The following is a 224,137-nucleotide window of genomic DNA, read 5'->3' as shown; positions in this document are numbered from 1 at the left end:
GGGCTCGCCCCAAGTCCAGCATCCAGACTGCGGCGGAGCTCATGGTCGGCCGACCAGTACCCAGCGATCTCGCGGACCTCCGCGTCCGCGTCGAGGCTCGCCCGAGTGCCGGCTAGCGCGGACATGCGAACATCCAACGGATCCTCGGGATCGAAATCGCGGATCTTCGTGAACGGTGGCCGCATCGCCGCCTCGATGCGCTCGAGCGCGGCGGCTTTCGCAGCCTCTGGAACCACCTCGGACAGCTTGTGCGCGTCGTACAGCAACTGCGCGGCGACCCGGAACTTGTTCTCGGGATTCACCACCGCCAGCCGCCGAATCACCTCCCGAGCGGACAGTTCCGCGCTGTCCGCCACGGCTTGACCGAACACCTCGACGGCGGGCACGTACTGCCCGTACGCACGCCCTGTCCGTACGTCGGTGATGCCCGGTGCGATCGCCTCCAGATCGAGTTCGTCGATGTACTCGTCGAGAGCGTCCTGCGTCGCGAGCTCGGTGGTGGCCTCCTCGAGAACCTTGTTCGACGGCTCCTGATACGCGCCGACGGCCATCCCGTACGACGTACCCGCCGCGGTGAGCAGGTGGATGTTCTCGTGAAACACGACCCGCAGTGCCTCGCGATACTGTCGCAGCGTCTCCTCGTCATGCCGCTGCCCGGCCCGGTCGAACATGTCCTGCAGTACCGCGACGACATGCTGCGGGTGGTACTCGATCGTGTGGTCCCACCGCACCAGCCCGCGCCGTTTGTCATCCGCGGCGAGCAACTCGTACGACTTGTTCCAGGACGAGTGATGCGCTCCCAGAACCTTCACCGCGGCCTGGGCCTGCGCGGCCATCAGTTGCGGAAAGCTACTGACCATCGCTCACCACACTCGCCGGTACGCCAGCCACTTCCGCGAGTTCAGCGGTCGGGGGAGGGCGGTGTGGTGAGCCGCAGGGACTCGAGGAGGATGGAGAGCGGCTCGTTCAGATCGAGGATGCGCGGGTGGTCGGCGGGCGACGCCGCGTCGGCGATCCGGCCGATCTGCGCGATGGCGGCGGTGAGGTGCTCGATCCGCTCGGTAGGAGCGCCGTCCGCGGACTGGGCCCGGGACTGCACGCGAATAGCCTCGGCCAACTCGTCGGACAGCGGTGGCGGTTCGTAGCTCAGGGCCTGCTCGAGCGACATCAGGTGCGATCCTGCGAGCCTGCGATCCGCCGCGGGCTCGACCAGAGTCGCCAACTCCCGCAACCGGTCGACCTCGGCGGCCAACGTCGCCTCGTCCAGCGATCTGGCCGTCGCCGCGTCCAGCACCCGCCTGAGCTCCACGTCGAACGCGTCGTAATCCATTCCCTCAGTATCCCGTCCTGCCTACCTCTCCCGCCGCGTCATCCCACGCCAGGGCGCCGTTCCCGCGAGCCAGGAGACCGTCGCTGAGCCGCGGGTACGCCGGTTGGCCTCGGAGGTGCCGTGGATTGCACGGTTGGGGCGCCGGCGGGGATCGGTCGAGGCGGGCAGATGCCGGACAGCGCCGCCTGGAAGGCGTGCGGATCGGAAAGAGCTCCGCCGTGGGCAGGTACGACCGAGGAGGGAGTCGGCAGGGCGAGCCTGGTGGGTGGCGGCGGGGTGGGGGGTGATGGCGAGGTGCGCGCGGGGGTGGTGGAGGGCGGAGGGAGGGTGCAGGCGGTGGGGTGGAAGGTGTAGGCGGATTCGGCGGTCTGGATCTCGTGCTGGAGGTGGTGGAGGAGTTCGCCGGCGGTGGAGTGGGACTTGGCGGCGGCGAAGCCGGGTGGGTGGAGTTCGAAGTTGTCGAGGTGGCCCAGGCCCGTGCGGAGGATGGATTCGAGGTGGTGGCGGGTGTCGGCGCCGGCGAGCTCCAGGTCCGGTAGGCGGGTGGAGTTGTAGACGAGGCTGACGAGGAGGGGGAACTGGCCGGCGGCGGTTTCGCGGTTGAGGACGTCGAGGACCTGGCCGGGGCGGAGGTCGTTGCGGATCTCGAGGTCGGTGGCAAGCCTGCGGACGGCGGGGACGAACGCGGCGTAGTACCCGCCGGCCTGGACATCTTTGATGCCGGGGGCAACCTTATCGACGCCGAGCCGGGTCAGGTAGTCGTCGAGGTGGTCCTGGGCCCAGGCCTCCGCCACGCCTTCCTCCAGCTGGCGGCCGCCTGGCTGGGTGAACGCATCCCGGGCGGCGTCCTGGGATGCTCCGGCCGGGCCGAGGAAGTGGGCGTGCTCATGCAGCAACGTGGCCAGGGATTCGCGGTAGTGGACGAGCATCGGGATCGGCTGCTCCTCGCCGGCATGCTCGTACATCCGCTGCAGTGGATCGAGGATGCACTCCCGGTCGAGATACAGCGTGCCGTCCCAGTGCGCGAGCCCGAGGATGCTGCCGGTCGTCTCGATCACGCTACCGCTCCACGCGGACTGGTCCGCCCCGGAGAGCTCGAGTGCAACCTGACCGCTCCGGGCTAGGAGTTCGTCCACGGAACTCGGGGCAGTCAGGATCGGATCACGACGCACCGCACGTGCGGTGGCAATCACGAGCGGAACGCGATCGCGAGCCGGACCAGGGAGTCCGCCGTCCGCCGCAGGCCGGCCTGTTCCTGAGGATCGTCGGCCGCGGCAGCGAGCCGGCCGAGCTCGGTGATGAGCCAGTCGGACCGCGCCTGCCGCTCCGCGCGGGTGGAGCGTGGCGAGGCGGCATCGTCCGCCGTGGGCTGCGGTGGGGTGTACTGCGAATGCTCCATGATTCGTCCTCCCGAGGTTGATCTCGGCGGAGAACATATGGAGATCGACCCGCATCCGAGCGGACGACTTCTCAGCTGTGGATAACTAGAACAGCGTGGGTGGCTCGACCAAAACCGGCGACGGCAGCGGCTCGAGGCCGGGGACGAGGGCACGGACATCCGCGTGGAAACGGCGGGCCAGGTTCAGTGCTTCGGCGTTGTCCGGAGTGTGCAGGAAGATCGTCGGTGAGCGGCCCTCGGCGAGCCAGGTCGTGACCAGCTCGACCAGGTAGTCCCAGCCCTCGACGGTCTCCGAGACGGAGTCGCGGCCGATGTACCGAACGATGGGGTGAGCGGTCAGGGCTCGCGTGCGGCGCGTGACCCGGGGCTTCTTCATCCAGGCGTCACGTTCGGCGTAGCTGGTGGGGCGGCGGCTGAAGAGGGTGCCGGTGTCGAAGGGAATCCACTCGGCGCCGACGCGACCAAGGACCTGTTCGAGCAAACCGGCGGACCGGGCATCGTCGAAGAACGCCGGGTGCCGGACCTCAACGGCGTACCGATAGTGGCGCGGCGCGTGGTGCAGGAAGGCGGCCAGGCTGCCGAGGTCGGTGGGAGCGAAGGACGCGGGCAACTGGATCCAGAGCGCGTGGTTGCGGTCGGCCAGCGGCTCGATTGCGGAGAGGAAAGCGCGCAGCTCCACCTCGACACCCGCGAGGCGGCGTTCGTGGCTGATCAGCTGTGGCAGCTTCACTACGAAGCGGAAGTCCGGCGGCGTCTGCCCGGCCCACTTCTCGACGGTCGAGCGGGACGGAGTCGCATAGAAGGTGGTGTTGCTCTCGACCGCGTTGCACCACGAGGCGTACGCCCGGAGTTTCTCCTGGCCGGGTTGCGGCCAGCCCGGGTGGGTCCACTGGGCACACCCCACATGCAACCGCACCGAACAAACCTACAGAATGGCGCGGGAGCCGGCCCACCGGCCGGCTCCCGCGCTGAGGTGCAGCACCGCTGCGACGGGTGGTGCGAGCTCAGCGCTCGACCTCGCCGCGGATGAACTTCTCCACCAGGTCGCGGCAGACGTCGTCGGCGTACTGCTCCGGCGGCGACTTCATGAAGTACGACGACGCCGACAGGATGGGGCCGCCGATGCCACGGTCCTTGGCGATCTTGGCCGCGCGGATCGCGTCGATGATGATGCCGGCCGAGTTCGGCGAGTCCCACACCTCGAGCTTGTACTCCAGCGACAGCGGGACGTCGCCGAAGTTGCGGCCCTCGAGCCGGATGAACGCCCACTTGCGGTCGTCCAGCCAGGCCACGTAGTCCGACGGGCCGATGTGCACGTTGCGGTCGTCGATCTCGTCGCGCAGCTGCGAGGTGACGGACTGGGTCTTGCTGATCTTCTTGGACTCCAGCCGGTCGCGCTCGAGCATGTTCTTGAAGTCCATGTTGCCGCCGACGTTCAGCTGGTAGGTCCGGTCGACGGTGACGCCGCGGTCCTCGAACAGCTTGGTCAGCACCCGGTGCGTGATGGTCGCGCCGATCTGCGACTTGATGTCGTCACCGACGATCGGCACGCCGGCCGCGGTGAACTTGTCCGCCCACTCCTTGGTGCCGGCGATGAACACCGGCAGTGCGTTGACGAACGCGACGCCCGCGTCGATCGCACACTGGGCGTAGAACTTGGCGGCCTGCTCCGACCCCACCGGCAGGTAGCAGACGAGGACGTCGACGGCCGCCTCACGCAGCGCGGTGACCACGTCGGCCGGCTCGGCGTCGGACTCGGTGATGGTCTCGCGGTAGTACTTGCCGAGGCCGTCGAGCGTGTGGCCACGCTGCACCGTGATGCCGGTCGGCGGCACGTCGGCGATCTTGATCGTGTTGTTCTCGCTGGCGCCGATCGCGTCGGCGAGGTCCAGGCCGACCTTCTTCGCGTCGACGTCGAAGGCGGCGACGAACTGCACGTCGCGGACGTGGTAGTCGCCGAACACGACGTGCATCAGACCGGGGACGCGCTCGTCGGCCTTCGCGTCGCGGTAGTAGTGCACGCCCTGGACGAGCGAGCTGGCGCAGTTGCCGACACCGACGATCGCTACGCGGATCGAGGTCATCTGGAATCTCCTTGGATAGGCGGTTGGTGCAGGTCAGGGGGCCGCTGTTGACGCCGCTCGCCGTCGATCAGTTCGTTCAGCCAGCGGACCTCGCGCTCGGCCGACTCCAGGCCGTGCCGTTGCAGCTCGAGGGTGTAGGCGTCGACCCGCTCCGCGGTCCGGCTCATCGCGGCCCGGAAGTTGGCCAGCCGCTCCTCCATCCGGGCCCTGCGGCCCTCGAGGATGCGCAACCGGGTGGCCGGATCGGTCCGGCCGAAGAACGAGAACCGGACGCCGAACGTGTCGTCCTCCCACGCCGACGGACCAGCATCGTGCATCGCGTGCGCGAAGTAGTCCTTGCCGTCGGCAGTGATCGTGTAGACGATCTTCGGCCTGCGACCCGACTCCGGCGTCCCGGAGTCGGCCGTGATCAGGCCGTTGCGGAGCATCGCCTTCAGACACGGGTAGAGCGATCCGAACGACAGCACGCGCCCCCAGCCGAACTGGGCGTTGACGCGCTTGCGGAGCTCGTAACCGTGCATCGGCGCTTCGTGCAGCAGACCGAGTACGGCGAGCTCCAGGACCCCACTGCGGTTTCCCATGACCCACCTCCCTCGGCCTAGTTTGTCATGACCTGATGTATCGGTTCGATACATCGTGCCGCCAGAGTAAGCACAGCCGAGGACTGTGGACAACTCTTGACAAAGCCGGGCTTTGTCAGCTTGATCACGCGGCGCGCCCGGAAACCTGTTACGTCAGGCGCCGTACGTGCTGCAGCGGCCAACGAGCTCAAGTGGACGCGGGCTGGATGGTCGTGGTCTACGACCTCGGGGAGGCGAGCGCCAACCTGCTGCAGCCGTTCTGGATGTTGCCGACGCTCGCCATCCTCGGTCTGAAGGCGCGGGACATCATGGGCTACACGTTCACCATGTTCCTCGCCTGCTTCCCGGCCGCCCTGATCGGCGTGACTTTGCTCGCACCGCACGTGCCGGGGTAACCGCTTGCCGAGGGCGTTGGCAAGATCTGGGTAAGGCGGTGGGCCGCCGAATCGCGGGGTGACCGGGCGGCTTGTTACCATCCGGAGCGGATTCGGGCCCGTTACCACACCCACCGTAGTCTGTGGGGCAATGACTTCAGCGAGATCGTCGAGGATTGCACTGTGAGTGAAGCTCGTAGAAAGGCCGTCAAACCCGCGCGCGCCAAGAAGCATTGGGCGCTGCGGGTCCTCGGCTGGCTGACCGCGCTCTTCTTCGTCGGCATCATCGGCGCTGTCGCGACCTTCTTCATCGTCTACCAGTCCACGAAGATCCCGGACCCCAACAAGGAGTTCGCGACCAACACGACCACGGTGACGTACGCGGACCAGAAGAACCCGCTGGGCTCGTTCTACGAGCAGAACCGGCACACGGTTCCGATGTCGCAGATCCCCAAGCACGTCCAGGACTCGGTGATCGCGGCCGAGGACCGCACCTTCTGGACCAATCCGGGCATCTCGCCGTCGGGTATGGTCCGCGCCGCGTGGAACATTTCCCAGGGTGAGCAGTTGCAGGGCGGATCGACGATCACCCAGCAGTACGTGAAGGTCATGTACCTGACCCAGGAGCGGACAGTCTCGCGGAAGCTCCAGGAGCTGTTCATCGCGACGAAGCTCAGCCGCCAGCAGGACAAGAGCAAGACGCTCGAGGGGTACCTCAACACCGTCTACTTCGGTGAGGGCGCCTACGGCATCTCCGCTGCCGGTGACGCCTACTTCTCGCGGCCGGACCCACGGACGCTGAGCGTGCCCCAGGCCGCTCTCCTGGCGACAGTGCTGAACAACCCGACCCTCTTCGACGTCAACGACCCCGATCCGCGGACGAAGAAGCGGATCATCGAGCGGTACAGGTACGTCCTCGACGGCATGCAGCAGATGGGCACGATCACTCCGGCTCTGGAGGCGAAGTACGCGAACAAGCTGCCCGCCCTCAAACCGAAGCCGAAGGACAGCCGCTACCAGGGCCCGAAGGGCTTCCTGCTCGACACGGCGCGCAAGGAGCTGCTGCGGCTGGGCTTCGACGAGGACCAGATCAGCGGTGGGGGCCTGAAGGTCACGACCACCTTCAACTACGGGCAGCAGAAGAAGATGACCACTGCCGCGCAGAGCGAGTTGCCGGACAAGCGCGACAACCTGCACGTAGGGATGGCCACGGTCCAGCCGGGCACCGGCGCGCTGCTGGCGATGTACGGCGGCCCCGACTACCTGAAGAGTCAGTTGAACTGGGCAACGAGCCCGGCCCGGCCCGGATCGGGTTTCAAGCCGTTCGCGCTGACCGCGGCTCTCGAGGACGGAAAGAGCCTCTACGACATCTTCCAGGGCGACAGCCCGATCAAGGTCCAGGGCCAGAAGCTCAACAACGAGTTCGACCGTGACTACGGCGACGTCACCTTGCTGAAGGCGACCGAGCAGTCGATCAACACCGCCTTCTACGACCTGGTCGACAAGCAGATGGACGACGGTCCGAACAAGGTGGTCGACGCGGCCGAGAGGGCCGGTATCCCGAAGGGCAAGTACCTCGAAGCCGGCCGGCACAACCCGTCCACCGTGCTCGGTCCGGACCCGTATGCGTCGGCGGTCACCATGGCCGAGGCCTATGCGACCTTCGCGGCCAACGGCAAGTTCGCGCCGCTGCACAGCATCAAGGAGGTCAAGGGCCCGGACGGCAAGGTGCTGTGGTCGGAGGCAAGCCTGAAGAAGCAGGAGAAGCAGGTCATTCCCGAGGACGTCGCCGCATTGGTCAACTACGCGCTGCAGGACGTGGTCACGAAGGGGACCGGTACCGGCGCCCAGGACCTGGACCGCCCGGTGGCCGGCAAGACCGGCACGGCAGGTGGCGTTGCGGTCGAGGATCGAGCCGAGAACGCGAAGTGCGGTGGCTGCAAGGACGGCTCGGCGACCCTGACCTCGTGGTGGAACGGCTACACACCTGACCTGTCCACATCCGTCGTGTACCGGGCCGGCAAGACCGGTGAGAGCAACCTCGACGACTACACCGACGAGAAGGCGTTCTTCGGTGGCACCTGGCCGCTGAAGACGTGGCTGGCGTTCATGAAGCCCGCTCTCGATGGTGTGGACAAGACGGACTTCCCCGCGCCGAACGAGGACGACATCAAGGACACCTCGACCCCGACGTTCACGCCACCGCCGAGCACGCCGACGAACACCCCGCCGCCCAGCACGCCGCCACCGAGCACTCCGCCACCGAGCCCGCCGACCAACACGCCGCCGAACCCGCCGACCAGCTCTCCGACCAGGACGAAGACGAAGCCGCCAGGTTGGCCGACGCTACCGACCGGCGCACCGACGGCACCGACCAGTACCCCGAAGAATCCCGGCGGCGGTCAGTAGTTTCGGCCGGCCGGCCCGGGATGGGAGACGATAGGCGGGTGACTCGGGCTCGGGTGGGTTTTCGCGTGCGGTGGTGCCGGCGTGTTTGAGCGCACGGCAGCAGACGAGCCCCCACCTGGTCGCGCGCGGCGGGCGCGGGTCGAAGGGGTGGGCTGGCAGCGGTGGATGCCGACGGCGCAGACGCGTGAGGTGCTCGGGTGGTGGTTGGTCACCCGGGCCGCACTGTTCATGTTGTCGATCTCGGCGCCGCTGCTGTTCAACCGGGGCACTGACTACCCGAACGTCTGGCGCGCCTGGCTGCAGTGGGATGTCTGGCATCTGAACGCGGTCGCCGAGTTCGGGTACAACCACGGCGAGCCGTCCGGCGCACCGCTGGCGGCGTTCTTCCCAGGGTTCCCGGTGCTGGTGCGGATCGTCAGCTGGACCGGGATCGGTTACGTTGCCGCGGGCATCGTCGTGTCCGCGGTCGCGAGTGCGGTGGCGGGCGTGTACCTCGCGCGACTCGCGCAGTACCAGTTCCCGGAGCTCAAGGGGATCGGGCCGAACGCGGCGATGATCTGGTACTGCGCTCCCGTCGGCGTCTTCCTGGCTGCCGGGTACACGGAGGCGCTGTTCTGCGCGTTCGCGTTCCCCGGCTGGCTGGCGGCGCGGCAGGGCCGATGGGGCCGGGCGGCGATCTTCGTCGCGCTCGCGTCGACCGTGCGGGTGTCCGGGATCTTCCTGGCGTTCGCCTTGGTGGTCGAGTTCATCACCTCGAAGAAGCGGGACTGGCTGTCGCTCCCGTGGCTGGCGCTGCCGGCGGTCCCGGTGCTCGGCTTCATGGCGTACCTGAAGCAGATCCACGGCTCGTGGTTCGCCTGGCAGCAGGCGCAGGAGAAGGGCTGGGCGCGCGAGTTCACCTGGCCGTGGACCTCGCTGATGCACACGTTCGAGGCCGCGAGCAAGGGCCACTTCGCGGCCGAACGCAGCGACTGGACGTGGATGTTCCGGGCCGAGCTGGTCGCCCTCGTCGTCGGCCTGCTGCTCCTCGCCTGGCTGCTCTGGCGCCGCTCCTGGGGCGAGGCGGCCTGGGTCGCGGCCACGGTCGGAGCGTTCTGTACGTCGTTCTGGATCTACTCGCTCACCCGGGCGACCCTGCTCTGGTGGCCGCTGTGGATCGGCCTCGCCGTCATGGCCCGCCGAAAACCGTGGCTCGGCCGCCTCTATCTCGCCCTCGCGATACCGCTGGCCGCGATCTGGGCGGCGGGATTCTTCACCGGCCGCTGGTCCGGCTGAGTAGTTCTGCTCAGGTACGGCGTCCCGTCGCGCACTTAGCGTGATGTCATGGAGGCCACAGCAGCGGTCCTGGCGCTGAACTTCGCGTCGTTCGTGGCCACCGCTGCCGACCTGCCGGTGTCCGGCATGTGGACTCTTTTGCACTGAGGCAACCCCTCGAGACCCTCGAGCGTCGTTAGGGATGAAGGGGTGGCAGTCCGGGCGGGGACCGCCACCCCTCATCAGGTTTCCGGCGGAACCTTTCAGGGGCAGGCTTCGCCGGGCAAACGTCCGAGCGGGCGGCGGCAGGATGCCGCCGCTCTTGCCATGTCGCGTGCAACCTGTCCCGGTGCTCACCCAGTACATCCAGGGTGGAGATCGCCGACAGGGAGGGCTGGCCGTGAGCGATCGGGACGCGGACTTCCTCGAGTACGTGACGGCGCACCGCGGCCGGATGCTGCGGACGGCCCGCCCGCTCACGTGCGGGGACGCGCACTGGGCCGAGGACCTGGTCCAGGTAGCTCTGACCAGGCTCTACGTCCACTGGGGCAAAGTACGGCGCGAGGACGGCGCGGCGCGGTACGCCGATCGGATCCTGGTCAACGCGTTCCTCGACGAACGACGGCGACTCTGGCGCAAACGCGAGGCGACGACGGAGCGTCTCGACGACGCTGCTCCCACGCCCGGCCAGGACCCTGCCGAGCGGCTGACCGTGCTGGACGCGCTCGCGAAACTCCCGCGCCGGCAGCACGCGGTCGTCGTCCTGCGATATTTCCGGGACTTCGACGTCCAGACCACCGCCGAGCTGATGGGTTGTTCGGAGGGAACGGTGAAGTCCCAGACGTCGCGTGCACTCGCCACGATGCGCAACCTCCTGCATGAGCCACTCGACACCCTGGAGAGTCTGCGATGACCGACCTCAAGAACCTGCTCGACGAAGCCGCCGGCGCCGAACCCGGCGTCACCGACGCGGACCTGTCCGCCGACCTCGATCGCGGCCGCCGCGCGCTGCGCCGCCGCCGGACCATCGGCATCGCGAGCGGTGCCGTCGCGACGGCCCTGGTGATCGGCGTCGGTTGGTCCGTCCTCCCCTCCGGCATGGCGACCGACGGGACGCCGGCTCCGGCCGACCGGACCACCGCGACACCGCCCCCGGCCGCGACACCGTCCGCGACACACATCGCCGGTGGACTTCCGAGCGACCACCGCGGGCTGCCGCCGGTCCCGTCCACCCCGGTCCAGTTGGTCACGAACACCAAGCCGTTCCCCGGTGTGATCACCTGCGACCTGATCCCGAAGGGCTGGGCGGTCGAACTCACGGTCACCGCCGCTCAAGGCGGTGGCTGGGAACAGCAGGTGGTCTACGACCCGAAGCTGCGCAACCCGAAGCAGTACCACGACGTGACCTACACCCTGACCGTCCGGCAGGTCGACCTGATGGACAACGGCCGGGGACTGACCGCCGACAAGTACACCGAGCCGTGGACGAAGCTGCCGAAGGTGCGCGCCGGAAAGAACGAGGCGGTCATTTCGCTGGGCGACAAGCGCAACGGGCTACGGGAGGTCCACGTCCGCCAGGGGAAGACCACTCGGCTCGTCGCGGTCAGCAACCAGGCCTACAACCTGGCCTGGGACGAGCCGACCCTGCTGAAGTTCGCCGGTTCCTGTCACTACAAGAAGTGACAGGAACCGGCGACCTCGGTCAGCCGTAGTTGCGGTCGATCGACTGCGAAGGAGTCGGGCTCGGCTGGGTCTCCGCGACGCGCTTGTCGGTCGGATGCGTGCCGGCCTCGACGCCCTTCAAGGTGCCGAGTAGTTCGATCTCGGACAGCGTGACGCCTGCCGCACCCGCGGCCGGCGTCAGCACCAGTCGGTACTGCGTGTAGGCCTTGGGCGACACGACACTGAAGGACCGGGTGTACGACGTCCACGACCAGCTCTCACCGGTACGGCGATCCACTGTCGACCACGTCGTACCGTCGTTGGAGCCCTCCAGTACCCACGCGGACGGGGCCGCGCCCGTTGCTCCACTGGTCAGCGTGTACATGCCGACCGGCCGGCCCTGCGGCAGGGCGACCGTGACCGTCGAGGTCGCGCCGGTCAGCGTGACCTGGGTCTTGGAGTCGTTGTCGGTCAGCGCGGTCACATCCAGTCCGCCCGCACCGACCACGGCACCGATGTCGGACGTCGAGTCCCGCCACGTCATCGGGTCTTCGCCGGGGGTGGTGATCGACGGCGGCGCGTCGTTCCGGCCGGTGCCCCACTTCGACGGCTGGTCGCCCATCTGGAACTCGATCTTGCCGCCGTTCGCGATCAGATCGTGGGGCAGCGCGGTCGAGGTCCACGTCTTCCCGTTCACGCGAACGCTCTGCACGTAGATGTTGCGCGAACTGTTGCCCGGCGCGCTGACCACCAGCTTCTTGCCACCGGCCAGCCGGACCGTCGCCTTGGTGAACAGCGGCGACCCGATCGCGTACGTCGGCGAGCCGACCTGCAACGGGTAGAACCCGAGCATGCTGAACAGGTACCACGAGGACATCTCGCCGTTGTCCTCGTCGCCCGGGTACCCTTGCCCGATCTCCGAGCCCAGGTACAACCGGGACAGCACCTCGCGCACCTTCTCCTGCGTCTTCCACGGCTGACCCGCGAAGTCGTACATGTAGGTCAGGTGGTGCGACGGCTGGTTGCTGTGCCCGTACTGACCCATCCGTACGTCGCGGGCCTCGAGCATCTCGTGGATCGTGCCGCCGTACCCACCGGGGTGCAGAGCGTCCTCCGGGGTGCTGAACATCTCGTCGAGCTTCTTCGCCAGGCCGTCGCGGCCGCCGTACAGCGCGGCGATGCCCGCACCGTCCTGCGGCGCCGAGAACGCCATGTTCCACGCGTTCGTCTCGGTGTACTCGTGACCCCAGTCCTGCGGGTCGAACGTGCTGGGCGAGTTGCCCCAGACGCCGTCCGGGCCCTTGCCCTGGAAGAAGTTGATCGCCGGGTCGAACAGCGTCACGTAGTTGCGGGCGCGGTTGATGAAGTACTTGTAGTTGTCCAGGTACTCCTGCTTGCGCGGGTCGCTCTTCTTCGCGGTGTCGTAGAGCTTCTTCGACATGTTCGCGATGCCGAAGTCGTTGATGTAACCGTCCATCGACCAGCTGAAGCCCTCACCGGTGCTGTTGGCCGTGTAGCCGTTGAAGGTGGACAGGTCCATGCCCTTGCGGCCGACGTTCTGCGACGGTGGCACGACGGACGCGTTCTTGAGTGCCGCGTCGTACGCCGCCTGGACGTCGATACCCTTGATCCCCTTCAGATACGCGTCCGCGAAGGCGACGTCGGACGACGTACCGACCATCAGGTTCGCGTAGCCGGGGGACGACCAGCGAGAGATCCAGCCGCCGTCCTTGTACTGCTGGACGAACCCGTTCACCAGGCTCGCCGCCTCGTCCTGGGCGAACAGCGAGTACGCCGGCCACACGGTGCGATACGTGTCCCAGAAGCCGTTGTTCACGTACGTCTGGCCGGCCACGATCTTCGACCCGGTCGTGGTCGGGGTGTCGGTGCCCACCTTCGGCGAGGTCGGCGACGCGTAGGTGATCACCGGCTTGTCGTTGGTGCCGGTGTTCTCCGAGCCGTTGTTCGGGTAGAGGAACAGGCGGTAGAGGTTCGAGTACATCGTCGTCAGCTGGTCGGCCGTCGCACCCTCGACCTCGATCGTGCGCAGCTTGGCGTCCCACAGGTCCTGGGCCGCGTCCTTGACCTTGCCGAACTTCGATCCGGCCGGCAGTTCGAGCTCGAGGTTCTTCTTGGCCTGCGCGGTGCCGATCAGCGAGGTCGCGATCCGGAGCTGGACCTGGGTGGCCTTCGGATCGAAGGCGAAGTAGCCGCCCACATTCGCGCCGCCACCGTCGGACAGCTTGCCGGAGGCAACCACCTTCTGGTCCACCACGCCGTACACGAACAGCCGGCCGGCGCCGGTGGACAGTCCGCTCTTGATGTCGCTGAACCCGGTCACCACGCCGGTCTCCGGGTCGAGCGTCAGACCGCCGCTGTTGCTGACGTTGTCGAACACGAGTGACGGCTTGCCGGCCGGGAAGCTGAACCGCAGCATCGCCGCGTGGTCGGTCGGCGCGATCTCGGCCGCGTTGCCGTTGCCGAACGTGACGCCGTAGTAATACGGCCGGGCGATCTCGTTGTCGTGACTGAACGACCAGGCGCGCGCCTTGCGGTCCGCGGTCGGGGTCGTCGCGGTCGACGGCATCACCTGGAAAGTCTGCCGGTCACCCATCCACGGGCTGGGCTCGTGGCTGATCGACAGCGCCTGCATCGTGGGCTTGTTGGCCTCGTTGTTGCCCTTGGCGTAGTCGTACAGCCAGGACGTGGAGCCGGCATTCGTCACCGGGGTCCAGAAGTTGAAGCCGTGCGGTACGGCGGTCGCCGGGAAGTTGTTGCCCCGCGAGAAGCCGCCGGTCGCGTTCGTGCCACGGGTGGTCAGCGCCAGGTCGGACGGGTGCTTGGCCGCGGTCTTCTGGGCCGCCTGGTCCGGGTTGATCGCGGCCGCGATCCGGACGTCGTCGACCCAGCCGCGGAAGTCGGCCGGCCCGGACGGCTTGTCGTAGCCGATCAGGATTCGCTGGATCGTCTTGCCGGCGGCCACCGTGCCGAGATCCGCCTCGACGTTGTTCCACTGGTTCGTCGACAGGCCCTTGGCGTCACCCTGACCACGCGGGCTGAGCGTGAAGCCGTGGTGGTCCTTCGCGTTCAGGTCGCTCAGGTACGTCCCGTCCGAGAAGGCCAGGTCGAGGGCGGCGTACGTACTCGGGTAGCTCAGATCACCTTCGACGTGCTCGGGGAAGATCTTGTACGACAGCCGGGTGTCCTTGCTGACTTTCAGGTCCACATCGGCGATCTTGTTCCAGGTGTAGCCACGGCCCTCGGCCTTCTGGTGGCCGGCGTACCGGAACGACTTGACGCCGGTGAAGCCGACCCGGGCACGGGCGTTGTAGGCGCTGGTCGGGCCGGAGTCCAGCCGCGACTCCGCGGTCGGGCCGGGCGGCGGCAGCGGCGCGCCGTTGGACAGGTACCAGTCGGCCAGCTGGACGATGTCCTCACCGTGGTTCAGCGTGATGTCCAGCTTGAAGAACTTGTACGCCGTCTCGTTCGTGAAGCTGTACTCCTTGGTCTGGAACCGGTTCTCGAAGCTCTCGCCGGTCCGCGTGTCCAGCGTGGTCCAGGTGGTCCCGTCGTTCGAGCCGGAGACGGTCCAGTTCTGCGGGTCGCGGCCGTCGGCGTCGTTCGCCGAGGTCAGCGCGTACTTGCGGATCACCACCGGGGCCGAGGTCTCGTAGACCAGCCAGCCGGTCGGCTCGAACACCAGCCACTTGGTGAACTTGTCACCGTCGGCCGCGTTGGTGGCGATCTCGCCGCCACCGGTGTTCTCGCCGTTCGCGGTCACCTTGGTGACCTTGTCCATCTCGCTGCCGCCGATCCCGGTCGGCGTCGGGCCGCGGACGCCGTCGGCGCGCGGCTTCCCGTCCGGGCCGGTCTCGACGGCGTCGGTGTAGCCGGGCTGCGGCTGCCCCGGCTCGAACGAGGTGAAGAACGAGGACCCGGTCATCACCGGCTGATCCCCCTGCACTGTGGGTGAGACAGCATGCGCTGGCGCCATGGCAGACGACATTGTCACAACTAGCCCGAGAGACGCGACGAGCCCCAATGGGCGGCGGAGATCCATCTACGCTCCTTGCACGGCCGGACCGGCGCCGCAGCGCGAGGCTGCCCGCCAGTTGGTTACGCGGCCCCGATGACAAGGTTGTCAGCCCGCGCCCGGCCGGAATCGTCTCCCGCTAGTCACTCCCGGTCAAGAGTTCATCGCCGTCTGTCCGCGCCGGGTCTGAGTTTTCCACAAGTGGCAGCACATCTGTGGTGCGACAGGCACAGCGGGTAACTAGAGTTGCCTTCCGTAAGCCGTGTGAACGGATCGACCGATCTCGGGGAGAGCTGCAGTGGCACTGGAGCGGGCGCGCGTCGTCCGCAGGCACTATGCGCACTTCCTGCTCCCGCACGCTGCCCTCGGGGAGGCGGAACGTGGGCTCTTCAACGCTGCCCTCGCACCAGCCGGCTGGGGGTCCGATCCGGAGGTTGCATCGAGCCTGGCGTTGCAATGGCGCCGGGGTCGGGCCGGCTTTCGGCTGCAGACACTGGGCTGGTTTCCGCTGTTGGTCACAGTGGGCCCGGTCGGACGCGTGATGAGGGCTCATCGCGACGCGGTGGCTCGGCTGACCGCGGTTGTCGGTGCCGACGGTGGCAGGAGTCTCTCGGATGGGCAGTTGGCGGAGTACTTGCCCCAGGCTCGGAGCCGTTGGCAGCGAGCCCTGGTGGAACGTCGGCGGCTGAGCCGTGCCGAGCGGTTGCTCGAGGGCCGACCATGCTCCCGATGCAGCGCCTGGTCCGAGCCGGCGGCAACGCACTGTGCCGGCTGCAGGCGTCGCTTCACCGCGGCCGAGGACGCGACCTGGCGGAGCGCGGCCGGATCGGCGTCGGCAACCATCGGCGAGGCCGAGGAGGTCCTTGCGGATCTCGCCCGAGGCGTGCTGCTGGAGCGGATCGGGGGCCGTGGCACCGAGCGGACCATGTCGATGACGGTGAGCCGTGGCTGAGCAGGTGCTCGCATCCGTCCAGACGGAGCAGTGGGGCTGGGAATATCGCGGCCGCGAGGTGGTCGTCGCCGAGCGGCCCGAGCCGGTGGTCCCGGAGGTGCCAGTGCCAGCCGCCCTGGCCAGGCTGGAGGACAAGCGTGCCACCGCGGACCGCATGCGGTCGGCTCTCACTTGGGCGTTAGGCGGTGGGGTGTTGCTCACCCTCGGCGTCGGCGTACTCGTCCATACCCCGGTGGCCTTGGTGCCGGCTGCCCTGACTGTCGGCCTTGGATGGCTGGGCTGGGGTCGCCCTGGGCTACTACGCCGGACCGCTTTGCGTGAACACCATCGGTGGATGACCGAATGCGCCGAATCCTTGACGCGCTTCGAGTCGGATGTGCAGCGGTGGCGGCACGAGCTTCACGATCACGAGCGGGCGAAGGCCGACCAAGTCGAGTCGGTCCGGCCGTGGGTGCCGGTCGGGCCCGCCACAAAGGAGCGAGTGGATCTCTACGGTGGTACGGCGGCCGGATGGCGAGCGGCCCTGCTTGTGATGGGGGGCTCGCTGATGAGCGCAGGTGGTCGGCTCACGGTTCTCGACCTGACCCAGGACTCAGTGGTCGAGCCGCTGCGTCGGATGGCTGAGGAACATGGGGCACCGATTCGAGCAACCGTGGTTCCGGACGACAGTCGATCGCTGAACTTGCTCACCGAGTTGAGCGCGGAGGAGATCGGTGTTGTCATCGCAGAGGCCCTGCGCGCAGCCGACCACGAGCAGACCGAGTCGCGCGGAGTCGATGCAGCATTGATGCAGCAGGTTGCCGAATGCCTGGTCGGATCCCCGGTCACCTTTGGTCGGCTTCATCTCGCCTTCCAGGTGTTGCTGCGGCAACTGACGCCTGATCAGCGTGGCGAGCTCACCAGGGCCGAATACGCCGCCCTGTCCGACATGCTCAGCGACTCAGCTCGGCGCACGGCGGAGCCCCGCCTGTTCCGGTTGGCCGCGGGAGTCAAGCGGTTGGCGGCCGTCAGTGGCGACGTACCGATGAACGGCTGGGACGATGACGACACCTCGCTGCGCGTCGTGCAACTGTCGCATCGTGAGCCCGAGTTGACCGCGGCCTTATTCAGCCATGTCATCTTCCAGATTGCGATGTCCCGAATCCAACGTGGGCAGCTGTCGGGACGCGGAGAGCGGATCCTGGTGATCGCCGGCGCCGATGTGGTCGCTCGCCCCGAGCTGGAGCGTTTCGACAGCATCTGCCGCCGAAACGGATTACGTCTCGTGCTGTTCTTCGCTCATCTGCGCGACAGTGCAGTGGAGCTCCTCGGCGGTGGGGACGCGGTGCTCTTCATGCGTCTGGGCAACGCGAAGGAAGCCGAACAAGCCGCGACCTTCATCGGTCGGCAGCACCGCCTGGTCGCGAGCCAGTTCACCTATTCGCATGGCACCAACACGTCCGAGTCCACCTCCGACAGCACCACGCGAGGGAACAGCTCGTCGACGAGCGACTCTGTCGGGACGCAAACCTCCGACTCGCGACAGGCAACCTTCGGACTCCTCTTCAGTCGGCGGCACAGGTCCGGCAGCAAGAGCAGTGGCGAGCAGTACTCGTCCAGCACAACCGGTGGTTCGTCCTGGTCGGAGTCGGCATCCAACTCGACCTCGAAGGCAACGAACGAGAGCACGTCTGTCGGCTATCAACGGACCTATGAGTACTCGGTCGAACCAACGGTGCTCCAGGGCCTGTCGCCGACCGCTTTCATCACGGTGGATCCGCTGGACCCGGGCAGTCCTCGCCTCGGTGACTGTGATCCACGGCTGGGCGGCCCATGATCCCTCAATGGCGTCTGACCGAGGTGCCGTTGGCCGGTGGGCCTGATATCGGTTCGGGCCAGCAGCTGGCATCGCTCAGACGAGGTCTGCTCCCGGCGCTGACCGCGCACGCCACCGCGGGACGTTCGTTCAGTTGTTGCTGGACACGTACCGTCGCGAACGGGCCTGTCGAAGTACGGATCGGCATCGAGCCTGATTCGGCCGGAGCGATTCCCTATCCGGCCGGGACCCGATGCGTCGCTGCAGACTCTGTTGAGCTGCCTGTCTGGCTTACCGTGACCGGTCGGCATGACGTACTCACTGCCCTCCCCGAGTCCGAGGCCGACCCGATCGGAGTACTGGAGGATCTGCTTGACGTCGTGGGTCCCGTCCCTTTTGCCTGGTCGGTGTCGGCGTCACCGATCGGCGCGGAGGATCGCGCGGAGCTGCTCGACGACCTCCATCTGCGGATGACGATCGGGCTCGACCGGGAGAAGGTCTCCGGTCGGGAAACCCTCGAGCTCGAGCGCAATCGAGCCCGCTATCGCGACTTCTCGGCCGCGCAGGGCGGGCTGTGGCGGGTTCAGATCCGGGTCGGCGCGGCGGACGAGGCGACCGCCAGGGTGGCCGCGGAGGTTCTCGCGGGGACGGCCGACCTGCACAGTACGCCGTACCAGTTGACACCGGCCTCCGCGGACCCGGCGGGGTTCGAGGCCACTGGTGAACTGCTCGCGGCGATCGCTCGTCCACCGGTGCGTGAGATTGCCGGGGTTCGTGTGGTGGAGCAGGTCCGGTTCGACCTAACGCCCGAGACCGGAGCCGACGGGGTACCGCTTGGTGCAGTCATCGACCCCAGTGGCCGAGCCGTGACTCAGCTCGAGATCCCATTGTCGACGCTGAACCGCCATGCCCTGGTGGCAGGCGCGACCGGCTCGGGCAAGTCCCAGACGATCCGCCACTTGCTCGAAGGCCTCAACGACGCAGCCGTCCCGTGGTTGGTGATCGAACCGGCCAAGGCGGAGTATGCCGCGATGGCGGGCAGGCTCGGTCCACGCGGGGAGGTGGCTGTGCTGCGGCTCGGCGATCCTGACGCCATACCGCTCAGCCTCAATCCGCTGGAGCCGGAGCAGGGGTTTCCGCTCCAGACCCACCTGGATCTGGTCCGGGCGCTGTTCCTGGCGGCCTTCGAGGCGAACGAGCCTTTTCCACAGGTGCTCAGCCAGGCGCTGACCCGCTGCTACACGTCGTTCGGCTGGGATCTCGCGCTGAGCCGGCCCCGGCGGGAAGGCGCCCCCTTCCCGACTCTCGCCGACCTTCAGGCCAGCGCACGTGCGGTGGTCGACGACATCGGGTACGGCGCCGAGCTGGCAGCCGACGTCCGCGGGTTCGTCGACGTTCGGCTGACCTCGTTGCTGCTCGGGACACCAGGTCGCTTCCTCGGCACCGGTCACCCGCTGGACGTGGCGGATCTGCTTCGCCGCAACGTGGTCCTCGAACTGGAGGATGTCGGCGACGATCAGGACAAGGCCTTCTGCATGGGGGTCGTCCTCATCCGGCTGATCGAGCATCTCCGGCTGCGGCACGCGACCGACCCGACCGAAGGCTTGCGTCACGTCACCGTGGTCGAGGAGGCCCACCGGCTGCTCAAGGACTCCGCCGAGGGCACGCCGTCCAGCCACGCCGTCGAAATGTTCGCCGGCCTCCTCGCCGAGATCCGGGCCTACGGCGAAGGCATCGTGATTGCCGAACAGATCCCCAGCAAGGTCATCCCGGACGTCGTGAAGAACTCTGCCTTGAAGATCCTTCACCGCCTCCCCGCCGCCGACGACCGCGACCGCGTCGGCGCCACCATGAACCTCAGCGAACCCCAATCACGTGCCGTGGTCTCCCTCCCACCCGGCCGCGCCGCCGTCTTCACCGACGGAATGGACCGCCCCATCCTCGTCCGAGTCCCTCACGGCGAGGATCGAGAGCGCCGGATCGAGGCCGCGGCGACCGTGGCAACAGCGGGCCGTCGGACCGCAGCTTGTGGCCCGACTTGCCGCCTGCGTCCCTGCACCGTGCGCGACATCGGCGCGGCGGGCCGGACGATCGACCGGAACCCTCGGCTCACGATCTGGATCGAACTGCTGACCATCGCCCACGTGCTCGGACTGCCCAAACCCGTGCCTGGTGACGATGCTCTGCTACCAGCCGACCTATCCACGCGGGAGTTGGAATGCACGGTAGCCGAGGCAGTGACCCGCGCCGTGGCCGGTCGCTCGGCCGCAATCGCTCCGGACTTCCCACCGGAAGAGCTGACCGCCCACCTGGCCGGAGTCGTCGCAGCCACCCTGACGGGCGGTGGAGTCGCATGTGCGAGCTTTGAGATCGACTGGCAAGCCGGCGCCTACCGCTTCGCCGACGTTGCCGCAGCCCTCGACAACTTCGCCGGGCCACGCTACGCGCCGCATCCACTAACCCCACGATGGCGGCAGCGCGGTCTTCCGGTATCGGGCTCCACCATCGACCAACAGATCGAGAGTTACCTGGCTCGCCCAAGCGGCCTCGTCGACGGCTCCGTCCTGCTGTACGGCGACGGAACACTGACCCGAGTGACCGCCGAGTTGTCCGGCGTCCCTGAGTTGCATCTTCGAATCGCCGACGCCGCTGGACACCTCACCGTTCCCGCCAACTGGCACCGCCAGATCTTCCAGCCGACCGAAACGACCGAGGAATAGGCCGGTATGGACGCATATCGCCGGCGTACGCCTGACGCGGCGGAGGTCGTTTCGCACCCCGAGCAACCATCGACCGACGACGGCCGCAGCGAGTCCGAGCATCAGGAGCCGGCCCGAGCCGAGCAGTCCTCTGATCTCCGTGCTCGGATGATGCGCGACGACACCTTCGCTCGGCTTGAGTACCTGCCGGCCGACGAGGCGGCCTCTCAGACCAGCGAACCGCCGAACCGCCACGGCGGCGACACCAAACCGTCGACCTCCGCGCCGGCCGACAACGATCGCGCGGAGACGTCCCACGGCCCATCCGACGGCCTGCGCGCCCGCATGATGCGGGACGACACCTTCGCCCGCCTGGAATACCTCCCGCCCGCGGACTCGCCATCCGAAGCCAGCAGTCCCTCGTCTTACGAGACTAGTCCGGCCGATGCCGGTTCGGCGTCCGCGCCTGACGAAGGCCCCAAGCCTCGGCAGCGACTGGACGACTTCCGACCTGCCATGTCCGAGTCACCGGAGAACACGCCTGACGAGCCTGACCAGCGGGAACAAGAAGGCACCGATGGCCACGGGACAACCAACAACGCAGCATCTGCCGATACGCACCTGGTCGATACTGCGGTGCCGACACCGCAGCCGTCAGGTGTCGAGAGGGACCCGGCTGGGCCTGCAGATGGTCCAGGTCCTGGCCACCAACGTGAGCAACCAGAGGTCGTCTCTCCTATCGGCGACGGGAACCACACGCCGAGCGCTACAGATACTTCGATCCCTTCTGCCGCGGATGAGGACGCCGTACCAGATGCAGTCGAGGGAGATCAGTCCTCAGCTGGTCCGGACATGTCGATCGAAGGCACCGGGTCGTCTATCGATCCTGACGACAGCTCCGCAGCCTCGGGCGCTGTTGAGCCAACGCGGGCTCAAGACATGCGGTCGAGTGACGGAGAAGCTGCCGCGGTCAACGACAACGACGACGGCTCGGGGACTGACGGTGGGCTTGAGCTACGGGAGATCCTCGTGGCCCGAGACAAGCATTGGAATTCAGAGCTCGGAAGTCTGCCGCGCTGCTCCCTGCCAGAGTTCGCCCGGGCAGACGCTGACGACACGAGCGACGCATTGGGCCCGAATGCCAGGCGCGAGCTCGAGTACCAAGGCGCAGCCGAGTACATCATCAAGAATGCTGACGAACGCCCCTGGCTCAAGCCAGTGGCCGACTCTTCGCGAGAGGTGCAGCGCATCTTTGTTTCGATAGACCAAGGTAACGGCCATGCTCACCTCCGCCACGGCCCGATGGGCGATGACAAACTCTATGCGGACCGAGTGGCGTTCCTTCAGGATCCCGCGCAGTTGGATGCCGTCAAGCGCGAGGCAGGTGTAGATGGTCTGAACCCTGGAAAGCGGCATTATTGCGGAGCGGAAGCCACCCGGATTCACGACGCGATGGCCTTCGTAGCCGCCTTCGCCGGTGCCATCGAGCATCCAACGGTGCAACGGGCGCTGAACACCCCACCCGATGGTGATATCTATGTTGCTCCGGTGGAGATTCCAATCTCGGAGGTTCTGGGGAGCCATGGCCATGAATATTGCTCCGGTTACCGCTTGGCGGGCGAATGGCCCGAATCTGGCAAGCTCCGCGCTGAATGGATCAAGGCTCGTACTGAAGGGCGTGATCCGGCAGGTATCCCGGAGCCAGAGGCCGAGCGGATCCGAACATTCGAAGGTGGAAGTATTGAGCTCCGATTCAAGGTCAACCCAATCCTCGGGAGGTACGAAGTCAGTACCATGTTCGTAAATCCACCCGTAGATGATGACAGCTGAGATCGGATCGATATGCCTCGAATTGCGAAGTATTGGCTTCACGACAACACTGGACCGTTTGCGACGTTCTTGGTTGTAGTCGATACCTATTATCACCCGGAGGTTCGCCATGAGAACTTCGACGCGCTCGTTCGTCGGGCTGCTGCCAAGAGACCCGACGATATCGAGATGGCGACCTTCAAGAAGGAGTTCGTGCAACTGTTACAGGGGGATCGCGAAGGCCTGCACCCAGCCGCAATCAGCACGGCGGCGGAGTACGACGAATGGGACACCGACGACGAGTTCCTCGTGTGGTTGTGGCAGCAGTTGTATCCGAACGAGCCCGTGCCCGGGCACGCCAGGTGATCCCACTGTCTGATCACCCCGGGTCAAGGGTTCGTCGCGCACCGTTCGCTGGTGTCTTGTAGTTGGTCTGTGAGCGGTAGGTTGAGGGCCATGGACGAACGTGTGCTGGTCACCGGTGCGGCCGGGTTCATCGGGCGGGCCGTGGTGGCGGCCTTGCGGGAGCGTGGGGTCGCGGTGACCGCTGTGGATCGGGAGCCGCCGGACCCGTCGTGGGACGAGGGTGTCCACGTGGTGACCGGTGATCTGGCCGAGCAGGAGGTCTGCATCTCGGCCTTCGAGACCCGTCCGACCGCCGTCGTCCACCTGGCCGCACTCACCTCGGTGTTGCGGTCCGTGGACGCACCGATGCAGACCTTCGCGCAGAACGTGACGATCACTCAGGTGCTGCTCGAGCTGTCCCGGGGCAGTGGAGTGGATCGCTTCGTGCTCGCCTCGACCAACGCTGTGGTCGGTGACGTCGGTACGGCGACCATCACCGCGGACCTCCCGTTGCGGCCCCTCACGCCGTACGGCGCGACCAAGGCGGCGTGCGAGATGCTGCTGTCGGCGTACTCCGGCAGTTATGGGATGGCCACCGCCGCACTGCGGTTCACCAACGTCTATGGCCCGGGCATGTCACACAAGGACAGCTTCGTGCCGCGGATGATGCGGGCCGCGCTGACCGGGACCGGCGTCCGCGTGTACGGCGACGGGAAGCAGCGGCGGGACCTGGTGTTCATCGACGATGTGGTGAACGGCGTACTGCTCGCACTGGACACCAGGTACGACGGCCGCGCGATCATCGGATCGGGTCGGTCGGTGTCGGTGCTCGAGATGATCGACACCGTGCGTACCGTGACCGGTCACGAGGTTCCGGCCGAGCACATCGAGGCGCCGGCCGGTGAGATGCCGGCGGTCGTCGTCGACATCACCAACGACCTCGGCTACGCGCCGACGGTGTCGCTGGAGGATGGGCTAGACCGCACGTGGCAGTACTTCCGCGCACAGTGAAGAGGCTGCTCAGAACGCATTGGCTGCTCGCCGTCTTCCTGGTGGCGGGCATAGTGCTGCGCGTCCTGGCGACGATCGCGTATCGCCCGGCGATCGTCTACACGGACTCGGTGCAGTACCTCAACAACATGGGCAAGTTGAGCCCCGACCAGCTCAACCCGATCGGTTACGACTTCGTACTGCGTCCCATGGTCTGGATCGGCGGCCTCACCTTCGTAGTGATCGTGCAGCATGTGGTCGGACTGCTGCTGGGCGTGGCGATCTACGCACTGGCCCGTCGGCTGACCGTCTACCGCTGGCTGGCCGCGCTGGCGGCCGCACCGATCCTGCTCGACGCCTACCAGGTGCAGATCGAGCAGAACATCATGGCCGAGACCACCTTCGACGTACTGCTGGTGGCGATCCTCTGGTTGCTCCTCGGCCGCGGTTCGCCCGGTTGGAAGCGTGCAGCGCTGGTCGGCGTCCTGATCGGTGCCGCGTTCACGGTCCGCGCGATCGGCCTGGTCCTGCTCGTCGCCGTCGTGCTCTACCTGATTGTCGTCGGCAACGCCTGGCGCAAGCGCCGCCTCGATCTCGTACGACGTACGGCCGCAGCCATAGCGGGGTTCGCTGTCGTTTTCGGGGCCTATGCGATCTACTACCACGCGGACACGGGCCGGTGGGGTTTCACCGGGGCTGAAAATCAGGTGCTCTACGGACGGACCGCAGTGGTAGCCAACTGCGCCAAGCTGCCGCTCAACGAAGGCACCAGGCTGTTCTGTCCCAAGGAGCCGCTCGGACAGCGCCTCGGCGTGGACAAGTACGCTCACAATCACTATGGCGATCCGAACTGGCCTGGACCGTTGCCGCCCGGCACCACCAAGCGGCAACTGGCTACCGAGTTCGCCCGGCTTGTCATCCGGCATCAACCGCTCGATGTCACCTGGGCCGCGCTGAAGGACTTCGCCAAGGGCTTCGCGCCGACGCGGACCACGTCGCCGGACGACGTACCGCTGGACCGCTGGCAGTTCCAGCTCACGTATCCGAACCTGCAGGACCCCAACACCGCCAAAGCTGCGGTGAGGTGGGGCGGGTCGGAGCCGCACGTCGACCACGTGCCGGCCGAGATCCTGCGCGCGTACCAGCTGCACGGCGGCTACACGTCCGGCAGCCTGCTCGGTCTCTGCGTGCTGATCGCTCTGGCCGCAGTGGCCGGACTGGGCCGCGCGAAGACGTCCGGCCTCCGATCGGCTGCACTGCTACCCGCTGCGGCTGGTGTGATCCTGCTGCTGGGATCGGCGGCGTTCGAGTTCTCCTGGCGCTATCAGTTGCCGGCCCTCGTGTTCTTCCCGCTGGCGGGAGCCATCGGGCTGCGGGCGCTGTTGGGCAAGGACCAGGCGCGTCCGCCGATGGCGGACTACCCGGATGCCGTGGATTCCCTTGCTGTGAAGGACTTCGGGAAGCCCGACTTTGCGCCGGTCGTCGTGGTGATCGCGGCGTACAACGAGGCCGGCGGGATCGGCGCGGTGCTCACGAACATGCCGCGCACCTGCGCTGGCCTGCCGGTCGACGTCCTGGTCGTCGTGGACGGGTCCACCGACGACACTGCCGAGATCGCCCGCAAGCACGGGGCTTTCGTGTGTGTTGCCCCGAGCAACCGCGGTCAGGGTGCGGCACTCCGGCTCGGATATCACCTCGCTGCCGAGGGCGGGGCCCGGTACGTCGTGACCACCGATGCGGACGGCCAGTACGACAACGACGAGCTCGACGTACTCCTCAAGCCGATCCTGGACGACGAGGCCGACTTCGTCACCGGATCGCGGCGGCTCGGAGCGGAAGACGCGGACAGCCGGTTGCGATGGGTCGGCGTCCGGGTGTTCGCCGTACTGGCGTCGATCCTGACCCGGCGGAAGCTCACGGACACGTCGTTCGGGTTCCGCGCGCTGCGCGCGGAGCTGGCGACCGCGGTGACCTTGCGGGAGCCGCAGTACCAGTCGTCGGAGTTGTTGCTCGGAGCACTCGCTCTCGGCGCGCGCGTGGTGGAACTGCCGATGACGATGCGCCGCCGGGGCGACGGGACCAGCAAGAAGGGTCCGGGCCTGGTGTACGGCGCGAACTACGGGCGGGTGATGACCACTACCTGGCTGAGGGAATACGCTCTGGGACAGGGTCGGCGACGGCGGCGGGCTTGGCGAACACCAGTCGATCGAACAGCACGAACTTCAGGATGAACAGCACGCCGTACGTGCCGAAGTAGGAGCCGGTGACCAGTACGGTCTTCCAAGCGTGCGAATCGATCCCCTGGACCAGGTGATCGGTCGCCGTGGTGACCAGTGCGGCGGTGACCGCCGAGCCGATCACGATCATTGCGTACGGCAACAGCTGACCCTGGCGGCCCCAGGCCCAGCGGCGGCTCAGCAGGTAGTTCGGCACCGCACCGGCCAGCCAGGCGACCAGGGTCGCCACGACGGCCGGGGCCCCGAGCCAGTAACAGAGCGCGAACGCGACCTGGCTGACCACGACGGCGACTACGGAAGACGCCGAGTACCTCGCCCAGAGCAACAATCGGCTCCGGCGCGGGCCGAGTCTGCTCCGGACCTTGGTGAGTGCACGCATTGCGGCCTATTCTGCACCTCCACACCAGCTCTGGGCAGGTCGACCGAGATTCACAGCCAATTGCCAGGTTCTGAGTGGGGCTGGTCACGTTAGGGGAGCGGTTACTCGGGATAGGAAGGAATAGTGACAGCCAACGTCCCATCGGAAGGCGGCCGAGCCGTGCGCGTACTAGTTCTGGGCGGTGACGGTTACTTAGGGTGGCCGACCGCGCTGCATCTGTCCGACCATGGCCACGAGACGGCCGTTCTCGACAACTTCGCCCGCCGCGGCTACGACCGCGAGCTGGGCGTGCAGAGCCTGGTGCCGATCCAGGACCTCGACGCCCGGGTGGCCGCCTGGGAGGAGGTCTCCGGCCGGCGGATCACGTCGTACGTCGGCGACCTGCTGGACGCGGGCTTCGTCTACCAGGTGCTCGAGGAGTTCCAGCCGGACGCGATCGTGCACTTTGCCGAGCAGCGGGCGGCGCCGTACTCGATGATCGATCGCGAGCACGCCGTCTACACACAGCACAACAACGTGGTCGGCACGCTGAACCTGATGTACGCCATCGCCGAGACGAACCCGGACATCCACCTGGTCAAGCTCGGCACGATGGGCGAGTACGGCACGCCGAACATCGACATCGAGGAAGGCTGGCTGGAGGTCGAGCACAACGGCCGCAAGGACCGGATGCTCTACCCGAAGAAGCCGGGCTCGTTCTACCACCTGAGCAAGGTGCACGACTCGCACAACCTCGAGTTCGGCTGCCGGGTCTGGGGACTGCGCGTCACCGATCTCAACCAGGGCGTGGTCTACGGGCAGCAGACGGACCAGACCGTGCGGGACGCGCGGCTGGCGACGCGGTTCGACTACGACGCCGTCTTCGGCACCGTGCTCAACCGGTTCGTCATCCAGGCCGTGCTCGGTGAGCCACTGACCGTCTACGGCGCCGGCGGCCAGACCCGCGGCCTGCTGGACATCCGGGACACCGTCGAGTGCATCCGGCTCGCGGTCGAGAACCCGGCCGACGCCGGCGAGTTCCGGGTCTTCAATCAGATGACCGAGAGCTACTCGGTCGCCCAGATCGCGGAGAAGGTCGCGGAGTGCTTCCCCGGCCCGGTCCAGGTCGAGCACCTGGAGAACCCGCGGGTCGAGCAGGCCGAGCACTACTACCACGTCAAGCACACCGGCCTGGTCGGCCTCGGCCTGCAGCCGCACCTGCTGTCGGACACCCTGATCGACTCGATGTTCGACATCGTCTCGGCGAACAAGGACCGCGTCGACCCGGCCGCCCTCCTCCCGACCGTCCGCTGGAAGGGCCACCTCAAACAGCGGTAGACACGCCCTAGACGAAGAAGCAGAAGATGTGGCCGACCGGGTCGGCGTAGATGCGGACGTTGGGTAGCGGCTGGAAGTCCATCAGCCGTGCCCCGGCGTCGATCGCGCGCCGGTGTCCCGACTCGAGGTCGGTGACCTGGAAGTCGAGATGCAGCTGCATCTGCTGTTTCTCCGCGGTACTCGGCCAGGTCGGCGTCTGATAGGCGGGCTCACCCTGGAACGACAACTTGGTGCTGCCGTCGGGGCCGATCACGGTCGCCCAGTCCGCTTCGTCGTCGCCCAGGTCCCAGCCGAGCAGCCGGCAGTAGAACCGCGCCAACTCCCGCGCGTCCGGCGCGTCCAGTACGACGCCTTTCAACGGAATCTTCTCGTTCATGCCCGGAACGTTAACGGCGGCCACCGACAAGCAACGTCGGGATGGCGGCGAGGAACCGGTCCCGCCGTCCCCGGTCAGCTTGCTCGGTGAGCCAGGCCTCGGCATCCTCCTGGGTGATCAGGGCCTTGTCGACCGCGGCCGCCGCCGCGCGCTCGAGCTGAGCAGCCATCAGGCCGTGATCCGTCACGACCTCCGTGCGTACGATGACCTCGACGTCACGGAACCCGGTGTCGAGGAGGAGGTCACGCAGGCTGCGCGCCGCACGCGGCGACACCGACCGCGACTCCAGGCCGAGCAGGACGACGTCGGTCAGGTCCTGGTCGGAGCTGTCCACGAGCAGGAAGCCGTAGTCCTGCCCGCCGAGCACGATTCGTCCACCGGGCCGGAGCACCCGCCACGCCTCGGCCACGGTCGGGACCGGGTCCTCGAGCAGGTGGAAGAGCCGGACGGCCCGGTAGCCGTCCATCGACTCGTCCTCGATCGGCAGGTCATCGGACCGTGCCACGTGAAACATTGCCCCGGGCGCCCTGACCTGCGCCGACTCGATCGCTTCGGGGTCGGTGTCCACGCCGGTCACCTTCAGCCCTTTGGCCGCCAGTTCGGCGACCGCGTGCCCGGCCCCGCAGGCGACATCCACGCAGGTGCCGCCCCGCTTCAGTCCGAGCAACCGGTACGACTCCGCCCGGAGCTCCGCTGCTCCGGGCCGCTCCTCGATCCGTTCCAGAAAGCCCATGTCACCACGCTGCAACTTCAGGTGCACCTGAAGTCAACACCACTAGTCCATGGACACCTTGTCGAAGCTGGTGGTGGTGAAGCGGACGTCGACGCCGACGGTGTCGCCGACCGCCGGGGGTGCCACCGACGACGGCAGGAACAGCATGCTGGCCTGCATGTGCGGCGGCTCGGCGAACCAGCGCTGTTTGCCCTCGATGGTGAACGGCGACAACGCCATGCCGGCCGCGTCGAGGCTGCCCTTCGCCATGGCGATCGCCCGCTGACGGACAGACGCCGCAGCGGTGGGAGCCTCCAGGCCGACGCCGTGGGCCGTGCCGCCGGACACCACCAGAATGTGACCGTCCCCGCTGACCCGCCGCTGCCGGTAACCGACCCGCTCGCCGCGGCGCACCGAGTGCACGTCGAGCACGGTCGCGCGGACCGTCAGCGCACCACGGTCGCCGAGCCACAACCCGGTGCCCATCCGCAGCTTCACGCTCTCACCGATGTCGGCCAGCTTCTGCGACGGTACGTGCGACACCCACAGGGTGCCCTTGCGGACGTCGAGCGCCGCCTTCGCCAACTGCTGCGCTTCCCTCAGGTTGGCCGACGTACCGCCGGCACCCATCGGGAAGTGCAGCGACCAGCCCTCGAACTTGATCCGGTCGAGCGCGTTCAGCAGCATCGTGTGCCGCAGTTCGCGCGCGCCGATGCCGTGCCGCCGCATCGAGGTCATCACCTCGATCAGCACCCGGCTGCCGGCCGGGATCGAGACCAGGTCCGCCAGCCGGCTGACCGTGTGGATCACGTTCTTACTCTGCGGGACATCCAGGAACGGCCGCCACGGCGAGAGTACGACGATGTCCTCGCGCGGGTCCGGCGGCACCTCGAAGTACGTCCCGACCGCGACCGTGCGGGCGCCGAGCGCGCGTGACTCGGCCAGCAGCCGCTGGTTGCCGAACCCGTACCCGTTGCCCTTGGCGACCGGAATGATGTCGGGGTTCCACGTGGAACGCAGGTGATCACGCCATCGATCGGAATCGACGTGCAGGACTAGGGGCATGGTGTCAACGCCGTCTCATGTAGAGGTCGAATGCGGTGTAGAGCGCCTTGTTCAACGGCAGATCCCACTCACCGACGTACTCGACGGCCTCGCCGCCGGTGCCGACCTTGAACTGGATCAACCCGACATGCGGGTCGTTCGGGTCCAAGGTGTCGGTGATGCCCCGTAGGTCGTACACGGACGCACCCGCCACGAGCGCGTCCGTCATCATCCGCCACTGGATCGCGTTCGATCCACGGACGTCACGCTTGTTGGTCGAGCTGGCCCCGTAGGAGTACCAGGAGTGACCGCCCACCCGGACCCAGATGGTCGATGCGACCAGGTCGCCTTCGTGGTAGGCGTTGTAGATCCGGAAGTCACAGCAGTCGGCCGGCTGGTTCGCCATCGCCGTGTGCATCTTCTCGAAGTACGGCAGCGGCCGCGGCGTGAAGTGGTCGCGCTCCGCGGTCTCGACGTACAGCTGGTGGAAGGCCTTGAGGTCCGCGACACCACCCTGCGTCACCTCGACGCCGGCCTTCTCCGCCTTCTTGATGTTGCGCCGCCACAGCTGGTTCATACCCTTCAGCAGGTCGTCCTGGCCGCGACCGGCCAGCGGGACCTGGAACACGTACTGCGGCTGCCCGGCGGCGAATCCTTCACCGACCCGCGGCGCCTTCCAGCCGAGCTTGCGCAACTGCGCGGTCACGATCTCACCCGACGGCTCGATCACATCCGGCCGGACGTCGCCGAGCTTCGGCTGCTGGCCGCCGGCGATCGCGTCCTTGATCGTCTTCGCGCCCCACCGCCGCGTCGGCACCGGCGGGCCCATGCGTACGCCGAATGCCCCGCGCTGCTGCAGATGCGCGGCCAGCGGGCGCAGGTACCGACCGAGGTCGACGGCGTCCCAGTCGATCACCGGGCCCTCGGGCAGATAGGCGAGGTAGCGCTTCACCTTCGGCATCTGCCGGTACAGCACCAGTCCCACGCCGAGCAGTTCGCCCGGGTTGGAAGCGTCGTACCAGCCGAGCGACTCCGCCTTCCATTCATTCTTCACCGCGGCCCAGCCAGGGGTCTGCAGGAAGCTCGCCGCCGGTTGCGCCGCGATGTACGCAGCGTGCTCGTCGGTCGAGATGGTCCGGATGCTCAAGTCACTCACGGTCGGTCAGGTTACCGGCCCGAAGCCTTTATCCGTAGCCGAGCCGGTGCCTGATCCAACCCACCTTGAGAACCCACCAACCACTTTCCGGGGCGGAGAACGGTTGATCGGTGCTCAAGGTCGGCCGTCAGCCGGCCAGGAGTTTCTCGGAGAGATCCCACAACTGAGTGGCCGACTCCGGATCGAGCGCGTACGGCGCGACGCCGTGCCTGGGATCGTCTTGCGTCGCGGGCACTGCTTCGTTGTTGTCCTCGAAGTACCGGCCGGTGACGCCGGGTACGAGCGGCGACGCGGCCAGCAGAACCGAGGTCGACGCGCCCTGCTCGACGGTCTTCCACTGGAAGCGGTCCCACGCCTTCTGCACGTCGTCAGGAACGTGCCGTTGCAACGCGGTCCGGATCCCGCCGGGCATCAGGGCGTTGGCGATGATGCCGTCACTCGCCCAGCGCTTGGCCGCCTCGACGGCGAACAGCACGTTGGCCGTCTTCGACTGCCCGTACGCCGCCCATGCCTCGTACGGCCGGTGGTCGAAATGGATGTCGTCGAAGTGGATGTCCGAGCGCAGGTGCGCGCTGGAGCTGACCGAGACGATTCGGGCATCACCGGCCGCGGCGAGTGCGTCGTACAAACCGAGCGTCAGGCCGAAGTGGCCGAGGTGGTTGGTGGCGAACTGGTGCTCCCACCCTTCCGGCGTGCGGTTGAGCGGCTCGGCCATGACGCCGGCGTTGTTCACCAGGATGTGCAGCGGGCCGGTCCAGCTCGCGGCGAACGCTCGGACCGACGCACGGTCCGCGAGCTCGATCGGCGCGACGAAGACGTGGTTGTTGCCGGTGCTCTCGATGATGCCGGCCGCGGTGCGCTCACCCACCGCGGTGTTGCGGACGGCGAGGGTGACCTCGGCGCCGGCCGACGCGAGCGCGCGGGCGGTCTCGACGCCGATCCCGGACGCGCCGCCGGTGACGACGGCCCGGCGGCCGGTCAGGTCGACGCCGGCGATCACCTCGGCGGCGGTGGAGTCATGGGTGAAGGGGGTGGTGATCCTGCTCATCAGGCTGTCCTGTTCTGCGAGCTACGCTGTAAACGGAGGATCCTCCGGTAATTCCAGTTAACTGGAGGCTCCTCCGGTTATCAAGTCCGCTAGGGTCTGAAGACGCGTTTGAGGAGGGGGACATGACGGGCACCACCGAGCGCCCGCTGCGCGCGGACGCCCAGCGCAACCGCGACCAGATCCTGGTCGCCGCGTCGGCCGCATTCTCGAAATGCGGTCTGGAGGCGACGCTGGAGGGGATCGCCAAGGACGCCGGCGTCGGCATCGGCACGCTGTACCGGCACTTCCCGACCCGGGAGCTGCTGATCGAGGCGGCGTACCGGAACGAGCTCGCCGCGGTCTGCGCCGCGGCGCCCGAGTTGCTCGACAAGATGCCGCCGGCCGAGGCGCTCCGGGCCTGGATGGACCGCTTCGTCGACTACATGACCCGCAAGCTCGGCATGGCCGACGCACTCCGCGCGGTGATGGCGTCGGGCGCGAACCCGTACGCCCAGAGCTTCGAGCTCCTGGTCGGTGCGATCAAACGCCTGCTGGACGCGGGGGCGGCCGCCGGCGAGATTCGTCCCGACGTCTCGGCCGACGACGTCCTGGTCAGCCTCAGCGGCGTCGCGCTCGCGGCCGGCTCCAAACGCGACCAGGCCGACCGTCTGCTCAACCTGTTGCTGGACGGACTCCGCTACCGCGCCTGAGCGGATTCCACCGAGCTTCTAGGGTGGAGCGGTGCGGAGAGTGGCGTTGGTGACAGGGTCGGCTTCTGGGATCGGTGCGGCGACAGCGCGGCGATTGGCCAAGGACGGGATGACCGTAGCGGTGCATTCGCGTTCCAGTCGGGAAGCCGGCGAGGCGTTGGCCGCGGAGCTCGGTGGGTCGTATTACCAGGCCGATCTCTCCGACGACGCCGCGGCGAGTGCCCTGGTCCCGAGTGTGCTGGCCGAGCATGGGCAGCTCGACGTACTCGTGAACAACGCGGGGATCAGCTGGCCGGTGCCGCATGCGGAGCTGGACGGACTGACCGCGGACGACTGGCGGCGACTACTCGACGTCAACCTGATCGCGCCATGGCTGTTGTGTACGGCGGCTCTCCCCGCGCTCACCGAATCGGGCGGATGCATCGTCAACGTCACCAGCCATGCCGGCGTCCGGCCGAAGGGCAGTTCGGTCGCGTACGCCGCCTCGAAAGCCGCACTCAATCACGTGACCAAGCTGCTGGCCGCCGCTCTCGGACCGACCGTGCGAGTCAACGCGGTGGCGCCCGGCCTGGTCGACACGCCCCTCACCGCCTCGTGGACCGAGGCGCAAGAGCTGTGGAAAACCTCGAGCCCGATGCGCCGCGCGGCACGGCCCGCGGATGTCGCGGACCTGATCTCGGCACTCGTCCACAACACCTATCTGACGGGGGAAGTCGTCCTGCTGGACGGCGGTCTGAACCTGCGCTGATTCTGTCGGTGCCGCCTCCTACGATCGCGGGATGTCTTTGGGTCGAGACTTCCACCGGTTGTGGGTTGCGTTCACTGTCAGCGCTTTCGGATCGGCGGTCGGTCTCGGTGCCCTGCCGCTGATCGCAGTACTCGCTCTGGATGTCAGCACCTTCCAGGTGTCCATGCTTTCCGCGTTGTCCGCGGTCGGTGCCGTGCTCGGCCTGCCGCTGGGTGACTTCATCGAGCAGCGGCGCAAGCGGCCCGTGATGATCACCGCGGACCTGGCCCGGTTCGTCGTACTGGGCTCGGTCCCGGTCGCGGCGGTGTTCGACGCCCTGACTTACCTCCAGCTGTGCGTAGTGGGCGCCGTCCAGGCCGCTGCGATGATCGCGTTCCAGGCGGCGAGTGGCGCGCACTTGAAGGCGCTGGTCCCCGCCGAAGGGCGGCCCGAGGCGAACAGCCGGTTCGAGCAGACCAACTGGATCACGCTGAGCGTGGGCCCCGCGATCGGTGGTGCGCTGGTCAGCCTGGTCGGCGCGACGGCCACTCTCGCCGTCGACGCGGTGTCGTTCCTGTTGTCGGCCCTCGGTGTCCGGCGGATCCAGCAGCCCGAACCGGCGCCGGTCCGGCGGGATGGGAAGGCGGACTTCACCGCCGGGTGGCGATACATCCTGCGTCATCGCGGACTGCGGGCACTGTTCTGGAACTCGCAACTGTTCGGCGGGCCGGTGATGATGACGATGCCTCTGCTGACGGTCTTCATGCTGCGCGACCTCGGCCTGGCGCCCTGGAGCTATGGGGTGTTCCTTGGGGCGTCGTGTCTGGGCGGTGTGCTGGGAGCCCAGCTGGCGCCTGGCCTCACCCGTCGGCACGGACTGCATCGGATGCTCATCGTGTTCGGCGTCCTGCGGGCTCCCTGGCTGCTGCTGTTCCCGTTGGCACCGCACGGTTTCAGTGGGCTGGTGCTGCTCACTGCGGCCGAGACCGGCCTGCTGCTGGCCGCCGGTGCCTTCAACCCGTCGTTCGCGACGTACCGGATGGAGGTGACCGAGGACGGCTTCATGGCCCGGGTGGTCGGCTCATGGTCGATCAGCTCGCGGTGTGTGCAGCCTGCCTTCATGGCGCTGGGTGGTGTGCTGGCGGCGCTGATCGGTGTGCGGGGCGCGCTGTGGGTCGCGGGTGCGTCCTGCCTGCTGAGTGCCGTCGTGCTGCCGTGGCAGTCGGCTAAGCCAGTCCCATTGCCTGAGCCAGCCTGACCTGACTGCCCATCGCCCCACCGTCGGCCTTGGCGTCGAGGTAGTCGGCGGCCTCGTCCGGTGGCAGGACGAGAACTTCGGTCACCTGCTCGCCGTCGTCGGGGTTGGTCGGTTGTCCGTCGATCACGACGTCCGCGACGACGGTCGCCCAGTAGGAGATCGGGTGCGGCAGATGCGGGCGGTACGGCGTGGGCCGGCGATGCTCGGCCCGGTGAGCGCCGAGCCAGGTCAGCGGTCCGGTCAGCCGGGCGCCGGCCTCCTCGATGAGCTCGCGGTGCACGAGCTGCTCGATGGCTTCGTTCGGCTCGCGAGTCCCGCCGGGTAGGAAGCGCCAGCCCAGGTCGTTGCTGCAGACAACGATACCGCCGTCGGCCCGGCCGACCACATGCACGTTGCTGATCAGCTCGTCGGCCGGCTTCTCGATCGAGTACCGGACGTCGACCTCACCCCAGGCCCAGTGGCCCGGCGCGAAGAGCTCGGGGAACCGCTCGGCCCAGGTCTGCATGCGCGCCATTCTCTCCCTGCGCTACCGTCGCCCCCATGGCGCCCTCAGAACCAGACCCCGTGCCTGATCCTGAGCGGGCCTGCCAAACGACGACGCGACTGCTCTGGGCCTGCGCCGTACTCGCCCTGCTCGCCGGCGTCTTCCAACTGTCCGGCATCCTCAGCGACGCCGACGGGTACGACGGACTGGCCTGGGTCGGCGTGGTCGTCGGGGCCGTGTGCCTGCTGGGGTTGATCGCTATCTACAGCGCATGCGCTCTCGACCGGCTCACACTGCGCACCCGCGTGCTCCAGCGCTTCGACGTCTTCCAGGTCACGACAGTCCTGCTCGTGCTGGCGATCGTCGCCGGCATCCCCATCCACAGCACGACCGCCTTGGCCCTGCTGCTCCCGTGGGGGCTGGCCTACTGGCTGCACCACCTCAACGCGCCTACTTCAAGTGCGCCCTGAGGTAGTCGATGTCGGCCTTCTGGCCGTGATCGGCGTTCGGGGTCTCGACGACGACCGGGGCGCCGGCGGCCTGCACCACCGCGACGATGTCGGCCGGGTCGATGTGGCCCTCCTCGAAATTGCTGTGCCGGTCGGCGCCGGAGCCGAACTCGTCGCGTGACCCGTTGGCGTGCACCAGGTCGATCCGCCCGGTGATCGCCAGCACCTTCTCGACGATCGTGGGCAGCTCCTCCCCGGCCGCGTGGAAGTGGCAGGTGTCGAGGCAGAAGCCGACGTTCTCCACGCGGTCGTTGCCGGAGGCCTGGACCGCGTCCCACAGCCGGGCGATCCGGTCCAGTTGCCGGGCCATCGCGTTCTCGCCGCCGGCCGTGTTCTCGATCAGCAGCGGGACCGGCAGTTCGGCGCGCTCGATGCACTTGCGCCAGTTGTCGAAGCCGGCCTCGGGGTCGTCCTCGTCGCCGACGTGCCCGCCGTGCACGATCACGCCCTTCACGGCGATCTGGGCGGCCTTGTCGAGCGTCTGTTGCAGCAGTTTGCGGCTCGGGATCCGGATCCGGTTGTTCGTGTTCGCCACGTTGAGCCGGTACGGCGCGTGCACGTACAGATCGACGCCCGCCGCGGCCGCCCGCTTGCGCAGTGCCTCCTCGCCGTCGGCGTACGCGAGCTTCGGCGCCTTGTAGTCCTGCGGGTTGCCGAGGAAGAACTGCACCAGGTCGGCACCGCGGTCGGCCGCTTCGGCCAGCGGGTCCTGCTGATCGACGTGGGCACCCAGCTTGAAACTCATGAACCCACCCTAAAACCGTCCACGGACAGTTCAGGAACCCCATCCCGCCGAGCGGGTAACCGGCCGTGTCTCCTGCGCAGGCGGTTGGACCGGGCGCCCCTCGAACTCTGTGGACAGGACGACGTGGGTATTCATCTCACCGTGTTCACCGAGGCGTTCGAAGAGGCCCTCGAGGTGGCGCATGGAGGTGACGCGGACTCGGAGCATCGAGCAGGAATTGCCGCTGAGCTTGTGGATCTCGAGGACCTCCGGGAAGTCCTCCGCTCGCGTGGTCTTGAGCAGACAGCGGCCGGTCGTGCAGCGCATCTGGACGAAGGCCGACAGCGGCTGACCGGCCCGGGCCGGATCCACCTGGGCGCGGTAGCCGACGATCACGCCGGCTTCTTCCAGGCGTCGTACCCGGTCCGCCACGGCCGGCGGTGACAGGTTGACCCGCTTGCCCAGCTGGTTGAACGACAGCCGCCCATCGGCTTGCAGCTCGGCGAGGATCTGCCAGTCGGTGGGGTCCAGGTCTCGCTCCTGAAAGGTCATGTCCCCAGAACACCTTCGACATCGGTCCTCCGCAAGGCCGGATGCCTTGTTTCGGGCATTCAGCGCGGGCCGAGGCCTTTCTAGCGTGGTTGGCATGCTGATCCCCGTCGTTCTCGCCGCCGCCCTGATGAACGCCGCGATGGTTGCTGCCAGCGCGATGAGCACCATCCTGATCGCCGACGATCTCAGCCCGGCCCTGGCCGGTCTGCCCAACACTGCAGGGGTTCTCGGCACCGCAGTCGGCGCCATGGTGGTCGGCTGGTGGACTGCTCGTCTTGGACGTGCCCACGCACTCCGCACCGGGTACGGCGTGGGTGTCTCTGGTGGAGCGCTGACAGTGCTGGCTGCGGTGGGCGCACCAGTGGCGCTGCTGTTCCTGGGCATGTTCCTGCTCGGCGTCGGCAACGCAGCGAGCCTGCTGTCCCGGTACGCCGCCGCAGACGTCGTACCGGCGTCCCGACGCGCGTGGGCCATGAGCACAGTCATCTGGGCCAGTACGGCGGGTGCTGCCGGCGGTCCGTTTCTGATGGCGCCATCCCAGTCGTTTGCCACGTATCTCGGCCTACCGGCGGTCGCCGGACCCTTCCTGCTCGCCATGGCCGCCGTCTTCGCCGCACTCGTCGCGTCGACCTACATCCGCGCCGGTCAGCCCGCAGCCGAGCCGGAACTCGACCACCACGAGCCCTCCGCGCCGTCTCGTCGTACGTCGGTTGTGCTGGCCGCCGGCGTGATGATCGTCGGGCATCTGGTGATGGTCGCGCTGATGACTGCTGTGCCTGTGCATGCTCATCTGCACGGCGACGGTCTCGGCGTGCTCGGAGTGATGCTGTCGGCTCACACCCTCGGGATGTTCGCCCTGTCTCCACTGACCGGGTGGTTGATCGACCGCTCCGGGCCTCGGCCGGTGATGCTCGCCGGACTCGCCCTTCTGCTGGTGGCGGCCCTGCTGATCAGCCAGGCCGGTCTGGCCTTCACTCCGGCGCTGTTCCTGCTCGGCTACGCATGGAACCTCTGCTACCTCGGTGGCAGCGCGCAACTGGCCGGCACCGACCTCGAGAGCAGGATCGAGTCGTCGATCTGGACCGTCGCCGCGCTGGCCACAGCCGCCTCACCGTGGCTCTTCACGCTCGGCGGGTTCCCGGTGCTCGCGGTCATCTCGGCGGTTGTCGCCGTACCGTTGCTCGTGCTGGTGGCCCGCCGGACGACACCCGCACCCGTCTGCCGGTGACACAGAGTCACCGAAACAGGCCTGTGGATATGGTCAAGACGGTGTCCGGACGCTGGTATTCTCTTGGATGTGGCCCGGTCCATCGACCGGGCTCGTTGCTTGGCGTCGACGGCAAGTGTCGGCGCGGAGCACCCGCATCGCCCTCCTGCCACGGAGAGACCGTGGCCGCCAAGTCCGAAGGAGGTGGAGTTCGCGCATGCGTCGTTATGAAGTCATGGTGATCCTCGACCCTGAGCTCGATGAGCGCACGGTGGAGCCTTCCATCGACCAGTACCTGAACATCGTCCGCAAGGAAGGTGGCACGGTCGAGAAGCTCGACATCTGGGGTCGTCGCAAGCTTGCCTATGACGTGAAGAAGAAGGCCGAAGGCATCTATGCCGTCATCGACCTGACCGCCGAGCCGGCGGTGGTGAAGGAGCTCGACCGTCAGCTCACGCTGAACGAGTCGATCCTCCGCACCAAGGTCATCCGGCCGGACCAGCACTGACCCTGGGGTCGTCAGCAGCCATCGGTACTGTCGGCGCCAGCCGCTACTGATAGCTGTAGACACAGTCACACCCGATAGCAGGAGGAACGGCAATGGCAGGCGAAACCGTCGTCACACTGGTCGGCAACCTTGTCGACGATCCTGAGCTCCGGTTCACCCCGTCCGGCGCCGCCGTCGCGAACTTCCGGATCGCGTCGACGCCGCGGACGTACGACCGGCAGACAGGTGAATGGAAGGACGGCGAGTCGCTGTTCCTGAGTTGTTCCGTCTGGCGCCAGGCTGCGGAGAACGTGGCCGAGTCGCTCCAGCGTGGCATGCGCGTGATCGTGCAGGGCCGGCTCAAGTCCCGTTCCTACGACGACCGTGAGGGCAACAAGCGCACGGTCTTCGAGATCGACGTGGACGAGGTCGGTCCGAGCCTGCGCAGCGCCACCGCCAAGGTGACCCGGGCGATGCGCTCGGGCCCCGGCGGCGAAGGTGGCGGCGGTGGCTTCGGTGGTGGCGGTGGCGGTAACCAGGGTGGTGGCTTCGGCGGCGGCCAGGGTGCCGCTCCGCAGAACGACCCCTGGGCGACCCCGCAGGGACAAGGCGGTGGCGGCCAGGCCGCCCCGCAGAACGACCCCTGGGCCAGCCAGGGCGGCGGCTCGATGGAGGAGCCCCCGTTCTGATCCGGTCCGGGTCGTGACCAGGTAAGACAGACCATTCCGGCATGTGCCGGGCTCTGGAAGGAAGAGAGCACCACAATGGCCAAGATCATTCGGAAGCCGAAGAAGAAGGTTTGCGGCTTCTGCAAGGACAAGGCAACGTACGTCGACTACAAGGACACCGCGCTGCTGCGCAAGTTCATCTCGGACCGCGGGAAGATCCGCGCCCGCCGGGTGACCGGGAACTGCGTGCAGCACCAGCGCGACGTGGCCACCGCAATCAAGAACGCTCGTGAGGTGGCCCTGCTGCCGTACACGAGCACGGCTCGCTGAGGGAGGCGCGGACCATGAAGCTCATCCTGGCGCAGGAGGTCGAGAACCTCGGAGCTCCCGGCGACATCGTCGAGGTGAAGGACGGCTACGGCCGCAACTACCTGGTTCCGCGTGGCCTGGCCATCGGCTGGACCCGCGGCGCCGAGAAGCAGATCCAGTCGATCAAGCGGGCGCGCGACGCCCGGGCGATCCAGGGCAAGGAGCACGCGAGCGAGGTCAAGAACCAGCTCGAGCAGCTCACCGTCACGCTGGATGTCAAGGCCGGTGACACCGGTCGCCTGTTCGGTTCGGTCACCCCGGCCGACATCGCCGCGGCGATCAAGTCCGCCGGCGGCCCGCTGGTCGAGAGGCGCGCGATCGCGATCGAGTCGCCGATCAAGACCACCGGCAAGCACCAGGTCTCCGTCCAGCTCCACCCCGAGGTGGCCGCCACGGTCCGCCTCGAGGTCGCGGCCGTCTGACCTCAGCAACACCTCGAGGCCCGTGCCCCCGCAAGGGGACACGGGCCTTGGTGTTTCACTCTGCTGGGAGGACTTTCGGCCAACTGACCGGAGCCGGGTCCGATTGGTCGCCGGTATCCGGTTGGTCGATCTTGGGCCACGTCACCGGCTCCGGATCGTTGTCCGCCCGCGCCTGCGCCGACGGCACCAGCAGCACCATCACCGCCAGCACCCCGGACACAACCCGCCCGAGCGGCCTCATCGCTTGTCCAGGGCAAAGAGGACGGAGTTCTGTACGACGATGGCGTGGCCCCCGGCGAGCCCCCAAGGGCGCGCGGTGTCGTTGGCCAGCGTGTGCGAGCTGTGACCTGGCGTGGTGGCGACCAGATCGTTGCGAACGGTCCCGTAGATCGTCGTGCCGGTGATCGACACCGGCTTGAAGTCGGCGTAGTGGAACGACTTCCGCGCGGTGAAGTCGATGAGGCACTCACCCCAGGCCGCGACGTTGCCGGCCGTGTCCGGGACCCACTGCCAGTCGCCAACGTTGTCCGCGCTGGTGGGCTGACACGTTGCGACGGCGGAGCCGTTGGCGGTCGAGTGCACGGCGGGGATCACGGTGTCCGCCGTTGCCGTCTTCCACAGCACGAGGGCGCGGCCCGGGCTGGCGGACACCACGTGATCGATGTCCTTGGCACCGGGTGGCGGTTGGAGCTTGACCTCCTGCACGGGCTTGTCCGGCTCGCTCCAGTACAGCGGTCCCTGGTACCGCGACATCAACGCGCGGCTGCCCTCGGCCAGCAGGATGGTGGACGAACGCGGCTGGTTCGGCACCGTCTTCAGCTTGCCGCCGGAGATCACGCCGGCTCCGGCCGTTTCGCCCATCTGCACCAGCGGCGAGCCGCCGAAGAACTGTAGGTCCGCCGAGTCCGGCAGCTCGATCTCGTTCGGTAGGGCGCCGTCGCCGGCCCAGTAGTACAGCGTGTTCTCCGTCGCCACCGCGACGACCCGCTTGGAGTCGATGGTGGTGTAGATCGGGCTCCCGACCTGCGACGGCACCTTGTCCTGCCAGAGCACCGTGCCGTTGCCGTCGAACACGGCGAGCTTCGAGTCCGGCGTCAGTACGGCGACCTCCGTGCCGTCCGGGGACACCGCGGGGGTCGAGTCGGGCGCGATGTCGACCGTCCAGCTCGCGTTGGCCGACCAGCCCAGCGGGACCGGCCGCGCGACGAACTGATCCGGCCCGACGCTCGGCGTGGGCAATGCCGGCAGCTTCGGCGACGCGGTCGGCGTGGCCACGCCGTCGCCCTTGCTGAACACCAGCAGGTAGACCGCCGTACCGGCGATCAGCGCACAGGCGACGACGGCCGCCACGATGATCGGCCAGATCGGCTTGTTGCCGCCGCCCCCGCCGCCACCGTCCGGCTCGACCGCCTCGACCCGGCCGTCCGGGTGGATGATCAGCGGCCAGGAGGCGCCGTCGGACTCGACCGCGGTCGCCTTCACCGGGCGGCCGAGCTGCCCGGCCCGCTCGCTGACCAGCGCGATCGCGGCCTGCCGCGGGTCGTGATGGTTGACCGGATGACTGCGGCCGGCGATCTTCACCTCGGCGTTGTGGTCGTCGTACAGCCGAATCGTGACCTTGGGCCAGGACGGGATCTTCTCAGCCACGACGACCTCTCATTCCCGCCACAGAACTCCCTCGCTCATCCGAAGTCGACGCCCTCGTTCTAGCATGGCCCCCGCACGAGGCATGCCAGGGATTCCGGGCAGGCAGAAACGACGCGAGCCCGGTGGCTCGACTGACCCCGACAAGGGGGTAGAAACATCCTCGCCTGTGGATGGGTCACGAACGTACACCCGGAAAGCGAGACAATACTGTGGGCGACAGCCTGTGACGCACCGCGAGAGGAGGGGCCATGACGCAGAACCCATGGACTCGGCAGCCGCAGCAACAGCCGGGCTCGGGTCCGCAACAGCCGTCTCCCACCCCCTCGCCGGACCTCACTCCACGGGGGCCGTCCGCGCCGCAGCACGGTGTTCCGGCGCCCGCGGAGGATCAACGGCTGCCCAAGTTCGCGATCCCGGTCGCGGACACGTTGTGGTGGGTCGGTGTGCACGGCGGCGCCGGCGAGACCACGATGTCGCTCCTCCTCCCGGGCACCCGGGCGGCCGGCCATCGCTGGCCGATCCCGCCGCCACCGGTGCCGACCCCGGTCATCCTGGTCGCGCGGACCCACGGATCCGGCCTGCGGGCTGCTCAGCGCGCCGCGATCGAGTGGGCCTCTGGAGTGGTCCAGGGAGTCGCCGTGCTCGGCCTGGTGCTGATCGCGGACGCCCCCGGCCGGCTGCCGCGCGTGCTCGACGACTTCGCCGACATCGTCGGCGGCGGCGTACCGCGGGTGTGGGACATCCCGTGGATCGAGGAGTGGCGCAGAGGGGAGGCTCCCACGCCTGACAACACCCCGGACGAGGTTTTCGAAGTCCTTGAATCCATCTACGCTCTTCGCGCGTCAAACCCAGCGGACTACCCCGCCCCGTACTGAAAGGCACCTATCGCGATGATGTTGGTACACGTGATCTCGGACGCTGTCAGCCAGCTTCCGCTCGTCGATGACCCTGGCGTGGGCTCGAAGCCGCCGGGTGCGGAGAAGCTCAACCTGGTGATCAAGTGGGTCACCTGGATCGCTTTCACCATCTGCATCCTCGGCATCGTGATCGCCGGCGCCATGATGGCCGTCGGCCAGCGGCGCGGCGAGGGTGGCGAGCACGCGGCCCGGCTGGGCTGGGTCCTGGCGGCCTGCATCGTGATCGGCTCGGCGTCGGCCCTGGTCGGCCTGCTGCAGTGACGATCAGCAGCATCGGCCGGCTCGTCGGACGCTGATCGGCCATGGGACTGTTCAGCCGGGATCCCGACTCCGGCCTCGGAGACGGCGACGCCGGAGGTGAGGGCACGCGCTTCTGGCAGGAGCGCGGATTCGTTGCCTCGGCGATCGTCGTCGGTGCGGTGTTCGTCTGTCTGCTGGTGTGGGTCTTCGCCCGCGGCTCGGGTACGCCGACCTCGCAGCAGTCGCCGGCGCCGACCCCCGTCGTACCGACCGAACAGCCCACCGAGGAGCCGTCCGTGCCGCCCGCCACACCCACGGAGGAACCGACCGGCACCACCACGCCAGGTACGCCGCCGCCGATCAACTCGTCGACCGGCGGGTGCAAGAACCCGAAGCCGGACCTGCGCATTCCGTACTCCGCGCCGCCGGCTGTCACGTGGCAGTTCGAGGCCGACATGCTCATCCCGCTCCAGAAGGCGGGCGGCCCGGCGACGACGGCCGACAACGGCGTGCGTTCCTGTTTCGCCCACTCGCCGACCGGAGCCGTGCTCGCGACCCTCGTGCTGCTCGGCCAGATCCGCAACCAGGACCTGGCCGAGTCCGTGCTGGAGACGCGTGTCCTGCCCGGCCCGGGGCGGACACGTGCGCTCGCCGAGGTCCGGAGCCCTTCGACCCCGCAGGCCACCGGGCAGGTCCAGTTCGCCGGTTTCAAGGTGATCGACTACCAGCGCAACCGCGCGATCATCCAGGTCGCGGCCGAGCTGAACAACTCGAGCGTCGCGTCGCTGCCGGTCACGATGGTCTGGTCGGGCGGCGACTGGAAGGCGGCGCTCAAGCCCGACGGCAGCTTCAACGGCGAGGTCGCCCCGGACGTGCTGCAAGGGCTCGACGGCTACGTCAGGTTCAGTGGTGCGTCGTGATCGCGCTCGGCTGTTCCTGGTGGCCCGGGGACTGGGACGACTGTGTCGAGGAATACCTCGGCAAGGCGATCAATGCCGTCATGGGTCCCTTCTTCAAGCTGATCTTCGAGGCCATCCAGAGAGTCGTCGTCGAGGCCGTCAACGTCGTTCTGCAGGCCGTCGGTTTCCTCTGGATCTATATCAAGACCCCGGACGTCTCGGACAACGGCACGGTCAGCTTCATCCAGGTCCATACGAACTACATTCTGGGCGCGGCTGCCTTCATCGCCGTGGTCGTCGCCGCGATCCAGATGGCGGTCTCGCACCGTGGTGAGCCGCTGCGCGAGATCCTGCGATCGCTGCTCACCATGGTCGTGGTGTCCGCCGCCGGCACCGGCTTCGCCGCGTTGCTGATCCAGGCCTCGGACGAGTTCTCCTCATGGATCATCAGCCAGGCGCTCAACGCGGACGACAAGGCCTTCGCGCACGAACTCGCCGCCCGGATGACCGATCCACTCATGGATCCGGGGGAACAACTGCAGTTCGCCCTGATCATCTTCGTCGGCATCCTGATGGTGATCACCGCGATCATCCAGCTGGGCCTGATGATCGTCCGGTACGGGATGCTCGTGCTGCTGGTCGGCGTACTGCCACTGACCGCCGCGGCGACGAACACCGAGATGGGCATGATGTGGTTCAAGCGGGCGATCGGCTGGCTGGGCGGATTCATCATCTACAAACCGGTGGCGGCGTTGATCTACGCCACGGCGATCAAGCTGATGTCCGCACCGGCGGTGCCCGAAGGGGCCAAGGCGCCGGAGGGAACACCGGAGACGCTCAAGGTCGTCATGGGCGTCACCATGATGATCATCGCGGTCGTCGCACTGCCCGCCATCCTGCGCTTCGTGTCGCCGAGGACGTCCTGAGATGATCCCGCTCAGCTGGTACGACATCATGCTCAAGGCCGTCCAACATGTCCTTCAACCGGTCATTGACAAGGTGATCAGCATGATCTTCCAGCCGATTCTCGATGCCATCGCCGCCGCGATCACGCTGGTGATGGGCACGATCGGCACCTTCTGGATCTACGTCAAGACACCGGCTGTCGGCAGCACCACGACGGGCCAGCCGGCCAACGGCTCGGTCGGCTTCATCTGGGAGCACACCCAGTACATCGCGATCTTCGTCGCGGTGATCGGGGTGCTGGTCGGCGCCATCCAGATGGCCTGGAGCCAGCGGGGCGAGGCCGCCCGGGACATCCTCCGGTCACTGATCACGCTGGCCATCGCCTCGACGCTGGCGATCGCGGTCGCGCAGGCGCTGATCGAGTTCGGCGACAAGTTCTCCGACTGCCTGGTCACCACCGCGCTGTGGGACAACGGCGAGGGCTGGCACTGCGGCATGGGCAACACCGGCGGCAGCAAGGGCTTCGGGGACACGATGGCGGCGCTGCTCGGCTTCTCCGCGGCCGCAGGGCCGATCGGCATCGGCCTGATGATCACCATCGGCATCCTGACCATCGTCGCCGGAGTGATCCAGATCGTCCTGATGGTGGTCCGTTCGGCGATGCTGATCCTGTTGCTCGGCGTGCTGCCGATCGCGGCGGCCGCGACGAACACCGAGATGGGCCGGAGCTGGTTCAAGCGGATCATCTCCTGGCTGCTCGCCTTCATCCTCTACAAACCGGTGGCCGCGATCGTCTACGCGACCGCGATCAGACTCACCTCGAACAACGGGCAGGGCCTGAACTTCAACGGCAAATCGCCCGGCGGCCAGGTCATGAACATGGTCACCGGCGTGACCATGCTGGTGCTCGCGCTGTTCGCGCTGCCCGCGCTGATGCGGTTCATCGTCCCGATGGTCGCCGCCACCGCGAGCGGCGCCGGAGCCGGCATGCTCGCGGCCAAGCTCGGCGGACCGGCCGTGGACAAGCTGGCCGACGCGGCCAACAAAGCCGGCGATCAAGGCGGTGGCAGTGGCAGTGGTGGTGGCGACGGCCCGACCGGTGCCCAGAATGTCGGTCGTGCCACCCAGCAGTCGCAACCCCCGAGCGGTGGTGGCGGCGGTGGTGGTGGTGCCGCGGCAGGCGGTGAAGGCGGCGCTGCGGCAGCAGGCGGTGGTGGTGGCGGCGCGGCGGCGGGTGCTGCCGGCGGCGGTGGAGGTGCCGCGGCCGGTGGTGGAGCCGCAGCCGCTGGTGGCGGGGCGGCGGCAGCTGCCGGTCCGGCCGCGGCCGCGGTGGTGGCCGTGAAGATGGGTGTGGACGCCACCAAGGCGGCAGGCCAGATGGCCGCCGGCGAAACCATGGGCAACGACGCCATGGACGAAGGCTCCGGAGGCGGAGGCGGAGGCGGTGGTGGCGGAGGCGGCGGTGGCCCGAGCGGCAGCGGTGGCCCCAGTCGCGACCCGGGCCGGCAACAGCAGGCGACCCGACAGCCACCGCAGCAGCACCAGCAACCTCCACCTCGACCTCCGGACGGACCACGTGGCAGCGGCTGACAACGTACGAAGCGCCCCGCGCACCTACGGCAACTGGCGCCAGCCGGCGTCGGCGGGTATCGCCGGCCTGGGCACTTTGGGCACCGCCATCATGATGGGCGGTCTGCTCCTGACGATCGTGACGATGATGGCGGGCGGCCTGCTCGCCGCAGTCATCACGCTGCTGCTCGTCGCGGTCGCTCTGCTGCTGCTGATGACCAAGGACAAGCACGGGCAGTCCGCGTTGCAACGGATCTCGACTCGCATTGGATGGCAACGAGCAAAGATGGCGAAGCACAACATCTACCGTTCCGGTCCGCTCGGGCGGACCGCGTGGGGCAAGTTCCAGATCCCTGGTCTGGCCGCGGCGTCCCAGCTGAGCGAGTACAAGGATTCGTACGGCCGGCCGTTCGCGCTGCTGTTCTACCCGAGCACGCGGCACTTCACCGTGGTCATCAACGCCGAGCCCGACGGTGCGTCGCTGGTCGACGAGGAGCAGGTGGACGTCTGGGTCGCGCACTGGGGTCAGTGGCTGGCATCGCTCGGACACGAGCCGGGCATCGTCGCCGCGTCGGTGACGGTGGAGAGCGCGCCCGACACCGGCATCCGGCTGCGCCGTGAGGTCGGCAACAACATGATGGACGGGACGCCGGCCATCGCGCGGGCCATGCTCACCGAGGTGGTGCAGACCTACCCGGAGGGCTCCGCGCTGGTCTCGGCCCGGGTCGCGCTCACCTTCAAGGGCACGGACCGCAACGGCAAGCGCCGCAAGGAAGAGGACATGGGACGCGAGCTCGCGTCCCGGCTGCCCGCACTCACCCAGAGCCTGAACGCCACCGGCGCGGGCGCGGCCCGGCCGGTCACCGCGCAGGAGCTGTGCGAGACGATCCGGATCGCGTACGACCCGGCCTCCGCCGTACTGATCGACGAAGCACGCAGCCAGGGGATGGCGCCGGAACTGCAGTGGACCGACGTCGGCCCGGCCGCCGCCCAAGGGTTCTGGGACAAGTACCGGCACGACTCCGCGTGGTCGGTGACCTGGCAGATGACCCAGGCGCCGCGTGGTGAGGTGTTCTCGTCGGTGCTGTCCCAGCTGGTCGCGCCACACGCCGACATCGACCGCAAGCGGGTCACCCTGCTCTACCGACCGCTGGACGCCGCCACCTCAGCCCGGATGGTGGAGGCGGACAAGCGCAACGCGTCCTTCCGGGCGACCACCTCGAACCGGCCGACCGCGCGGACGATGGCCGAGGCGCGGGCCGCCGACCGGACCGCGCAGGAGGAGGCGCGTGGGGCCGGGCTGGTCAACTTCGGCATGGTCGTGACCGGAACCGTGATGACGGCCGAGCAGATTCCTGACATGGTCGCTGCCATCGACAATCTCGGCGCCACCGCGCGCATCCTGCTCCGGCCGGCGTACGGCTCGCAGGATTCCGCGTTCGTGGCCGCCTTGCCGCTGGGCGTCGTACTCCAGAGCCACCTGGCCGTCCCGGCCGGGCTCCGGGAGGCCCTGTGACCAGGACAAGCACAGTGACATCTGGGGAGTCACAGTGAGCAAGAAGACGAAGAAGCCGGTCGACCCGTCGCGCCGGGGCAAGCGCCCGATGCCGCGGGGCTGGCCAGGTCCGGGCGGTGGCTACTCGACCTACCTGCAGGCTCCGGCCGAGTGGCGCGGTACGACGGTGCAGGTCTGCGGCATGTGGCCGTTCTCGGCCGGCACCGGCAGCCCGATGGTCGGCGTACCGATCGGGCGCAACATCCTGTCCGGTGCGACCATGTGCTGCGATCCGATCAGCTGGTTCATGCGGGCCAAACTGATCTCGAACCCGTCGATGTTCGTGCTCGGCAAGCCGGGTCTGGGCAAGTCGACGATCACCCGCCGGATGGCGCTCGGCATGGCCGGCTACGGCATCCAGCCACTGGTGCTGGGCGACCTGAAGCCCGACTACAAGGACCTGATCGAGGCCCTCGGCGGGCAGGTCATCCAGCTCGGCCGCGGCCGTGGGCACCTGAACGTGCTCGACCCGGGCGAGTCCCGCCAGGCCGCGCTCCGGCTCACCGGCAAGGCCCGCGAGGCGATCCAGGCGGACGCGCACGGCCGCCGGCAGACCATGGTGTCGGCGCTGATCTCGATCATGCGCTCGGCCCCGCCGACGGACCGCGAGGAGACCATCATCGACGAGGCCCTCAAGGTCCTCGACGAGAGATACGCCGGTACGCCGGTGCTGCGCGACCTGCTCCAAGTCGTCCAGGAGGCACCGGACCGGGTCCGCAACGTCGCCCTGGACCGCGGCAGCCTCGACCGGTACCGGCAGATCACCGAGGGCCTCGAGGCGTCGCTGATCGGCCTGGTCGGTGGTGGCCGGCTGGGTGAGATCTTCTCCGAACAGACCGACAACCCGATGCAACTGGACCGTCCGGTCGTGTTCGACGTGTCCAACATCGACGACTCCGAGACGAACCTGCAGGCCGCCGTACTGCTGGCCTGCTGGTCGTACGGCTTCGGAGCGGTCGCGGTCTCGCAGGCGCTGGCCGATGCCGGCCTCGAGCCGCGGCGGCACTACTTCGTGATCCTCGACGAGCTCTGGCGGGTGCTGCGGGCCGGCCGTGGTCTGGTCGACCGCGTCGACGCGCTGACCCGGTTGAACCGGCAGCGTGGTGTCGGCATGGCGATGATCTCGCACACCATGTCCGACCTGCTGGCGCTGGAGCACCCCGAGGACCGGATGAAGGCGAAGGGCTTCGTCGAGCGGTCCGGCATGGTCATCTGCGGCGGTCTGCCACGCGCCGAGATGGAGAACCTGACCGAGGTCGTGCCGATGTCCCAGGAAGAGCAGAACATGCTCATCGGCTGGCAGGACCCGCCCGCGTGGGACCCGGCCACCGGTGAGGAGGCCGCGCCACCCGGCCGCGGTAACTTCCTCGTCAAGGTGGGTGGCCGCCCGGGAATCCCGGTGCACGTCGGCCTCACCTCGGTGGAGCGTGAGATCAACGACACCAACAAGCTGTGGAAGAGCGGTGCGGACGGCCAGCCGCTGAAGGTCGAGGTCGCCCCCGACGGCACGGAGGAGATCGTCGGGCAGTACAGCCTGGACGACCCGGCGATGCTGCCGCCGCCGGATCCCACCACCCGAGTGGTCGCCCGAACGGGAGTTGACGAGTAATGGCCCAGGGCAAGAAGAGCACCGGACCGGGCGGGCTGTCCGCCGAGTCGATCCTGGTCTTCATCGGCATCGGCCTGTTCGCGATCGTCGTGGTCGGCGTGTGGGGCGCGCTCAAGATCGCCGCCGGGATCAACAACACCCGCCCGGTGCCGAACCCGATGCGGGCGCTGGCCGACCTGATCAAGGGCCGGCTGATGTGGTCCGGCGCAGCGACCGGCGTCCTCATCCTCGAAGTCCTGGTGCTGCTCGGGATCGCCGGCGGCGTCTGGTTCTTCGTCCGGAACCAGCGGTCCTCGGTCGGCCGGGTGGACAAGCAGGCGTTCCTGATGTCGAAGCGGTCCGAGATCTACAAGCTCACCCGTGAGGGTGCCCAGGACATCGCCAACCGGCTCGGCGCCGGGCACGCCGGTCCCGGCATCCTGATCGGCCGGACCGTCCGGGACAACCTCGAGGTCTTCGGCTCCTGGGAAGACATGCACGTCGACATCTGGGGTCCCCGGACCGGTAAGACCACGTCCCGCGCCGTACCGGCGATCCTGGACGCGCCGGGCTCGGTGGTCGCCACCTCGAACAAGCGGGACATCGTCGACGCCACCCGCGGGCCGCGGTCCGAGCGCGGGCCGGTCTGGGTGTTCGACCCGCAGGAGGTCTGCGAGGAGCCGCCGAACTGGTGGTGGAACCCGCTCAGCTACATCACCGACGAGACCAAGGCGCGCGAGATGGCGGAGCACTTCGTCGCCTCGCAGCGCAAGGAGACCGCCCAGACCGACGCGTTCTTCGATGCCGCCGGCACCGATCTGCTGGCCGGGCTGCTGCTGGCGGCCGCGGTCGCGAAGCGCCCGATCACCCAGGTCTACTCCTGGCTGGCCGACCAGCGGAACGACGAGCCCGAGCGGATCCTGCGCAACACCCCCGGCCTGCAGTTGTCCGCGGACGCGCTGTCCGGGGTCATCAACGCGCCGGACAAGCAGCGTGCCGGTGTCTACGGCACCGCCCAGCAGAGCGCGATGTTCCTGGTCAACCGCAAGGTCACCCGCTGGGTCATCCCGCAGGGCCCGAACGACACCCGCCCGCAGTTCAACCCGCACGAGTTCGTCCGCCAGGGCGGCACGCTGTACAGCCTCTCCAAGGAAGGCGCCGGTACGGCGGGTCCGCTGGTCACCGCTCTCACGGTGGCCGTCGTGGAGGCGGCCGAGCAGTACGCGCGCGGCATGCCGATGGGCCGCATGCCGAGCCCGCTGGTCGGCGTACTGGACGAGGCCGCGAACGTCTGCCGCTGGAAGAACCTGCCCGACCTCTACAGCCACTTCGGTTCCCGCGGCATCGTGCTGATGACGATCCTGCAGTCGTGGGCGCAGGGCCAGGAGTGCTGGGGCGACCACGGCATGGAGAAGCTCTGGTCCGCCGCCAACATCCGGGTGTACGGCGGCGGCGCCTCGGACTCGAACTTCCTCGAGCGGCTGAGCAAGCTGATCGGCGACTACGACATCGTCTCCAGTTCGGTGTCGTACAACGAGGGCAAGCGCGGCACCAGCCGGCAGACCCAGCGGCACAACATCCTCGAGGTGTCCGATCTGGCCGCGATGCCGCCCGGGCGCGCGGTCGTGTTCCCGTCCGGTATCCCGGCGACGATGGTGAAGACGGTGCCGTGGTTCACGCGGCCGGACGCCGGTGCGGTGAAGGCGTCGCTGGCCAAGTACGACCCGGGAGCGTCCGGTGCGCCGGCGCCGCAGGCCGGCGGGAACCCGTGGGTCTCGGCCGGCACCCAGCAGGCGCCCGCCCCACGCGGCCCGGAGAGGCCGGTCTGGGAGCAGAACGAGGAGCAGCGCGGTGGATGGTGAACAGGAGCTCTTCTATCCGCACGTCGCGGCGTTCGTCGAGGACCGGCTGATCTACCTGTACACCCGGCGGATCGGGCAGCAGTACATCTGGTGCCCGGAGTGGTACCGGCATGCCGAGGCGTTGAGCCGGCTGGATTCGATCTGGCGCGCCTGGGAACACCTGCGGCTCGACCCGGCGACCGGGATGTCGGTCTGGTGGCGCGACCACGCCGACCCGCACATGATGGCGCTGCTCGACCCGGACGGCCCGTTCGCGGCCTGCCGGGGTGCGCACACCGACTACCCGATCCCGCCGCTGCCGGTGGAGGAACCGCCCGCGGGCCTGTTCTTCGACCAGCGCCAGCCCAACGTCCGCGGCATCTGAGATGTGGAAATGGGGCAACCTGCTGCTGGCCTTCCTGGCCGAGTTGGTTGCCCTAGGCATCTTCGCCTGGTGGGGCTGGGAGGCTGTCTCCAGTACGCCGCTGAAGCTCTTGCTCGCGATCGGCCTGCCGGTCGTCGCCGCGGTGCTGTGGGGACTGTTCGCGGCGCCGACCGCGTCCCGCGGCACTCCGGTGGTGCGGGCGATCGTGAAGGTCGTCGTCTTCGGCCTGGCGGGTGCCGCGCTGTGGAGCCTCGGGCACCCGCTGCTCGCCGTGATCTTCGTCGTGGTGGTCGCAGCGAACCTACTGATCATCCACGTCCAGAAGATCGAGCCTTAGTCACCTAATCCGATGTCGGGCTGGGTGCTTCGGTCGTGCACCTTCTGCTTGAGCTGCTTTCGCACGAACTTGCGGGCGCGTGGCGCCTCGGCCGGTGGGTTGCGGACGGCCTCGCTGGCGGGCGGCTGTGCCTCACCGCGTCGCTCCCGGGCCTCTTCGTCGTACCGATCGGCGATGCCGTCGTCGCGGTCCGCGTCCCGGTCCTCGCGGACGGCGGCGCGCTGATAGCGACGGCCGGCCGCGGCGGTGGCGTCCGCGCCGGGCTCGTCGGGTCTGGCGGCCGCCTCGTCGAGCAGATGATTGCCGTGGGCCCAGTAGCTGGTGGCTTGCCGGCGTTCGGCCCCGGCGTCGCGGCGGTAGCGGTCGCGGGCCGACTCGGCGATCTCGGCCAACCGGATCGCCTCGGTGGTCTCCGCGGTGGCATCGAGAACCTCGCGCCGCTCGCGGACCTCCTCCAGCCCCCGCTCGTCCCGGGCCGCGAGCTCGATCCGCTCGTCGCGGGCCTGGTCGAGCTCCTCCTGGCGGCGGGCCTCTTCCTCCTCCGGCGTCAGCCCGACCACAGCGGCCGGACGCTCGCCGTCCCGCTCCGAGGCGCGGGCGCCGCGCCGCTCACTCGCGGCCCCGGTGTCGTCGTCGCCCTGCGCGTGGTCGGGCTCGAGCGCGATGGTCTGCTCGTCGTCGGTGTCGGCCATGCCGCTCCTTTCCTCCGGCTCCACGATGCCGCACCCCGGGGTCAGCGGGTAGCCCCGGTCACCAGCCAGCCGTCACCGCGCTCGCGGGTGATCAGGGTGAGCAGCCGCAGCAGCATGTAAACACCGAATGCCCACCACAGCGCGACGATGCCACCGCCGAGCCACAGCACGCACAGCGCCAGCGGTACATAGAGCACGAGCGCGATGACGCCGGCCACCGCGAGATACGGTCCGTCGCCCGCGCCGATGAGTACGCCGTCCAGGACGAAGACGACCCCGTTCACCGGTTGCCAGATTGCGGCGACGACCAGTACGGCGGCAAGAGTACTGCGTACCTCTGGATCCGAACTGAACAAGGGGACGTAGAGATCGCGCAGACCCCACAGAGCGAGGCCGCCGATCAGTCCGGAGAACAGGCCCCACCACATCATCCGGCGGGTGATCGCCCGAGTGCCGGCCACGTCGCCCGCACCCAGCGATCGGCCGGTGAGTGCCTGGGCGGCGATGGCGATCGCGTCGAGCGCGAGGGCCAGGAAGGACCAGAGGGTGAACGCGACCTGGTGTGCCGCGACCGACGTCGTACCCAAGGCCGTGGCGACGAAGGCGAGCAGGATGATTGCCGCGCGCAACGTCAGGGTGCGGACGATCAGCGGCACGCCCATCTGCGCCGACGCGAGGATGCCGGGGCGGTCCGGCCGCAGCTTGGCGCCGTCGCGCCGGGCGCCGCGGACGACCACCACGACGAGTGCTACACCGGCGGCGGTCTGGGCGAGCGCCGTACCGAGTGCCGAGCCGGCGATGTCAAGGTCGAGGCCGTAGACCAGCAGGACGTTCAGGCCGATGTTGGCGAGGTTGGCACTGATGGCGACGATCATCGGCGTCTTGGTGTCCTGCAAACCTCGCAGTACGCCGGTCGCCGCGAGCAGGAGCAGCATCGACGGGATCCCGAAACAGGAGATCCGCAGATAGGTCACCGCGTGACCCGCCACATCCGCGGACGGGTCGAACGCCGCGATGGCGGTCGGCGCCAGGATGAGCCCGGCCAGCGCCAGTACGACGCCCAACAGCAAGGCCAGCCAGAGTCCGTCGATCCCCTGGGCCAGGGCGGCGCGGTGATCACCGGCTCCGATCCGGCGGGCGACGGACGAGGTGGTGCCGTACGCGAGGAACACGCAGACACCGACGAGCGTCTGCAGGATCGTCCCCGCGACACCGAGCGCGGCGAGTTGCGGCGTACCGAGGTGCCCGACGATCGCCGAGTCCGCGAGCAGCATCAGCGGCTCCGACACCAGGGCGAAGAACGCGGGAACCGCGAGCCGGAGGATCTCCTTGTCCTGGACCCCGATCAGTCGACGCAGTCCGGTCCGGCCCGTCACCATGCAGTCACCGTGCCGCCGGCTGGGGACGGCGGCATGTCATGAGCATGCGGCCTATTGTGCCTGACTTCGGCTGTGCACAAGCGCCGGATCCCGCACTCCGGAAAAAGGACGCGAAGTTTTTCTTCTCCACAGTTGTGAATGAGTGAAAGCGCAGGTCAGAGGGATGTTGTGGACCTTTGTCCCCAGATATCCACAGGGTTGTGCCCAACCTGTGCACACCCGTTCGCGGGGTTTCCCACAGTTCGTCCACACCCCCTGTGGACGACCGGCTACCACCGGGTGACCAGACCGGCGTACGGTCGCGTGACTGACGCCGTCCGCCCGCAGTCCCGGGGGCGAGCCCGCCTGCGGATGGCGCCGGGGGGACCCTCGTTCCGGCGGGGCGGAAAGTGTCGGCGAGCAGGGCTAAGATTCGATCAGGTGTTCGAGCCCGGCATTCGGTGGTTGGGCGGCGAGGAGGTCGGGCGAAGTGAGCGTGGCGGAGTTCCGCGGGGGACAGGGCGGCGGCCAGGAAGAGCGCAACCCGGAGATGGGCTTCGACCGCACGCCGCCGCAGGATCTGGCGGCCGAGCAGTGCGTGCTCGGCGCGATGATGCTGAGTAAGGACGCGATCGCCGACGTGATCGAGACCCTGCGCGGCACGGACTTCTACCGCCCGGCCCACGAGATCGTCTTCGACGCGGTCACCGATCTGTACGCGCGGGGTGAGCCGGCCGACGCGATCACCGTCGCCGCCGAGCTGAACCGCCGGGGCGAGATGGCCCGCATCGGCGGCGCGCCGTACGTGCACACCCTGGTCGCCTCCGTCCCGCTCGCGGCGAACGCTGGGTACTACGCGCACATCGTCCGGGAGAAGGCGATCCTGCGCCGCCTGGTCGAGGCCGGCACCAAGATCGTCCAGCTCGGGTATGCCGGTGAGGGCGAGGTCGACGACGTCGTCGACGAGGCGCAGGCCGAGATCTACTCCGTTACGGAGAAGCGGACCACCGAGGACTATGCGCCGCTGAAGGACATCATGGAGGGCGCGCTCGACGAGATCGAGGCGATCGACTCCCGTGGCGACGCGATGGTCGGCGTACCGACCGGGTTCACCGATCTCGACGAGCTGACGAACGGGCTGCACCCCGGCCAGATGATCATCGTCGCCGCCCGTCCCGCGATGGGGAAGGCGCTCGCCCTCGACACCGCCCTGCCGACGCCGTCCGGTTGGACCACGATGGGCGAGGTCGCCGTCGGCGATCAGCTCCTCGACGTCAACGGTCAGCCGACCACGGTGGTCGCGGCGACCGAGGTGATGGTGGACCGGCCGTGTTTCCGGCTGTCCTTCTCCGATGGCAGCACGATCGTCGCCGACGCCGAGCACCAGTGGGTGGTCGAGGACGGCGGCCGCCCGGTGGTCTGCACGACCGCTGACCTGCACACGGCGATGTCCGCGAGTCCCGGGCTGACACCGCCGATCCCTGGGTCAGCGCCGCGCCAGATCACCGGGCACGGTTTTCCGGCCGCGCTCTCGGGTGAGGGGGAGCGGCGGATCGAGTGGATCGACGCTGTGGACAGCGTGCCGGTCCGCTGCGTCGAGGTGGACAACCCCGACCATCTGTATCTGGCCGGCAAGACGATGGTCCCGACCCACAACTCCACCCTGGGCCTGGACCTCGCCCGCTCCGCGTCGATCCGGCACGGCCTGACCTCGTGCATCTTCTCGCTCGAGATGAGCCGCAACGAGATCACCATGCGTCTGCTCTCGGCCGAGGCGAAGGTCCCGCTGCACCACATGCGCAACGGCAAGATGACCGACGAGGACTGGGCTCGCCTGGCCCGCAAGATGGGCGAGGTTTCTGAGGCCCCCCTCTTCATCGACGACTCGCCGAACCTCACCATGATGGAGATCCGCGCCAAGGCCCGCCGCCTCAAACAACGCCACGACCTCCGCCTGATCGTCATCGACTATCTCCAGCTGATGACGTCCGGCAAGAAGGTCGAGTCCCGCCAACTCGAAGTCTCCGAGTTCTCCCGCTCCATCAAGCTCCTGGCCAAGGAACTGGAACTCCCCGTAGTAGCCATCTGCCAGCTGAACCGAGGCTCCGAACAACGCTCCGACAAACGCCCCATGGCCTCCGACCTCCGCGAATCGGGAAGTTTGGAGCAGGATGCCGACGTTGTCATCCTGCTTCACCGCGAAGACGCCTACGAGCGTGAGTCCACCCGCCCCGGCGAGGCCGACTTCATCGTCGCCAAACACCGCAACGGCCCGACCGCCGACGTTGTCGTAGCCTTCCAGGGCCACTACTCCCGCTTCGTGGACATGGCCCACGACGGCTGATTGTCGAGGGCCACAATCTTGTGGCCGGCCCGGACCGCCGGCACTCACAAACCTGCCGTTTCCGGCCGAGAACCTGCCTGCGCACGCTGGGCTGGAGGCGGTCAGTGAGGTTGGTGAGTGCCGGAGGCCCGGGGCACACGCGGACGCGACGAACTCGCCGCGACCACGCCGACGCCCGACGCATTGGCGCGCGCCGGTCGCGACGTGGGGGCCGTGAACACCCAACAGGGACCGCGGACACGAAATAACGTGTTCAAGGTCCCGACCGCCTGACCCAGCTCCCCACTCCAGACCGGGCGCACCCTAGTAACCCGTCCGCGCCCGAAGGCACCTTCACGACCGGGATCTGGATCTCCGTGCGCGCCCTCCGTCGTACGCCCACGTCGCCCAAGCTCTCTAGGTCGACGACCAGCGCTCGGCTGAGATGGATTCTTGGGCTAGGAGGCGGAGGGAGGAAATGAGGGTTTCGCCGAGGATGGTGCCGATGACTACGGATTCGGCCAACTGGTCTCGGGTGGGGTTGGTGGTTACGGCGTCGATCTCGAGTTCGGTGAAGCGTTCGACTGCTTCGGCGTAGGCGTCGAGGAAGGTGACGAGGTTGTCCTGGCCCAGGGTGCGGAGGGCGGCGACGGTTTCGATCAGGGTGGAGAGGGCGGGGGCGTCGGGGTCCACGGACCAGCCGCGGCGGGTGATGAGGTCGGTGACCTGGGCGGTGGCGGCGGCGCGGGCTTCTTCGGAGGCGGCTTGTTTGCGGGTGGGCGTGAGGGCGCGGTGGGCGCGGCCGATCTGTTCGTGCAGGGGTACGGCGTCCGAGTCGAGTGACTCGAGGATCTCCTTGACCTGCGCCACCGGGACCTGAGCCAGCTCGACCAGGGCACGGATCAGCCGGAGCCGGCGGACGTGGGGTTCGCCGTACGACGCCTGGTTCGGGCTGCTGAGTTCGCCCGCGGGCAGCAGGCCCTCGCGCAGGTAGTACTTGATCGTCGGCACCGGGACCTCGGTGACCTTGCTCAGTTCCCCGATTCGCATTCCGCTTGCCTTCCTCTCGCCTGTGATGGATAGTATCAGTATCCATAAACGGATACCTCAACTATCCATAGAAGGAGTTGACCGATGATCCCCCTCGTCCTGGTGCTGACGACGCTGGCGTTCCGGGCGCTGGGTGCGCTTGGGGTCCGGCGGTTCGCGACCTGGCCGGCGAGTGCGGCGCACGGAATGGCGGTGATGCTGCTGTTCACCGCGAGCGCGCACTTCGTCCCAGCCGACGTGACCGCGATGCCGAACCACGCTGACATGGTGCGAATGGTGCCGCCGTTCCTGCCGTTCGCGGACTCGCTCGTGTATCTCACCGGCGTCCTGGAGTTGCTCGGCGCGGCCGGCCTCGTGATCACCGTGACCCGCTGGACCGCCGGCTACGCGCTGGCCGCCCTGTTCGTGGCGTTGCTGCCGGCAAACATCCACGCGGCGGTAGCCGACGTACCGTTCGCGGGCGGCGAGGCGACGCCGCTGTGGCAGCGCATCCCGGAGCAGATCCTCTATCTCGCGGTCGCGGTCTGGGTGGCCCGTACGGCGACCCGCGCCCCGCTCGCCAACGACGCAGAACCGAAGGAGAACGTGTACTCATGACCGACTCGTCGCGGATCATCGCCGGGGTGGTGCTGCTCACCATCATCACGATCCAGTTCGGCGGCTACTTCATGACCAGGATCGTCCGTGGTCAGGTGCCGATGACGGACTTCCAGAAGTCGTTCGCGCGGGCCGGTCACGGCCATGCCGGCGTCCTGGTCATTCTCAGCCTGGTCGGCCTCTTGTACGTCGACCAGACCAGCCTGACCGGGTTCTGGTTGTGGGTCGCCCGGCTGGCGATTCCGGCCGCGGCGATCCTGATGTCCGGCGGCTTCTTCGCCTCGTCCGCGGGCAAGGACCGCACCCAACCGAATCAGTTTCTCTGGGTCCTCTGGCTCGGCGCCGCGTCCCTCGCGCTCGGCGTGCTGACGCTCGGCATCGGCCTGATCGTCGCTTGAAAGACCGTCACCTCCGAGCGACGGCGTACGCGCCGCCGAAGCCCTCAGCCCGGCGGAGGATCCGGCCGTCGGCGATCGCGGCGGCGTACTCGAGGTCGTCACCGATCACGTCGCAGCCGAGCGCGGACGCGAGTACGCCGCTCTCGTCGTGGACCAATTGGACCTGAGGTGCTTGCTGTAGGCAACCAAGTAGACTGCCCGTGGTGTAGCGCGCAAGTGGTCCGAGTTCGTCGGGATGGCTGGAGACGAGGGCGATGGTGATCGTGCCGCGAGCCGACCGTACGACGTCCTCCGCGGCGCTGAGGCGATTCAGGCCGAGTACGGCGACCACGCCGGGGGAGTCGAGGTCCGCCGGGCGGTGCCGGACCTCGTCGATCACGGACGGCGGCGACCACGGCTCTTCCGCCGGCCGGATCGCGGGAGAGGTCGGAGGCGGGATCCACGGGTCGTCGAGGTCGAGATCGGTGAGGTAGGCGCAGGCCCGGGCGACATCGAGGGGCTGGACGAACCCAGGGGCCGAGGTCAGCTGGCTCGCGCCGGTGAGCAAGGTGAGGGCGAGCCGCGCAACGCGGATCATCCGGCCGAGGTCGCCCGGGGCCGACCGGGCGAGGGAGAGGCCGAGGAGTACGGCGTTCAGATCGAGGAGCCCGGCGTACGGCGTGCCGACGTCGGCGAGCTCCGTCAGCACATCCGGACCGGGGTGCTGCTGGTCGAGCCAGGCCGACGCGAAGGCCCTGAGCGCGTCGGCGGTCGCAGCGTGACGCGCCACAGCCCGCCCGCCAGCACCGGGACCGCCGGTACCAGGTCCGCCGGCACCAGGTCCAGCGTCGATGCCGGGACCACCGGCACCAGGTCCACCGGTACCAGGTCCGCCGGGACCGCCGCCCACGTCGCGAGTGCCGGTCGTTGGAGCTCCGGCGTCCACCAGGGTGGAGAAGTACAGCGCGCGCTTGCCGGGGAAGTTGGAGTAGACGGCGCCGCGGGTGAGGTCGGCGCGGGCGGCGATCCGGTCGATGGTGGCGTCGCGGTAGCCGTGTTCGGCGAACTCCGCCCGGGCCGCGGCCAGCACCTTCGCCCGGTTGCGGAGCTGCACTTCCGCCCTGCTCAACCGGCTCACGATCCCACGATAGCACTCAGATGTTGCTATCATCTGGATGATCACATCATCCGAGAAGGCGGTGCCGATGGCGGCCGAGGTGCTGAAGTGCACGTTCTGCGGCAAGAGTCAGCAGCAGGTCGGCAAGCTGATCGCCGGCCCCAGCCCGCTGTGCATCTGCGACGGCTGCGTCGAGCTGTGCAACGAGCTGATCGTCGACGGGGACCTCGCTGACATCAGCGACGACCTGCCCGCGCGACTTCCGAAGCCGCGCGAGATCCGGGAGTTCCTCGACAGCTACGTGATCGGCCAGGATGAGGCCAAGAAGGCGCTGGCCGTTGCCGTCTACAACCACTACAAACGGCATCGGGCGAAGAGCACGGACGTCGAGCTCGGCAAGTCCAACATCCTGCTGATCGGACCTACTGGCTCCGGCAAGACCCATCTCGCGCAGACGCTGGCCCGGATGCTCGACGTACCGTTCGCCATCGCGGACGCGACCGCGCTGACCGAGGCCGGGTACGTCGGTGAGGACGTCGAGAACATCCTGCTCAAGCTGATCCAGGCCGCCGACTTCGACCTCCGCAAGGCCGAGACCGGCATCGTCTACATCGACGAGATCGACAAGATCGCCCGCAAGAGCGAGAACTCGTCGATCACCCGCGACGTTTCCGGCGAGGGTGTCCAGCAGGCGTTGCTGAAGATGCTCGAGGGTACGACGGCCTCCGTCCCGCCGCAGGGTGGTCGCAAGCACCCGCAGCAGGAGTTCCTGCAGATCGACACGACCAGGATCCTGTTCATCGTCAGCGGTGCCTTCGACGGCCTCGACGAACTGATCGCCCGCCGCACCCGCCCGACGAGTGCAGGTTTCGGCCCATCCGTCGAGCAGTCGTCACCGGCGAAGGTGATGCCGGAGGACTTGGTGAGGTTCGGCCTGATCCCCGAGTTCGTCGGCCGGCTCCCGATCGTCACGACGGTCCCCGCGCTCGACCGCGATGCGCTGGTCCGCATCCTCACCGAGCCGCGCAACGCCCTGGTCAAGCAGTACCGCAAGCTCTTCCGCCTGGATGGCGTCGACCTCGAGTTCACTCCCGACGCGGTCGAGGCGATCGCCGACCTCGCCCTTCTTCGCCGCACCGGCGCCCGCGCACTGCGCGCCATCCTCGAGGAGGTCCTCCTCCCGGTGATGTACGACGTACCGAGCCGCGACGACATCGAGAGAGTCGTGGTGGACCGCGACGCCGTCGACCGCTACACCAATCCGACCCTGATCCCGCGCACCCAACCCCGCCGCAGACGAACGGCCTGAACCGGCGCGGTCATATGCGGGGTTCTCCCCTGATCTGGTCCCTTCCCCCTCGGAATGCGGCGGGAGAAGGGTGCATCTGCGGGGTTCTCCCCTCAAATGGCGCTCGCTGGTCGCGGCGTGGGTGGTCGGCGGTCTGCGCGTGTTGGTCGGAGGACGGACCCAGATCCGGTGACCTGGGGCACCCGGTGGTGTGGGCCGGTGTGGTGCAGCTCGACAGGAAGTATCGGCCGCGCCCTGCCCGGGCCGGCCGGTTTCACGCCTGAATACCTCCACCGACCAGTTGCGCTGAACCGACACTTCCTGTCGACCTTGCACCCCAGCCACCCGAACCTCACCAGCCAGGCCGGATCCCGGATCTCCGCCCACATCACCGACACATCCAGCAGCAGAGCCAGTTCTCCCCTGAAGTTGACCCCGCACAAGCCTCCGCGCCGACCGGTTCGTCGATGCCCTGGACGACTCCGGCCGAGCTGCGCGAGGCGTACGAGCCTGACGCTTGGAGCCGGCTGACGGAGCTCAGGACCCGGTACGACGCGGACCGTCGACTGGTTGCGAACCACCAGCTGTAGCGATCAGCTCCTCGACCAGCGCCGACTTCCCGTCGACGTACGCCGGGCGGTCCGTCGTCAGTAGATGCGCGAGCTCGCGCTTGCGGACGGCGTACCGTTCCCGGTCGGCGGCGTTCGTCCGCAGGTGGTCCCGCGGAGCACGGTGTGGTCCCGGTGCGGTTTGTTGCCTTCGACAACGACGTACAGATGGTGGTAGTGGACGGCGTCGGGCGGCAGGGCGAATGCCTCCCGTCCGGGAATCCCCTGGTCGCCTTCATGGTGGTAGCCGGCGGCAACGAGTCGTTCGATGGCCGGCGGTACCAGCTCGGCCGCGGGAACCACAACGTCCACGTCTATGATCGATTTGGCGGCGAGCCCTGGTACGGCGGTGCTGCCGACGTGTTCGACCTGGTGTGGCAGGTCACCCAGGTACGGCGTGAGTCGCGCCCGGATCTCCTCGAACCACAGCGGCCAGCGCGGGTCGTACTCGACGACCTCGGCGGGGACGATCACAAAGCCGCCGTGACGTCGATCTCGACGAGCTGACCCGGGAAGCCCAGCTGGGCGACACCAAGCAGCGTGCTCGCCGAGGCGAAGGCCGGCGCGAGCGGCGATGCGTTGAGCTGCGTCCAGACGGCTGCGAGATCCTCGCGCACCGGGCTGGCGACATAGATGACGGTCCGTACGACGTCCTCCGGGGAGGCGCCGGCGGACTCGAGCGCAGTCAGGATGTTGCGAACCACCTGCGCGGTCTGGCCCTCGAGCCCGCCCGCGGCCAGGTCACCCGACGGCTGCAGCGGGCACTGCCCGGCCAGGTAGATCAGCGTCTCCGCCTGAACCTTCGTCACATGGTGGTACCCAGGCGTCGGGTGTAGCCCGCTCGGATTGGTCCGCTCGATCGTCATCTTCCAGACCTAACGCGACGACGCCTTCCCCGGTCAACAGCTTTTGCCAGGGAAGGCGTCGTACTGGACCGCGGGTCAGGCGGTCAGCCGCTCCTCGGTGGAGGTGGAGAAGAGGTGCAGCTTGTCGGCGTCCGGGGCCAGGTGCACGAGAGTGCCCTTGTCGTTGTGGAGGCGGGTGCCGATCCGGGCGATGATCTGCTGCTTCTCGTCGGTGTGCTCCGCGGTGCCGTACAGGAACGCGTCCGAGCCGAGCTCCTCGATCACGGCGACCTTCACCGGCAGACCCTCGTCGGCCAGGTGGAACGCTTCCGGGCGGATGCCGAGCGTCAGCGTCTTGTCGTCGCCGGCCTTGGCCAGCAGGCTGCGTTCGATCGGTACGACGTAGTCGCCGATCTTGGCGCCGCCGTCGGTGATCTCGGCCTCGATCAGGTTCATCGCGGGGGAGCCGATGAAGCCGGCCACGAACTTGTTCTTCGGCCGGTCGTAGAGGTTCAGCGGGGTGTCGACCTGCTGGAGCAGACCGTCCTTCAGTACGGCGACCCGGTCGCCCATCGTCATGGCCTCGACCTGGTCGTGGGTGACGTAGACGGTGGTGACGCCGAGGCGGTGCTGGAGTTCCGCGATCTGGGTGCGGGTCTGGACGCGGAGTTTGGCGTCGAGGTTGGACAGCGGCTCGTCCATCAGGAAGACCTGCGGGTTACGGACGATGGCGCGGCCCATGGCGACGCGCTGGCGCTGGCCGCCGGACAGGGCCTTCGGCTTGCGGTCGAGGTACTCCTCGAGGCCGAGCAGCTTGGCGGCTTCCTGGACGCGCTTGGCCCGCTCGTCCTTGTGGATGCCCTGCATCTTGAGGGCGAAGCCCATGTTGTCCGCGACGCTCATATGTGGGTACAGCGCGTAGTTCTGGAACACCATCGCGATGTCGCGTTCCTTCGGCGGGCTGTTGGTCACGTCGCGATCGCCGATGTAGATCGAGCCCTCGTTCACCTCTTCGAGCCCGGCCAGCATCCGCAGCGCCGTCGACTTGCCGGAGCCCGACGGTCCGACGAGCACCATGAACTCGCCGTCGGAGATGTCGAGATCGAGCCTGTCCACAGCGGGGGTGTCGGTGCCCGGGTACACCCGGGTGGCTCCCTTGAACGAGACAGTTGCCATGTCGCGCTTCCTTTCCTCCGCCGGCAGGAACGTGCCGGACGATCCGTAGCAAAGGCCCCCAGGGCTGGGTGTCTTGCTTCGGTGATCCATCACCAAAGCACTGGGTTCAACGACCGAACGCCGATTTACATTCCCGGGTGATGGAACTCCGGCGCATTGACAAGCAGAATTTTTACGTACAATCTTTTTTGTGTGATGAGAGACGTGATGCACCTGGAGCAGCTCGAGCAGGCCGAGGCGCTGTTCAAGCCGCAGCGGATCGAGGTGCTGCGGCGGCTCGCGGAGCCGCACACCTGTGGTGAGGTCGCCGAGCAGCTCGGGCAGACTCCGCAGCGCGTCTACTACCACGTGAAGCGCCTCGTCGACGCCGGGCTGGTGACGCTCGTGGAAGAGCGCAAGGTGCGCGGCGTCCACGAGGGCATCTACCAGGCGACGGCCCGCACGTACTGGCTGTCGCCCCGGCTCGTCGGCCGGATCGGCGGCCTCCGCCGGGCCCGCGACGAGCTGAGCCTCGGCTACCTGCTGGACCTGATGGAAGAGGTCCAGACCGACATCGCCGCGCTGGACCGGGCAGCTCCGGAGCTGCCGTCCATCGGGGTCTCCGGTGAGATCCGGGTCCCACCGGACCAACGGCGGGAGTTCTTCCAGGACCTGCGCACCACGCTGCAGGACCTCTTCGAGCGCTACGGCGGCGCCGAGGGCGACGCCTTCAAGCTGGCCGTGGCGTGCTACCCCAAGGGAGACCAAGATCATGACTGAACCGCTCATTCTGCAAGCCCGCGCACAGGCCGGCATCGACGACGTCCGGCAGGCGCTGACCGACCCCAAGGCGCTCAACGTCTGGCTCGGCGAGCACTCGACCGTCGACCTGCCCGGGACCTTCGAGTTCTGGGGCCGCTACATCCCGGACGGCGACGCCCCGCATCAGCGAGTCCTGGCGTACGACGACCGCACGCTGCGGTTGGCGTGGTTGCTCGACGGCGAGGAGACCACGACCGAGATCACGCTGATCCCCGAGGGCGATGACTCCACCGTCGTCCGGCTGTCGCAGAGTCACTTCGACTTCGCGGACGCGATCAGTGGCGCGACCATTCGCGGCGTACTGCAGACCTTCTGGTCGCTCGCCCTCGCCAACCTGGTCGACTACCTGGACGGGCGCGAGCTGACCACCCGGCCCGACTTCACCTCGCCCGTGTTCACCGGCGAGGCACTGATCGACGCGCCGCTGGCGCAGGTGTACGCGTCACTGACCGAGTCCGAGAAGGCGTCCGCCTGGTTCGGTTTCCCGATCGGGATCGAGCCGTACGCCGGTGGCCGGTTCGCGATGGGCGGATTCGACGCCGGCCCGGGCGCGACGGTGGTCGAGGTGGTCGAGGGCCGCACGATGTCCGTCGACTGGGGACCGACCGGGATCAGCACCTGGGAGCTGGCCGAGTCCGACGGCAAGACCCGGCTCACCTTCGTGATGAGCGGGTTCGACGAGTCCAACCCGCCGTACGGCGCCTGGCTCGGCTGGCTCAGCGGGGTCGCGTCACTGCGCCGCTTCAACGAGCAGAAGAACTGGCAGTCAATCTGGGTTTCCTAGAAGTACGCGCCGCCGGGGCGGATCGAGTCGGTGAGGAGATCGAGCAGGGCGGTCACCGCTCTGCTCGATCGCCGGCCGCTGGCCGTGACGACGGACAACGTCCAGGTCAGGTCGGTCCCAGCAATCGGGAGCTGCGTGACACCCGGCGCCCTGGCCGGCTCCAGTTCCGGTACGACGGCGACACCGAGGCCGACGCGGACGTAGTCGGGGATCGTGGTCAGCTCCGGCACCTCGACCTGGACCCGCCGCGGGATGCCGGCGTTCTCGAAGGTCCGGTCGACCATGCTGCGGTTGCCGAACCCGAGCGGCATGTCGACGAACCGCTCACCGGCCAGCTCCTCGAGCCGCACGTCCGGCTCCTTCGCGAGCGGGTGCGACGACGGCAGCAGGACGACGAACGGCACCGTGGCGAGATCGCGAATCTCGAGTCCGTACAGCTCCGGCTTCGCCAGGCCGACCAGGGCCACATCGAGTCGACCATGACGTACGTCGTCCGCCAGGCCACTCGATCCGGTCGGCGACGTCGCCACCTGCACGTTGACCAGCGGGTACTTCTGGTGGAACGCCCCCAGCAGTTCGGCGAGGTTGACCAGGTTCAGTCGCGCCAGCGTGCCGATCCGGATGTTGCCCCGGAGGCCGGTCGACGCCTCCTCGACCGCCGCGCGCGCCCGGTCCAGCGCCTCCAGCGCAGCCTTTGCCTCCGGCAACAAAGCCTCGCCGGCCGCGGACAGTGTCACGCGCCGGGTCGAGCGGTCGAACAGCGTGGTCTTCAGGTCCGTCTCGAGGGCGCGGACGGCGGCCGACACAGTGGACTGGACCGTGAACATCCGGTGCGCCGCCCGGGTGAAGCTCAGCTCCTCGGCGACGGCGACGAAATACTCGAGCTGCCGGCTGTCCACGGGGCAATTATCGAACTTCTCGATAAGAGCGTGCAAGAACTTTCGTTGGACTCGATAGATGAGGCGAGCGACGCTGGGAACATGTCCACCTTGACTGGTTCGCGTGCGCTGGTGTCGACTTCCCGCGTGCGGTTCGCTCACGGGCCCGGTTTCTGGGTGATCGCCGCAGCCTTCCTGATCACGATGGCGTTCTCCACGGTCCCGACTCCGCTCTATGCGATCTACCAGCAGCGCGACGGCTTCCCGACATACATGATCACTGTGATCTTCGCGAGCTACGCGGTCGGCGTGATGGCGTCGCTGTACCTGGCCGGTCACGTCAGCGACTGGCTCGGCCGTCGCCGGGTCGCGCTGGTCGCCGTACTCACGGAAGCGTTGGCGGCGGCCGTGTTCCTGCTCTGGCAGGACGTGCCCGGGTTGCTGCTCGCGCGCTTCATCTGCGGGGTCGGTGTCGGTGTGCTGACCGCGACTGCCACCGCGCACCTGTCCGAGCTGCGGCAGATCGCACGCCCCGATGAGGATCCGAGCCGGTCGGCGCTGATCTCGAGCACGGTGAACCTCGGCGGGCTCGCGTTCGGTCCGCTGGTGGGTGGGTTGCTGGCTGCGTACGTCGCGTCTCCGCTCGAGCGCCCGTACGAGATCTTCCTGGTGTTGCTGCTGCTGAGTGCGGTGGGGATCGCGTTGGTGCCGGAGACTGTGGAGCGGTTGGAGGAGCGGCCTGCGTACCGGCCGCAGCGGGTGGCGTTGCCGTCGTCGGCGAGGCCGCTGTTCTTCGCGTCGGCGATCGGGGCGTTTGCGGCCTTTGCGATCTTCGGGCTGTTCACGTCGCTGGCGCCGACGTTCCTGGCCGGCACCTTGCATCACACCTCGCGGGTGCTTGCCGGTGTGGTCACCTTCGCGGTCTTCATCGCAGGCGCCGCCAGTCAGGTCGTGTTCGTCCGCCTCACCCGCCGGCACCAGCTTCGCCTCGGTCTGGCGGCAATGTCGGTGGGCCTGGCCGGCGTGGCTGTCGGTGGTCTGCTCCCCAGCCTGTGGACCTTCATCCTCGGCGGCGTCATCGCCGGCGCCGGCGTAGGCCTCGTCTTCCGCGGCGCCGTAGCCACCGCCGCCTCTCTCGCCGACCCCGCCTCCCGCGGCGAAGTCCTCGCCGCGCTCTTCCTCATCGCGTACGCCGGGTTGGCGATCCCCGTCCTCGCCATCGGCCTGGGCATAGCCCTCCTCCCCGCCGAAGTAGCCCTCCTCCTCTTCACCGCTCTCATCCTCATCCTGGTCAACACCGCAGTCCTCCGCATGCTCGCCGCCAACAAGTAATCTCCGGAGAGCGCACACTGATCGGTCAGGGCGTCGTGGGTTGGACGTCGGTGACGGTGCCGTCGGGCGTGGTGGTGTAGACGCCCTTCGACAGGTCTACGAGGATCAGGGTGTTGCCGAAGGGGTCTTGGATGACCGCGGCTCGGCCTACGGGGATGTCCAGGGGGCCGGTGAGGACGGTGCCGCCGTGGGTGGTGATGTGGGTGAGGGCTGTCGGTACGTCGTCAACGAGCCAGTTGGGTTCGTACGGGCGGGTCGTGGTCAGGACGAGTTCGCTGTCGCCGTCGGGTAGTTGCAGGCCGGCTTGGCCGATGGCGTCGTTTCGCCACAGGAGCCGGTGGCCGAGGGCCTCGCCGTAGAAGGCGAGACCCTCGGCCAGGCTGGGGACCGGGACCTGTACTGCGTCTACTCGTCGCAGGAGACCGTCGTTAGGCATACCCCAGCATGCGGGATATCAGGGTGTGGTGAGGATGACTAGTTGTTGGGTGGCGCGGGTCATGGCGACGTAGCGGTCTACTGCACCTTCGATGCCTTCGCCGAAGGACTCGGGGTTGATGAGGATGACCAGGTCGAACTCGAGGCCCTTGGAGAGTTCCGGCGTCAGGGATCGGACTCGGGCCGTGTCCTGGACGGTGGGGTCGCCGATGACACAGGCGATGCCTTCGGTGTGGTCGGCGAGCCAGGTGTCGAGGATCGAGGTCAGGTCCGCGGTGGATCCGTGGATGACGGGGGCGTCGCCGGTGCGGATGGAGGTGGGGACGTTGGCGTCGGGGAGGACGGCCCGGATGACCGGCTCGGCTTCGGTCATGATCTGTTCTGGCGTCCGGTAGTTGATGGTCAGGGAGGCCAGGTTGATCCGGTCGAGGCCGATTCGCTCGAGGCGTTCCTGCCAGGATTCCGTGAAGCCGTGCCGGGCCTGGGCGCGGTCGCCGACGATGGTGAAACTGCGGGACGGGCAGCGGAGCAGCAGCATCTGCCATTCGGCGTCGGTGAGTTCCTGGGCCTCGTCCACGACGATGTGCGCGAACGGGCCGGCGAGCAGGTCCGGGTCCGCGGTGGGGAGCGCGGACACGTCGACCAGGGCTTCCTGGATGTCTTGGCCGCGCAACATCGGGGCCCACGCGTCGTCCGCGTCGGCGGACTCGAGGATGTGGTCGATGACGTCGGTCATGCGTTCGCGTTCGACTGCGGCGGCGGCCTTCGGCCGGCGCTTTCGCCGGGAGGCCTCGGGGTCGCCGAGTCGCTGCCGAGCCGCGTCCAGCAGCGGCAGGTCGGATACCGTCCACGCCTGGGGGTCCGCACGCTGCAGCTTCTTGACCTCCTCAGGGCTGAGCCAGGGAGCGCACATGCGCAGGTAGGCCGGGACCGACCACAGGTCTCCGACGAGGTCGGTCGGTTCGATCAATGGCCACGCTCGGCCGAAGGCATCGACCAGGTCCTCGTTCCGCTCGAGGGATCTGCGCACGAGGTCGATCGAGACATCGTCGTCCTCGTACTCCTCCTCGTGCTTGTCCAGCAGGATCGTGATCAGCTCTTCCCAGACCTGGTCGCGCGCCTCGTTGTGCGGCGTCGCGGGGTCCGCTGCTCCGAAGGCCTCGGCCCAGTCAGCGGGGCTGAGCCGGAGATCGGACCAGTGGGTCTCGACCGTCATCGCCTTGGTGGGCACTTCCTCGTAAAGCTTCACGGCCGGTTCGATCGCCCGCACCATGTCCGCGGACGCCTTCAACCGGGCGATATCCGGGTCGGCCTCGGCCGGTGCGGTAGGCCCCTCGGGCAGGAGGTCTCGCAGCGTGCAGGTCTGCACACCTTCCTCGCCGAGGCTGGGGAGTACGTCGGACACGTACGCCAGGTAAGGCTGGTGCGGACCGACGAAGAGTACGCCGCCACGCCGATGGCCGAGGCGTGGATCGGAGTACAGAAGGTACGCCGTACGGTGCAGTGCGACGACTGTCTTACCCGTACCGGGGCCACCGTCGACGACGAGCGCGCCGCGAGAACCCGCGCGGATGATCGCGTCCTGATCGGCCTGGATGGTGCCCAGTACGTCGCGCATCCGGGGCGACCGGTTGCTGCCCAGGCTGGCGATGAACGCGGACTGGTCGTCGAGCGCCGCTGCGTGCCCGTCGAACCCGTCCGAAGTGAACACCTCGTCCCAGTAGTCGCTGATCCGGCCGCGGGTCCAGCGGTACCGGCGGCGGCTGGACAGCCCCATCGGGTTGGCGTGCGTCGCTCCGAAGAACGGCTCGGCCGCGGGGGAACGCCAGTCGATCAGCAGCCGGCGACCGGTGCTGTCGGTGAGGCCGAGGCGTCCGACGTACAAGGCCTCGGAGTTGTCCGCGCTGACCATGTGTCCGAGGCACAGGTCCAGGCCGAAGCGGCGCAGGGTGCGCAGGCGAGTGGTCAGTCGGTGGATCTCCAGGTCTCGGTCCAGGGCCTCCTGACCCTCGCCGCCCGGCGCCTTGCGGGTGGCGTCGAGGCGGTCGGACAGGTCGGCGATCGTCTGCTCGAGCGTCTCCGCGATGGCCGCGAAGTGCTGCTCGTCGGCGCCGATCAGTCTCGGGTCGGACTTGGCGGCGAGAGTGTCGGGAAGGTCGAACGCACTGGTAGTAACGGGGTACACGTCAGCAGCTCCGATCTAGCAGCAGCTTCGCGGCCACCGCCGCTCCGTCGGTTCGGATGGTGGCGGCCACGGCGGTGGCTCGTGCGCGGGTCTCAGGGGTCAGCGCCGTCTTCAGCGCGACGGACAGGGATTCGGTGGTCGGAGTGGGACCTTCGTGGGCCGCCCCGATGCCCAGGTCGACCACCCGGCCGGCCCAGTACGACTGGTCTCCTGCTTGGGGTACGACGACTTGCGGCGCGCCGGCCAGGGCAGCGGTGGTCGTCGTACCGGCGCCGCCGTGGTGCACGACAGCGGCCACTCGGCCGAACAACTGCTGCTGGTTGACCTCGCCGATGACGAAGCAGTCCTCCTGGTCGTCGACCGCGGCCAGCCCCGCCCAGCCGCGCCCTACGAGTACGCGGCGCCCTTGCCCGCGGATCGCCTCGATGGCCACCCCGGCGATGTCCCCCGACACGTGGCGCATGCTGCCGAAGCCGACGTACACAGGTGGTTCGCCAGAGTCCAGGAAGGCCGTCAGCTCAGCCGGCAGCGGCCGCTCGTCCGGCAGGATCCACGCTCCTGTGTGTACGACGTCCAGCTCCGAGGTCTCCTGCCACGGGCCCAGGATCGGGTCCGTGGCCAGCCACGGCTGCTCGGTGAAGGTGAACGTGCGGACATCGTCCACCAGCGGCAAACCGACCGAGGCCCGGTGTGCATTGAGCGCCTCGCCGTGCATCTCGTTGAACCGCTTGGCGTTCAGCTCCCACAGCACCCGGTTGTCGGTCACCCCCGGTGGGAAGGTCTCGCCCGGCATCAGCAGCGGCGGCGCGTGATGCGGCGACGGCAGCAGGAACGGACAGAAGGTCACATACACGTACGGGATGCCCAGCTTCTCGGCCACCGACCGCGAGGCGAAGTACGCGAACCCGGTCGCCAGGACCAGGTCACACCCCTCGGCGGCCTCGGCGACCGTGTCGAACATCGCGGCGAACTCGGATACCCGCTCCGACGTCCCCGATGCCGTCGACGGCCGCACCATCGAACCCATCCGCGGGCCGACCGGCGTCAGCGGTACGCCGGCCCGCGCCAACAGCTCCGCGAAGACCTCGTCCGGCGGCGCGCACACTCGCACCTCCGCGCCGAGGTCCCGTAACTGCACCGCGAGCGCTACCACCGGTTCGACGTCGCCTCGCGATCCATACGTCGACAACACAACACGCACTGCGCAAACCCCCAAGATGTCGATCAATTCCGCCTACGGCCAGCGATTGTCCGGCACAACTGGGGGCTTGCGGCAAGTCCCCCAGTGCGCTATAAGTTAGACATGGCAAGGAGAGACTTCTCCCTGCCTTTCTTCTTGTCACGATCAAGGGGACGAATCAGGTGGTCCAGCCCGCGGATCTCGCGCGGGACTTCGGGGTGCGGGCCGGCGTACTGCGGCCGCATCCGGGCGGGTACGAGAGTGACTGCTGGGTGGCGGACGACGCCTGGTTCGTCAAGCTCTGGAAGCAGCAGGGCCATCCCCGCGGACTGAGTGTGTTGCAGGAGCTGCAGGATCTCGGTCTACCGGTGCCGGCTCCGGTTCCGGCGCTGTCGGGTGCGCTCTACGCCATCCTGGATGGAAGGCCGTACGCCGTTTTCCCTTATATCCAAGGGCGTACGGCGAACCACGACGACTGGCGGGTCACAGCCCGGGCGCTCCGCCACGTCCATGACCTCGGTGATCGTCCGGACCTACCGCACGCCACCCTCGACGAGCCGGAGATTCGCGCGTTGGGTGAGCGGCTCGATCATCCCTGGATCGTCGAGCGGCGAGACGAAGTGGCTGCCGCGATTCATCGACTGGACGACACGATCGAGCGGGTGCGGTCGAGGGTGGTGCGCGAGGTCGTCTGTCATCGCGACTTCGGCGGCCTCAACCTGATCCTGGACGAGGGCAGCAACGTCGCGGCGATGCTCGACTGGGATCAGGCGGTCATCGGCCCGCGCGAGCACGACGTGTGGATCGCCGCCGAAGGACCGCACCTCGAACCGTTCCTCGCCGAGTACGGCGCTCGCGACCTCGACCTCGATCACCTCGAATATGCCCTCCTCGCCCGAGCCCTCCGCGACATGGCTGCCCGCGTTCTGGACGAGGTCGACCGCCCCGGAGTCACCACGTGGGGTTTCGATCGCATCGCCCGGCTGGACAACGACCTCGAGATCTTCCGTGCCCACTGCAGTGCGGGTTAGCGGGCTCATAGGATGCGGGTATGGGCGTGACTGTGGCGGTTGGGGAGCAGACGGCGTACTTGGCTCGAGTCGGGCACGCTGGGGTGTTGCTGTTGCCGATGATCACCGGGATCGGGGAACAGATCCGGGAGTGGGCCGACGAGTTGGCCGGGGAGGGGATCACGGCGCTGGTGTGGGATCCGTTCAAGGGGCGGAGCACCGACAACTCGACGCGGGAAGAGCTCAGCGGGCTGTTGCGGAAGATGGATGACGACACCGCGCTGGCCGAGCAGACCGAGTTGCTGGACTACCTGACCGGTGAGCTCGGGTGCAGCAAGGTCGGCGTGATCGGCTGGTGCCTGGGTGGTCGGTTCGCGTTCCTGCTCGGTGCGCGGGATCAGCGGCTGGCGAGTGTCGTCGCGTTCCACCCGACCGTGCCGTCGAAGCTGGCGCCGCATCACACGTACGACGCGATCGCGGAAGCCGCCGGGATCACCGCGCCGGTGCTGGTGAGCTACCCGAGCGCGGACACCGCCGTACCGAACGCCGACTTCGAGGCTCTCCAGACGATCCTGCAGGCTCGTCAGACCGGCGCGACGTTCACGCAGTACTTCCCCGGCGCGGCCCATGGCTTCTCGGACAAGTCGCGGCACGACAAGGTCGTCAACGCGGACGCGTTCCGGCTGGCGTGGCCGCAGGCGCTCGCGCTCATGCGGTCGACAGTCAGCTAACTGCGCACACGCGTTGAGGGTTCATGCCGCCTGGCGGTGAGCGGTCGGCGTCGTACCGCGGACCCGCTTGAAGGCGACGCTCAACGCGAACGCGTTCGCGTACCCGACCCGCCGGGCGATCGTGTCGACGGTGTCCCGCGTGGCCCGCAGCTGGTCGGCGGCCAGCGTGATGCGCCACCCGGTGAGGTAGCTCATCGGCGCCTCGCCGACGAGCGCGGTGAACCGGCGCGCCAGCGAGGCCCGTGACGCGCCCACCCGGTCGGCGAGCTCGGTGACGTTCCACGGGTACGCCGGATCCTCGTGCAGCAACCGCAATGCCGTGCCGGCGATCGGATCGGACTGCGCCTGGTACCACCCCGGCGCCTGTGACTCCGGCCGGTCGAACCACGCCCGCAGCGTCGTGATCAACGCCAGGTCGAGCCATCGATCCAGCACGCTCTGCTGCCCCGCCGCGTCCCGCTGGATCTCGCTCGACACCATGTCCATCACCGAGCCCGCGACGTCGGCGGCCGGTACGACGAGCACCGGCGGAAGCGCGGTGACGAGCCGGCGGCTGACGTCGCCCGCCACCTGATAGGTGCCGCTGGCAACCATCACGGCTCCCGACGCGCGGCTGCCGTACGTCCGCACCCCGAGCCGGGCGCTGTAGTCGACCGGTGCCCCAGGCAACGGTTCGCACACGCCGCCCGGGTGGATCCGCAACTGTGGCGCCGTCTCGACGCTGTCCCCGACGACGTACGGCGAGGGTCCGGTGAAGATCGCGACGTCACCCTCGGCCATCCGCACCGGCGGGATCCCGTCGCGGGTCACCCAGCCCGACCCGCGGACCAGGGTCGCCAGCGCGAGCGGTGCCTCGTCGCGGATCTCCACCGCCCACGGCGGATCCATGATCGTCAGGTTGAAGACGCCGTCCCGGGCGCGGGTCCCGGCCAGCAGGTCGTCGAGCACATCCATGGCCCAACCCTACCTTGGCTGAGCGTCTGGAACATTGAATTGCGGCAAACAACCATGGTTCGTCTCACCAGTTGCCGGTGGACTAGACACATGACAACAACACCGATTCTGATCCTGAGTGGTAAGGGCAAGACCGGCCGCCGCGTCGCCGCACAGCTCGACGCACGGGGCGTCCCGTTCCGGCTCGCGTCCCGGTCCAGCGAGCAGCGCTTCGACTGGTACGACGAGAGCACCTGGTCCGCGACGATCGCCGGCGCCGACACCGCGTACCTGGCACCTCCGGTCGGCCCGACCGGGCTGGCGCAGGCCGGCCGGTTCATCCAGCAAGCGGCCGCCGAAGGTCTTCGCCGGGTGGTCCTGCTGTCCGGCCGCGGCGTCGGCAGCCCCGGCCGCGACTTCGCCGTGTACGACGGCTCGCTCGATCTGGAGCACGCGGTCCAGGCGAGTGGCGCCGATTGGACCATCGTCCAACCGGCCTGGTTCGCGCAGGGGTTCAGCGAGGACTTCCTGCGGTACCACGTGCTCGCCGGTGAGATCCGATTGTCCGCCGGCACCGGAGCCGAGGCGTGGATCGACACCAACGACGTGGGAGACGTGATGACGGCGGCGCTGCTCGACGAGGCGTACACCGGCCAGGTCATCGCAATCTCGGGCCCGCGCCCGCTCACGATGGACGAGGTCGCCGATGCGCTCTCGACCGCAACCGGCCGACTGATCACGTACGCCGAGCTCGAGCCCGAGAAGCATGTCGGCGAGCTGGTCGAGCAAGGTCTCACTCAAGAGGACGCTGAGGCCGTCCGCGACCTGTTCGCCGTCATCCGCAACCACCGCTCCGAGTACGTCTCCGACGGAGTCCAGCAGGTCCTCGGCCGCCCGCCGCGCGACTTCGCGGACTGGGCCCGCGAGACCGCAACGACCGGAGTCTGGGCGGCGTAGCGGACGCCAGGCACTCATCAAATCGGGCACTCACCAAAGTGAGGCTCTTCTGTTGGATGTGTGGGCGAGGTGAGCGGGGTCGGTCGGTGTGCAAGCTCGACAGGATGTGTCGGTCGAGGGGTGCTGGCCAGCGTGGCATCCACGCCTGGCCGCGCCGGATCGGCCGGCGGCAGCGCTAACACGTCCTGTCGACCTTGCACACCCCCAGCCACCGTCGGCACCCCCGGGCTGCCGGGTGTGCTGGTTCGGGATAGGGGGTGATGTCCGGGTGGGCAGGGGCGGGAGGTGCCGGGGTTGGGCCGGGCGGTTCCGGCGGCCTTGCTCCGCGCCACCGGCACCGGTGTGCTGCGCGCCGAGGGATCGGTCCACGTCTGGTGCCCTGGGACAGCCCACCGGTCCGGTCCCAGCGCTCCGTGTCGCCGCGGACATGTCCCCGACCGACCCCGTTTGATGGGTTGACGTCCGAGATGGTGGGCGGAGTCCAGTGTTCGAAGCAACGGTTCATGCTGCTGCCGGGTTGGCGAGCAGTTCGGCCAGCGCTTGGGCTGGGGTTTTCAGGTTGAGTGTAGGGCGGGGGCGTTGGTTGAGGGTGGCGGCGATCCGGTCGAGGTCGGCGGCGGTGTGGATGGACAGCTCGCTGCCCTTGGTGAGCCAGAACCGCAGGAGCCGGTTGGTGTTTTCGTTGGTGCCGCGTTGCCAAGGGGAGTGGGGGTCGCAGAAGTAGACCGGCATGTCGAGGTCGAGCTGGATGCGCCGGTAGGCGGCTAGTTCGGTGCCGCGGTCCCAGGTCAGCGAGCGGCGCAGGTGGTCGGGCAGGGTCCGCATCTGGGCGATCATGGCCTCGGCGACGCTGTCGGCGTCGTGCTGTCCGGGCAGGTGCAACAAGATGGTGAACCGGGTGCTGCGCTCGACCAGGGTGCCGACCGCGGATGTGTTGGCGGCGCCGATGATCAGATCGCCTTCCCAGTGCCCGGGCACGGCACGGTCGGCGGCCTCGGCGGGGCGCTGGCTGATCCGGAACGCCTCCCGGTACGGGCCTGTGGACTGGCGCCGGCCGCCGCGGGGCTTGCGCGCCGAGCGGCGCAGGCTCAGCTGCCGGTGCAGGTCCTGGCGCAACTGGCCACGGGTCTGCACATACAACGCCTGGTAGATGGTTTCGTGCGACACACGAGCCATCTTCTCCTCGGCGCTGGCGCCGGGGTGATCGCGGCGCAGAACCGTCGCGATCAGGCCCGGGGACCAGCCGGCGTCCATCCAGTCGGTGATCCGGGCGCACAGCCCCGGATCGGCGGCCAGCTTGAACTCCTTGGGCCGTCGCCGCCGCTCATGCGCGCCACGGTGAGCCACCGGCGCCCAGTACGACCCGTCCGGGCCACGATTGCGGGCCACCTCCCGCCAGATCACCGACCTGTCCCGCCCGATCGCCTCCCCGATCCCGGCATACGACAACCCCTGCCGCAGCAACACCGCGATCACCGCCCGGTCCTCACTGCTCAACGCCCGCCGGCGCCGCGGCCGCTCACCGGCCGCCGCACCCGGGAACGAGGCCGGCGCACTGCCTACCAATCCACCAGCCCTACCCCGCCGCATCGATGGCTCCACAAGCCCCGATGCTCGCCACCACAACCTCCCCGCCTCCCACGACACGCCGGCCCCCACCGCAGCCGCCTGCAACGACTCCCCACCACACACCAGCGCGAAGAACCGCTCACGCACCTCATACGGATACGCCTTCGGCATCAAACAACACCTTCCAGTAGTCGTTGCTTCGACCACTGGAGTCCGCCGTGGGTTGGCGCCCCGGAATCCGGTACGCCAACCCACCACATGGGACGTCAACCCACCAAATGCGCCAGCGGGTCCTGCCAGCTGGGCGAGTTGACGAACCGCAGGCTCAGGCAGGCGGCCCGAGGGCAGTTGATGAGTGCTGGCGGTCCGCCTCCCCGCGCCTACTTGTCCGTGGGAAGGCGGATCAGCCGATCAGCGGTGCAAGGCCGTCGTCGTCGGTCAGGCGGCCGAGCGGAGCATCGACCGGATGCCGACGGTCAGTCCGGCGGCCGCGGTCACGATCGCGGCGACCCAGCCCCACAGCACCGCACTCGACAGCACCTCACCGGAGAACAGCGTCCGCTCGGCGTCGACGAGATAGGACAGCGGGTTGAACTTGGCCGTGATCCGCATCCACTCCGGCCCGGTCTCCAGCGGCAGCAGCATCCCGGACAGGATCATCAGCGGGAACAGGAACGTCTGCTGCACCATCCAGAACATCCAGTCCTGCTTGCGGACAGCGATCGCCAGCGCGTAGCTGAACGAACCCAGCCCGATCCCGAACACCGCGAGCAGCGCCAGCCCGACCAGCGCGCCACCGACATGCAGGTCGAACGCGAACGGCGTCATCACGGCGATCACGATCACCGCCTGGCCGAACAGCGGGACCATTTCCTTCAGCGCCCGGCCGATCAGCAGCGACGACCGCGCCAGCGGTGTGACCAGCATCCGCTCGTGCGCTCCGGTCTGGAACTCGAACAACAGGTTCGCGCCGGTGGCCGACGTACCGAACAGCGTCGTCATCACCAGGATCGCGGGCACGAACCACTGCCAGACCCCGCCGCCGAGCGAACCACCCATCGACCCGGACAGCAGCGGCCCGAACAGTGCGAGAAACACGAGTGGCTGGATCATGCCGAACAGCAAGGTGAACGGATCCCGGAGGACCGGCTTCAGTTCGCGCGTCATCACGATCCGGATGTCGCGCAGCAGGTTCCGCGACGGCTGCTCCGCGGTGACGGTCGGAGTGGTGGAAACAGTGAGGGTGCTCATCAGGCTGCCTTTCCATTCGAGTCTTCCCGCAAACTGCGGCCGGTCAGGTTGAGGAACACGTCGTCGAGGGTCGGGCGATGCACCTGCGCCGCCGCGACCGGTACGCCGGTCTGCTGAGCGGCCGTGATCAGCAAGGGAAGCGTCGCCGGACCGTCCGCGACCCGGACACTGAGCTCGTCGCCGACGGCAACCACCTCACGCGCCCCGGGCAACTTCTCCGCCATCGCGGCGAGCTGGGAAAGATTGTCGGGAGCAACAGTCAATGCGAGCCGATCACCGGCCAGCTTGGTCTTCAGGGCATCGGCGGTGTCGTCCGCGATCACCTGACCGTTGTCGACGACAACGACCCGCTCGGCCATCGAGTCGGCCTCGTCCAGGTAGTGGGTGGTCAGCACGATCGTCATCGCGTACTGCTCGCGCATCCGCAGGATGTGGTCCCACAGGTTCGCGCGGTTCTGCGGGTCGAGGCCGGTCGACGGCTCGTCCAGGAACAGCAGCGACGGCGCGTGTACCAGCCCCATCGCGACATCCAGCCGCCGCCGCTGCCCGCCGGACAGCTCCGACACCTTGCGGTTGACGAGCTCGGTCAGCTCGAGCGCCTCCACCAGCTCGGCGGTACGGCGCTTGGCCGCCCGCCGGTCGAGTCCGTAGATCACACCCTGGCCGACGAGCTCGTCGCCGACCCGTTGCGAGTGACCCGCGCCGTTGCCCTGACCGACGTACCCGATCCGGCGGCGGACCTGGCTGGGCTCTGCGGTCACGTCGTACCCGGCGACCGTCGCCGTACCGGACGTGGGGGTGATCAGGGTGGTGAGCATGCGCAGGGTGGTCGTCTTGCCGGCGCCGTTCGGGCCGAGAACGGCGACCAGTTCGCCGGGTTCGACGTCCAGGCTGATGCCGCGGACCGCGTGCACGGTCTCGGTACGGCTCACCACGAAGTCCCGGGTGAGCTCTCGCGTGCTGATCACGATGTCTCCTTCAGTCTTGGCTTGATGTCGGCGACATTTCCAGCAGAAGAGGACAGGTTCTGGCCGTTACTCGTGGCAATCTGAAGACATGTCCGAGACCTCAGCCAGACTCCTCTCGCTGCTGTCCTTGCTCCAGGCCCGCCGCGACTGGCCTGGTGCGCTGCTCGCCGAACGTCTCGAGGTCAGCCCGCGCACAGTTCGCCGCGACGTCGACCGGCTGCGCGACCTCGGCTATCCCGTGCGCGCGACCAAGGGACCGGACGGCGGCTACCGCCTCGACGCGGGGGCGGACCTGCCCCCGCTGCTGTTCGACGACGACCAGGCGATCGCCGTCGCGGTCGCCCTGCAGACCGCGACCACCACGGTCACCGGGATCGAGGAGGGTGCGTTGCGCGCGCTCGCCACGGTCCGCCAGGTGATGCCGGCGCGCCTGCGCCAACGGGTCGATGCACTACAGGTGACGACCGTCGATCGGTACGCCGACCGACGCCGTACGACGGTGGACTCGGACCAACTGATCGCGGTCGGGATGGCGGTCCGGGCGCATGAGGTACTGCGGTTCGACTACGCGTCACCGGGTGCCTCGGACGAGTGGATGCCGCCGCGGAAAGTCGAGCCGCATCACCTGGTGACGTGGGGTGGGCGGTGGTACCTGGTCGCGTGGGACCTGGATCGCAAGGACTGGCGGACGTTCCGGGTGGATCGGATGACGCCGAAGTCACCGAGCGGTCCGCGGTTCACTCCGCGTGAGCTGCCCGCGCCCGACGTCGCGACGTACATCTCATCGCGCTTCAAGGGGCAGGACCAGACGCCGTACCGCGGCGAGGCGATCCTGCAGGCGAAGGCGTCCGACATCGTCCAATGGGCCGGACGCGACGCGATCGTCGAGGAGATCACCCCGACGAGCTGCCGCCTGGTGCTCAGCGCGTGGTCCTGGACCGGACTGGCCGCGACCTTCGGGATGTTCGAGTGCGACCTGGAGTTCGTCGGTCCTCAGGAGCTCAAGGACGCCGCCGCCCAACTGGCCGCCCGCTACCAGGTAGCCGCGTCATGACGGCCGAACTGATCGTCGTGGACGCGGACGCGTGGCGGGTCTGGCTCGGCGAGCACCATCAGTCGTCGGATGGCGTCTGGCTGGTGCTCGCGAAGAAGAACGTGACCACGCCGACGAGCCTCACCTACGACCAGGCGCTGGAGGAGGCCTTGTGCCACGGCTGGATCGACGGCCGGCGCCGGAGCCGGGACGAGCAGACCTTCATCCAGCACTACACGCCACGGCGGTCGCGCAGCATGTGGTCGCAGCGGAACGTCGGCCTCGTCGCGCGCATGGAGACCGAAGGCCGGATGCTCCCGGCCGGTCGCGCCGAGGTCGAGCGGGCCAAGGCGGACGGGCGCTGGGACAAGGCGTACGGCGGCTCGGGCGCGCTGGAGATCCCGCCGGACCTGGCCGAGGCGCTGGCCGCGGTGCCGCGGGCGCAAGCGATGTTCGACATCCTCACCAGAGCCAACCGATTTGGAGTGGTCCACCGCGTAAACACCGCAAAGCGACCGGAGACCAGGTCAAAACGCATCACCCAGTTCGTCGACCTACTGTCCCGCGGCGAGACCATCTACCCACAGAAACGTACGCTCTGAGCTAGTTGGCCCGCGCCTTCCCGTTGCGTGACTAAGAGGTCAGTAAAGCACCGGGTTGAAGGGGGAGGAGATGGTGTCGCCGGGCTGGTTGCCGGGCATCCAGGCGGCGAGGTCGGCTTCCTGGGAGCGGTTGGTCGGCGGGGCGATCTCCATCGCGGCGTCGACGTAGATGATCGTCATCACCCGGCGCGGTATGTCGGTCTGGTTCGCCGGAGCGTGGTGGAAGGTCCAGCCGAGGTGGTAGCTCACCTCGCCCAGTTCGTACGGCTCGGAGATCTCCGGGAACTCCTGCTCGGCCAGCGTCTGCTGCAGGACCCGCTCGGACTCGTCGCTGATCGGCAAGTTGCGGCCGTGCTCGAAGACGTGACTGCCCGCGGCGAACGACAGCGGACCCATCTCCATCGGTGTCTCCTGCAACGGCACCCACACCGTCACGCACCGGTCCGTCGAGAACGGCCAGTAGTACTGATCCGCGTGCCACGGGGTGACGCCACCGCCGGACTCCTTGTAGAGCGCCTGGTCGTGGTACAGCCGGACCGACTGCACTCCGAGCAACTGCGCCGCGATCCGGGCCAGCCGCGGCGACGAGACGAATTCCAGGACCCGCTCACTGTCCTGCCACAGGTTCGTCACCTGCAGGAACGCCTTCCCGTAGGTATCGCGTTCCTCCAGCGGCAGATCCTGAGTGTTCAGCTCGATCACCTTGCCGGTGATCTCCGGCTCGTACGCCGCGATCGTGTCCGGGCTGAGCACGTTCCTCAGCTTGACGAATCCGTGCTCGGCGAAGTGCGCGATGTCGGACCGGCTGAGCGTGTAGTCGGTCTCGAGCTCTGGGCGGGTCAGAGTCATGGGACCTAAGCGTTCCGGTGCGCTTTATCGATGTAAAGATCAGTGATCAAATCTTTGCTCGAATCAGTGAACTGATTCAGCGCGGCCCGGCGAACCGGTCCAGTGCCTCGAGGATCAGGTCTCGCGTGCCGAGTCCGCCCGCGCCGTGACCCTCCTGCTCGACCAGGTGCAGCTCGGCATCCGGCCAGGCCTGGGCCATCCGCCAGGCGATGTCCGGCGGGCTGCTGATATCGAGCCGGCCGTGGATCAGCACACCTGGAATGCCGGCCAGCTTGCCGGCCTCGTGCACCAGCACGTCCTCCTCCAGCCAGGCGGCGTGACCCCAGTAGTGAGTGACGAGCCGGGCCATCCGCAGCCGGAAGACGGGATCGTCGTACCGGGAGTCCGGCCGCCAGCCCGGATGAGTGCGGACGTGGGTGTCCTCCCAGTCGCACCAGTCGCGCGCGGCCTTGTCGCGGACCGCGGGATCCGGGTCGTGCAGCAGCCGGCTGTAGGCCAGCGCGAGGTTCCCGTCCCGCTGGTCTTCCGGTACGCCGTCGCGGAAGCGGGCCCACTCTTCGGGAAAGATCCGGCCCATCTCCCGGGTGATCCAGTCGACCTCGCGGCGGGTCGTGTTGGTGACGCTGAACAGCACGATCTCCGACACCGAGTCCGGGTGTTGTTCGGCGTACGCGAGTCCGAGCGTCGCACCCCAGGACGCGCCGAGCAGCAGCCACTTCTCGATCTCGAGGTGGTGCCGGAGTTGCTCGAGGTCCCCGATCAGGTGGGCGGTGGTGTTGGTGCTGAGGTCCACGTCCGGCTCGGCGGCGTCCGGCGTACTGCGGCCGCAGTTGCGCTGGTCCATCAGGACGACCTTGTACTTGGCGGGATCGAAGTACCGGCGCCACCACGCGCCGGCGCCGGAGCCCGGACCACCGTGGATCACCACCGCGGGCTTACCGTCCGGATTGCCGCAGACCTCCCAGTAGACGCGATGCCCGTCGCCGACGTCGAGCAGGCCGTGGTCGTACGGCTCGGTCTCCGGATACATGCGGACGCTCCTCGGATCTAACAGTACTGTTAGATTAAATGTAACAGTCCTGTCAGATTGAGATGATGCCGGTGTAGGTCAAGGCGAAAGTGCCGCAGGGGAAGAGGAAGAGCGCCGCGAGCACGATGATCCCCCGGAAGGACTGACGCGGGCCGATCAGTTTGCCGTACGCCGCGATCAGGACCGGGACCATCACGACCTCCAGGGCCAGCATGCTGCGCGGGATGATCGTGCCGGTCGCGGCCAGGACGACCGAGAGTGCGGCCGCCGCGATCCAGGCGCCGTACCCGATCAGGTACGTCGTCCGCGCGCCGAAGCGAACCGCGATCGTGTGGTAGCCGGCGGCGCGGTCCGCCTCGAGGTCGGCGAGGGTTGTCGGGAGGTAGAGGCCGACCGCGGCGAGGGTGCCCTGCAAGCCCATCAGCCAGGGAAAGCCGCTCAGGTCCGGGTTGATCGCGGCCCAGCCGGCCAGCGGTCCGAAGGCGCCGAGGGCGAGCGCGTTGACGGCGACGTCGAAGCCGGCGCGGGTCTTCAGGCGGACCGGCGGGACGCTGTAGGCGTACCCGAGCAGGACGGCGAGCAGTACGCCGAGTGCGAACACGATCCCGACATGCAGACTCAGTCCGACGGCCGCGACCGCGGCGGCGAAGGCGAGGCGCTTCGCCGCGCGCAACGTGATGCGGCCGTCGAGGAGTGGTGACTTCGCCTTGCGGGGGTTGAGCCGGTCGCTCGGCAGGTCGTACGCGTCATTGACCGCGAGCACCGCCAGCCAGACCAGCGGTCCCATCACGACGGCGCCGACAATCAACCGTGGCCACTCGTCGAGCGGCGGCACCAGCCGATGCGTCGCCAGCAGAATCCCCACGTAATAAGGCACGATCGAAACAACCCAGAACGCCGGCCGCCCGACCGCCACCACATCCCGAACCCGCGGCCCCGCGCGCCGAACCCCCACCACCGTGGTCACAACCCCACTCTCCTCCCGCCACGGCTCGCCGTCCTCCACCCACCGAGTGACCCCCCTCACTCTCCCGACTGAATGTGGTCAACCCCACGCGCCTGTCGGGTCAGGTGGTCACGTACGCGAGCGAACCCTTCTCCAGGGCTACCCAGACTGAACCGTCTGTGTCGATTGCTAGGCCGTGGGGTTCGGAGCCTTCGCCTAGGTTGAACTGGGCGATGATGTTGCCGTTGGCATCCAATCGGACCAGGGCGGCTGCGGCCCACAACGTGATCCAGCAGCCGCCGTCGTCCGTCGCGACCACCGCGTGGGGCTTGGAGCCCGCCGGCAGCGGGAACTCCTCGATCTTCCCGTCCGGTGTGATGCGGCCGGCCTGATCCGCGAGGATCTCCACGAACCACACGCCCTGGGGTCCGGAGCTGACGCCGACCGGGCCGGCACCTTCGGTTGGCAGGGGATAGGTGGTGGCCTCGCCACTCGTACTCATCCGGCCGATCGCGTTGGCCTGGTTGAGGGTGAACCACAGCTCGTCATCGGTCGCGGTGATCATCGCCGGGAACGCGCCTGAGGTCCCGATCGCATACGTCGACACCTCGCCGTCGACTGTCACGCGCCCGATCTGGTCGACGTTCATCAGCGTGCACCACAGGGCCCCGTCCGGTCCCACGCAAAGCCCGTACGGCGCTCCCGCGACGGCGACCGCGGACACGGCGCCGTCGTACCCGATCCGCCCGAGGTGATCATCACCATTACGCGTGAACCAGACGGCGTCGTCCGGCCCAGGCACGATCAGACTCGGCCGAGACCCAGGCGCACCAAGCTCGAACCGCGCCTCCCTCGCGGCGGGCATACCGGCGCCCGTGCGGTCATCGTCCGCGGCCGGCTCGCCGCCGCGTTGGAGCCTCGCGATTTGGCCCGTGTGCACGAGGGTTGTCCAGAGCGCGTCGGCGGTGACGGCGACGGCGTACGGGCCGTCGGACGGACCGGCGATGGTGTGTTCAGTGATTGGCAAGGGAGGTCTCCTTCGGGGCGAGGGTGGTTCCGTGCCGGCGGGAGATGAAGTGGCGGTCGTGCGTGACCACGACGAGCGCGCCGGCGTACCGGTCGAGGTGGCGACCGGAGGGTGTCGTCCGGGGGCGCGGCTCGGACCTGTCCCATAGGACGTGGGGTCGTCGTGCAGGGACAGCTGAGTAGACATGGGGATCCTCCTGACTCGCGCGGGTTCGGGTGCTGCGAACGGCGGGTCAGAAGATCACGTGCTGCCTCCATTAATGCGACGATTGTTGCGTTAAGATCATGCCATGACGGATGCCGAACCTGCAAGCAGGCCGGGTGGACGCACCGCGCGGGTGCGCGCCGACGTGCTCGCCGCGGTCGAGGCCGAGCTGGCCGAACAGGGGTACGACGGCCTCACGATCGACGCGGTCGCGGCCCGTTCCAGCGTTCACCGGACCACCGTGTACCGCCGTTGGAAGACCGTCGCCGGGCTCCTCGTCGACCTGCTCCAGGCCGGACTCGACGACACCTGGGAGCCCGCCGACACCGGCTCACTCGAGGGCGACCTGATCAGCCTCAACCGCGAGGTGTACGCCGCGCTCGCTGCCCGCCCGTCCGTCACCCAGGCCGTCATCGCGGCCTCCTTCCGCACCCCGGAAGCCGCCGAGGCCCTGACCGCGTTCTGGTCCGACCGCTACACCCGCAGCGAAGCCGTCGTACGCCGAGCGATCGCCCGCGGCGAGCTGCCCTCCACAACCAACGCCCATCAACTCCTGATGACCGCAACCGGCCCCCTGTACCACCAGCTTGTTCTCCTCCGTCAACCCATGCCCCGAGCAACCGCCGACCACTACGCGAGAGCCGCCGCCGCGGTCGGTATGTCCGGACTAGGCTCCAGGCACGCCTAGGCTGAGGAGACTGTTTTGACTGGACGGTTGGCGAACGAAATTGTGTTGGTGACGGGGGCCGCGCGGGGGATCGGTCGGGCGGTGGCGGTGAAGGCTGCGGAGGAAGGCGCCGCGGTGGCGTTGGTCGACATACTGGCCGATCAGCTGACCGCGACCACCGCGGAGCTTGCCGAAACCGGTGCAAGGGTGGTGGCGGCGGTCGGTGACATCACCGATGAGGTGTCGGTCCGCCAGGCGGTGGGCAAGTTGACGGACGACCTCGGGAAGCCGGTCACCGTGCTGGTCAACAACGCCGGCAAGAACGCGTACGCCGACGCGACCAAGATGTCCGTGGCCGAGTGGGACAGTGTGTTCGACGTCGACCTGAAGGGCGCCTGGCTGATGGCGCGTCAGGTGCTCCCGCCGATGATCGAGGGCCGGCACGGCTCGATCGTCAACATCGCGTCGATCCACTCCAGCCTGACCACCGCCGGGATGTTCCCGTACGCCGCGGCCAAGTCCGGCCTGGTCGGGATGACCCGGTCGCTGGCCCTGGACGTTGCCCCACACAACGTTCGCGTCAACGCCGTCAGCCCCGGCTACATCGGCACCGATCTCCTGGAGGAGTTCTTCGACACGATCCCCGGCGAACGCGAGAAGGCGCTCGGCGTCCATCCGCTCGGCCGGATCGGCACCCCGGAGAACGTGGCCGAGGTCGTCTGCTTCCTCGCCTCCGAAGCGGCCGCCTTCGTCACCGGCGCCAACTGGTCCGTAGACGGCGGCCTCGGCATCCGCTACGCCTAGCCGACGACCCTAGTCCGCGTCAGAGCAGCTCTCCAAGCATCGTGACGGCCTCATCCATGCCGTATCGCTCGCGCAACACCAGCAGGAGGTCGTCAACAGACTCTGGCGGATAGCGTCTACGAGCAGACATCCTGCTCACGGCTCGGAGGGCCCGCTCCGGGCTCACCGACACGGCATCGGCAGCGAACTCTCGCGACGCCACTACCTGGATCCCGCGGGGTAGGCACCGTTCGGGGAAGTCCTTCAGGTTCTCGGTGACGATCGCCCCGGCACCGCCGGCCAGCGCGGCCGCGACGACGTGCTCATCCGCGAAATCTGGAAGGCCGAAGGTTCCTTCGTACGGTTCCCAGTGCGGGATCTCGGCGTCGTCGAAGGCGAGGCGCATCTGCTCGATCAAGCGGGCCGATTGCGCCTCGGCCTTCGCCGGTGGAACGGATCGCGCGAGGAGCTTCCGTAGATTCGTGTAGCGCAACTCCTCGAGGATCGCGCTGCTCCACAAGGGCCGATACAGGTTCTCCACCGCGAGTGAGAGCAGGAAGTCGCGTTGGGTGCTGGGCCAGAGGACCGAGGTGTCGAGGACTGCGCTGAACACTCCGGCGGCTCTCAGCTGGTGTGGCCGCGGCGCCGGTCGGCGAGCTCTTGGCGAATGGCTCGGAGCTGTTCCTGTACGGCGACTGGGTCGTCCTCAGCGTCGAGTTCGACACCGGTGGCGGCGATGGCGTCGTACTGACGCTGGCGACGGCGCTCCCGGTAATCGAGCAACTCGCGCAGCAGGACCTTCCGCCTGGTGCCGATCCGCTCCGCCGGCAGGTCACCCTGATCGATCAGCCTGACCACCGTCGGGCGGCTGACACCGAGAAGGTCGGCCGCCTGCTGTGTGGTCAGCTTCGAACTCTGTGGTGCGACGGTGACCGCGTGGCCGGCCTTCAAAGCCTCGACCACTTGCAGGAGAACCATGTGCAGCGCCTCCGGGACCTCGACCTGATCGCCTTCCTGCGCGCCGGCGAGGAAGTACCGCGGCTCCGGCGACGAGCCCCGTCGGCTCTGGTGTGCCTCGAGAAAGCTGGCGACGGTGGCTAGTTGCTCCGGCTGGTCGGGCAGGTAGGTCTGCTGCTCCAGCGCCTCGGCGGTCATCACCCTCCCGCGAACGAAAAGAAATCGTGTTCGTAACGTTCGAATAATAGCCCGTTAGCCGACCACTGCACAACCAGCGGGCGATCAGCCGGGTGGGCCTGGGTTGTAGGCGCAGGCTGAGGTCAGGTCGGCTGCGTTGGTGGTCGGCTTCGTAGTGGTCGGCTTCGTGGTGGTGGTGTGCCGGGGTGTGGTGGGAGTGCTGCGGGGTTTGGCGGACGGGTTGAGGGCTTGCTGGATGATGGTGCGCATGCTGGCGTAGTTGGGGTTGCGGCCGTTGGGGTAGTTCTTCTTCTTGTCGAGGTCGATGTTGGTGATCTTGGCGGTCTTGACCCGTTGGCCGAGGGTGACGAAGGCGCCGAGCAGGTTCTGTGGGATGTCGGTGCGGATCAGTTGCTCGCCGGCCTTGGCGATGGCCTCGTAGTTGGAGAGGACGTTCTGCGGGGTGGCCCGTTCGACGATCGCCTTGACCGTGCAGCGCTGGCGGGCCTGCCGGGCGAGGTCCGCGGTCGGCACCATGTAACGGCCGCGGGCGAACCACAGCGCGTCGGACCCGTTCAGCTTCCGGTTCGGGCCTGGCTGCAGGTACCGGCTGGCGGGGATCTTCTTGTCGTCGTTGCCGCCGACCGGGACCGGGTAGTTGATGTTCACCGTGATCCCGCCGAGCGCCTCCACCAACTGCGCGAACCCGGCCAGGTTGATCTGCACGTAGTAGTGCAGTTTCAGCCCGAGCGCTTCGCCGACCGAGAGTTTCAGGATGTCGGCGCCCTCGTTGTCCGACGGCCCGATGATGCCGTGGTGCTTGGCCGGGATCATCCGGTACATCGCGTCGAGGTAGTAGTCCGGCTGATCCTTGTCGCCCTTGGCCGGATCCCAGAACCCGGTCGGGTAGATCTTGTGCAGCGGCGAGTCGGCCGGGAACGGCATCCGCATCCAGTTCCGGGTCAGCGAGATCAGCGCGGTGTCCCCGGTCTTCGTGTCGATGCTCGCGACCATCACCGTGTCGGTGCGCGTCCCCTGCCGGTCCTCACCGTCGTCCGCGCCGAGCAGCAGCACGTTCACCCGCGGCAGTTGCTGCCAGACGTCGTCGCGAGCGATGATCGTCGGCCGGGTCTGACTCTTCGACTCCTTGCCGGAGAACACCTTCTGGACCAGGCTGCGCTGCGCCATCAGCGTGTCCGCGCCCATCGCCGTACTCGCGACCATCCCGAAGCACACCAGCCCGATCACCAGCGAGCCGAGCACCCGTGACCCCGGTCCGACGGTCAGTGGGCGCAACATCTTGTACGACGTGACGAGTACGACGACCCACACGAGGGCGAGCGCGCCCAGTCCCGCGACCATCCACAGCAGCAGCCCGGGATCCAGTGCCCATGTGATCACGTCGTCCCGTCGTCGCAGCCCGACGTACGCCGCTCCGCCGTAGAGCGCGATGCTGAGCGTCGTCAGCAGGGTGCCGAGCCGGATCCGGCGGGCGACCAGGTACGCCGTACCGGGCAGGAGTGCACCGAGGATGGCGACCGCCAGCGCGGCGAGGGCGGACCGTTGCCGAGGCTTCGCCCTCCGGGCGCGTCCGGGTGAGGCACGGCGGGCTCTGCTACTCGACGACATGGTCTCCCTCGACGGCCGACGACAAGACAGTGGACGCGTCCCCGGTGCGCGTCCACTACCTACGATTCACTGACGCGGCAAAAAGTTGGCATGATCGTCCATGTGACCGAAATTCAGGTACGGCGGGCCAAGCCGGACGACGCGGAAGCCCTGGTCCGGCTGCGTGGACTGATGCTCGCTGCGATGGGCAACGATCTCGGCGGACCGGACGCGCCGTGGCGGGAGGCCGCGCGGCAGTGGTTCGTCGAGCAGCTCGCGTCACCGGAGACCTTCGCGGCGTACGTCGTCGACGATCCGGCGGCCGGATTGGTCGCGTGCGCCGCGGGCAATGTCTACGTCCACCCGCCGGGCCCGAACGACCTGACCACGCTTCGCGGTCACCTGTACAACGTCAGCACCGAGCCCGACTTCCGCCGCCGCGGCCTGGCCCGGGCCTGCGTGGTTGCGCTGATGGACTGGTTCCGCGACGAGACCGCCGTCGGCCAGGTCGAATTGCACGCGACCGACCACGGCATCGAGCTCTACCGGGCGCTCGGCTTCACCGAGTCGCGCTATCCGACACTGCGCTTCCGCCGGAGCTGACCCACCACGCTGGAAACCGCCTGCATCCGTGGGCGGAGAAGGGTTTGCGGGCACAGGGGCAAGTAGTCAGTGAGGACGCGCCCGCCGCGGGTGCGGTGTGAGGAGCTCACCAGATGCGCCGCTGGACTGTCGTCAGGACGATCGGGTGGGCGATCGCGGTCGTGGCCGTGATCGCGGCGCTGTACCAACTGCCGGCCAGCCCGTTCGCCCGCCACGGCTACCCGGATCGCCGCGCCGCGGAGACCGGCTCGGCCGGCGTCGCGTCGTCGTCGGTTGCTTCGCGACAGACACCCAGCGGCCCGGTCAACCCGTCGTCCTCAGCACCGGCGGTGAAGCCGCAGCCGGTGATCACCTATCCGATGGCAGGGTCCCGCTCGTACGCCGTTCTGCCCGGCAATGCGGCGGTGATCGGGCGATCCGGGCGGTTGATGAGGTTCCAGATCGCGATCGAGGGTGGGATCACCGGGATCGACCGGGCCGCGTTCGCGCAGTTCGTGCGGACGACGTACGGCGCGCCGCAGGGCTGGGCGTCACACGGGCTGTGGCGGTTCCGGCAGGTCGGGTCGGGGCAGGACCCCGACTTCACGTTGATGCTGGTCACGCCGCAGACACGCGACACGATCTGTGGGGCGGCGCCCGACCGGTACACCAGTTGCCGGATCGGCGATCGCGTCGTCCTCAACGTCGCGCGCTGGGTGCACGGCGTACCGAACTACGGCGCACCGCTGACGGCATACCGGCAGTACATGATCAACCACGAGACCGGGCACCGGCTCGGCCGCGGGCACGAGCTGTGCCCGGGGCCTGGTCAGCCGGCGCCGGTCATGCAGCAACAGACGCTGGGTCTGCACGGCTGCACGCCGTACGCATGGCCGTACCTCGACGGCGCCCGGTACACCGGCCGCCTAGGTCAGTACGACGACCGCGTCCCTCACTCCTGAATGATTGCGATGACATTGCCGGCCGGGTCTTTGAACCAGGCGATCAGGGGGCCGATCCCGCGGTAGATGCCGGAATCGTCCTGATCGTTGTTGTAGCGCTCGAAGCTGACGCCGCGGCCGGTCAGCTCCCGGACCGTCCCCTCGATGTCCGCGACCGGGAAGTTGAGCATCGTGTATTCGGCCGGGACGTGGTCCGACTTCGGGTAGACCAGGATCGGGTTGCCGCCGGCAACCTTCAGCTGGAGCATCCCGTTCGCCTCCCCGACATCCAGTCCGAGCGTCCCGCCGTAGAACGCCTTCGCCGCCTCCAGGTCGTTCACCGAGAACCCACTGAACGCCTTCGTGTCCTTGAACATCTGATGTCCTCCTCGCTTGCCTGACATCAGGTACGTCGACGCCGTCGGCGTCATTTCGACACTAGTTGTGCAGCGCGACCTGGGGAATGGCCCGGGTGACGGTGGCGGACTCGAGACCGTCCGCGACGGTGTGCAGCAGGCGGACCAGATGTGCCGCGTCGGTCGGGCCGAGGATGCCGGTGACGACGTCGAGGACACGGACGGTCAGTCCGTCGAGCTGGGACAGACGCGCCTGCCCCAGCGAGGTGACGGTCAGCGGCGTGGTCCGGACCATGCCGAGCGCTGCCAGATCCGCGATCGCCAGCTCGGCCTCGGCCGGGGTGATGCCGACCTGGTCGGCGACCTCGTCCGGGGTGGTCCGGCCGTTCCCGATCGCGTTCAGCACGAGCGCGGCCGGCATCTTGATCCCGACCGCGTCCTGCAGACCGAGGATCAGTGGGTGGGCGTGGCCGCGGACGCGTTCCACCGCGTCCAGCAGCCGGAGTGCGTCGCCGACGTCGCCGATCAGTTGCTCGGTCTGCACGGCCGCGAGGCCGGTCGGAGCCGATTGGGCGACTCCGTTGGCCCCCCGCTGAGGGACCGCAAGAGCCTTCGTTCCAGCGTCTTCGATGGTCACGCCTCCAGCGTACGGAGTGGTTCTGACAGCTCGGCGTGTCGTTCCTGAAGAAACCCTGTGAATCTGAAGGCATTGATCATCTACCCTCGCGACCATGCAGCTGAGCGGGAAACGAGCGCTGGTGATCGGTGGCGGTGGCGGCGGGATCGGCCGGGCGGTGACCGAGGCCCTCGGCAACGAAGGGGCTGCGGTCGTGGTCGGGGACCTCGACCCAGGTCGTGCCGAGGAGGCGGCTGAGACAGTGCGGCAGCGAGGCGGTACGGCGTACCCGGTGTCGGGTGATGTCCGCTCGCTGGCCGACATCGAGGCGATGGTCGCCGGCGCGGTGGAGAAGCTGGGCGGACTGGACGTGCTGGTCACGGTCGTCGGCGGGCAGGTCGCGTTCGTGCCCGCGGTCAAGCTGCACGAGATGGCCGACGAGGACTGGGACACCATCTACGAGGTCAACCTCCGCTACGTGGCGCGGGCGATTCGCGCGGCGTTGCGCGTCTTCCTTGAGCAAGGTGGCGGCACCATCGTCAGCGTCGGCTCGGTCACCGGATTCATGGCCGCTCCGCAGCAGGCGGCGTACGGCGTGATGAAGGCGGGACTGCTCAGCCTGGCCCGGACTGTGGCCGCCGAGTATGCCCGCGACGGCATCCGGATGAACGTCGCGGCGGCCGGCGCGATCGCGACCGCGGTGGCCAACGCGAATGTCGACGCCGAGGTGGTCGACGAGATCCCGGCCGGCCGCTTCGGCCGCTCCGAGGAGGTCGCCGCCGCGGTCGTCTACCTCGCGTCCGACGCGTCCTCGTATATGACCGGACAGCAGGTCGTCCTCGACGGTGGCGTCTCCGTCCGCGGCCCGTTCGACTGAAAATCACGACAGTCGAAGACCTGCTCGAAGAATGCGGTTCTGGCTGGTCTCGAAAAAGTTTGCCCGGCGGCGGACAAATCGCGATCGGGGCGTGACTTCGCGTCTCGGTCCTCCGTTGGATCTGACGTGACGGTGAACACACGGCGCACCGGCACCGCGCTCGCTCCGCGCTCCCAGGCCGACCACCCCTCGAAGAATTGCTAGGAGGACCAGTGACAACCGCCACCGCCACCCAGACGTCTGAGCGCCGACGCGTCCGAGTCTGGTTCGGTGAGCACGTGATCGCCGACTACAACGCCGAGCCGGCGTTGGCCGAGCGGTACGCACACGCCATGAGCCGTCGCTTCGCCGGTCTTCGGGTCACCAACGACCCGATGCCCGCCGTCGACCGGCTCCCCGACCCCCTGCCCGGCGAGCGCATGTGGGACGTAGCCCCCCGCTGAGAAGACCCCCGGTACCTTTTCGCGTTCCGTTTCTCACCAGACAACCCACCCGGAACACGGCAAGGGTCGAGAACCTCACCTCGATCACCCATAGGGACCGGTCTTGGGCGGCGAGCGAGTGTTGGCGTTCTGCTCCTCGCTTGCCGCCATTTCTTCCCTGCAAATGCGCCTGACAACGCAAGACCGCGTCCGCACCGGAACCCCAAGTCCGGTGCGGACGTTTGTCGTCAGAGCCCGGCGTAGTACTCCGGCTTCATCTGGATGAGCTGGACGTAGTTGCCGTCCGGGTCGATCAGCGTGGCGAACCAGCCGACGCCGCGATCCTCCGGGTGCACCAGCCACTCGACCTCGAGCGTGCGCAGGTGGGCGGCCGTCGCCTCGATGTCCTCGACGGCGAAGTTCACGATGCAGCGGCCGGGCTCGACGGTCTTGGTGGTGACGTCGTCGCGGTGCTCGATGACCAGGCCGAAGCCGCCGAGGTTCAGGTTTGCGTACCCGTCGACCTCGGCGTGGAAGCCGTCGCGGTACCACGCCGTCAACCGGTCCGGGTCGGTACTGCCGAGCAACATGCTGTTCAGAACGGGCCGTGCCACGGTGTCTCCTCTGTCCGTCGAGCTGCCGATCAGCTCACACATCCAGTACGTCGGAGCCGCGCCGGCCGTCTCGACATCAGGGCCGGGTGATGAACTCCGTCACGATCGGTCCGAGCACCTCGGGTTCGACGTCGTGTGGCTGACCAGCCATCGTCAGCCGGCGCCCGCCCGGCAGCACCTCGGCGACGACCTGCGCGGTGTTGCGTCGCCAGTCCCGGCTCTCACCGCCGTCGATCACCAGCGCCGGCACGGTGATCGCGGTCGCCCAGTGGTCCGGGATCGTGAAGTCGCCCATCATCAGGGTGTCGTAGGCCAGGGTCGGCGCCAGCGCCTCGAGGTCCTTCCAGAGTGGAGCGGTCCGCAGCGGGGCGACCACCTCGGCCGGCATCTCCACCGCCGTGATCAGGAACAGTTCGGTGGCGTCGCCGTACCGGCCCTGCGCGACCAGCTCCTGCAACCGGCCGGCGAGATCGAGTGGCACTGATCGTGTGTCGTCGATGATGAACGGCGGCTCGATCAGAAGCAGCCCGCTGATCGGCACACCACGCGCTGCCGCCTCCGCCGCGAACACGGCCCCCGTCGAGACACCGAGCGCGTACGCCGATCCACCCACGAGCTCGACGATCGCGGCCAGGTCCTCCAGCTCACGGTCGACCGCCCACGGCAGCACATCCCCGCTGTCACCGCGCCCCCGCCGGTCGTACGTCGCGACCGTGAACCCGTCGGCCAGCCACTTCGCCAGCGGGATGAACGTACGCCGGTCGTTCAGCGCTCCACCGACGAGCACGATCGCTGGACCGCTGTCGCCGTACACCTCGGCGACGATCGGCGTACCGTCGGCCGACCGCACGGTCTCGATCCGCGGGCGCCTTGCCGTAGGCAACGATCTCCGAGGCGGCGCGGCCTCGCCGTAGAGACCGCCCAGGTAGGCGAACAGCTCGCTGTGTCCGTAGAGCCGCGGCTCTGTATGCTGCGCCAGCCCTTCGAAGTAGCGCTCGTACCGTCGCCGGACCGCCTCGACCTCGCCCGCCTCCTCCAGCCGCTGCAGGCAGAACGCCCGCACGGTCTCCAGCAGCCGATACCGGGACCCCGACGTCCCATCGACGCGGACGACGAGCGACCGATCGACCAGCCTGCTGAGGACCTCCGCGATCTCGGCCACCGGTACGTCGTCACCCGAGCACACGGCCTCGGCCGCGGCCAGCGTGCAACCGCCGGGATGCGGAGCGAGTCGCCGCAGCACCGCCCGCTCGCGATCGCCGAGGAGATCCCAGCTCCACTCCACCATTGCCGACAGCGTCTGCTGGCGGTCCGGCAAACCACGCTGCCGGTAGCGATCGTCGAAGCGGTCGACCAGGTCGCGAACGTCCATCGCGCCCACCCGGCTCGCCGCCAGCTCCAGCGCGAGCGGCAGCCCGTCCAGCCGCCGGCACAAGGCCGCAACCGCGTCGATGTTGTCGCGGGTCAGCCTGAAGCGGGGATCGGCGGCCTCCGCGCGGACGACGAAGAGCTGCACCGCCGCGCTGTCAGCCGCGTCGCTCCCGGCGACCGGAAGATCCAGCGGCGGCACCGGATGGCGATGTTCGGCCGCAATCGCGAGCGGTTCCCGGCTAGTGGCGAGGATCCGCACACCGGGTCGCTCACGCAGTAGCCCCGTCACCACCTGCGCGGCGGCCTCGATCACATGCTCACAGTTGTCGAGGACGACCAGCACATCGGAGCCAGGCTCAACCTTGGCTTCGACCGACTCCGCCACCTCATGGGCATCGGCTCCCGGTTCAAGCGTCGCCAGGTCGACCATCCAAACGCCGTCGGGAGGAGTCATGCGGCGAGCCGCCGCGAGGGCGAGGCTCGTTTTGCCCACGCCACCCGGACCGGTCAGGGTCACCAGCCGCGCCGCCTGGAGCTGTGCCACGACTTCGTCGATCGCGGCATCCCGGCCGATCAACTCCGTCACCACGGCCGGCAGGTTGGTCTTGCGCTGCGCCGACGCCGATGGTTCCGACGTGAGGATCGTCTGCTGCAGTGCGACCAGCTCGGCATTCGGATCCAGCCCGAGCTCCTCGCGTAGCCGATCCCGCAGGTCGGCGTAGCTCGCCAACGCCTCCGCCTGCCGCCTGGCCTGATGCAAGGCCTTCAGCTGTACGGCGCGGAGCCGCTGGCGCAACGGATTGCGGGCGACGAGTTCGGCCAGCTCGGCGACCAGTTCCTCGTGTTCACCGAGGACGAACCGGGCTTCGGCGCACGCCTCCTGCACGGCGAGCCGTTCCTCGTCGAGCCGGTCGATCGCCGCCCGTGCGAACGCGTCCGCCGCGACATCGGCGTACGCCGGACCTCGCCACACCGTGAGCGCGTCGGCAAGGGTCGCGGCGCGCATCTGTGCGCTCCCGGTCTGCCGGGCGCGGGTGGCAAGCGCTCGGAAGCGACCCGAGTCGAGCTCCTCGGGTGCCACCGACATCAGATAACCGGCCGGCCCGGTCCGGATCAGCTCCCGCGCGCCCGGCTCGGCCTCGTCGAGCGCACGGCGCAGCTGGGACACGCGAGTCTGCAGGGTGGCGGTCGGGTTGACCGGAAGGTCGTCACCCCACAGGTCGTCGATCAGCGTGGTCGCGGCGACCGGGCGGCCGGCGTGCAGCAAGAGATCGGCCAGCAGCGCCCGAACCTTCCGATCCGGGATCCGCACCGCCTGGCCGTCGTCGGTCCACGCGGTGACCGGCCCAAGCACGCCGAAACGCATGCGGGTCAGCCTAAGGCCGGAAAGCCGTCGGTGAATCCGGAAGTTGTGTGTCCGGAATGGGGCCTAGTCTCTGGGCATGGATCAAGAGTTCGTCGGCGAGGTGATCGAGTGGCGCGGGCCGGCGCCGTACTACTTCGTGCCCGTGCCGGAGGAGGAAAGTGCCGTCCTGCGGGGCGCGGCCTCGGCCGCCGGCTACGGCTGGGGGATGCTGCCGATCCGCGTTCGGGTCGGCAGCACCGAGTGGAAGACGTCGCTGTGGCAGAAGGACGGTGGCTACCTGCTTCCGCTGAAGGACGCCGTGCGCAAACCCGCAGGACTGGACGCAGGCGACGCGGTGGACATTCGGCTCATGTTCGACGCGCAGCCCCGGAGGCAGAAGAGGCCGCCGGCCAAGCGGGTGCCGGTTCCCCGCCCGACGGGCTCGCGGGAGCCGGTCACCGCCGAGCAACTCACGATCGTTCCGGCCAACGAGGCGGCTTGGGAGGACCTGCGGGCGGTCTTCGGCACGGCCGGTGAGACCGCACGGTGCTGGTGCCAGCGGTTCCGGATGCTGCCCAAGGAGTCCTGGGCGTCCGAAGGTCCCGAAGAGCTCGCCGCCCGGCTCCGCGACCAGACCGCCTGCGGAAACCGAAAGGCACGGGCGACGAGCGGCTTGGTCGCGTATCTCGACGGCGAGCCCGTCGGCTGGTGCGCTGTCGCGCCGCGGGCGGACCACCCGAGGCTGCTCCGCGACTTCCGCGTCCCGTGGCTGGGCCGCACCGAGGACAAGGCGGACACCACCGTCTGGGCCGTGACCTGCTTCGTCACCCGCGTCGGCTACCGGCGCCGAGGAGTCGGCCGCGCGCTCGCCCGTGCGGCCGCCGGGTTCGCCCGTGAACGCGGCGCCCGCGCTGTGGAGGGCTACCCGGACCTCGTGGACGGCGGGTTCGTCGGCACTCTCGCCATGTTCGCCGATGCCGGGTATGCCGAGGTGAATCGGCCGGGCACACGCCGCGCCGTCATGCATATCGACTTCTGAGCCCAAAGAGTTTCTGAAGTGGCCGGTCGCAGGCTTGCCGGCATGACAACCACCACGAAGCAATCCACAGCATCACTTCTCCTGGCGGGCGCGCTCGCCGGCCCGCTGTATGTCGGCGTCGGCACCATCGAGGCGATCGTCCGCGACGGCTACGACATCCGTCGCCACTCGCTGAGTCTGCTGGCGAACGGCACCGGCGGCTGGATCCACTCCACGATGATGGTCGTCACCGGCCTGCTCACCGTCGTCGGCGCACTCGCCCTCCGCCGGGCCGGACTCCGGTCGCGCTGGGCCTGGGGCGGCATCCTCGCGTACGGCGCCGGTGTCGCCGCCGCGGGCCTGATGCGCGCCGACCCGGCCGATGGTTTTCCGATCGGTACGCCGCCTGGGCTGCCGGAGACCGTCTCGTGGCACAGCTTCGGTCACATCATCGCCGGGTTCATCGGATTCATCGGCCTGATCGTCGCCTGCTTCGTCGTCGCCCGCCGCTTCGGCCGCGACAACGAGCGCGGGTGGTCGCGCTTCTCGCTGATCACCGGCATCCTCTACATCCTCGGCCTGGTCGGCCTGGCCACCGGCAGCGGCACCGCGGTCGTCAACCTGGGCTTCACGGTCGCGGTGATCGTGGGCTGGGCCTGGTTGACTCTGTTGATGGTCCGCACTCGCACGGAGGAGATCCGATGAAGTTCACCGCCGAGCTCCTGTCCACCGGCAAGAACACGGCCGGCTTCGTCGTCCCGGACAGCGTCGTCGAGTCCCTCGGCGGCGGCGCGCATCCGAAGGTCAGCGTCACCGTCAACGGCTACACGTTCCGCACCTCGATCGCCCGGATGGGTGGCCGCTATCTGCTCGGTTTCAGCGCCGAACGCCGTACCGAGGCCGCGGTCACGCCCGGCGAGGTGCTCGACGTCGAGGTGGACCTCGACACGGCTCCGCGCGAGCTCGACGTACCCGGGGAACTGGCCGCGGCGCTGGCCGCGGATGCGAAGGCCAAGGAGTTCTGGGAGACGTTGAGCTACAGCAAGCAGCAGTGGCACGTCCTGCAGGTGACGGGGGCGAAGACCGAGGAGACCCGGGACCGGCGGATCGAGAAGTCGATCGGGATGCTGCGCGAGGGCAGGGCGCGCTGATGCGCTTCATCGCGGTGTTGCGGACTGCCGAAACGCACGGGTTCCCGCCGCCGGAGCTGGCCGAAGGAATCGCCGCGCTGGGGGCGGAGGCGGCTCGCCGCGGGGTGCTGATCGACACGGCCGGGTTGTTGCCTCTCGCAACGGCCACCCGGGTCGGGGTCTCCGGTGGTGAGCTCACCGTCACCGACGGCCCGTGCGGAGATCCCACCCCGCTCGGCGCGTACGCCGTGTACGAGGTGGCCACCCGCGACGAGGTCATCTACTGGACCAAGCGCTTCATGGACCTCCACCGTCGTACCTGGCCGGGCTGGGAGGGTGAGTCGGAGATCCGCCAAGTGGTCGGGCCGGAGTCCTGATGGGCTGGCCCGCTGGAGTGACGACGGGACCGCTCGGGCCTGAGCACCCGCCCGCGGCGGTCGACGTCGCGAACGCGATCGCCACCGCCGACGACAGCGGCAGCCACGTCACCCCTGACGACTTCGCCGACGAGCTCGACGGTGCGGACTCGCTGGGCGTATGGCTCGGCGGCCGGCTCGCGGGGTACGGCCTCGTCCCGCCGCCGGACGTGGTCGACGGGCAGCCGATCGTCACGCTCAAGGGCGGCATCGACCCTGCGTTCCGGCGACGCGGTCTCGGCGGGCCACTCCTCGACTGGCAACTGCGGCGCGCGGCGGAGCAGGGCGAGGTCGTCGACGTCACGGTCCAGCCGGTCAACGCCGGTGGCCTCGCGCTGGTCGCGAGCCGGGGGTTCCGGCCGATCCGCTACTACCGCGTGATGCGGCGCTGGTACGACGATCAGCCGGTGCGGGTGCCGTCGCTGCCCGACGGGTTCGCGATGATCGGATTCGACCCGCGGTACGACGAACTGCTGCGGCTCACCTACAACGAGATCTTCACCGGCCAGTGGGGATTCCTCCCCAAGAGCGAGGAGCACTGGACGAAATGGTTCACCAGTCACCACGCCTTCCGGCCGGAGTTGTCGAGGATCGTGGTCGACGGCGATCGGATCGCGGCGTTCGCGCTGGGCTATGAATTCACGGTCGACACCGAACAGACCGGCGTACGCGAGCTGTGGATCGGTCCGCGCTCGGCGTGGACGCGGACAATCCGACGGGAGCCTCCCGGCTGTACGAGTCGCTCGGCTTCGTGACCGTGACGAGCGAGATCCAGCAGCGGCTCTCGCTCGTACGACGGAGTACGGAGAGCTGATGTCCGGCGCGCGCCAACGTCGACGTGATGCCGCTCGGTGATGCGCTGCTCGGTCTGGCCTTCGTGTCAGCAGTACGTCCGGCAACCACGGTCGACGCCGTACGAGCGTCTGGTCCTGGCAACCAGCGAGACAGGTGAGAGTTGGCCACCGTCGTGCCAGCTGTTGAGGAACGCCTGCGGTGGCACGGCCCCACGCCGGATCCACCACACACCCGCGGCCGTAGGCCAGCTGATCGCAAAGTGCAGATGCGGCGGCGTGAAGCGAGCACTTCCGGTCTTGCCGGTCCGCGCGAGCACCTGCCCGGCCCGCACCGACACCCCCGGACGAATCCCAGCCTCGATCGCCGACAGATGCGAGCCGTAGTACCGCACACCGTCAACGCCGACGACCGATACCGACAGTCCGCCCCGATCCGCCCCCACATTGGTCTTCGGATCCCACGCGTCCACCCGTGTCACCTCGTCGACCCGCCCATCGACCGGTGACACGAACCGGCACCCGACCTTCGCAAACACGTCCGACGCCGGATAGTCATGGTGACTCTGCGAAGCATCCGCCCGACATCCGGCGATGGGGAACACGTACCGAATCCGCGCCGCCGAAGGCCGAACAGGCACCGTCGTACGCCGCGTCGGCCCGGCAGTCGGCGTCCGCTCAGGTGTCGGCTTAGGCGTCGGCTCGGGCGTTGTCGCGACGCGCGTCGGCGTCGCGACCGGCCCGCTCTGACTACTCGGCTGCCCACGCTCGAAGACACCGGCCGACGACAGCGCGAAGATCCCAGCGGCCGCGACAACCACCGCACACGTCAGAAAAACCGCCCAGACCCGACCCGTCACGGGAACCAGAAGGCGTTGACCGCCGCCGTCGAATACACCGTCTCGCAGGGAATCCCGTTCTTGTCCGCGTCCATTCGCTGTGGCATGTCGTAGTACCACCAATAGGCGACGGCCTGCGCGTACGTCGCTCCCCGAGCCGCGAGATCCCGGCAGAACAACCCAGCCGTCCACGGCACGACGCCGGTCACCTCACGCCCGTTCCAGTACGCGGCGACATCGCCGCGCGAATAGACGGTCTCGCACGGGATTCCGTTGCGGTCGGCATCCATCTGGTCCGGCTGGCCGTGCAGCCGCCAGTAATCGATCGCCGCCACGTAGCTGTACCCCTTGGCCTTCAGGTCCCGGCAGAACAGTCCCGCGGGCAACGATCCCACGTCGCCGGCAACCTTCGGTGCTGCGGGTGCGGACGACGTCGTGGTGCCTTCGACGGGCGGTGCCACGGTCCGTGTCGCCACAGAGACGGGCGCCGCCGGCGCGGACGCCGGCGTGCTGGCTGCCTGCTTCGACGGATCATCCTTGGTCATCAGCACCAGCAACCACGCTAGCAGGACGAGGATGACCCCGACCGCGACTCCGGCCAACGCTGCCAGGGTCGCGTTGCCGCGTTCATGACCGAAACGACCGGGCTTGTGACAATGCGTGCGCGAATACAGTTCTCCATTCATGATTCCCCCCGCTGTCATTGAAGCTCCGGGGGTCATCGGTGTCCACGGTTCATCGGCAGAGCATCTGCGCCGACCCCTAGTCCCAGGCGGCGGAGTCCTGGAGTACGTCGGGAAGCGTGCCGACGACTCCGAGTCGTTGGGTGCATCGGGTCAGAGCGACGTACAAGTCCCGCAGACCGCGCGGGGACTCGATCACGATGCCGTCGGGGTCGACGACCAGGACGGAGTCGAACTCGAGGCCCTTCGCCTCGCGCGCGCTCAGGACCGTGACGCCGGCGAGGTCGGCGACCGCCTCCTGGACGAGTTCGAGCCGGCTGCGGGACGTGATGACGCCGACCTGGCCGTACTGCGTCTCCTCGGCAGCGATCTTGTAGACGTACAGGGCCTGCTCGGCGGCGGGCACGTCCGCGTGCCACGGCTTCACGCCGGTGGACCGGACCGAGCGCGGTGCTCGCGCGGAAGGGTCGACCTCGCGCAGTACGTCCTGAGCGAGATCCATCACCTCGGCCGGGGTGCGGTAGTTCAGCGTGAGCTCGGCCAGTCGCCAGCGATCGCCGAAGGTCTCGCCGAGCGCGGCCGACCAACTCGTCCCGCCACCGATCGCGCCGGTCTGCGCGACGTCGCCGACCACGGTCATCGAGCGCAGCGGGCAGCGGCGCGCGATCGCCCGCCACGCCATCGGGGTCAACTCCTGCGCTTCGTCCACGATCACGTGCCCGTACGTCCACCGCCGGTCGGCCGCTGCGCGGTCCGCGAGCGTGCGGTCGTCGTCCGCCTCGAACCGCTCGGCCAGCATCTCGGCGTCGAGGATGTCTTTCGCGGTCAGAACCTCTGACTCGTCTTCATCGTCGAAGTCGGTCGAGCCGGAACCGGACAGCACGTCCAGCGCCCCCTGCGCGTAGGCGACCGCCCGGGCCCGGGCCGCACGCTCCTTCGCGGCTTCGGTGCCGTCGTCGCCGAGCAACTCCGCGGATTCGTCGAGCAGGGGTACGTCGGACGGACTCCAGTCATCGCCGTACCGCAGGAGGTGCTCGCGGTCGAGTGCGGTCAGTTGCGGTGCTGCCAACGCCAGCCGGTCCTCGTCGCCGTACAGATCCTCGAGGAGTTTCTGCGGACTGAGTAGTGGCCAGAGCTGGTCGAGCAGTGCTTGGACCGCGGGCTCGGCGAGGACTTCCTTGCGCAGTTCCGAGAGCTCGTAGTCGTCGAGCAGGTTCTCGCCGTCGAGTGGATCGGTGCCGATCAGGTCGGAGTACTGGTTCGTCAGGTGGTCGACGATCTCGGTCAGGAAGTAGGGACGGGCCTGGTTGTGGGTGAGGTTCCGGCCCCGGGCGCGCTCGCGGGCCGCGAGGCAGACCTTCGGGTCGAGTTCGAGGTCGGTCCGGTCGACGGTGAGGCGGACCGGGCGGTCCGGGATCCATTGCCGGTCGGCGACCGCCTTGGCGATCACCTCGGCCATCACCACGCGACCCTTCACCTCGGCGCTCTCGGCGGTCTCCGGCCGGGTTGCGGTCAGGCCGGGGTACAGCTCGGCGACGGTGACGAGCCGGACACCGTCCTCACCGAGCGACGGGAGCACCTGGCCGATGAACCGCAGGAACGCCGCATTCGGCCCGACGACCAGAATTCCGCGCTTTTCCAGTTGCTCTCGATGGGTGTAAAGCAGAAATGCGGCCCGGTGCAACGCGATCGCGGTCTTGCCGGTGCCGGGACCGCCCTGGACGACCAGGATTCCGGGCAGCTCGGAGCGGATGATCCGGTCCTGATCGGCCTGGATCGTCTGTACGATCGACTCCATCTGGCCGGTCCGCCGGGCCTCCAGTGCCTTCAGCAGAACGGCCTCGCCGATCACGCCGGTCCCGAGCTTGGACGCGTCCGCCGCATCCCGCTCCAGATCGAGTTGCTCGTCCTGGACGTCGACCACGTTCCGCAGCCGGGTCTGGATGTGCCGGCGCCGGACGACGCCATGGTTCGCCACCGCGGTCGCGATGTAGAACGGCCGTGCGGCGGGTGCACGCCAGTCGACCAGGAGGGGTTCGTAGTCCGCGTCGTGCAGGCCGATCCGGCCGATGTGCAGGATCTCGCCGTCGGCGGCGTCGAGACGGCCGAAGTACAGGCCCTCCTCGGCGGCGTTCAGCCGGGCCTGGCGGAGCTTGAGGTCGCGGATCCGGCCGTCACGCAGGTGCAGGGCCTGGGCGTTGCGGGTCTGGACCAGTTGCTCGTCCCGGGAACGCTCCTCCGTGCGCTCGCGCTCGGCATCCAGCGCGGCGTAGAACGTGGTCAGGTGCGCCTGTTCGGCGTGGACCGGATTCGGCAATTCCAACCCCTCGTGGTAAAATTCATCGCCTTGGCTCCCAGAATGGTTTTCTGCATTTCTGGTCGCAGCCACAAATCCTTGAGTTTATCCGCTGTCAGAGGATTTCTGTACTGCGGTCTGTCCCCGGATCCACCCGGTGGGGCACGATCTGAGGATGGTGTCCCACTACATCGTCCCGCCGTACCTGCTCGAGCAACTCGAGCGCACCGTGGACGACCCCAACCTCCGCGCCAGGTATCGCCAGTCGCTGCAGCACGACGCCGTACTGCGAACACGTCCCGCGGCCGGCCTCGGCCGGGCGACCGCGGAAGGTGGTCTGCGCCGCGAGGTGTACGACGCGGAGCACGGCACGAACCTGCCCGGCAGCCCGGTCCGCGCCGAGGGTGAGGATCCCGTCGAGGACCTGGCCGTGAACCAGGCGTACGACGGGACCGGCGCGACCTGGACGATGTTCAACGAGTGCTTCGGCCGCGACTCGGTCGACGGCGAAGGTCTCGTGCTGACGTCGACGGTGCACTACGACCGCGGGTACGCGAACGCCTTCTGGGACGGTGCACAGATGGTCTTCGGCGACGGGGACGGGGAGATCTTCGGCAACTTCACCGGCTCGATCGACGTCACCGGCCACGAGCTCACCCACGGTGTCACGCAGTACACCGCGAACCTCTCCTACGAAGGCCAATCCGGCGCGCTGAACGAGAGCATCTCCGACGTCTTCGGCTCACTCGCCAAGCAGCACGCGCTCGGCCAGAGCACCGAAGAGGCCGACTGGCTGATCGGGGCCGGCCTGTTCATGCCCGGCATCCGGGGCGACGCACTGCGGTCGATGAAGGCACCGGGCACGGCGTACGACGACCCGCGGCTCGGCAAGGACCCGCAGCCGGACCACATGTCGGGCTACATCGAGACCGAGGACGACAACGGCGGCGTCCACCTCAACTCCGGCATCCCGAACCGCGCGTTCTACCTCACCGCGGCCGAGATCGGCGGCAACGCGTACGACGACGCCGGCAAGATCTGGTACACCACGCTGACCTCCGGCACGCTCTCCGAATCCGCCACCTTCGCCGAGTTCGCCGAAGCGACGCAGGCGAGCGCGCGGAACCTGTACGGCGAGGACTCGACCCAACTGGCCGCCGTCACCCACGCCTGGCAAACCGTCGGCGTTCTCCCCACCGACCAACCAACCACCGGTCAACCCGACGCCACCGGCCAGCCTGATGCGACCGGTCAGCCTGATGCGACCGGTCAGCCTGATCTCATGACTGCTGCCCAGACCGAACTGCAGCCCAGCACCCCACCCTCGCTGCCGCCCCGTTCCGAGAAGGGCGGTTCGTCCAGCGAGAAGTCGACCGACTGACAATGCGGAGCCGGCTCTGGCGTCTCTCGACGGGTGATGAGACAGCGTTTGACCTCAAGTCTTGTTGAGGTACTAGCGTCGTTCGCGTGACTGTTCACCCGCTGCGGCTCGCGCTGCTGACGCGCAACGTGGACGCAGGGCGGTTCGGAACGCTGGTGACGCGGTGGTTCGCCCGCGAGTGCGAGCGGAGTGACGAGTTCAAGCTCGACCTGATAGACCTCAGCGCTGTTCCGCTCGCGGGATTGCCGGCGCGGATCGAGGACGCGGACGCAGTGGTGATCGTCACAGCCGAGTACAACCACGCGTATCCGGGCGACTTGAAGACCGCGATCGACGCCGTCCGCCGGCCCTGGTACGGCAAGCCGATCGCCTTCGTCGTGTACGGCGGCCGGTCCGGCGGACTGCGCGCGGCCGAACAGCTCCGGCTGGTTTTCGCCGAGCTTCATGCGATCACCATTCGCGACACCCTCGGCTTCCACGAGGACGACTTCACGCCGGCCGGCGAGCCGATCGATCCGACGACACCGGGCGCGGCCGCAGCACTGCTCCACCAGCTCGCCTGGTGGGCCCGCCCACTGCGAGACGCTCGCGCCCAGACGCCGTACCCGGATTGAGCGGATCCCAGGCACTCACCAACCACGGTCTGGTCGCTCGCTCCACGCTCAGCGCGTGGTTGCGACGCCAGTTGATGAGTGCTGGCGGTCCGCCCCGGAATAGGCCGGGGCCGGGCGCGGTTGCTGATTGAACGTGACAGCCGAAACGATGCCCCTGTCCGTGCTCGACCTCTCGCCGGTGCCGACGGGATCGCGGCCGTCGCAGGCGCTGCACGAGACACTCGAGCTGGCCCGCACCGCCGAGGCCGCCGGATACCACCGCTACTGGCTGGCGGAGCACCACAACATCCCCAGCGTCGTCAGCACGAGCCCCGAGGTGATGATCGCGGCCGTCGCCGCCGCCACCTCGAGCATCCGGGTCGGCTCCGGCGGCATCATGCTGCCGAACCACTCACCGCTCAAGGTCGCCGAGACGTTCCGCGTCCTGGCCGGCCTGTACCCCGATCGCATCGACCTCGGCATCGGCCGCGCGCCCGGCTGTGATCAGCGCACCGCGCTCGCCCTGCGCCGCAGCCGGGAGACGCTCGGCGCCGACGACTTCCCCGAGCAGTACGCCGAACTCCGCGCGTACGCCGAGGGCTTCCCGAGCGGCCACCCGTTCGCCCCGATCTCCGCCCAACCGGACGACGTCCCGCTGCCGCCGGTGTGGATCCTCGGCTCCAGCACGTACGGCGGCCAGGCGGCAGCCGCCCTCGGGACCGGGTTCGCGTACGCCGGTCACTTCGGGACTCTGGACCCGGCCGGCGTCATCGCGTCGTACCGCGAGAACTTCCAGCCCTCGGATCACCAGACGTCGCCGCACGCGATCCTCGCCCTGGCTGCGATCGTGTCCGACACCGAGGAGCGCGCCCAGCAACTGGCCCGCGCCAACGCCCTCTCCATGCTCCGCCTCCGCTCCGGCCGCCCGGGCCCACTCCCGTCCCCCGAGGAAGCCGAGTCCTACCCCTGGTCCGAAGGCGAACTGGCCGCCGTCGAAGAATGGTCCGGCCTGGTCTCCGTAGGCACCCCCGACCAGGTAGCCGCCGACCTTCTTCACCGAGCCAAGTCCGCCGGCGCCGACGAGTTGATCATCACCACCAACATCCACAACCCGGCCGAACGCCGCCGCTCCTTCCAGCTCCTGGCCCAGGAGTGGGGCCTGAAGCCCCGCTAGCCACCAGCACCCCGGACGTGCTCGAAGATCAGGCTGGTCTCGGCGTGCACAACCGCCGGGTCGGCGGTCAAATGGTCCAGGACGAATTCACGCAGCGCGTCCGGTGAGGCGGCTGATACGTGCAGCAGGTAGTCGTTGGCGCCGCTGACGTGGAAGAGGGACAACACCCCGGGTAGGCCGGGGACTTTGCCGCGGAAGCGGTTGATCTCGTCGCGGGAGTGAGCGCCGATGCGGATCGCGATCAGGGCCTGAAGCGGCTGGCCCAGCGCGGCCAGGTCCACGTCGGCGTGGAAGCCGCGAATCACCCCGCGCTCGCGCAGGGAACGCACCCGGGTCAGGCAGGTGGACGGTGCGATGCCGGTCGCCTCGGCAAGGGCGTTGTTCGGCATCCGGCCGTCGGCGGTGAGCAGCCGGACCAGTTCCCGATCCACCTCGTCGAGCCCGCCAGACCCTGCGCCTGGAACTGGCCGCGGGGCCGGTCCCGGCGTCCGACGATCCTTCGGCATGGCACCACTGTAGAGCGCGTCCACAGAATCCACAGCGTGTGGATGAGCCTGTGGATGAACTTTCTTCGGAACTCTTGCACTCTCTCCGCAGAAGATTCCATCCTCAGCCTCGACCGCCAGCTGTGGAGGAGGCCACCGATGACCCAGCTCGACACCCGGTCCGTGCACGCCGGCCGCGACGACCTGACCGCGCTCGGCGTCCACGTCCCGCCGATCGACCTGTCCACGACCTACCCGCTCCCCGACGTCGGCACCGGCGGAACGTCGTACGACGAACTCACGCAAGGCCACGGCCCGGACGGCGGCAGCCTCGTCTACCAACGCTTGTGGAACCCGACCGTCGCCCGCTTCGAGGGCGCTCTTGCGGAGCTCGAGCACACCGACGGCGCCGTCGCGTTCGGCTCCGGCATGGCCGCGCTCACCGCCTGTCTGCTCGCCGCTGTCGCCGCGGGCCGCCCGCACGTGGTCGCCGTACGGCCGCTGTACGGCGGGACCGACCACCTGTTATCCACAGGCCTGCTGGGGACAACGGTCACCTGGGCTGAAGTCACCGAGGTCGCCTCAGCCGTTCGGGCGGACACCGGGCTCGTCATCGTGGAGACGCCGGCCAACCCGACGCTGGAGTTGGTGGACATCGCGGCCGTGGTCGCGGCAGCGGGCGACGTACCGGTGCTGGTGGACAACACCTTCGCTACCCCGGTCCTCCAGCAGCCGGCTCGGCACGGGGCGAGCCTGGTGTTGCACTCGGCAACCAAATACCTCGGCGGGCACGGCGACGTCATGGGCGGCGTGGTCGCGGCCGGCGTGGAGTGGGTCGGCCGGCTCCGGCAGATCCGCGCAGTGACTGGTGGCCTGCTGCACCCGTTGGCGGCGTACGAACTGCACAGGGGACTGCAGACGCTGCCAGTGCGAGTACGGGCGCAGCAGGCGACCGCCATCAAGGTCGCCGACTGGCTCTCCGCCCAGGCCGCCATCGAGCAGGTGTACTACCCCGGGCTGACCGATTCCCAGGCCCTGATCGGCCGGCAACAGTCAGGCCCCGGCGCCATCCTCGCCTTCACGCTGACCGGCGGCTACGAGGCGGCCGCTCATGTAGCCGGCGCCCTGAAGCTGATCACCCACGCCGTGTCATTGGGCGGCGTAGACACCCTGATCCAGCACCCCGCCGCCCTGACCCACCGCCTGGTCACCCCCGAGGCCAAGCCCAGCGAAGGCCTCCTCCGCCTAAGCCTCGGCCTCGAAGACCCCGAAGACCTCACCACCGACCTATCCCAAGCCCTCACCCAGCTCTGAAGACCACCTTGGGCACGGGCCAACCATTTTCGGCGCCGAAATCTGGTTGGCCGGTGCCCAAGGTGGGGGGAAACGTTAGGTGGCGACGGCTACGGGGCGGGTGAGGACTCGGTCGATGATGCCGTAGTCGCGGGCTGCGTCCGGGGTGAACCAGCGGTCCCGGTCGAAGTCCGTGGTGATGGTGTCGAGGGGCTGGCCGGTGCGGTCGGCGATCAGCTGGGCGAGGTCCTCACGCGCCTTGATCGCCTGTTCGGCCTGCACCTTGATGTCGCTCGCCGTACCGCCCATCCCGCCCGTCGGCTGGTGCATCATGATCCGCGCGTGCGGCAGTGCGTACCGCTTCCCCGGCGTACCGCAGGTCAGCAGCACCTGCCCCATCGACGCGACCATCCCCATCGCGTACGTCGCCACGTCGTTGCTGATGAAGCTCATCGTGTCGTAGATCGCCAGCCCGGCCGACACCGAGCCGCCGGGGGAGTTGATGTAGAGCGAGATGTCCGCCTTCGGGTCCTCGGCGTTCAGCAGGATCAGCTGCGCGCACAGCGCGTTGGCGTTCTCGTCCTTGATCTCGTCGCCGAGGACGAGGATGCGCTGCCAGAGCAGGCGCTCGTAGATGTGACGGTCCAGGTTGTTCGGTAGCTCGCTCATGGTCTCCAGCGTGTGGGTGAGCGTCCGGAAACGGTCAGGAATCTGCCCGTGGCAGATCTGCCCGCCGCAGACCCCGCCGGGATGGCACACTCGTTACAGGACATCAGGAGGCGAGGAGGGCCAGACGTGTTGCTACGCCAGGTGATCGGGAACGTCTTCCGCCGGTTGCGGCGCGAGCGGGGGATCACCCTGCGCGAGCTCGCCGAGCTGGCTCAGGTATCGGTTCCCTACCTGTCCGAGATCGAGCGCGGCCGCAAGGAGCCGTCCTCGGAGATCCTCGCCGCGATCTGCCGCGCCCTGGAGCTCGAGCTGACCGACCTGCTGGCCGAGGTGCAGTTCGACCTCGCCACCGCGGTCCGCTCCACGCTGCCGGTCCGCCTCCAGACGGCGGCGATCCGGGTCCAGCAGGCGCCCCAGCGCATCGCATCGTCCCCGCACGCGTACTCCGGCACTGCCCAGGCGTTCGCCCTGGTCGCTTAGTTGGCGCGCTGGTACAGCAACCCGTCCGCGAGGTCCTGGCGTACGGCGCCCGCACCGGCCGAGGTACTGGCGTTCCACCAGAGCCTCTCCGGCTATCGCCCGACTCCGCTGACGCCTGTCCCGTCGCTGGCGGCTGAGCTGGGTGTCGGCGAAGTCCTGGTGAAGGACGAGTCGCAGCGGCTCGGCCTGCCCGCGTTCAAGGCGCTCGGCGCATGGTGGGCGATCCACCGCACGCTCCAGGACCGCTCTGGCCCGGTGGAGCTCGTCACCGCGACTGACGGCAACCATGGCCGTGCCGTCGCGCGCCGAGCCGCCATGCTCGGTCTGTCGTCGCACGTGTTCGTCCCGGACGTGGTGAGTGAGACAGCGATCGACGCCATCCGCGCCGAGGGTGCCACGGTGACCGTCGTACCCGACTCGTACGACGCCGCGGTCGCCGAGGCAGCGTCGTACGCGACAGATACCCGCCTGCTGATCCAGGACTCGGCGTGGCCTGGCTATGAGGTGGTGCCGCAGCACATCGTCGACGGCTACTCGACTCTGTTCCGGGAGATCGACGTACGGCCCGATCTGGTCGTCGTACCGATGGGTGTGGGATCTATAGCGCAGGCGGCCGTCACGCACTACCGCAGCGGGTCGATCACCCCAGCGCTCCTCGGTGTGGAGCCCGCCAGCGCCTCCTGCGTCACCACCAGCCTCCTGGCCGGCGAGTTGGTCACAGTGCCGACCGGCAAGACCGCCATGGCCGGCCTGAACTGCGGTACGCCGTCCACCCTCGCCTGGCCCGTACTGCGCTCAGGACTCGACTACTCGGTCACAGTCGACGACGAGGCGGCGCTCGAAGCCACCGCCGACCTCGGAGCCGCCGGAATCTCCTCAGGTCCCAGCGGAGCCGCCACCCTGGCCGGACTCCGAGCCGCCCGGGACCGCCTGGACCTGAATCCCGGCAGCACAGTCATCCTGATCAGCACGGAAGCGGCCCTCCCATAAATCAGGTCCGGTCGCAGAGCGATCGCGCCTAGCCTGACCGGATGCCGAACCACGTGAAACGCCGTGATCCGGCGGCAGCAGGGTCGATACCGGCGGTGCTGAAGATGTTCGAGTCCGAGGTGCGGTTCTACCGGGAGATTGCGCCGGTCGTCGGCGTCCGCGTGCCGGCCTGCTACCAGGCCGAGGAGAACGCGGACGGGACCCGGCTGGTGCTGGAGGATCTGTCCGCCTGGACGCCCGGCGCAGAGCCGGCGGTGGGCGCCGCGGCGATGCGAGACCTGCATGATCGATGGGTCGGCCGCGCTCACCTGCAGTGGCCCTGGCTGCGGCCGCTCGGAGCCGGTGAGGACCTGGTGGCCGACCTGTTCGATCGGACCTGGCCGGAACTAGCCGCGCGGTCGGATGTGTCGGCACCGGTGCGCGAGGTGGGGGAACGGCTCGTCGGGCACGTCGTGGACGCTGAGCGCGATATTGCGCGAGCCGGTGACCTGACCATGGCTCACGGCGACGCCTCGGCCCAGAACCTGCGGACCGGTCCGGGCGGTGAGGTCGCGTTCCTGGATTGGGAAGACGTCTCGGCGGCACCAGGCGTACTGGATCTCGCCTGGTGGCTGGTGTCGTCTGTGCAGCCGGAGCGGTGGAGCGAGGCCGTGGACGCGTACGGCACGAGCCAGGGACTCGTCGAGGTCATGCCGTCGACGATGGTGCAGGGCTACCTCACCATGGCGGACTATCCGGACGGCTCCGAGGTCGCTGCGGCTTGGAACGCCCGCCTGGAAGCGGCCTCGGCCTTGCTGGCAGCAGGACGCCTGTGACTGTGCACTGCGAGGTGCGGTTCCCGGTTGACGACCGCGACCTGTCCACACTTCACGCGCTGGCGTTCGAGAGTGTTCTCGAGGTGCAGCAGTGGGCGGAGCGGTTGGAGCGGTGGGCGCTGACGTGGGTGGGGGCCTTTAGCAACGATCAGCTGGTCGGGTTCGTGCAGGTGTGCTGGGACGGCGGTGCCCACGCGTTCGTGCTGGACACCGCCGTTCATCCTGACTACGGCCGGCAGGGCATCGGCAAGCAGCTCGTCCTGACCGCGGCGGAGGAGGCGAAGGCTGCCGGATGTGAGTGGCTGCACGTCGACTACGAGCCGCATCTGACCGGCTTCTACGTGGACGCGTGCGGCTTCCGTCCGACGGATGCCGGGCTGCTCAAACTCCGATAGCTGTCAGGCGCTCGGTCGAGATGCAGGAGGTCAGGCAGCGCTCCTTCTGGTCGCCCAGCAGGTCAGCGGTCCACCGGGTGAACCCGCCGTCACCCAGGCCCTCCCCGTCACGGTCGATGCCGAGCGCCGTACCGAAGTAGTAGTTGGCGCTCTTGGTGCGTGCCGTGTCCTCGGTGAAGGCGATCTTCAGCGCGGGGCGGACCGTGTCGTCGATCCGCTCGCGGACCGCCGACGGCGTGAACATCGTGAAGGTGAGCTCGGCGGTGTCTCCCAGGACGTCATGCCAGAAGTTCAGGTGATCGATCAGCAGCGCGGCCTCGGTCCGTCCCGAGCCGCTGTCTCGCGCGCTCGACACCAAACCGAACAGCTCGAAGTGCGCGGTCATCCCCGGCCCGTCGAACGGTTGTGCGCGAACGACCCGCTGGCACGCGGCCAGGTCGACCCGATCCTGCCCGGCACGACGCCGTACGGCGGCCTCGATCGCGAGCTCGTTGGTCGGGTCGCTGGCGACCTCGGTGCCGCGGATCGTGCCCACCACCTGGTTCTGGTTGATGGTCGCGACCGCCGAACACGTCCCGAGCGGTGTCACCGGGGACAGCTCGACACCTTCGAACCGCGCCGGCAGCCGTTCCCACAGCCGCTGCCGGGTCTTCACCAACTGCCGCGGGTCGGCGGGCGACGGTCGCACGAAACGGTCCTGCTGCCACCGCTGCAGCAACCTGGCCGGCGTCACCTTGGCGGCGCGTTCGCGGCTCACGTCCAGCAGCACCGACTGCAGTTCGGACGCACTCAACCCGTTGACGAGGGCGTCCCGGCTACCTGCCGGCAGCTTCGCCCAGAACCGCTCGATGGCATCGCTCATCGCCCTACTGTGACGGACTCCCCACTGTCGGCGCTCGTCAATTACGCCTGTACCTACTAGTATGTTCGGGACTCGACCGAGAGGGTGTGCCGTGGACGCGATGCAGTACGAGATCACCTTGCCGACCGACTACGACATGGGGATCATCCGGCGCCGGGTGGAGACGAACGCGCCCAGGCTGGACGACTTCGAGGGCATGGGACTCAAGGCGTACCTGATCCAGGACCGGGCGAACGGCGCGATGGTCAACCAGTACGCGCCCTTCTACCTGTGGAACGACCAGGCCGGGATGGCCAAGTTCCTGTGGGGCGGCGGATTCTTCAGCGGGATCTGTACGTCCTTCGGGCGGCCTCCGGTTCGGCACTGGGCCGGGGTTGACGTGCTCGCGGGTCCGGATCTGGATCAGCCGGCGCTGAGCGCGACCAAGCACACGCAACTGCTGGAGCCCGACGTGGACCCGGCCGAGCCGATCGCGGCGGCGGTGGAGACGCTGCAGCGCACCGCTTCGCTGGACGGGGTCCACACCGCCGCGTTGGCCGTGGATACGTCTCGCTGGGAGCTCGTCCACTTCACCTTGTGGAGCGGACCCGAGCCCGGTGCGGTGCCGGGGACGCGGTATCAGGTGCTGCACTTATCCACACCCGGCACAAAAGAACTGCTGGGGCGCTGAAATCGCCGTATCTTCTTGGACATGAGATACCCGAGCCCGCACCTTTGACGCCCTGACCGCCCTGACCGCCTGCCGCGCGGTCTGTCCACACGCATCGTCGCCTACGAGGCGCTGCACGACTTCATCCCGCTGTATCCGCTGTACCAGTTGCTGTTCGCCGATCACGGATTGTCGGCGGCCCAGATCTCGACGCTGTTCGTCATTTGGTCGACGACCGCGTTCGTCCTCGAGGTGCCGTCGGGCGCTTGGGCGGACACGTACTCCCGGCGCACGCTGCTGGTCCTCGGCGCACTGCTCAGCGGGCTTGGGTATGCCGCGTGGATCACGCTGCCGTCGTTCACCGGTTTCGCGCTCGGCTTCGTCCTGTGGGGCACGTCGTCGGCGCTGATCTCCGGCACCTTCGAAGCCTTCGTGTACGACGAACTCGCGGCGCGCGACCGCACCGACCGCTACGCGAGCCTCCTCGGCCGGGCCAGGTCCGCGTCGTTCGTGATGAACCTCGCGGCTACTGCGTTGGCCACCCCGTTGTTCAACCTCGGCGGCTACACACTCGCCGGCGTCGTCAGCGTGCTCAGCTGCCTGGTGCAGGCGGCGGTGGCGTTGTCGCTTCCCGAAGCCCAGCCGGTGGAGACCGCCAGAGATTCGGATGAGCCGGGGTCGAGGGCGGCGTTCACCAACTACCTCCACATGCTGCACTCCGGCGTGACGGAGGTGCTGACCAGCCGGCTGGTCAGACGAGCTGTTGCCTTGGTTGCGCTGCTCGGGGGCTTCCTGGCGTTCGACGAGTACTTCCCGTTGCTCGCCCGGGAGGCCGGTGCCACGACCAGCGCGATCCCGCTGCTGATCGCCGGAACCGTGGCAGCACAGGCGATCGGGGGTGCGCTCGCGGGACCGGCGTACAAGTTGCCAGCGGCAACCTTCGCGGTGGGGTTGGCGGCGACGGCGGTGCTGATCGCGGCCGGGTCGCTGAGCCGGTCGGCCTGGGGGTTCCTGCCCATCGCGGTTGGTTACGGCCTCATGCAGCTGGTGATCGTGGTGTCGGAGTCCCGGCTGCAGGACGCGATCACCGGTCCGGCCCGTGCCACCGTGACGTCGGTCTCGGGCTTGTTCGCCGAGGTCTTCGCAGTCGCGGTGTACGCGGGGTTCGCAGTGGGTTCGATCTGGTTCCCGATGTCGATCCTGGTTGCTGCGCTGACGATCCCGGTCGTGCTGACGGCGCTCGTCGTACCGTTCGCGCTGCCGCCGCCAGGCGGTGCGGCGCCTGACAATTCGGTGTCCACCGAAGTGAAGGAGATCTAGTGTCACCAGCATGAGGAAACAAGGGCTGCTGGCCGGCGGCGCGGCCGCGGTAACGGTGGTGTTGTGGGCATCGGCGTTCGTCGCGATCCGCCATGTCGGTCAGGAGTTCTCGGCCGGCGCCCTGTCCCTGGGCAGGCTGCTGGTCGGGAGTGTGCTGCTCGGCATCTTCGTGTTCACCCGGCCGCGTCACTGGCCGGCGAAGGCGGACTGGAAGTTCCTGCTGATCTGCGGCCTGCTCTGGTTCGGTGTCTACAACCTCGCGCTGAACGAGGCCGAGCACCGGCTCGACGCCGGGACGACGGCGATGCTCGTGAACATCGGCCCGCTGCTGATCGCACTGCTGGCCGGCGTACTGCTTCACGAGAGCTTCCCGCGTCAGTTGGTGTTCGGCAGCGTCGCGGCGTTCGGTGGTGTCGTCCTGATCGGGCTGTCGTCCTCCTCGGGGAGCGCCGAGACCTGGGGTGTCCTGCTCTGCCTGGTGGCCGCGGCCGCCTACGCCATCGGGGTCGTGTCGCAGAAGCCACTGCTTGCTCGGCTGCCTGCGCTCGAGGTGACCTGGCTGTCATGCCTGATCGGCGCGATCGCGTGCTTGCCATTCGCGCCGACGCTGGTCCGGGAGACCGCCGACGCGCGGCCGTCGACCATCTGGTGGGTGGTCTTCCTCGGTGCGTTCCCCACCGCGATCGCGTTCACCACGTGGGCCTACGCGTTGGCACGGACGACGGCCGGTCGGATGGGCGCGACGACGTACCTGGTGCCGCCGTTGACGATCTTCCTCGGGTGGCTCCTGCTCGACGAGAGTCCGGCGCCGCTGGCCTACCTCGGTGGGCTGCTCTGCCTGATCGGCGTCGCGATCTCGCGCTACCGGCGGCGGACCGTGGCCCCGATACCGGCGGTCACGGTGGACAGTCCGGATTCGAAGCCGCTGTCGAAGTCGTAGGCAAGACCTTCGGGGCCGAGCTCCTGGACGATGCGGGTGAGGATCGGCGCCTTGCCCGCGGGCAGCCCCTCGACGCGGGTGAGCAGATCGGGAGCCAACTCGAAGGTGTCGGCGCGGACCGACGCCTCGCCCAGGCTGAATCCGTGGATGAAGTCGATGAGCGTGTTCGCCGACTCGAAGATTTGTCGCGGTGACAGGCCGGCCCGGTCGAGCGCGCGGTAGAACGGCTCCATCGTGACCACCACGACGTCCGACACCGCCGAGGTGTCCGACAGCACCTGCAGTGCGAGGTTCGGGTGCGCCCGGAGCGCGTTGCGATAGGCCCGCGCCGCGTCCTTCAACTGCTCGTCCCACGGCACGGCATCGCCCGGGTCCGGGTACTCGAGGCCAGCGAAGACCAGCTCGGCCAGCCCTGCCAGAACGGCGGCCTTGTTCGGCAGGTGGTGGTAGAGCGACATCGGGTTGACCTCGAGGATCGCGGCGAGGCGGCGCATGGTCAGCGCGTCGATCCCTTCGTCGTCGACGATCCGCAGTGCTGCGGTCAGGATCGCCTCCCGGCTCAACCGCTCCTCCCCGGCCCGGGGTCGCCCGGAGCGGTTGCCAGCCTTAACCATACGTCGTATGGTACATAACCATACAGCGTATGGAAAAGGAGTGTGGGCATGAAGCCGTTGGCGGGGAAGGTGGCGCTGGTGGCCGGGGCGACCCGGGCGGCCGGGCGGGGGATCGCGGTCGAGCTCGGCGCCGCCGGTGCGACCGTGTACGTGACCGGCCGCAGCACCCGGGCCGCTCGGTCCGAGATGGACCGGCCGGAGACGATCGAGGACACCACGGAGCTCGTCGACGCCGCCGGCGGCCGCGGCATCGCCGTACCGGTGGATCATCTGGACCCGCAGCAGGTCCGCGACCTGATCGATCGGATCGAGCGCGAGCAGGGCTCGCTGCACATCCTGGTGAACGACATCTGGGGTCAGCACGGCGAGCCCGAGTGGGACAAGACCGTGTGGGAGAGCGACCTCGAGGGTGGTCTGCGGTTGCTGCAGTTGGGCATTCATACGCATGCGATCACCAGTCACTACGCGCTGCCGCTGCTGATCAAGTCACCCGGCGGCCTCGTCATCGAGATGACCGATGGGACGAACGACTACAACGCCGACCACTACCGGGTGTCGTTCTTCTACGACGTTGCGAAGGGCGCCGTCAGCCGGATGGCGTTCGCGCTCGCCCGCGAACTCGACCAGTACGACGCGACCGCCGTACTGCTCACACCTGGCTGGCTGCGGTCCGAGGCGATGCTCCACGGGTTCGGCGTGACCGAGGCGAACTGGCGCGACGCGACCGAGCGGATCCCACACTTCGCGATCTCCGAGAGCCCGTCGTACGTCGGCCGCGCGGTGGCGGCCCTCGCCGCGGATCCCGATGTACGCCGGTGGAACGGCAAGTCCACGTCCAGCGGTGAACTCGCCCAGCTCTACGGTTTCACCGACCTCGACGGCAGCCGCCCGGACGCCTGGCGCTACATCGTCGAGGTGCAGGACCCCGGAAAACCCGCAGACACCACCGGCTACCGCTGACGCCTACAGCTTGTACGGCGGGCACACCACATCGCCGGCGCCCGCCGAGGCGACCGGCCGAGCATCACCCGACAGTGCCGCGTGCGGATGCGATGTGGCGAGCGGGATCCCGAGAGCGGCCGCCATCGCGAGCACCTCCCGTCGCGACGTCACGGCCACTGCCGGATCCCGCTCGTGCACATAGGTGAGCTCCGGCCACCGAGCCTGCGCCGGATGCACCAGCACATCGCCACCAAGCACCGCCCGCGAGGTCACCACCGACTGATGCCCAGGCGTATGCCCCGGCGTCGGCACCAACCGCATCCCATGCAGCGCGATCTCCCCATCCACCACCCGCAACTGCCCCGCGTCCACGATCGGCCGAATCATCCGCTCGTACGTCGCCCCGCCCCGGACGTGCTCGACCTCATCCCGCTGCACCACATACTCCGCATTCCGAAACCGCGGCACCGACCCATCCGCACTCCACCCGACATGATCGAGATGCACATGCGTCAACACCACCGCGTCAACCTCATCAGCCCGAACCCCAGCCACCTCCAGCAACCCAGGCAACCGCCCCACCACCCCCAACCACTCAGCCGCCTCCCCACCCGCCGGCCCCACTCCCGCATCCACCAACACAACCCCCGCATCCCCAGTCACCAAGAAGCTGTGAAAATGCAGCAACCACCCCGCCTCACAAACGTTCCCCGGCACTACTCCAGCGGTCCACTCAGCATGCTCCGCACCCCACTCCGGCAACGCCTCCTCGACGTCTTCCGGAAACACCGCCACCGCATCACACAGCACCGTCACGTCCACCCGGAACCTCCTCTCAACCCGACCCACGGCTGCTCGGCCAACCAGCCGCTGGGGAAGCCAAGCTCTTGAATCCGACGTCCGCAGGCAGGGATCTCGTGGTTGATCAGCTGTCCGACCCTCGCAACCCACCGCGGACCTTGTCCGATTCGGGCCAGCAGGAATGCGACGATGCACAGCGTCGAATAGATCCGGAAGTGCGACACGTGACGATCGGTCAGATGCCATAGGTCGGGGATCGAGCGCAGATGGCGCGGCGCGATCTGATCGGCGAGATTCCTGTTCCACAGGCGAGAATGGTGGGCGCAGACGTTGCGGATGTAGTTGAGGACTCGCAACCAGTTGGCCAAGGCGCCGCCGTTGCCGTCATCGTGCCGGTCCAGGATCCCGAGCCTGGCAGCGATCTCGTTGCGGTCCTGTGCTTTCAGCCCCTGGAACAGGTAGCTCATCGAGCCGAAATCCAGAATCTCGGTCATCACCCACACTGGGAGCCGGCCGTCGTACTTGTGCTGGAAGTGCAGTACGAAATCCTCCGACGACCTGCGTTGTGCCGTCAGCACCTTGTGCAGCCATCGGTCATAGGTGCTTGGCCGTCCGCCGCCCGACTGGGTGAAGCGGCCGTCGAGGTTTCGTCCGTCGAGATGTGCGTAGGCGCCGCGCCGTCCGAGCGTGAAACCGATCATGACCCGAACCCCGATCTCAATGCGCTCGAGAGCGTCGAGGACGTGCAGTTTCAGCCGGCGATCAGCGTCGTACAACTGCACGATCTGCCGGAAGGTGGTGCCTTCGACGAACTCGTCGGCACGGTTCGCGCCGTCCAGTCGGCGGCGGTAGGAGTACCAGTAGCCACTGAGGCGGTAGTACCCGACGACGCTCAGCAGGTGCTCCGCTTCGGCTTCGTCGTCGATGATCAGTCCCCTGCTCTTCAGTAGCCCGACTTGGTCGGCGAAGGCGAGATGAGGCTTGGTGTAGGTAGTCACGGAAGTCCCCCAGGGAAAAGAAAACCAGCCCGTGCCCTGAGGGGCAGAGGGGCTGGCCGTGTTACCGACAAGAATACATCGATCGCCTGCCCCGCCTGATCTGAAACCTCGCGCCTGTGGATATCAGGGCAGGAGCATCCAGGTTGCCAGGGCGGTCATGAGGAGGGCGATGGCGGAGTCGAGGAGTTGCCAGGCGCGGGGGCGGGCGAAGATCGGGGAGAGGTTGCGGGAGAAGAAGCCCAGGGCGAAGAACCAGGTGAAGCTGGCGGTGACGGCGCCGAGGCCGTAGAGCCAGCGGCCGTCGGTGCCACGTTGGTTGGCGAGGGAGCCGAGAAGGACCACGGTGTCGAGGTAGACGTGCGGGTTGAGGTAGGTGAAGCCGAGGCAGGTCAGTACGACGCTGCGCAATGCGGCGGGGGCGTGGTCGGCGGGGCTGATGGATCCCGGGTTGAGTGCTCGCCGAGCAGCGAAGACGGCGTACGTGTAGAGGAAGGCGGCGCCGCCGTACTTCGCGAGGTCGAGGGCCAACTGGCTGCGGGTGAGCAGCGCGCCGAGGCCGGCGATGCCGCTGGAGATGAGGAGCGCATCTGACAGTGCGCAGGTGAGGACCACCGGCAGGACGTGTTCACGGCGGAGGCCCTGACGGAGCACGAAGGCGTTCTGGGCGCCGATCGCGACGATCAGGGTCAAGGACGTGGCAAAGCCGGCCAGGAGGGGCATGCCTCGACGGTAGGCAGCAGCAGTCCGGTCAAACCAGCTAAAGATTCTGAAGCACCATTAGGATTGCTTCATCATGCAGTTCGACTCCGCCCAGCTCGAGACGTTCGCGGCTGTCGTCGACGAAGGTAGTTTCGACGCGGCCGCGAAGCGCCTGCGGCTCACGCCCTCCGCGGTCAGCCAGCGGATCAAGGCGCTGGAGAGCCGCCTCGGCCAGGTCGCGGTGATGCGGGGCAAGCCCGCGAAACCGACCGAAGCCGGCGAGGCGCTGCTCCGGCTCGCCCGCCAGGTCGCGTTGCTCGAACTGGAGGCGATCGCGGCCATCCGTGGCACCGTTGACGCACTCCGGCTCCCGATCGCGGTGAACGCGGACTCGCTCAACAACTGGTTCCTGCCGGCGATGCTCGACCTGTCCCAGAACCACGACGCCAGGTTCCTGGTCCACCAGGAGGACGAGGAACACTCCGCCGAGTTCCTCCGCAACGGCACGGTCCTGGCCGCGGTCACGGCCGATCCGCGGCCCGTCCGGGGTTGCCGCGTCGTACCGCTCGGCAAGATGCGGTATCTACCGGTCGCCACACCGGAGTACGCCGAACGCTGGCTGACTGGCAAACCACTTCCGGACGCGCTGGCCGAGGCTCCGATGATGGTGTTCAACGCCAAGGACGTGCTGCAGCACCGCCTGATCCGCAAGGTCACCCGGCGGAAGCTCGACCCACCGACGCATGCGGTCCCGGCGCCCGGCGCGTTCCATCAGGCGGTCAGGATCGGTCTCGGCTGGGGCATGATCGAGGACGAGGTCGCCGAACCCGAGCTGGCCGCCGGCCGCCTGGTAGATGTTGCCCCAGGCAAGTACATCGACGTGCCGCTGTACTGGCAGCACTGGAAGCTCGAGTCCGGCATCCTCGACGCGCTCACGGCCGCGGTGCTGCGGGCCGCTACGGCTGGTCTTCGTACGTCCTGAGCTCGATCGCGTTGCCCACCGTCAGCGGCTCGAGGGCTGGTCCCAGCGCAGCGCCATCGGGTTGTCCGGCGGGATGAAACCCGCGGACATCAGCTTGGCGCTGAGTGGGTGCACCAGGTCGTGCAGCTCGGCGGTCAGGTCGTCGCCCAGAGCTCGCCAACCCTGGTCGGCCAGCCGATCCGTGGTGTCTTCGACCTCCTGCCTCAAGGCTCGTCCGCCGTCGGTGAGCGCGCCCGTGGAGTTGAGCAGGCCGCGACCACGCAGGTCGTCCTCGGCAGCGGCCCAGTCCTCGTCGCTCCAGCGCCGGTTGACCTGGAAGACCTCCTTCGACGGCCCGCCGGCGGCTGAGATCGTCAGACACGCCTGGCATGGGCTCAAGCCCGCGGCGACGAGCGCCGCGACATGACCGTCGCCGCGAGACTCCCGCAGGATCGTGGTTGCCTGCCACAACACCAGATGCGGTTCGTCCGGCCACTCCAGCGCGGCGTTGGCCGCTGCCATCGGTCGCCCGCTGACAGGCGCCAGTTCGGCCGCCTGACGAGCAACATCGGCCGCGCGGTGGAACGACGTCCCTGGAAAGAGGCGTCGTACGGCGTTGTCCACCGCCTGCAACCGTGCGTCGAGCAACTGTGCGGGTGTCGCGTGGTCCCACGCGTCCGGCAGAGCGCGCGCCACCATCGCCGGATGGAAGCTGTAGAACACGGCGGCGACGAGGTCAGGGCCGACCGGGCCGAGCGGTGCTGCCCGGCAGCCGAAGTAGCTCATCCAGCCACCCTTCAGGCCGAGTGCGTCGGTCGCCTGCTTGGTGTCGGGGGAGAAGTATGTGATCGCGTGATACGGCTCGAGCGCCTTCCACATCCGCCGAGCCCGGCTGTCCGTCATGGCAGTGGGCGGTACATGACGTGGAGGCCGACGTACCCGAGTTTGGGGTGGTCGAACGCCTCGGGGACGGTGCCGGCGATGCGGAAGCCCAGTGACTGCCAGAGGTGCACGGCCGGCTCGTTGGTCTCCACCACCGCGTTGAACTGGATCGACCGAAAGCCCGAGCGCTCGGCCCACGCGATCATGTCCTCGCACAGCAGCCGCCCGACTCCCTTGCCACGGGCCGCGCCGTCGACCATGAAGCTCGCGCTCGCGACGTGCGCGCCGGGGCCTGGGCGGTTCGGGTACATGTTGGCGCTGCCGAGAACGGTGCCGTCGGCATCGACCGCGACCGTGGTCCGGCTCAGCGCCGCACTCGACGGTGACATCCAGAGCACCCGCGCCTGCTCCTCGGTCAGCTCCGGGTCGTAGGTATACGTCTCCCGCGCGGCCACAATCTCGTGGAAGAAGGGCCAGATGGCCGCCCAGTCATCGGCGGTCGCGATTCTGATCTGCACAGACATGATGCGAGAAGCATCACCCGTGGATCTCCGGTTGCCAAGCGCATTCCCGATAGACTGCCTGAGGATGACAAACACCGTGATCCAGGGGCTGCCGCGCTGGAGTCTGGCCGTGCCCCCGCTCGCCTTCGTCGTCCTGCTGCTGACCTGGCATCGTCACCTGGGCGTGGCGCTGCTGATCCTGGTCTGCGCCGGTCTCGGCGCGGCGGTGATCGCCGCCGTCCACCATGCCGAAGTGGTTGCCCATCGGGTCGGCGAACCGTTCGGCACGCTGATCCTCGCGCTCGCCGTGACAGTGATCGAGGTCGCACTGATCGTCACCCTGATGGTGCCCGGTGGCGTGAAGGCCGCCACCCTCGCGCGGGACACCGTGTTCGCCGCGGTGATGATCACCTGCAACGGCATCCTCGGTCTGTCTCTCGTTGTCGGCTCCCTGCGGCACGGCACCCAGGAGTTCCGCGTCCGTGCGTCCAGCAGTGCGCTCGCGGTGATGACCGCCCTGGTCACGCTGAGCCTGGTGCTGCCGACGTTCACCACGAGCGCGCCCGGTCCGCAGTTCAGTCCGGCCCAGCTGGCGTTCGCCGGGGTGACGTCGTTGGTGATGTACGGCGTGTTCGTCTTCGTGCAGACCGTTCGGCATCGGGACTATTTCCTCCCGGTCCCGTCGTCGGATGAGGTCGAGGAGGACGAGGACGGCACGCACGCGACGGCGCCGAGTGGACAGGTCGCGCTGCTCAGCCTCGGGCTGCTGTTCGTCTGCCTCATCTCGGTGGTCGGTCTGGCCAAGACGGTGTCGCCCAGCCTGGAGTCGGCGGTGGAATCGGCCGGCGCACCGGTGGCCGTCGTCGGTGTCGCGATCGCGTTGCTGGTCCTGCTCCCGGAGACGGCTGCCGCAGTCCGCGCCGCACTGCGCAACCGCCTCCAGAACAGCTTCAACCTCGCCCTCGGGTCAGCCCTCGCGAGCATCGGCCTGACCATCCCGGCGATCGCGGTCGCGTCCATCTGGCTGAGCGGACCGCTCGTGCTGGGTCTCGGTGGCACGGAGATGGTGCTGTTCGCACTCACGGTCGTGACCAGCATCCTCACCCTCGCCACCGGCCGGGCCACCCTGCTTCAGGGTGCCGTCCACATGATGGTGTTCAGCGCGTTCATCTTCCTCGCGATAAGCCCCTGAGGTAGTCGGCGACCGCCTGCTGCTGACCGTGTTCGGCCCAGCCCAGCGCGTTCCCGCCGTACGACGGATCCCGCAGCTCGGGATCGGCCCCGAGCTCGACCAGCTTCTTGACCGTGTCCAGGTGGCCGTGGATCGCGGCCTGATGGATCGGTGCGGACAGCGCGACGACATTCAGGTCGAAGCCGAGGCGCCGCAGTGGCTCCAGTGCCTCCGATCGGCCGATCTCGGCGGCGCGGATCGGAAGGTACGGGTTGCGCCGGATCGCCCGTGCGACCAGCTCGGGGCCGGCCGCCGGCGTCTCGCCGCGCATGATCGCGGCGAAGAGTTGGTGGACCTCGTCCACCGGCGCCGCACCACGCGCGCGGAGCAGGTCGGCGATCTCGGTGTATCCCAGGACGGTGGCGAACTCGTACGCGCGATGACCGTGGAAACCGGGATGCCGGGTGCCACGCCCGTCCGGATCGGTGCCTTGGGCAAGGACCAGCTCGACCCGATGCAGCAGGCCCGCGGATGACGCGAACACCAGCTCGTCCTCCAGCAGCTCCCGTGGCGTCGGGTGGGCGGTCGTCATCCGCTCGTGCCACGGACCACCATCCCCCCGGCCGAGCCCGTACTCGAGCAGGAGCTCCAGGTGCACATCGTCGTACGGCGGGGGACACCCGGGACCGCAGTTGTACATGGTCTGGCTGTCGTTCGGATCGGCGCCGGCGTCAAGCAGGAGCCGGGCGAGCTCGACCCGGTCGCGATGCGGCGGCTGGTCGCCCTCACCTCGGCCGAACGCGCCGGTCAATGCGGTGAACGGCGACGGCATGCCCTGCCACAGATAGCCCGCGTTCGGGTCGGCGCCGTGCTCGAGGAACAGTCTCGCGATGTCCACTTGATGCGGCACGTCGAGCCGCCCGTACGTGATGTAGAGCAACGGCTGCCAGCGGTAGGGGCCACCTTCTTCCCTTGCCTGCCAGGGATCCGCGGCGAGCACCTCGCGGACAGCGTCCAACTCGCCGGCCACCGCCAGCGTATAGATGTTGCTCCGGGCAACATCTGGGAACTGCTCCAGCAACTGCTCCGCGGACCGCTGCCGGGCCGGGTCGTCCTGCCCGTAATGCAGTGTCGAGAGTCGCAGGAACTCGTCGGCGCGTTGCTCCGGGGTGTCGAGCGGTCCACCGATCTCCTGGCGGTGGGGGGAGCGGCTGTACTGGTCGACCAGCTCCAGATGCCGGACGATCCGGGGCCAGCTGGGGAAGCCGTAACTGCGGGCGATCACCAGCTGGGCATCGGCCAGAGACTGCACTGGATGGAATTCGGCGGCGAGCGCCACGGCGTCCGGGTCGGCATCACGGACCTGCTTGAGCAGCGTCTTCGCCTGCTTGCGCAGGTGGTCCAGGTGCGGGTCGTTCGGAAGATTCCGGGTCGGCATCGCGACCTCCTCTCTACGAGCCTGCTGTCCGCGTCGTCAGGCGAGAAAGGAGGTGAACACAGCTCACGCAGCTTCGTGAACAGGTGGGCTGAGCCCTTCCCGCGGACCGGTGGCACCCTGCATGCCTACCCGGAAGCCTAACCGACTAAGGCTTTTCCATCCACCATTCGACGAACTCATGGGCCCGATCGTGGTCCAGCCGGATCACCCACAGGTTGCTGAACTCGCCCGGCGGATCGGTCAGGTACGTCGTCCAGCCGCGCACGAACCCGACTCCGTCGCCGAAGCCGAGCACCTCGTACTCGAACACTGTCTCGCCCGGAGCGTCCGCGACCTCCAGCCAGGCCTGCACGATCGCATCCCGGCCCAGCACCGGCTCCTCGTCGGGTCGCCGATACCACGCGGCGTCCTCGGTCCACAGCGCGGCGATGTCAGTCGGGTCGTTGCTCTCCCAGGCCTTCCGGTACTTCGCGACCCACTTGTCGAGGCTCTTCTCCCGCATAGGTCATCGGATCCGTCGGTGCTGGAGGACGACGGCGGCCGGCGTGGCGAGGACCTCGGGGTGCTTGCGCGGATCCGCGTCGTACGTGACGAGGTTGCCGTCGCCGGACAGACCGAGGAAGTCCTGTGCTCCGGTGGATGCGGCCACGAGCGCCTGATCGACCGTCAGGCCGTGCTTCACCAGCAAGTCGATCTCGCCGGCCACGGTCCCGACCACGTCCGACCCGGTCAGCACCCGAACGCCGTACCGATCGGCGAGCTGGAGCATCGACGAGAGGTACTCCGACCTGGCCTGGCGCCGCTTGTCCTGCTCCGGCGTGGCGTCCGGCCTTGGCCCGACGGATGCGCACAGTGTCGGCGTCCACGCGCCGGCTCGGGCGCCGAGTGTCTCCAGGTCCTGTTCGGTGATCGACGTACCGTGCTCGATCGAGTCGACCCCGACGCGGACCAGGTCGCTGACGATCTCGGTGTTGGTGTGCGCCGCGACCCGGGCGCCGCGGGAGTGCGCGAGTTGAACCACGGCTTCGACCAGTGCGGTCTGGTAGGTCTGCTCCATCGGGCTGTCCCGGATCGGGCCGTCCGGGCCGACGGCCGGGAAGTCGCCGATGAGCTTCACCCAGGTCGCACCGTCGTCCAGCTCGGCGCCGACCGCGGCCAGCAGGTCCTCCGGCTGCACCGGCTCATGCATGCGCGGGAAGTACCGCCCGGGTGGCGCCAGGAACCGTCCGGCCGCCAGGACGACCGGCCGGCTGTCGTCCTGGATGCCCGCCAGCTTCAGAGTGACCGTCCGGTCGCCGCCGACATCACGCACTGCGCTCACCCCGGCGGCGGCGAGTTCCTCGAGCCGCTCGGCCGCGAAGTCGGACCCGAACAACCGGGGCCCGAGGTCGTCGGTCCCGACGGTCAGGTGACAGTGCGAGTCCACCAGCCCCGGTACGCCGAACCGCCCGGGCAGCACGTCCGCGGCACCGGACCGGCCGAACTCGAGCCGGGCGGTGTCGCCGGCCGGCAGGACGGTCCCTTCGAACACCCAGGTCGTCATGGTGGTCATCCTGCCGCACCGGAGATCCACGTCACATCAGCGGCTACTTGAACATGTTCAAAAGAGCGACGTACGCTCGCCGCGAGACAGAGTTGAACGTGTTCAAGAAGTGGGGACGAGATGACCATGACCGTGACGACCTACCTGATCTACCTGCTGATCGCGGTGCCGCTGACGATCTGGGTGGCCCGGACGCTGAGCCGGAACGGACGGATCTTCCTGGTCGACGTGTTCCACGGCAACGAGGACTTCGCCGACGCGGTGAACCGGCTGCTCGTGGTCGGCTTCTACCTGGTCAACCTGGGATTCGTGACGCTGTTCCTGCGCGCCGACAAGGTCGTCGTCGACGCCCGCGGAGTCTTCGACCAGCTGAGCGTGAAGCTCGGGTTCGTGATGCTCGTGCTCGGCGGGCTGCACCTGACGAATGTCTGGATCTTCAACAAGATCCGCAACCGCAGCCAGCTCCACGGTATGGCCACACCGCCGGTCCCGCCGAACGACGTTGTCCCGATCGCCGCCGAGCAGCCGATGCCGTACGGCTACTGAGCCATGCGTGAGCTGACTGTTCTGTACGACGCGCACTGTCCACTCTGCCGCCGGTTCAAGGACTGGCTGGCGGCGCAGCGGCCGGCCACGAACGGGCAGGGCGGGGTAGTGCGTCTGCGGTTCGTCGCGGCGGGGTCGACGTACGCGCGGGCGCTCTACCCCGGGCTGGATCACGAGGCGACGCTGCGCGAGGTGACCGTGGTCGCCGACGACGGGTCCGTGTACGTCGGCGACCGTGCGTGGATCGTGTGCCTGTGGGCCACGTGGGAGCACAGGCACACCGCCGTACGGCTGGCGAGTCCCTCGCTGCGGCCGGTGGCGCGGGCGATCGTCCAGGCGGCCGCCGGATTGCGGAGCTGGACCAGTGTGCGCGGTGGGGGTGACTACGCTGACGGATGTGACGGACAGTGCGACCGCCAAGGGTGAGCAGACTCGGGAGCTGATCCTGTCCACGGCGCTGCGGTTGTTCCGCGAGCAGGGGTACGGGAAGACGACGATGCGGGCGATCGCCACCGAGGCGGGCGTCTCGGTCGGCAACGCGTACTACTACTACGGCTCCAAAGAGCATCTGATGCAGGCGTACTACGACCACCTGCAGGAGCAGCACCGCGAGGCCGTCGAGTCGATTCTGGAGTCGGAGAAGGCATTCGTGCCGCGGATGACCGGCGTACTGCGGACCTGGCTCGACGTGGCCGCGCCGTACCACGAGTTCGCCGGCACCTTCTTCAAGACGGCGGCCGATCCGAAGAGTCCGCTCTCGCCGTTCAGCGCGGAGTCCCGGCCGGCGCGAGAGGCAAGCGTCGACGTCTTCCGCCGGGTCGTCGAGGGTTCTGACCTGAAGCTCCCAGCCGACCTGAAGGCGGAACTACCCGAACTCCTGTGGCTCATGGAGATGGGCATCGTGCTCTTCTGGGTCCACGACGACAGCGAGGACCTACGCCGTACCAAAGCCCTGATCGACCGCTCAGTCCCCCTGGTCGACCGCCTGCTCCGCCTGACCCGCATCCCGGGCGTCCGCGGAGTCGTGAACGACATCGTCGGCCTGATCCGTGCGATCCGCCCGTGAGAGCTACTCGCCGGTGAGGCCGTCCAGGCGTTCGCGGAGGAGGTCGGCGTGGCCGTTGTGGCGGGCGTATTCCTCGATCATGTGGATGTAGAGGTAGCGCACCGAGTAGTCGCCCTCGTGGCCCGGGCGGACGAACGTGTCGTCGAGGGTGTAGCGGGCGGCGATCTCGTCGGAGGTCTTGGCGATCTGCCGGAAGTCCTCGAGGTCCTGTTCGGCCCGTGCCGGGTCGGCGAGGTCGAAGTCACCGTCGGGATGCTCGGCGGTCCAGAACTTCGGCTCGGCAGGAAGTTTGGCCAGCGCGCGGTGGAACCAGTACTTCTCGACCTCGGACAGGTGCCGGACCAGTCCGATCAGCGACATGCTGGACGGATCCACACTGCGCTCCACCAGTTGATCACCGGTCAGTCCGGAGACTTTCCACAGCAGTGTGCCGCGGTGGAAGTCGAGGAAACCCTGCAGAAGTTCGCGTTCACCCGCGGCGGTGGCCGGATCCACCCGGAACTGTGACGTCACGAGCAGAACCTAGCGGTGTGACGAGCGTCCTGTGAATATCCATCGGGGTGTTGGCCCCCGGTGCCGTAGACTGTCTGTGACGGCCCGCCCAGTTCTGCCTCGGGCCGGTGAGCGCAAACACATTGCGCCAGCAGTCGACCACCACGCGCCGCGGCCGTAAACCGGCCGCGCCGGGCAGGACGACCCCCGAACTTTTGGAGTACCAGATGGCGGTCCGCCGCCCCACGTCCACATCCACGCAATCCGCCCAACCGCAATCCACCTCTACGTCCGCGTCGCGTCCGCGTCGCCGGCGTCGGTCCGGTGACCGCCGCAACGGATCCTCCGCCACGGCGCTCTTCGGCCCACCCGCCGAGACCGGCCGGCCGTCGAAGGTTGCTGTCAGCAACAACACGTCGTACGACGAGGTTGACGAGATGGTTGTCCCCGACAACCTTACGTTCGCCGACCTCGGCGTACCGGAGACGCTGGTCTCCGCGCTGTCGGCGACCGGGGTGACGAAGCCGTTCCCGATCCAGGCGGCCACGCTGCCGGATTCCCTGGCCGGCAAGGATGTTCTCGGCCGCGGCCGGACCGGATCGGGGAAGACCTACGCGTTCGTCCTGCCGGTGCTGGCCCGGCTCGCCGCCGGCCGCGGGAAGCGCCGGGCGAACCATCCCCGCGCGCTGATCCTCGCGCCGACCCGCGAGCTCGCGACCCAGATCCAGGCGTCGATCACGCCGCTCGCCGACGCGCTCGGCCTGCGCTCGATGACGGTCTTCGGCGGCGTCGGCCACGGCCCGCAGATCACCGGCCTGCGGAAGGGCGCCGACATCGTCGTCGCCTGCCCGGGCCGGCTCGAGGACCATGTCCAGGCCGGGCACGCGAAGCTCGACGCGGTCGAGATCACCGTGCTCGACGAGGCCGACCACATGGCCGATCTCGGCTTCCTGCCCGCCGTCCGCCGGATCCTCGAGGCGACCCCGTCCAGCGCCCAGCGGCTGCTGTTCTCGGCCACGCTGGACGCCGGCGTCAACGTCCTCGTGCAGCGATTCATGACTACGCCGGTCACGCACAGTGTCGACTCGGCGCAGTCGCCGGTCTCGCTCATGACCCATCACGTGCTGCACGTCCAGCCCGACACCCGGCTCCCGGTGCTCGTCGACCTGACGGCCGCGCCCGGGCGTTCGCTGGTCTTCACCAGGACGAAGTACGGCGCCAAGGCGCTGACCAAGAAGCTGATCGCCCAGGGCGTGCCGGCCGTCGAGCTGCACGGCAACCTCTCCCAGGGCGCCCGCACGCGGAACCTGGAGGCCTTCTCCGACGGCACGGCGAAGACCCTCGTCGCCACCGACATCGCGGCCCGCGGGATCCACGTCGACGACATCGCGCTGGTGATCCACGCCGATCCGCCGATCGAGCACAAGGCCTACCTGCACCGCTCCGGACGGACCGCCCGCGCAGGTGCCGAGGGCACGGTCGTCACGCTGATGACCGACGACCAGGTCCGCGACGTCCGCGACCTCACCCGCAAGGCCGGCATCGCCCCGAAGGTCACCAAGCTCAGCACCGGCGACCCGCTGCTGACCGAGCTGGCCCCCGGCGAGCGGACCTTCGTCGAGCCGGCCGTCAAGGCCGTCCAGCCGGAGCGCGTCGCGAGCTCGACCGGTCGCGGATCGGGCCGAGGCGGCCGTCACGGGCGCGCCCCGGGCTCCGCTCAGCCGGCAACCGAGCAGCGGCCGAACCAAGGCCGTTCTGCCCAGGCGTCGCGCGCGACGGGTGGCTCGCGGGGCTCCGGCCGCGCGAAGTCCCGCGCAGGCTCGGGCGGTTCGAAGACCTACACCACGAGCACTCCGGGATCGGCCGCTCGTCCGGCCGGTGCCGCAGCGTTCTCCGCCGGCTCCCGGGCCGGCAGCTCCCGCCGCGGTCGCTGACCCACTGCAGGTGCTGAAAGGCCCAGTCATGCCGACTGGGCCTTTCGCGCGCTATGAGAAGAAGATGGACAGGTGGCAGGCAACGAGGAGGCTCGGTGATCAGGACCGTTCTCGGAGACCTCGCGCCGGAGGCCCTCGGCGTGTGCGACTCCCACGACCATCTGTTCTTTCGTTCGGCGGTTCTGCCCGGGCAGGAGCTGGATGACGAGGACGCCGCGGTGGCGGAGGTGCGTGCTTTCGCGGCGGCCGGTGGGCAGGCGATCGTGCAGTGGACGCCGCACGGACTCGGGCGCCGGGTCGAGCTGTTGCCCGGGATCTCAAGCAGTACAGGGGTTTCGCTGGTTGCGGCGACCGGACTGCATCGGCGTGAGCACTACCCGGAGGGCTTCGTCGACGGCGTGCGGGATCGGTTGGCCGAGATCTTCGTCCGCGAGCTGACCGTTGGCATCGGCAACAGTTCGGTCCGGGCCGGGCTGATCAAGGTGGCCGGCGGGTTCCACGTCCTGGATGCGCACGCCGAGCTGGTGATGCGGGCCGCGGCCGAGGCGCATCACGCGACCGGCGCGCCCATCGCGGTCCATCACGAACTCGGATCCGCGGCGGACGCCGTACTGGATCTCCTTGTCGACAAGCTCGACGTACCTCCGTCGGAGGTGATCCTCGGGCATCTGAATCGGTTCCCGGATCATCGTGGTCACCTCGAGTTGGCCGAGCGGGGTGCATGGCTGGCGTTCGACGGGCCGTCGCGGGCGAATCATGCGACCGATCCGCGGTTGCTGGACTGCCTGGCCGCGCTGGTCGACGCCGGGTACGCCGACCGGCTGCTGCTCGGCGGCGACACCACGACCGCCAAGGCCCGCGGCGCGACCGGTGAAGGACCCGGCATCCCTTATCTCCTCACTCACCTCCGGCCCCGGATCGCGCGCCACCTCGGCGCCGATGTCGCGCACGCGATCTTCACCGCCAACCCAGCGCGTTCCTTTACCGCCGATTGGCGAGCCTGACCGATCCGATGGGTTGACCCACCAGACGGTGGGTTGCCCCCCGAGAATCTCGGTGGGCAACCCACAAGGTGACGGGTCAGCCCACCAGATTGCGTCGGGCGGGTTGCGGCGCCGGGCGGCCGGCCGGCCGGTACGGTTCGCGCATGAGCGTGATCGCGCAGATCTTTGTGGTTGTGGCCGGGCTGTTCCACGTCGCGGTGTTCGCGATGGAGAGCCTGCTGTTCAGCAGGCCGAGCACGTACAAACGGTTCCTGGTGAAGGACGAGGCGGAGGCGGCGGCTGCCCGGCCGTGGGCGTTCAACCAGGGGTTCTACAACCTGTTCCTCGCGATCGGCGCGCTCGGCGGTCTGATCTGGGGTGGCGACAAAGGCCACGCGATCGCGTTGTTCGCGTGTGCCTGTATGGCGGGCGCCGGCCTCGTGCTGGTCGCCTCCGACCGCCGGATGGTCCGTGCCGCCGCCACCCAGGCCGTCCCGCCGATCCTCGCGCTGGTCCTCGCCGCCGTTCTCTGATTGCGCTTGACTTAAAGTCCACTTGATGTCCGAGAGTTCTCGGCATGACCAGCGTTGCCGAACCCGAGGCCGACCAGACCACCGACTCCGGCGGCGTACTCTCGCCGAAGTACCGGGCCCTGACGGTCGGGATGGTCGCGTTGATCACCCTGGTCGCGTTCGAGTCCCTCGCGGTCACGACCGCGATGCCGACGGTGGCCCAGGCGCTCGACGGGCTCAGCCTCTACGCGCTGGCGTTCGGCGGCCCGCTGGCCTCCGGCGTGGTCGCGATGGTTGTCTCCGGCACCTGGAGTGATCTCAAGGGCCCGACCCGCCCGCTCTGGCACGGCACCGCGTGGTTCCTCGGCGGTCTGATCATCGCCGGACTCGCTCCGTCCATGGAGGTTCTGGTCGCGGGCCGCATCATCCAAGGCTTCGGCTCCGGCCTGCTGACGGTCGCCCTGTACGTCGTCGTCGGGCAGCTGTACCCCGCCCGTCTCCGCACGCGGATCTTCGCCGCGTTCGCGACCGGCTGGGTCGTCCCGTCCCTCGTCGGCCCCGCGATCGCCGGCCTGATCGTCGAACACGCGAGTTGGCGGATCGTGTTCCTCGCCGTACCGGCCATCGCGATCCCGGCGGTGCTCGTGATGCGGCCCGGCTTGGCTCACGGCGCTGCGTACGAGGCACGCGAGGGACGGCTGTGGGACAAGCGAGCCATGTGGGCGATCGCAGCGGCGGTCGGCGTCGGTCTTCTGCACTACGGCGGCCAGCAGCGCGGCGTACTCCAGGTTGTTCTGCTGGTGATCGGCTTGGCCGGCGTGGTCGCGTTCGCCCCACGGCTTCTGCCGAGCGGGACGTTCACGCTCGGACGCGGCCTGCCGTCGGTGGTCGCGCTCCGGGGGTTGGTGGCTGCTGCCGGATTCGGTGCCGAGGTGTTCCTGCCGCTGATGCTGACCCGGGAGCGCGGTCTGTCCCCGGCCCTCGCGGGTCTGGTGCTGACCGTCAGCGCCCTGAGCTGGACCGCCGCCTCCTGGTATCGCGGCCGCCCGAAGCAGCCGTTCTCGCACTCGGTGTTCCTGCAGGCCGGCATGGTCTTGATCCTGCTCGGGATCGCCACCGCGACGCTGACCCTCAACGACAACGTCCCGGTGCTGGTCGGCATCCTCGGCTGGAGCCTCACCGGCCTCGGCATGGGCACGGTCTTCCCGACCTTGTCGGTGCTGACCCTGGAGTATTCCGAGCGCGACGAGCAGGGCGCCAACAGCTCGGCCGCGCAGCTGAGCGACTCGTTGTCCACAGCAACGGTCCTGGCCGTCGGCGGATCGCTGTTCGCCGCGCTCGAGCCGCACTCGGCGGTGACGGCGTACCTGGTCGCGTTCGGGCTCCCGGCGGCGCTAGCGCTGATCGGCGTCCAGGCGGGCCGGCGGACCGCGCGCGGCGCGAGCTAGTCCGAGCTAGTCCTTGGACCCCGTCACGGCGATGCTCGCGCCGAGGCCGATGATCATCAGGCCGCCGGTGCCGCCGACCATTTCGAGCCGGCGCGGCGAGCGGGCGAACCACTCGCGGGCGGTGCCGGCGACGACCGCCCAGACGCTGTCCGAGCAGAGCGCGATCAGGATGAAGATCAGGCCGAGGACGAGGATCTGGGCCCACGCCGGGCTGCTCGCGCCCTTGTCCACGAACTGCGGCAGCACGGCCGCGAAGAAGACCGCGGTCTTGGCATTGGTGACCCCGACCAGGAACCCCTGCCGAAGCGTCCGGCGGGTGTTGCCCGGCTTAACGCCACTCGTCATCGCCTCGACCAGCGACTTCCGGGTCCGGAACGCGTGCACGCCGAGATAGATCAGGTACGCCGCGCCCGCCAGCTTCACCACGGTGAGGGCGATGGCGCTGGCCGCGATCAGGGTGCCGAGGCCGAGCGAGACCAGGCCGAGCAGGACCGAGGCGCCGATGGTGTTGCCGACCATCGTGAGCACTGCCTCGCGGCGCCCGACCGCGAGCGCCCGGCCGACGATGAACAGCACACTCGGCCCGGGCACGACGATGATGATGAACGCGGTGATCGCGAACGCGATCAGGTGGTGAGCGGACGGCATTTCCTCAGAGTAAGTGCGACGCGGTCGCGCCGCACTACCCCTGTCCACCGGGTGGGATAGATCACCGCCACGCCGCCATCCGTTGACCGGCCACTCCGGCGGACTCTACGGTTCGGGGGACAACCTGCGGTGCCATGAGGGAAGCCGGTGCAAGTCCGGCACGGCCGCGCCACTGTGAGCGAGCTCTGCTCGTGAGTCAGGACGCTCGGGCACCAGCAGCCTTTCGATGGGGACGCGCACTTCCCCAGGAGGTTCAGATGGCAGTTCCTGCCCGCTCGGTCGCCGTACCGGCTCTCTCCCCCCGGCTCCTCGCCGTCGCGCTGCTCAGCGTCGGCCTGATGCTCCTGCTCGCCTACCTGGTCGGGTTCGACCAGGGCGCGGTCTCCCAGTCCGGGATGTACCTGCACGAGCTGATGCACGACGGGCGCCACCTGCTCGGCGTGCCCTGCCACTAGATCCCGATGCGCACCTTCGGATCGCTCCTGGTGCGCGGACTGATCGTCGGACTTTTCGCCGGCCTGCTGGCCGGGACCTTCGCGTACGTGATGGGTGAACCGCGTGTCGACGCGGCCATCGCGATCGAAGAGGCCGGTGCCGCGCACACCCATGACCATGGCAACAGTGCCGAGCCTGCCGCGGAAGAGAAGCCGCTCGTCAGCCGTGAAGGCCAGAAGGCCGGCTTGTTCCTCGCCACCAGCCTGTACGGCGTGGCCCTCGGCGGCATGTTCGCCGTCGGCTTCACGCTGCTCCGGCGCAGGCTCCGCACCGGGAACGACGCGTACGCCGCGCTCGGCCTGGCCGCGGCCGGCTTCGTCGGGATCGTGCTGGTCCCGTTCCTCAAATACCCACCGAACCCGCCCGCGGTCGGCAATCCGGACACGATCACCCGGCGGACGGTGACCTACCTGCTGACGCTGGTGATCGGCCTGCTCGCGGTCTGGGCCGGCGTCGCCGCATCGCGCTGGGCCGCCCGGTACGGCGAGCTCGCCCGGCTCGGCGGCGGGGTGATCGCGTTCCTCGTGACGATCGTGGCGGCGTACCTGATCCTGCCGCGAATCAACGAGGTTCCGGAGACGTTCCCCGCTACGCTGCTGTGGCAGTTCCGGTTCGCCTCGCTCGGTACGCAGGCGACGCTGTGGCTCCTGCTCGGCTTCGGGTACGCCGCCACCGTGGACGACCGCCGGCTGACTCGACAGAAGGTGGTCGCCGCTTGACGGGATTGAATACCTTCCCCGCCCCACCACCCCGGTCATTGACTCTCATTGCGCACGCCTTGACGCCCGCGCTGCGTGGACTCGTGCTCGGCGGCGACGCCGAACCGGATCCGGCGAGTGTCGAGGCTGCCCGCGGACTGGAGCTCACAGCCGATGCCGTGTACGCCGGCCCCGAGCGGGCCGCCGTACGCACCGCCGAGGCGCTCGGGCTGACCCCGGTCGTCGAGCCGGTCCTGCGGGACCGGGAGTACGGCGACTGGGCCGGCCGCGACCTCGAGGAGTTGCTCGCGGCGGATCCGGAGCGGGTGTCGGCGTGGCTCGAGCGTCCGCATACCGCGACGCCGGGTGGGGAGACCGAGAACGACGTGATCGCGCGGGTCGCGGACTGGCTCGGGGATCTCGATCAGCTGACCGGCGATCGCCGTACGGTCGTCGCCGTCGTCCACCCCGCGGTGGTGCGGGCGATCGTGCTGTACGTCCTCGATGCGCCCGCCGAGTCGCTCCGGCACGTGGACGTCCGCCCGCTGGCCACGGTCAACCTCTCCCATCACGCAGGATCCTGGTCACTGGCCTTCCACTGACTTACTCTCTGCGGTTAACAGGCAACCGCTTGTGTGGATACCTCCTGGGGACCGAGGGATGCCATGACCGAGGCCGAGCAACTCGACCTGCTGATCCGTCACACCCGGGATCTGCCGCACCAAAAGGCAGTCCAAGAGGTCCGGGACTATTTCCGCGCCTTGCCGGCGGCATCCGCTCGCGCACTCGCCGAGAATCCGCCCGAGCAGCTCAGCGCGCTGGACGGGGCCTCGCTGCAGTTACGGTACGACGCCAGCCGCGTGATCCTGCTCGCGGCGCAGCGGCGGCTACGGGACGCGGTCGAGGGCGGTGAGTCCACGCCCGAGCAGCGCAAGCGGCTCGACACTGTGAGCGAGATGCTGTGGCCGGTCCGGAAGGGTCTGGACGTCGATGCCGCCGGCAACCGCATCGAGGTGTTCGGATCGCGGCAGTACCTGTCCGTGGACGTCGAGGGCCAGGGCCGGATGATCGAGGTCCTCGGCGACCTCGAGACCGCCCGCGACGTGGTCGTGCTGATCCCGGGACTCGGCAACGACCTGGACGGCGTACGCGCGCAGATGGACCGGGCGCTGCAGCTCAAGAACCAGGTCGGCCCGAAGGCAGCTGTGGTGGTGTGGAAGGACTACGACGCACCGCTCACCCTGGAAGACGCGATGTCCAAGGAGCCCGCGCGGGCGGCCTTGCCGCGGCTGTCGCGCTTCGAAGCCGGTGTCGAGGTGGTCAAGGCGCCGTATGCGGAGACGACGATCATCGGGAACAGCTATGGGTCGCTGGTGCTCGGCCAGGCGCTGATGGAGGGCGTCGACGGGCGGCTGCCGGATGGGGTGAATCCCGACCGGGCGGTGCTCGTCGGGTGTCCCGGCATCGACCCGACCGTGACGTCGGGGGCGCAGATCACGCCGCCGGGGACCAAGCTGTACGTCGCTCGCGCAAAGGGCGACTACATCTCCTACCTGCAGGAGCACGGTCCCGATCCGGCCGACTTGGCGGACGTGTTCCGGTTCGAGACCGAGCGCGGCGACGTCCACGTCCGTGGGCACATGAGCTACTTCGAGCTCAACAGCGAGTCCTTCCGGAACCTCGGCCGGATCGGCCGCGGCGAGCTGGGCGCGGTCACCGCGGCGGTTCGGACGACGGCGAAACAGGAGAGCCGGGTGCTGCCCGGGATCTCCTGGTCGGAGCCGCTGCGTAGGGTGGCTCAGACACCGGTGGCGGTGCCGCTCGCGAAGGTGTTCGACGGCGTGATGGCGCTGAAGAAGATCAGCTCAGGACCCAAGGACAAGCCTCTCGACGGAGCCAGGGACCGGACCGGTGGTGGCCCGGCCCGCCAACCGGAAGGACCTGCTCGATGACGCTGACCCAGGCCCGGGACTTCCTCCGGGCGGAACTGCTGGCCGTGGCGGCCGTCGCCGTACCCGGTCTGGACGGAGTGGTCACGCACGACCCGGGCCCGGTGAACCCGCGGGCCATGTCGGACGGGCGCGGGCCGGCCACCATCTGCTCGATCACCGTGGAGACCGGCGATCCGGCCGTCGTCGACCCGGCGGGACAGGTCGCGGCTGCGGCTGCCGCCCTGACGTCGCGCGGGTGGGAGACCGAAATCGCTCCGGTGGAGGGCGGCCATCACAGCCTCGCCGCCCGGCGGGACGAGTACGAGGTCGCGGTGCACGGTTGGGACGGGGACTGGCGGTTGACGCTGGCGGGCGAGACCCCGGAGATCACCGATTAGCGAATCGCGGGCAATGCGTCGCAAGAGTTGGCGCCAAGGTGTATGACGGGGATGTGACGCTCACCGAAGCCCGCAACTTCCTCCGGTCGGAACTGCTCACGGTCGCCGCCACGGTGGTGCCTGGCCAGAAACCGGCGGTCACGCAGGACGTCGGGCCGGCGAGCCAGGGTGCGCTGTCGGACGACCGCGGACCGGAGTCGGTCTGCACGATCACCGTCGAGACCGGCGACCCGGCGACGCCTGATGCGGAGGCCCAGTTCGGCTTCGCCGCCGAAACCCTGGAGGGCCGCGGCTGGAAGGTCGAGCTCACCCCCGTCGCCGACGGCCACCACCACCTCACCGCCCGCCGCAACGGCTACGACCTCACCGTCGACGCCCGCACCACCGACTGGCGCCTGACCTTCACCGGCCAGACGCCGTACGTCGACGATCTCTAGAATGCACACGCTCCGGAGGGCTTGGCGCGGAGGTGGGCCGGCCTAGCTGGTGGCGGCGCGTTCGGCGGCGCTGCGGAGGACGCAGAACTCATTGCCTTCCGGGTCGTGCATGACGACGAAGCCGGTGCCGTCGGGGTTGCGGCGGTCGTGGGCGATGGTGGCGCCCAGCGTCAGCAACCACTCGACCTCGGCGTCGCGTGGACCGTCCGGCTCGAGGTCGAGGTGGACGCGGTTCTTGGCGGCCTTCTCGTCGTTGTTCTGCTCGAACAGGAGCTTCACCGAGTCCGCGACGACCGCGGCGTACGGCTCGCCGGGATGGTCGTCGTCGGGCCGCTCGGCCTTCAGCACCTGCAGCCAGAAGCCGGCCAGCTCATAGGGGTCGTGGGCATCGAACGTCACCGTCCGCACGTGGGAAGTCATGCGCCGACCCTACTTCCGGAAGAGCAGGCGGTCCTGCGGAATTTCAGCATCCAGGTACGGCGTGAAGCCGACGGCGACCGCGAGCTCGGTGAGCCCGTCGCCTCGCCACCGATGGACGTAGAGGTCCATCGGGAGACCGCCGTACCCGGACGTCTTGTGGGTGGACTCGTCGCCGACGTGAAAGCCCATCAGCAGGACCCCGCCGGGGGCCAGCACGCGGTGGAACTCGGCAAACGCCTGCGGTACGACGTCGCGCGGCAGGTGGATGATCGACCACCAGGACACGACCCCGCCGAGCTCACCGTCGGCCAGTTCGAGGGCCGTCATCGAGCCGACCCGGAAGTCCAGCTCCGGGTGGTCTCGTCGGGCGACCTCGATCATCCCCGGGGACAGGTCGATCCCGGTCACCTTCAGACCGCGCGCGCCCAGCAGGCCGGTCGTTCGGCCGGGCCCGCACCCGACGTCAAGCACCGGACGGCCACCGGCCAGCTCGGCGAACAGGTCGAAACCCTCGGACTCCCAGTCCGCGCCGTCCTGCACGAGGTCGGCGTACGCAGTGGCGACGGTGTCGTAGGAGGTGCGGATGTTGCCCAGGTGGTCAGTCACCCGGCCGACCCTAGAGCCGGCCGGGGACAGTTTTTCAGGCCTTGCCGAGGGTCTGCCGCTGGCGGCCGAGCCCTTGGATCTCGAGCTCCATCGCGTCGCCGGGAGCCAGGTACGGGAAGCGGCCGGACAGCGCGACGCCCTCCGGGGTGCCGGTGTTCACGATGTCGCCGGGGCTGAGCACCATGTACTGCGAGAGGTCGCGGATCAGCGCCGCCACGGAGAAGACCATGTCCCGGGTGTTCGAGTCCTGCCGCGCCTCGCCGTTCACCCAGGACTTCAGGTCGAGGTTGTCCGGGTCGACCTCATCGGCCGGGACCAGCGCCGGGCCGAGCGGGTTGAACGTCTCGCAGCACTTGCCCTTGGACCACTGCCCGCCGGACTCGTCGAGCTGGAAGGCACGCTCGGACACGTCGTTCGAGACCGCGTAGCCGGCGATGCAGGCCAGCGCTTCCTCGTCGGTCTCGATGTACCGGGCCTGCTTGCCGATGATGACGGCGAGCTCGACCTCCCAGTCGGTCTTCGTCGAGCCGCGCGGGACGAGCACGTCGTCGTCCGGGCCGACGATGGTGTTGGGGTGCTTGAAGAACACGATCGGCTGCTCCGGCGGCTCGGAGCCGGACTCGGCCGCGTGAGCGGCGTAGTTCATGCCGATGCAGACCACCGCGCCCGGCCGGGCGATCGGGGCGCCGATCCGCAGGCCCTCCACGTCGGCCACTGGCAGGTCGCCGGCCTCGAGGGCGGCGCGGGCCCGGGCGACGCCGTCCGCGGCGAGGAACGCCCCGTCGATGTCGGCGGTGATCGAGCTCAGGTCGTGAACGGTGCCGTCGGCGGCGCGCACGTACGGGCGCTCCTCGCCGACCGCGCCGAGGCGCAGCAGTTCCACAGATGTCTCCCTGGCGGTCTGGTGACGGTCTAGTCCTGGTCGAAGATGGGCCGCAGCCGGGCCCGGGAGGCCTCGATGTGCCCCCGCATCGCCGCGGCCGCGTCCTCCGGATCGCCCTTGCGGACCGCGGTCACGATCGTCTTGTGCTCCCGCAACGCCTTCGTCGCGATGCCGCCACCGTAGTACAGCCGGAACAGGTGCAGGTGGCAGTGTGTCCGCTGGAAGGACAACCGGGCCGTCTCGTTGCGGGACAGCTCCAGCACCAGGTCGTGGAAGCGCTGGTCGTGCGCCGCCATCGCCCGGTAGCTCTCGTACGCCGGCCGGTCCGGTACGTCGGTGTAGCTCAGCATCTCCGCCTTGAGCCGGGCCAGGTCGTCGGCGCCGGCCCGCTCGGCGGCGCGGCCGGCCGCCCACGGCTCGACGTGCAGGCGGTACTCGAACAGGTCGTCGAACTCGGCCAGGGTCAACCGGGACGACACCCGGTAGCCGCGCAGCGGTTCCTTGATCACCAGCCCGTCGGACTCCAGCCGGGCCAGCGACTCCCGGATCGGGGTCTGCGAGATGCCCAGCTCACGGGTCAGCGCGTCGATGTTCAGCCGGGTGCCCGGCTCGACCACGCTGTCCATGATCAGGCCCTTGACCGTCTCGTAGACATCGTCGCTCAGCACCTGCCGCTGAGGCAGCCGGGCGAGCTGCCCCGCCAGACCCACATGCGCATCCGTCACGTGTCGCTCCTCCCAGAGCCATTCTGCCCGACCCGCATCGTTACCTGGACGAGTCTTGACGGGTCCAGTGTGAACGGGCAGCATCAGGTACGCAATATCCTATAGGATCTGGAGCCGCCCCATGACCGCGTCGCCCCTCCGGACCCCCCTTCCGGCGAGTACGGCGATTATCCGCGCCGAGGCGTACCTGGTCGACCTCGAGGTCGAGACGATCCGCACCGACGCGGTCCAGTCGTTCCTCAAGCAGGAGACCATCTTCGTGTCGGTGGAGACCGCGGACGGGCTGACCGGCCTCGGGTACTCCTACACGATCGGCACCGGCGGCACCGCCGTATTGGCGTTGCTGCGGGACCATCTGCTGCCCCGCCTCGTCGGTGCGGACGCCCGGAACGTCGAGGCGCTCTGGTCGGACCTGTTCTGGTCGACCCACGCGACCACGGTCGGTGCGATCACGTCGCTCGCGCTGGCGGCCGTCGACACGGCGTTGTGGGACCTGCGCTGTCTGCGGGCGGGTGAACCGCTGTGGCGGCTGGCCGGTGGGTATCGGCAGCGGGTGCCGCTCTACGACACCGAGGGCGGCTGGCTGCATCTGACAATCGATGAGCTGGTTGCGGGCGCGCTCGCCTCGCAGAAGGCGGGGTGGCCCGGGGTCAAGCTCAAGGTCGGCAAGCCACGGGTCCACGAGGATCTGGAGCGACTGCAGGCGGTTCGGGACGCGGTCGGGCCGGCGCTCGACATCATGGTGGACGCGAACCAGTCGATGACGTATCCCGAGGCTCGCCGGCGAGCTGCGGCGTTCGAGGCGGTGGATCTGTCGTGGTTCGAGGAGCCGTTGCCGGCCGACGATGTGACCGGGCACGTGCGGTTGGCGGAGTCCACCTCGATTCCGATCGCGGTGGGTGAGTCGCTGTACTCCGTCTCACAGTTCCGGGAGTACGCCGCTTCGGGCGGAGCCGGGATCGTCCAGGTGGACGTGGCCCGGGTCGGCGGGATCACGCCGTGGCTGAAGGTCGCGCATCTGGCCGAGGCGTTCAACCTCGAGGTGTGTCCGCATTTCCTGATGGAACTGCATGTCAGCCTGACGGCCGCCGTACCCAATGGCCGGTATGTGGAGCACATCCCGCAGCTGCGGGCGATCACGTCGTCCGAGATGGCGATCGTGGACGGGCATGCGGTCGCGCCGGACTCGCCGGGGCTGGGCATCGACTGGGATCAGGACGCGATCGACGATCGGAGGGTTGGATGAGTGGCATGACTCGAGTCGACGCCCATCACCACATCTGGGACCTGACCGTCCGCGAGCAAACCTGGATGGTCGGGCCCGCGCTCGACCCGATCCGGCGCAACTACTCCATCGACGACCTGGCTCTCCAGGCCGCGGCCGCCGGAATCACCGCCACGGTCCTGGTTCAGACAGTCGGCCTGGTCGAGGAGACCGTCGAGTTCCTGGAGGTTGCCGCCAGCAACGACCTGGTCGCCGGCGTGGTCGGCTGGGTGGACCTCACCGCGGACGACGTCGCCACCGCGCTGGAAGGCCTGCGCTCGCGCCCGGACGGCGCCTATCTGAAGGCGATCCGCCACCAGGTCCACGACGAACCGGACGTCGACTGGCTCCTGCGCCCCGACGTCCAGCGCGGCCTGTCCGCCGTCGCCGACGCCGGCCTGGCCTACGACCTGCTCACCAAGACCCCGCACCTCCCCGCCGCGATCCAGACCGCCCGCAACCTCCCCCAGCTGAACTTCGTGGTCGACCACATCTCCAAGCCCGTGATCGGCGAGCCGCTGGAGCCCTGGGCCACCCAACTCCGCGAGCTGGCCGCCCTGTCCAACGTCACCTGCAAACTCTCCGGCATGGTCACCGAAGCCTCCTGGACCGACTGGAAACCCGCCGACCTCCAGCCCTACGCCGACGTCGTCCTGGACGCCTTCACCCCGGCCCGCGTGATGTTCGGCTCCGACTGGCCCGTCTGCCTCCTGGCCGCCTCCTACGCCGAGGTGGTCGAAACAGCCGAGACCCTCACAGCCTCCTTGACCCCCACAGAACGCGAAGCAGTCTTCGCCACCACCGCCACCAACACCTACAAGCTGTAACTCGGGATCAGTCAGCCGGAGGTGCAAACTCGCCTGGCCGGATCAGGGCTGTGGACGACGGCGAGGATCGACTTTGTGCACCAGATCCGTACGCCGAGGCCCGTCAGCGTACGGATCTGGTGCACAAAGTGGCCGATCCCGGCGACGCGTGGCAGCCGGGCTGCTGTGCGGCCGGGCGGGGTGGTGTCGGCTGGGATGGAGTTCGGCCGCCAGTTCCTGTCTCAGGCCCTAGCGGCCGAGGGCAGTCAGCGGTCGCGAGCCGGCCGGGACTGCTCTGGGGCCGCGGATGGCGCCGGGTGCTCGAGGTCGCCGGTGGTGGCGGACCAGCTGGCGAGGAGGGTGAGGGCGTCGTCGGAGGGGGAGCCGGGCTCGGCGGTGTAGGTGAGGAGGCTCTGGTTCGGGTCGGAGGCCAGGGGGAAGGACTCGAAGGGGAGGTCGAGGTCTCCGACGACGGGGTGGTGGAGGAGTTTCCTGCCGGTGGTGTGGATCCGGACGTCGTGGGCGGCCCAGCGGAGCCGGAACTCCGCGCTGCGGGTGGACAGCTCGCCGATCAGGTCCGAGGTCCGGCGGTCGTACGGATCCCGGCCGACCTCGGCACGGAGTAGTGCGACGGTGTCGTTGGCGACCTGGTCCCAAGCGCGGAAGAATTCGGTCGCTTGCGGGTCGAGGAAGACGAACCGGGCGTTGTTGGGCGGCCTGACGGGTCCGGCGTACGCGGGCGAGAACAGCGCCGCCCCGAGGGCGTTCGCGGCCAGGATGTCCAAGCGTCCGCTCAGTACGAACGCCGGCGTGCCGATCATCGAGTCCAGGACGCGCTGGACGGTGGCACGGATCCCCTGGGCCGCAGGTCGCCGGCGTGGCGGTCGGGTCGTGCCGGCGGTGCGGAGCAGGTCGAGTAGGTGTGCCCGCTCGGCTTCGTCGAGCTGTAGTGCGTGGGCGAGACCGTCGATCACGCTGTCGGAGACGCCGACCGCGGTGCCGCGTTCGAGCCGGATGTAGTACTCGGTCGAGATCCCGGCGAGCAGAGCGACCTCCTCCCGGCGCAGTCCCACGACCCGTCGGCGGGCTCCGCCGTACACCGGTAGCCCGGCCTGTTCGGGGCTGATCCGGCCTCGCCGTGTGATCAGGAACTCCCGGATCGCCGAGCGCACCTCGCCTCGGATGTCGCGGTCGTTCCTGCCGGTCATGTTCACCACTGTACGAGCGCTTCCGCGGAGTTGGGGGTCCCTCTCAGTACCCCTCGAACAGGGTCTCCCCGCCATCCGCGCCGACTGGTTTCGTGGGGATCACTACATCAACGAGAGGGAAGTTCACGAGCATGACTGACAAGAAGGTTTGGTTCATCACCGGCGCCGGGCGCGGTCTGGGCGTGGACATCGCCACGTCCGCACTGGCCGCCGGCCATGCCGTCGTCGCCACCGGACGCAACGCCGAGCGGGTGAGCTCCGCCCTCGGTGCGTACGACGATCTCCTCGTCGTTACGCTGGACGTGAGCGATCCGGCCGGCATCCGGGACGCCGTCCGCGCGGCAACAGATCGGTTCGGCCACATTGACGTACTGGTCAACAATGCGGGCAACTTCAACGCCGGCTTCTTCGAGGAGCTCAGCGCCGAGGACTTCCGGGCGCAGCTCGAGATCACGTTGTTCGGTCCGGTCGAGGTCACTCGCGCTGTCCTTCCGGTGATGCGCGCTCAGCGTTCGGGCCTGGTCGTCACGATCTCCTCGACCGCGGGGATCGTCGGCCAGGAGTTCTGTACGGCGTACGCGGCGTCGAAGTTCGGCGTCGAGGGGTGGATGGAGTCGCTGACCCCAGAGGTTGCGCCGTTCGGGATCCGCACGATGCTCGTCGAGCCCGGCTTCTTCCGGACCGAGCTGCTGAGCCCCGAGTCGACCAAGTACGCCGAGGCAACCATCGACGACTACGCCGAGCGCACCCGGGAGACCGTCGCGGGCTGGAAGAGCATGGACGGCCGGCAGGGCGGCGATCCGGCCAAGCTCGCGAACGCGCTCGTGCGGCTCGCGGACGACGACGAGCCTCCACTGCGCTTCGTGGCCGGCGCCGACGCTGTCGCGACTGTCGAGCAGAAGGCCAACACCCTGCTGGCCCAGGCCGACGCGTATCGCGAGCTGTCGAGCGACCTCGCCCACGCATAAGTCCCGACGCCGACCAGGAGGACCCCATGACGTCGACCCTGACCGGCACCGTTGCGCTCGTCACCGGCGCGAGCAGCGGCATCGGCGCCGCACGAGGCTGTCGTCGAGCTGTGGATCATCCCGATGGATCAGGTGCGACGTCGTCCGGAGGTGCGAACTCGACGCGGACGCCGAGGAGGCGGATGGGGCGGCGGAGTTCGAACTTGTCGAGGACGGCTTGGGCGGTGGTGGCGACGACCTCGGGGTCCTGGGTGACTTCGGGGAGTTTGCGGCTCTTGATCGGGGTGTAGAAGCTGATGAATCGGACCTTCACCCAGATGCGTTGGATCGTGCGGCCCTCGGCGACGACGTCCCGGGTGACGTGGATGGCGATGCGGCGGAGTTCCTTCTCCACGTCGGCCCGGTCGATCAGGTCCTCGGGGAAGGTTTCCTCACGGCTGCGGGAGACGGGCTCGCGGGGTACGTCGGTCACCTCGGTGTCGCCGAGTCCCCGGCCGAGGGCGGCGTACCAGGCGCCCATCTTCGGCCCGAAGCGCTTGCGGAGGACGTCGAGGTCGGCGGCGGCCAGGTCGGCGACGGTGAAGACGCCGAGCTCGTTGAGGTTCCGCTCCATCCGGCTGCCGATGCCCCACAGTTCCCGGACCGGCCGGTGGTCCATCACCTCCCGCCAGTTCGCGCCGGTCAGTCGATAGACGCCAGGCACATCAGCGGGCGCCTCGGCCGTACTCGCGCCCTCGAAAGGCGCCGCGTGGGAACGCGCGTGCTTCGCGAAGGTGGTGGCCAGCTTGGCGCGGGTCTTGTTGTCGCCGATGCCGACCGAACAGGTCAGGCTCGTCCGGGCCTGCACGGCCGCGCGCAGGTCGGCGGCGAGCTGCTCGGGATCGTCGGTCTCCGCACCGACGAAGCACTCGTCCCAGCCCCACACCTCGACCACCAAGGGGAACGATCGCAGCGTGTCCATCACCTCGGTCGACGCCGCCTCGTAGGCGGCCGGATCCGACGGCAGGAAGACCGCCTGCGGGCACTTCTTGTACGCCGCCCGCACCGGCATCCCCGAGTGCACGCCGTACTCGCGTGCCTCGTACGACGCGGTCGCGACGACCTGCCGTGGTTGCGTCGGATCGCCAGACCCACCGACCACCACCGGCAACCCGCGCAGCTCAGGCCGGCGCCGGATCTCTACAGCCGCGATGAACTGATCCATGTCCACGTGCAGGACCCACCAGCTCATCACTACTCCCCGGAGTCGACAACCCAGCGTAACGGCGGCTGCGTCAGAGTTCCTTGCGCATCTGCTGGGAGGTGACGATGTAGCCGAGGGACTCGTAGAGGTGGATGGCGGTGGAGTTGTCGCCGAAGACGTTGAGATCCAGGTGGCTGTAGCCGAGCCGGCGGCACTCGTCCTCGCCGGCGAGCATGATCGCGCGGCCGTAGCCCTTGCCCCGGTGGTCGGCGTCGACCTCGATGCCGTAGATGAACGCGCCCCGCGTCCTGGTGTTGATCCACAGACTCCCGACCGCCTGGTCACCGGCGCAGGCCAGCCAGATCAGGTGATTGTCGGTGCTGGGGCCCTTCGGCAGCAGCCGGTCGGTCTCGCGGTAGGCGAACTCGAGTGCCCCGGCCGGATCCAGCCCCTGGGCCGGGCCGATGCCGGACGCGAACGACGCGGCGGCGCGGTCCCTCCAACTCGCGAACTCGGGGTCGGTGATCGGGCGAAGGGTCACCAGTGGCGTGGTCACGTGCTGACGATAGTCCGCTCGAGGGGTTTGCCGACGGGTACCGGGACAAGTGGCCGCGGTTGTAGACCCAGCCGCGGTGAAATCGATCGATGCCGAGGTGCCTGACCATGACAGCACTGCCGAAATCCCAGCCATGAGGCGTCGCAAACCGCCCGCCGGCGCGGTGAGCAAGGCCCCAGCCGGCCTGCCGTCGCCCCTGATCGAGAACTGGGCCTGGCAGGATCACGCCGCCTGCGTGGACGTCGACCCTGAGCTGTTCTTCGCCGCCGAGTCCGAGCGCGGCCCTCGCAAGCACGCCCGCGAGGTGGTCGCCAAGTCGCTGTGCAGGACCTGCCCGGTACGGCGCGAGTGCCGCGAGCACGCCTTTGTCGTCGGGGAGACGTACGGCGTCTGGGGCGGCACCACCGAGGAGGAACGCGAGCCTGCCCTGCACGCCCGGCGTCAGTAATCTGTCGGCATGGAGCTGACCTTTGAGCTGGCCGAGAAGGTACTCGCGGCACAGCCGTTCAGTGTGCTGTTGGGAGCCCGGCTGACCGCGTTCGGTGCGGGCGGAGCCACGCTCGAGCTGGATATCCGCGACGACCTCCGGCAGCAGAACGGCTACCTGCACGGCGGCGTCCTGGGTTACGCGGCCGACAACGCGATCACGTTCGCGGCCGGTACGGCGCTCGGCCCCGAGGTGCTCACCGGCGGTTTCACGATCAGCTACCTCCGCCCGGCCCAGGGCACCGTCCTCCGGGCCGAGGCGAAGGTCGCCCACGCAGGCAGCCGTCAGGCGAGCTGCACCTGCGAGTTGTCGGTCGTCGACGAAGCCGGCGCCGCCACCCTGTGCGCGATCGCGCAGGGCACCGTCATCGCCCTGCGCCGATGACGACGCGCGTCCTCGTCACGGGAGCGAGCGGGTACGTCGGCTCCCGGCTGACGCCCCACCTGCGGGCGGCCGGATGTTCGGTGATCGCGTTCGGCCGATCCCGATCCGGCGATGCCGACCTCAGCAGGACGGGAAGCTTCACCAGCCCGATCGACCTCGCACTACTCGATGACCTGCCCATCGACGTCGTCGTCCATCTCGCCGGAGTCACCGGCGAAGCGACCGAGGCCGATGCCATCCGGGTCAACGTGGAGGGAACCCGTCTGCTGCTCCGGACCATGATCGACCGGGGGGTCAGGAGGTTCGTCGTCGCGAGTTCGATCGCGGCCGCGGGCTGCCTCACCGAAGACTTCCTGCCGCAGACACTGCCGATCCCCGCCGGCCGTCCCTGCCTGTCCGCGAATCCCTATGGCTTCTCGAAGTACCTGGTCGAGGAACTGGCCCGGTACTTCGTCCGGACCGATGACGCCCTGGAGCTCGACCTGTACCGGATCGGCGTGGTCGTCGACGAACCGCATCATCAGGTGGACCTGTCGTCCGTGCGTCTCCCGTTCTGCCAGCTGGGTACGGTCCCGGTCAACACGGTCGTCGAACGCCTCGCCGGCGCAATCCTGGCGCCTCGGGGTCCGGGCGCTCGGGTCGAGAACCTGGTGTCCCCCGAAATCCCGTCGCAGTACCCGACGATCGAGACTCTGACCGCTGTGCTCGGCGCACGGGTCAGCAGCCTGGACCTGAGCGCCTATCGCCGCCCCGGAAACCACCGGGCCGGCCTGTGGGCCGTACCCGAGGGACGCTGAAGCCCCCAACCCGTCTCAGTCGAAGAGCTCCTCGAGGAAGGACTTCTTCTTCTTGCGCCTGTGCTGATTCCCGTACCGCGGGTCGTACTTGCGGTCGTCGTCGTACCGGCGGTCGTCGTACCGTTGCTTCTCCTCGTACCGCGGTTGCTGCTGCGGCGGCGCGTTGTACCGCAATTCCGCGTCCACGAGTCGCTCCAGCTCACCCCGGTCGAGGAAGATCCCGCGGCACTCGCCGCATTGGTCGACGGTCACACCGCTGCGCTCGTACGTCCGCATATCGCCCCGGCACTTAGGACATGTCAGGCTCTCCATCCAGCAACCCTAAGTGACGAAATCCCCGCAATCCGGCGCTTTCAGCCAACTCTCAGGAACTTCGGAGGACAACTCTCAGGTCACTTGAAGCGGGTGAGGAAGTTCTTCACGATCGGGCCGGCTGCGTGGGAGCCGGATGCGCCGCCTTCGACGATGACCGCGAAGGCCACGTCGCCGCGGTAGCCGGCCATCCACGCGTTGGTGACGACCTTGCCGCCCTGGACGAGCTCGGCGGTGCCGGTCTTGGCGGCGACGGCGCCGTTGCCGGCCAGGACCTTCGCGGTACCGCCGGTGACCGTCGTCCGCATGAACGTACGCAGCGCGGCGACCGTTGCCGCGGGCAACGGAGAGGCCGCGGGACCGGCCGCATCCTTGTCCGGCACCAGGACCGGCTTCATCGCCGTACCGTGGTCGACCGTGGCAGCGATCAGCGACACCGCCAGCGGGCTCGCGGTGACCGTGCCCTGGCCGATCATCGACGCGGCCTCGGCAACGTCGTCCTTGGGTGCCGGTACCTGACCGCCGTACGCCGAGATCGACAGCCCGAGATCGCGGCCGATCCCGAACATCGCCGCGGTCTTCGTCATCGCGTCCTTCGGCAGCCGGGCGTGCTGCGAGATGAACGCGGTGTTGCAGGACTCGTTGAACGCCTTCTGCATCGTGCCCGCGCCGTACGCCGCCAGGCCGTCGTAGTTCTTGAACGTCTTGCCGAAGACGTTGATCGTGTTCGTGCACGGCAGCGCGGTCGCCGCGGTCTCACCGCTGCCCAGCAACGCGGCCGAGGTGACGATCTTGAACGTCGACCCGGGCGCGTACTGACCCTGGAAGGCGCGGTTGTAGCTGGCCACCGTCGGCCCGTTCGCCGCGGCCAGGATCTGGCCCGTCGAGGCCTGGACGGCGACCAGCGACGCCGGCAGCTTGCTGGTCGCGAGCGCGGCCTCGGCGTACCGCTGCATGTTCGCATCGAGGGTGGTCTTGACCGGCTTACCGGCGGTGCCCTTCTGGCTGAAGACCGTCTTGATCGTCAGCTTGGTCTTGCCGTCCCGCAAGGCGACGGTTCCGCCCGGCGTCCCGGCGAGCTGCTGCTGGAACGCGTACTGCAGCCCGGTCGTCCCGACCTGGTCCTGCGCCGACGCGGTCGGGCCGGCGTTCTTCAGGCTGTCCGCGGTCGCCGTCTTCATGGTGCCGAGGATCGACCGGGCGAACGTCGCGGTCTCCGGCAGCGACTGCGTGCCACCCATCGTCAGCACGCCGGGCAGGTTGCCCATCACCTTGCGCAGCGCCTCCCACTGCTCGGACCGGATCGTGATCGCGTCGACGAACTGGCCGGTCGGCGCCGCCTTCGCGCGGGCGGCGAGCTTCGCGCCGTCTACCTGGAGGTTCTTGGTGAAGGCGGCGTACGTCGCCGGCGTCGCCACGTTGCCGGAGGCGACCCCGACGATGACGACCTGGCGGTTCGCGGTCAGGGCGACGCCGTTGCGGTCCAGGATCGAGGCGCGGGCGGGCAGTGCGCGGACCCGCTTGAGGTAGTTCGCGTCACCGAGCCCGGGGTAGATGGTGTCGCCGGAGGCCTTGATCTTCCACACGTCGCCGGTCTTCACGGCGGTCGCCGTACTGGTCCACTTCATCGCGCCGATGCCGCGGAGCTGGGCCTCGACGGCGAGGTCCTGCGTGCAGTTGCTGCCGTCGCTGCACTTCGGGTCGCCCTGCGGGGCCACCGTGACGGTGCTCGCGACCAGCGCGGTGTCCACGTCGTCGAGCCGCTTGCCGAACACCGTCGGATTGTCGGTGAGCGCGCCTGCCGCGTCCGGCTTCCCGTCCGGCGCCCACGCCTTCACCCAGGCGTCGGCGAACTCCTTGATCACCGCGGCTGAGGCCTGCTTCTCGTCGTTCGGGTCCGGCTTGCCGTCGGCGCCGGCCTTCTTTCCGGAGCAACCGGCGGTGATCAGCAGACTACTCAGGCAGACGATGGCAGTGGTTCGCTTCACGTTCTCAACTCTCGCACGACGACGGATGGACACCGGGCACAGTCTTCGGCGTGTGCCTTTACAGGCACGAGGGCGAAACTACTCAACCCACCCAAGTACGACGCGGGGTGGGCGGCTGGAGTTGGCGTCGAATCGCAAAATCGCCTGATCAGGCAGGTGGATCGCCGCGATGAATCAGAGTCAAGAGCCTGCGCGAATCGTGGACCCGGCAACCGATTGCTCACTCCCGGCGTATTCTGCAGCCTTGTGACCCGCCTTGCTCTGCACAGCCGCCTGATCCCCGGTACCGAAGAGGCCTACGAGATCGAGCACGCTCGTGTCTGGCCGGAACTGATCTCCGCGATGCATGCCGCCGGCATCAGCGACTGGTCCATCTGGCGCAGTGGCCGCGATCTGTTCCACCTGGTCGTGTCCGACGACTTCGAGGCCGCCGTCGCGCAGTTGAGGAACGACCCGGTCGACCAGCGCTGGCAGCAGCACATGAGCCAGTTCGTCGAGGGCTTCGCCCAGAACCCCGAGGGTGTCGCCGGCCAGTCCTTGCGCCATGTGTGGACCATGAGCGAGCAGCAGGACTGAGGACCGGGCCGCCAGCCCATCACAACCGACGTCGGCTGCGTGGGCTGAGCGTCGCCGCACCGCCGGCGGCTTCATTGTGATGGCCTGGCGGTCCGCCGTCTCTAGTCGGACATCTCCCACACGAGGATCTCCGCACCGCCTGGGCCGGCAGTGAGGCGGCGGCCGTCCGCGTCGATCTGGCGTACGGCGTCCGCGGTGCCGAGGTCGCCGGCATCCTCGAGGCTCGCCGTACCTAGCGCAACGAAGAGATGCAGGTACGGCGCTGACGGCAAGCTCACGGTTTGGCCGGGAGACAGCCGCGCGACTGAGAGACCTGCGGAACCCTGATTGATCCGGATCGCGGTGCTGCTCGCGTGCTGCGGCAGGCCGGACGCGATCGGGATCAGCCGGCCCCCGCGAAGGTCGATCTCGGCCTGCTGGTAGGAGGGTGGCAGGTCCAAGCGGTCCGGGCGGACCCACATCTGCACGTAGTGCACCGGATCGCCGGCGTCGTTCCATTCGGAGTGCCGGATGCCGGAGCCGGCGCTCATCCGCTGGGCCAGGCCCGGGTGGACGACGCCGCTGTTCCCTTCCGAATCGCGGTGCGCCAAGGCACCCCGCAGTACCCAGGTGACGATCTCGAGATCCTGATGCGGATGCGTCTCAAACCCGGTGCCCGGGGCAACGGTCTCGTCGTTGTGCGCGACCAGGAACCCGAACCCGACGTTCGCCGGATCGTAGTGCGGTCCGAACGAGAACGAGTGCCGCGACTCCAGCCACTCACTGGCCGTCCGAAACCGCTCGTCCGCCCGCCGGATCTCGATGCCCATGGCTCTAGTAATAACAGGGGACTGCGCCGCTCGGTGGGCGGCGCAGTCCCGGATCGTGGGTGGTGGGTGGTCAGCCGGTGGGGTTGCCGTTGTCGGAGCCGAGGGTGGCGGTGATCGACTGGGTCTGGCCGTTCCGGGTGATGGTGAGCTTCACCTGATCGCCCGGGCGGTGCGAACGGACCGCGGCGACCAACGCGTCCCCTGACGCGATCGCCTTGCCGTCTACAGCGGTCACCACATCACCCGCGTGCAGACCGGCCTTGTCCGCCGCACCGCCGGACGTGACCTCGCCCAGGCGTGCCCCGTTCGAGAGCCCGTCGGAGGACTGCGCGTCGCCGACCTGGACGCCGAGCCGCGCATGCGTGGCCTTGCCCTTGGCCACCAGCTCGTCGATGATCGGCTTGGCCTGGTCGATCGGGATAGCGAAGCCCAGGCCGATGTTGCCGCCTTCGGATTGTCCCGATCCGCCGGCGGTTTTGATCGCGCTGTTGATTCCGACCACCTGGCCGGCGAGGTCGATCAGGGCGCCGCCCGAGTTGCCCGGGTTGATCGCGGCGTCCGTCTGGATTGCTGGGAAGACTGTCGTGCTGTCCTGCTGCGCGTCGCCCGACGTGACCGGACGGTTCAGCGCCGAGACGATGCCGCTCGTCACGGTCGCCTCCAGGCCGAACGGCGAGCCGATCGCGACCACGCCCTGCCCGACCGCGAGCTTGCCGCTCGAACCCAGCTTCGCCGGGGTCAGGTCGGTCGCGGAGGCGTGGATCACGGCCAGGTCGGTGAGCGGGTCGGTGCCCTTGATCGTGGCCGGTACGGTCCGGCCGTCGTTCAGCATCACCGAGATGGTCGCGCCGCTGCCGGCGCCGGCCACCACGTGGTTGTTGGTGACGATCAGGCCGTCCTTGCTGATCACGATGCCGGACCCGGTCGCCTCACCCTGCGAGGTCGCGACCGCGATCTTCACCACGCTCGGCAGCACCTTCGCGGCGGCGCTCTGCACCGAACCGTCCGGCGCCGAGGCGGGTGCCGCCTGGTTGCCGTTCAGCGGGGATGTCACCGACGGGGTGTTGGAGGTGGAGTCGTTCGTCGCCGAGTACACCGCGGCGCCGCCGACACCGCCCGCGGTGCCGACCAGCAGAGCGGTCAGCGCCACCAGGGCGAGGCCCCGCCGCTTCGGCTTCTCCGGTGCGGGTGCCACGGGCTGCGGGCCATAGGGCCAGTTCGGGCCCGGCGACGTCCCCTGATGCGCCCCCGGCCCGAACTGCGGGTAAGCACTCCCACCTGCCGGGTGCTGTCCCGATCCCTGCGGCGGCCGCGGCTGCCCGCCCTGTGGCGCGAATTGCTGCTGCTGGTGCTGCCCGTAGCCACCCATCGGCAGCTGCTGGGTCCGCTCCTGCGGACTCGCGCCGTACGACGGGTTCTGGCTCCCCGGCGTCGAACCCTGCTCGGGATTCGACCCAGGCTGGTTCTGCGGCAGCTGCTGTGGGTTCTCGTTCATGACGAGTACTTTGACGGCCGGACCTGAGAGGGCCCTGAAGATCCCCTCGGAGCAGCCGAAGAAGTCCATGAAGATCCTCTGAAGGACCGGTCAGGAAGTCTTCAGCGAGTCTGCGTCGCGGCGTGCGGGAGCCACAGCGTGAACTGTGCTCCGGCGCCCGGGACGTTGCGGGCGTAGATCATCCCGCCGTGTTGCTCCGCCGCGTGCTTCACGATCGCGAGCCCGAGACCCGATCCGGGCCGGCCGCGCGCCTCACTGGACCGGTAGAACCGCTCGAACACGTGCGGCAGGTCCGGCTCGGCGATCCCCGGTCCGGAATCGGTCACCGTGAGTACGCCGTCCAGCAGGCGGACCGTGACGTGGCCGACGGGCTGTCCGTCGCCGCGCGGCGTGACACCCTCCGGCACGCTGTACTTCGCCGCGTTGTCGAGGAGATTCATCACGGCGCGGCCGAGCAGCCGCTCGTCACCCCACACCGGGAACGGAGTCAGCTGGACGTCCCACTCCAGCCCGGGCGCGCGCCGCCGTACCTTGATCACCGCGTCCTGGACGACGTTGGACAGCTCGATCAGCTCCGCGTTCCGCACCTGCGGGGTGTCGCGGGCCAGTTCGGTCAGGTCGCCGATCAGGGTGGTCAGCTCGTCCATCTGCGCCCGGACGTCGTCCAGCAACTGCTGCCGGTCCTCCGGCTTGAGGCCACCGCGTTTGTCCGCCTGGGCGAGCAGGTCTAGGTTGGTCCGGATGCTGGTGAGCGGCGTACGCAACTCGTGTCCCGCGTCACCCACCAGCCGTCGTTGCCGGTCCTGAGAGCGCGCCAGTGCCGCGAGCATCGCATTGAATGCTTGCGCCAACCGCGAGATCTCGTCCGACCCGGTGACGGGGATCGGCTTCAGATCCTCGGTCCGCGCCACATGCTCGGCAGCACCGGTCAGCCGGGCCAGCGGCCGGAGGCCGGACCGGGCGACGGCGTTGCCGGCGAGCGCGGCGCCGATGACGCCGATCAGGCCGAACGCCCACAGCACGATGCCGAGGTTGTGCAACGTCTGGTCGATCGCCCCCAGCGACTGCGCGACAACCAACGCTCCAGGCTGCAGGAGGCTGGGGTCGGCATTGCACGGCGCGCCGACCGGGCAGTACTTGGCGGGTACGGCGACCACGCGGAAGTGCGAGCCGTTGCGCACGCCGACCGTCCGCAGGCTGGCGTCGGTGCCCTGGTTCTGGGCGATGGCGAGCTCGTCCGGTCCGATCGGCGGGAGCGGGCTGTTCGCGGCACCGAACTGCTGACCGTCCGCACCCAGGATGGCGACCTGAATGTCGCTCAGGCCGAACGCGTCTGACGAGATCCTCTGCAGGTTCGTGAGATTGGTCAGGACGCCCTTCTGCGCGGCCTGTCCGGCCCGCATGATCAGGCTGTCGTCCAGATTCTGGTACATCTGCTGGCGCACCGTGACGTACGCCGCCACACTCACGATCGCCACCGCGAGGGCGACCGCGACCGCGGCGAGCATCGTGACGCGCGCGTGCAGGCTCAACTGGTGGAGGGTTTCGGTCCACCAGTGCTGGGTGCGGGCAGCCGTCGCGACGACCCGGTTCCCGTTGCCGTTGGCAACCGATTTGTCCGGGGCCGGTGGCTCCAGCCCGACCGGTGCCGGTTCGTGCGGAGCCGACGCGGCCTGCTGCGGCCGGCCGGCGTACGACGGGAGATCGTCGGGGTGTTGCCTACTCACGGTGGGGTGTCCCTCAGCACGTACCCGATGCCGCGGACGGTGTGGATCAGGCGGGGCAGGTCGTTGACCTCGGTCTTGCGGCGGAGGTAGCCGATGTAGACCTCGAGGGAGTTGGCGGTGGTCGGGAAGTCGTAGCCCCAGACCGCGTCCAGGATGACCGCGCGCTCGAGCACCCGGCGCGGGTTGCGGATCAGCAGCTCGAGCAGGGAGAACTCGGTCCGGGTCAGCGGGATCGCGACGTCGCCGCGGTGCACCTCGTGCGCGTCCACGTCGACCACGAGGTCGGCGTACTGCAGGACCTCGCCGCGCTGGCCGCCCTCGCCGGGCGAGCTGCTGCGGCGCAGGAGGGCGCGCAGCCGGGCGAGCAGCTCCTCGAGCGCGAACGGCTTGGTCAGGTAGTCGTCGCCGCCGGCGTCCAGGCCGTCGACCCGGTCCGCGACCGCGTCCCGCGCGGTCAGCACCAGGATCGGAATGTTGTTGCCCGCGGCCCGCAGGGCCTTGGTGGTCTCGAGGCCGTCCAGCCGGGGCATCATCACGTCCATCACGACGACGTCGGGCTCGACGTTGCCGATCACCGCGAGCGCCTCGGCGCCGTCGGCCGCGGTCACGACCTCGAAGTCGTTGAACTCCAGCGAACGGCGCAGCGAATCGCGGACCGCCCGGTCGTCGTCCACCACCAGTACCCGCATAGCGCGCTCCCGCTCCACCTGAGTCCGGACAGCCCGATCTGACCATCCGCGTGTCGAGATTAGGCCGTCTCTTTGAGAATCGCCTGAGAACCCGCTGATCGCTACCCAATACCCTCGTGGACACCTTAGGTTGAACAGTCGTGGACGTCCTCGAGTACACCCCTGAGCCCGACGACTTCGCCTGGACCTTCGGTGGAGTTCCTCCCGTCCGCCGGGTCAAGCCCGGCACCGCGCTGCGGTTGTGGACCGAGGACGCGTACTGCGGCACCCTCCGCAGCACGGCGGATCTCGCCAGCGCCTCGCTGACGATGCCGTTCGTGAACCCCCAGACCGGCCCGTTCTACGTCGAGGGCGCGGAGCCTGGGGACACCCTGGTGCTGCACTTCGTCGAGCTCACGCCGGCCCGGACCTGGGGTGTGTCCACGACCATCCCGTTCTTCGGCGGCCTGACGAGCACCGACAAGACGGCCACGCTGCAGGACCCGCTGCCGGAGCGGACCTGGGTCTACGAGGTGGACTCCGACAAGCAGACGGTCGGGTTCCAGGCCCAGAGCAGCGGATTGGAGCTCGCGCTGCCGCTGGAGCCGATGCTGGGCACTGTCGGGCTCGCGCCCGCCGCGTTCGAGGCTCGCTCGTCGCTGGTGCCGGATGTGTTCGGCGGCAACATGGACACACCGGAGATGCGCGCGGGCGCGACCTGTTACCTCAAGGTCAACGTCGAGGGTGCACTGTTCTCGATCGGTGACGGTCACTACCGCCAGGGCGAGGGCGAGTCCTGCGGGACCGCGGTCGAGGGCGCGATGAACGTCGTACTGATCGTCGAGCTGCTGAAGACGCCCGGACCGACGTGGCCGCGGATCGAGAACGACGACTATCTGGCCGTGGTCGGGTCGAGCCGTCCGCTCGAGGACGCGTGGCGGGCTGGTCAGGTCGACATGGTCGGCTGGCTCGGTTCGCTGTACGGACTGGACAAGCTGGACGCCTACCAGCTGTTGAGCCAGATCAGCGAGGTCCCACTGGCCAACGTCGTCGACGTCAACTACAGCGTGGTCACCAAGGTCCCGAAGCGCCTGCTACCGGCGACGAACGTGTACGACGGCATCCACGAGCACCTGCGCACAGCGGCCGCCTCGCTCAGCTGAACGCGGGTACGACGTCCTCCGCGAACCGCTGCATCGGCTCGTGGTCGTACGCGACGCCGGGGATGTACGCGAGGACGTACTCGATCCCTGCCTCGGCCAACTGCTCCACGTGCTCGGTCAGCTGCTTCGTCGTGACGACCTCGGCCAGTGCGCCAGGCGTCCCGCCGGCACCGATCTCGGCGAACTCGTCCAGGCTGTAGCGCCCCCGCGCCTTGGCGGTCGCGACGCCCGGATCCGCGCCGGCCTCGACCGGGAAAACGTTGATACTGGTCGACTTCACGATCTCGTCGTAGTCGCGGCCGACCTCGTCGCAGTGCCGCCGGAGGATGGCGAGCTTGCGCTGGATGACGTCGACGCGACCGGTGCCGACGTTGCAGGCGTCGCCGTACCGTGCGACCAGCCGCAGCGTGACCCGTTCGCCACCGCCACCGATCCACAGCTTCGGCTTGCGACGAGGCTCGATGATCGGCTTGTCGACCGAGTGGTACGTGCCCTTGAAGACGACGTCGTCCTCGGTCCACAGCCGGTGGATCAGCTCGACGGACTCGGCGAACGACCCCATCCGGTCCTTGAGTCCGGTCCAGGGGTAGCCGAACGCCTTCCACTCGTGCTCGTACCAGCCCGCGCCGATTCCGGCGTACAGGCGGCCGCGGCTGGCGACGTCGACGGTGGACGCGATCTTCGCGTACAGCGCCGGGTTGCGGTAGCCGTTGCAGCCGACCATCTGGCCGATGTTCACCCGCCGGGTGTCGCGGGCCAGCGCGGCCGTGGCCGTCCAGGCCTCGAACACCGTCTCGCGGACCGGCTCGGGAACCGTGTGGAAGTGGTCGAACAACCAGACCGAGTCCCAGGGACCGGCATCGGCGGCGCGCGCGACAGCCGTCATCGCCTCCCACTGCTCGACCGGGTCGTCGAGCTCGACCAGGTCCATCCGCCAGCCTTGCGGAACGAACACTCCGAACTTCATCGACTGCTCCTTCGGGTACGACGGGAGATCGCCACGCCGGTGAGGCACAAGGCGCCACCGGCCAGGGCGAGGAGAGCGGGGGTTTCGCCGAGGAAGAGCCAGCCCAGGACGATGGCGATCACCGGGACCGCGTACACCGTGGCGCCCATCTTGCCGGCGCTGGTCCGCCGGAGGGCGAAGGCCCAGGTGGTGAAACCGAGCGCGGTCGGGAAGGCGCCGAGGTAGATCACCCACCAGATCGTCGCGCCGTCCGCGGTCTGGAGTTCGTCGATCAGCCGCGGGGCGAACGGGAGGCACACGATCGCGCCGATGGTGCACCCGAGCCAGGTCACCTGGGCCGCCGGGAGCCGGCTGAGCAGCGGCTTCTGTGTCACCACTCCGACGGCGTACGAGATGGCGGCGGTGACGCAGAGGATCACGCCCCACGTCTCGGCGCGGCCGGTGGAGGTCGAGATGCCGATCAGCAGGACGCCGCCGAACGCGACCAGGCTGCCGATCACCACCTGGCGGGGGAAGCCTTCACCGAGGGTCAGGCCGGCGAGCAAGGCGATCAGCAGTGGGGCGATGTGGATCAGCATGGCCGCGGTGCCGGCCTCGAGGCGGCGTTCGGCTTCGTTCAGGGCGAGGTTGTAGACGCCGAACCAGAGCAGACCGAAGACCAGCAGCGGCAACCAGTCCCGCCTGGCCGGCCACTGGCGTTCGGCCGGGTTCTGCCGACGGCGGATCAGGAGGAACACGCCGAGGAGGACACTGCCGACCCCCAGACGGGCCAGCGACATGGCGCCGGCGGAGAACTCCCGGCCGCCGTGCCTGATGGCGACGAAGGAGGAGGCCCACACCAGCACAGTCACACCGGCCGCGCCGGTCGCCAGCAGGCTCTTGGCCGGAGCTTCCACGATGGTTGTCACGTGACTACCCTAGGAAGCGAATCTGCGGTTTCCCATGGCGATACGAGTTGAAGAGGGTCCCGATGGTTGCCGGAACGAACGCAGAAGGCGCGCAATACCTTCACACTGAAAAGCCGGTGCTCGACGAGCTCAACCTGCGTCTGCTGACGGAGCTGACGGCGGATCCGCGGCTGCGGACCACGGAGCTGGCCCGGCGGCTCGGGGTCTCGGCTCCGACGGTGCGCGAGCGGGTCACCCGGCTGGAGGAATCGGGGGTGATCCGCGGCTACCGGCTCGAGGTGGACCCGGCGGCGCTCGGGCTACCGGTCGCCGCGTGGGTGCGGCTGCGGCCTGGTCCGGGGCAGATCCCGAGGATCATCGCGCTGGCCGAGCGGACGCCGGAAGTCGTCGAGTGCCACCGGATCTCCGGCGAGGACTGCTTCCTGATGCGGGTCCAGGTGGCCGCCATCGCCGGCCTGGAGGAAGTCCTCGACAAGTTCCTCGTTCACGGCCAGACCACCAGCTCCTTCATCGTCTCCACCCCGGTCCCACCCCGCCCGGTGCCGCTGGGGTGAGGTGGCGGACCGCCAGCCCTTCACAATCGCGCCGGTCCGCCGGGCTCCCGCCTGACGGTCGGCCGGATCCACGATTGTGATGGCGTGGCGGTCCGCCGTCCCCACGACAGGCCCCAACCACAGCTGAGGGTGGTCTGCATCACTAGTCTGGGGGCGACTTCAGTGACGTCTGGAAGGACCCTGCCCATGGCTGCCGACAAGTCTGTCCGCAGAGTTGCCCTGCTCACCGCCGGCGGGCTCGCGCCCTGCCTGTCGTCCGCCGTCGGCGGGCTGATCGAGCGCTACACCGAGGTGGCGCCCGACGTGGAGATCATCGCGTATCTGAACGGGTATCACGGCCTGCTCAGCGGCCGTTTCCTCGAGGTGACGCCCGAGGTCCGGGCGAAGGCGTCCCTGCTGCACAAGTTCGGCGGCAGCCCGATCGGCAACAGCCGGGTCAAGCTGACCAACACCGCCGACCTGGTGAAGCGCGGTCTGATCCAGGACGGCCAGAACGCGCTCCAGGTCGCGGCCGAGCGACTGGTCGCCGACGGTGTCGACGTCCTGCACACCATCGGTGGTGACGACACCAACACCACCGCCGCGGACCTGGCGGCGTACCTGCACGAGCACGACTACGACCTGACCGTGGTCGGCCTGCCGAAGACCATCGACAACGACGTGATCCCGATCCGGCAGAGCCTGGGCGCCTGGACGGCGGCCGACCAGGGCGCGCTGTTCGCCCGCAACATCATCGCCGAGCACAGCTCGAACCCCCGGATGCTGATAGTCCACGAGGTGATGGGCCGCAACTGCGGATGGTTGACCGCGGCAACGGCCCGGTCGTACCGCGAGTGGCTGGGCGAGCAGGACTGGAACCCGGGCATCGGCCTGGACCAGGCCGGCTGGGACGTGCACGCGGTCTACGTGCCAGAGGCAACGATCGACCTGGACGCCGAGGCGGACCGGCTGCGCAAGGTGATGGACGAGAACGACTGCGTCACCATCTTCCTGTCCGAGGGCGCCGGCGTACCGTCGATCGTGGCCGAGATGGAGGCCCGCGGCGAGGAGGTCGGCCGGGACCCGTTCGGGCACGTGAAGCTGGACACGATCAACCCGGGCGCCTGGTTCGCGAAGCAGTTCGCAGAGCGGATCGGTGCGGAGAAGACGATGGTGCAGAAGAGCGGTTACTTCAGCCGCTCGGCCGCGGCCAACGACCGGGACCTCGCGCTGATCAAGGAGTGCAGCGACTACGCGGTCGACGCCGCGCTGCGCGGTGAGAGCGGCGTCGTCGGTCACGACGAGGAGCGGGGCGACGAACTGCGCGCGATCGAGTTCCCGCGGATCGCCGGCGGCAAGGAGTTCGACCCGAACGTCGACTGGTTCGTCGCACTGAAGGCCGACATCGGCCAGAGCTAGCCGCGGAGGCGGCCGACCCACTGGTCGGCCGCCTTCTCGATCTGCGCGAGGACCTCGTCGAAGCCCTCCTCGTCGCCGTAGTACGGATCCGGTACGTCGTCCTCCGCGAACAACTGGACGTCGCCCGCGCGACTCAGCGCAGCCAGGTGCCCGGAGTCCATCGCCAGCACGAGATCGCGCTCGGCGAACCACTCGGGCTGGAACTGACGGGCCCGATGCGTGCTCCCGTCGTACCCGCGCCGTCGCAACGCCGCCGCGGCGCGCGGGTCCATCGGGTCGCCGGCATGCCAGCCACCGGTCCCCGAACTGGTGACCTGGACATCGTCGATCCCCGCCTCGGCCAGCTTCGCGCGTAGCACGACCTCGCCGATCGGCGACCGGCAGATGTTCCCGGAGCAGACGATCTCGACGCGCCTCACGTCACTTGATCTCCGCCTTCTCTGGGAGCACGACGTTCAGCAGGATGCCGACGACGGTGATGATCAGGGAGCCCAGCAACGCGGACCAGAAGCCGTCGACGTGGAACTGGACGTCCAGCTTGCCGGTGATCCACGACGTGAGCAGCAGCATCGCGGCGTTGATGACGAAGAGGAACAGGCCCAGCGTCAGGGCGATGAACACGCACGACAACAACTGCAGGATCGGCTTCACGAAGGCGTTCACCACGCCGAAGATCGCGGCGACGACCAGCAGCGTGAGGATCCGCCGTCCGGTGGTCGCACCCTCCAGGGTGATCCCGCCGATGGCCCAGGTCGCGATCGCCAGGGCGACCGCGTTGGCGAGCAGTCTGATGACCAAGTTCTTCATGCCGCCGATCCTGCCATCCCGCCGGTAGCGTCACGCCCCCTTACGCGCCCTGATCCATCCCTGAGTCTTGACAGGCTAATGACCAAGTGATCTGATCATTTTTGTTCGTGAGGTCCGTGAGTGCCGGAGGAGGCCAGGGTGGGAGCCAAGAAGTCACACCGGTGGGGTGTGGTCGTGGCGCTGGGTGCCGCGGCTGCCGTGATCGCTACGGCGCCGACGGCGTCAGCCGGTCAGCCTGCAGCTGAGCCGGCGGGGACCGCGCAGGACTGCAACACCGTTCGGACCAACTGGACGGCGACCGCCCAACCGCACGCCGCGCCCGAGGGGTTGCTGAACGCCTACAGCAACACCGGCAAGGGCTGGACCGGCGCGGACAGCACGTACTCGGTCCCCCTGTCCGGCGGGCGGACCGCGTGGATCTTCTCGGATACGTTCCTCGGTCCGGTGAACCCGGACGGCAGTCGGCCGACCACGACGCCATTCATCAACAACTCGTTCGTCATCCAGTCCGGCGGCACGCTCAAGACCGTCACCGGCGGTACGGCGACCAACCCGACAGCGCTCGTACCACCGCCGTCCAACGGCTGGTACTGGGTCGGCGCCGCGCAGACCAGTGGCGCCGGCCGGAACCTCGATGTCGTCGCGCTGCGGTTCGAGCGGACCGGTACGGGCCAGTGGGATTGGCACTGGGCCAGCAACTACCTCGCCCGGTTCGACAGCAAGACGTTGAAGCTGCGCAGCCTCGAGCCGCTCCCGTCGGCCGCCAACGTGCAGTGGTCCGGCTGGCTGCTGCGTGATAGCGGCTACACCTACATCTACGGCGTCGAGGACCTCGGCTCCGCGAAGTACGACCATGTCGCGAGAGTCCGCGGCGACGACCTGACCGCGAAGCCGTGGGAGTACTGGACCGGTTCTGGCTGGTCAGCTGACGAGACTGCCTCGGCTCGCGTGCTCGAAGGCGTCGCCAACGAGCACAGTGTGACCCGCTGGGGTGACGGCTACGTGCTGGTCACGCATGACACGACCGAGCTGTTCAGCAAGCGAGTCCTCGGGTACTTCTCCTGCTCGCCGACCGGTCCGTTCGTGAAGCCGGTCGAGCTGTACCAGACCCCGGAAACCGGTGCGACCGGCAGCTACGGCAACGCCAACATCATCACGTACAACTCCCACGACCACCCGGACCTGCGCCGCGGCAACACGCTCCTGGTCAGCTACAACGTCAACAGCCTCGACGCCAACACCGATCTGTACGCCGACGTGAGCATCTACCGCCCGCGGTTCGTCGGCGTCACCTTGACGGCCGCACCATGAGTGCGTCGGGTGGCGTCGTACGCCGGAGTCTCCTGGACGATCTGGCGACCTCGATGCTGGCTCTGATCGCCGATCGGAAGTTGTCGTCCGGCGACCAGTTCGAGTCGGTCCGGTCACTCGCCGACCGGTTCAAGGTCGCCGTACCGACAATCCGGGAAGCACTCCGGCGGCTGGAGGCCACCGGAGCTGTGGAGCTCCGGCACGGATCCGGCGTGTACGTCGGTCCGCACGTGGGCCGTCTGGTTCTGGCCAATCCACTCGCCCTGGCGCCGTCAGCCGACCGCCTGGTCGAGCTGCTCCAGGCGCGCGCCTTGATCGAGCCACCGGTCGCTGCGCTGGCCGCACGGGTCCGCGACGAGGCCGCACTGGAGCAAATGGGCGGGGATCTCGCCGCGGCGGCCGAGCTGATCGCATCCGGCGACCATGCCCAACTCGCCGAGGTCAACATGGATTTCCACCGCTCCCTGGCGCAGGCGTCCGGGAACGCGACGCTGGCCGAGGTGGTCGAGTCCGTCACCGTCGTGAACGTCCGGGAGCAGTTGGAGATCCTGCACATCCACGGCGACCGGCAGACCGACCTGGACGAGCATCGCGCCATCTACGACGCGGTCCGCGCCGGCGACACCGCCCTGGCCGAACGACTCACGCACGAGCACCTCGACGGAGTCCTTGCTGTCATCAACGAACGACTTCAGCACCCCTGAAGCTGAAAGGACGCACCATGCAACGAATCAACCGGAAGGCGCTGACCGCCCTGGCGGTGGCCGGCGCGCTCGCATTGTCCGCCTGTGGAGGCGGAGGAGGAACCGGTGCCGCCGCCAAGGGCGAGGACAAGCCGGTCGACTCGCTGAAGTTCTACAACGACAAGGGTGGCTGGAAGGACGCCTTCACTCAGGTCGGTGCGGCCAGCAAGAACGACATCGGCGTCGGCATGGAGCCGGTCGGGTACTCCGACTCCAACACCTACACCGCGTTCATCCGCTCCTCGTTCCGGACCAAGGAGAAGGCGGACCTGTTCACCTGGCACACCGGCAAGGAGCTTCAGGATCTGGTGGACCAGAAGCTCGTCGCCGAGACGACCGACCAGTGGACCAAGGCGATTGCCGACGGCAATATCCCGGAGCAGCTCAAGCAGTACTTCACCTACGACAACAAGCAGTACTGCGTCCCGCTGAACGCCGGCTACTGGGTGATGTACTACAACAAGGCCGTCTTCAAGAAGGCCGGGGTCACCGAGACCCCGAAGACCTGGCCGGAGCTCCTTGCCGTCGCCGACAAGGTGAAGGCGGCCGGGGTGAAGCCGTTCTACCAGACCAACATCCTGTTCTCGTTCGTCTGGTTCGAGACCCTACTGGCCGGCAAGGACCCGGACCTGTACGACGCACTCGCCACCGGCAAGGCGAAGTACACCGACCCGGGCGTGGTCGAGGTGATGAACGAGTGGAAGAAGATGATCGACGCCGGCTACTTCAGCGACCCGGGCTCGAAGACCGAGCCGCAGGCGCAGCTGAAGAACGGCGACGTGGCGATGATCAACTTCGGCACCTGGTTCAGCGGCAACCTGAACACGCTGAAGATGAAGGCCGGCACCGACTACGACTTCTTCGTGATCCCGAACGTGAACGCGGGCCTGCCGAAGACCTCGATGATCTTCGAGACCGGACCGGTCTGCTCGGCCGCGGCCGGCGACCACGCCTCGACGGTGAAGAAGTGGACCGACTGGTGGGTCACGCCGCAGGCGCAGACCGCCTGGGCGAACTCGCGCGGCGACCTGTCGTTCAACCCGAAGGCCGAGGTCAAGGACCCGGGCCTGGCGACGCTGAACAAGGACGTCGGCGGTGATGGCTACCGGCTGATCAACCGCTGGTTCGAGGCGACGCCGGTGCCGGTTGCGAACAAGGCGCTCGAGGTGTTCGGCGCGTTCGTCACCAAGCCGGGCGACCCGATGCCGGGCCTGCAGAAGATCCAGGCCGAGGCGGACGCGTACTGGGCCAAGCAGAAGTGACTTCCTTGATGGAGCGGCCGACGGTCACTCGCAAGTTGAGTGCCGACCGGTCGGCGCGGACGGGAGCTCGGACAGCGCCACTGTTCGGGCTGCCGGCCGTGGGCGTGGTTGCGTTGCTGCTGTACCTGCCGTTCCTGTGGACGACGTACGTCAGCTTCACCGACTACGACGGCCTCGCCTCGCCGGTGTGGTCGGGGCTGACGAACTACAAGGCGATGTTCAGTGACCCGGACCTGGTGGGGGCGCTGACCAACACGCTGCTGTGGGTCGTCGGCATGGTGACTCTGCCCGTCGTGCTTGGGCTGCTGATCGCCGTGATGACGTACGGGCACAAGTGGGGCACCTGGCTGCGGTTGCCGTTCCTTCTGCCGTACGCGATCTCCGGTGTGGCCGTCGGGGTCATCTGGGGATTCGTACTGCAGCCGGACGGCGCGCTGGGGCAGGCGCTCGGGTTCTTCGGCCTGCCCGGTGCGAACACCGGCTGGTTGCAGTCCGGTCCGGGCAACACGCTCATGATGATCGTGGCCGTCACCTGGCAGGCCGCCGGTGTGAATGCCCTGCTGTTCGTGGTCGGGCTGCAGTCCATCCCGGGCGAGCCGCTGGAGGCCGCGCGGCTGGATGGTGCGGAGGGCTTCCGGCTCTTCTGGCACCACCTGTGGCCGCAGCTCCGGCCGATCACGACAGTCGTCATCGGACTGTCCATCGTGGGAAGCCTCAAGACCTTCGACGTGGTCTGGGTGATGACGCAGGGCGGTCCTGGTACGTCGTCGGAGACGCTGGCGTTGTCGATGTACAAGGAGACCTTCGTGCTCAACGACTACGGACAGGGCGCGGCGATCGCGTTGTTCCTGAGCCTGGTCACGTTTGCCGCGTCGATCCTCTATCTGCGCTACCAACTGGGGGAGTCGCGTGAGCAGGGTTAAGACTCCGATCCTCGTCGTACTGGGGCTGATCTGGCTCGCGCCGGTCTATCTGCTGATCGTCAACGCGTCCAAGTCGGTCGACGGGTACGACGCGAAGACGGTGTGGAAGCCGGGTGGGTTCGCGCTGTTCGCCAACTTCGGGGACGCGTGGAGCAAGGCAGCGCTCGGTGACACGCTGGTGGCGACGACGATGTACAGCGTGATCGCGCCCGTGCTCGCGGTGCTGATCGGCGCCGCGGCCGGCTACGCGATCGTCGTACTGCGGCTGAAGCGCGGGTTCCTGTGGTTCGTGTTCATCTTCGGCGGGACGATCTTCCCGTTGCAGATGATCCTGATGCCGCTGTTCTCGGGGTACGCCAACTCCGGCCTCTACGACACCCGGGTCGGGATGATCATCGTGTACACGGCGATCAGCGTGCCGTTCTCGGCGTTCGTGATGCGCAACTTCTTCACCGGCATCGCCCGCAGCGTCTTCGAGGCGGCGGTGGTCGACGGCGGCGGCCTGTTCCGCATCTTCCGGAGCATCTACCTCCCGATGGCGGGGGCCGCGCTGGCCGCGATCTTCATCCTGCAGGCCACCTTCGTCTGGAACGACCTTCTCCTGGGCCTCACGCTCAGCCAGTCCGACTCGGTCCGCCCGATCATGCCCGCCCTCACTGGTCTGCAGAGCACGTACGGCGGCGCCGCGCTACCGACCGTGCTGGCGGGCGGCCTGCTGGTCTCGCTGCCCACAGTGATCTTGTTCCTCGCCGCACAACGCTTCTTCTCCCGGGGCCTCGCCCTGGGTCAGTTCTGAGAGGACTTATATGAGTAGCCGCACAGTCGTCGTTACCGGTGGCGCTGCCGGGATCGGACGAGGTGCTGTCGAACGATTCGTCCAAGCCGGCGACGACGTAGTCGCAGTCGACCGAGACGCCGATGCTTTGGCTGGGCTCGAGAAGGAACTCGGGGTCCGGGGGATCACCGTCGACGTTGGGGATCGCGAGGCTCTGGCGACGGCCGCGCAGCAAGTGGAGCAGGTCGACGCGCTGGTCTGTGCCGCGGGCATCCAGCGGTACGGGACCGTGGTGGATACCTCGTGGTCCGTCTACGACGAGGTGATGGCGGTGAATGTCGGCGGCGTCTTCTTCGCTTGTCAGGCGTTTGTCCCGTTGATCCCGCGGGGTGGCAGCGTCGTGGTGGTCGCGTCGGTGCAGGCGTATGCGGCGCAGAAGAGTGTCGCGGCGTACTCGATGGGTAAGGGTGCGTTGCTGTCGCTCGTGCGGGCGATGGCGGTGGACCACGCTCCCGAAGGGATCCGCGTCAATGCGGTCTGCCCGGGCTCGGTGGACACCCCGATGCTGCGGACCTCGGCCGCACAGTTCGGCGGCGGGCGGTCGACCGACGAGGTCGTTGCCGAGTGGGGCCGGTCGCATCCGCTCGGCCGGGTCGCGACTCCGGGAGAAGTTGCCGAGGTCATCCACTTCCTTTCGTCGCCCGCCGCTGCGTTCGTGACCGGAGCTGATGTGAAGGTGGACGGTGGATTGACCGCCGGGCTGCCCGTCGTACTGCCGGAGGAAGCTCAGTGAAGATTGTCGACATCCGCGCCACGACCGTGACGATGCCGCTCGAGGCGCCGTTGCGGCACAGCAACGGCGCGCACTGGGGCCGGTTCGTCCGGACCGTCGTCGAGGTCGAGGCCGACAACGGGCTGATCGGCCTCGGCGAGATGGGTGGCGGCGGCCAGAGTGCCGAGGCCGCGGTCACCGGGCTCAAGTCGTACCTGGTGGGCCACGATCCGGCCCGCACCGAGGCGCTGCGCTGGATGCTCGCCAACCCGACCGCGAGCCTGTACAACAACCGGACCCAGCTGCTGGCCGCGATCGAGTTCGCCTGTCTTGATCTGCAGGGCCGCGAGCTCGGGGTTCCCGTGCACGAGCTACTCGGCGGCAAGGTCCGCGACCGGGTACCGTTCGCCAGCTATCTGTTCTTCCGCCACCCGGCCGACGACGGCACCGGCGAGATCCGGACGGCCGAGCAACTCGTCAAGCACGCTCGGGAGCTCGTCGACGAGCATGGGTTCAGCGTGCACAAGCTGAAGGGTGGCGTCTTCCCGCCGGACTACGAGCGCGAGTGCTTTCGCGCACTGGCCGAGGCGTTCCCCGAACACCGCGTCCGCTTCGACCCGAACGGCGCGTTCAGCGTCGAGGAGGCGATCCGGTTCGCCCGCGGTATCGAGGACCTCGACAACGACTACCTCGAGGACCCGACCTGGGGCATGAACGGGATGCGCCGGGTCCGCGAGAACACGTCGATCCCGCTCGCCACCAACACCGTGGTGGTGAACTTCGAGCAGCTCGCGGCCAACGTCCGCGACCCCGCCGTCGACGTGATCCTGCTGGACACCACGTTCTGGGGCGGCATCCGGCCGTGCATCAAGGCGGCCGGCGTCTGCGAGACCTTCCAGCTCGGGGTCGCCGTGCACTCGTCCGGCGAGCTCGGCATCCAGCTGGCCACGATGCTGCACCTGGGCGCCGTCGTACCGAACCTGTCGTTCGCCGCCGACGCGCACTACCACCACCTGCGCGACGACATCATTGCCGGCGGCAAGGTTCCGTACGTCGACGGCGCGATCGCGGTGCCGGACGGTCCCGGCCTCGGCGTCGAACTGGACCGCGACAAGCTCGCCGAGTACGCCGAACTGTTCCGCGAACTCGGCCCCTACCCGTACGACCGCGACCCGGCGCGCCCGGACTGGTACCCCCTGCTCCCGAACACCGATTGGGCCGACCCCTCATGACTCTGCTCATCCCTCGCAGCGCCGACCTGGCGAGCGATGTCCTCACGCACACCTACGACGACATGTTCAACCCGCCCGGGCTGACGAACTTCCTGGGTACGGCGCAGATCGACCACGACGTGTTCGCGATCCGCAGCGTGAACTTCCCGCCGTACTCGCACGGCGACTGCATCACCGGACAGTTGTACGTCGACGGGCGGCTGGCTCGCTCGTACGGCGGGACCGTCGAGGTGGTGTGGCGACCGGACCAGGTGGTCCGTTCGACCGTGGTCGACGGGCTGACCCTGCGGACGGTCACCGCATGCGCTCCCGGTCGGCCGGCTGTCGTCGTACAGCTCGACGTGGAAGGCGCACCGGGCCGCTCGGTGCGGCTCGGGTTCGCCCTGGACAGTACGGCGACCCGCTCGGGGAGCGGATGGTTGAGGCCGGAGCCACCGTCGGAGCCGAACACACTGACCGCGGTCGGCGGCCGCGTTGTCGGGACAGGGGAGTCCGGGTCCGCAGTGAGTCTCCAGGGACTCGACGTGGCCGGCGTCGTCGACCGGTCGATGCTTGAGGCAACCGTCGTACTGGATGCCTCGGGCAATGGTCGGGTCTCCTACGTGCACGTCCTGGCCGGGGACCTCGCCGATGCGACGGACCACTTCGACGCGTGTGTGGCCGACGTACCCGCGGTGTTCTCAGCGGCCGAAGGCTTGTGGGACAAGGCGCTGGCGGATGCGTTCGATCCGAACGGCGACGGCTTCAGTGGATCCCTGCCGGTCCTCGAGACCACGAACGATGCGCTGCGGAAGCTGTACTGGTGGGGCGTGCTCGGCGTGATCTGGTTCCGGCGGGACAACCCGGCCAGCGTGATCGGGCGGACGTACGACACGTTGATGCCGCGGTACTGGCAGACCACGACGTTCATCTGGGACTACAGCCTCTCCTCGCTGACGCACGCTTTGCTGGATCCGGAGCCGATGCGCAAGCACATCGAGCACTGGATCGATCTCGACATCCACGAGCACTTCGGCACCGAGTGGCTGACCGGCGGACCGGTCGGGCAGTGGTACTCGGTCAACGACTTCGCCATGACGCGGCTGGTGCGCGACTACGTGCGTTTCACCGGGGACTCCGGCTTCCTGGACGCTTCAGTGGGTCCCAAGCCGGTGGCGGAGCACCTGCACGACTGGGCCACTGCTTGGCGCGGCCTGCGGGGTGAGCACGCGCTGGCGGACTACGGAGGCATCGACAACCTGCTGGAGTGCGTGAGCAGCTACGTGCACGAGGTGGCGAGCTTCAACGCCGCCAACGTGTGGTGCCTGCGTGTCGCCGCGGAGGTCGCCGAGCGTTCAGGTGATGCCGATCGCGCTGAGCTGCTGCGCAAGGAGGCCGACGAGCAGGCCGGTCATGTCAACGAGCTGTACATCGAGGGCGCGGGCTTCTGGCACGCGCGGCAACCGGACGGCTCACTGATCCCGGTGCGGCACTGCTACGACTTCAACATCATCGGTACGACGATGGCCGCCGACCTCTCGGAGTCCCAAAGGGCCGAGATGGTGTCCTTCTTCCAGCGTGAACTCCAGACGCCGGAGTGGATGCGCGCGTTGTCGCCGTACGACGCCGACGCGGCCTTCAGCGTTCGCCCCGATCACCAATGGAACGGCGCCTACCCGGCCTGGCCGGCCGACGCCGGCCGCGCTCTCTTCGCCTTGGGGCGCGGGGATGTGGCGCTCGACTGGCTCCCGGGCCTGGCCCGCACCGCCAACCAGGGTCCCTGCGGGCAAGCCCACTTCGTCGAAGAAGCCGAGCCGTTGATGTCCGGCGGTGCTCGCAAGTCCCCGCCGCAGTTCCCGTACCTGATCGACTGGGCCTGCTCCTCCTCCGGATCCTGGGTCAGCCTGGTCCTGGAGGGCATCTTCGGCGTCGAGGTCGCCCTCGACGGCACAGTCACCGCCAACCCCCAGGTGGCAGCCCTGGACCCCGACGCCCGCCTGACCGGCCTCCGCGTCGGCCCCAACACCTACGACGTCACCGCGAACGGCTTGTCCCCTCTGGTGGGCTGACCCACCCCTCTGCGGGTTGGCCTACCAGAGTCCGGTGGGCCAACCCGCCCGCTGGTGGGCCGACCCATCAGAGGGGCGCGGGGGAGCCGGGTGACGGGGTGGGGCGTCGGAGGGGGCGTGGATCAGCTCGGGGGCATCGCGATGGCTTCGAGGAGGGACTCCTCGGCGCCGGCCAGGTGGTGGCGGAGCTCTTCGACGCACTCGTCGAGCTCGCCGCGTTCGAGCAGGCGGACCAGTTTTCGGTGCGAAGCGACCTGCTGGCGGGCGTCCTGGCGAAGGGCGTCGACGCGGGCCAGCGCGAGTCTCGCCTCGCCGGTGATCGAGTCGGCGGTCGCGATCAGCCGTTCGCTGCCGGTCAGCGCGACCAGGCTGCGGTGGATCGCCAGGTGCGTCTCCGTCATCGCCTCCGGATCCGCCCCGTCCTTGGCGGTCGCGGCGAACACCCGCATCGCCTCGCCCACCCGCTCGCGCGCTGCCTCGTCCGCGTCGAACCACGCCCGGATCCCGGCCGACTCCAGCACGAACCGGGCCCGGCAGATGTCCGCCACCGCGTCCGGGTGCAGGATCGCCACGCTGACACCCTTGTTCGGCTCCCGGACCGCGAGCCCCTCGGTGACCAGCATGGTCATCGCCTCACGAACAGTGCTGCGGGCAACCCCGAGCGCCTCCGCGAGCGGTTGCTCGCGTAACGGCGTACCTGGTTCGAGGTCTCCGGCGAAGAGGGCGGCGCGCAGCGCGTCGACCACCCGGTCCACCGTGGTCGAGCGGTCCACCCGCAGCCGTTCGTACATAGGGAGATTCTCGTCCAGTCAAGCTCCGTTGTCGCGCGCGACCCGGCTCCCGGGACCGACCCGGCGGCCACCTGTGGATAACTCTCGGCACAATGACCTGGTTTTCAGGCAGGATTTTCCTCTGTGGCCGCCCCACTCCGCCGACCGGCACGGAGAGCCACCCAGCGAGCGAGGAGCACACCGTGGGTGACAGCAAAGCCCTGCCGATCGTCGGCGGTGTCATGCTGGTGCTGTTCCTGCCGCTGATCATCGTGATAGCCCTGATCGTCGGCGGCCTGGCCGGGATGGACGCGGCCGCGTCGGACTGCGGCGCCACCATGGAGACCGAAGGCAAGCCGTTCGCCTGGCCGACCGACGAGCACAACGTCGACCAGGACTGGCAGGACCCCGACGCCGACGGCTACAGCCACTCCGGCATCGACTTCGACGCCGACGAGGGCAGCAAGGTGTACGCCGTCGGGGACGGCGAGATCACCTCGATCGCGAACCACGAGATCCGGATCAAGCACGACGAGGGTATCGAGACTCGGTACAAGTACCTCAAAGAGATCAAGGTGAAGGTCAAGGACAAGGTCAAGCGCGGTGACCAGATCGCCACCTCCGGCTCCGGCGACGAGGACCCGCCCGGCCTGACCGGCGACCACCTGCACTTCGAGTTGTGGATCGACAAGAAGGACGACGGCAACCTCGTCAACACCAAGCCCGACAAGGACTCCTTCGGCGACGCCGGCAGCAGCGACGACACCGGCAGCGCGGGCTGCTGTGCCGGCGGCGACCTGACCGGCAACAACAACGCCCAGAAGGCGTTCAACTACTTCGCCTCCAGCGGGTACTCGAAGGAGCAGGCCGCCGGGATCGTCGGCAACATGATCCACGAGTCCAGCGTCGAGCCCGGCCGGCTGCAGGGCACGCCGTCCGGCAAGGTCACCAACCCGTCCGACGCGGTCGAGAGTTCGGCCGGCTGGGGCATCGTCCAGTGGACGCCCGCCGGCAAGATGATCAAACCGTCCCGCGCCGCCGGGATCGACGACGCCACCATCGTCTCGCTGCAGTACCAGCTGGACTTCCTCCGCAAACAGCTCAACGGCGAGACGCCGATCCCGGAGAAGAACGCCGGCGACCAGGTGAAGGCGGCCAAGACCGTCGAGGACGCCGCGGTCGCCTTCGGCCGGTACTACGAGCGGTTCGCCGGCTCCGACGACCTGAGCAACTCGCGCTACACCGAGCGCAAGACCGCCGCCAAGCAGGTCCTGTCCACCTTCGGCGCGGGCGCGCCGACCAGCGGGGCCGGTGGCTGCGGCGCCGGCAGCGGCAACATCGCCGCGGTCGCGATGAGCCTGGCCTGGCCCACCCCGGGACACACCACGCAGCCCTACGCGGACCACGCGACCGACATGTACAAGAAGAACTTCTACCAGTACAACAAGTCGGCCAAGAGCGCCGGCGACGTGGCGTGGACCGACTGCGGCCGGTTCGTCGCGACCGTGATGCACATGAGCGGCGCCGACCCCGACTACCCGGATGTGTACACGCCGACCCAGGAGAACTACCTGCGCACCTCCGGGAAGTACGAGGTGCACGACGACTGGGACGTCTCGAAGCTGCAACCGGGCGACATCCTGATCGGGCCGGGGCACACCTACCTGTTCGTCGGACCCTGGGCCAACGGCCACAACGCGGCCTCCGCGTCGCTGGACGGCCCGAATCCAGGACCGGGCCACGTGCCGGAGGCGAGCAACGCGTACGAGGTCGGTACGACATACGCCGTCGCGCGGCTGAAGAAGAAGTAGGGAGTAGCGCATCATGCTGGAAGAGAATCGGCGGACGTTCCTGATCGGCGTGACCGCTGTCGTGATCGCGCTCGTGGTGATCGGCGGCTATCTGCTCTTTCGCGGCGATCCGGAGTCGAAACTGTCCGTGGACGCGGTGCCCAACGACCTCACCCTGAGCGTGGACGGGCACCAGGTCGCGACGACCGGCGATATCAAGCTGAAGGCCGGCGAGCACACCTTGACCGGGGAGCGGAAGGGGTTCCAGACCTACAGCCAGACGGTGACCGCGCGCGGCGGCGACCCGATCGACGTGAAGATCTACCTGTACGCCAACAGCGCCGAAGGGCGCGAGTGGGCGGAGAAGCATCCCGCGGAGACGTCGAAAGCCGAGGAGGAGGCCGGGCGGCGCTTCGACGAGATCAACGAGCGGTTGCGGGAGAAGTATCCGATCATCGCGTCGCTGCCGTACCTCGGGCCCGGGTTCGAGGCGAACTACGGGGCCTCCAAGTCGGACCCGAAGAACCCCGAGGCGATCTCGATCGTGATCTCGACGTACACCCCCGACGGCAAGACCAAGGCCCTGCAATGGATCCAGGGCAACGGCTGGGACCCCGCAACCCTCGACATCATCTACACCACAACCAGCTAACCCAGCCTTCCCCGCAGCCCACGCCGCGGCGGGCCGGTGGCTCGGACGGTCGGCCCCGGTGGTCGGCTCTCAGGTGGTCGGCTCTGGTGGGCTCGGACACCCCCTGGAGGGCGTGAACAAGAAATACCCCATGCCCGCCCACCAGTTCCTGTCCAAGCCCCCAATGTCTGCCTCAGCCCTCGATGCCTGCCTCAGCCCCCAATGTCTGCCTCAGCCCTCGATGCCTGCCTCAGCCCCCAATGCCTGCCTCAGCCCTCGATGCCTGCCTCAGCCCTCGACGTTCGCCTCACCCGTCCTCGCCGAGAGGCTGTGGATAACCTGTCGGCCGATCGGGCTTCCGCCGATAGGCTCGAAGAGGAAGGACAGGGGGCGAGCTGAAGCCCGCCCGCTCAGGCCGGCAGGATCAGTTCCCCGCCTGGCGTGGTGATGGGGTGCAGCGGGAAGTCCAGGGGGTTGGTGAGGCAGCGGATGGAGCCGCCGCCTTTGTGGAACTCGGAGAGGTCGAGGATGACCACCCGTAGACCCAGGGCGGTGAGGATGTCGTGCAGGCGGGGGGAGCAGGCCGGCATGATGATCGTCTCGTTGACCACGATCGAGTTGGCGGAGAAGGCGAAGGCTTCGTCGTCGGTGAGGACGATCGGGTCGGGGACGATGCCGAACAGCTCCGCCTGGCCGGCCGCGTCGAAGGCCGGCGGGTAGATCATCGCGTGGGTGCTGTCCACCGGACAGAACGGCAGGTCCAGGTGGTACATCCCCTCGTGCGCGATCGGCAGCCCGCGGACCCGGATGTTCCACTCGGTCGCGAAGTGCTTGAGCGCGTCGGCCTCGGTCCGCGGCCCGTACCCGACGACCAGGCTGTCGCCGAACACGAACGCATCCCCGGACTCGAAGTGCGGCCCGACCCCGTCGCTCCCGGTCCGGCCCAGCGCGAAGCCGTGCTCGGTGAACCACTCGCCCGCGGTCAGTGACTCCTTCCGGCGCGGCTCGAAGCGCATGTGCGAGAGCATCGCGCGGCCGTCCGCGGTCGCCAGGCCGAGGTTCATCGCGTACACCATGTCCGGTGAGTCGGCGCGCTGCGCGAGGACCTCGACCGCGCCGCCGGCGTCGACGATCGCCTGACGCAGGGAGTCCCACTGCTTCAGCGCCAGCGCCGGATCCGGCTGGTCCTGGGTGGACATGTACGGGTTGATCACGTAGTCGATCCGGAAGTGGTCCGGACGGACCATCAGATACCGGCGACCCCACTCCAGCGGCTGACCCATGACACCCTCCTGACCGTTGAGATCTATTGCCAGATCCCCTGATTGTCCGACAATCAGTCAGTGTGCAGGCAAGATTCCGTCCGCGCAACACGGTTCGTCCGGGCGCCACGGATGTGACCGCGCAGCACGCGCGGATGTGTGCGGAGGAGTGCTGTGGAAGTGCGCGGAGGAGCGCTGTGGGTGTGACGTAAGCAGGGTGGTCGCGGCGTGGGGTAAGGACTAACCTGCGGGCATGACCCCTGACAGTGAGGTTCGCTTCCGCGCCTGTCTGGACGATGTGGCGGCTTACAAGCCCGGTCGTCCGCCCGCGCGCACCGACGGCCGGCCGACGTACAAGTTGTCCAGCAACGAGAACCCGTACCCGCCGCTCCCCGGCGTCCTGGCCGCTGCGACCGAGGCCGCCGGACAGATGAACCGGTACCCGGACATGGGCGCCGTCGACCTGCTCGAGGCGCTGTCGGACCGGTTCGGCGTACCGGTGAGCGATCTCGCCGTCGGCACCGGGTCGGTCGCGCTGCTGTACCACCTGCTGCAGGCGACGGTCACCGACGGCGACGAGGTGATCTACGCCTGGCGCTCGTTCGAGGCGTACCCGATCGCCGTCCAGCTGACCGGCGCGACCTCGGTGCAGGTGCCGCTGACCGACGACGCCCGGCACGACTTCAAGGCGATGGAAGCGGCGATCACCGACCGGACCAAGGTCATCCTCGTCTGTACGCCGAACAACCCGACCGGCCCCGTGGTCCGGCGTGACGAGCTGCTCACGTTCCTGGACGCCGTACCGTCGAACGTCCTGGTCGTGCTCGACGAGGCGTACCGCGAGTTCGTCCGCGAGACCGACGTGGCCGACGGCGTGGACGTGTACCGCGACCGGCCGAACGTCGTCGTGCTGCGAACGTTCTCCAAGGCGTACGGCCTGGCCGGCTTCCGCGTCGGGTACGCGATCGGCCACCCGACGGTGGTCGCGGCGATCCGCAAGTGTGCGCTCCCCTTTGGGGTCAGCCACGTCGCCCAGGCGGCTGCGATCGCGTCGCTGGCGGTGGAGGACGAGCTGCTCGAGCGCGTCGACGCACTGGTGATCGAGCGGACCCGGGTCGTCGACGAGCTGCGCGCGGCCGGTTGGGATGTGCCGGAGACGCAGACGAACTTCGTGTGGCTGGCGCTCGGCGACGACACCGCCGCGTTCGGCGAGGCCGTGCAGGCCGCAGGGGTGTCGATCCGCCCGTTCCCGGGTGACGGCGCGCGCGTCTCCATCGGCGAGCCCGAGGCGAACGACCTCTTCCTCTCCGTCGCCCGCGCCTGGCGCCAGTGACAGCCAAGCCTCCGTCGCAGGTCTGGATCTCGGGAGCATCGGCCGGGATCGGCGCCGCACTGGCCGCGGCCGTGCCGTTCCGCGACGCCCGCGTGATCGACCTGTCCCGCAGCGGCGGCGGTACGGCGGAACACGTCGAGGTGGACCTCTCCGACCCGGCCGGCTGGTCCCGGGTCGAGCTCCACTTCGAGGAGGAGCTCAAGGCGTATGAGGGTGATCGCGTCGTGTTCATCCACAACGCGGGCACGATCACGCCGATCGGTCCCGCGGACGCGGTCGACCGCCACGCGTACCGGCGCGCGGTCCTGCTCAACTCGGCGGCGCCACAGATCCTCGGCAGCGCGTTCCTCCGCGCCGCGGCGCACCTGACGTGTGAACGGCACCTGATCATGCTGTCCTCAGGTGCCGCCAGGACGCCGTACGCCGGATGGTCGTCGTACACCGCGGGGAAAGCGGCGGTCGAGCAATGGGTCCGCACGGTGGGGATGGAACAGGCGGGCGGATGCCGGGTGATCGCGGTCGCACCGGGCGTCGTCGACACCGCCATGCAGACCGAGATCCGCTCGACCGACGAGCGGGCGTTCCCCGCCGTCCAGCGCTTCAACGACCTCAAGCGCACCGGCGCCCTCAGCACACCAGCCGCCGCAGCCGCCGGGATCTGGTCTCTGCTGGAGCGCGATCTCCCCAACGGCGCCTGCGTCGACCTCAGAGACCTATAGAAGTGCCTGGTCGTCGAGCAGACAAAGAAGAACCCGGCCCTTGCTGGGACGAAGGGCCGGGTGTGATGCGGCGCCGGGAGGAGTGAGGCTTTCTCCCGGCGCCGCGGATGGTGCTACCGAATCAGTCACCCCACCGAGGTGGCTCTTTCGGGTCCTGCATCACTGACCAGGGAGGGTCAGTTGTTCTGCTCGGAGTCCTGCTCGCAGGTCTTCAGCGTGTCAACGGAGTTGCCGTTGTTGCCCAGGCCCAGGACGCCCGACAGGTTGGTCAGCGGCACGTTCCCGCCGATGCCGGTCGCGGACAGCTCGTTGTGGCAGGCCTGCCACGGGCCGACGTTGTTGCGGCTGACCGACAGCAGACCGTTGTCGCTCATCTTGTACCACTTGTGGTTGGCCTGCGTGTTGCCCTGCTCGCAGGTCTTGACAGCGGTGACCGAGTTGCCGTTGTTCCAGAAGCCGACGACGCCGACGACATCGCTCGCCGGCACGTTGCCGCCGATGCCGGTGCCGGAACCGAACAGGTGGCAGGCCTGGAACGGGCCGACGTTGTTGTCGTCGATGGCGAGCAGCCCGCCATCGCGCTTGACGCCGTACCAGCCGTGGTTGCCGTAGGCCTTGCTGGCCAGCGACGCGGCGTCGGCCAGGCCAGTGTCCTGAGCCTTCTTCTGCGTGTCGTCGAGAACGTTCGCGCTCACAACGGTGGCCAGGCCCAGCGTGGCGACGGTCGCCACAGCCGCGGCAGCGGCGATCTTGCGAGTTACCTGCATTATGCCAGGTTTCCTTTCGGGTTTGACGGATTCGTCTTAGTGCTAACGACACCTGGCTACGCCGGTTACAAACTTTTTTGTCAGATATTCGGGCGGTCCCGGCACTCATAGCCGGCCGGTGATGAGTTCACTGACGGCGCAGCCAAATCCGTGCTGACCAGGCAACTTCTCGGTGATCAGGCGGTCGCCGGAGCGAGCGGAAGTTGAGATGGAAGGGCCCGTAACCGATGCCGCGGTAGGTCGTTGAGTCAGCGCGGGTGACGGATGAAACCCGGTGAATCGGAAGATTGTTCTCGGTGGGCTCGGTGGTCGCCGAATAGGCAATACCACGATGAATCGGAATGTCGTTGCAACCATTGCCGGAGTTTCGCGCCGTGTTTTTTCGGGGCAGGGCGCCGGCCGGCAAACCAAGGCCCGCTGCCGCGCGCATCGGCAGCGGTGGGAGACCCGGGTCCCTCGTGGGCCCGGGTCTTTCCATTCAGGAGAAGGCCCGGTCAGGTGGTGCTGCGCCGGCGTTCGGCGGTGACGACCAGCGCGACGCCGATGATGATCACCGCACCGCCGAGCAGGATCTGCCAGGTGATGTGCTCGTCGAGGATCAGCCACCCGAGCAGGACGGCGACCGCCGGGTTCACGTACGCGTACGTTCCGATCAGCGAGATCGGCGCGTTCGCCAAGAGGTATGAGTACGCCGAGTACGCCAGCAGCGAGCCGAACACGACCAGGTAGGCCAGCGCGAACCACCCGGACCCGTCGATCCGGCCGAGATGCAGCCGTCCGGGCTCGCCCCGCAGTACGCCGATCAGCAGCATCGCCGTACCGCCGAAGACCATCTCGTACAGCGCGGTCACCAGCGGGTCGCGCGGCAGCCCGAGTCGCGGAGCGAACCGGGATCCGATCGCCCAGCAGATCGTTCCGACCACCAGGATCGCCACCGACAGCGGCTTCGCGCTCGTGTTGCCACCTGACAACGCGAGCAGCGCGGCGCCACCGAAGCCGATCAGTACGCCGACCCACGTCAGCGCGCGGGGTCGCTCACCGCCGCCGACTCGCAGCAGCATCAGCCACAACGGGATCGCGGCGACCAGCAACGCGGCCAGGCCGGACGGGACGGTCTGCTCCGCGATCGCGACCGCACCGTTGCCGAAGGCAAGCAGCAGGATGCCGACCGTGGCCGCCCCGAGCGCCTCGCGCCGGGTGATCCGCAGCCGCCGCCAGCCCGACTTGAGGCTCAGCGCCGCGGCCAGCAGCACCGCCGCGGTGAGGAACCGGGTGGCCATCCCGAGCATGGGCGGGATCTTCGCGTCCACGACCACCCGGATGGCCAGGTAGGTCGAACCCCAGACGACGTACACCACCGCGAGCGCTGTCCAGATCATCGCCCCCGATGCCGGCCGGGCGCCGGTCTCGGGCAGTGCGGCCGGAGCGGACGCGGCCATCCGGGTCTCCTCAGCGTGTCAGGGGTGTCATGCGTTAACGATGCTTACGCTAAGCGCGCGCGGGCCGCCGCGCAAGCCGGTATCCGGCCAGCAATCCGCTGTTTCCCGCCAGGCCACCGGCGCCGGGCAAGGTGCCCGCTACGACCCCGAGGGTGAGGAGAGCTGGATGCGGATCGCCGGTGTCCTGGTTGCTGCGATGACTGTCATGCTGTGACGACTCGGCCGCTCGGGCCGCGGTTCCCGCACGGCCTGTTCGCGGTGCACGACGGCGAGAACACGCCCGGTGACGGGGACCGCGAGGGCACCAATTTCAAGCTGGTCCGGCTCGAGAAGCTGCCCAGGTCGTGACAGATTTGTGACACATGCTGTCGAGGTCGGCCGATCTCTGTAATATGAGCGCGGTGATGGGACCAGTGGATGGACTGGTGTCTCACTCCAGGACCGGTTTCCGTACCGTCGTACCCGCTCGCGTCCAGACAGTTAGCGGATCAGGCACCCGCTGGGTACGGTGTCCGGCAAGATGGGAGTGAGACCAGTGAGGAAGGTCCACTGCCCAACAGTGCATCAACCCCCCCTGGATCCACGCGGTCCTGCCTGCGAAGCCTCATCCGGCGCAACGGGCCGGCCCCGTGCAACGTTGCGGTCGCGGCGATCCCGCGCTCGAACCCGAGGAGTGCATGTGAGTGAGTCGGTGCCGGGGACCACCCCGGAAGTGTTCGCGCCCGTCGAGGCGCCGGTCAGCCCACCCCAGGCCTCCGAGGAGGTCGAGTTCGTCCAGCTGCTGACGCCCGAAGGTGAGCGCGTCGAGCACCCGGACTACGCGTTCGAGCTCGACGACGACGCGATCAAGGGGTTCTACCGGGACATGACCCTGGTCCGCCGGATCGACACCGAGGCGACCGCCCTGCAACGCCAGGGTGAGCTCGGCCTGTGGGCGTCGCTGCTCGGCCAGGAGGCCGCGCAGATCGGCTCCGGCCGCGCCCTGAACGCCAAGGACATGGTCTTCCCGACCTACCGCGAGCACGGTGTCGCCTGGTGCCAGGGCGTCGACCCGCTGCGGCTGCTCGGCCTGTTCCGCGGCGTCGACCAGGGCGGCTGGGACCCGAAGGACAACAACTTCCACCTCTACACGATCGTGATCGGCGCCCAGACGCTGCACGCGACCGGGTACGCGATGGGCCAGCAGCGCGACCACGCGATCGGCGACGCCGAGAACGGCGAGGCCACGATCGCGTACTTCGGCGACGGCGCCAGCAGCCAGGGCGACGTGAACGAGGCCTTCATCTGGGCCTCGGTCTTCAACGCACCGGTCGTGTTCTTCTGCCAGAACAACCAGTGGGCCATCTCCGAGCCGATCGACCGGCAGACCCGGATCCCGCTGTACCAGCGCGCGGCCGGCTTCGGCTTCCCCGGCGTCCGCGTCGACGGCAACGACGTACTCGCGACGTACGCCGTCGCCCAGCAGGCGCTCAAGCGGGCGCGGGAGGGCAGTGGCCCGACGCTGATCGAGGCCTACACCTACCGGATGGGCGCCCACACCACCTCCGACGACCCGACGAAGTACCGGCTCAACGAGGATCTCGAGCACTGGAAGCTGAAGGACCCGATCGAGAGGGTGCACGCCTACCTGGCCCGCACCGCCGGGGTCGACCACGACTTCTTCGACGAGGTCGAGGCCGAGGCGGACAAGATCGCCGCCGAGCTGCGGGCCGGTTGCCTGTCGATGCCGGACCCGGTGCTGACCGACTTCTTCGACCAGGTGTACGTCGAGCAGACGCCGCAGCTGGTCGAGCAGAAGGCACAGTTCGCCGCGTACGCCGCGTCGTTCGAAGGCGAGGGCTGAGCGATGACGAAGATCAGTCTCGGCAAGGGCATCAACGCCGGCCTGCGGGCCGCGATGGAGGCCGACCCCAAGGTCGTCGTGATGGGTGAGGACATCGGCAAGCTCGGTGGGGTCTTCCGGGTCACCGAGGGTCTGCAGAAGGACTTCGGCGAGGACCGGGTGATCGACACCCCGCTGGCCGAGTCCGGCATCATCGGGACCGCGGTCGGCCTCGCGCTGCGCGGGTACCGGCCGGTCTGCGAGATCCAGTTCGACGGCTTCGTGTTCCCGGCGTACGACCAGATCATCAACCAGGTCGCGAAGATGCACTACCGGTCGGCCGGCCGGATCAAGATGCCGGTGGTGATCCGGATCCCGTTCGGCGGCGGCATCGGCGCGGTCGAGCACCACTCGGAGTCGCCGGAGACGCTGTTCGCGCACGTTCCCGGTCTGAAGGTCGTCGCGTGCGGCGACCCGGTCGACGCGTACTGGATGATCCAGCAGGCGATCGCCTCGGACGACCCGGTGGTCTTCTTCGAGCCGAAGCGGCGGTACCACGAGAAGGCGGAGCTGGACGAGTCCGTCCCGCCGGCGTTGCCGCTGCACCAGGCGAAGGTGGTCCGCGAGGGCACCGACGCGACCCTGTTCTGTTACGGCCCGATGGTGAAGACCTGCGTGCAGGCCGCCGAGGCCGCGGTCGAGGACGGCCGGCAGCTCGAGGTCGTCGACCTGCGGACGATCTCGCCGCTGGACCTGGCGACGATCTTCGCCTCGGTCAAGAAGACCCGGCGGGCGGTCGTGGTGCACGAGGCGCCGTTCACGCTCGGCCCGGGTGCGGAGATCGCGGCGCGGGTCACCGAGGAGTGCTTCTACCACCTGGAGGCGCCGGTCCTGCGCGTCACCGGGTACGACCTGCCCTACCCGGCGTCACGGACGGAAGAGGACTACCTCCCCGATCTGGACCGGGTGCTCGACGGGGTCGACCGGGTGATGGGGTACTGATGGGCATCCAGCACTTCCGCCTCCCCGACGTGGGTGAGGGCCTGGTCGAGGCCGAGATCGTCAGCTGGAAGGTCAAGCCCGGCGACACGGTCAAACTCAACGACACGGTGGTCGAGATCGAGACCGCCAAGTCCCTGGTAGAACTCCCCGTCCCCTTCGCCGGCACCATCAGCGAACTCCTGGTTCCCGAAGGCGAAACAGTCCCTGTCGGTACGCCGATCATCGCGGTCCAGACCGACTCCGCGGACGACGCGGCGGCCGCCGCCGAGGACCTCGTCCCGTCGATCCCGGAAGAAGAGGACAAGACCGGCGGCCGGACCGCTGTCCTCGTCGGCTACGGCCCGAAGACCACCGAAGCCAAGCGGCGGGCTCGCAAGACTCCCGCAGCCTCCGCCGGCTCGGCGCCGGCTCCGGCTGCGGGTGGTGCTGCCCCGGCAACCGCCGTGCCGGCGACCGCCGCCGCGGCGCCCGCCGTCGCGTCTACCCCGGCTGTGTCTGCGCCTGCGGCGCATACTGGTGCGCCGACTGAAGTTGCCGGGGGCAACGGCGTGCATGTGCTGGCGAAGCCGCCGGTGCGGAAGCTGGCCAAGGATCTGGGGGTCGATCTGGCGACGGTGACGGCGACCGGGCCGGGTGGGATCATCACCCGGCAGGACGTCGAGGGGCATGTCGCGGCTCCGGTCGAGGCGGCTCCGGTCGCGCCGGCTTACGAACCTGCTCCCGTCGTGAGTGGGCGCGAAGACACCCGCGTGCCGGTCAAGGGTGTGCAGAAGGTGATGGCGCAGGCGATGGTTGCCAGCGCGTTCACGGCGCCGCACGTCACCGAGTGGATCACCGTCGACGTCAGCGCCACGATGGAGCTCGTCGACCGGCTCAAGGCCGACAGGGCGTTCCGGGAGCTCAAGGTGTCGCCGTTGCTGATCGTCGCGAAGGCGGTCACGCTGGCGGCTCGCCGTACGCCGATCATCAACGCGGCGTGGGACGAGCAGGCGCAGGAGATCGTCTACAAGGGCGCGGTCAACCTCGGCATCGCCGCGGCCACCCCGCGCGGGCTGATCGTCCCGAACATCAAGAACGCGGACGCCCTCACCCTGCCCGAGCTCTGCGCGGCGCTGAACGACCTGGTCGCCACCGCCCGCGAGGGCAGGACACAACCGGCCGACCAGGCCGGCGGCTCGTTCACGATCACCAACGTCGGCGTCTTCGGCGTCGACGCCGGCACCCCGATCATCAACCCGGGCGAGGCGGCGATCCTCGCCTTCGGCGCGGTCCGCAAGCAGCCGTGGGTGGTGGACGACGAGATCGTCCCGCGCTGGATCACCACCCTCGCCCTGTCCTTCGACCACCGCCTGATCGACGGCGAGAAGGGCTCGATCTTCCTCGCCGATGTCGCCAGCATCCTCGAGGACCCGGCGCGAGCGCTGATGTTCTAGGGGTACGACGTACGCCACGAAAGGCCCGGGGTCATCACCCCGGGCCTTTCTGTTTGACCTCAAGCGCTTGAGGTGTGTGACGGTGGGCTGCATGACAGCTTTCACCATCCAGGAGGTGTCGCGGCGGAGCGGGCTGAGCGAGCCGACGCTGCGCTACTACGAGGAGGCCGGGCTGGTCGGCCCGATCGGCCGCGACCAGCGCAGCGGACATCGGCGGTACCGCACCGAGGATCTCGACGTACTCGAGGCGTTGGCCTGCCTGCGCGCGGCCGGCGTCGGCATCGAGGACATGCGCACCTACCTGGCCAACCGTGCCCGCGGGCGCGAGGCCGCGGCCGAACAGCGTGATCTCCTGCTCCGTCACGCCGAGCGGATCGAGGCCGAAATCGTCGCCCAGCAGGTCCGGCTCGAATATCTGCGCGAGAAGGCGGCCCTGTGGGACGCCCGCGACCGCGCCGACTCCACTGCGGAGGCTCACGCGATCGGCAGGGTGATGGACGTGGTCGGCGACCTGGCGGCACTGCGATGACGCCGGTCCTGGTCACCGGCGGCTCGGGCTACCTCGGGACCCAGCTGATCGCAGCCCTGTTGAAGTCCGGACGCTCGGTCCGTACGACGGTCCGCTCGACGGCTCGTGGACCCGAATTGCGCGCAGCCGTGCGACGCGGCGGTGCGGACGACTCCGGCCTGGAGATCGTCGCGGCCGACCTCATGACCGACGACGGTTGGCCGGCCGCGGTGGCCGGGTGCGACGAGATTCACCATGTGGCGTCGCCGATCCCGATCGCCCAGCCCGATGACCCCGACGAGCTGATCGTCCCCGCCCGCGACGGAGCGCTCCGCGTGCTGCGTGCTGCTCGTGACGCGAGTGCGCGGCGCGTCGTACTGACGTCGTCCTTCGCCGCGGTCGGGTACTCCCGCAAGCCGGGGGCCGAGTACACCGAGGACGACTGGACGGATCCCGATACGCCGGGCCTGGCGCCGTACCCGCGCTCGAAGGCGATCGCCGAGCGGGCCGCGTGGGACCTGATGAACGGCGCGGGTGGCGACACCGAGCTCGTCGTGCTCAACCCGACCGGCATCTTCGGTCCCACGCTCACGACCGAGCTGCGGTCGTCGACGCAGCTGATCAAGATGATGCTCGACGGCACGATGTCCGTCGCGCCCCGGCAGCGCTTCGGCATCGTCGACGTCCGCGATGTGGCCGATCTCCACCTCCGCGCCATGGCCGAGCCCACGGCCGCCGGCAAGCGCTACCTGGCCGTTGCCGACGGGCCCACACTCAGCTTCCTCGAGATCGCCGGCATCCTCCGCCGACGGCTCGGACCGCTCGCCGCGCTCGCACCGACGCAGGAGGCGCCGGGCGAGGATCCGCCCCGGCCGATCATCCACAACGAGCGGGCAGTCACCGAGCTCGGATGGCGCCCGGGCCCGGCCGAGACCACCGTCGTCGAAACCGCCGAAAGTCTGTGGGAGCTCGGGCTGCTGTAAGCACCCCCGTTGGTCACGGCCGGTGTGCCGGCACCTCATCCGCAGCAATGTCCGGCCGATGCTGCGGATTCGTCGAGTGGTGCGGCGCCAGGCCTGCTCCATTGCGGGACGGGGCGGCCGTCTTTCTTCCACCAGGTGTAGGTCCGATCCTGCGGCCAGCCGGCCGGCGAGTCCTCCCAGGCCTCCTGACGGCCGTAGACCGTCAGATCGAGCAGGTGGGCCTGCACCATGGTGGCTTCGACGCCGCGACCGACTGTCTCGTTGGTGAGGAAGACCCGGTCGCCGATGCGCAGGTAGCAGGCGAGGTAGCCCGGCTCGTCGATGAGCCCGGTCCCGACGCCGCGATCCTCGACCTCGAGCATCGAGTACCACGGCAACGTGTAGCCCATGAACTCGCGGAACGGCGCGATCTCCTCCCACGGCCCCTCGCAGAAGACCGCGAAAGACACTCCGCGATGGTTCAGGTAGCTGGCGTCGTGCACGTCGAAGATGCTTGCGGTGCACCCCTCGCACTGGCCTTCGATCCCTGCGCCGGTGTGCCACATGTGCTTGTACGCGACGAGTTGGTCGCGCCCGTCGAAGACGTCCAGGAACGCGACAGCTCCGTCCTGCCCGACCAGTGTGGCCGCGGCGTCGACCTCGGTCATCGGTAGCCGGCGCCGGGCCGCCGCGATCGCGTCGCCCGCACGGGTGTGGGCCTTCTCCCGGACCAGGAGGGCCTGGCGTTCACGACTCCAGGTCTCACGGTCGACGATCTGCGGCGATGCGGTCGCTTCGGTCATGGGGTTCTCCTCGTCGGTCTGGGTTGGTGTTATGAATATCGACGAGCGCCCGGTCGGATCGTCATCGCACTTTCTTGGCGACGGCGCCGGGGTACGGCGTACGAGCGGGCACGATCAGCAGGATCCGGGAGGACCTGAGCGCATGACGAGTACGGCGGACGACGCGTGGTTCCAGGACGCGTTCGAGGAGCACCGGCGCCCGTTGCATGCGCACTGCTACCGACTCGCCGGGAATGTCGCCGACGCCGACGACCTGGTCCAGGAGACCTTCCTGCGCGGCTGGCGCTCCCGGGCGCAGTACGCGGAGAGGGCGTCGATCCGGACCTGGCTCTACCGGATCGCCACCAATGTCTACCTTGATCACCGCAAGGCCGCGGCGCGGCGGACCATACCGGTCGGTGACCCGATGGAATGGAGCACCGAGATCGGGCCGTATCCCGACGCGCTGCTGGGCGACGACCCGCCATCAGGTCTGGTAGCACGGGAGACCGTCGAACTCGCGCTCATCGCCGCGCTGATGTATCTGCCGCCACGGCAACGGGCGGCGTTCGTGCTGCGCGACGTCTCCGGTTGGACAGCGGCCGAGATCGCCGACGCCCTCGGACTCGCGGTGCCCGCGGTGAACAGCTTGATCCAGCGGGCCCGGAAGACGCTCCGGCACTATGCGCCCGGTGACTCCCGGCACTGGCGTAGGCCGGTGCTGACAAGCGAGGACGAGGAAATCCTGCGTCGCTATGCCGCAGCTACCGATCCCGCGAGCTTCCGGGAGTTGCTGGCCGAAGACGTGCGCATCACCATGCCGCCGGACCCACCAGTCTTCGGGAGCGAGGCGGCGGCCGAGTTCCTGGCGAGGCCGATGGATTGGCGCACGTTCCCGTCCGCTGCCAACGGCCGGCCTGCCCTGATCTGCTATCTCCGACGCCCCGGCAGCGATCAGTACGACGCATTGGTCGTCGACGTTCTCACCGTCGAGGACGGCAAGATCGTGGCGAGCAACGCCTTCGTCGGATCCCACCACATTGCTGCGTTCGGGATGCCCGCGAGCATCTGATCCGGCACTTGGCGCGAGGCTGGCGAACGCGCGACGGGATCGCAGGTGCGGGGTCCGCTGGGCGAAAAATCACCTCGGCGGATGCTGGACCGGTGAGAGGGTGTAGCGGTGCTGGTCATGGTGGTGGTGCTGGGGGCGGCGGTGCTGCACGCCACGTGGAACGCGATGGCGCATGGGGCACCGGATCGAGTGGCTGGGCTGGCGTTGTTCGAGATCGCGGCCGGGGTCATCGGGCTGGTCGCGGTGCTCGTGATGGGCCTGCCGCCGGCGGGCACCTGGGGATACATCATCGCGTCGGCGTTGCTGCATGTGGCGTATCTGGGTGGGCTGCTGGCGTCGTACCAGCTCGGTCAGTTCAGTCAGATGTATCCGTTGGCCCGCGGTACGTCGCCCTGGGTGGTGGCGGTGGTGTCGATCGTCGTACTGCATCAGGCGCTGGCCGTGCTCGAGCTGGCGGGCGTGCTGCTGGTCTCGGCGGGGCTCATTGCGCTGGTGTTCATCGGGCGGCCCGGTCGGAGGCAGGCGCCGGCGTTGCTGGCCGCGTTCGGCACCGGGCTGATGATCGCGGCGTACACGGTCGTGGACGGGCTGGCGGTCCACAAGATGCCGGTCGCGACGTACATGGGTTGGGTCTTCATGCTCCAGGGCTTCGCGGTCCCCTTGGTCGTGATCTGGTGGCGCGGCCCCCGCATCTTCAACCTCCCCCGCGGTGCAATCCTCTCGGGCCTCGCCGGCGGGGTCGTGTCCATGGCTGCCTACGGCCTGGTCCTCTGGGCCCAAACGCGCGGCACCCTCGCCGCCATCGCAGCCCTCCGCGAAACCAGCATCATCTTCGGCGCGATCATCGGCGCGATCTTCTTCGGCGAACGCTTCGGCCCCCGCCGAGCCTTCGCCGCAGCCGTCGTCGTCGCCGGCATCATCCTGATCACCACGGGCTAGCCGATCATCCGGCCTGGAGGATGTCGCGGCGCACTCGCCGGAGCCACAATCAAGCCGCGCGTCCAGCGAGGGCTGCCGTGTTTGGGGGTCTAGATGTTCTTCGCCCTGCCCAGCCTGGTCCTTGGTGTCGTTCTCCTCCTGATCGTGCTGGGATCGTGCGCGATCGGTGTGCTGGTCGCGCGTCGGTTGCGCGGTCGCCACGACACCTGGCGAGAGCCGATCGGCGTCGTGCAGGCGGCGTTGCTGGGGTTCGTGGCGCTCATTCTCGCCTTCGGGTTGACGATGGCGGTGGGTCGGTACGAGACCCGGCGGGTCGAACTGGTGACGGAGGCGAACGCGATCGGCACCACCTACCTCCGGGCGCAGACCCTGTCGGAGCCCGTCCGTAGCCAGTCGCTGGGGTTGCTGAAGCGCTACACCGACGTGGAGATCCGTCTGTCGGCGACGCGACCGGGCTCCGCGGCGGCGCGACGCGACGTGGCAGACGGCGGGGCCATCCAGCGTCAACTCTGGGCGCTCGCCGCTGACTCGCTGCGGGAGGCCCCTCAGGCGAGCGCTCCACGTCTGTACGTCGACAGCCTGAACTCGATGATCGACAGCCAGACCTCGCGTGTCGCAGCACTCAGCAACCGTGTGCCCACACCGGTCCTGGTCCTCGAGGTGGTCGGCGCGGCGGTGGCGTTGGGCCTACTCGGCCTCTACCTCACCGTGCTTGGCCGGGGCATGCTCCCCATCATGCTCGCTGCCGTGTTCGTGTCGCTGCTGTTGCTGGTCACCTTCGACCTCGACCGGCCGACCCGCGGCCTCATCACGGTCCCGTACACGGCACTGCTGGACCTGCGGGCGTCGATGGACTTGCCGCCGGCGGCCGGCGGCGGCTAGATCGAGCCATTCAGTCGTGGTGCAGGAGGGAAGCGGACGCCTCCTCAACCGGGGGCGGCAGGTCTAGAGTCACGAGAATGACTGCGACCTCGACCCCGCTGCCGATCCTGCCGACCTCGCTGGTGGGCAGCTACGCCCAGCCGGACTGGCTGATCGACCGGGCCAAGCTCGCCGGCCGCTTTCCCCCGCGGGTGCGCGCGAAGGAGCTGTGGCGGGTCAATGCGGAGTACCTCGAGCAGGCGCAGGACGACGCCACGTTGCTGGCCATCCGCGCCCAGGAGGAGGCGGGACTCGACATCATCACCGACGGTGAGATGCGGCGCGAGTCGTACAGTAACCACTTCGCCACCGCGCTCGAGGGCATCGATATCGACAACCCTGGGACGGCCCTCGATCGCAGCGGGCATCCCAACCCGGTGCCGCGGATCGCCGGCCCGATCGTGCGGCCGCACTCCGTCGGCGTCCGCGACGTGGAGTTCCTGAAGGCGAACACCGGCCACACGGTCAAGATGACCGTGCCCGGCCCGTTCACGATGTCGCAGCAGGCACAGAATGACCACTACCCCGACCTCGCGTCGGCGGCTCTGGCGTACGCTGCCGCGGTCAACGCCGAGATCAAGGACCTCCACGCCGCCGGCGCCGACCTGGTCCAGATCGACGAGCCGTACATGCAGGCACGGCCCGCGGCGGCCCGCGAGTACGGCCTCGCCGCGCTCAACGCCGCCCTCGACGGCGTCACCGGCAACACCGCCGTCCACATCTGCTTCGGGTACGCCGCGATCATCCACGAACGGCCCGAGGGGTACTCGTTCCTACCCGAGCTGGCCGGCTGCTCGGCCGACCAGATCTCGATCGAGACCGCACAGTCGGGTCTCGATCTCGGCGTCCTGAAGGACCTCAGCGACAAGACCATCATTCTCGGCGTCATCGACCTGTCCGACCCCGAGGTCGAGTCCGCCGAGCTGGTCGCCGATCGGGTACGGCGAGCCTTCTCCTACACCTCCCCGGACCGGATCACCATCGCCACCGACTGCGGGATGAAGTATCTGCCTCGCGCGAGTGCGGAGGGAAAGATGCGTGCCATGGCCGGCGCGGCGTCGATCCTGCGCGCCGAGCTCTGACGGGAGCCGCGCAGCCCGCCGCCTCGGACCCAACCCGAGGATCAAGCAGGTCCGGGCGCTGTTGGCATCGGTCTCCGGCTCTGGAATCACGCGTTGACCGCGGCGACGGCATCGTTGACGACAGACGCGATCTGGTCGGGCACCTCGTTCGGCAGGAAGAACACGCTGCCCGGAATCGTCACGATCTTGACCGTCGAACACGCCTCCAGCGTTTGCCGCTCGGCGTCGGTGAGCCCGCCGTCGCCCTTCTCCGCGTGGACGACCCACGTCGGTACGCCCGAGCGGCACAGCATCGCCGCGTGGTCCTCGCCGCTCTCCAGCCACTTCAGGTATTCGCGAAGTCCGAGGCGCATGTCCCGCGTGCTGGTCCTGCGGAAGTCGGCGGCAAGCTCGGCCTGCCGCTCCGGTGGGACCGGGATGCCTTTCACCATCGGCCCGATCGCCTTCTTCATCAGCGCTAGCGGCAAGCCGCCCAGCACCTTGGACGATCGGACGACGTTGATGAAGAACGCCGACTCGTCCGGCAACGACAAGCTGATGCCGAGCAGCACCGTCGGGCCGGTGAAGAGCTTCTTCTCCGCCATCTCCAACGCCACGTTCGCGCCCATGCTGAACCCGACGACGACATCCGCACCCTTCTCGGCCACGAGGTCCGCCGTCATTCGGCCATAGGCCTCGTGACTGTAGTCGTCCGGGGACGGCGCGCCGGCGTGTCCGGGCATCGTTGCCGCCACCAGCCGCAGCCCGGACAGACTGGATTGCTGCATCAACTCCAGGTACGAGCGCGCGCTGCACATGCCGCCGGGAAGCAACAGCACGGTATGTTCGGCGTCCGCCGGACCTGACTCGAACAGCTGCCACTCAACGCCCACATCGCACCCCGGGTCGTTCGATCCTGGTCAGACTGTACGCCGTGCCGTCACAGTTCAGGAGAGGAGCGACAACCCCGCGGTACCGAGCGACGCTCCCCCGCGGCGAGCGAAGTCGACGATGGCATCACCCGACCTCCCCGCCATGGTCCCGGTCCCCACCACGCCGGCCGAACACGCTGACCAGGTCGCTCCACCGATCCGCAGTCACTGCACGTACCTGCACCGACATGGACCCACCCTACGGACGGCGTCAGATCGCCGACAGCTGTGGCGATTCTGTCTCGCTGGGGTTCATACTTCGAGGACCGTACCGACCCTGGCTTTGCTGGACATCAAGGGGGACCGCATGACGGAGCCGTCCACCAGCTGGCAGCTCGACGCCATCACGTACTCCGGGGGCACGCAGGACGGGCCGCGCGCCAACGTGAAGCTGTCCCGGGCTGCGGAACAGGTGCAGGCTGAGGGTTCTGGCACCGGGCTCGTCGACGCGGTGTGCAATTCGATCTCGCAGGCGACGAGCGTGGAGGCGCGGGTAGTCGCATTCCGGGCGTACTCAGTCGGCCCGGGCAGCGAGGCCGTCGGAGAGGTCGAGCTCGAGGTGGAGCTGCCGGGCCGCAGGGTCGCGGTCCGGGCGTCGTCCACGGACGTCGTGGAGGCCGCCGGGTTAGCCCTCGTCGCAGCCCTCAACCAGTACAACGCGAAGCGGCCGGCACGAGGCTGAGTCCAGTGCGATGACCGTGGTCCCGATGCGCGCGAGCGCCGCGGGTTCCGCCGCCGTCGCGGGGCTATGAGGCGGCGATCTTCCAAACACCACGAAGGACGGGTGGACATGCCCGCGGGTGCTTACCGGAGCAAGCCTGGTCGGTCCCGAGGGCACCGAGATCGCTGACGGCGAAGAATTCCGAGCGTGTGGGTTCTCTCCTGAAGGGCACGTCTTCGTCTTCGCGACGTCGCCAAGCCTGTATCTCGCCACCCGATCAGCGCATTGTCCGCGCTGATCCCGGCAGGGTCCGCACCTGCACTATCTGCGGCAGATCCGCGCGCTTCTATGCTCAGGACATGGGAGATGTGCCGGAGGTCGATCGAGCCGCAATCCGCGCGGAGTTGGACGCCCTGACGGCTGGCGCTCGACCAGAGTTGCTCCACTGTGGGCCGGTCCTGTTGCTGTACTGGTTGCAATGGCGTGCCGCGTGGAGCGGTCCGTGGACTTCCGACGAGACACGTGTCGGCCCCGGTTCAGCGCTGGTTCCTCGGCCTGGCGCGAGTAACGTCACAACCGCCCGGCGCACAGGGTTCCATATCGCAAGAGGGGGACGTGGAATGCTTCGTCGCCTGCTACTGATGGTCGGCCTACTGATCGCGGGCCTGTTGTTCACCGGAGCGCCCGCGTTCGGCGTCGGCGCATGAGTTGTGGCAGAGCCTGCAGTCAGCAGAACGGGGCCGGGCGGTCTGAGCCTTACCGATGTGCGTTCGGGTCCGCCGCTCTTGGCCTCGCCAGGTTGTGCTGATAGGCGAAGATCACGGCCTGTACGCGGTCGCGTAGTTCGAGCTTCATCAGTACGCGGGCGACGTGGGTCTTCACGGTCGTCGCGGAGACGACCAGCTCGTCGGCGATCTCCGCGTTGGTCAGGCCGCGGGCGAGCAGCGCGAGCACCTCGCGCTCGCGGGAGGTTAGGCCGGCCAGTCGCTGCTCGGCCTTGGGGTCGAGCGCCCGGGGACGATCCAGGAACGAGTCGATCATCCGTCGGGTCAGCGAGGGCGCGAGCAATGACTCCCCGGCGTACACGGCGTGGATACCGGCCACCAGCAGCTCGGGCCGCACATCCTTGAGCAGGAACCCGCTGGCTCCCGCCTTCAGCGCCTCGTACACGTACTGGTCCATGTCGAACGTCGTCAGCATGACCACGCGGGTGCTGCTGTCCGGGTCCGCGGTCAGTATCCGGGTCGCCTCTATGCCGTCTGTCCCGGGCATCCGAACGTCCATCAGCACGATGTCGGGCCGCAGCTCGCGGGCCTTGTCCACGGCGTCGTCGCCGTCGACGGCCTCGCCGACGACCTCCAGGTCCTGCTCGATCTCCAGGATCAGCTGGAAGCCACGGCGGACCAGCGCCTGGTCGTCGGCGATCAGCACGGTGATCATGGCGTCTCGACGGTCCCCGGCTCGGCGAGGTCGTCGCGCTCGAGTGGCATCGTGGCGACCAGCTCGAAGCCGCCCTGCTGACGCGGCCGGGCGAGCAGGCTCCCGCCGTACACCGCAACGCGTTCCTTCAGGCCCAGCAGTCCGTGCCCGGCCTGGGTGCCCGTCACGGCAGCCTGTCCGTCGTTGCGTACGGCGACCTCGAGCTGCTCGTCGCGGTACTCGATCGACACCTCGACCCGGGTCGACGTGGGCGCGTGCCGGAGTGTGTTGGTGAGGCCCTCCTGGATCAGCCGGTACGCGGTGAGGTCGAGTCCCGGCGCCACCGGCCGCTGTACCCCGGTCACGTGCAGTCCCACGGTCAGGCCGCCGGAACGGAACTTCTGCAGCAGCCGGTCGATCTGGGCCAGGCCGGGTGGTGGCTCCCTGTCGGTCGTGTCGCCGGGCTGTCGAAGCATGCCCACCATCCGTCTCATTTCGACGAGGGCTTCCCGTCCGACCGCCTCGACTGTCTCCAGCGCCTCGCGCTCGACGCTCTGCTCAGGGGCGAGCCGGCGCCGAACCGCAGAAGCCTGGACAGTCATCACACTGACGCTGTGGCCGATCACGTCGTGCAGCTCCCGGGCGATCCGGTTGCGCTCCTCGGCGACCGCGCGGGAAGCCCACTGCTCCCGGGCCAGGCGGCGCTGCTCGGCGTTCTGCAGCTGGCTGCGGACCAGGGCCCCGACCAGCCAGGCGATCACCCATGGTGAGAGCCATATGAGGGCGGGCGCCTTTGCCTCGAGCGTCGGGTTCGACGGGTCCAGGCCGGCCCAGACGACCCAGAGCAGGACGACGAGTACCAGGCCCCACCAGGCCGGGCGGCGACGCTCCCACCGCGCGACCGAGTAGGCGGCCACGATGCTTGGGATCGCGACCCCCTGACCTTCGGGTGAGCCGAACACGGCGAACTCGGCCGCGCTGACCACCAGGATCGCGGTCAGGCAGGCCAGCGGGTTCCGGCGACGCAGGACCAGTAGGGCGCCGGTCACGACGTATAGCAGTGCCTCTGCCCAGTGCGGGCCCTGCCGGTGCGTCGCGCCCATGCCCCAGAACGCTTCCAGCACGCCGAGGGAAGCCACAACCAGCGCGATCGTGACATCGAAGGCCGAGCTCCGACGGCTCATGTGTCGACGATAGATCCTCCCGAGGAGGCAGCGCGTCCTTCGGCCGGAGGACAAGGACTCGCCCGGATGGACGATCCCGAAAACGTGACCCCGGATGACGCCTCCGACGCGGTGTCTTTCCTACCGTCGAAAGGTGCTCCATGACGGGGCGCCGCAACCACGGGAGGAAGATCATGCACACAGTTCCCCGGACGGCCGGAATCGGCCTCCTCGTCTACGGTCTCGGCACCGCGATCGGTTTCGTCGGGGCAGGAGCCCCGGGCGGTGACTACGAAGGCTCGCTCGTCAGCGGCTACATCGCCACCAGCCATTTCGCCCCGGCGTTTGCGTTCTGGTACGTCGGGGCGCTGGCCGCCCTCGGCCTGCTCGTGTTCGGCCACGGCCTGCGGGACCTGCCCTCGGTCGGCGGCTTCCTCGAGGGTCTGGCCATCGCGGCCTGTGCGACAAGCGTCGTGGGCGTCTTCGTCTCCGGCGGACTTGAGGTCGCGATGGCTGAGGGAGGCAGCGCGGTGCGGGCCGGTGTGCCGCATCCTGTGATCTATACGATCACCGAGATCGGCAACCTGCTGGCCATCTGCTCTCCGGCGCTGTTCGTCGGCGTGGCCGCACTCGTGCTGGCTCGTCGATCTGCCCTCCCACGTTGGCTTCGTGGCTTCTGCGTCGTCGCGGGACTGTGCGGCATCCTCGCGCCCTTCTACTTCACCTACTTCGTGTTCCTGCTCTGGACCGTCGTCGCGGGCGTGTTCCTCATCGCGTCGAGGACTACGCGCCTGGCTGTGGAGCCGGCAGACTCACTGGTGTGACATCTCCGCACGCAACGATCAGGCCGGGCCGGCAACGAGCCCGCAGACCGCAGCAGGCAATGTGCCTTAGGGCCTGACCCGAGAACTGACGAGTCGATCAGCCGTTCTCGTACGCACTGGCGTACGCCGTCGGTGGCCGTTGGTCGGGAAGCGTCAGCCCCGACCAACCTCTCGCGCGTGACCTGCATCTTGTGCGGTTGGAGGAGTGGGGGTCCCGGGCGGGGGACCCCCACTCAGCTTGGGTTAGCGGTGGACTGCGTCGAGGGCGTCGGCGATGCCTTCACCGAAGAAGGAGTTGTTCGCGGTGGTGCCGGTGCAGCGGGCGTCCGGGGTGGCCGGGCACGCGGTGTCGTTGGCTTCCTTGCGCAGCGCCGACTCGAGCTCACGCGGGCCCCACCACGGGTGGACCGACTTCATCAGAGCCGCGACGCCGGTCACGTGCGGCGACGCCATCGACGTGCCGCTCATCAGGCCCCACTTGCCGCCGGGCAGGGTGGACAGGATCGAGCTGCCGGGTGCGGCGACGTCGATCTTGTTGAGTCCGAAGTTGGAGAAGCTGCTGCGGGCGCCGGCCTGGGTGGTGCTGGCGACGGTGATCACGCCGGGCAGCTCGGTCGGCATGTCCAGGCAGTTGTTGTTGATCTGCCGGGGGACCGGGGTCGTGTCGTTCGGGCTGCCGTTGTCGGTGGTCTTGTTGGCCAGGTCGTAGTTCGAGTTGCCGGCCGCCGCGACGGACAGTGTGCCGCGATCCGCGGCCCACTCGTACGCGCGCCGTACCGCTTCCTGCACCGCGCCCTGGTCGTCGTTGTCCATGCACCAGAACTCGAACGGGTCGATGAAGTAGCTGTGGTTGGTGACGTCCATGTGGTGCTCGGCGGCCCAGACGATGCCGCAGATCGAGTACTCCGGGTAGATGAAGCCGTCGTCGTTCACCACCTTGACCGACGCGATCCGGACACCCGGGGCCACTCCGACGATGCCGACGCCGTTGCGGGCCGCGGCGACCGTGCCGGCGACGTGCGTGCCGTGCGAGCTGGTCGTCGGGCGCCAGGCGCCGGGGGTCGTGTTGGGTACGCCGTTGTTCACACAGTTGACCGAGTCCTGCGCGTCGAAGTTCGGCGCGAGGTCCGGGTGGGTGTCGTCGACGCCGCTGTCGTTGATGCCGACCAGCACCTGCCGGGAGCCGTCGGTGATCTGGTGGGCCTGATCCGCCTTGATCTGGACCATGTCCCACTGCTCGCCCTCGCGCGGGTCGAGGACCGGGGTCGCCTGAGTTTCGTCGACCGCCTTCAGTCCGGCGGCGGACGCCGTACCGGCGCCGGCCGGGCCTTCGCTGACCGCGGCGGTGCGGGTGGCGCCGACGGACTGCACCTCACGTCCGTTGTGCCCGGCGCGGACGGCGGTGCGGAAGTCCGGGTTGGTCGACTGCGCGACCACCACGCCCAGCTGGTTGTACGAGCTGAGCACCGTGCCGCCGGCTGCCTCGACCGCCTCCTCCACCTTGCGGACGTGCCCGGGGGTGGCCTTCGTGTTGACCACGTAGTTCATCAGCGGCCCGGGCGTGGCCGCTGATGAGGAGTCGGAGCTGGGTACGGCGTGCGCGGTCGCGGCACCGAGTGTCGTCAGAGCCAGTGCGGCCACGGCCAGGCCGGCAGTCAGTCGGCGGGGACGGGAACTTCGGGACACAGGCGCCTCCTCGGTGCAGGGCCTGGGCGGACGGGCCCAAGCTCGGTACCCGGGACTTTAGAGCGGATTCCGGACCGGCGGAGTTGTTCATCCACAACGCAGGGGAAACCCTCCACTTGTCACTACTTAGCGTCCGTCCGTTCACCCTCAGTTGCCCACATGCTGTGGATCTGCCTGTGGATAACTCGTGGACAAGCTGGGGAATACTGGCTCAGGCCGGTGGATTAGAGGTGTGTGTAGGATAGATACAACAAAGATACGAGTCGTATGGGTGGGAGTTCAGTGACCAGCGGGGTGCCGGAGCATGAGCCGGCGAGGGCGGTAGTGGAGTTGGGCGACGAGACCGCGGAGATCGCACGGGTGGTGGTCGAGGCGGCGCCGGGGGTGGAGAAGATCCCCGCGGCGGAGCGGGTCTACGCGTACGTGAAGGCCGCGATCCTGGACCGCACGTACCCGGGCGGCGAACTGCTCACCGAGGGTGAGCTGGCCACGGCGGTGGGAGTGTCGCGCACCCCGGTCCGGGAGGCGCTGCTCCGGCTGGAGGAGTCCGGCCTGGTGAAGCTGTACCCGAAGAAGGGCGCCCTCGTCCTGCCGGTGCTGCCGCAGGAGATCGACGACGTCCTGGAGGCGCGCGAGCTGATCGAGACGCACGCTGCCGCCAAGGTGTGGCCGCGCCGCAAGCAGCTGATCGAGATTCTGACGCAGCACGTCAATGAGATGCGCGCGCACCGCAAGGCCGGGGACGCGAAGACCTTCCTGGAGGCCGACCGGGCCTTCCACGAGGCCATCGTCGGTGCCGCCGGCAACGAAATCCTCTCCAAGCTCTACAACAGCCTGCGCGACCGCCAGGTCCGGATGGGGGTGCCCGGCATCGAGATGCAGCCGGCCCGGATGGACAAGTCGATCACTGCGCACCAAGAGATGATCGACGCCCTCGGTGGGAACAGCGTGAAGCGGTTCCGCGAGCTCGTGGTCTCCCACATCGACACCGCCGCGGCGGACCTGCGGAGCACTCGGTGACCGAACTCCTCTTCCCCCTGGGCGGACGGCGCGCCTGGGCGGTGTGGGCAACTGCTGTCTTCACCTATCTCGTGACCGTGCTGCACCGTGGCTCGATGAGCGTGGCCGGGCTGCAGGCCGCGGAGCGCTTCCACATCTCCGCATCCGCGCTGGCCAGCTTCACCGTCGTCCAGCTGACCGTGTACGCCGCGATGCAGGTGCCTGTCGGCATCTTGCTCGATCGGTACGGCTCGAAGCGGCTGCTGATCGCTGCGTCCGGTCTGCTCTTCGTAGCGCAGTCCGCGTTCAGTCTGGTCGACTCCTACCCGGCCGCCCTCGCGGCACGCGCCGTACTGGGAGTCGGAGACGCACTGGTGTTCATCAGCGTGCTGCGGGTTGTCATGTCCTGGTTCCCGGCGCTGCGGCAGCCGGTGATGTCGCAGGCGACCGGCATGCTGGGTGGCCTCGGCGCGATCATGTCGACCGTGCCGATGGCTGCCGCCTTCCACGCCTTCGGCTGGACCAGCACCTTCGCCGGTGCCAGCGTCCTCAGCCTGGTGACGGGTGTGGCCGTCCTGTTCCTGATCAAGGACACTCCGTACGACGAGCCGCTGCGACGGGCCAAGCAGTCGCTCGGTGAGGTACGGAACAACCTGCGCAGAGCCTGGAAGGAGCCGGGCACCCGGCTGGGGCTGTGGACGCATTTCACCACGAGCTTCTCTGGCAGTACGTTCGGTCTGCTCTGGGGGTACCCGTTCCTGGTGCAGGGCCAAGGCCTGGCTCCGACGACCGCTGCGGCGATGCTGATTCTCCCCGTGCTCGCAGGACTCTGTTATGGCCCGCTGGTCGGACGGTACGCGGCCCGCTTCCCGTTCTACCGGTCCTGGATCGTGCTGGCGGTGATCTCGGGTTCGGTACTCATGTGGACCGTCGTACTGCTGTGGCCGGGACAGGCGCCGATGCCGGTGCTCCTGCTGCTGATCGTCGTACAGGCCGCTGGCGGCCCGGGTTCGATGCTCGGGCTGGATTACGCGCGGACGTTCAACCCGTCCACTCGGTTCGGTGCGGCCAACGGGATGGTCAACACCGGCGGATTCATCGCCACGCTGATCTGCATCGGCATGGTCGGCATCCTGCTCGACGCGTCGTCGGGCGGGGCGCCGCAGACCATCACCGACTTCAAGTGGGCGCTGGCCTTCCAGTACGTGCTCTGGGCGATCGGCACCCGCCAGATCCTCAAGTACCGCCGCAAGGCCCGCGGCCATCTCGCCCGCTACAACCCCGAAGCGTACGAGGCGCTGATCGCCAACCAGATCGTCCCGGTGAAAGGTTGATGCCAGCCCGCTGAGATGGGCTGACAGCCGAGTGCCAGGGCGGCGCCAGAGCGGTGCCGCACGGTAGTCCCAGTGAAGTGAGTCCACTGGGAGGAACCGATGACCACAACGAACCAGGTCGCCATCGAGGCAACCGGCTTGGTCAAGAAATATGGCAACACCACCGCCCTGGCCGGCGTCGACCTGAGTGTGCCGACCGGCACCGTCCTCGGTGTCCTCGGCCCCAACGGCGCCGGCAAGACCACGGCGGTCCGCATCCTCGGCACCTTGCTCCGTCCCGACGCCGGCCGCGCCACGGTCGGCGGGTACGACGTCGTCCGGGACGCGAGCAAGGTGCGCGGAATCATCGGGCTGACCGGGCAGTACGCCTCGGTCGACGAGGACATGTCCGGCCGCCGGAACCTGGTCATGATCGGCCGGCTTCTCGGGTACTCGCGGGAGCAGTCCCGGGCCCGCGCGGTCGAGTTGCTCGAGCGGTTCGAGCTGACCGACGCCGGTGACCGGATCGCCAAGACGTACTCCGGCGGTATGCGCCGGCGCCTCGACCTGGCCGCCAGCCTGGTCGGCCACCCGAGCATCCTGTACCTGGACGAGCCCACCACCGGTCTCGACCCGCACGCCCGCAACGGCGTCTGGGAGACGATCCGCAACCTGGTGCTCGACGGGACCACGGTGCTCCTCACCACGCAGTACCTGGAGGAGGCCGACGCGCTGGCCGACTCGATCATGGTGTTCGACAAGGGCAAGGTGGTCGCCTCCGGCCGGCCGGCCGAGCTGAAGGCGCAGGCCGGCAAGCAGTCCTTGGACGTCAGCCCGGCCGAGCCGGCGCACCTCGAGCGAGTCGCGGCCATCGTCGCCGAGTCGGTCGGCGTCCGCCCGACCGTGGACGTGGTGAACGCACGTGTCAGCGCGCCGGTGACCGACGGTACGTCGCTGCCGGTGGTGGTCCGCCGCCTCGACGAGGAAGGCATCGCCGTCACCGAGCTGGCCCTGCGGCTGCCCAGCCTGGACGAGGTCTTCCTCGCCCTCACCGGGCACACCGCCGAAGAGAAGAAGTTCGACGCTGTCCTGGAAGGAGCGGCTCGATGAGCATCGCTGTAGCTGACACACCGGCCCACGCGGGCCGCCGTACCAATCCGTTCGCCTGGGTGCAGCAGAGCCTGACGCTGGCGTGGCGCAACATCGTCCGGATCCGGCAGAACCCCGAAGCCCTGGCGGACGTGACGTTCCAGCCGATCATCTTCCTGGTGCTGTTCCTGTTCGTCTTCGGCGGCGCGATCGCCCAGGGCGGGACCTGGCACGACTATCTGCCGTACCTGCTGCCGGGGCTGCTGGTGCAGACCGTGGTGTTCTCCACGATGGGCACCGGGGTGGCGCTGAACGACGACTTCGCCAAGGGCGTGTTCGACCGGTTCCGCAGTCTGCCGATCGCACGGATCGCGCCGTTGGTCGGCGCCGTCCTCGGGGACGCGGTGCGGTACACGCTGTCGATCGTGATCCTGATGGGGACCGGGTTCGCGCTCGGGTTCCGGTTCCAGAACGGGATCGGCAACGGGCTGCTGGCGCTCGTGATCGTGCTGCTGTTCGCGCTGTCGATGTGCTGGATCTGGGTGTGGCTCGGGCTGTCGCTGAAGACCGCGCAGGGTGTGCAGGGCGTCGCGTTCCTGGTGATGTTCCCGCTCACCTTCGGCAGCAACGTGTTCGTCCAGACCAGCACGCTGCCCGGCTTCCTGCAGGCGTTCGTGAAGGTGAACCCGGTGAAGTACCTGGTCGACACCATGCGGGCCCTGATGCTGGGCGGCGATCTGCAGAAGCCGCTGCTGATCACGCTCGCCTGGATGGTCGGCCTGGTCGCGGTCTTCGCCCCGCTGGCGATCCGCGCCTACCGCCGCCGTACCTGACCGATCCTGGGGCGCCGGGGAACTTCCCCGGCGCCCCCTTTTTGTCCGTGCCGTCCGCGAGAGTGGGCGGCATGACGACGAAGTGGACGATCACGATCGACTGCGCCGACCCGGCGCTGGTGGCGCGGTTCTGGTGTACGGCGCTCGGCTATGTCGACGCGGATCCGCCGAAGGGCTGGGCAGCTGGGAAGCGTTCCTCACCGACCAGAACGTCCCCGCGGACGAGTGGAACGACGGCGCGAGCATCACCGATCCGACCGGCGTACTGCCCGCCCTCTCCTTCCTCAAGGTCCCCGAACCGCGCACGGCGAAGAACCGCCTCCACCTCGACCTCCAGGTCAGCGGCGGCCGCGCCGAACCCCAGCACCTCCGCGAACAACGCATCCGCGCCACCGCCGAGTCCCTCCTCACCGCCGGCGCCACCCTCGTCCGCGAGGTCCCCGTCGACAACACCACCACTCTCGACCACCTCTGGATGCACGACCCAGAAGGCAACGACTTCTGCGTCGTCTGACCCCTCAGGTGGTGGTGAGGTCGGCGAAGGCGAGGGGTTGGCGGGTGCAGAGGTAGGTTGCCCAGTGCAACTTTTCGGGAGTGCCGTCGGGGGTGCGGGTGATGCGGAGGAGTTCGCCGCGTTCACGGCCGGAGATGGTGCGGTAGATGTCCTCGGAGATGCGCTCGAAGACGGCCGGTGCCTGGTACTCGGCTGCTGCTGGGGACTTGGCCTGGAGGGTGCCGTTCTTGACCGAGAAGACGAACGGGCTGCCCTCGGAGAACCAGGTGCCGAGGACGCCGGCGAGCTCCGGCGGCACGGCGGTGCCGGGGACCCACGGCTCGGTGGGCAGCGGGTCGTCCTCGAGGACCTTGATGACCAGGTCCGTGGCCAGCGCGCTCGGTGCGGGGGACGAGGTCGCGCCGAAGAGCGCGATCCCCGCCGTACCCGACTCGCGGTGCACGAACGTCGACGTGATGTGACCCGGCATCCCGCCGTCATGGCCGACGAACAAGCGGTCGCCGCGGCGCAGGATCATGAACCCGAGCCCGAAGGCGAGCTGCCACCGGTCCACGTCGGCCATGATCTGCACCTGGCACATCTCGTCCAGGGTGTCCTTCGACAGCACCTCGTCGATCGGGTTCGCGACGAACATGGCCCACTTCGCCAGATCCGCAGCCGTCGACGCGAGCCCGCCGCACGCGTCCATCGCGCCCAGGTTCAGCAGCGGCTCCTGCACCGGTACGTCGGAGAACGGCGGCACGTAGTACCCGGTGGCGGCCGGTCCACCGTCCATCCCGATCGTGGTCCGGCGCATCTCCAGCGGGTCGAGGATCCGGGCCTTGATCGCGTCGTACCAGGGCCGTCCGTCGAGCCGGGCGACGATCTCACCGAGCAGCGAGAAGACGAGGTTCGAGTAGTGGAGCCGGTGGTGCGGCTTGCCGACCCGCTCGGCCTCGTTCCAGCCCGAGACCAGCTCGGCGCGGTCCGGGAATTCCATCAGGTCCCAGACGTCGCCGACCGGCTCACGCTGCATGCCGCTGGCGTGGCTGAGCATCTGCCGGACGGTGATGCCCTCGTGCTTGCTCTCCGGGATCAGCTTCTCGACGGTGTCGTCGAGGCTCAGCTTGCCCTCGTCGCGCAGCGCCATCACCGCGACCGCGGTCAGCGTCTTGCTCTGCGATGCGATCAGGAACTGCGAGTCGGCTGTCGGTGGTATGCCCGGACTCTCCAGGTCGGCCGACCCGACACCGGTCGACCAGGCCAGCGAGCCCGCGCGGGCGACGGCGCCCACCACTCCGGGGACCCGGCCTTTGGCCTGACGGTCGGCAACGATGCGAGAAAGGGCGGTCTGCGTCTGCGCGGCGATATCTGTCACGAACCCTGACCTTAAGGGAACCAAATGACAAAAGGCAGGGGTGTTGGGACGGGTCATGTGCGACGCTGGTGGAGTGCGCATAGCGGTGCTTGGGCCTCTCGCGATGTGGGCGGCTGACGGGACTCCGCTGGACGTCCGCGGAGTCCGGCTGCGCGGCTTGCTCGCACGGCTCGCGTTGAGCGCCGGCCGCCCGGTGAGCGTCGAGACGCTGGTCGACGGTCTGTGGGGCAGCGAGGCCCCGAGCGCAAACGCACTGCAGTCGCTGGTGTCCCGCCTGCGCGCGAGCCTCCCGGTGACCGAGTCGAGCATCTCGGTCCAGTCCGGCCCGGCCGGCTACACGCTGACCATCGGTCCGGACTGTGTCGACGCCCTCCAGTTCGAGGACCTCGTACGGCGTGGTCGCGGGCTGCTCGCGTCCGACCCGGAGCAGGCGCACACGCTGCTCACCCAGGCCGAGCGGCTCTGGCGTGGTGAGGCGCTCACCGACCTGCGCGACCTGCCGTTCGCCGCAATCGAGGCGGACCGCCTGGCCGAGCTCAGGCTCGCCGCGGCCGAGGATCTGGCCGAAGCCGCCGTCACCTGCGGCCACGCCCGCGAAGTGATCACCGAGCTCGAACACCTGGCCGCCGCCCACCCGCTCCGCGAGCGCCTCCACGAACTCCTGATCAGAGCCCTGTACGCCGATGGCCGGCAAGCCGAGGCGTTGGCGGCGTACGAACGTGTCCGGACCACTCTCGCCGACGAGCTCGGTACAGATCCGGGCACTCGCCTCCGCGACCTGCATGTCGCCGTACTCCGCGGGGACTCGCTCGACCCGGTAGCCAAGGCGACCGCCGTACCCGTCGCAGCGCCGTCGGCGCCGCACAGCAACCTCAGGGCGCCGATGACCAGCTTCGTCGGGCGGCGTGACGACGTAGCCGAGCTGACGCGGCTGCTCAGCAACGGGACCCGCCTGGTCACCATGGTCGGCCCCGGTGGCGCCGGGAAGACCAGACTGGCGACGGAGACCGGCCGGACCCTGGTGGACCACAGTGGCGACGGCATCTGGTTCGTGGAACTCGCACCGCTCGGTGACGCCGCCGACGTGGCGCCCGCGGTGCTGTCCACGCTGGGCGCGAGCGAGTACGTCGACCTGCCGCCGAGGACGTTCAGCAAGCCGTTCCCGACCAGCCGGGCCGCGACGCTGCGACTGGTCGAGGTGATCGGCGACCGCCGGATCCTGCTCGTCCTCGACAACTGCGAGCACCTGGTGGCAGAGGTCGCCGGACTCGTCGACTCCCTGCTCGCCGCGTGTCCGCGGCTTCGGGTACTGACGACCAGCCGTGAGCCGCTGAGCATTCAAGGCGAGCACCTGCACCCGGTCGGTCCGCTCGGCCTGCCGCCGGAGCACAGCCTGGACGACGAGTACCCGGCGATGCAGTTGTTCGTCGACCGTGCCCGCGCGGTTCGGCCCGACTTCGAGCTGACCGACAGCAACCGCGAGGCGGTCGCCGAGATCTGCCGACGGCTGGACGGGATGCCGCTCGCGATCGAGCTGGCGGCGGCGCGGCTCCGGGCCCTCACTCCGCTCGCGATCGTCGATCGGCTGACCGACCGGTTCCGCCTGCTGACCAGCGGTTCGCGGACCGCACTACCCCGGCACCAGACGCTGCGAGCAGTCGTCGAATGGAGCTGGGACCTACTCGATCGGGACGAGCAGGCGGTCGCCCGACGGCTGTCGCTGTTCTCCGGCGGTGCCACTTTGGACGCGGCCGAGCAGGTCTGCAGCGACGACGACCTCCCCGCCGAGGCCATCCTCGGTGTGCTCGCGTCACTTGTCGACAAATCGCTCGTCGAGGCCGCGGCCGACGACCGGTCGGTGCGTTACCGCATGCTCGAGACAGTCCGCGCGTACGGCGCTGAGCAGTTGAAGGACTCGGGTGAGTACGACCGGTTCCGGCACGCGCATACGACGTACTTCAGCCGGATGCTGCGGCGGGCCCGGCCGAAGCTGTTCACCGGCGAACAGATCCAGTGGATCGCCCGGCTGACCGCCGACAACGAGAACCTGCTCGACGCGCTCCGGACCGCGATCGACAGCGGCTCGGCGCGGAGCGCGGTCCAGATGGTCGCCGCCCTCGGTGAGTACTGGAACATGAGTGGCCGTCCGGCCGAGGCGGTCAACTGGATGCAGGCGGCTCTCGCCGTACCTGGTCCGAGTTCTCCGATCGACCGGGCGATGGCGGTGATGCTGCTCGCGCTCGGCACCTTGTCCAGTGGTGACGACCAGGCCGGGTCCTTCCCCCGGGTGATCCGCGGACTGGCCGAGGTCCGCTGGCTCAGCCGGCGGCACACGCAGGTCGCGGAGTCCGGGGTCGGCCTGTTCACCAACGCGGTGTGGGCGGCGATCCGGCGGGACAAGGCCGGGTGTTTCCGCGCGCTCGAGGCGGCGCGCGAGCACGACGATCCGTGGACCCGGAACATGGGCGTGATGATGACGGCGATGTTCCGGGAGAACGACGGTGAGGTCGAGCAGATGGCGGCCGACCTGGCCATCGCGCTCGAGGGTTTCCGGGCCATCGGCGACCGGTTCGGTACGTCGCTGGCGCTGCGCGGGCAGGCCAGCTACCAAGGCAATCTCGGCGACCACGAGGGCGCACTCGCCTCACTGCACGAGGCGATCCGGCTGGTCGAGGAGCTCGGCACCACCGAGGGCCTCGCGCAACTGCTCGGCTCCTGCGCGGCCAGCCGGATCGAGCTCGGTGACCTCGACGGCGCCCGCGCGGACCTGGAGCGCGCCATGCAGTTGTCCGAGGAGACCGGATCCCGTGCCGGCCAGGCGCTCGGCTACCTGGGGATGTCGCGGATCGCCCGCCGGACCGGCCGGCTGGACGAGGCCAAGGAACTCGCGGAACGCGCGTACTCGATGCTCGACATCGAGGCGGAGCGGATGGCGCCGCACGGCCAGGCGATGCTGCTGGCCAACCTGAGCCGGGTGCACGTCGCCAGGGACGAGCTCGAGACGGCCCAGCGCTACGACCGGCATGCGGTCGAACTCGCCCTCACGACCGAGGACATGCCGCTGGCCTCGATCATCATCGAGGCCTCCGCGGACGTGCAGTTGCGGGCCGGAGAGACCGAGCAGGCCGCGCGCACACTGGGGCTGGCGGCGGCGATGCGCGGCATGCGAACGGTCCCGGACGCCGACGTCCGGAGCACCTACGACCGGCTGCATGATGCCTTGGGCAACGAAGCGTTCGACGCGGCGTACGACGCCGGCGCGGCGCTGACCACGGAAGAGGCCGTGGCGGAGCTCCGCAAGCGCCTCAGCTCGTCGTGACGCCGGTCAGCTCGTGATCAGCTGGACCGCCAGCTCGCGCAACGAGTCCTGCACGTTCTGCTCGGGCGGTCGCGGATCGGCCAGCATCCAGTCGTAGACCACGGTGTTGACCGCACCGAAGAACGCCAGCCCGAGGAACCGGAAGTCCTTGCGCTTGATCTCTCCCCGATCCACCGCCGCGTCGCCCAGGTCGCGCACACTCCCGATCAGCAGTTCCCGGAACGCGATCCGCTGCTCCTCGACCGCGGGGCTCGTGCCGACCACCTCGACGTACGAGATCCGGGCCCGGCGCAGGTCCGTCATGATCGTCCGCAGGTAGCCGTCGACGGCGGCGGTGATCCGCTCCCGGACCGGCCGGTCGGCGGTCCGGCGCAGCGCGTCGCCGGTGGTCCGGACGGCCAGTTCGATCACCTGCGCGTGCACCGCGAGCAGCACGGCCTCTTTGTTCTGGAACTCGTGGTAGAAGTGCCGGGTCGACACTTTCGCCTGTGTGCACAGGCGTTCCACGGAGGTCGCCGGATAGCCCTCGGTCCCGAACAACTCCAGTGCCGCGGCCAGCAACCGTTCCCGGCGCGCGGCCTTCCACTCCTCGACGGATCGCCCGGAATAACGGCGTACGGAGGGTTCCCTCATCACACCTCTTGTCGCTACCCCGTGCCAGATGCCGGACATCCTATCCACCCTCCGGCGCGGGTGTAACCGGGTTCCGGCCGGCGGCAGTCTTCGCGGAGGTGAGTTCCGCGAAGACTGTCCGGGCAAACGGTCTCAGTTCATCCGCTCGTAGCCGGTCGCGCCGTCCAGGAGTTCCCGGATGATGTCGAGGTGGCCGAGATGACGGGCGGTCTCCTCGATCATGTGACACAGGATGTAGCGCGTCGACGCCGCCGCGCCAGACTCCCGGAAGGAGACGCGCTCCACGTCGTCGAGCGAGACGCCGGCGAGGATCTCGTTGGATCGCGCGCACTCGGCGTCGTAGTCGTCGAGCAGTTGGGTGAGCGGTACGTCGTCCACGAACATCTCCGCGTCGACGTGGCCGCCCTCGGTCCACGGGGTCTCGCCGTGGTCCGGCGTACCCAGGAGGTTCTGGGTGAACCAGGAGTACTCGACCCAGCGCAGATGGGAGACCAGACCTGCCACCGTCATCAGCGGTGAGGTCGGCAGCACCTTCCGGTGCGCGTCCGCTTCGCTCAGGCCTTCGCACTTCGTCCGGACGAGCGACCGGAGGTGGTCGAGCCAGCCGGTCAACTGGGTCCGCTCGTCGGCGGTCAGTGGCGGCCTCATGCTTCGCTCATCGTCGTGTAGCCGGTCTTGCCGTCGACGAGCTCTCTGATGATGTCCATGTGCCCCAGGTGGCGCGCTGTCTCCTCGAGCATGTGGCAGAGGATGTAGCGGAGTGAGGCGGCCTCACCCTTGGCGGCGTACGGGCCCTGTTCCACGGCATCGAGCGGGAGACCGGCGATGGTCTGGTTGGATCGCTTGCACTCGGCGTCGTAGTCGTCGAGCAACTGGGCGAGCGGGATGTCGTCGACGAACATCTCGGCGTCGTCGTGACCGCCCTCGGTCCAGGGGGTCTGTCCGGTGTTCGGGACGCCCATGAGGTTGAGCTGGAACCACGAGTACTCGTTCCAGCGCAGGTGCGCCACGAGACCCGCCATCGTCATCAGCGGCGAGGTGTCCAGGACCTTGCGGTGGGCATCTTCTTCACTGAGCCCTTCGCACTTCATCCGGACGAAGGAACGCTGCAGGTCGAGCCATCCGATCAGCTGGACCCGCTCGTCGGCGGTCAGCGGCGGACGCTGTACTTCGGTCATTCGAAAGCTCCTGTACTGATGAGGAGCCACCCGGTCTCAGCCGCGGGTACGGCGGACGGGCAGCACGACATTGTGACTCGACATCGCGCTCACCTCCTCTCCGCCGCCGGGGGTGTCGAGCCCACCGGCACGAGAAACGTACACCCACCTCGAGCACCCACCAACCACTTTTCACCCCGCGAATCGGTTGGTGTGTGCCCAAAGTGGATCCAAGGGGCTGGCATGCTCGGGGGAAGGCGCCCGCACCGCGCGAAGAGGTGAGACGTGGACCCACGGTTCGACCTGCCGCTCTACACGCGTCGAAGGCTCCGACGTCCCCGTCGAAGACGTTGTCGACCACGTCCGCACGGGTTCGTCGTACCGCGAGATAGCCACCAAGTTCGCCCTCGAGGACTACGAGGTCGAGGCCCTGGTCCGCCCCCACATCCGCCCACCCGCCGTCCGCAAAGCCCGCCGCGCCCCGGCCCGGGCGCAACCTTTCCTCTAGCGGGTTCCGTGCAGCTGAACAGGTAGTACGGGGTGATTACCTAGTGCACCTCTGCCTGTGATTGAGATGCGTACGGCGTTCGGGCAGTGCACTACCTGTCGAGCTGCACGGCTAGGTCTTGCGGTTGTCCTTGATGCGTTTCGCCTTGCCGAGGGAGCGTTCCAGGGCGTGGGGGTCGACGACCTCGACGGACACCGTCACGCCGACGCGCTCCTTCACACGCTGCGCCAGGTGGGCGGCGGCCGCTGAACGGCTGGTGAGGCCGGGGGCGGCTTCGACTTGGACGGTGAGCTCGTCGAGGCGGCCCGGGCGGGTCAAGACGCACAGATAGTGCGGGGTCAGGCCGTCGACGAGGAGGATCTGTTCTTCGATCTGGGTGGGGAAGACGTTGACGCCGCGGACGATCATCATGTCGTCGGTGCGGCCGGTGATCTTCTCCATGCGGCGCATGCCGGGGCGGGCGGTGCCGGGGAGGAGGCGGGTCAGGTCGCGGGTGCGGTAGCGGATGACCGGGAAGGCTTCCTTGGTCAGCGTGGTGAAGACGAGCTCGCCCTCGGAGCCTTCGGGCAGGACCTCGCCGGTGACCGGGTCGATGATCTCCGGGTAGAAGTGGTCCTCCCAGATGTGCAGCCCGTCCTTGGTTTCGACGCATTCCTGCGCGACTCCAGGACCCATCACCTCGGACAGCCCGTAGATGTCGACCGCGTGGATGCCGGTCCGCTGCTCCACCTCGGTGCGCATCTGCTCGGTCCACGGCTCGGCGCCGAAGATGCCGATCCGCAACGACGTGTCCCGTGGATCGAGCCCACGCGCCTCCATCTCGTCCACGATGGCCAGGAAGTACGACGGGGTGACCATGATGATCCGGGCCCCGAAGTCCCGGATCAGGTCGACCTGCCGCTCGGTCATCCCGCCGGACACCGGTACGACGGTGCACCCGAGCCGCTCGGCTCCGTAGTGCGCGCCGAGTCCGCCGGTGAACAGACCGTAGCCATAGGCAACATGACACACATCGCCCGCACGCCCGCCGGCCGCCCGGATCGACCGGGCCATCAGGTCGGCCCAGTTGTCCAGATCCCGCTTCGTGTACCCGACCACGGTCGGCCGTCCCGTCGTACCCGACGACGCATGCACCCGCGCCACCTCGGACTGCGGTACGGCGAACATCCCGAACGGATAGTTGTCCCGCAGATCATTCTTCGCGGTGAACGGCAACCGGCTCAGGTCCTCGAGCGACTTGAAGTCATCCGGCGCGAATCCCACGCCGTCCAACGCGGCCCGGTAGTGCGGCACCCGCGAGTACGCCGTCCTGATCGTTGACTGCAGCAACGACAGCTGACGGGACCGGAGCTCGTCGACGGACAGCCGTTCGCCGGCGTCACGCAGTTCCTCGGGCAACGCATCACCGAGCATTGGAACTCTCCTAGGGACGGGCGAGCAGGGTCGCGATGCCCTGGCCGACGCCGATGCACATGGTGGCCAGCGCATACCCGGCGTCGCGGTGGCGAAGCTCCAGGGCGGCGGTGAGAGCGAGGCGGGCGCCGGACATCCCCAGTGGGTGGCCGAGGGCGATGGCGCCGCCGTTCGGGTTGACGTGGTCGGCGTCGTCGGGCAGCCCGAGCTCGCGCAGTACAGCGAGGGACTGCGAGGCGAACGCCTCGTTCAGTTCGATCACGCCGATGTCGGACAGTGCGACACCGGTGCGGTCGAGGAGCTTGCGGGTGGCGGGCGCCGGGCCGATGCCCATGATCCGCGGCGGCACACCGGCGGCCGCCGTACCGACGATCCGGGCCAGCGGTGTCATGCCGTGCTGCTCGACCGCGTCGGCGCTCATCACGAGCAGCGCGGCCGCGCCGTCGTTCACCCCGGACGCGTTGCCGGCAGTGACTGTCCCGGGAGAGCGGAACGGAGTCTTCAAGGCCGCCAAAGCCTCCAAGGACGTCTCTCGCGGATGCTCGTCGGTATCGACGACGGTGATCGCGCCACGCTTGCCCGGCACGTCGACCGCCACGATCTCTTCGGACAGTCGCCCGTTCGCCTGCGCCTTGGCCGCCCGCTGCTGACTCCGCAGCGCGAACAGATCCTGGTCCGCACGGGAGATTCCAAAGTCCTCGGCGACGTTCTCAGCTGTCTCCGGCATCGAGTCGATCCCGTACTGCGCCTTGAGCGCCGGATTCACGAACCGCCAGCCGATCGTGGTGTCGAAGATCTCGGCCTGCCGCGAGAACGCGGTCGTTGCCTTCGGCATCACAAAAGGTGCCCTCGACATCGACTCGACCCCGCCCGCGATGACGATGTCGTTGTCCCCGGCAATGATCGACCGGGCCGCCGAGGCGACCGCGTCCAGACCCGATCCACACAGCCGGTTGATCGTCGTACCGGGCACCGAGACCGGCAGTCCTGACAGCAGCACCGCCATCCGGGCCACGTTCCGGTTGTCCTCGCCGGCCTGGTTCGCGCAGCCGAGGATCACGTCGTCGATGAGGTCGGGGTCGACGGCCTGCCGGTTCAGCAACGACGAGACGACGTGCGCCGCCAGGTCGTCGGGGCGCACCGCGGACAGCGCACCGCCGTACCGGCCGATCGGCGTACGGACGCCGTCCACCAGAAACGCCTCACGGCTCATGATTCCTCCGGGGGGATGATCGTGCCGGACAACTGGCGGCTGCGGCCGCGGAACTCGGCGATCACGTCGTCGCCGCGGCGGACCGTCACGTCGTAGATCGCGTTCCGGCCGAACGACGTCCGCTCCTGAGCCTCGGCGACGAGCAGGTCCCCGCGCCGGGCCGGGGCGACGAAGACGATGTCGCAGGCCTGCGCGACGGTGACGTGGTTGCGCGAGTTGCAGGCGAACGCGAACGCCGAGTCGGCGAGACTGAACACGAACCCACCATGCGCGATCCCGTGGCCGTTGACCATGTCCTCGCGAACCGGCATCTCGACCCGCGCCGTACCCTCACCGACATCCACCAGCCGCATGCCCAGGCCGGCGCTGGCGGTGTCCTCCGCCCACATCGCCGCGGCCACCCGGGCCGCCAGTTCGTCACCCACAGAATTGCCCCATCGAGGAGAAGGCTTGTGACACTCTACCGCCGCTTGCGCCCTCGACTGTAACATCATCAGTGAGACCCCGAGGCTTGGAGCGCAACCCATGACCACGACCGGCACCGACCTGCTCGCCACCCACCGCGAGCGACTCGACGATGCCCTGAAAGCGATCCACGGGCGCGGCTACTTCTCTGCCTTCCCCGAGTCGCCCAGCCCCCGGGTGTACGGCGAGACCGCGGCCGCCGACGGCAAGACCGCGTTCGAGGCTCATCTGGGTACGACGTACGCGGTCGAGACACCGGGTTCGCGGGGCACGGTCGTCACCGAGCAGTCGCCGTACGGGATCACCATGGACGTCTCCTACCCGCGGACGGTCGAGGACGGGCTGGACGACCTGCTCGCGGCGGCCCAGCAGGGTCTGGCGGACTGGCGCCGGGCCGGCATCGACGCCCGCACCGGGGTCACGCTGGAGATCCTCGACCGGCTGCACAAGCGGGTCTTCGAGCTGGCCAACGCGGTCCAGCACACCAGTGGTCAAGCGTTTGTGATGGCGTTCCAGGCCGGCGGCGCGCACGCGCTGGACCGGGCCCTCGAGGCGGTCGCTTACGCGTACGAGGAGATGAACCGCTACCCGGCCGAGGCCGTCTGGGAGAAGCCCGCCAAGGGTGACCCGATCCGGATGGAGAAGACGTTCACGGTCACCGGCCGCGGCGTCGCGCTGGTCATCGGCTGCAACACCTTCCCGACCTGGAACTCCTGGCCCGGCCTGTTCGCCTCCCTCGTCACCGGCAACGCCGTGGTGGTCAAGCCGCATCCGCTCGCGGTCCTGCCGTTGGCTATCACGGTCGACGTCTGCCGCGAGGTGCTCGCCGAGGCCGGCTTCGACCCGAACCTGGCCACCCTGGCCGTCGAGCGGGCCGGCGACGGCCTGGCCAAGCCGCTGGCGATCCGGCCCGAGGTGAAGCTGATCGACTTCACCGGCGGGACCGAGTTCGGCGAGTGGCTGGAGCAGAACGCAACCCAGGCGACCGTGTTCACCGAGAAGGCCGGCGTCAACGCGGTCATCATCGACTCCACCGACGCCTTCAAGGCATTGACGGGCAACCTCGCCTTCACCCTGTCCCTCTACTCGGGCCAGATGTGCACGACCACCCAGAACCTCTTCGTCCCGGCCGGTGGGATCGAGACCGACGAGGGACACAAGTCCTTCGAGGAGGTCGGCGCCGGGATCGCCACCGCGATGAGCAAGCTGCTCGGCGACGACGCGCGCGCGGTCGAGATCCTGGGCGGCATCGTGAACCAGGCCGTGATCAGCCGGCTCGAGCTCGCTCCCGAGTACGGCGATGTCGTCCTGGAGTCGCGGGCGATCCAGCACCCCGCCTTCCCGGACGCCGTGGTCCGTACGCCGCTGCTGGTCGCGATCGACGCCAAGGACGCGGAGGTGTACGGGCGCGAGTGCTTCGGGCCGGTCTCATTCCTGGTCAAGACGGCCGACACCAACGAGTCGATCGAGCTGTTCCGGACCACGGTCACCGAGGGCGGCGCGATGACGGCCGGGATCTACTCGACCGACGCGAAGGTGCTCGACGAGGCCCGCGAGGCCGCACTCGACGCCGGCGTAGCCCTGTCGGAGAACCTGACCGGTCAGGTGTTCGTCAATCAATCGGCTGCTTTCAGCGATTTCCACGGTACTGGCGCGAATCCGGCCGCCAACGCGACATACACCGACGGCGCTTACGTTGCGAGTCGCTTCCGCGTCATTCAATCTAGGCGTCATGTCTGAGGCCATGGATCCGGAGAACCTGCGCGAAGCGCTCACCTACTACGACAGCTGGCTGGCGTTCAACCAGCGCTATCAGCGGATCCCCGGGATCCAGGTCGCTGTGTATGCAGGAGGTGGCATCGCCTTCTCCGGCGCCTACGGTCTCGCCGACGTCGAGAACGCCGTGCCGCTGACCGAGCAGCACCTGTTCCGGATCGCGTCCCACTCGAAGACATTCACGGCGACGGCCGTGTTCCAACTGGTCGAGCGGGGCCGGTTGCGGCTGGACGACAAGGCGGAGCAGCACGTCACCGAGATCGTCGGTACGCCGCTCGGCGAGCGGACCATCCGTGAGCTGCTGGCCCACGCCGGCGGTGTCACCCGGGACGGCCTCGAAGCCGACTGGTGGCAGCTGGCGACGAGCTTCCCGGACCGGGACCAGTTGCTCGAGGTACTGCGGCACGAGACCTCGGCCGTGATCGCGGAGAACGACCGCTTCAAGTACTCGAACATCGGCTACGGCCTGCTCGGTCTCGTCGTCGAGGCGGCGGCCGGCACGTCGTACAACGCGTATGTCCAGACCGCGATCGTGGACAAGCTCGGGCTCTCGGGCCTCGGCCCGGAGCTGGATCCGGACCGGCTGGACGAGTACGCCGCCGGCTACAGCGCCCTGACGTACGCCGACACCCGCGTGCCGATCGAGCACGTCGACACGCACGCACTGGCCTCGGCGACCGGGTTCTTCGGCAACGCCCGTGACCTCGTGGCGTACTTCTCCGCGCATCTGCCGGGTGACGACCGACTGCTGTCGGACCGGTCGAAGCGGGAGATGCGGCACCCGCTGTGGACGACCAGTGAGGACGGCAAGGCACGGTACGGGCTCGGTCTGTCCGTGACGAAGGTCGGCGACCGGGATGTGTTCGGTCACGGCGGCGGGTACCCGGGCCACGCGACCAGGACGCTCGTCGACGGTGAGCGCCGGCTGGTCGTGTCTGCGCTGACCAACGCGATCGACGGTCAGCCGAGCCAGCTGGCCGAGGCCGTGCTGAAGCTCATCGACCTGGCCGAGTCGAAGGACCGGGGTGAGTCCGAGGGTCTCGAGCGGTTCGCCGGCCGGTACGCGAACCTGTGGGGTGTCGCCGACATCGCGCTGCTCGGCGGCCGCCTGTACGTGCTCGACCCGGCCGGTGGGGACCCGGCGGCCGAGCCCACCCCGCTCGAGGCAGACGGCGACGAACTCCGCGTCGCGGGCGGCTCCGGCTACGGATCGTACGGCGAGACCTACCGCTTCACGTTCGGCCCAGCCGGCCGGGTCGAGTCCGTCCGCGGCTCCAGCGGTCTCCTGTCCCACCCTCTCGACCGCTTCACCCTCCCGGATCGCGTCACGGTCACCTAAGTACGGTGCGGGTATGACGATCCACGGCGATCACCCGTTCTTGCCGCCCGAGTCCGAGCGGAGTCCGGTACGGCGGTTCCGCGGGCGACTGCCGTCACCGGTGGGCCTGTGGACGACGGCGTACGACGGGGAGCGCGCCGGGCTCACCGTGTCGTCGATGCTGGTCGCCGACGGCGAGCCGGGGTTCGTGATCGGGTTGATCGACGCGGAGTCGGACCTCTGGGAAACGTTGCGTCAGGCAAGGACCGCGGTGGTGTCCTTGCTCGGCGCGCCACATCAACAGCTCGCCGACGCGTTCGGGTACGTGGCTCCCGCACCGGGTGGACCGTTCCGCCTGATCGACTGGACCGACACCGCGTGGGGTCCCGCGCCGGTCGGTGTCAGCACCTGGGCCGGCTGCACGCTGGTCACACCTGATCCGCCCGAAGTCGGCTGGGCTCTCCAGGTCCAACTGGAGATCGCCCACGTCGAGCTCAGCCCCGACGAGATCCCACCCCTGGTCCACCGCCGAGGCCGCTACACCACCCTTTCCTGACCCGCTACGTCCGAAGTATCGAGGCCTGTAGCCCACGCTTCTTCGGACGCAACGGATGCGTATGGTTGGCGACATGCGTGCCACCACGATTCATGCGCCGTACGACATCCGGCTGGAAGACGTCCCGGATCCGAAGATCGAGGGGCCGACCGACGCACTGGTGAAAGTCGTTGCCTCGTGCATCTGTGGGTCCGACCTGTGGCCGTACCGCGGGGAGAACAAGGTCACCCCGGGCCGGCGGATCGGGCACGAGTTCGTCGGCATCGTCGAGGAGATCGGCGCCGACGTGCGCACGGTCAAGCCCGGCGACTTCGTCATCGCGCCGTTCGTGGTGAGCGACGGCACCTGCCCGCACTGCCTGGCCGGCTACCAGACCGCCTGCCAGAACATGGTCGGCTACGGCAGCGACCAGGCCGACGGCGGCCAGGGTGAGTACGTCAAGCTTCCGTACGCCGATGGCACGCTGGTGGCAACGCCCGAGGTGCCGGACGATTCGCTCGTCCCGTCACTGCTCACACTCTCCGACGTGATGGGCACCGGCTGGCACGCCGCCCGGGCTGCTCGCGTGAAGGCGGGCGACACGGTCGTCGTGGTCGGCGACGGTGCGGTCGGGCTGTGCGGCGTACTCGCGGCTGCGCGGATGGGTGCCGAGCGGGTCGTCGCGATGTCGCGGCACGAACCACGTCAGAAGCTTGCGGTGGAATTCGGTGCCACGGACATCATTTCCGAACGCGGCGACGCTGCGCGGGACGCCGTACTGGAACTGACCGGTGGGGTCGGGGCGGACGCCGTACTGGAGTGTGTCGGGACCGGACAGGCGATGACGACCGCGTTCGACGTCGCCCGGGCCGGGGCCACGGTCGGCTTCGTGGGAGTGCCGCACGGGGTCGAGGCGCCGATCCCGACGATGTTCCGGCGCAATGTCGGACTGGCCGGTGGAGCGGCGCCGGTACGGGCCTATCTGCCGGATCTGATGGCCGACGTGCTGGCCGGTGAGATCAACCCCGGAAGGGTCTTCGACTCGGAGTTGCCGCTGGCAGAAGTGGCCGAGGGCTACAAAGCCATGCACGAACGGCGGGCCATCAAGGTTCTGCTGCGTCCCTGAATGAACAGCGCGACTGCGCGGTGTGCTCGATCGCGCGCGAATGTGCGCGCTCTCACACCATTGAAGGGCTCGGGGTCACGTCTGCGCAACGCGCCTGCGCGGAGCGTTGACACTCGGCGCGCGGCGTGCCCAGAGTTGCACCGTCAAGGGGGCATCGTTGTCACAGGCGGCTCCATCCAATGATCGGAGAGTGAATCATGCGTGGTGGTCTGAGTAAGACCTTGGCGCTGGTGGGTGCTGCGGGTCTTCTCGCGGTGAGCGCCTGCGGGAACAGCGACAACAGCGGCAGCGGCGGCGGGAACTCGTCGGCGAACAAGGACGTCACTGTCTTCACCTGGTGGGCCGACGGTGGTGAGAAGGCCGGTCTGGACGGCCTCGTGTCGGTGTTCGGCACCGACTGCAAGGACTTCAAGTTCGTCAACTCCGCGGTCGCCGGTGGCGCCGGCTCGAACGCGAAGCAGGTGCTGGCCAACGACCTGCAGGCGGGCAAGCCGCCGTCGACGTTCCAGGCGCACGCCGGTGCGGAGCTGAAGGACTACATCAACGCCGGGCAGGTCGACGACGTCAGTCAGCTGTACAAGGACTACGGGCTGGACAAAGCCTTCCCGCAGAACCTGGTCGACAACCTGACCGTCGACGGCAAGATCTACTCGATCCCGGCCAACATCCACCGGGCGAACGTGGTCTGGGCCAACCCCGCGGTGCTGAAGAAGGCCAACATCGACGGTGCCACCGCGCCGGCCAGCGTGGACGCGTGGATCGCGGACATGGAAAAGCTCAAGGCCGCCGGTGTGAAGGCGCCGCTGGCCATCTCCAAGGGCTTCGCCCAGGAGATGCTGGTCGAGGCCGTGCTGCTGGCCGACCTGGGCGCGGACAAGTTCAAGGGTCTGTGGGACGGCAAGACCGACTGGTCCGGTGCGGACGTGACTGCCGCGCTGAACAAGTACAAGACGCTGCTGACCTACACCAACGCCGACCGCGAGGCGATCGACTGGCCGGACGCGCTGGGGTACGTGAACAAGGGCCAGGCCGGCTACACGCTGATGGGTGACTGGGTCGCCGCGCAGCAGCTGGCCGACAAGGTGCCGGACTCGGCGTACACCTACTGGCCGGCGCCGGGTACCGCGGGCACCTTCCAGTTCCTGGCGGACTCGTTCACGCTGCCGACCAACGGCGCGGACCCCGACGGTGCGAAGTGCTGGCTGAAGACCGTCGGTTCGGCCGAGGGCCAGAAGGCGTTCAACACCAAGAAGGGCTCGATCCCGGCCCGTTCGGACGCCGACCCGGCGGACTACCCGAAGTACCAGCAGGGCGCGATGGCGGACTGGAAGAAGGACACGATCGTCCCGTCCTGCGCTCACGGTGCCGCGTGCACGCTGGGCCAGAACAACGACATCCTGTCCGCGATCAGCCAGTTCAGCGGTAGCCCGGATGTCGCCAAGCTGCAAACAGCGCTCGGTAACGCGATGAAGACGAGCTGATGCGCTGCGAGTTGAGGACCGGTCACGTGGTTGTCATCGTGGTGGAGGGCTGAGCATGCACGGAAGAATCCGCACCTGGGGACCCGGTGCCCTGGTGCTGCTGCCGACGGTGCTGCTGCTCGGGTACTTCGTGTACGGGCTGATCGCGTGGACGTTCAACACGTCTCTGACCGATCGGCACACCGCCCGCAGGGGCTCGGCGAACTACGTCGGGTTCGAGAACTACACGAACCTGTTCCATGAGGACCGGTTCCTCAACTCGCTGAAGAACCTCGGCGTGCTCACGGTGCTGTTCATCGTGGGCACGCTGATCTTCGGCTTGGTCTGGGCGCTGCTGCTGGAGAAGGGGGTCACCGGCGAGGGCGTGTTCCGGTCGATCTTCCTCTTCCCGATGGCGATCTCGATGATCGCCTCGGGTGTCGTCTGGGGCTGGTTGCTGAACCCGTCCCAGGGTGACGACGCGCGCGGGCTGAACCGGCTGTTCGAGATTACCCAACTGCACTTCCTGGAGAATCCGTGGTGGACCGCCGGGAGCAGATGGACGACGATGGCGGCCATCGCCCTGCCGGCGGTCTGGCAGCTGTCCGGGTACATCATGGCGCTGTTCCTGGCCGGTTTCCGGGGCATCCCGCCGGAGCTGCGCGAGGCGGCGCGGGTCGACGGTGCGTCGGAGTTCAAGCTGTACCGGCACGTGCTGTTCCCGCAGTTGTCGCCGATCGCGCTGTCGGCGCTGATCATCCTCGGCCACATGTCGCTGAAGCTGTTCGACCTGATCTACGCGATCACCGGGCCGAACCAGTTCCGCACCGAGGTGCCCTCGATCCTGATGTGGAACACCTTGCTGCGCGGCGACCAGGCCAAGGCGGCCGCGATCGCGATCGTGATGCTCGCGGTCGTCGCCGTACTCGTCATTCCGTACGTCGCGTACACCGTCCGGCAGGAGACCAACGAATGACCGCTGTCGAGGCCGCTACCGGCACCACCGCGGCAGCGATTCGCCGGAAGCCACGCACCGGCGCCGATGGGACGACTCGGCTGAGCCGGTCGATCAAGTATCTCCTGCTGCTGCTCTTCCTGCTGTTCGTCCTCATCCCGGTGTACGTCGTGGTGGTCGGCAGCTTCAAGACGTCCAGTGACACCACTGCCGCCGCGCAGTGGAACTTGCCGCAGGTCTGGACGGTGGAGCCGTGGCGCAAGGCCTGGGACGTGCTGCAGCCGTACCTCGTCCGGTCGCTGTCGCTGGCGATCCCGGCCGCGATCATCTCGTCGATGATCGGGTCCATCAACGGGTTCGTGCTGGCGCGCTGGCGGTTCCCGGGCGCGAACATCGTGTTCGCGTTCATCCTGTTCGGGATGTTCATCCCCTACCAGGCGGTGATGCTGCCGCTGCGGGTGACCTTCACCGACCTGAACGTCACCCGGGGTATTCCGACGCTGATCATCGCGCACTGCATCTACGGCATCCCGATCTGCACGCTGATCTTCCGGAACTACTACGCGACCATCGTGCCGAACGAGATCATCGAGTCGGCCCGGGTGGACGGCGCGGGGCTGGTCCAGACCTATGCCCGGATCATCCTGCCGATCTCGATCTCCGGGTTCGTGGTGACGCTGATCTGGCAGTTCACCTCGGTCTGGAACGACTTCCTGTTCGCCCTGTTCCTCACCACGCAGCAGAACGGCCCGGTCACGCTGGGCCTGGCCGCACTGGCAGGCGGGCAGAAGGTCGACTACGCGGCCAGCATGGCGGGTGCGCTGATCTCGTCGTTCCCGACCCTGCTGGTCTACATCCTGCTGGGCCGCTGGTTCATCGGCGGCCTGATGGCGGGCGCCCTCAAGGGCTGATGGTTCGTCCTGCGGCCCGTGCTATTCGACGCACGGGCCGCAGTCCGTCGGTGACGGCGTGTCGATCGACTTGTCCACAGGACGCGCGCAGGGGCCTGCGGGGGACTGTCGCCGGACGGTAACCTCACGAACGTGACCAAGTCTCCCCGCGGCCGGGACGGACGACGCAGCCATCTGCGGCTGGTCGGCTCGACGCCCGGCTCACCCCACGGACCGACGGCAGGTGTCGATGTCGACATCACGCCCAGCGTCGCCGTGCTGGAGACCCTGCAGGAAACGCTCTCCCTCGATCTCGCCGCCGCGCCCCGCGCGCTGCACCCGGTGATCGCCGAGGCCTCGGTCGCGCGATCGGCCGCGATGCTCGCGGACCAACTGTGGCCGGCCGGGCGTCCGGACGAGATCGGCGAGGTGGAGCGGTTCTTCTGGGCCGACGCCGCCCGGGTGCTCGGCGAGCGCCGCGATGTGGACTCCTTCGTGTTGTTGACGAGCCTGGCCCGCACGGTCGGTCCGGCCGGGCGGCTGCCGCTGCAGCGGGCCCATCTTTCCCGCTTGCGCACGCAGGCCGAGGTTCCGGAGTGGGTGACCCGGATCGCCGGGTTCCGGCTGACCAGCGCGATCGTGTCGGAGGACATCACCGGCGACGGACTGAGCGTGCTGCTCGACTACGACGACGCGCAGCATCCGCACACCGTGGTGGTCTTCATCGACAACAACCTCGGCGCGATCGTGAAGGACGTGTTCGTCGGGCCGCCGGTGGATCGGGTGCTGGAGGCGTATCAGCGCGGCGGCCGGGTGACGATCCGGACCGTGCGCCCGTCGACCGCGGCCGGGATCATCCTGCAGGCGCTCGGCGAGACCGACGACTACGACGATCCGCCGGTGAGCGAGGACTTCGAGTTCTTCTCCGGACTGCTGGTGAACCGGCTGACCCAGCTGCCCGAGCGCCCGATCAGGCCGCCGATCCGGCCGTTGCTGTCACCTCGGCAGCGGGACCAACTGGTCGACGAGTTCCTCGAGTCGCGGCACGCCATGGGGCTGTCGGAGGACGCCGCGGACATCATCCGGTTGTGGATCGACCACGCGGTGGATCACACCGTCGGCGGTCCGTTGCGGGTGAGCGCCGTACTGGTGGAGCTCTTCCTGGCGCACTGGTTGCCGCGCAAGGTGCTCGCCGATAGCACCTATTTCGAAGCGGTTCCGATGGCGGTGAAGGCGTGGCTGGAGTTCGCCGGGGAGCGGACCCACCTGCCGCTGGACGCCATCGACGAGGCGGTCGACGCGGTGGACGTGTGGACGCCGGCGCTGGAGGCTGCCGCGATGATCGACCCGGTCGGTTCCAAGCCGGGCGAGCGGGTCTTCCTCGACGACACCACCAACGACCTGGAAGACGCCTACCGAGCACTCTCCGGCCTGGGTTCACCACCGCAGCCGGACCTGCACGGCCTGGACAAGTCCCAGGCCGCCACCCTCTCCGTCCTGGCCCCACACGCCTGGCTGATGGCCGGTGAGACGTTGGGCAACGCCTACGCCCCCGACGCCTTCGACATCGCCGAACGCCTGGTCCGCGACGCCCCCGACCTCCTCACCAAGGCCCGCCTCTCGACCTGGCCCCGCGCCATCGTCTGGCTCCTGGCCCACCGCCACCGCCTCGTCGGCCCCGGCGAGACCCTGACCCCCTACGCCCTGGCCGCCGACCTCTCCTCGTCCCCCGCCACCCTCCGCAAAACCGCCAAACTCCTCACCGACACCCTCATCCTCCCCCGCTGAGGTTCTCACACTCCCTCACGACGTAAGGCCGATATCGTGCTCAAGCCGCGATACCGCCTTGTTGACGATCGAGAAGAATGCGGCGTTGACCTGCTTATCGCTCATCGCCGACACCCGCCCGACGCCAAGATCTAGGAGTGCGCTGCGCCTTTCATCGATTCTATACGTGTCAAAGTTCGGCACATACCTTGATCCAGAACGCGGGTGGCGGATTTCCCAATAGGCTCGCAAAAACCGCTTAGGAGTAAACTGCCTAGCAAGGCCGAACCTCTTGGTGAAACGGACTACCGTCGCATCGAGCTTGTTCAGCAATGTAAGGTCGTCCATCTGTCGGTAGTACTGCAGCCAGCCGCGAGCAGCGGTCTTGTAGATGCATCCGCTGATTGTGAGGTTCACTTGCCATAGGCATCTCTGGAATGCGAGATGCTCTTCCCCCGGATGCTCCTGGCAGTGTTTCTTGTAGGCCGTGAACGCTCGCGCGAGCGAAGACTCAATCCGGGCAACACTCGACTGTCGCACGGTGGTTAGCCCTGGGTGGAATTTGTACCCCAAGTAGTCGAATCCGTCTGCTACCGCGCCGCGAGAAGACTTGCCGCCCTTCGGTAATGAACGATGGGCATCTAGGCCCAGTCTCTTCAGGCGGTCGATGCAGTCTGCCTCGATCGACTCAGAGGCTGCACCATCGCACAAGATGAGTATGTCGTCGACAAATCTCACATAGGCCACGTCGTTGTTGGTGTCAAAGAACTTGTCAACATCCGTCAAGATTAGCTCGGCAAGCGGGTTTGAAATCGCCAGTCCTTGAGGAACCCCGCGCCTGTTCCGGCCGCTCGCGGGCCGCTTCGGTGAGCCGTCGGGCACCGTCGGTGTCTCAAGAGCGTCCCGTAGAACTTGACCGAGTGCCTTCTTGCGTATCTTGCCGCTCAATGCTTTGAATACATCGCTATGTCTGATGGAAGGATAGAAGTTCTCGATATCAATGCGGATATAAGTGTCGAACTGGCCAGAATCAAGACAGTTGCGGACGTTCTGGACCTTCGCCTGAGGAATCTCGCCGCGAGTGTCCGGATAGATCTCAATGATCAGATCGGCCAATGCGCGAAGGACGAGCCGGTCTCTTGCGGTCGGCACGGCAATCTCACGGGGCGGCTTGCCTGGTCCTTTAGAAATAAGCAGCAATCGGTACTGCGTGAAGCGAAACGATCCCGATCTCAAGCTGCGCGACAAACTACTGCAGATGGCTCGGATGTCCTTTCGCAACGCTGGACCATCTATGCCGTCGCGCCCCCGGGCGCTGCTGGATTCAACATGATCCCGATAAACTCGGCGCAGATTCCGGGGTGCGGTGACACTCTCGAATACGCGCGCGGCGTTCCTACCAGCCATCGACGATCCATTGGATGAATGGAATCACGATCAAGATTGGGGCGAGGATGGACAAATATGGGGCGAGCGTGATCGCCGTGTCGCGCCGTTGTTCGCCGCGAAGGCTCTTCACCTCGAAGGTTCGACCGTAGTCTCCCTGCGAGTGGTTTTCCGAAGATTCCACCGCAATTCCATATTCCCGTTGGAGCGTCAGGAACACTTTCTCGGTTAGCTCCGTGGTCCCGAGCCTGAGGTTCTCGGCGTCCATAGAGATCTGCTGGATGCGTTTGTAGTTCGCCTCCATGCTCCGGCTTCGAGCGCCATAGTTCATGTTCGCGACCACTAAGGACGCGACCAGGGACAGGATGGCAAGTGCCGCGAGGAGGGTCTCGCCTCGTTTGCCGTACATGGCGGCGTCGCTCAGTAGGCCGACGGAGGCGATCGTTGTAGCCGTTGAGAGGGCAATCAGAGATGCATTCCAGGCATTGTTCCTGCTACTCAGGCGATGATGCGCCGCGAGCCTCGATTTGTAGGTCTTAAAGGCTCTCTCTTCAAGCCGCTCGACCGCATCGGTCAAATTGGCAGAATGAGTTGGTCCGGCCACTGGCCGATTTCGACCGCCTCGCAAATCAATCACCGCCCATGAAGAGCCTCACCTCTAGAGGTGAACGACAAAAGTCGCCATTATCAGTTCTGCCCGACCCGACGGGTCGAGCGAGTGGCCGGACCGGGGTGGAGTCTACACATCAATCGATCACTTCCCGTAATCCGCTCAGAAGAAGCGGGGTCAAACGCTTGAGTTAACCAGCTTTCGCCGCAGTGATGGCCTCTCTATTGCTCGTAAATCGGCGCTGTTTGGCACCGAGTTCAGATGCACGGCTGGTTCGCATCTCCACGAGGGACAGATGACAGCGGTGGCGTACGCCTGCGCGTGTGCGGGAACTCAGAGGGCTGGATGGTTGGCACGAGGGACGGTAGTTGTTTCTCTCGGGGCGGGGGACGCCGATCTGGACGACTGCCGTGACGAGCCGCGGGCGATCCACAGACTCAGGCTCGAGCCACAGAGCCCGTGTTGGTCGGCCGCGACGGCGCCTGGGTCTGGAGCAGGAAGGCCTGAGCGGCCAGCGCTTCTTACCGGCCGAGTCTGTCGAGAACTGCCGCTCCGACGCGACCGCGGTCGGGTCGGATCCCGCCAGTACGGCGGCCTGCTGCAAGCTGGTGTTGGACGGTGGGGCGATCGTCGTCGTAGATGTCGAGCGGCCTCTGGCGGGTCAGTCCGAGATCGGGCCGGGCCGCGACCAGCGGCACGTTGACGACCTGTGCGTCCATGTCGCCGAGGGCCAGGCTCAGGTTCGTAGTGCTCACGAACCGCGGCGCCGCGCGATCGCCGACCTCGTTCCAGCAGCGGACGTGCGCGACGGCCAGTCGGCCGACCACCAGGAGGTCGAGGGTCGCGACCAGAATGTCTGCGGCGAAGGCACGGATCCGGTTGGGCGTGTTCCATTCGGACCACCGGCTCCGTGCGCGGGTTGGTCGGGCGCTAGGATCGGAGGTGGTTGACGACCTGTGGCGGCTGTACTGCAACCGACTGCATTAGCGTGTCGATCGATAGCTGGCCTCCTCCGCCAGCAGAGATCATAGGTCCGGCGACCGGCCGTGAATCACCCTTCAGCTGGCAGGAAACACCCAGAATCCGGTGCGGCAGGATCGATGGGTGGACCGGCGGCAGGGGCAGTTGAGGCGCGGCGGACAATGGGGGCATGCATGTGCGTGCGCCGGAGCTCAAGGGTCGTGGGTGGTTGAACACCGGGGGACGGGAGCTGAAGCTCTCGGACTTCCGGGGCCGCTTTCTGTTGCTGGATTTCTGGGCGTTCTGCTGCATCAACTGTCTGCATGTGCTGGACGAGTTGCGGCCGTTGGAGGAGAAGTACGGCGATGCGCTGGTGATCGTCGGCGTACATTCGCCGAAGTTCGCGCATGAAGGGGAGGAGGCCGCGGTCCGGGCTGCCGTGGAGCGGTACGAGGTGGGTCATCCGGTGCTGGACGATCCGGAGCTGATCACCTGGCAGAACTACACGGCCCGCGCCTGGCCGACGCTCGTACTGGTGGATCCGAACGGCTACATCGTCGCGCAGTACTCGGGCGAGGGCCACGCGCACGCCCTGGACGCACTGCTGACCGAGCTGATCGCCGAGCATGAGCGGGCCGGCACGCTGACCCGAGGCAACTCGCCGTACGTCGCGCCCACCCCGGAGCCCACGGATCTCCGCTTCCCGGCGAAGATCGTTGCGCTGGACAACGGGTTCCTGGTCGCGGACGCCGGGAACCACAGTCTCGTCGAGCTGGCTGCTGACGCGGAGACCGTCGTACGGCGGATCGGCACCGGTGAGCGTGGGTTCGTCGACGGCGGCGCGTCCGAGGCGCGGTTCTCCGAGCCGAACGGGTTGACCTTGCTACCGGACGAGGTCGCGGCGAGGGTCGGGTACGACGTGGTGGTCGCGGACACGGTGAACCACGCGCTGCGCGGGATCACCTTGTACACCGGCGAGGTGACGACACTCGTTGGCACCGGCAAGCAATGGATGGACGGCGACGGCACGGACGTCCTGAGTTCACCGTGGGATGTCGCGTGGTGGCAGGACAGGGTGTGGATCGCGATGGCCGGCGTCCACCAGTTGTGGACGTACGATCCGTTCCGCAAGGTCACAGAAG

Annotated in this window: 232 protein-coding genes and 1 riboswitch (2 of these 233 cut by a window edge); of the genes, 133 read left to right on the top strand and 99 right to left on the bottom strand. The window is 68.4% G+C overall.

The features are described from left to right. From OG555_RS12860 to OG555_RS12830, 7 genes are all read right to left on the bottom strand, one after another. Window positions 1-860 carry the 5' portion of a hypothetical protein gene (locus OG555_RS12860; RefSeq protein WP_329483074.1) on the bottom strand. It extends 106 nt beyond the left edge of the window, so only the first 860 of its 966 coding nucleotides appear in the window; its start codon is at window positions 858-860; its stop codon lies off the left edge, out of view. Between the two features lie 41 nt (window positions 861-901). Continuing rightward, window positions 902-1,330 carry a hypothetical protein gene (locus tag OG555_RS12855; RefSeq protein WP_329483073.1) on the bottom strand — a complete coding sequence of 143 codons (429 nt, stop codon included), beginning with the start codon at window positions 1,328-1,330 and terminating at the stop codon, window positions 902-904. Between the two features lie 38 nt (window positions 1,331-1,368). Beyond that, the gene (locus OG555_RS12850) at window positions 1,369-2,388 is read right to left on the bottom strand and encodes a hypothetical protein (protein WP_329483072.1); all 1,020 of its coding nucleotides are present in this window, start codon (window positions 2,386-2,388) and stop codon (window positions 1,369-1,371) included. Between the two features lie 131 nt (window positions 2,389-2,519). Next, the gene (locus tag OG555_RS12845; RefSeq protein WP_329483071.1) at window positions 2,520-2,729 is read right to left on the bottom strand and encodes a hypothetical protein; all 210 of its coding nucleotides are present in this window, start codon (window positions 2,727-2,729) and stop codon (window positions 2,520-2,522) included. An 85-nt stretch (window positions 2,730-2,814) separates the two neighbouring features. Beyond that, window positions 2,815-3,645 carry a DUF72 domain-containing protein gene (locus OG555_RS12840; RefSeq protein WP_329483070.1) on the bottom strand — a complete coding sequence of 277 codons (831 nt, stop codon included), beginning with the start codon at window positions 3,643-3,645 and terminating at the stop codon, window positions 2,815-2,817. A gap of 88 nt (window positions 3,646-3,733) precedes the next feature. Beyond that, entirely contained in the window at window positions 3,734-4,813 is a 1,080-nt protein-coding gene (locus tag OG555_RS12835; RefSeq protein WP_328524797.1) for an inositol-3-phosphate synthase, read from the bottom strand. Further along, the gene (locus OG555_RS12830; RefSeq protein ID WP_329483069.1) at window positions 4,810-5,394 is read right to left on the bottom strand and encodes a PadR family transcriptional regulator; all 585 of its coding nucleotides are present in this window, start codon (window positions 5,392-5,394) and stop codon (window positions 4,810-4,812) included. The genes OG555_RS12835 and OG555_RS12830 overlap by 4 nt, the downstream gene beginning before the upstream one ends. Window positions 5,395-5,585: 191 nt before the next feature. Here OG555_RS12830 and OG555_RS12825 point away from each other — a divergent pair, with 191 nt between their 5' ends. From OG555_RS12825 to OG555_RS12805, 5 genes are all read left to right on the top strand, one after another. Next, window positions 5,586-5,789 (top strand): TIGR00366 family protein, encoded by a 204-nt coding sequence (locus OG555_RS12825; RefSeq protein ID WP_329483068.1) that lies wholly within the window; start codon window positions 5,586-5,588, stop codon window positions 5,787-5,789. A gap of 162 nt (window positions 5,790-5,951) precedes the next feature. Next, window positions 5,952-8,177: a transglycosylase domain-containing protein gene (locus OG555_RS12820; RefSeq protein ID WP_329483067.1), complete on the top strand. Its 2,226-nt coding sequence runs from the start codon at window positions 5,952-5,954 to the stop codon at window positions 8,175-8,177. 81 nt (window positions 8,178-8,258) lie between these two features. Next, the gene (locus OG555_RS12815; protein ID WP_329483066.1) at window positions 8,259-9,452 is read left to right on the top strand and encodes a mannosyltransferase family protein; all 1,194 of its coding nucleotides are present in this window, start codon (window positions 8,259-8,261) and stop codon (window positions 9,450-9,452) included. A gap of 379 nt (window positions 9,453-9,831) precedes the next feature. Beyond that, on the top strand, window positions 9,832-10,344 hold the full coding sequence (locus OG555_RS12810) for a SigE family RNA polymerase sigma factor (protein ID WP_329483064.1): 513 nt from the start codon (window positions 9,832-9,834) through the stop codon (window positions 10,342-10,344). Beyond that, window positions 10,341-11,114 carry a hypothetical protein gene (locus OG555_RS12805; RefSeq protein WP_329483063.1) on the top strand — a complete coding sequence of 258 codons (774 nt, stop codon included), beginning with the start codon at window positions 10,341-10,343 and terminating at the stop codon, window positions 11,112-11,114. Before OG555_RS12810 ends, OG555_RS12805 begins: the two co-directional genes overlap by 4 nt. Before the next feature lie 19 nt (window positions 11,115-11,133). Here OG555_RS12805 and OG555_RS12800 read toward each other — a convergent pair whose 3' ends face one another. After that, window positions 11,134-15,036, bottom strand: a complete 3,903-nt coding sequence (locus OG555_RS12800; RefSeq protein WP_329483062.1) for a GH92 family glycosyl hydrolase — start codon at window positions 15,034-15,036, stop codon at window positions 11,134-11,136. Between the two features lie 760 nt (window positions 15,037-15,796). On the opposite strand from OG555_RS12800, the gene OG555_RS12795 reads away from it, so the two are divergent. The 7 genes from OG555_RS12795 to OG555_RS12765 all read left to right on the top strand — a co-directional run bounded on the left by OG555_RS12795 (window position 15,797) and on the right by OG555_RS12765 (window position 25,947). Further along, on the top strand, window positions 15,797-16,078 hold the full coding sequence (locus tag OG555_RS12795) for a hypothetical protein (protein ID WP_329483061.1): 282 nt from the start codon (window positions 15,797-15,799) through the stop codon (window positions 16,076-16,078). Next, on the top strand, window positions 16,071-17,894 hold the full coding sequence (locus OG555_RS12790; RefSeq protein ID WP_329483060.1) for a hypothetical protein: 1,824 nt from the start codon (window positions 16,071-16,073) through the stop codon (window positions 17,892-17,894). The genes OG555_RS12795 and OG555_RS12790 overlap by 8 nt, the downstream gene beginning before the upstream one ends. A gap of 275 nt (window positions 17,895-18,169) precedes the next feature. Further along, complete coding sequence (locus tag OG555_RS12785; protein ID WP_329483059.1) at window positions 18,170-20,593, top strand: ATP-binding protein; 2,424 nt, start codon at window positions 18,170-18,172, stop codon at window positions 20,591-20,593. Window positions 20,594-20,599: 6 nt separating this feature from the next. Continuing rightward, window positions 20,600-22,402: a hypothetical protein gene (locus OG555_RS12780; RefSeq protein WP_329483058.1), complete on the top strand. Its 1,803-nt coding sequence runs from the start codon at window positions 20,600-20,602 to the stop codon at window positions 22,400-22,402. A 168-nt stretch (window positions 22,403-22,570) separates the two neighbouring features. Further along, entirely contained in the window at window positions 22,571-22,747 is a 177-nt protein-coding gene (locus OG555_RS12775) for a hypothetical protein (protein WP_329483057.1), read from the top strand. 90 nt (window positions 22,748-22,837) lie between these two features. Further along, on the top strand, window positions 22,838-23,737 hold the full coding sequence (locus tag OG555_RS12770; protein ID WP_329483056.1) for an NAD-dependent epimerase/dehydratase family protein: 900 nt from the start codon (window positions 22,838-22,840) through the stop codon (window positions 23,735-23,737). After that, window positions 23,734-25,947, top strand: a complete 2,214-nt coding sequence (locus OG555_RS12765; RefSeq protein WP_329483055.1) for a glycosyltransferase family 2 protein — start codon at window positions 23,734-23,736, stop codon at window positions 25,945-25,947. The genes OG555_RS12770 and OG555_RS12765 overlap by 4 nt, the downstream gene beginning before the upstream one ends. Here the strand turns inward: OG555_RS12765 and OG555_RS12760 are convergent. Further along, window positions 25,853-26,332, bottom strand: a complete 480-nt coding sequence (locus tag OG555_RS12760; protein WP_329483054.1) for a GtrA family protein — start codon at window positions 26,330-26,332, stop codon at window positions 25,853-25,855. The two genes, OG555_RS12765 and OG555_RS12760, sit on opposite strands and share 95 nt — an antisense overlap. A gap of 159 nt (window positions 26,333-26,491) precedes the next feature. On the opposite strand from OG555_RS12760, the gene OG555_RS12755 reads away from it, so the two are divergent. Beyond that, a complete protein-coding gene (locus tag OG555_RS12755; protein WP_329483053.1) occupies window positions 26,492-27,649 on the top strand; it encodes an NAD-dependent epimerase/dehydratase family protein in 1,158 nt (385 codons plus the stop codon). Between the two features lie 7 nt (window positions 27,650-27,656). Here the strand turns inward: OG555_RS12755 and OG555_RS12750 are convergent, their stop codons facing one another. From OG555_RS12750 to OG555_RS12730, 5 genes are all read right to left on the bottom strand, one after another. After that, the gene (locus tag OG555_RS12750) at window positions 27,657-28,025 is read right to left on the bottom strand and encodes a VOC family protein (RefSeq protein ID WP_329483052.1); all 369 of its coding nucleotides are present in this window, start codon (window positions 28,023-28,025) and stop codon (window positions 27,657-27,659) included. A gap of 10 nt (window positions 28,026-28,035) precedes the next feature. After that, the gene (locus tag OG555_RS12745) at window positions 28,036-28,758 is read right to left on the bottom strand and encodes a methyltransferase domain-containing protein (protein WP_329483051.1); all 723 of its coding nucleotides are present in this window, start codon (window positions 28,756-28,758) and stop codon (window positions 28,036-28,038) included. 42 nt (window positions 28,759-28,800) lie between these two features. After that, window positions 28,801-29,802 (bottom strand): alanine racemase, encoded by a 1,002-nt coding sequence (locus tag OG555_RS12740; protein ID WP_329483050.1) that lies wholly within the window; start codon window positions 29,800-29,802, stop codon window positions 28,801-28,803. A gap of 4 nt (window positions 29,803-29,806) precedes the next feature. Beyond that, window positions 29,807-30,937 (bottom strand): lipid II:glycine glycyltransferase FemX, encoded by a 1,131-nt coding sequence (locus OG555_RS12735; RefSeq protein WP_329483049.1) that lies wholly within the window; start codon window positions 30,935-30,937, stop codon window positions 29,807-29,809. 127 nt (window positions 30,938-31,064) lie between these two features. Continuing rightward, on the bottom strand, window positions 31,065-31,985 hold the full coding sequence (locus tag OG555_RS12730; protein ID WP_329483048.1) for an SDR family NAD(P)-dependent oxidoreductase: 921 nt from the start codon (window positions 31,983-31,985) through the stop codon (window positions 31,065-31,067). Between the two features lie 122 nt (window positions 31,986-32,107). On the opposite strand from OG555_RS12730, the gene OG555_RS12725 reads away from it, so the two are divergent. Genes OG555_RS12725 through OG555_RS12715 form a run of 3 tightly spaced genes read left to right on the top strand, consistent with a single transcriptional unit; the run spans window position 32,108 to window position 34,659 of the window. After that, a complete protein-coding gene (locus OG555_RS12725; protein WP_329483046.1) occupies window positions 32,108-32,674 on the top strand; it encodes a TetR/AcrR family transcriptional regulator in 567 nt (188 codons plus the stop codon). 31 nt (window positions 32,675-32,705) lie between these two features. After that, a complete protein-coding gene (locus OG555_RS12720; protein ID WP_329483045.1) occupies window positions 32,706-33,422 on the top strand; it encodes an SDR family NAD(P)-dependent oxidoreductase in 717 nt (238 codons plus the stop codon). Window positions 33,423-33,453: 31 nt separating this feature from the next. Continuing rightward, window positions 33,454-34,659, top strand: coding sequence for an MFS transporter (locus OG555_RS12715; protein ID WP_329483044.1), 1,206 nt, complete (start codon window positions 33,454-33,456; stop codon window positions 34,657-34,659). Here OG555_RS12715 and OG555_RS12710 read toward each other — a convergent pair. Continuing rightward, entirely contained in the window at window positions 34,628-35,164 is a 537-nt protein-coding gene (locus OG555_RS12710) for an NUDIX hydrolase (protein WP_329483043.1), read from the bottom strand. The two genes, OG555_RS12715 and OG555_RS12710, sit on opposite strands and share 32 nt — an antisense overlap. A 59-nt stretch (window positions 35,165-35,223) precedes the next feature. Here OG555_RS12710 and OG555_RS12705 point away from each other — a divergent pair, with 59 nt between their 5' ends. Continuing rightward, on the top strand, window positions 35,224-35,613 hold the full coding sequence (locus tag OG555_RS12705; protein WP_329483042.1) for a hypothetical protein: 390 nt from the start codon (window positions 35,224-35,226) through the stop codon (window positions 35,611-35,613). Here the strand turns inward: OG555_RS12705 and OG555_RS12700 are convergent. Both OG555_RS12700 and OG555_RS12695 read right to left on the bottom strand, forming a co-directional pair. Beyond that, window positions 35,594-36,397, bottom strand: coding sequence for a deoxyribonuclease IV (locus OG555_RS12700; RefSeq protein WP_329483041.1), 804 nt, complete (start codon window positions 36,395-36,397; stop codon window positions 35,594-35,596). The two genes, OG555_RS12705 and OG555_RS12700, sit on opposite strands and share 20 nt — an antisense overlap. A 30-nt stretch (window positions 36,398-36,427) precedes the next feature. Continuing rightward, on the bottom strand, window positions 36,428-36,928 hold the full coding sequence (locus OG555_RS12695) for an Lrp/AsnC family transcriptional regulator (protein ID WP_329483040.1): 501 nt from the start codon (window positions 36,926-36,928) through the stop codon (window positions 36,428-36,430). 94 nt (window positions 36,929-37,022) lie between these two features. Here OG555_RS12695 and OG555_RS12690 point away from each other — a divergent pair, with 94 nt between their 5' ends. From OG555_RS12690 to rplI, 5 genes are all read left to right on the top strand, one after another. Then, window positions 37,023-38,156: an MFS transporter gene (locus tag OG555_RS12690; protein ID WP_329483039.1), complete on the top strand. Its 1,134-nt coding sequence runs from the start codon at window positions 37,023-37,025 to the stop codon at window positions 38,154-38,156. A gap of 196 nt (window positions 38,157-38,352) precedes the next feature. Then, on the top strand, window positions 38,353-38,643 hold the full coding sequence (rpsF, locus tag OG555_RS12685; protein ID WP_132211461.1) for a 30S ribosomal protein S6: 291 nt from the start codon (window positions 38,353-38,355) through the stop codon (window positions 38,641-38,643). A 92-nt stretch (window positions 38,644-38,735) separates the two neighbouring features. Beyond that, the gene (locus tag OG555_RS12680; protein ID WP_329483038.1) at window positions 38,736-39,311 is read left to right on the top strand and encodes a single-stranded DNA-binding protein; all 576 of its coding nucleotides are present in this window, start codon (window positions 38,736-38,738) and stop codon (window positions 39,309-39,311) included. A gap of 75 nt (window positions 39,312-39,386) precedes the next feature. Further along, entirely contained in the window at window positions 39,387-39,620 is a 234-nt protein-coding gene (gene rpsR / locus OG555_RS12675) for a 30S ribosomal protein S18 (protein ID WP_012924539.1), read from the top strand. A 14-nt stretch (window positions 39,621-39,634) separates the two neighbouring features. Continuing rightward, the gene (gene rplI / locus OG555_RS12670) at window positions 39,635-40,081 is read left to right on the top strand and encodes a 50S ribosomal protein L9 (protein WP_328524773.1); all 447 of its coding nucleotides are present in this window, start codon (window positions 39,635-39,637) and stop codon (window positions 40,079-40,081) included. Window positions 40,082-40,136: 55 nt separating this feature from the next. Here rplI and OG555_RS12665 read toward each other — a convergent pair whose 3' ends face one another. Beyond that, window positions 40,137-40,322 carry a hypothetical protein gene (locus OG555_RS12665; RefSeq protein WP_329483037.1) on the bottom strand — a complete coding sequence of 62 codons (186 nt, stop codon included), beginning with the start codon at window positions 40,320-40,322 and terminating at the stop codon, window positions 40,137-40,139. Continuing rightward, window positions 40,319-41,728 carry a hypothetical protein gene (locus tag OG555_RS12660; RefSeq protein WP_329483036.1) on the bottom strand — a complete coding sequence of 470 codons (1,410 nt, stop codon included), beginning with the start codon at window positions 41,726-41,728 and terminating at the stop codon, window positions 40,319-40,321. Before OG555_RS12660 ends, OG555_RS12665 begins: the two co-directional genes overlap by 4 nt. A 248-nt stretch (window positions 41,729-41,976) precedes the next feature. Between OG555_RS12660 and OG555_RS12655 the strand changes: the two genes are divergently transcribed. Genes OG555_RS12655 through OG555_RS12610 form a run of 10 tightly spaced genes read left to right on the top strand, consistent with a single transcriptional unit; the run spans window position 41,977 to window position 51,965 of the window. Continuing rightward, complete coding sequence (locus OG555_RS12655) at window positions 41,977-42,603, top strand: DUF6668 family protein (protein WP_329483035.1); 627 nt, start codon at window positions 41,977-41,979, stop codon at window positions 42,601-42,603. Between the two features lie 30 nt (window positions 42,604-42,633). Beyond that, a complete protein-coding gene (locus tag OG555_RS12650) occupies window positions 42,634-42,906 on the top strand; it encodes a TrbC/VirB2 family protein (RefSeq protein WP_329483034.1) in 273 nt (90 codons plus the stop codon). Window positions 42,907-42,947: 41 nt separating this feature from the next. After that, window positions 42,948-43,805 (top strand): hypothetical protein, encoded by an 858-nt coding sequence (locus OG555_RS12645; RefSeq protein WP_329483033.1) that lies wholly within the window; start codon window positions 42,948-42,950, stop codon window positions 43,803-43,805. Continuing rightward, entirely contained in the window at window positions 43,802-44,710 is a 909-nt protein-coding gene (locus tag OG555_RS12640; RefSeq protein WP_329483032.1) for a type IV secretion system protein, read from the top strand. The genes OG555_RS12645 and OG555_RS12640 overlap by 4 nt, the downstream gene beginning before the upstream one ends. Before the next feature lies 1 nt (window position 44,711). Further along, window positions 44,712-46,280 (top strand): hypothetical protein, encoded by a 1,569-nt coding sequence (locus OG555_RS12635; RefSeq protein WP_329483031.1) that lies wholly within the window; start codon window positions 44,712-44,714, stop codon window positions 46,278-46,280. After that, window positions 46,267-47,775 carry an SCO6880 family protein gene (locus tag OG555_RS12630; RefSeq protein WP_329483030.1) on the top strand — a complete coding sequence of 503 codons (1,509 nt, stop codon included), beginning with the start codon at window positions 46,267-46,269 and terminating at the stop codon, window positions 47,773-47,775. Before OG555_RS12635 ends, OG555_RS12630 begins: the two co-directional genes overlap by 14 nt. Before the next feature lie 34 nt (window positions 47,776-47,809). Beyond that, entirely contained in the window at window positions 47,810-49,423 is a 1,614-nt protein-coding gene (locus OG555_RS12625) for an ATP/GTP-binding protein (protein WP_329483029.1), read from the top strand. After that, on the top strand, window positions 49,423-51,264 hold the full coding sequence (locus OG555_RS12620; protein WP_329483028.1) for a type IV secretory system conjugative DNA transfer family protein: 1,842 nt from the start codon (window positions 49,423-49,425) through the stop codon (window positions 51,262-51,264). The genes OG555_RS12625 and OG555_RS12620 overlap by 1 nt, the downstream gene beginning before the upstream one ends. Continuing rightward, window positions 51,254-51,628, top strand: a complete 375-nt coding sequence (locus tag OG555_RS12615) for a DUF4913 domain-containing protein (RefSeq protein WP_329483027.1) — start codon at window positions 51,254-51,256, stop codon at window positions 51,626-51,628. Before OG555_RS12620 ends, OG555_RS12615 begins: the two co-directional genes overlap by 11 nt. A gap of 1 nt (window position 51,629) precedes the next feature. Continuing rightward, window positions 51,630-51,965 (top strand): YrdB family protein, encoded by a 336-nt coding sequence (locus OG555_RS12610; protein WP_328524762.1) that lies wholly within the window; start codon window positions 51,630-51,632, stop codon window positions 51,963-51,965. On the opposite strand, the gene OG555_RS12605 is transcribed toward OG555_RS12610, so the two are convergent. Both OG555_RS12605 and OG555_RS12600 read right to left on the bottom strand, forming a co-directional pair. Next, complete coding sequence (locus tag OG555_RS12605) at window positions 51,962-52,657, bottom strand: hypothetical protein (RefSeq protein WP_329483026.1); 696 nt, start codon at window positions 52,655-52,657, stop codon at window positions 51,962-51,964. The two genes, OG555_RS12610 and OG555_RS12605, sit on opposite strands and share 4 nt — an antisense overlap. A gap of 41 nt (window positions 52,658-52,698) precedes the next feature. Beyond that, window positions 52,699-54,036: an MATE family efflux transporter gene (locus OG555_RS12600; protein WP_329483025.1), complete on the bottom strand. Its 1,338-nt coding sequence runs from the start codon at window positions 54,034-54,036 to the stop codon at window positions 52,699-52,701. Between the two features lie 529 nt (window positions 54,037-54,565). Between OG555_RS12600 and dnaB the strand changes: the two genes are divergently transcribed. Next, entirely contained in the window at window positions 54,566-56,359 is a 1,794-nt protein-coding gene (gene dnaB / locus OG555_RS12595) for a replicative DNA helicase (protein ID WP_329484810.1), read from the top strand. A gap of 396 nt (window positions 56,360-56,755) precedes the next feature. Here the strand turns inward: dnaB and OG555_RS12590 are convergent, their stop codons facing one another. Further along, entirely contained in the window at window positions 56,756-57,388 is a 633-nt protein-coding gene (locus tag OG555_RS12590) for a MerR family transcriptional regulator (RefSeq protein WP_329483024.1), read from the bottom strand. Between the two features lie 84 nt (window positions 57,389-57,472). On the opposite strand from OG555_RS12590, the gene OG555_RS12585 reads away from it, so the two are divergent. Together OG555_RS12585 and OG555_RS12580 are read left to right on the top strand one after the other, a co-directional pair. Next, window positions 57,473-57,985, top strand: a complete 513-nt coding sequence (locus tag OG555_RS12585) for a DoxX family protein (RefSeq protein WP_329483023.1) — start codon at window positions 57,473-57,475, stop codon at window positions 57,983-57,985. Beyond that, complete coding sequence (locus tag OG555_RS12580) at window positions 57,982-58,383, top strand: hypothetical protein (RefSeq protein ID WP_329483022.1); 402 nt, start codon at window positions 57,982-57,984, stop codon at window positions 58,381-58,383. The genes OG555_RS12585 and OG555_RS12580 overlap by 4 nt, the downstream gene beginning before the upstream one ends. 7 nt (window positions 58,384-58,390) lie before the next feature. Here OG555_RS12580 and OG555_RS12575 read toward each other — a convergent pair whose 3' ends face one another. Continuing rightward, window positions 58,391-59,500 (bottom strand): TetR/AcrR family transcriptional regulator, encoded by a 1,110-nt coding sequence (locus OG555_RS12575; protein WP_329483021.1) that lies wholly within the window; start codon window positions 59,498-59,500, stop codon window positions 58,391-58,393. A 37-nt stretch (window positions 59,501-59,537) separates the two neighbouring features. Here OG555_RS12575 and clpX point away from each other — a divergent pair, with 37 nt between their 5' ends. After that, window positions 59,538-60,788: an ATP-dependent Clp protease ATP-binding subunit ClpX gene (gene clpX / locus OG555_RS12570; protein ID WP_442914497.1), complete on the top strand. Its 1,251-nt coding sequence runs from the start codon at window positions 59,538-59,540 to the stop codon at window positions 60,786-60,788. A gap of 446 nt (window positions 60,789-61,234) precedes the next feature. After that, window positions 61,235-61,357: a hypothetical protein gene (locus OG555_RS12565; RefSeq protein ID WP_329483020.1), complete on the top strand. Its 123-nt coding sequence runs from the start codon at window positions 61,235-61,237 to the stop codon at window positions 61,355-61,357. Here the strand turns inward: OG555_RS12565 and OG555_RS42805 are convergent. From OG555_RS42805 to OG555_RS12550, 4 genes are all read right to left on the bottom strand, one after another. Beyond that, the gene (locus tag OG555_RS42805) at window positions 61,305-61,481 is read right to left on the bottom strand and encodes a hypothetical protein (protein WP_442914527.1); all 177 of its coding nucleotides are present in this window, start codon (window positions 61,479-61,481) and stop codon (window positions 61,305-61,307) included. The genes OG555_RS12565 and OG555_RS42805 overlap by 53 nt on opposite strands. Beyond that, window positions 61,415-61,849: a GrpB family protein gene (locus OG555_RS12560; protein WP_329483019.1), complete on the bottom strand. Its 435-nt coding sequence runs from the start codon at window positions 61,847-61,849 to the stop codon at window positions 61,415-61,417. Before OG555_RS12560 ends, OG555_RS42805 begins: the two co-directional genes overlap by 67 nt. Further along, window positions 61,846-62,241 carry a RidA family protein gene (locus OG555_RS12555; protein ID WP_329483018.1) on the bottom strand — a complete coding sequence of 132 codons (396 nt, stop codon included), beginning with the start codon at window positions 62,239-62,241 and terminating at the stop codon, window positions 61,846-61,848. The genes OG555_RS12560 and OG555_RS12555 overlap by 4 nt, the downstream gene beginning before the upstream one ends. Window positions 62,242-62,316: 75 nt before the next feature. Beyond that, window positions 62,317-63,396 carry an ABC transporter ATP-binding protein gene (locus OG555_RS12550; RefSeq protein ID WP_329483017.1) on the bottom strand — a complete coding sequence of 360 codons (1,080 nt, stop codon included), beginning with the start codon at window positions 63,394-63,396 and terminating at the stop codon, window positions 62,317-62,319. A 195-nt stretch (window positions 63,397-63,591) separates the two neighbouring features. Here OG555_RS12550 and OG555_RS12545 point away from each other — a divergent pair, with 195 nt between their 5' ends. Next, on the top strand, window positions 63,592-64,155 hold the full coding sequence (locus OG555_RS12545) for an ArsR/SmtB family transcription factor (RefSeq protein WP_328524749.1): 564 nt from the start codon (window positions 63,592-63,594) through the stop codon (window positions 64,153-64,155). Further along, window positions 64,148-64,981: an SRPBCC family protein gene (locus OG555_RS12540; protein WP_329483016.1), complete on the top strand. Its 834-nt coding sequence runs from the start codon at window positions 64,148-64,150 to the stop codon at window positions 64,979-64,981. The genes OG555_RS12545 and OG555_RS12540 overlap by 8 nt, the downstream gene beginning before the upstream one ends. On the opposite strand, the gene OG555_RS12535 is transcribed toward OG555_RS12540, so the two are convergent. After that, entirely contained in the window at window positions 64,978-65,880 is a 903-nt protein-coding gene (locus OG555_RS12535) for a LysR family transcriptional regulator (protein ID WP_329483015.1), read from the bottom strand. The two genes, OG555_RS12540 and OG555_RS12535, sit on opposite strands and share 4 nt — an antisense overlap. A gap of 81 nt (window positions 65,881-65,961) precedes the next feature. Between OG555_RS12535 and OG555_RS12530 the strand changes: the two genes are divergently transcribed. Continuing rightward, window positions 65,962-67,191, top strand: a complete 1,230-nt coding sequence (locus tag OG555_RS12530) for an MFS transporter (RefSeq protein WP_329483014.1) — start codon at window positions 65,962-65,964, stop codon at window positions 67,189-67,191. A gap of 25 nt (window positions 67,192-67,216) precedes the next feature. Here OG555_RS12530 and OG555_RS12525 read toward each other — a convergent pair whose 3' ends face one another. The 3 genes from OG555_RS12525 to OG555_RS12515 are packed head-to-tail and all read right to left on the bottom strand — an operon-like array spanning window position 67,217 to window position 71,012. Continuing rightward, a complete protein-coding gene (locus OG555_RS12525; RefSeq protein ID WP_329483013.1) occupies window positions 67,217-67,627 on the bottom strand; it encodes a VOC family protein in 411 nt (136 codons plus the stop codon). A gap of 18 nt (window positions 67,628-67,645) precedes the next feature. Beyond that, the gene (gene helR, locus OG555_RS12520; RefSeq protein WP_329483012.1) at window positions 67,646-69,811 is read right to left on the bottom strand and encodes an RNA polymerase recycling motor ATPase HelR; all 2,166 of its coding nucleotides are present in this window, start codon (window positions 69,809-69,811) and stop codon (window positions 67,646-67,648) included. 1 nt (window position 69,812) lies between these two features. Beyond that, on the bottom strand, window positions 69,813-71,012 hold the full coding sequence (locus tag OG555_RS12515) for a glycosyltransferase (protein ID WP_329483011.1): 1,200 nt from the start codon (window positions 71,010-71,012) through the stop codon (window positions 69,813-69,815). A 161-nt stretch (window positions 71,013-71,173) separates the two neighbouring features. On the opposite strand from OG555_RS12515, the gene OG555_RS12510 reads away from it, so the two are divergent. Beyond that, a complete protein-coding gene (locus OG555_RS12510) occupies window positions 71,174-72,022 on the top strand; it encodes a phosphotransferase enzyme family protein (protein ID WP_329483010.1) in 849 nt (282 codons plus the stop codon). A 20-nt stretch (window positions 72,023-72,042) separates the two neighbouring features. Continuing rightward, window positions 72,043-72,732 carry a dienelactone hydrolase family protein gene (locus OG555_RS12505; RefSeq protein ID WP_329483009.1) on the top strand — a complete coding sequence of 230 codons (690 nt, stop codon included), beginning with the start codon at window positions 72,043-72,045 and terminating at the stop codon, window positions 72,730-72,732. Between the two features lie 21 nt (window positions 72,733-72,753). Here OG555_RS12505 and OG555_RS12500 read toward each other — a convergent pair whose 3' ends face one another. Then, a complete protein-coding gene (locus OG555_RS12500; protein WP_329483008.1) occupies window positions 72,754-73,686 on the bottom strand; it encodes an AraC family transcriptional regulator in 933 nt (310 codons plus the stop codon). A gap of 90 nt (window positions 73,687-73,776) precedes the next feature. On the opposite strand from OG555_RS12500, the gene OG555_RS12495 reads away from it, so the two are divergent. Beyond that, a complete protein-coding gene (locus OG555_RS12495) occupies window positions 73,777-74,622 on the top strand; it encodes an NAD(P)H-binding protein (RefSeq protein ID WP_329483007.1) in 846 nt (281 codons plus the stop codon). Window positions 74,623-75,123: 501 nt separating this feature from the next. On the opposite strand, the gene OG555_RS12490 is transcribed toward OG555_RS12495, so the two are convergent. From OG555_RS12490 to OG555_RS12480, 3 genes are all read right to left on the bottom strand, one after another. Next, the gene (locus OG555_RS12490; protein ID WP_329483005.1) at window positions 75,124-76,362 is read right to left on the bottom strand and encodes an IS30 family transposase; all 1,239 of its coding nucleotides are present in this window, start codon (window positions 76,360-76,362) and stop codon (window positions 75,124-75,126) included. Between the two features lie 267 nt (window positions 76,363-76,629). Next, window positions 76,630-77,442 (bottom strand): ABC transporter permease, encoded by an 813-nt coding sequence (locus tag OG555_RS12485; RefSeq protein WP_329483004.1) that lies wholly within the window; start codon window positions 77,440-77,442, stop codon window positions 76,630-76,632. Then, a complete protein-coding gene (locus tag OG555_RS12480) occupies window positions 77,442-78,410 on the bottom strand; it encodes an ATP-binding cassette domain-containing protein (protein ID WP_329483003.1) in 969 nt (322 codons plus the stop codon). The genes OG555_RS12485 and OG555_RS12480 overlap by 1 nt, the downstream gene beginning before the upstream one ends. 88 nt (window positions 78,411-78,498) lie before the next feature. Here OG555_RS12480 and OG555_RS12475 point away from each other — a divergent pair, with 88 nt between their 5' ends. Both OG555_RS12475 and OG555_RS12470 read left to right on the top strand, forming a co-directional pair. Beyond that, window positions 78,499-79,464, top strand: coding sequence for a helix-turn-helix transcriptional regulator (locus OG555_RS12475; protein WP_329483002.1), 966 nt, complete (start codon window positions 78,499-78,501; stop codon window positions 79,462-79,464). Beyond that, on the top strand, window positions 79,461-80,045 hold the full coding sequence (locus OG555_RS12470) for a YdeI/OmpD-associated family protein (protein WP_329483001.1): 585 nt from the start codon (window positions 79,461-79,463) through the stop codon (window positions 80,043-80,045). Before OG555_RS12475 ends, OG555_RS12470 begins: the two co-directional genes overlap by 4 nt. Before the next feature lie 39 nt (window positions 80,046-80,084). Here OG555_RS12470 and OG555_RS12465 read toward each other — a convergent pair whose 3' ends face one another. The 4 genes from OG555_RS12465 to OG555_RS12450 all read right to left on the bottom strand — a co-directional run bounded on the left by OG555_RS12465 (window position 80,085) and on the right by OG555_RS12450 (window position 83,897). Continuing rightward, window positions 80,085-80,894, bottom strand: a complete 810-nt coding sequence (locus OG555_RS12465; RefSeq protein WP_329482999.1) for a phytanoyl-CoA dioxygenase family protein — start codon at window positions 80,892-80,894, stop codon at window positions 80,085-80,087. Window positions 80,895-80,970: 76 nt separating this feature from the next. After that, complete coding sequence (pip, locus tag OG555_RS12460; protein ID WP_329482998.1) at window positions 80,971-81,924, bottom strand: prolyl aminopeptidase; 954 nt, start codon at window positions 81,922-81,924, stop codon at window positions 80,971-80,973. 52 nt (window positions 81,925-81,976) lie between these two features. Then, on the bottom strand, window positions 81,977-82,891 hold the full coding sequence (locus tag OG555_RS12455; RefSeq protein WP_329482997.1) for a UbiA prenyltransferase family protein: 915 nt from the start codon (window positions 82,889-82,891) through the stop codon (window positions 81,977-81,979). 100 nt (window positions 82,892-82,991) lie between these two features. Continuing rightward, window positions 82,992-83,897: a Vgb family protein gene (locus OG555_RS12450; RefSeq protein WP_329482996.1), complete on the bottom strand. Its 906-nt coding sequence runs from the start codon at window positions 83,895-83,897 to the stop codon at window positions 82,992-82,994. Window positions 83,898-84,186: 289 nt separating this feature from the next. Here OG555_RS12450 and OG555_RS12445 point away from each other — a divergent pair, with 289 nt between their 5' ends. Continuing rightward, on the top strand, window positions 84,187-84,789 hold the full coding sequence (locus tag OG555_RS12445; protein ID WP_329482995.1) for a TetR/AcrR family transcriptional regulator: 603 nt from the start codon (window positions 84,187-84,189) through the stop codon (window positions 84,787-84,789). A 48-nt stretch (window positions 84,790-84,837) separates the two neighbouring features. After that, window positions 84,838-85,572 (top strand): SDR family NAD(P)-dependent oxidoreductase, encoded by a 735-nt coding sequence (locus tag OG555_RS12440; RefSeq protein ID WP_329482994.1) that lies wholly within the window; start codon window positions 84,838-84,840, stop codon window positions 85,570-85,572. Window positions 85,573-85,591: 19 nt separating this feature from the next. On the opposite strand, the gene OG555_RS12435 is transcribed toward OG555_RS12440, so the two are convergent. From OG555_RS12435 to OG555_RS12425, 3 genes are all read right to left on the bottom strand, one after another. After that, the gene (locus OG555_RS12435; protein ID WP_329482993.1) at window positions 85,592-86,164 is read right to left on the bottom strand and encodes a PIN domain-containing protein; all 573 of its coding nucleotides are present in this window, start codon (window positions 86,162-86,164) and stop codon (window positions 85,592-85,594) included. 11 nt (window positions 86,165-86,175) lie between these two features. Continuing rightward, entirely contained in the window at window positions 86,176-86,706 is a 531-nt protein-coding gene (locus OG555_RS12430; RefSeq protein ID WP_329482992.1) for a helix-turn-helix domain-containing protein, read from the bottom strand. An 84-nt stretch (window positions 86,707-86,790) separates the two neighbouring features. After that, on the bottom strand, window positions 86,791-88,314 hold the full coding sequence (locus OG555_RS12425) for an LCP family protein (RefSeq protein ID WP_329482991.1): 1,524 nt from the start codon (window positions 88,312-88,314) through the stop codon (window positions 86,791-86,793). 102 nt (window positions 88,315-88,416) lie between these two features. Here OG555_RS12425 and OG555_RS12420 point away from each other — a divergent pair, with 102 nt between their 5' ends. Then, window positions 88,417-88,896, top strand: a complete 480-nt coding sequence (locus tag OG555_RS12420; protein ID WP_329482990.1) for a GNAT family N-acetyltransferase — start codon at window positions 88,417-88,419, stop codon at window positions 88,894-88,896. Between the two features lie 113 nt (window positions 88,897-89,009). Then, entirely contained in the window at window positions 89,010-89,837 is an 828-nt protein-coding gene (locus OG555_RS12415; RefSeq protein ID WP_329482989.1) for a DUF3152 domain-containing protein, read from the top strand. On the opposite strand, the gene OG555_RS12410 is transcribed toward OG555_RS12415, so the two are convergent. Both OG555_RS12410 and OG555_RS12405 read right to left on the bottom strand, forming a co-directional pair. Beyond that, window positions 89,828-90,193 carry a VOC family protein gene (locus tag OG555_RS12410; RefSeq protein WP_329482988.1) on the bottom strand — a complete coding sequence of 122 codons (366 nt, stop codon included), beginning with the start codon at window positions 90,191-90,193 and terminating at the stop codon, window positions 89,828-89,830. The genes OG555_RS12415 and OG555_RS12410 overlap by 10 nt on opposite strands. Window positions 90,194-90,254: 61 nt before the next feature. Next, entirely contained in the window at window positions 90,255-90,809 is a 555-nt protein-coding gene (locus OG555_RS12405; RefSeq protein ID WP_329482986.1) for a MarR family transcriptional regulator, read from the bottom strand. 94 nt (window positions 90,810-90,903) lie between these two features. Between OG555_RS12405 and OG555_RS12400 the strand changes: the two genes are divergently transcribed. Then, window positions 90,904-91,665: an SDR family NAD(P)-dependent oxidoreductase gene (locus OG555_RS12400; RefSeq protein ID WP_329482985.1), complete on the top strand. Its 762-nt coding sequence runs from the start codon at window positions 90,904-90,906 to the stop codon at window positions 91,663-91,665. A gap of 212 nt (window positions 91,666-91,877) precedes the next feature. Next, entirely contained in the window at window positions 91,878-92,108 is a 231-nt protein-coding gene (locus OG555_RS12395) for a hypothetical protein (RefSeq protein WP_012924486.1), read from the top strand. 227 nt (window positions 92,109-92,335) lie between these two features. Here the strand turns inward: OG555_RS12395 and OG555_RS12390 are convergent, their stop codons facing one another. Next, window positions 92,336-92,701, bottom strand: a complete 366-nt coding sequence (locus OG555_RS12390; RefSeq protein WP_329482984.1) for a VOC family protein — start codon at window positions 92,699-92,701, stop codon at window positions 92,336-92,338. 76 nt (window positions 92,702-92,777) lie between these two features. Then, on the bottom strand, window positions 92,778-95,438 hold the full coding sequence (locus OG555_RS12385) for a BTAD domain-containing putative transcriptional regulator (protein ID WP_329482983.1): 2,661 nt from the start codon (window positions 95,436-95,438) through the stop codon (window positions 92,778-92,780). Window positions 95,439-95,514: 76 nt separating this feature from the next. Here OG555_RS12385 and OG555_RS12380 point away from each other — a divergent pair, with 76 nt between their 5' ends. The 5 genes from OG555_RS12380 to OG555_RS12360 are packed head-to-tail and all read left to right on the top strand — an operon-like array spanning window position 95,515 to window position 98,736. After that, window positions 95,515-96,456, top strand: a complete 942-nt coding sequence (locus OG555_RS12380; RefSeq protein WP_329482982.1) for a DUF1905 domain-containing protein — start codon at window positions 95,515-95,517, stop codon at window positions 96,454-96,456. Between the two features lie 42 nt (window positions 96,457-96,498). Further along, entirely contained in the window at window positions 96,499-97,140 is a 642-nt protein-coding gene (locus OG555_RS12375) for a DUF998 domain-containing protein (RefSeq protein ID WP_329482981.1), read from the top strand. Beyond that, window positions 97,137-97,586: a YdeI/OmpD-associated family protein gene (locus tag OG555_RS12370; protein WP_329482980.1), complete on the top strand. Its 450-nt coding sequence runs from the start codon at window positions 97,137-97,139 to the stop codon at window positions 97,584-97,586. Before OG555_RS12375 ends, OG555_RS12370 begins: the two co-directional genes overlap by 4 nt. Next, the gene (locus OG555_RS12365) at window positions 97,586-97,942 is read left to right on the top strand and encodes a YciI family protein (RefSeq protein WP_329482979.1); all 357 of its coding nucleotides are present in this window, start codon (window positions 97,586-97,588) and stop codon (window positions 97,940-97,942) included. The genes OG555_RS12370 and OG555_RS12365 overlap by 1 nt, the downstream gene beginning before the upstream one ends. Next, complete coding sequence (locus OG555_RS12360; protein WP_329482978.1) at window positions 97,942-98,736, top strand: hypothetical protein; 795 nt, start codon at window positions 97,942-97,944, stop codon at window positions 98,734-98,736. Before OG555_RS12365 ends, OG555_RS12360 begins: the two co-directional genes overlap by 1 nt. A gap of 125 nt (window positions 98,737-98,861) precedes the next feature. On the opposite strand, the gene OG555_RS12355 is transcribed toward OG555_RS12360, so the two are convergent. The 3 genes from OG555_RS12355 to OG555_RS12345 form a co-directional block, all read right to left on the bottom strand. Beyond that, entirely contained in the window at window positions 98,862-99,284 is a 423-nt protein-coding gene (locus OG555_RS12355) for a M23 family metallopeptidase (protein WP_329482977.1), read from the bottom strand. Between the two features lie 344 nt (window positions 99,285-99,628). Beyond that, window positions 99,629-100,297, bottom strand: a complete 669-nt coding sequence (locus tag OG555_RS12350; protein WP_329482976.1) for an excalibur calcium-binding domain-containing protein — start codon at window positions 100,295-100,297, stop codon at window positions 99,629-99,631. Window positions 100,298-100,373: 76 nt separating this feature from the next. After that, window positions 100,374-102,611 carry a HelD family protein gene (locus OG555_RS12345; RefSeq protein WP_329482975.1) on the bottom strand — a complete coding sequence of 746 codons (2,238 nt, stop codon included), beginning with the start codon at window positions 102,609-102,611 and terminating at the stop codon, window positions 100,374-100,376. 154 nt (window positions 102,612-102,765) lie between these two features. Here OG555_RS12345 and OG555_RS12340 point away from each other — a divergent pair, with 154 nt between their 5' ends. The 3 genes from OG555_RS12340 (at window position 102,766) to OG555_RS12330 (ending at window position 105,738) form a co-directional block, all read left to right on the top strand. Continuing rightward, window positions 102,766-103,971 carry a M4 family metallopeptidase gene (locus OG555_RS12340; protein ID WP_329482974.1) on the top strand — a complete coding sequence of 402 codons (1,206 nt, stop codon included), beginning with the start codon at window positions 102,766-102,768 and terminating at the stop codon, window positions 103,969-103,971. An 86-nt stretch (window positions 103,972-104,057) separates the two neighbouring features. After that, window positions 104,058-104,585: an NADPH-dependent FMN reductase gene (locus tag OG555_RS12335; RefSeq protein ID WP_329482973.1), complete on the top strand. Its 528-nt coding sequence runs from the start codon at window positions 104,058-104,060 to the stop codon at window positions 104,583-104,585. Between the two features lie 148 nt (window positions 104,586-104,733). Continuing rightward, window positions 104,734-105,738, top strand: a complete 1,005-nt coding sequence (locus OG555_RS12330; protein ID WP_329482972.1) for an LLM class flavin-dependent oxidoreductase — start codon at window positions 104,734-104,736, stop codon at window positions 105,736-105,738. On the opposite strand, the gene OG555_RS12325 is transcribed toward OG555_RS12330, so the two are convergent. Then, window positions 105,735-106,244 (bottom strand): Lrp/AsnC family transcriptional regulator, encoded by a 510-nt coding sequence (locus OG555_RS12325; RefSeq protein ID WP_329482971.1) that lies wholly within the window; start codon window positions 106,242-106,244, stop codon window positions 105,735-105,737. The genes OG555_RS12330 and OG555_RS12325 overlap by 4 nt on opposite strands. A gap of 138 nt (window positions 106,245-106,382) precedes the next feature. On the opposite strand from OG555_RS12325, the gene OG555_RS12320 reads away from it, so the two are divergent. Then, entirely contained in the window at window positions 106,383-107,537 is a 1,155-nt protein-coding gene (locus OG555_RS12320; RefSeq protein ID WP_329482970.1) for a trans-sulfuration enzyme family protein, read from the top strand. A gap of 75 nt (window positions 107,538-107,612) precedes the next feature. On the opposite strand, the gene OG555_RS12315 is transcribed toward OG555_RS12320, so the two are convergent. Beyond that, window positions 107,613-108,185 carry a ClpP family protease gene (locus tag OG555_RS12315; protein ID WP_329482969.1) on the bottom strand — a complete coding sequence of 191 codons (573 nt, stop codon included), beginning with the start codon at window positions 108,183-108,185 and terminating at the stop codon, window positions 107,613-107,615. Between the two features lie 126 nt (window positions 108,186-108,311). On the opposite strand from OG555_RS12315, the gene OG555_RS12310 reads away from it, so the two are divergent. The 4 genes from OG555_RS12310 to OG555_RS12295 are packed head-to-tail and all read left to right on the top strand — an operon-like array spanning window position 108,312 to window position 110,865. Next, window positions 108,312-108,665 (top strand): helix-turn-helix domain-containing protein, encoded by a 354-nt coding sequence (locus tag OG555_RS12310; RefSeq protein ID WP_329482968.1) that lies wholly within the window; start codon window positions 108,312-108,314, stop codon window positions 108,663-108,665. After that, entirely contained in the window at window positions 108,666-109,655 is a 990-nt protein-coding gene (locus OG555_RS12305; RefSeq protein WP_329482967.1) for a pyridoxal-phosphate dependent enzyme, read from the top strand. It abuts the gene before it with no gap. Window positions 109,656-109,696: 41 nt separating this feature from the next. Continuing rightward, window positions 109,697-110,470: a phosphotransferase family protein gene (locus OG555_RS12300; protein WP_329482966.1), complete on the top strand. Its 774-nt coding sequence runs from the start codon at window positions 109,697-109,699 to the stop codon at window positions 110,468-110,470. Further along, window positions 110,467-110,865 (top strand): GNAT family N-acetyltransferase, encoded by a 399-nt coding sequence (locus tag OG555_RS12295; protein WP_329482965.1) that lies wholly within the window; start codon window positions 110,467-110,469, stop codon window positions 110,863-110,865. Before OG555_RS12300 ends, OG555_RS12295 begins: the two co-directional genes overlap by 4 nt. Here the strand turns inward: OG555_RS12295 and OG555_RS12290 are convergent. Beyond that, window positions 110,852-111,727, bottom strand: a complete 876-nt coding sequence (locus OG555_RS12290) for a hypothetical protein (protein ID WP_329482964.1) — start codon at window positions 111,725-111,727, stop codon at window positions 110,852-110,854. The two genes, OG555_RS12295 and OG555_RS12290, sit on opposite strands and share 14 nt — an antisense overlap. 100 nt (window positions 111,728-111,827) lie before the next feature. Between OG555_RS12290 and OG555_RS12285 the strand changes: the two genes are divergently transcribed. The 3 genes from OG555_RS12285 to OG555_RS12275 all read left to right on the top strand — a co-directional run bounded on the left by OG555_RS12285 (window position 111,828) and on the right by OG555_RS12275 (window position 114,636). Further along, the gene (locus OG555_RS12285) at window positions 111,828-112,397 is read left to right on the top strand and encodes a DUF4865 family protein (RefSeq protein WP_329484807.1); all 570 of its coding nucleotides are present in this window, start codon (window positions 111,828-111,830) and stop codon (window positions 112,395-112,397) included. 147 nt (window positions 112,398-112,544) lie between these two features. Then, window positions 112,545-113,696 (top strand): MFS transporter, encoded by a 1,152-nt coding sequence (locus OG555_RS12280; protein ID WP_329482963.1) that lies wholly within the window; start codon window positions 112,545-112,547, stop codon window positions 113,694-113,696. 10 nt (window positions 113,697-113,706) lie between these two features. After that, window positions 113,707-114,636 (top strand): DMT family transporter, encoded by a 930-nt coding sequence (locus OG555_RS12275; protein ID WP_329482962.1) that lies wholly within the window; start codon window positions 113,707-113,709, stop codon window positions 114,634-114,636. Here OG555_RS12275 and OG555_RS12270 read toward each other — a convergent pair. Then, complete coding sequence (locus OG555_RS12270; RefSeq protein WP_329482961.1) at window positions 114,558-115,250, bottom strand: TetR/AcrR family transcriptional regulator; 693 nt, start codon at window positions 115,248-115,250, stop codon at window positions 114,558-114,560. The genes OG555_RS12275 and OG555_RS12270 overlap by 79 nt on opposite strands. Before the next feature lie 48 nt (window positions 115,251-115,298). Between OG555_RS12270 and OG555_RS12265 the strand changes: the two genes are divergently transcribed. Beyond that, the gene (locus OG555_RS12265) at window positions 115,299-116,210 is read left to right on the top strand and encodes an SDR family oxidoreductase (protein ID WP_329482959.1); all 912 of its coding nucleotides are present in this window, start codon (window positions 115,299-115,301) and stop codon (window positions 116,208-116,210) included. A 3-nt stretch (window positions 116,211-116,213) separates the two neighbouring features. On the opposite strand, the gene OG555_RS12260 is transcribed toward OG555_RS12265, so the two are convergent. From OG555_RS12260 to OG555_RS12250, 3 genes are all read right to left on the bottom strand, one after another. After that, window positions 116,214-116,816 (bottom strand): MBL fold metallo-hydrolase, encoded by a 603-nt coding sequence (locus OG555_RS12260; protein WP_329484806.1) that lies wholly within the window; start codon window positions 116,814-116,816, stop codon window positions 116,214-116,216. Between the two features lie 188 nt (window positions 116,817-117,004). After that, a complete protein-coding gene (locus OG555_RS12255; RefSeq protein WP_329482958.1) occupies window positions 117,005-117,991 on the bottom strand; it encodes an Abi family protein in 987 nt (328 codons plus the stop codon). Window positions 117,992-118,114: 123 nt separating this feature from the next. Further along, a complete protein-coding gene (locus OG555_RS12250) occupies window positions 118,115-118,711 on the bottom strand; it encodes a LysE/ArgO family amino acid transporter (protein WP_329482957.1) in 597 nt (198 codons plus the stop codon). Window positions 118,712-118,784: 73 nt separating this feature from the next. On the opposite strand from OG555_RS12250, the gene OG555_RS12245 reads away from it, so the two are divergent. Next, window positions 118,785-119,672 carry a LysR family transcriptional regulator ArgP gene (locus tag OG555_RS12245; protein WP_329482955.1) on the top strand — a complete coding sequence of 296 codons (888 nt, stop codon included), beginning with the start codon at window positions 118,785-118,787 and terminating at the stop codon, window positions 119,670-119,672. Between the two features lie 21 nt (window positions 119,673-119,693). On the opposite strand, the gene OG555_RS12240 is transcribed toward OG555_RS12245, so the two are convergent. Further along, entirely contained in the window at window positions 119,694-120,554 is an 861-nt protein-coding gene (locus tag OG555_RS12240) for an SCO6745 family protein (protein ID WP_329482954.1), read from the bottom strand. Then, entirely contained in the window at window positions 120,551-121,057 is a 507-nt protein-coding gene (locus tag OG555_RS12235; RefSeq protein ID WP_329482953.1) for a GNAT family N-acetyltransferase, read from the bottom strand. Before OG555_RS12235 ends, OG555_RS12240 begins: the two co-directional genes overlap by 4 nt. 64 nt (window positions 121,058-121,121) lie before the next feature. On the opposite strand from OG555_RS12235, the gene OG555_RS12230 reads away from it, so the two are divergent. Then, window positions 121,122-122,228 (top strand): calcium:proton antiporter, encoded by a 1,107-nt coding sequence (locus OG555_RS12230; protein WP_329482952.1) that lies wholly within the window; start codon window positions 121,122-121,124, stop codon window positions 122,226-122,228. On the opposite strand, the gene OG555_RS12225 is transcribed toward OG555_RS12230, so the two are convergent. From OG555_RS12225 to OG555_RS12215, 3 genes are all read right to left on the bottom strand, one after another. Further along, entirely contained in the window at window positions 122,203-123,645 is a 1,443-nt protein-coding gene (locus OG555_RS12225; protein WP_329482951.1) for an ankyrin repeat domain-containing protein, read from the bottom strand. The two genes, OG555_RS12230 and OG555_RS12225, sit on opposite strands and share 26 nt — an antisense overlap. Window positions 123,646-123,790: 145 nt before the next feature. After that, a complete protein-coding gene (locus OG555_RS12220) occupies window positions 123,791-124,147 on the bottom strand; it encodes a YybH family protein (RefSeq protein WP_329482950.1) in 357 nt (118 codons plus the stop codon). A gap of 3 nt (window positions 124,148-124,150) precedes the next feature. Beyond that, on the bottom strand, window positions 124,151-125,188 hold the full coding sequence (locus tag OG555_RS12215; RefSeq protein ID WP_329482949.1) for an amidohydrolase family protein: 1,038 nt from the start codon (window positions 125,186-125,188) through the stop codon (window positions 124,151-124,153). Window positions 125,189-125,314: 126 nt separating this feature from the next. Between OG555_RS12215 and OG555_RS12210 the strand changes: the two genes are divergently transcribed. From OG555_RS12210 to OG555_RS12200, 3 genes are read left to right on the top strand one after another with little or no spacing between them, the layout of a single operon-like run. Beyond that, on the top strand, window positions 125,315-125,734 hold the full coding sequence (locus OG555_RS12210; protein ID WP_329482948.1) for a hypothetical protein: 420 nt from the start codon (window positions 125,315-125,317) through the stop codon (window positions 125,732-125,734). 3 nt (window positions 125,735-125,737) lie between these two features. Further along, on the top strand, window positions 125,738-126,160 hold the full coding sequence (locus OG555_RS12205; RefSeq protein ID WP_329482947.1) for a thiol-disulfide oxidoreductase DCC family protein: 423 nt from the start codon (window positions 125,738-125,740) through the stop codon (window positions 126,158-126,160). Further along, the gene (locus OG555_RS12200; protein ID WP_329482946.1) at window positions 126,132-126,800 is read left to right on the top strand and encodes a TetR family transcriptional regulator; all 669 of its coding nucleotides are present in this window, start codon (window positions 126,132-126,134) and stop codon (window positions 126,798-126,800) included. Before OG555_RS12205 ends, OG555_RS12200 begins: the two co-directional genes overlap by 29 nt. A gap of 3 nt (window positions 126,801-126,803) precedes the next feature. Here the strand turns inward: OG555_RS12200 and OG555_RS12195 are convergent, their stop codons facing one another. Next, the gene (locus tag OG555_RS12195) at window positions 126,804-127,313 is read right to left on the bottom strand and encodes a DinB family protein (protein WP_329482945.1); all 510 of its coding nucleotides are present in this window, start codon (window positions 127,311-127,313) and stop codon (window positions 126,804-126,806) included. A 206-nt stretch (window positions 127,314-127,519) separates the two neighbouring features. On the opposite strand from OG555_RS12195, the gene OG555_RS12190 reads away from it, so the two are divergent. The 4 genes from OG555_RS12190 (at window position 127,520) to OG555_RS12175 (ending at window position 132,169) form a co-directional block, all read left to right on the top strand. Beyond that, window positions 127,520-129,226, top strand: a complete 1,707-nt coding sequence (locus OG555_RS12190) for a DEAD/DEAH box helicase (RefSeq protein WP_442914496.1) — start codon at window positions 127,520-127,522, stop codon at window positions 129,224-129,226. Window positions 129,227-129,321: 95 nt separating this feature from the next. Beyond that, window positions 129,322-130,230, top strand: a complete 909-nt coding sequence (locus tag OG555_RS12185; RefSeq protein WP_329482944.1) for a phosphotriesterase family protein — start codon at window positions 129,322-129,324, stop codon at window positions 130,228-130,230. A 143-nt stretch (window positions 130,231-130,373) separates the two neighbouring features. After that, window positions 130,374-130,742, top strand: coding sequence for a DUF1304 domain-containing protein (locus OG555_RS12180; protein ID WP_329482943.1), 369 nt, complete (start codon window positions 130,374-130,376; stop codon window positions 130,740-130,742). Between the two features lie 44 nt (window positions 130,743-130,786). Beyond that, window positions 130,787-132,169 (top strand): MFS transporter, encoded by a 1,383-nt coding sequence (locus tag OG555_RS12175; protein ID WP_329482942.1) that lies wholly within the window; start codon window positions 130,787-130,789, stop codon window positions 132,167-132,169. 6 nt (window positions 132,170-132,175) lie between these two features. Here OG555_RS12175 and OG555_RS12170 read toward each other — a convergent pair whose 3' ends face one another. Beyond that, the gene (locus OG555_RS12170) at window positions 132,176-132,817 is read right to left on the bottom strand and encodes a LysE family translocator (RefSeq protein WP_329482941.1); all 642 of its coding nucleotides are present in this window, start codon (window positions 132,815-132,817) and stop codon (window positions 132,176-132,178) included. Window positions 132,818-132,956: 139 nt separating this feature from the next. Beyond that, window positions 132,957-133,022: riboswitch (cobalamin riboswitch) on the top strand. A 52-nt stretch (window positions 133,023-133,074) separates the two neighbouring features. Between OG555_RS12170 and OG555_RS12165 the strand changes: the two genes are divergently transcribed. The 6 genes from OG555_RS12165 to OG555_RS12140 all read left to right on the top strand — a co-directional run bounded on the left by OG555_RS12165 (window position 133,075) and on the right by OG555_RS12140 (window position 136,776). Beyond that, complete coding sequence (locus OG555_RS12165) at window positions 133,075-133,272, top strand: CbtB domain-containing protein (protein ID WP_329482940.1); 198 nt, start codon at window positions 133,075-133,077, stop codon at window positions 133,270-133,272. A gap of 6 nt (window positions 133,273-133,278) precedes the next feature. Next, window positions 133,279-134,031: a CbtA family protein gene (locus tag OG555_RS12160; protein WP_329482939.1), complete on the top strand. Its 753-nt coding sequence runs from the start codon at window positions 133,279-133,281 to the stop codon at window positions 134,029-134,031. Then, window positions 134,028-134,612: a histidine phosphatase family protein gene (locus OG555_RS12155; protein ID WP_329482938.1), complete on the top strand. Its 585-nt coding sequence runs from the start codon at window positions 134,028-134,030 to the stop codon at window positions 134,610-134,612. The genes OG555_RS12160 and OG555_RS12155 overlap by 4 nt, the downstream gene beginning before the upstream one ends. A 63-nt stretch (window positions 134,613-134,675) precedes the next feature. Further along, window positions 134,676-135,962 (top strand): alpha/beta hydrolase, encoded by a 1,287-nt coding sequence (locus OG555_RS12150; RefSeq protein ID WP_329482937.1) that lies wholly within the window; start codon window positions 134,676-134,678, stop codon window positions 135,960-135,962. After that, entirely contained in the window at window positions 135,959-136,339 is a 381-nt protein-coding gene (locus OG555_RS12145) for a hypothetical protein (RefSeq protein ID WP_329482936.1), read from the top strand. The genes OG555_RS12150 and OG555_RS12145 overlap by 4 nt, the downstream gene beginning before the upstream one ends. A 53-nt stretch (window positions 136,340-136,392) precedes the next feature. Next, window positions 136,393-136,776, top strand: coding sequence for a hypothetical protein (locus OG555_RS12140; RefSeq protein ID WP_329482935.1), 384 nt, complete (start codon window positions 136,393-136,395; stop codon window positions 136,774-136,776). A 42-nt stretch (window positions 136,777-136,818) separates the two neighbouring features. Here OG555_RS12140 and OG555_RS12135 read toward each other — a convergent pair whose 3' ends face one another. Genes OG555_RS12135 through OG555_RS12120 form a run of 4 tightly spaced genes read right to left on the bottom strand, consistent with a single transcriptional unit; the run spans window position 136,819 to window position 139,410 of the window. Continuing rightward, window positions 136,819-137,196 carry a VOC family protein gene (locus tag OG555_RS12135; RefSeq protein WP_329482933.1) on the bottom strand — a complete coding sequence of 126 codons (378 nt, stop codon included), beginning with the start codon at window positions 137,194-137,196 and terminating at the stop codon, window positions 136,819-136,821. 9 nt (window positions 137,197-137,205) lie between these two features. Continuing rightward, window positions 137,206-137,802, bottom strand: a complete 597-nt coding sequence (locus tag OG555_RS12130) for a class I SAM-dependent methyltransferase (protein ID WP_329482932.1) — start codon at window positions 137,800-137,802, stop codon at window positions 137,206-137,208. A gap of 34 nt (window positions 137,803-137,836) precedes the next feature. Next, on the bottom strand, window positions 137,837-138,685 hold the full coding sequence (locus OG555_RS12125) for a fumarylacetoacetate hydrolase family protein (RefSeq protein ID WP_329482931.1): 849 nt from the start codon (window positions 138,683-138,685) through the stop codon (window positions 137,837-137,839). Between the two features lie 29 nt (window positions 138,686-138,714). Next, complete coding sequence (locus OG555_RS12120; protein WP_329482930.1) at window positions 138,715-139,410, bottom strand: GntR family transcriptional regulator; 696 nt, start codon at window positions 139,408-139,410, stop codon at window positions 138,715-138,717. A gap of 121 nt (window positions 139,411-139,531) precedes the next feature. Between OG555_RS12120 and OG555_RS12115 the strand changes: the two genes are divergently transcribed. Together OG555_RS12115 and OG555_RS12110 are read left to right on the top strand one after the other, a co-directional pair. After that, a complete protein-coding gene (locus OG555_RS12115; RefSeq protein ID WP_329482929.1) occupies window positions 139,532-140,656 on the top strand; it encodes a mandelate racemase/muconate lactonizing enzyme family protein in 1,125 nt (374 codons plus the stop codon). A 5-nt stretch (window positions 140,657-140,661) separates the two neighbouring features. Then, window positions 140,662-141,501 carry an amidohydrolase family protein gene (locus OG555_RS12110; protein WP_329482928.1) on the top strand — a complete coding sequence of 280 codons (840 nt, stop codon included), beginning with the start codon at window positions 140,662-140,664 and terminating at the stop codon, window positions 141,499-141,501. Window positions 141,502-141,746: 245 nt separating this feature from the next. Here OG555_RS12110 and OG555_RS12105 read toward each other — a convergent pair whose 3' ends face one another. Next, entirely contained in the window at window positions 141,747-142,688 is a 942-nt protein-coding gene (locus OG555_RS12105) for a helix-turn-helix transcriptional regulator (RefSeq protein WP_329482927.1), read from the bottom strand. Window positions 142,689-142,819: 131 nt separating this feature from the next. On the opposite strand from OG555_RS12105, the gene OG555_RS12100 reads away from it, so the two are divergent. Then, window positions 142,820-143,656, top strand: a complete 837-nt coding sequence (locus OG555_RS12100) for an SDR family oxidoreductase (RefSeq protein WP_329482926.1) — start codon at window positions 142,820-142,822, stop codon at window positions 143,654-143,656. A 115-nt stretch (window positions 143,657-143,771) separates the two neighbouring features. On the opposite strand, the gene OG555_RS12095 is transcribed toward OG555_RS12100, so the two are convergent. Next, window positions 143,772-144,887, bottom strand: coding sequence for a DNA polymerase IV (locus OG555_RS12095; protein ID WP_329482925.1), 1,116 nt, complete (start codon window positions 144,885-144,887; stop codon window positions 143,772-143,774). Window positions 144,888-144,930: 43 nt separating this feature from the next. Further along, window positions 144,931-145,395, bottom strand: a complete 465-nt coding sequence (locus OG555_RS12090; RefSeq protein ID WP_329482924.1) for a GNAT family N-acetyltransferase — start codon at window positions 145,393-145,395, stop codon at window positions 144,931-144,933. Between the two features lie 133 nt (window positions 145,396-145,528). Between OG555_RS12090 and OG555_RS12085 the strand changes: the two genes are divergently transcribed. From OG555_RS12085 to OG555_RS12075, 3 genes are read left to right on the top strand one after another with little or no spacing between them, the layout of a single operon-like run. Beyond that, window positions 145,529-145,843, top strand: coding sequence for a WhiB family transcriptional regulator (locus tag OG555_RS12085; protein ID WP_329482923.1), 315 nt, complete (start codon window positions 145,529-145,531; stop codon window positions 145,841-145,843). A 9-nt stretch (window positions 145,844-145,852) separates the two neighbouring features. Beyond that, a complete protein-coding gene (locus OG555_RS12080) occupies window positions 145,853-146,266 on the top strand; it encodes a PaaI family thioesterase (protein WP_329482922.1) in 414 nt (137 codons plus the stop codon). Then, window positions 146,263-147,063, top strand: coding sequence for an NAD-dependent epimerase/dehydratase family protein (locus OG555_RS12075; RefSeq protein ID WP_329482921.1), 801 nt, complete (start codon window positions 146,263-146,265; stop codon window positions 147,061-147,063). The genes OG555_RS12080 and OG555_RS12075 overlap by 4 nt, the downstream gene beginning before the upstream one ends. 15 nt (window positions 147,064-147,078) lie before the next feature. Here OG555_RS12075 and OG555_RS12070 read toward each other — a convergent pair whose 3' ends face one another. Together OG555_RS12070 and OG555_RS12065 are read right to left on the bottom strand one after the other, a co-directional pair. Next, window positions 147,079-147,339, bottom strand: a complete 261-nt coding sequence (locus OG555_RS12070; RefSeq protein WP_329482920.1) for a TFIIB-type zinc ribbon-containing protein — start codon at window positions 147,337-147,339, stop codon at window positions 147,079-147,081. Between the two features lie 116 nt (window positions 147,340-147,455). Beyond that, entirely contained in the window at window positions 147,456-149,363 is a 1,908-nt protein-coding gene (locus OG555_RS12065) for a penicillin-binding transpeptidase domain-containing protein (protein WP_329482919.1), read from the bottom strand. Between the two features lie 246 nt (window positions 149,364-149,609). On the opposite strand from OG555_RS12065, the gene OG555_RS12060 reads away from it, so the two are divergent. Further along, window positions 149,610-149,939, top strand: a complete 330-nt coding sequence (locus tag OG555_RS12060) for an L-rhamnose mutarotase (protein ID WP_329482918.1) — start codon at window positions 149,610-149,612, stop codon at window positions 149,937-149,939. Window positions 149,940-150,040: 101 nt separating this feature from the next. Here the strand turns inward: OG555_RS12060 and OG555_RS12055 are convergent, their stop codons facing one another. The 4 genes from OG555_RS12055 to OG555_RS12040 form a co-directional block, all read right to left on the bottom strand. Then, entirely contained in the window at window positions 150,041-150,748 is a 708-nt protein-coding gene (locus OG555_RS12055) for a pirin family protein (protein WP_329482917.1), read from the bottom strand. A 70-nt stretch (window positions 150,749-150,818) separates the two neighbouring features. After that, window positions 150,819-152,243: a S1C family serine protease gene (locus tag OG555_RS12050; RefSeq protein WP_329482916.1), complete on the bottom strand. Its 1,425-nt coding sequence runs from the start codon at window positions 152,241-152,243 to the stop codon at window positions 150,819-150,821. 101 nt (window positions 152,244-152,344) lie between these two features. Continuing rightward, window positions 152,345-153,970 (bottom strand): sensor histidine kinase, encoded by a 1,626-nt coding sequence (locus OG555_RS12045; RefSeq protein ID WP_329482915.1) that lies wholly within the window; start codon window positions 153,968-153,970, stop codon window positions 152,345-152,347. Beyond that, window positions 153,967-154,659, bottom strand: a complete 693-nt coding sequence (locus OG555_RS12040; RefSeq protein WP_329482914.1) for a response regulator transcription factor — start codon at window positions 154,657-154,659, stop codon at window positions 153,967-153,969. Before OG555_RS12040 ends, OG555_RS12045 begins: the two co-directional genes overlap by 4 nt. A 140-nt stretch (window positions 154,660-154,799) precedes the next feature. On the opposite strand from OG555_RS12040, the gene OG555_RS12035 reads away from it, so the two are divergent. Further along, window positions 154,800-155,801, top strand: a complete 1,002-nt coding sequence (locus OG555_RS12035) for an acetamidase/formamidase family protein (RefSeq protein WP_329482913.1) — start codon at window positions 154,800-154,802, stop codon at window positions 155,799-155,801. On the opposite strand, the gene OG555_RS12030 is transcribed toward OG555_RS12035, so the two are convergent. Beyond that, entirely contained in the window at window positions 155,794-156,768 is a 975-nt protein-coding gene (locus OG555_RS12030) for a TIGR03560 family F420-dependent LLM class oxidoreductase (protein WP_329482912.1), read from the bottom strand. The genes OG555_RS12035 and OG555_RS12030 overlap by 8 nt on opposite strands. Then, window positions 156,765-157,676, bottom strand: a complete 912-nt coding sequence (locus tag OG555_RS12025; protein WP_329482911.1) for a DMT family transporter — start codon at window positions 157,674-157,676, stop codon at window positions 156,765-156,767. The genes OG555_RS12030 and OG555_RS12025 overlap by 4 nt, the downstream gene beginning before the upstream one ends. A gap of 116 nt (window positions 157,677-157,792) precedes the next feature. Between OG555_RS12025 and OG555_RS12020 the strand changes: the two genes are divergently transcribed. Continuing rightward, entirely contained in the window at window positions 157,793-158,230 is a 438-nt protein-coding gene (locus OG555_RS12020) for an Lrp/AsnC family transcriptional regulator (protein WP_329482910.1), read from the top strand. A 186-nt stretch (window positions 158,231-158,416) separates the two neighbouring features. Next, on the top strand, window positions 158,417-159,628 hold the full coding sequence (locus OG555_RS12015; protein WP_329482909.1) for a pyrophosphate--fructose-6-phosphate 1-phosphotransferase: 1,212 nt from the start codon (window positions 158,417-158,419) through the stop codon (window positions 159,626-159,628). On the opposite strand, the gene OG555_RS12010 is transcribed toward OG555_RS12015, so the two are convergent. Then, window positions 159,625-160,047 carry a low molecular weight protein-tyrosine-phosphatase gene (locus OG555_RS12010; RefSeq protein ID WP_329482908.1) on the bottom strand — a complete coding sequence of 141 codons (423 nt, stop codon included), beginning with the start codon at window positions 160,045-160,047 and terminating at the stop codon, window positions 159,625-159,627. The two genes, OG555_RS12015 and OG555_RS12010, sit on opposite strands and share 4 nt — an antisense overlap. Window position 160,048: 1 nt before the next feature. Next, complete coding sequence (locus OG555_RS12005) at window positions 160,049-160,435, bottom strand: phage holin family protein (RefSeq protein WP_329482907.1); 387 nt, start codon at window positions 160,433-160,435, stop codon at window positions 160,049-160,051. Window positions 160,436-160,573: 138 nt separating this feature from the next. Here OG555_RS12005 and OG555_RS12000 point away from each other — a divergent pair, with 138 nt between their 5' ends. From OG555_RS12000 to OG555_RS11965, 8 genes are read left to right on the top strand one after another with little or no spacing between them, the layout of a single operon-like run. Next, entirely contained in the window at window positions 160,574-161,746 is a 1,173-nt protein-coding gene (locus OG555_RS12000; RefSeq protein WP_329482906.1) for a DUF4185 domain-containing protein, read from the top strand. Continuing rightward, window positions 161,743-162,450, top strand: coding sequence for a FadR/GntR family transcriptional regulator (locus OG555_RS11995; RefSeq protein ID WP_329482905.1), 708 nt, complete (start codon window positions 161,743-161,745; stop codon window positions 162,448-162,450). Before OG555_RS12000 ends, OG555_RS11995 begins: the two co-directional genes overlap by 4 nt. Window positions 162,451-162,467: 17 nt before the next feature. Further along, complete coding sequence (locus tag OG555_RS11990; RefSeq protein WP_329482904.1) at window positions 162,468-163,751, top strand: ABC transporter substrate-binding protein; 1,284 nt, start codon at window positions 162,468-162,470, stop codon at window positions 163,749-163,751. After that, window positions 163,748-164,674 (top strand): carbohydrate ABC transporter permease, encoded by a 927-nt coding sequence (locus tag OG555_RS11985; protein WP_329482903.1) that lies wholly within the window; start codon window positions 163,748-163,750, stop codon window positions 164,672-164,674. Before OG555_RS11990 ends, OG555_RS11985 begins: the two co-directional genes overlap by 4 nt. Further along, window positions 164,661-165,470: a carbohydrate ABC transporter permease gene (locus OG555_RS11980; protein WP_329482902.1), complete on the top strand. Its 810-nt coding sequence runs from the start codon at window positions 164,661-164,663 to the stop codon at window positions 165,468-165,470. The genes OG555_RS11985 and OG555_RS11980 overlap by 14 nt, the downstream gene beginning before the upstream one ends. Window positions 165,471-165,480: 10 nt before the next feature. Next, window positions 165,481-166,242 carry an SDR family NAD(P)-dependent oxidoreductase gene (locus OG555_RS11975; RefSeq protein WP_329482901.1) on the top strand — a complete coding sequence of 254 codons (762 nt, stop codon included), beginning with the start codon at window positions 165,481-165,483 and terminating at the stop codon, window positions 166,240-166,242. Next, window positions 166,239-167,453, top strand: coding sequence for an enolase C-terminal domain-like protein (locus OG555_RS11970; RefSeq protein WP_329482900.1), 1,215 nt, complete (start codon window positions 166,239-166,241; stop codon window positions 167,451-167,453). Before OG555_RS11975 ends, OG555_RS11970 begins: the two co-directional genes overlap by 4 nt. Then, window positions 167,450-169,501 carry a hypothetical protein gene (locus tag OG555_RS11965; protein ID WP_329482899.1) on the top strand — a complete coding sequence of 684 codons (2,052 nt, stop codon included), beginning with the start codon at window positions 167,450-167,452 and terminating at the stop codon, window positions 169,499-169,501. The genes OG555_RS11970 and OG555_RS11965 overlap by 4 nt, the downstream gene beginning before the upstream one ends. A 122-nt stretch (window positions 169,502-169,623) precedes the next feature. On the opposite strand, the gene OG555_RS11960 is transcribed toward OG555_RS11965, so the two are convergent. Beyond that, window positions 169,624-170,292: a GntR family transcriptional regulator gene (locus OG555_RS11960; RefSeq protein ID WP_329482898.1), complete on the bottom strand. Its 669-nt coding sequence runs from the start codon at window positions 170,290-170,292 to the stop codon at window positions 169,624-169,626. Between the two features lie 182 nt (window positions 170,293-170,474). Between OG555_RS11960 and OG555_RS11955 the strand changes: the two genes are divergently transcribed. Further along, complete coding sequence (locus tag OG555_RS11955; RefSeq protein ID WP_329482897.1) at window positions 170,475-172,082, top strand: phage tail tip lysozyme; 1,608 nt, start codon at window positions 170,475-170,477, stop codon at window positions 172,080-172,082. Window positions 172,083-172,095: 13 nt separating this feature from the next. Beyond that, on the top strand, window positions 172,096-172,713 hold the full coding sequence (locus OG555_RS11950) for a PEGA domain-containing protein (protein ID WP_329482896.1): 618 nt from the start codon (window positions 172,096-172,098) through the stop codon (window positions 172,711-172,713). Between the two features lie 389 nt (window positions 172,714-173,102). On the opposite strand, the gene OG555_RS11945 is transcribed toward OG555_RS11950, so the two are convergent. After that, on the bottom strand, window positions 173,103-173,975 hold the full coding sequence (locus tag OG555_RS11945) for a dimethylarginine dimethylaminohydrolase family protein (protein WP_329482895.1): 873 nt from the start codon (window positions 173,973-173,975) through the stop codon (window positions 173,103-173,105). Between the two features lie 232 nt (window positions 173,976-174,207). Between OG555_RS11945 and hisC the strand changes: the two genes are divergently transcribed. Further along, window positions 174,208-175,287, top strand: coding sequence for a histidinol-phosphate transaminase (gene hisC / locus OG555_RS11940; protein ID WP_329482894.1), 1,080 nt, complete (start codon window positions 174,208-174,210; stop codon window positions 175,285-175,287). Beyond that, window positions 175,284-176,006, top strand: a complete 723-nt coding sequence (locus OG555_RS11935; protein WP_329482893.1) for an SDR family NAD(P)-dependent oxidoreductase — start codon at window positions 175,284-175,286, stop codon at window positions 176,004-176,006. Before hisC ends, OG555_RS11935 begins: the two co-directional genes overlap by 4 nt. Window positions 176,007-176,182: 176 nt before the next feature. Here OG555_RS11935 and OG555_RS11930 read toward each other — a convergent pair whose 3' ends face one another. Continuing rightward, entirely contained in the window at window positions 176,183-176,773 is a 591-nt protein-coding gene (locus OG555_RS11930; protein ID WP_329482892.1) for a hypothetical protein, read from the bottom strand. 494 nt (window positions 176,774-177,267) lie between these two features. After that, window positions 177,268-178,212: an EamA family transporter gene (locus tag OG555_RS11925; RefSeq protein WP_329482891.1), complete on the bottom strand. Its 945-nt coding sequence runs from the start codon at window positions 178,210-178,212 to the stop codon at window positions 177,268-177,270. Window positions 178,213-178,252: 40 nt separating this feature from the next. On the opposite strand from OG555_RS11925, the gene OG555_RS11920 reads away from it, so the two are divergent. The 7 genes from OG555_RS11920 (at window position 178,253) to OG555_RS11890 (ending at window position 183,960) form a co-directional block, all read left to right on the top strand. After that, entirely contained in the window at window positions 178,253-178,426 is a 174-nt protein-coding gene (locus tag OG555_RS11920; RefSeq protein ID WP_329482890.1) for a hypothetical protein, read from the top strand. Continuing rightward, complete coding sequence (locus OG555_RS11915) at window positions 178,423-178,560, top strand: phytase (protein ID WP_329482889.1); 138 nt, start codon at window positions 178,423-178,425, stop codon at window positions 178,558-178,560. Before OG555_RS11920 ends, OG555_RS11915 begins: the two co-directional genes overlap by 4 nt. Before the next feature lie 331 nt (window positions 178,561-178,891). Further along, window positions 178,892-180,055 carry a pyruvate dehydrogenase (acetyl-transferring) E1 component subunit alpha gene (gene pdhA / locus OG555_RS11910; RefSeq protein ID WP_405069959.1) on the top strand — a complete coding sequence of 388 codons (1,164 nt, stop codon included), beginning with the start codon at window positions 178,892-178,894 and terminating at the stop codon, window positions 180,053-180,055. Between the two features lie 3 nt (window positions 180,056-180,058). After that, the gene (locus OG555_RS11905) at window positions 180,059-181,036 is read left to right on the top strand and encodes an alpha-ketoacid dehydrogenase subunit beta (protein ID WP_329482888.1); all 978 of its coding nucleotides are present in this window, start codon (window positions 180,059-180,061) and stop codon (window positions 181,034-181,036) included. Continuing rightward, entirely contained in the window at window positions 181,036-182,469 is a 1,434-nt protein-coding gene (locus OG555_RS11900) for a dihydrolipoamide acetyltransferase family protein (protein WP_329482887.1), read from the top strand. The genes OG555_RS11905 and OG555_RS11900 overlap by 1 nt, the downstream gene beginning before the upstream one ends. Before the next feature lie 91 nt (window positions 182,470-182,560). Beyond that, complete coding sequence (locus OG555_RS11895; protein ID WP_329482886.1) at window positions 182,561-182,998, top strand: MerR family transcriptional regulator; 438 nt, start codon at window positions 182,561-182,563, stop codon at window positions 182,996-182,998. Then, window positions 182,995-183,960 carry an NAD-dependent epimerase/dehydratase family protein gene (locus OG555_RS11890; protein WP_329482885.1) on the top strand — a complete coding sequence of 322 codons (966 nt, stop codon included), beginning with the start codon at window positions 182,995-182,997 and terminating at the stop codon, window positions 183,958-183,960. The genes OG555_RS11895 and OG555_RS11890 overlap by 4 nt, the downstream gene beginning before the upstream one ends. Window positions 183,961-183,995: 35 nt before the next feature. Here the strand turns inward: OG555_RS11890 and OG555_RS11885 are convergent, their stop codons facing one another. After that, complete coding sequence (locus tag OG555_RS11885) at window positions 183,996-184,742, bottom strand: DUF899 family protein (protein WP_329482884.1); 747 nt, start codon at window positions 184,740-184,742, stop codon at window positions 183,996-183,998. A gap of 142 nt (window positions 184,743-184,884) precedes the next feature. Between OG555_RS11885 and OG555_RS11880 the strand changes: the two genes are divergently transcribed. From OG555_RS11880 to OG555_RS11865, 4 genes are all read left to right on the top strand, one after another. After that, window positions 184,885-185,793, top strand: coding sequence for an RNA polymerase subunit sigma-70 (locus OG555_RS11880; RefSeq protein WP_329482883.1), 909 nt, complete (start codon window positions 184,885-184,887; stop codon window positions 185,791-185,793). A gap of 117 nt (window positions 185,794-185,910) precedes the next feature. Beyond that, entirely contained in the window at window positions 185,911-186,732 is an 822-nt protein-coding gene (locus OG555_RS11875) for an EamA family transporter (RefSeq protein WP_329484803.1), read from the top strand. Window positions 186,733-186,825: 93 nt separating this feature from the next. Further along, entirely contained in the window at window positions 186,826-187,614 is a 789-nt protein-coding gene (locus OG555_RS11870; RefSeq protein WP_329482882.1) for a bestrophin-like domain, read from the top strand. Window positions 187,615-187,691: 77 nt separating this feature from the next. After that, window positions 187,692-188,735 (top strand): hypothetical protein, encoded by a 1,044-nt coding sequence (locus OG555_RS11865; RefSeq protein ID WP_329482881.1) that lies wholly within the window; start codon window positions 187,692-187,694, stop codon window positions 188,733-188,735. Between the two features lie 86 nt (window positions 188,736-188,821). Here OG555_RS11865 and OG555_RS11860 read toward each other — a convergent pair whose 3' ends face one another. Next, window positions 188,822-189,607 (bottom strand): alpha/beta fold hydrolase, encoded by a 786-nt coding sequence (locus tag OG555_RS11860; RefSeq protein ID WP_329482880.1) that lies wholly within the window; start codon window positions 189,605-189,607, stop codon window positions 188,822-188,824. 346 nt (window positions 189,608-189,953) lie between these two features. Between OG555_RS11860 and OG555_RS11855 the strand changes: the two genes are divergently transcribed. Then, on the top strand, window positions 189,954-190,328 hold the full coding sequence (locus OG555_RS11855) for an alpha-isopropylmalate synthase regulatory domain-containing protein (protein WP_329482879.1): 375 nt from the start codon (window positions 189,954-189,956) through the stop codon (window positions 190,326-190,328). A 735-nt stretch (window positions 190,329-191,063) separates the two neighbouring features. Here the strand turns inward: OG555_RS11855 and OG555_RS11850 are convergent. Together OG555_RS11850 and OG555_RS11845 are read right to left on the bottom strand one after the other, a co-directional pair. Then, complete coding sequence (locus tag OG555_RS11850; protein ID WP_329482878.1) at window positions 191,064-191,747, bottom strand: response regulator transcription factor; 684 nt, start codon at window positions 191,745-191,747, stop codon at window positions 191,064-191,066. Further along, on the bottom strand, window positions 191,744-192,910 hold the full coding sequence (locus OG555_RS11845; protein WP_329482877.1) for a sensor histidine kinase: 1,167 nt from the start codon (window positions 192,908-192,910) through the stop codon (window positions 191,744-191,746). The genes OG555_RS11850 and OG555_RS11845 overlap by 4 nt, the downstream gene beginning before the upstream one ends. A gap of 173 nt (window positions 192,911-193,083) precedes the next feature. Between OG555_RS11845 and OG555_RS11840 the strand changes: the two genes are divergently transcribed. After that, window positions 193,084-193,713, top strand: coding sequence for a hypothetical protein (locus OG555_RS11840; RefSeq protein ID WP_329482876.1), 630 nt, complete (start codon window positions 193,084-193,086; stop codon window positions 193,711-193,713). A gap of 243 nt (window positions 193,714-193,956) precedes the next feature. Here the strand turns inward: OG555_RS11840 and OG555_RS11835 are convergent, their stop codons facing one another. Next, complete coding sequence (locus tag OG555_RS11835; protein WP_329482875.1) at window positions 193,957-195,399, bottom strand: S8 family peptidase; 1,443 nt, start codon at window positions 195,397-195,399, stop codon at window positions 193,957-193,959. 282 nt (window positions 195,400-195,681) lie between these two features. Here OG555_RS11835 and OG555_RS11830 point away from each other — a divergent pair, with 282 nt between their 5' ends. The 5 genes from OG555_RS11830 (at window position 195,682) to OG555_RS11810 (ending at window position 200,147) form a co-directional block, all read left to right on the top strand. Further along, entirely contained in the window at window positions 195,682-196,419 is a 738-nt protein-coding gene (locus OG555_RS11830) for a GntR family transcriptional regulator (protein WP_329482874.1), read from the top strand. Continuing rightward, window positions 196,416-197,732, top strand: a complete 1,317-nt coding sequence (locus tag OG555_RS11825; RefSeq protein ID WP_329482873.1) for an MFS transporter — start codon at window positions 196,416-196,418, stop codon at window positions 197,730-197,732. Before OG555_RS11830 ends, OG555_RS11825 begins: the two co-directional genes overlap by 4 nt. A 99-nt stretch (window positions 197,733-197,831) precedes the next feature. Then, window positions 197,832-198,821, top strand: coding sequence for an ATP-binding cassette domain-containing protein (locus OG555_RS11820; protein ID WP_329482872.1), 990 nt, complete (start codon window positions 197,832-197,834; stop codon window positions 198,819-198,821). Then, the gene (locus OG555_RS11815) at window positions 198,818-199,633 is read left to right on the top strand and encodes an ABC transporter permease (protein ID WP_329482871.1); all 816 of its coding nucleotides are present in this window, start codon (window positions 198,818-198,820) and stop codon (window positions 199,631-199,633) included. Before OG555_RS11820 ends, OG555_RS11815 begins: the two co-directional genes overlap by 4 nt. Window positions 199,634-199,715: 82 nt before the next feature. After that, window positions 199,716-200,147, top strand: a complete 432-nt coding sequence (locus OG555_RS11810) for a VOC family protein (protein WP_329482870.1) — start codon at window positions 199,716-199,718, stop codon at window positions 200,145-200,147. Between the two features lie 4 nt (window positions 200,148-200,151). Here the strand turns inward: OG555_RS11810 and OG555_RS11805 are convergent, their stop codons facing one another. Beyond that, window positions 200,152-201,504, bottom strand: a complete 1,353-nt coding sequence (locus tag OG555_RS11805) for a serine hydrolase domain-containing protein (protein ID WP_329482869.1) — start codon at window positions 201,502-201,504, stop codon at window positions 200,152-200,154. An 85-nt stretch (window positions 201,505-201,589) separates the two neighbouring features. Between OG555_RS11805 and OG555_RS11800 the strand changes: the two genes are divergently transcribed. After that, entirely contained in the window at window positions 201,590-204,823 is a 3,234-nt protein-coding gene (locus tag OG555_RS11800) for a BTAD domain-containing putative transcriptional regulator (protein ID WP_329482868.1), read from the top strand. Between the two features lie 6 nt (window positions 204,824-204,829). Here the strand turns inward: OG555_RS11800 and OG555_RS11795 are convergent, their stop codons facing one another. The 6 genes from OG555_RS11795 to paaI all read right to left on the bottom strand — a co-directional run bounded on the left by OG555_RS11795 (window position 204,830) and on the right by paaI (window position 210,172). Next, a complete protein-coding gene (locus tag OG555_RS11795; protein WP_329482867.1) occupies window positions 204,830-205,456 on the bottom strand; it encodes a TetR/AcrR family transcriptional regulator in 627 nt (208 codons plus the stop codon). 132 nt (window positions 205,457-205,588) lie between these two features. Beyond that, complete coding sequence (locus OG555_RS11790) at window positions 205,589-206,104, bottom strand: DinB family protein (RefSeq protein WP_329482866.1); 516 nt, start codon at window positions 206,102-206,104, stop codon at window positions 205,589-205,591. Continuing rightward, window positions 206,101-206,634: a DinB family protein gene (locus OG555_RS11785; protein WP_329482865.1), complete on the bottom strand. Its 534-nt coding sequence runs from the start codon at window positions 206,632-206,634 to the stop codon at window positions 206,101-206,103. The genes OG555_RS11790 and OG555_RS11785 overlap by 4 nt, the downstream gene beginning before the upstream one ends. A gap of 598 nt (window positions 206,635-207,232) precedes the next feature. Next, window positions 207,233-208,534 carry a phenylacetate--CoA ligase PaaK gene (paaK, locus tag OG555_RS11780; RefSeq protein WP_329482864.1) on the bottom strand — a complete coding sequence of 434 codons (1,302 nt, stop codon included), beginning with the start codon at window positions 208,532-208,534 and terminating at the stop codon, window positions 207,233-207,235. Window positions 208,535-208,544: 10 nt separating this feature from the next. Beyond that, window positions 208,545-209,747 carry a 3-oxoadipyl-CoA thiolase gene (gene pcaF, locus OG555_RS11775; RefSeq protein ID WP_329482863.1) on the bottom strand — a complete coding sequence of 401 codons (1,203 nt, stop codon included), beginning with the start codon at window positions 209,745-209,747 and terminating at the stop codon, window positions 208,545-208,547. After that, window positions 209,744-210,172 (bottom strand): hydroxyphenylacetyl-CoA thioesterase PaaI, encoded by a 429-nt coding sequence (paaI, locus tag OG555_RS11770; protein ID WP_329482862.1) that lies wholly within the window; start codon window positions 210,170-210,172, stop codon window positions 209,744-209,746. Before paaI ends, pcaF begins: the two co-directional genes overlap by 4 nt. 100 nt (window positions 210,173-210,272) lie before the next feature. Here paaI and paaN point away from each other — a divergent pair, with 100 nt between their 5' ends. The 8 genes from paaN to OG555_RS11730 all read left to right on the top strand — a co-directional run bounded on the left by paaN (window position 210,273) and on the right by OG555_RS11730 (window position 220,060). Next, window positions 210,273-211,952, top strand: a complete 1,680-nt coding sequence (gene paaN, locus OG555_RS11765; RefSeq protein WP_329482861.1) for a phenylacetic acid degradation protein PaaN — start codon at window positions 210,273-210,275, stop codon at window positions 211,950-211,952. Next, on the top strand, window positions 211,945-213,327 hold the full coding sequence (locus tag OG555_RS11760) for a serine hydrolase domain-containing protein (protein ID WP_329482860.1): 1,383 nt from the start codon (window positions 211,945-211,947) through the stop codon (window positions 213,325-213,327). The genes paaN and OG555_RS11760 overlap by 8 nt, the downstream gene beginning before the upstream one ends. A gap of 13 nt (window positions 213,328-213,340) precedes the next feature. Next, window positions 213,341-213,862: a flavin reductase family protein gene (locus tag OG555_RS11755; RefSeq protein ID WP_329482859.1), complete on the top strand. Its 522-nt coding sequence runs from the start codon at window positions 213,341-213,343 to the stop codon at window positions 213,860-213,862. Window positions 213,863-213,935: 73 nt separating this feature from the next. Next, on the top strand, window positions 213,936-214,967 hold the full coding sequence (locus tag OG555_RS11750; RefSeq protein ID WP_329482858.1) for a zinc-dependent alcohol dehydrogenase family protein: 1,032 nt from the start codon (window positions 213,936-213,938) through the stop codon (window positions 214,965-214,967). Between the two features lie 197 nt (window positions 214,968-215,164). After that, entirely contained in the window at window positions 215,165-216,448 is a 1,284-nt protein-coding gene (locus OG555_RS11745) for an ABC transporter substrate-binding protein (protein WP_329482857.1), read from the top strand. A gap of 55 nt (window positions 216,449-216,503) precedes the next feature. Then, a complete protein-coding gene (locus OG555_RS11740) occupies window positions 216,504-217,403 on the top strand; it encodes a carbohydrate ABC transporter permease (RefSeq protein ID WP_329482856.1) in 900 nt (299 codons plus the stop codon). Then, window positions 217,400-218,293, top strand: coding sequence for a carbohydrate ABC transporter permease (locus OG555_RS11735; protein WP_329482855.1), 894 nt, complete (start codon window positions 217,400-217,402; stop codon window positions 218,291-218,293). Before OG555_RS11740 ends, OG555_RS11735 begins: the two co-directional genes overlap by 4 nt. A gap of 132 nt (window positions 218,294-218,425) precedes the next feature. Next, the gene (locus OG555_RS11730; protein WP_329482854.1) at window positions 218,426-220,060 is read left to right on the top strand and encodes a hypothetical protein; all 1,635 of its coding nucleotides are present in this window, start codon (window positions 218,426-218,428) and stop codon (window positions 220,058-220,060) included. 15 nt (window positions 220,061-220,075) lie between these two features. On the opposite strand, the gene OG555_RS11725 is transcribed toward OG555_RS11730, so the two are convergent. From OG555_RS11725 to OG555_RS11715, 3 genes are all read right to left on the bottom strand, one after another. Beyond that, on the bottom strand, window positions 220,076-221,446 hold the full coding sequence (locus OG555_RS11725) for an RNA-directed DNA polymerase (RefSeq protein ID WP_329482853.1): 1,371 nt from the start codon (window positions 221,444-221,446) through the stop codon (window positions 220,076-220,078). Then, on the bottom strand, window positions 221,436-222,002 hold the full coding sequence (locus OG555_RS11720; RefSeq protein ID WP_329482852.1) for an SLATT domain-containing protein: 567 nt from the start codon (window positions 222,000-222,002) through the stop codon (window positions 221,436-221,438). Before OG555_RS11720 ends, OG555_RS11725 begins: the two co-directional genes overlap by 11 nt. 554 nt (window positions 222,003-222,556) lie before the next feature. After that, window positions 222,557-222,862 (bottom strand): hypothetical protein, encoded by a 306-nt coding sequence (locus OG555_RS11715; RefSeq protein WP_329482851.1) that lies wholly within the window; start codon window positions 222,860-222,862, stop codon window positions 222,557-222,559. 323 nt (window positions 222,863-223,185) lie between these two features. On the opposite strand from OG555_RS11715, the gene OG555_RS11710 reads away from it, so the two are divergent. Next, a protein-coding gene (locus tag OG555_RS11710; protein WP_329482850.1) for an NHL domain-containing thioredoxin family protein crosses the window boundary here: on the top strand, window positions 223,186-224,137 show its 5' portion. It continues 830 nt past the right edge of the window; 952 of the gene's 1,782 nt are visible here — the first part of the coding sequence; it begins with the start codon at window positions 223,186-223,188; its stop codon lies off the right edge, out of view.

The sequence above is a fragment of the Kribbella sp. NBC_01484 genome, assembly GCF_036227145.1.
GTDB lineage: Bacteria > Actinomycetota > Actinomycetes > Propionibacteriales > Kribbellaceae > Kribbella.
The sequence above is the reverse complement of the archived record's forward strand: the minus strand, read 5'-3'. Positions and strand labels throughout refer to the sequence as shown.

What these genes read in the sequence shown, in the direction of transcription:
- OG555_RS12855 (WP_329483073.1), bottom strand. Translation starts at nt 1,330, where the DNA reads ATGGATTACGACGCGTTCGACGTGGAGCTCAGGCGGGTGCTGGACGCG.
- OG555_RS12845 (WP_329483071.1), bottom strand. Translation starts at nt 2,729, where the DNA reads ATGGAGCATTCGCAGTACACCCCACCGCAGCCCACGGCGGACGATGCC.
- OG555_RS12835 (WP_328524797.1), bottom strand. Translation starts at nt 4,813, where the DNA reads ATGACCTCGATCCGCGTAGCGATCGTCGGTGTCGGCAACTGCGCCAGC.
- OG555_RS12830 (WP_329483069.1), bottom strand. Translation starts at nt 5,394, where the DNA reads ATGGGAAACCGCAGTGGGGTCCTGGAGCTCGCCGTACTCGGTCTGCTG.
- OG555_RS12805 (WP_329483063.1), top strand. Translation starts at nt 10,341, where the DNA reads ATGACCGACCTCAAGAACCTGCTCGACGAAGCCGCCGGCGCCGAACCC.
- OG555_RS12800 (WP_329483062.1), bottom strand. Translation starts at nt 15,036, where the DNA reads ATGACCGGGTCCTCGTTCTTCACCTCGTTCGAGCCGGGGCAGCCGCAG.
- OG555_RS12780 (WP_329483058.1), top strand. Translation starts at nt 20,600, where the DNA reads ATGGACGCATATCGCCGGCGTACGCCTGACGCGGCGGAGGTCGTTTCG.
- OG555_RS12775 (WP_329483057.1), top strand. Translation starts at nt 22,571, where the DNA reads ATGGCGACCTTCAAGAAGGAGTTCGTGCAACTGTTACAGGGGGATCGC.
- OG555_RS12770 (WP_329483056.1), top strand. Translation starts at nt 22,838, where the DNA reads ATGGACGAACGTGTGCTGGTCACCGGTGCGGCCGGGTTCATCGGGCGG.
- OG555_RS12760 (WP_329483054.1), bottom strand. Translation starts at nt 26,332, where the DNA reads ATGCGTGCACTCACCAAGGTCCGGAGCAGACTCGGCCCGCGCCGGAGC.
- OG555_RS12750 (WP_329483052.1), bottom strand. Translation starts at nt 28,025, where the DNA reads ATGAACGAGAAGATTCCGTTGAAAGGCGTCGTACTGGACGCGCCGGAC.
- OG555_RS12745 (WP_329483051.1), bottom strand. Translation starts at nt 28,758, where the DNA reads ATGGGCTTTCTGGAACGGATCGAGGAGCGGCCCGGAGCAGCGGAGCTC.
- OG555_RS12740 (WP_329483050.1), bottom strand. Translation starts at nt 29,802, where the DNA reads ATGCCCCTAGTCCTGCACGTCGATTCCGATCGATGGCGTGATCACCTG.
- OG555_RS12730 (WP_329483048.1), bottom strand. Translation starts at nt 31,985, where the DNA reads ATGAGCAGGATCACCACCCCCTTCACCCATGACTCCACCGCCGCCGAG.
- OG555_RS12725 (WP_329483046.1), top strand. Translation starts at nt 32,108, where the DNA reads ATGACGGGCACCACCGAGCGCCCGCTGCGCGCGGACGCCCAGCGCAAC.
- OG555_RS12715 (WP_329483044.1), top strand. Translation starts at nt 33,454, where the DNA reads ATGTCTTTGGGTCGAGACTTCCACCGGTTGTGGGTTGCGTTCACTGTC.
- OG555_RS12710 (WP_329483043.1), bottom strand. Translation starts at nt 35,164, where the DNA reads ATGCAGACCTGGGCCGAGCGGTTCCCCGAGCTCTTCGCGCCGGGCCAC.
- OG555_RS12700 (WP_329483041.1), bottom strand. Translation starts at nt 36,397, where the DNA reads ATGAGTTTCAAGCTGGGTGCCCACGTCGATCAGCAGGACCCGCTGGCC.
- OG555_RS12695 (WP_329483040.1), bottom strand. Translation starts at nt 36,928, where the DNA reads ATGACCTTTCAGGAGCGAGACCTGGACCCCACCGACTGGCAGATCCTC.
- OG555_RS12690 (WP_329483039.1), top strand. Translation starts at nt 37,023, where the DNA reads ATGCTGATCCCCGTCGTTCTCGCCGCCGCCCTGATGAACGCCGCGATG.
- rpsF (WP_132211461.1), top strand. Translation starts at nt 38,353, where the DNA reads ATGCGTCGTTATGAAGTCATGGTGATCCTCGACCCTGAGCTCGATGAG.
- OG555_RS12680 (WP_329483038.1), top strand. Translation starts at nt 38,736, where the DNA reads ATGGCAGGCGAAACCGTCGTCACACTGGTCGGCAACCTTGTCGACGAT.
- rpsR (WP_012924539.1), top strand. Translation starts at nt 39,387, where the DNA reads ATGGCCAAGATCATTCGGAAGCCGAAGAAGAAGGTTTGCGGCTTCTGC.
- rplI (WP_328524773.1), top strand. Translation starts at nt 39,635, where the DNA reads ATGAAGCTCATCCTGGCGCAGGAGGTCGAGAACCTCGGAGCTCCCGGC.
- OG555_RS12665 (WP_329483037.1), bottom strand. Translation starts at nt 40,322, where the DNA reads ATGAGGCCGCTCGGGCGGGTTGTGTCCGGGGTGCTGGCGGTGATGGTG.
- OG555_RS12655 (WP_329483035.1), top strand. Translation starts at nt 41,977, where the DNA reads ATGACGCAGAACCCATGGACTCGGCAGCCGCAGCAACAGCCGGGCTCG.
- OG555_RS12645 (WP_329483033.1), top strand. Translation starts at nt 42,948, where the DNA reads ATGGGACTGTTCAGCCGGGATCCCGACTCCGGCCTCGGAGACGGCGAC.
- OG555_RS12635 (WP_329483031.1), top strand. Translation starts at nt 44,712, where the DNA reads ATGATCCCGCTCAGCTGGTACGACATCATGCTCAAGGCCGTCCAACAT.
- OG555_RS12620 (WP_329483028.1), top strand. Translation starts at nt 49,423, where the DNA reads ATGGCCCAGGGCAAGAAGAGCACCGGACCGGGCGGGCTGTCCGCCGAG.
- OG555_RS12610 (WP_328524762.1), top strand. Translation starts at nt 51,630, where the DNA reads ATGTGGAAATGGGGCAACCTGCTGCTGGCCTTCCTGGCCGAGTTGGTT.
- OG555_RS12605 (WP_329483026.1), bottom strand. Translation starts at nt 52,657, where the DNA reads ATGGCCGACACCGACGACGAGCAGACCATCGCGCTCGAGCCCGACCAC.
- OG555_RS12600 (WP_329483025.1), bottom strand. Translation starts at nt 54,036, where the DNA reads ATGGTGACGGGCCGGACCGGACTGCGTCGACTGATCGGGGTCCAGGAC.
- dnaB (WP_329484810.1), top strand. Translation starts at nt 54,566, where the DNA reads ATGGGCTTCGACCGCACGCCGCCGCAGGATCTGGCGGCCGAGCAGTGC.
- OG555_RS12590 (WP_329483024.1), bottom strand. Translation starts at nt 57,388, where the DNA reads ATGCGAATCGGGGAACTGAGCAAGGTCACCGAGGTCCCGGTGCCGACG.
- OG555_RS12585 (WP_329483023.1), top strand. Translation starts at nt 57,473, where the DNA reads ATGATCCCCCTCGTCCTGGTGCTGACGACGCTGGCGTTCCGGGCGCTG.
- OG555_RS12580 (WP_329483022.1), top strand. Translation starts at nt 57,982, where the DNA reads ATGACCGACTCGTCGCGGATCATCGCCGGGGTGGTGCTGCTCACCATC.
- clpX (WP_442914497.1), top strand. Translation starts at nt 59,538, where the DNA reads ATGATCACATCATCCGAGAAGGCGGTGCCGATGGCGGCCGAGGTGCTG.
- OG555_RS12565 (WP_329483020.1), top strand. Translation starts at nt 61,235, where the DNA reads ATGCCCTGGACGACTCCGGCCGAGCTGCGCGAGGCGTACGAGCCTGAC.
- OG555_RS12555 (WP_329483018.1), bottom strand. Translation starts at nt 62,241, where the DNA reads ATGACGATCGAGCGGACCAATCCGAGCGGGCTACACCCGACGCCTGGG.
- OG555_RS12550 (WP_329483017.1), bottom strand. Translation starts at nt 63,396, where the DNA reads ATGGCAACTGTCTCGTTCAAGGGAGCCACCCGGGTGTACCCGGGCACC.
- OG555_RS12545 (WP_328524749.1), top strand. Translation starts at nt 63,592, where the DNA reads ATGAGAGACGTGATGCACCTGGAGCAGCTCGAGCAGGCCGAGGCGCTG.
- OG555_RS12540 (WP_329483016.1), top strand. Translation starts at nt 64,148, where the DNA reads ATGACTGAACCGCTCATTCTGCAAGCCCGCGCACAGGCCGGCATCGAC.
- OG555_RS12530 (WP_329483014.1), top strand. Translation starts at nt 65,962, where the DNA reads ATGTCCACCTTGACTGGTTCGCGTGCGCTGGTGTCGACTTCCCGCGTG.
- OG555_RS12525 (WP_329483013.1), bottom strand. Translation starts at nt 67,627, where the DNA reads ATGCCTAACGACGGTCTCCTGCGACGAGTAGACGCAGTACAGGTCCCG.
- OG555_RS12505 (WP_329483009.1), top strand. Translation starts at nt 72,043, where the DNA reads ATGGGCGTGACTGTGGCGGTTGGGGAGCAGACGGCGTACTTGGCTCGA.
- OG555_RS12500 (WP_329483008.1), bottom strand. Translation starts at nt 73,686, where the DNA reads ATGGATGTGCTCGACGACCTGCTGGCCGGGACCCGCGCCCGGGACGGC.
- OG555_RS12495 (WP_329483007.1), top strand. Translation starts at nt 73,777, where the DNA reads ATGACAACAACACCGATTCTGATCCTGAGTGGTAAGGGCAAGACCGGC.
- OG555_RS12490 (WP_329483005.1), bottom strand. Translation starts at nt 76,362, where the DNA reads ATGCCGAAGGCGTATCCGTATGAGGTGCGTGAGCGGTTCTTCGCGCTG.
- OG555_RS12485 (WP_329483004.1), bottom strand. Translation starts at nt 77,442, where the DNA reads ATGAGCACCCTCACTGTTTCCACCACTCCGACCGTCACCGCGGAGCAG.
- OG555_RS12475 (WP_329483002.1), top strand. Translation starts at nt 78,499, where the DNA reads ATGTCCGAGACCTCAGCCAGACTCCTCTCGCTGCTGTCCTTGCTCCAG.
- OG555_RS12470 (WP_329483001.1), top strand. Translation starts at nt 79,461, where the DNA reads ATGACGGCCGAACTGATCGTCGTGGACGCGGACGCGTGGCGGGTCTGG.
- OG555_RS12465 (WP_329482999.1), bottom strand. Translation starts at nt 80,894, where the DNA reads ATGACTCTGACCCGCCCAGAGCTCGAGACCGACTACACGCTCAGCCGG.
- pip (WP_329482998.1), bottom strand. Translation starts at nt 81,924, where the DNA reads ATGTATCCGGAGACCGAGCCGTACGACCACGGCCTGCTCGACGTCGGC.
- OG555_RS12445 (WP_329482995.1), top strand. Translation starts at nt 84,187, where the DNA reads ATGACGGATGCCGAACCTGCAAGCAGGCCGGGTGGACGCACCGCGCGG.
- OG555_RS12430 (WP_329482992.1), bottom strand. Translation starts at nt 86,706, where the DNA reads ATGACCGCCGAGGCGCTGGAGCAGCAGACCTACCTGCCCGACCAGCCG.
- OG555_RS12425 (WP_329482991.1), bottom strand. Translation starts at nt 88,314, where the DNA reads ATGTCGTCGAGTAGCAGAGCCCGCCGTGCCTCACCCGGACGCGCCCGG.
- OG555_RS12415 (WP_329482989.1), top strand. Translation starts at nt 89,010, where the DNA reads ATGCGCCGCTGGACTGTCGTCAGGACGATCGGGTGGGCGATCGCGGTC.
- OG555_RS12410 (WP_329482988.1), bottom strand. Translation starts at nt 90,193, where the DNA reads ATGTTCAAGGACACGAAGGCGTTCAGTGGGTTCTCGGTGAACGACCTG.
- OG555_RS12400 (WP_329482985.1), top strand. Translation starts at nt 90,904, where the DNA reads ATGCAGCTGAGCGGGAAACGAGCGCTGGTGATCGGTGGCGGTGGCGGC.
- OG555_RS12385 (WP_329482983.1), bottom strand. Translation starts at nt 95,438, where the DNA reads ATGCGTTTCGGCGTGCTTGGGCCGGTCACCGCGTGGACCGACGACGGC.
- OG555_RS12380 (WP_329482982.1), top strand. Translation starts at nt 95,515, where the DNA reads ATGGATCAAGAGTTCGTCGGCGAGGTGATCGAGTGGCGCGGGCCGGCG.
- OG555_RS12375 (WP_329482981.1), top strand. Translation starts at nt 96,499, where the DNA reads ATGACAACCACCACGAAGCAATCCACAGCATCACTTCTCCTGGCGGGC.
- OG555_RS12370 (WP_329482980.1), top strand. Translation starts at nt 97,137, where the DNA reads ATGAAGTTCACCGCCGAGCTCCTGTCCACCGGCAAGAACACGGCCGGC.
- OG555_RS12365 (WP_329482979.1), top strand. Translation starts at nt 97,586, where the DNA reads ATGCGCTTCATCGCGGTGTTGCGGACTGCCGAAACGCACGGGTTCCCG.
- OG555_RS12360 (WP_329482978.1), top strand. Translation starts at nt 97,942, where the DNA reads ATGGGCTGGCCCGCTGGAGTGACGACGGGACCGCTCGGGCCTGAGCAC.
- OG555_RS12350 (WP_329482976.1), bottom strand. Translation starts at nt 100,297, where the DNA reads ATGAATGGAGAACTGTATTCGCGCACGCATTGTCACAAGCCCGGTCGT.
- OG555_RS12340 (WP_329482974.1), top strand. Translation starts at nt 102,766, where the DNA reads ATGGTGTCCCACTACATCGTCCCGCCGTACCTGCTCGAGCAACTCGAG.
- OG555_RS12330 (WP_329482972.1), top strand. Translation starts at nt 104,734, where the DNA reads ATGCCCCTGTCCGTGCTCGACCTCTCGCCGGTGCCGACGGGATCGCGG.
- OG555_RS12325 (WP_329482971.1), bottom strand. Translation starts at nt 106,244, where the DNA reads ATGCCGAAGGATCGTCGGACGCCGGGACCGGCCCCGCGGCCAGTTCCA.
- OG555_RS12320 (WP_329482970.1), top strand. Translation starts at nt 106,383, where the DNA reads ATGACCCAGCTCGACACCCGGTCCGTGCACGCCGGCCGCGACGACCTG.
- OG555_RS12315 (WP_329482969.1), bottom strand. Translation starts at nt 108,185, where the DNA reads ATGAGCGAGCTACCGAACAACCTGGACCGTCACATCTACGAGCGCCTG.
- OG555_RS12300 (WP_329482966.1), top strand. Translation starts at nt 109,697, where the DNA reads ATGCCGAACCACGTGAAACGCCGTGATCCGGCGGCAGCAGGGTCGATA.
- OG555_RS12290 (WP_329482964.1), bottom strand. Translation starts at nt 111,727, where the DNA reads ATGAGCGATGCCATCGAGCGGTTCTGGGCGAAGCTGCCGGCAGGTAGC.
- OG555_RS12285 (WP_329484807.1), top strand. Translation starts at nt 111,828, where the DNA reads ATGCAGTACGAGATCACCTTGCCGACCGACTACGACATGGGGATCATC.
- OG555_RS12275 (WP_329482962.1), top strand. Translation starts at nt 113,707, where the DNA reads ATGAGGAAACAAGGGCTGCTGGCCGGCGGCGCGGCCGCGGTAACGGTG.
- OG555_RS12270 (WP_329482961.1), bottom strand. Translation starts at nt 115,250, where the DNA reads ATGGTTAAGGCTGGCAACCGCTCCGGGCGACCCCGGGCCGGGGAGGAG.
- OG555_RS12265 (WP_329482959.1), top strand. Translation starts at nt 115,299, where the DNA reads ATGAAGCCGTTGGCGGGGAAGGTGGCGCTGGTGGCCGGGGCGACCCGG.
- OG555_RS12250 (WP_329482957.1), bottom strand. Translation starts at nt 118,711, where the DNA reads ATGCCCCTCCTGGCCGGCTTTGCCACGTCCTTGACCCTGATCGTCGCG.
- OG555_RS12245 (WP_329482955.1), top strand. Translation starts at nt 118,785, where the DNA reads ATGCAGTTCGACTCCGCCCAGCTCGAGACGTTCGCGGCTGTCGTCGAC.
- OG555_RS12240 (WP_329482954.1), bottom strand. Translation starts at nt 120,554, where the DNA reads ATGACGGACAGCCGGGCTCGGCGGATGTGGAAGGCGCTCGAGCCGTAT.
- OG555_RS12235 (WP_329482953.1), bottom strand. Translation starts at nt 121,057, where the DNA reads ATGTCTGTGCAGATCAGAATCGCGACCGCCGATGACTGGGCGGCCATC.
- OG555_RS12230 (WP_329482952.1), top strand. Translation starts at nt 121,122, where the DNA reads ATGACAAACACCGTGATCCAGGGGCTGCCGCGCTGGAGTCTGGCCGTG.
- OG555_RS12225 (WP_329482951.1), bottom strand. Translation starts at nt 123,645, where the DNA reads ATGCCGACCCGGAATCTTCCGAACGACCCGCACCTGGACCACCTGCGC.
- OG555_RS12220 (WP_329482950.1), bottom strand. Translation starts at nt 124,147, where the DNA reads ATGCGGGAGAAGAGCCTCGACAAGTGGGTCGCGAAGTACCGGAAGGCC.
- OG555_RS12215 (WP_329482949.1), bottom strand. Translation starts at nt 125,188, where the DNA reads ATGACGACCTGGGTGTTCGAAGGGACCGTCCTGCCGGCCGGCGACACC.
- OG555_RS12210 (WP_329482948.1), top strand. Translation starts at nt 125,315, where the DNA reads ATGACCGTGACGACCTACCTGATCTACCTGCTGATCGCGGTGCCGCTG.
- OG555_RS12205 (WP_329482947.1), top strand. Translation starts at nt 125,738, where the DNA reads ATGCGTGAGCTGACTGTTCTGTACGACGCGCACTGTCCACTCTGCCGC.
- OG555_RS12190 (WP_442914496.1), top strand. Translation starts at nt 127,520, where the DNA reads ATGGCGGTCCGCCGCCCCACGTCCACATCCACGCAATCCGCCCAACCG.
- OG555_RS12180 (WP_329482943.1), top strand. Translation starts at nt 130,374, where the DNA reads ATGAGCGTGATCGCGCAGATCTTTGTGGTTGTGGCCGGGCTGTTCCAC.
- OG555_RS12175 (WP_329482942.1), top strand. Translation starts at nt 130,787, where the DNA reads ATGACCAGCGTTGCCGAACCCGAGGCCGACCAGACCACCGACTCCGGC.
- OG555_RS12170 (WP_329482941.1), bottom strand. Translation starts at nt 132,817, where the DNA reads ATGCCGTCCGCTCACCACCTGATCGCGTTCGCGATCACCGCGTTCATC.
- OG555_RS12165 (WP_329482940.1), top strand. Translation starts at nt 133,075, where the DNA reads ATGGCAGTTCCTGCCCGCTCGGTCGCCGTACCGGCTCTCTCCCCCCGG.
- OG555_RS12160 (WP_329482939.1), top strand. Translation starts at nt 133,279, where the DNA reads ATGCGCACCTTCGGATCGCTCCTGGTGCGCGGACTGATCGTCGGACTT.
- OG555_RS12150 (WP_329482937.1), top strand. Translation starts at nt 134,676, where the DNA reads ATGACCGAGGCCGAGCAACTCGACCTGCTGATCCGTCACACCCGGGAT.
- OG555_RS12145 (WP_329482936.1), top strand. Translation starts at nt 135,959, where the DNA reads ATGACGCTGACCCAGGCCCGGGACTTCCTCCGGGCGGAACTGCTGGCC.
- OG555_RS12135 (WP_329482933.1), bottom strand. Translation starts at nt 137,196, where the DNA reads ATGACTTCCCACGTGCGGACGGTGACGTTCGATGCCCACGACCCCTAT.
- OG555_RS12115 (WP_329482929.1), top strand. Translation starts at nt 139,532, where the DNA reads ATGACCGCGTCGCCCCTCCGGACCCCCCTTCCGGCGAGTACGGCGATT.
- OG555_RS12110 (WP_329482928.1), top strand. Translation starts at nt 140,662, where the DNA reads ATGACTCGAGTCGACGCCCATCACCACATCTGGGACCTGACCGTCCGC.
- OG555_RS12105 (WP_329482927.1), bottom strand. Translation starts at nt 142,688, where the DNA reads ATGACCGGCAGGAACGACCGCGACATCCGAGGCGAGGTGCGCTCGGCG.
- OG555_RS12100 (WP_329482926.1), top strand. Translation starts at nt 142,820, where the DNA reads ATGACTGACAAGAAGGTTTGGTTCATCACCGGCGCCGGGCGCGGTCTG.
- OG555_RS12095 (WP_329482925.1), bottom strand. Translation starts at nt 144,887, where the DNA reads ATGAGCTGGTGGGTCCTGCACGTGGACATGGATCAGTTCATCGCGGCT.
- OG555_RS12085 (WP_329482923.1), top strand. Translation starts at nt 145,529, where the DNA reads ATGAGGCGTCGCAAACCGCCCGCCGGCGCGGTGAGCAAGGCCCCAGCC.
- OG555_RS12080 (WP_329482922.1), top strand. Translation starts at nt 145,853, where the DNA reads ATGGAGCTGACCTTTGAGCTGGCCGAGAAGGTACTCGCGGCACAGCCG.
- OG555_RS12075 (WP_329482921.1), top strand. Translation starts at nt 146,263, where the DNA reads ATGACGACGCGCGTCCTCGTCACGGGAGCGAGCGGGTACGTCGGCTCC.
- OG555_RS12070 (WP_329482920.1), bottom strand. Translation starts at nt 147,339, where the DNA reads ATGCGGACGTACGAGCGCAGCGGTGTGACCGTCGACCAATGCGGCGAG.
- OG555_RS12055 (WP_329482917.1), bottom strand. Translation starts at nt 150,748, where the DNA reads ATGGGCATCGAGATCCGGCGGGCGGACGAGCGGTTTCGGACGGCCAGT.
- OG555_RS12050 (WP_329482916.1), bottom strand. Translation starts at nt 152,243, where the DNA reads ATGAACGAGAACCCACAGCAGCTGCCGCAGAACCAGCCTGGGTCGAAT.
- OG555_RS12040 (WP_329482914.1), bottom strand. Translation starts at nt 154,659, where the DNA reads ATGCGGGTACTGGTGGTGGACGACGACCGGGCGGTCCGCGATTCGCTG.
- OG555_RS12030 (WP_329482912.1), bottom strand. Translation starts at nt 156,768, where the DNA reads ATGAAGTTCGGAGTGTTCGTTCCGCAAGGCTGGCGGATGGACCTGGTC.
- OG555_RS12015 (WP_329482909.1), top strand. Translation starts at nt 158,417, where the DNA reads ATGGCTGCCGACAAGTCTGTCCGCAGAGTTGCCCTGCTCACCGCCGGC.
- OG555_RS12005 (WP_329482907.1), bottom strand. Translation starts at nt 160,435, where the DNA reads ATGAAGAACTTGGTCATCAGACTGCTCGCCAACGCGGTCGCCCTGGCG.
- OG555_RS11995 (WP_329482905.1), top strand. Translation starts at nt 161,743, where the DNA reads ATGAGTGCGTCGGGTGGCGTCGTACGCCGGAGTCTCCTGGACGATCTG.
- OG555_RS11990 (WP_329482904.1), top strand. Translation starts at nt 162,468, where the DNA reads ATGCAACGAATCAACCGGAAGGCGCTGACCGCCCTGGCGGTGGCCGGC.
- OG555_RS11975 (WP_329482901.1), top strand. Translation starts at nt 165,481, where the DNA reads ATGAGTAGCCGCACAGTCGTCGTTACCGGTGGCGCTGCCGGGATCGGA.
- OG555_RS11965 (WP_329482899.1), top strand. Translation starts at nt 167,450, where the DNA reads ATGACTCTGCTCATCCCTCGCAGCGCCGACCTGGCGAGCGATGTCCTC.
- OG555_RS11960 (WP_329482898.1), bottom strand. Translation starts at nt 170,292, where the DNA reads ATGTACGAACGGCTGCGGGTGGACCGCTCGACCACGGTGGACCGGGTG.
- OG555_RS11950 (WP_329482896.1), top strand. Translation starts at nt 172,096, where the DNA reads ATGCTGGAAGAGAATCGGCGGACGTTCCTGATCGGCGTGACCGCTGTC.
- OG555_RS11945 (WP_329482895.1), bottom strand. Translation starts at nt 173,975, where the DNA reads ATGGGTCAGCCGCTGGAGTGGGGTCGCCGGTATCTGATGGTCCGTCCG.
- hisC (WP_329482894.1), top strand. Translation starts at nt 174,208, where the DNA reads ATGACCCCTGACAGTGAGGTTCGCTTCCGCGCCTGTCTGGACGATGTG.
- OG555_RS11930 (WP_329482892.1), bottom strand. Translation starts at nt 176,773, where the DNA reads ATGCAGGTAACTCGCAAGATCGCCGCTGCCGCGGCTGTGGCGACCGTC.
- OG555_RS11925 (WP_329482891.1), bottom strand. Translation starts at nt 178,212, where the DNA reads ATGGCCGCGTCCGCTCCGGCCGCACTGCCCGAGACCGGCGCCCGGCCG.
- OG555_RS11920 (WP_329482890.1), top strand. Translation starts at nt 178,253, where the DNA reads ATGCTTACGCTAAGCGCGCGCGGGCCGCCGCGCAAGCCGGTATCCGGC.
- OG555_RS11905 (WP_329482888.1), top strand. Translation starts at nt 180,059, where the DNA reads ATGACGAAGATCAGTCTCGGCAAGGGCATCAACGCCGGCCTGCGGGCC.
- OG555_RS11900 (WP_329482887.1), top strand. Translation starts at nt 181,036, where the DNA reads ATGGGCATCCAGCACTTCCGCCTCCCCGACGTGGGTGAGGGCCTGGTC.
- OG555_RS11895 (WP_329482886.1), top strand. Translation starts at nt 182,561, where the DNA reads ATGACAGCTTTCACCATCCAGGAGGTGTCGCGGCGGAGCGGGCTGAGC.
- OG555_RS11890 (WP_329482885.1), top strand. Translation starts at nt 182,995, where the DNA reads ATGACGCCGGTCCTGGTCACCGGCGGCTCGGGCTACCTCGGGACCCAG.
- OG555_RS11885 (WP_329482884.1), bottom strand. Translation starts at nt 184,742, where the DNA reads ATGACCGAAGCGACCGCATCGCCGCAGATCGTCGACCGTGAGACCTGG.
- OG555_RS11880 (WP_329482883.1), top strand. Translation starts at nt 184,885, where the DNA reads ATGACGAGTACGGCGGACGACGCGTGGTTCCAGGACGCGTTCGAGGAG.
- OG555_RS11875 (WP_329484803.1), top strand. Translation starts at nt 185,911, where the DNA reads ATGGTGGTGGTGCTGGGGGCGGCGGTGCTGCACGCCACGTGGAACGCG.
- OG555_RS11870 (WP_329482882.1), top strand. Translation starts at nt 186,826, where the DNA reads ATGTTCTTCGCCCTGCCCAGCCTGGTCCTTGGTGTCGTTCTCCTCCTG.
- OG555_RS11865 (WP_329482881.1), top strand. Translation starts at nt 187,692, where the DNA reads ATGACTGCGACCTCGACCCCGCTGCCGATCCTGCCGACCTCGCTGGTG.
- OG555_RS11855 (WP_329482879.1), top strand. Translation starts at nt 189,954, where the DNA reads ATGACGGAGCCGTCCACCAGCTGGCAGCTCGACGCCATCACGTACTCC.
- OG555_RS11850 (WP_329482878.1), bottom strand. Translation starts at nt 191,747, where the DNA reads ATGATCACCGTGCTGATCGCCGACGACCAGGCGCTGGTCCGCCGTGGC.
- OG555_RS11845 (WP_329482877.1), bottom strand. Translation starts at nt 192,910, where the DNA reads ATGAGCCGTCGGAGCTCGGCCTTCGATGTCACGATCGCGCTGGTTGTG.
- OG555_RS11840 (WP_329482876.1), top strand. Translation starts at nt 193,084, where the DNA reads ATGCACACAGTTCCCCGGACGGCCGGAATCGGCCTCCTCGTCTACGGT.
- OG555_RS11820 (WP_329482872.1), top strand. Translation starts at nt 197,832, where the DNA reads ATGACCACAACGAACCAGGTCGCCATCGAGGCAACCGGCTTGGTCAAG.
- OG555_RS11815 (WP_329482871.1), top strand. Translation starts at nt 198,818, where the DNA reads ATGAGCATCGCTGTAGCTGACACACCGGCCCACGCGGGCCGCCGTACC.
- OG555_RS11795 (WP_329482867.1), bottom strand. Translation starts at nt 205,456, where the DNA reads ATGAGGGAACCCTCCGTACGCCGTTATTCCGGGCGATCCGTCGAGGAG.
- OG555_RS11790 (WP_329482866.1), bottom strand. Translation starts at nt 206,104, where the DNA reads ATGAGGCCGCCACTGACCGCCGACGAGCGGACCCAGTTGACCGGCTGG.
- OG555_RS11785 (WP_329482865.1), bottom strand. Translation starts at nt 206,634, where the DNA reads ATGACCGAAGTACAGCGTCCGCCGCTGACCGCCGACGAGCGGGTCCAG.
- paaK (WP_329482864.1), bottom strand. Translation starts at nt 208,534, where the DNA reads ATGCTCGGTGATGCGTTGCCCGAGGAACTGCGTGACGCCGGCGAACGG.
- pcaF (WP_329482863.1), bottom strand. Translation starts at nt 209,747, where the DNA reads ATGAGCCGTGAGGCGTTTCTGGTGGACGGCGTCCGTACGCCGATCGGC.
- paaN (WP_329482861.1), top strand. Translation starts at nt 210,273, where the DNA reads ATGACCACGACCGGCACCGACCTGCTCGCCACCCACCGCGAGCGACTC.
- OG555_RS11760 (WP_329482860.1), top strand. Translation starts at nt 211,945, where the DNA reads ATGTCTGAGGCCATGGATCCGGAGAACCTGCGCGAAGCGCTCACCTAC.
- OG555_RS11755 (WP_329482859.1), top strand. Translation starts at nt 213,341, where the DNA reads ATGACGATCCACGGCGATCACCCGTTCTTGCCGCCCGAGTCCGAGCGG.
- OG555_RS11750 (WP_329482858.1), top strand. Translation starts at nt 213,936, where the DNA reads ATGCGTGCCACCACGATTCATGCGCCGTACGACATCCGGCTGGAAGAC.
- OG555_RS11745 (WP_329482857.1), top strand. Translation starts at nt 215,165, where the DNA reads ATGCGTGGTGGTCTGAGTAAGACCTTGGCGCTGGTGGGTGCTGCGGGT.
- OG555_RS11740 (WP_329482856.1), top strand. Translation starts at nt 216,504, where the DNA reads ATGCACGGAAGAATCCGCACCTGGGGACCCGGTGCCCTGGTGCTGCTG.
- OG555_RS11735 (WP_329482855.1), top strand. Translation starts at nt 217,400, where the DNA reads ATGACCGCTGTCGAGGCCGCTACCGGCACCACCGCGGCAGCGATTCGC.
- OG555_RS11725 (WP_329482853.1), bottom strand. Translation starts at nt 221,446, where the DNA reads ATGGCTGGTAGGAACGCCGCGCGCGTATTCGAGAGTGTCACCGCACCC.